The 230686-nt window shown below is 42.6% G+C and carries 179 protein-coding genes, 8 tRNA genes and 1 other RNA gene; 58 read left to right on the top strand and 130 right to left on the bottom strand.

The genetic code is table 11. The annotated features are described in order from the left end of the window. Positions 1–51: 51 nt before the first annotated feature. Positions 52–702: a TetR/AcrR family transcriptional regulator gene (locus L2703_RS02780; protein ID WP_248969613.1), complete on the bottom strand. Its 651-nt coding sequence runs from the start codon at positions 700–702 to the stop codon at positions 52–54. Positions 703–927: 225 nt separating this feature from the next. Here L2703_RS02780 and L2703_RS02775 point away from each other — a divergent pair, with 225 nt between their 5' ends. Then, positions 928–2049, top strand: coding sequence for an efflux RND transporter periplasmic adaptor subunit (locus L2703_RS02775; RefSeq protein WP_248969612.1), 1122 nt, complete (start codon positions 928–930; stop codon positions 2047–2049). Continuing rightward, the gene (locus L2703_RS02770) at positions 2046–5132 is read left to right on the top strand and encodes an efflux RND transporter permease subunit (protein WP_248969611.1); all 3087 of its coding nucleotides are present in this window, start codon (positions 2046–2048) and stop codon (positions 5130–5132) included. The genes L2703_RS02775 and L2703_RS02770 overlap by 4 nt, the downstream gene beginning before the upstream one ends. A gap of 522 nt (positions 5133–5654) precedes the next feature. On the opposite strand, the gene cydX is transcribed toward L2703_RS02770, so the two are convergent. From cydX to purL, 4 genes are all read right to left on the bottom strand, one after another. Beyond that, entirely contained in the window at positions 5655–5765 is a 111-nt protein-coding gene (cydX, locus tag L2703_RS02765; RefSeq protein ID WP_059747876.1) for a cytochrome bd-I oxidase subunit CydX, read from the bottom strand. A 16-nt stretch (positions 5766–5781) separates the two neighbouring features. Then, a complete protein-coding gene (cydB, locus tag L2703_RS02760; protein ID WP_248969610.1) occupies positions 5782–6921 on the bottom strand; it encodes a cytochrome d ubiquinol oxidase subunit II in 1140 nt (379 codons plus the stop codon). Positions 6922–6936: 15 nt separating this feature from the next. Next, complete coding sequence (locus tag L2703_RS02755) at positions 6937–8493, bottom strand: cytochrome ubiquinol oxidase subunit I (RefSeq protein WP_248969609.1); 1557 nt, start codon at positions 8491–8493, stop codon at positions 6937–6939. Between the two features lie 1497 nt (positions 8494–9990). Next, the gene (gene purL / locus L2703_RS02750) at positions 9991–13872 is read right to left on the bottom strand and encodes a phosphoribosylformylglycinamidine synthase (RefSeq protein WP_248969718.1); all 3882 of its coding nucleotides are present in this window, start codon (positions 13870–13872) and stop codon (positions 9991–9993) included. A gap of 360 nt (positions 13873–14232) precedes the next feature. Between purL and mltF the strand changes: the two genes are divergently transcribed. Further along, complete coding sequence (mltF, locus tag L2703_RS02745; protein ID WP_248969608.1) at positions 14233–15669, top strand: membrane-bound lytic murein transglycosylase MltF; 1437 nt, start codon at positions 14233–14235, stop codon at positions 15667–15669. Positions 15670–16450: 781 nt separating this feature from the next. Here the strand turns inward: mltF and tadA are convergent. The 3 genes from tadA to guaB all read right to left on the bottom strand — a co-directional run bounded on the left by tadA (position 16451) and on the right by guaB (position 20273). Further along, the gene (gene tadA / locus L2703_RS02740) at positions 16451–16945 is read right to left on the bottom strand and encodes a tRNA adenosine(34) deaminase TadA (protein WP_346347533.1); all 495 of its coding nucleotides are present in this window, start codon (positions 16943–16945) and stop codon (positions 16451–16453) included. 185 nt (positions 16946–17130) lie between these two features. Continuing rightward, positions 17131–18708 carry a glutamine-hydrolyzing GMP synthase gene (guaA, locus tag L2703_RS02735; protein ID WP_248969607.1) on the bottom strand — a complete coding sequence of 526 codons (1578 nt, stop codon included), beginning with the start codon at positions 18706–18708 and terminating at the stop codon, positions 17131–17133. A 92-nt stretch (positions 18709–18800) separates the two neighbouring features. Continuing rightward, positions 18801–20273, bottom strand: a complete 1473-nt coding sequence (gene guaB, locus L2703_RS02730) for an IMP dehydrogenase (protein WP_248969606.1) — start codon at positions 20271–20273, stop codon at positions 18801–18803. 118 nt (positions 20274–20391) lie between these two features. On the opposite strand from guaB, the gene xseA reads away from it, so the two are divergent. Next, positions 20392–21732: an exodeoxyribonuclease VII large subunit gene (xseA, locus tag L2703_RS02725; RefSeq protein WP_248969605.1), complete on the top strand. Its 1341-nt coding sequence runs from the start codon at positions 20392–20394 to the stop codon at positions 21730–21732. Positions 21733–21759: 27 nt separating this feature from the next. Then, on the top strand, positions 21760–22497 hold the full coding sequence (locus L2703_RS02720; RefSeq protein WP_248969604.1) for a hypothetical protein: 738 nt from the start codon (positions 21760–21762) through the stop codon (positions 22495–22497). 69 nt (positions 22498–22566) lie between these two features. Here L2703_RS02720 and L2703_RS02715 read toward each other — a convergent pair whose 3' ends face one another. Together L2703_RS02715 and L2703_RS02710 are read right to left on the bottom strand one after the other, a co-directional pair. Further along, entirely contained in the window at positions 22567–23244 is a 678-nt protein-coding gene (locus tag L2703_RS02715; RefSeq protein ID WP_248969603.1) for a YiaD family glycine zipper/OmpA-like lipoprotein, read from the bottom strand. Positions 23245–23334: 90 nt separating this feature from the next. Then, positions 23335–24210, bottom strand: coding sequence for a choice-of-anchor H family protein (locus L2703_RS02710; RefSeq protein WP_248969602.1), 876 nt, complete (start codon positions 24208–24210; stop codon positions 23335–23337). A 228-nt stretch (positions 24211–24438) separates the two neighbouring features. On the opposite strand from L2703_RS02710, the gene L2703_RS02705 reads away from it, so the two are divergent. The 4 genes from L2703_RS02705 (at position 24439) to L2703_RS02690 (ending at position 28450) form a co-directional block, all read left to right on the top strand. Beyond that, the gene (locus L2703_RS02705; protein ID WP_248969601.1) at positions 24439–24780 is read left to right on the top strand and encodes a PepSY domain-containing protein; all 342 of its coding nucleotides are present in this window, start codon (positions 24439–24441) and stop codon (positions 24778–24780) included. A gap of 3 nt (positions 24781–24783) precedes the next feature. Then, positions 24784–25467, top strand: coding sequence for a response regulator transcription factor (locus L2703_RS02700; protein WP_248969600.1), 684 nt, complete (start codon positions 24784–24786; stop codon positions 25465–25467). Further along, positions 25460–26788, top strand: coding sequence for an ATP-binding protein (locus L2703_RS02695; RefSeq protein ID WP_248969599.1), 1329 nt, complete (start codon positions 25460–25462; stop codon positions 26786–26788). The genes L2703_RS02700 and L2703_RS02695 overlap by 8 nt, the downstream gene beginning before the upstream one ends. Positions 26789–26953: 165 nt before the next feature. Beyond that, entirely contained in the window at positions 26954–28450 is a 1497-nt protein-coding gene (locus L2703_RS02690; RefSeq protein ID WP_248969598.1) for a DUF3300 domain-containing protein, read from the top strand. Between the two features lie 63 nt (positions 28451–28513). On the opposite strand, the gene L2703_RS02685 is transcribed toward L2703_RS02690, so the two are convergent. From L2703_RS02685 to L2703_RS02655, 7 genes are all read right to left on the bottom strand, one after another. Beyond that, complete coding sequence (locus tag L2703_RS02685; protein WP_248969597.1) at positions 28514–29902, bottom strand: ATP-binding protein; 1389 nt, start codon at positions 29900–29902, stop codon at positions 28514–28516. A gap of 186 nt (positions 29903–30088) precedes the next feature. Further along, positions 30089–30748 (bottom strand): response regulator, encoded by a 660-nt coding sequence (locus tag L2703_RS02680; protein ID WP_248969596.1) that lies wholly within the window; start codon positions 30746–30748, stop codon positions 30089–30091. A 6-nt stretch (positions 30749–30754) separates the two neighbouring features. Next, positions 30755–31633: an FAD:protein FMN transferase gene (locus L2703_RS02675; protein WP_248969716.1), complete on the bottom strand. Its 879-nt coding sequence runs from the start codon at positions 31631–31633 to the stop codon at positions 30755–30757. 74 nt (positions 31634–31707) lie between these two features. Next, positions 31708–33006, bottom strand: coding sequence for a DUF3570 domain-containing protein (locus L2703_RS02670; RefSeq protein WP_248969595.1), 1299 nt, complete (start codon positions 33004–33006; stop codon positions 31708–31710). Further along, positions 32997–33236 carry a DUF4266 domain-containing protein gene (locus L2703_RS02665; protein ID WP_248969594.1) on the bottom strand — a complete coding sequence of 80 codons (240 nt, stop codon included), beginning with the start codon at positions 33234–33236 and terminating at the stop codon, positions 32997–32999. Before L2703_RS02665 ends, L2703_RS02670 begins: the two co-directional genes overlap by 10 nt. Positions 33237–33240: 4 nt before the next feature. Continuing rightward, positions 33241–33744: a TlpA family protein disulfide reductase gene (locus L2703_RS02660; protein ID WP_248969593.1), complete on the bottom strand. Its 504-nt coding sequence runs from the start codon at positions 33742–33744 to the stop codon at positions 33241–33243. Between the two features lie 98 nt (positions 33745–33842). Then, positions 33843–34409 carry a cytochrome b/b6 domain-containing protein gene (locus L2703_RS02655; RefSeq protein WP_248969592.1) on the bottom strand — a complete coding sequence of 189 codons (567 nt, stop codon included), beginning with the start codon at positions 34407–34409 and terminating at the stop codon, positions 33843–33845. A gap of 322 nt (positions 34410–34731) precedes the next feature. On the opposite strand from L2703_RS02655, the gene L2703_RS02650 reads away from it, so the two are divergent. After that, on the top strand, positions 34732–35124 hold the full coding sequence (locus L2703_RS02650) for a hypothetical protein (RefSeq protein WP_248969591.1): 393 nt from the start codon (positions 34732–34734) through the stop codon (positions 35122–35124). On the opposite strand, the gene L2703_RS02645 is transcribed toward L2703_RS02650, so the two are convergent. From L2703_RS02645 to rlmN, 9 genes are all read right to left on the bottom strand, one after another. Next, positions 35114–35335, bottom strand: a complete 222-nt coding sequence (locus L2703_RS02645; RefSeq protein WP_248969590.1) for a DUF3565 domain-containing protein — start codon at positions 35333–35335, stop codon at positions 35114–35116. The genes L2703_RS02650 and L2703_RS02645 overlap by 11 nt on opposite strands. Positions 35336–35412: 77 nt before the next feature. Further along, positions 35413–36879, bottom strand: coding sequence for a ribosome biogenesis GTPase Der (gene der, locus L2703_RS02640; RefSeq protein WP_248969589.1), 1467 nt, complete (start codon positions 36877–36879; stop codon positions 35413–35415). Positions 36880–36982: 103 nt separating this feature from the next. Next, positions 36983–38215, bottom strand: a complete 1233-nt coding sequence (gene bamB, locus L2703_RS02635; protein WP_248969588.1) for an outer membrane protein assembly factor BamB — start codon at positions 38213–38215, stop codon at positions 36983–36985. A 12-nt stretch (positions 38216–38227) separates the two neighbouring features. Further along, complete coding sequence (locus L2703_RS02630; protein ID WP_248969587.1) at positions 38228–38848, bottom strand: tetratricopeptide repeat protein; 621 nt, start codon at positions 38846–38848, stop codon at positions 38228–38230. Between the two features lie 14 nt (positions 38849–38862). Continuing rightward, positions 38863–40137 carry a histidine--tRNA ligase gene (hisS, locus tag L2703_RS02625; RefSeq protein WP_248969586.1) on the bottom strand — a complete coding sequence of 425 codons (1275 nt, stop codon included), beginning with the start codon at positions 40135–40137 and terminating at the stop codon, positions 38863–38865. Positions 40138–40228: 91 nt separating this feature from the next. After that, a complete protein-coding gene (gene ispG, locus L2703_RS02620) occupies positions 40229–41344 on the bottom strand; it encodes a flavodoxin-dependent (E)-4-hydroxy-3-methylbut-2-enyl-diphosphate synthase (protein WP_248969585.1) in 1116 nt (371 codons plus the stop codon). A gap of 30 nt (positions 41345–41374) precedes the next feature. Beyond that, positions 41375–42430: a RodZ domain-containing protein gene (locus tag L2703_RS02615; protein WP_248969584.1), complete on the bottom strand. Its 1056-nt coding sequence runs from the start codon at positions 42428–42430 to the stop codon at positions 41375–41377. Then, positions 42430–43215 (bottom strand): type IV pilus biogenesis/stability protein PilW, encoded by a 786-nt coding sequence (gene pilW, locus L2703_RS02610; RefSeq protein ID WP_248969583.1) that lies wholly within the window; start codon positions 43213–43215, stop codon positions 42430–42432. Before pilW ends, L2703_RS02615 begins: the two co-directional genes overlap by 1 nt. Positions 43216–43246: 31 nt before the next feature. Then, positions 43247–44368, bottom strand: a complete 1122-nt coding sequence (rlmN, locus tag L2703_RS02605; RefSeq protein WP_248969582.1) for a dual-specificity RNA methyltransferase RlmN — start codon at positions 44366–44368, stop codon at positions 43247–43249. A 262-nt stretch (positions 44369–44630) separates the two neighbouring features. On the opposite strand from rlmN, the gene L2703_RS02600 reads away from it, so the two are divergent. From L2703_RS02600 to L2703_RS02585, 4 genes are all read left to right on the top strand, one after another. Beyond that, positions 44631–45689 carry a CNNM domain-containing protein gene (locus L2703_RS02600; protein ID WP_248969581.1) on the top strand — a complete coding sequence of 353 codons (1059 nt, stop codon included), beginning with the start codon at positions 44631–44633 and terminating at the stop codon, positions 45687–45689. A gap of 124 nt (positions 45690–45813) precedes the next feature. Continuing rightward, a complete protein-coding gene (locus L2703_RS02595; protein ID WP_248969580.1) occupies positions 45814–47556 on the top strand; it encodes a bifunctional metallophosphatase/5'-nucleotidase in 1743 nt (580 codons plus the stop codon). A 217-nt stretch (positions 47557–47773) separates the two neighbouring features. Further along, positions 47774–48076 (top strand): NrfJ, encoded by a 303-nt coding sequence (locus L2703_RS02590; RefSeq protein WP_248969579.1) that lies wholly within the window; start codon positions 47774–47776, stop codon positions 48074–48076. Between the two features lie 57 nt (positions 48077–48133). Next, complete coding sequence (locus L2703_RS02585; RefSeq protein WP_248969578.1) at positions 48134–48643, top strand: GNAT family N-acetyltransferase; 510 nt, start codon at positions 48134–48136, stop codon at positions 48641–48643. 92 nt (positions 48644–48735) lie between these two features. Here the strand turns inward: L2703_RS02585 and L2703_RS02580 are convergent, their stop codons facing one another. Further along, the gene (locus L2703_RS02580; protein ID WP_248969577.1) at positions 48736–48948 is read right to left on the bottom strand and encodes a DUF3820 family protein; all 213 of its coding nucleotides are present in this window, start codon (positions 48946–48948) and stop codon (positions 48736–48738) included. Between the two features lie 604 nt (positions 48949–49552). On the opposite strand from L2703_RS02580, the gene L2703_RS02575 reads away from it, so the two are divergent. The 4 genes from L2703_RS02575 to L2703_RS02560 all read left to right on the top strand — a co-directional run bounded on the left by L2703_RS02575 (position 49553) and on the right by L2703_RS02560 (position 52327). Beyond that, on the top strand, positions 49553–50299 hold the full coding sequence (locus L2703_RS02575; protein ID WP_248969576.1) for an AAA family ATPase: 747 nt from the start codon (positions 49553–49555) through the stop codon (positions 50297–50299). After that, on the top strand, positions 50259–50675 hold the full coding sequence (locus L2703_RS02570; RefSeq protein ID WP_248969575.1) for a CopG family transcriptional regulator: 417 nt from the start codon (positions 50259–50261) through the stop codon (positions 50673–50675). The genes L2703_RS02575 and L2703_RS02570 overlap by 41 nt, the downstream gene beginning before the upstream one ends. Positions 50676–50844: 169 nt before the next feature. Next, on the top strand, positions 50845–51669 hold the full coding sequence (locus L2703_RS02565; protein WP_248969574.1) for a M90 family metallopeptidase: 825 nt from the start codon (positions 50845–50847) through the stop codon (positions 51667–51669). 55 nt (positions 51670–51724) lie between these two features. Beyond that, positions 51725–52327 carry a nuclear transport factor 2 family protein gene (locus tag L2703_RS02560; protein ID WP_248969573.1) on the top strand — a complete coding sequence of 201 codons (603 nt, stop codon included), beginning with the start codon at positions 51725–51727 and terminating at the stop codon, positions 52325–52327. 60 nt (positions 52328–52387) lie between these two features. Here the strand turns inward: L2703_RS02560 and L2703_RS02555 are convergent, their stop codons facing one another. From L2703_RS02555 to L2703_RS02530, 6 genes are all read right to left on the bottom strand, one after another. Further along, positions 52388–53851 (bottom strand): HDOD domain-containing protein, encoded by a 1464-nt coding sequence (locus tag L2703_RS02555; protein WP_428848639.1) that lies wholly within the window; start codon positions 53849–53851, stop codon positions 52388–52390. Between the two features lie 354 nt (positions 53852–54205). Next, a complete protein-coding gene (gene aceA / locus L2703_RS02550) occupies positions 54206–55522 on the bottom strand; it encodes an isocitrate lyase (RefSeq protein WP_248969572.1) in 1317 nt (438 codons plus the stop codon). Between the two features lie 95 nt (positions 55523–55617). Beyond that, a complete protein-coding gene (gene aceB / locus L2703_RS02545) occupies positions 55618–57270 on the bottom strand; it encodes a malate synthase A (RefSeq protein ID WP_248969571.1) in 1653 nt (550 codons plus the stop codon). 1562 nt (positions 57271–58832) lie between these two features. Continuing rightward, complete coding sequence (locus tag L2703_RS02540) at positions 58833–60563, bottom strand: diguanylate cyclase (RefSeq protein WP_248969570.1); 1731 nt, start codon at positions 60561–60563, stop codon at positions 58833–58835. A gap of 45 nt (positions 60564–60608) precedes the next feature. Beyond that, positions 60609–60818: a hypothetical protein gene (locus L2703_RS02535; protein ID WP_248969569.1), complete on the bottom strand. Its 210-nt coding sequence runs from the start codon at positions 60816–60818 to the stop codon at positions 60609–60611. Between the two features lie 45 nt (positions 60819–60863). After that, positions 60864–61697, bottom strand: a complete 834-nt coding sequence (locus tag L2703_RS02530; RefSeq protein ID WP_248969714.1) for an SAM-dependent methyltransferase — start codon at positions 61695–61697, stop codon at positions 60864–60866. Positions 61698–62322: 625 nt separating this feature from the next. On the opposite strand from L2703_RS02530, the gene L2703_RS02525 reads away from it, so the two are divergent. Continuing rightward, a complete protein-coding gene (locus L2703_RS02525) occupies positions 62323–62826 on the top strand; it encodes an outer membrane protein assembly factor BamE (protein WP_248969568.1) in 504 nt (167 codons plus the stop codon). A gap of 71 nt (positions 62827–62897) precedes the next feature. Here the strand turns inward: L2703_RS02525 and L2703_RS02520 are convergent, their stop codons facing one another. Both L2703_RS02520 and L2703_RS02515 read right to left on the bottom strand, forming a co-directional pair. Then, positions 62898–63233 (bottom strand): RnfH family protein, encoded by a 336-nt coding sequence (locus tag L2703_RS02520; RefSeq protein ID WP_248969567.1) that lies wholly within the window; start codon positions 63231–63233, stop codon positions 62898–62900. Then, the gene (locus L2703_RS02515) at positions 63223–63660 is read right to left on the bottom strand and encodes an SRPBCC family protein (RefSeq protein WP_248969566.1); all 438 of its coding nucleotides are present in this window, start codon (positions 63658–63660) and stop codon (positions 63223–63225) included. The genes L2703_RS02520 and L2703_RS02515 overlap by 11 nt, the downstream gene beginning before the upstream one ends. Positions 63661–63923: 263 nt before the next feature. Here L2703_RS02515 and smpB point away from each other — a divergent pair, with 263 nt between their 5' ends. The 3 genes from smpB to L2703_RS02500 all read left to right on the top strand — a co-directional run bounded on the left by smpB (position 63924) and on the right by L2703_RS02500 (position 66846). Beyond that, positions 63924–64421: an SsrA-binding protein SmpB gene (gene smpB / locus L2703_RS02510; RefSeq protein WP_248969565.1), complete on the top strand. Its 498-nt coding sequence runs from the start codon at positions 63924–63926 to the stop codon at positions 64419–64421. 71 nt (positions 64422–64492) lie between these two features. Then, positions 64493–64848: a transfer-messenger RNA gene (gene ssrA, locus L2703_RS02505) on the top strand. Positions 64849–65571: 723 nt separating this feature from the next. Continuing rightward, positions 65572–66846 (top strand): hypothetical protein, encoded by a 1275-nt coding sequence (locus tag L2703_RS02500; protein WP_248969564.1) that lies wholly within the window; start codon positions 65572–65574, stop codon positions 66844–66846. 524 nt (positions 66847–67370) lie between these two features. On the opposite strand, the gene L2703_RS02495 is transcribed toward L2703_RS02500, so the two are convergent. From L2703_RS02495 to L2703_RS02480, 4 genes are all read right to left on the bottom strand, one after another. After that, positions 67371–67715, bottom strand: coding sequence for a zinc ribbon domain-containing protein YjdM (locus L2703_RS02495; protein ID WP_188738799.1), 345 nt, complete (start codon positions 67713–67715; stop codon positions 67371–67373). Between the two features lie 198 nt (positions 67716–67913). Further along, positions 67914–68105, bottom strand: a complete 192-nt coding sequence (locus L2703_RS02490; RefSeq protein WP_188738798.1) for a ribbon-helix-helix domain-containing protein — start codon at positions 68103–68105, stop codon at positions 67914–67916. A gap of 106 nt (positions 68106–68211) precedes the next feature. Next, a complete protein-coding gene (locus L2703_RS02485) occupies positions 68212–69552 on the bottom strand; it encodes a leucine-rich repeat-containing protein kinase family protein (RefSeq protein WP_248969563.1) in 1341 nt (446 codons plus the stop codon). A 246-nt stretch (positions 69553–69798) separates the two neighbouring features. After that, entirely contained in the window at positions 69799–70842 is a 1044-nt protein-coding gene (locus L2703_RS02480) for an alkene reductase (RefSeq protein ID WP_248969562.1), read from the bottom strand. 145 nt (positions 70843–70987) lie between these two features. Between L2703_RS02480 and L2703_RS02475 the strand changes: the two genes are divergently transcribed. After that, positions 70988–71569 (top strand): TetR/AcrR family transcriptional regulator, encoded by a 582-nt coding sequence (locus L2703_RS02475; protein WP_248969561.1) that lies wholly within the window; start codon positions 70988–70990, stop codon positions 71567–71569. Positions 71570–71992: 423 nt separating this feature from the next. On the opposite strand, the gene L2703_RS02470 is transcribed toward L2703_RS02475, so the two are convergent. Then, positions 71993–72241 (bottom strand): TIGR02922 family protein, encoded by a 249-nt coding sequence (locus L2703_RS02470; RefSeq protein WP_248969560.1) that lies wholly within the window; start codon positions 72239–72241, stop codon positions 71993–71995. Positions 72242–72654: 413 nt separating this feature from the next. On the opposite strand from L2703_RS02470, the gene L2703_RS02465 reads away from it, so the two are divergent. Beyond that, positions 72655–73380, top strand: coding sequence for a YebC/PmpR family DNA-binding transcriptional regulator (locus tag L2703_RS02465; protein WP_248969559.1), 726 nt, complete (start codon positions 72655–72657; stop codon positions 73378–73380). A gap of 100 nt (positions 73381–73480) precedes the next feature. Here the strand turns inward: L2703_RS02465 and hpf are convergent, their stop codons facing one another. Then, complete coding sequence (hpf, locus tag L2703_RS02460) at positions 73481–73837, bottom strand: ribosome hibernation-promoting factor, HPF/YfiA family (protein WP_248969558.1); 357 nt, start codon at positions 73835–73837, stop codon at positions 73481–73483. A 417-nt stretch (positions 73838–74254) separates the two neighbouring features. Here hpf and L2703_RS02455 point away from each other — a divergent pair, with 417 nt between their 5' ends. Next, positions 74255–74905: a DsbA family oxidoreductase gene (locus tag L2703_RS02455; RefSeq protein ID WP_248969557.1), complete on the top strand. Its 651-nt coding sequence runs from the start codon at positions 74255–74257 to the stop codon at positions 74903–74905. A 640-nt stretch (positions 74906–75545) separates the two neighbouring features. Here L2703_RS02455 and pulA read toward each other — a convergent pair. Both pulA and L2703_RS02445 read right to left on the bottom strand, forming a co-directional pair. Then, positions 75546–79883 (bottom strand): pullulanase-type alpha-1,6-glucosidase, encoded by a 4338-nt coding sequence (gene pulA, locus L2703_RS02450; RefSeq protein WP_248969556.1) that lies wholly within the window; start codon positions 79881–79883, stop codon positions 75546–75548. A gap of 84 nt (positions 79884–79967) precedes the next feature. Then, positions 79968–82922: a TonB-dependent receptor gene (locus L2703_RS02445; RefSeq protein WP_248969555.1), complete on the bottom strand. Its 2955-nt coding sequence runs from the start codon at positions 82920–82922 to the stop codon at positions 79968–79970. Between the two features lie 409 nt (positions 82923–83331). Here L2703_RS02445 and L2703_RS02440 point away from each other — a divergent pair, with 409 nt between their 5' ends. Next, positions 83332–83772, top strand: a complete 441-nt coding sequence (locus L2703_RS02440) for an OsmC family protein (protein ID WP_248969554.1) — start codon at positions 83332–83334, stop codon at positions 83770–83772. Between the two features lie 86 nt (positions 83773–83858). Here L2703_RS02440 and L2703_RS02435 read toward each other — a convergent pair whose 3' ends face one another. The 4 genes from L2703_RS02435 to L2703_RS02420 all read right to left on the bottom strand — a co-directional run bounded on the left by L2703_RS02435 (position 83859) and on the right by L2703_RS02420 (position 90573). Next, on the bottom strand, positions 83859–87143 hold the full coding sequence (locus tag L2703_RS02435) for a S41 family peptidase (protein WP_248969553.1): 3285 nt from the start codon (positions 87141–87143) through the stop codon (positions 83859–83861). Positions 87144–87306: 163 nt separating this feature from the next. Beyond that, positions 87307–88158, bottom strand: coding sequence for a hypothetical protein (locus tag L2703_RS02430; RefSeq protein ID WP_248969552.1), 852 nt, complete (start codon positions 88156–88158; stop codon positions 87307–87309). Then, a complete protein-coding gene (locus L2703_RS02425; RefSeq protein ID WP_248969713.1) occupies positions 88155–88733 on the bottom strand; it encodes a sigma-70 family RNA polymerase sigma factor in 579 nt (192 codons plus the stop codon). The genes L2703_RS02430 and L2703_RS02425 overlap by 4 nt, the downstream gene beginning before the upstream one ends. A gap of 46 nt (positions 88734–88779) precedes the next feature. Beyond that, positions 88780–90573, bottom strand: a complete 1794-nt coding sequence (locus tag L2703_RS02420) for a vWA domain-containing protein (RefSeq protein WP_248969551.1) — start codon at positions 90571–90573, stop codon at positions 88780–88782. A gap of 561 nt (positions 90574–91134) precedes the next feature. On the opposite strand from L2703_RS02420, the gene purE reads away from it, so the two are divergent. Both purE and purK read left to right on the top strand, forming a co-directional pair. After that, positions 91135–91626, top strand: a complete 492-nt coding sequence (gene purE / locus L2703_RS02415) for a 5-(carboxyamino)imidazole ribonucleotide mutase (RefSeq protein WP_248969550.1) — start codon at positions 91135–91137, stop codon at positions 91624–91626. After that, a complete protein-coding gene (gene purK, locus L2703_RS02410; RefSeq protein ID WP_248969549.1) occupies positions 91626–92708 on the top strand; it encodes a 5-(carboxyamino)imidazole ribonucleotide synthase in 1083 nt (360 codons plus the stop codon). The genes purE and purK overlap by 1 nt, the downstream gene beginning before the upstream one ends. Before the next feature lie 321 nt (positions 92709–93029). Here purK and L2703_RS02405 read toward each other — a convergent pair whose 3' ends face one another. From L2703_RS02405 to L2703_RS02385, 5 genes are all read right to left on the bottom strand, one after another. Further along, positions 93030–93629: a transglycosylase SLT domain-containing protein gene (locus tag L2703_RS02405; protein ID WP_248969548.1), complete on the bottom strand. Its 600-nt coding sequence runs from the start codon at positions 93627–93629 to the stop codon at positions 93030–93032. Positions 93630–93742: 113 nt separating this feature from the next. Beyond that, positions 93743–94192 (bottom strand): hypothetical protein, encoded by a 450-nt coding sequence (locus L2703_RS02400; protein WP_248969547.1) that lies wholly within the window; start codon positions 94190–94192, stop codon positions 93743–93745. A 2-nt stretch (positions 94193–94194) separates the two neighbouring features. After that, complete coding sequence (gene gshA / locus L2703_RS02395; RefSeq protein ID WP_248969546.1) at positions 94195–95820, bottom strand: glutamate--cysteine ligase; 1626 nt, start codon at positions 95818–95820, stop codon at positions 94195–94197. A gap of 344 nt (positions 95821–96164) precedes the next feature. Next, a complete protein-coding gene (locus tag L2703_RS02390; RefSeq protein ID WP_248969545.1) occupies positions 96165–99020 on the bottom strand; it encodes a M16 family metallopeptidase in 2856 nt (951 codons plus the stop codon). Positions 99021–99092: 72 nt separating this feature from the next. Beyond that, positions 99093–99512, bottom strand: coding sequence for a YqaA family protein (locus L2703_RS02385; protein WP_248969544.1), 420 nt, complete (start codon positions 99510–99512; stop codon positions 99093–99095). Positions 99513–99991: 479 nt separating this feature from the next. On the opposite strand from L2703_RS02385, the gene L2703_RS02380 reads away from it, so the two are divergent. Then, on the top strand, positions 99992–101242 hold the full coding sequence (locus L2703_RS02380) for a dicarboxylate/amino acid:cation symporter (protein WP_248969543.1): 1251 nt from the start codon (positions 99992–99994) through the stop codon (positions 101240–101242). Positions 101243–101316: 74 nt separating this feature from the next. Here the strand turns inward: L2703_RS02380 and L2703_RS02375 are convergent, their stop codons facing one another. The 15 genes from L2703_RS02375 to alaS all read right to left on the bottom strand — a co-directional run bounded on the left by L2703_RS02375 (position 101317) and on the right by alaS (position 115086). Then, positions 101317–102588 (bottom strand): alginate export family protein, encoded by a 1272-nt coding sequence (locus L2703_RS02375; protein ID WP_248969542.1) that lies wholly within the window; start codon positions 102586–102588, stop codon positions 101317–101319. Between the two features lie 64 nt (positions 102589–102652). Beyond that, positions 102653–103525, bottom strand: coding sequence for an ABC transporter ATP-binding protein (locus L2703_RS02370; RefSeq protein WP_248969541.1), 873 nt, complete (start codon positions 103523–103525; stop codon positions 102653–102655). 10 nt (positions 103526–103535) lie between these two features. Next, positions 103536–104456: an ABC transporter permease gene (locus L2703_RS02365; RefSeq protein WP_248969712.1), complete on the bottom strand. Its 921-nt coding sequence runs from the start codon at positions 104454–104456 to the stop codon at positions 103536–103538. Positions 104457–104538: 82 nt separating this feature from the next. Continuing rightward, positions 104539–105873 (bottom strand): CmpA/NrtA family ABC transporter substrate-binding protein, encoded by a 1335-nt coding sequence (locus L2703_RS02360; RefSeq protein WP_248969711.1) that lies wholly within the window; start codon positions 105871–105873, stop codon positions 104539–104541. Between the two features lie 419 nt (positions 105874–106292). Beyond that, a complete protein-coding gene (locus L2703_RS02355) occupies positions 106293–107423 on the bottom strand; it encodes a sodium ion-translocating decarboxylase subunit beta (RefSeq protein WP_248969540.1) in 1131 nt (376 codons plus the stop codon). A gap of 9 nt (positions 107424–107432) precedes the next feature. Beyond that, entirely contained in the window at positions 107433–109205 is a 1773-nt protein-coding gene (gene oadA, locus L2703_RS02350) for a sodium-extruding oxaloacetate decarboxylase subunit alpha (protein ID WP_248969539.1), read from the bottom strand. Positions 109206–109217: 12 nt separating this feature from the next. Next, positions 109218–109454 carry an OadG family transporter subunit gene (locus tag L2703_RS02345; RefSeq protein WP_248969538.1) on the bottom strand — a complete coding sequence of 79 codons (237 nt, stop codon included), beginning with the start codon at positions 109452–109454 and terminating at the stop codon, positions 109218–109220. A gap of 780 nt (positions 109455–110234) precedes the next feature. Then, a tRNA-Arg gene (locus tag L2703_RS02340) sits at positions 110235–110311 on the bottom strand. A gap of 59 nt (positions 110312–110370) precedes the next feature. Then, positions 110371–110462, bottom strand: a tRNA-Ser gene (locus tag L2703_RS02335). A 7-nt stretch (positions 110463–110469) separates the two neighbouring features. Beyond that, positions 110470–110546: transfer RNA gene (locus tag L2703_RS02330), tRNA-Arg, on the bottom strand. Between the two features lie 29 nt (positions 110547–110575). Then, positions 110576–110649: transfer RNA gene (locus L2703_RS02325), tRNA-Arg, on the bottom strand. Between the two features lie 26 nt (positions 110650–110675). Further along, positions 110676–110752, bottom strand: a tRNA-Arg gene (locus L2703_RS02320). Positions 110753–110775: 23 nt separating this feature from the next. Continuing rightward, a tRNA-Ser gene (locus L2703_RS02315) sits at positions 110776–110867 on the bottom strand. A 949-nt stretch (positions 110868–111816) separates the two neighbouring features. Continuing rightward, positions 111817–112014, bottom strand: coding sequence for a carbon storage regulator CsrA (gene csrA, locus L2703_RS02305; protein WP_248969537.1), 198 nt, complete (start codon positions 112012–112014; stop codon positions 111817–111819). A 447-nt stretch (positions 112015–112461) separates the two neighbouring features. Then, on the bottom strand, positions 112462–115086 hold the full coding sequence (alaS, locus tag L2703_RS02300) for an alanine--tRNA ligase (protein ID WP_248969536.1): 2625 nt from the start codon (positions 115084–115086) through the stop codon (positions 112462–112464). A 361-nt stretch (positions 115087–115447) separates the two neighbouring features. Between alaS and L2703_RS02295 the strand changes: the two genes are divergently transcribed. From L2703_RS02295 to L2703_RS02285, 3 genes are read left to right on the top strand one after another with little or no spacing between them, the layout of a single operon-like run. Continuing rightward, positions 115448–116170, top strand: a complete 723-nt coding sequence (locus L2703_RS02295) for a hypothetical protein (RefSeq protein WP_248969535.1) — start codon at positions 115448–115450, stop codon at positions 116168–116170. After that, entirely contained in the window at positions 116154–117224 is a 1071-nt protein-coding gene (locus tag L2703_RS02290) for a sensor histidine kinase (protein WP_248969534.1), read from the top strand. The genes L2703_RS02295 and L2703_RS02290 overlap by 17 nt, the downstream gene beginning before the upstream one ends. Continuing rightward, on the top strand, positions 117221–117943 hold the full coding sequence (locus tag L2703_RS02285; protein ID WP_248969533.1) for a LytR/AlgR family response regulator transcription factor: 723 nt from the start codon (positions 117221–117223) through the stop codon (positions 117941–117943). Before L2703_RS02290 ends, L2703_RS02285 begins: the two co-directional genes overlap by 4 nt. A gap of 251 nt (positions 117944–118194) precedes the next feature. Here the strand turns inward: L2703_RS02285 and recA are convergent, their stop codons facing one another. After that, positions 118195–119259, bottom strand: a complete 1065-nt coding sequence (gene recA / locus L2703_RS02280) for a recombinase RecA (RefSeq protein ID WP_248969532.1) — start codon at positions 119257–119259, stop codon at positions 118195–118197. A gap of 285 nt (positions 119260–119544) precedes the next feature. Between recA and mutS the strand changes: the two genes are divergently transcribed. Beyond that, on the top strand, positions 119545–122121 hold the full coding sequence (mutS, locus tag L2703_RS02275) for a DNA mismatch repair protein MutS (RefSeq protein ID WP_248969531.1): 2577 nt from the start codon (positions 119545–119547) through the stop codon (positions 122119–122121). 93 nt (positions 122122–122214) lie between these two features. Here the strand turns inward: mutS and rpoS are convergent, their stop codons facing one another. The 13 genes from rpoS to rlmD form a co-directional block, all read right to left on the bottom strand. Then, a complete protein-coding gene (gene rpoS, locus L2703_RS02270; RefSeq protein ID WP_248969530.1) occupies positions 122215–123186 on the bottom strand; it encodes an RNA polymerase sigma factor RpoS in 972 nt (323 codons plus the stop codon). 78 nt (positions 123187–123264) lie between these two features. Continuing rightward, a complete protein-coding gene (locus tag L2703_RS02265; protein WP_418358348.1) occupies positions 123265–124197 on the bottom strand; it encodes a peptidoglycan DD-metalloendopeptidase family protein in 933 nt (310 codons plus the stop codon). A gap of 100 nt (positions 124198–124297) precedes the next feature. Further along, the gene (locus L2703_RS02260; protein WP_248969710.1) at positions 124298–124933 is read right to left on the bottom strand and encodes a protein-L-isoaspartate(D-aspartate) O-methyltransferase; all 636 of its coding nucleotides are present in this window, start codon (positions 124931–124933) and stop codon (positions 124298–124300) included. Continuing rightward, a complete protein-coding gene (gene surE / locus L2703_RS02255) occupies positions 124930–125679 on the bottom strand; it encodes a 5'/3'-nucleotidase SurE (RefSeq protein WP_248969528.1) in 750 nt (249 codons plus the stop codon). The genes L2703_RS02260 and surE overlap by 4 nt, the downstream gene beginning before the upstream one ends. Before the next feature lie 3 nt (positions 125680–125682). Beyond that, positions 125683–126780, bottom strand: a complete 1098-nt coding sequence (truD, locus tag L2703_RS02250) for a tRNA pseudouridine(13) synthase TruD (protein WP_248969527.1) — start codon at positions 126778–126780, stop codon at positions 125683–125685. 22 nt (positions 126781–126802) lie between these two features. After that, a complete protein-coding gene (gene ispF / locus L2703_RS02245) occupies positions 126803–127288 on the bottom strand; it encodes a 2-C-methyl-D-erythritol 2,4-cyclodiphosphate synthase (RefSeq protein ID WP_248969526.1) in 486 nt (161 codons plus the stop codon). A 39-nt stretch (positions 127289–127327) separates the two neighbouring features. Then, positions 127328–128026: a 2-C-methyl-D-erythritol 4-phosphate cytidylyltransferase gene (ispD, locus tag L2703_RS02240; RefSeq protein ID WP_248969525.1), complete on the bottom strand. Its 699-nt coding sequence runs from the start codon at positions 128024–128026 to the stop codon at positions 127328–127330. A gap of 59 nt (positions 128027–128085) precedes the next feature. After that, a complete protein-coding gene (gene ftsB / locus L2703_RS02235) occupies positions 128086–128385 on the bottom strand; it encodes a cell division protein FtsB (protein WP_248969524.1) in 300 nt (99 codons plus the stop codon). A 99-nt stretch (positions 128386–128484) separates the two neighbouring features. Further along, positions 128485–129786 (bottom strand): phosphopyruvate hydratase, encoded by a 1302-nt coding sequence (gene eno / locus L2703_RS02230; RefSeq protein WP_248969523.1) that lies wholly within the window; start codon positions 129784–129786, stop codon positions 128485–128487. 277 nt (positions 129787–130063) lie between these two features. Continuing rightward, complete coding sequence (gene pyrG / locus L2703_RS02225; protein WP_248969522.1) at positions 130064–131701, bottom strand: CTP synthase; 1638 nt, start codon at positions 131699–131701, stop codon at positions 130064–130066. 115 nt (positions 131702–131816) lie between these two features. Continuing rightward, positions 131817–132638: a nucleoside triphosphate pyrophosphohydrolase gene (gene mazG, locus L2703_RS02220; protein WP_472544899.1), complete on the bottom strand. Its 822-nt coding sequence runs from the start codon at positions 132636–132638 to the stop codon at positions 131817–131819. An 85-nt stretch (positions 132639–132723) separates the two neighbouring features. After that, positions 132724–134931 carry a GTP diphosphokinase gene (gene relA, locus L2703_RS02215; protein ID WP_248969521.1) on the bottom strand — a complete coding sequence of 736 codons (2208 nt, stop codon included), beginning with the start codon at positions 134929–134931 and terminating at the stop codon, positions 132724–132726. 180 nt (positions 134932–135111) lie between these two features. Beyond that, complete coding sequence (gene rlmD / locus L2703_RS02210; RefSeq protein WP_248969520.1) at positions 135112–136479, bottom strand: 23S rRNA (uracil(1939)-C(5))-methyltransferase RlmD; 1368 nt, start codon at positions 136477–136479, stop codon at positions 135112–135114. Between the two features lie 102 nt (positions 136480–136581). On the opposite strand from rlmD, the gene barA reads away from it, so the two are divergent. The 6 genes from barA to L2703_RS02180 all read left to right on the top strand — a co-directional run bounded on the left by barA (position 136582) and on the right by L2703_RS02180 (position 144565). Next, positions 136582–139434 carry a two-component sensor histidine kinase BarA gene (gene barA, locus L2703_RS02205; RefSeq protein ID WP_248969519.1) on the top strand — a complete coding sequence of 951 codons (2853 nt, stop codon included), beginning with the start codon at positions 136582–136584 and terminating at the stop codon, positions 139432–139434. Continuing rightward, positions 139424–140020, top strand: coding sequence for a YjaG family protein (locus L2703_RS02200; RefSeq protein ID WP_248969518.1), 597 nt, complete (start codon positions 139424–139426; stop codon positions 140018–140020). The genes barA and L2703_RS02200 overlap by 11 nt, the downstream gene beginning before the upstream one ends. Positions 140021–140281: 261 nt before the next feature. Then, positions 140282–140455, top strand: a complete 174-nt coding sequence (locus L2703_RS02195; protein WP_248969517.1) for a DUF3319 domain-containing protein — start codon at positions 140282–140284, stop codon at positions 140453–140455. A gap of 151 nt (positions 140456–140606) precedes the next feature. Further along, a complete protein-coding gene (locus L2703_RS02190; protein ID WP_248969516.1) occupies positions 140607–141575 on the top strand; it encodes an AEC family transporter in 969 nt (322 codons plus the stop codon). A 127-nt stretch (positions 141576–141702) separates the two neighbouring features. Then, positions 141703–143361: a DNA repair protein RecN gene (gene recN, locus L2703_RS02185; RefSeq protein WP_248969515.1), complete on the top strand. Its 1659-nt coding sequence runs from the start codon at positions 141703–141705 to the stop codon at positions 143359–143361. A 70-nt stretch (positions 143362–143431) separates the two neighbouring features. Next, entirely contained in the window at positions 143432–144565 is a 1134-nt protein-coding gene (locus tag L2703_RS02180; protein ID WP_248969514.1) for a hypothetical protein, read from the top strand. A gap of 73 nt (positions 144566–144638) precedes the next feature. On the opposite strand, the gene L2703_RS02175 is transcribed toward L2703_RS02180, so the two are convergent. The 9 genes from L2703_RS02175 to glyA form a co-directional block, all read right to left on the bottom strand. Continuing rightward, on the bottom strand, positions 144639–145133 hold the full coding sequence (locus L2703_RS02175) for a phosphatidylglycerophosphatase A family protein (protein ID WP_248969513.1): 495 nt from the start codon (positions 145131–145133) through the stop codon (positions 144639–144641). Between the two features lie 10 nt (positions 145134–145143). Next, a complete protein-coding gene (gene thiL, locus L2703_RS02170) occupies positions 145144–146100 on the bottom strand; it encodes a thiamine-phosphate kinase (RefSeq protein ID WP_248969512.1) in 957 nt (318 codons plus the stop codon). Between the two features lie 87 nt (positions 146101–146187). Beyond that, complete coding sequence (nusB, locus tag L2703_RS02165) at positions 146188–146592, bottom strand: transcription antitermination factor NusB (RefSeq protein ID WP_248969511.1); 405 nt, start codon at positions 146590–146592, stop codon at positions 146188–146190. Between the two features lie 13 nt (positions 146593–146605). Then, the gene (gene ribH / locus L2703_RS02160; protein WP_160053672.1) at positions 146606–147082 is read right to left on the bottom strand and encodes a 6,7-dimethyl-8-ribityllumazine synthase; all 477 of its coding nucleotides are present in this window, start codon (positions 147080–147082) and stop codon (positions 146606–146608) included. A gap of 123 nt (positions 147083–147205) precedes the next feature. Then, a complete protein-coding gene (ribBA, locus tag L2703_RS02155) occupies positions 147206–148309 on the bottom strand; it encodes a bifunctional 3,4-dihydroxy-2-butanone-4-phosphate synthase/GTP cyclohydrolase II (RefSeq protein ID WP_248969510.1) in 1104 nt (367 codons plus the stop codon). 93 nt (positions 148310–148402) lie between these two features. Beyond that, complete coding sequence (locus tag L2703_RS02150) at positions 148403–149062, bottom strand: riboflavin synthase (RefSeq protein ID WP_248969509.1); 660 nt, start codon at positions 149060–149062, stop codon at positions 148403–148405. A gap of 60 nt (positions 149063–149122) precedes the next feature. Then, positions 149123–150268 (bottom strand): bifunctional diaminohydroxyphosphoribosylaminopyrimidine deaminase/5-amino-6-(5-phosphoribosylamino)uracil reductase RibD, encoded by a 1146-nt coding sequence (ribD, locus tag L2703_RS02145; RefSeq protein ID WP_248969508.1) that lies wholly within the window; start codon positions 150266–150268, stop codon positions 149123–149125. A gap of 79 nt (positions 150269–150347) precedes the next feature. After that, the gene (gene nrdR / locus L2703_RS02140) at positions 150348–150797 is read right to left on the bottom strand and encodes a transcriptional regulator NrdR (protein ID WP_248969507.1); all 450 of its coding nucleotides are present in this window, start codon (positions 150795–150797) and stop codon (positions 150348–150350) included. Positions 150798–150899: 102 nt separating this feature from the next. Next, positions 150900–152153 carry a serine hydroxymethyltransferase gene (gene glyA / locus L2703_RS02135; protein WP_248969506.1) on the bottom strand — a complete coding sequence of 418 codons (1254 nt, stop codon included), beginning with the start codon at positions 152151–152153 and terminating at the stop codon, positions 150900–150902. A 250-nt stretch (positions 152154–152403) separates the two neighbouring features. Here glyA and ettA point away from each other — a divergent pair, with 250 nt between their 5' ends. From ettA to L2703_RS02090, 9 genes are all read left to right on the top strand, one after another. Beyond that, on the top strand, positions 152404–154071 hold the full coding sequence (gene ettA / locus L2703_RS02130; protein ID WP_248969505.1) for an energy-dependent translational throttle protein EttA: 1668 nt from the start codon (positions 152404–152406) through the stop codon (positions 154069–154071). A 598-nt stretch (positions 154072–154669) separates the two neighbouring features. Next, the gene (locus tag L2703_RS02125; RefSeq protein ID WP_248969504.1) at positions 154670–155908 is read left to right on the top strand and encodes a hypothetical protein; all 1239 of its coding nucleotides are present in this window, start codon (positions 154670–154672) and stop codon (positions 155906–155908) included. Positions 155909–156129: 221 nt separating this feature from the next. Beyond that, entirely contained in the window at positions 156130–157233 is a 1104-nt protein-coding gene (locus L2703_RS02120) for an efflux RND transporter periplasmic adaptor subunit (RefSeq protein WP_248969503.1), read from the top strand. Further along, positions 157233–160337: a multidrug efflux RND transporter permease subunit gene (locus tag L2703_RS02115; protein WP_248969502.1), complete on the top strand. Its 3105-nt coding sequence runs from the start codon at positions 157233–157235 to the stop codon at positions 160335–160337. The genes L2703_RS02120 and L2703_RS02115 overlap by 1 nt, the downstream gene beginning before the upstream one ends. Positions 160338–160355: 18 nt before the next feature. Then, positions 160356–160829: a LabA-like NYN domain-containing protein gene (locus tag L2703_RS02110; RefSeq protein WP_248969501.1), complete on the top strand. Its 474-nt coding sequence runs from the start codon at positions 160356–160358 to the stop codon at positions 160827–160829. Positions 160830–160946: 117 nt separating this feature from the next. Further along, a complete protein-coding gene (locus L2703_RS02105; RefSeq protein ID WP_248969500.1) occupies positions 160947–164777 on the top strand; it encodes an EAL domain-containing protein in 3831 nt (1276 codons plus the stop codon). A gap of 175 nt (positions 164778–164952) precedes the next feature. Further along, entirely contained in the window at positions 164953–165729 is a 777-nt protein-coding gene (locus L2703_RS02100) for a substrate-binding periplasmic protein (RefSeq protein ID WP_248969499.1), read from the top strand. A 23-nt stretch (positions 165730–165752) separates the two neighbouring features. Beyond that, positions 165753–166184: a thioesterase family protein gene (locus L2703_RS02095; RefSeq protein ID WP_248969498.1), complete on the top strand. Its 432-nt coding sequence runs from the start codon at positions 165753–165755 to the stop codon at positions 166182–166184. A gap of 681 nt (positions 166185–166865) precedes the next feature. Next, a complete protein-coding gene (locus tag L2703_RS02090; RefSeq protein ID WP_248969497.1) occupies positions 166866–169631 on the top strand; it encodes an AAA family ATPase in 2766 nt (921 codons plus the stop codon). A gap of 188 nt (positions 169632–169819) precedes the next feature. Here L2703_RS02090 and L2703_RS02085 read toward each other — a convergent pair whose 3' ends face one another. Both L2703_RS02085 and L2703_RS02080 read right to left on the bottom strand, forming a co-directional pair. After that, positions 169820–171307, bottom strand: a complete 1488-nt coding sequence (locus L2703_RS02085; protein WP_248969496.1) for a putative bifunctional diguanylate cyclase/phosphodiesterase — start codon at positions 171305–171307, stop codon at positions 169820–169822. A gap of 140 nt (positions 171308–171447) precedes the next feature. Continuing rightward, entirely contained in the window at positions 171448–172290 is an 843-nt protein-coding gene (locus tag L2703_RS02080; RefSeq protein ID WP_248969495.1) for an HDOD domain-containing protein, read from the bottom strand. A gap of 239 nt (positions 172291–172529) precedes the next feature. Here L2703_RS02080 and trhP point away from each other — a divergent pair, with 239 nt between their 5' ends. After that, complete coding sequence (gene trhP, locus L2703_RS02075) at positions 172530–173894, top strand: prephenate-dependent tRNA uridine(34) hydroxylase TrhP (protein WP_248969494.1); 1365 nt, start codon at positions 172530–172532, stop codon at positions 173892–173894. Positions 173895–173901: 7 nt separating this feature from the next. Then, entirely contained in the window at positions 173902–174150 is a 249-nt protein-coding gene (locus L2703_RS02070; RefSeq protein ID WP_238106954.1) for a YfhL family 4Fe-4S dicluster ferredoxin, read from the top strand. Positions 174151–174673: 523 nt separating this feature from the next. Here L2703_RS02070 and ubiT read toward each other — a convergent pair. Beyond that, entirely contained in the window at positions 174674–175180 is a 507-nt protein-coding gene (ubiT, locus tag L2703_RS18950; protein ID WP_283107773.1) for a ubiquinone anaerobic biosynthesis accessory factor UbiT, read from the bottom strand. A gap of 140 nt (positions 175181–175320) precedes the next feature. Here ubiT and ubiU point away from each other — a divergent pair, with 140 nt between their 5' ends. From ubiU to L2703_RS02045, 4 genes are all read left to right on the top strand, one after another. After that, positions 175321–176322 carry a ubiquinone anaerobic biosynthesis protein UbiU gene (gene ubiU / locus L2703_RS02060; protein WP_248969493.1) on the top strand — a complete coding sequence of 334 codons (1002 nt, stop codon included), beginning with the start codon at positions 175321–175323 and terminating at the stop codon, positions 176320–176322. 8 nt (positions 176323–176330) lie between these two features. Then, positions 176331–177266, top strand: coding sequence for a U32 family peptidase (locus L2703_RS02055; protein ID WP_248969492.1), 936 nt, complete (start codon positions 176331–176333; stop codon positions 177264–177266). A gap of 451 nt (positions 177267–177717) precedes the next feature. After that, positions 177718–178995, top strand: a complete 1278-nt coding sequence (locus L2703_RS02050; RefSeq protein WP_283107779.1) for a YjiH family protein — start codon at positions 177718–177720, stop codon at positions 178993–178995. A gap of 155 nt (positions 178996–179150) precedes the next feature. After that, a complete protein-coding gene (locus tag L2703_RS02045) occupies positions 179151–179516 on the top strand; it encodes a PilZ domain-containing protein (protein ID WP_248969490.1) in 366 nt (121 codons plus the stop codon). A gap of 481 nt (positions 179517–179997) precedes the next feature. Here the strand turns inward: L2703_RS02045 and radA are convergent, their stop codons facing one another. Beyond that, entirely contained in the window at positions 179998–181377 is a 1380-nt protein-coding gene (gene radA / locus L2703_RS02040; protein WP_248969489.1) for a DNA repair protein RadA, read from the bottom strand. Positions 181378–182110: 733 nt separating this feature from the next. Here radA and L2703_RS02035 point away from each other — a divergent pair. Continuing rightward, positions 182111–184498, top strand: coding sequence for a PilZ domain-containing protein (locus L2703_RS02035; RefSeq protein WP_248969488.1), 2388 nt, complete (start codon positions 182111–182113; stop codon positions 184496–184498). 33 nt (positions 184499–184531) lie between these two features. Here L2703_RS02035 and L2703_RS02030 read toward each other — a convergent pair whose 3' ends face one another. Then, entirely contained in the window at positions 184532–185440 is a 909-nt protein-coding gene (locus tag L2703_RS02030; RefSeq protein WP_248969487.1) for an alpha/beta fold hydrolase, read from the bottom strand. 173 nt (positions 185441–185613) lie between these two features. Further along, complete coding sequence (gene serB / locus L2703_RS02025; protein WP_248969486.1) at positions 185614–186600, bottom strand: phosphoserine phosphatase SerB; 987 nt, start codon at positions 186598–186600, stop codon at positions 185614–185616. A 161-nt stretch (positions 186601–186761) separates the two neighbouring features. Here serB and L2703_RS02020 point away from each other — a divergent pair, with 161 nt between their 5' ends. Next, entirely contained in the window at positions 186762–187445 is a 684-nt protein-coding gene (locus L2703_RS02020) for an AhpA/YtjB family protein (protein ID WP_248969485.1), read from the top strand. A gap of 46 nt (positions 187446–187491) precedes the next feature. Here L2703_RS02020 and deoD read toward each other — a convergent pair whose 3' ends face one another. From deoD to pnp, 10 genes are all read right to left on the bottom strand, one after another. Continuing rightward, positions 187492–188202 carry a purine-nucleoside phosphorylase gene (deoD, locus tag L2703_RS02015; protein ID WP_248969484.1) on the bottom strand — a complete coding sequence of 237 codons (711 nt, stop codon included), beginning with the start codon at positions 188200–188202 and terminating at the stop codon, positions 187492–187494. A 103-nt stretch (positions 188203–188305) separates the two neighbouring features. Further along, a complete protein-coding gene (locus L2703_RS02010) occupies positions 188306–189523 on the bottom strand; it encodes a phosphopentomutase (protein ID WP_248969483.1) in 1218 nt (405 codons plus the stop codon). Positions 189524–189534: 11 nt separating this feature from the next. Beyond that, positions 189535–190866 (bottom strand): thymidine phosphorylase, encoded by a 1332-nt coding sequence (deoA, locus tag L2703_RS02005; RefSeq protein WP_248969482.1) that lies wholly within the window; start codon positions 190864–190866, stop codon positions 189535–189537. A 153-nt stretch (positions 190867–191019) separates the two neighbouring features. Next, positions 191020–191793, bottom strand: a complete 774-nt coding sequence (gene deoC, locus L2703_RS02000; protein ID WP_248969481.1) for a deoxyribose-phosphate aldolase — start codon at positions 191791–191793, stop codon at positions 191020–191022. Between the two features lie 378 nt (positions 191794–192171). Further along, positions 192172–193038 (bottom strand): nucleoside-specific channel-forming Tsx family protein, encoded by an 867-nt coding sequence (locus L2703_RS01995; protein WP_248969480.1) that lies wholly within the window; start codon positions 193036–193038, stop codon positions 192172–192174. Positions 193039–193402: 364 nt separating this feature from the next. Next, on the bottom strand, positions 193403–194662 hold the full coding sequence (locus L2703_RS01990) for a NupC/NupG family nucleoside CNT transporter (protein ID WP_248969479.1): 1260 nt from the start codon (positions 194660–194662) through the stop codon (positions 193403–193405). 177 nt (positions 194663–194839) lie between these two features. Beyond that, positions 194840–195601, bottom strand: coding sequence for a TatD family hydrolase (locus tag L2703_RS01985; protein ID WP_248969478.1), 762 nt, complete (start codon positions 195599–195601; stop codon positions 194840–194842). A gap of 699 nt (positions 195602–196300) precedes the next feature. Continuing rightward, the gene (gene prfC / locus L2703_RS01980) at positions 196301–197881 is read right to left on the bottom strand and encodes a peptide chain release factor 3 (RefSeq protein ID WP_248969477.1); all 1581 of its coding nucleotides are present in this window, start codon (positions 197879–197881) and stop codon (positions 196301–196303) included. A gap of 76 nt (positions 197882–197957) precedes the next feature. Continuing rightward, complete coding sequence (gene nlpI / locus L2703_RS01975) at positions 197958–198869, bottom strand: lipoprotein NlpI (protein ID WP_248969476.1); 912 nt, start codon at positions 198867–198869, stop codon at positions 197958–197960. Positions 198870–199014: 145 nt separating this feature from the next. Beyond that, complete coding sequence (gene pnp, locus L2703_RS01970; RefSeq protein ID WP_248969475.1) at positions 199015–201114, bottom strand: polyribonucleotide nucleotidyltransferase; 2100 nt, start codon at positions 201112–201114, stop codon at positions 199015–199017. A 401-nt stretch (positions 201115–201515) separates the two neighbouring features. On the opposite strand from pnp, the gene L2703_RS01965 reads away from it, so the two are divergent. Continuing rightward, on the top strand, positions 201516–203552 hold the full coding sequence (locus L2703_RS01965) for a putative bifunctional diguanylate cyclase/phosphodiesterase (RefSeq protein WP_248969474.1): 2037 nt from the start codon (positions 201516–201518) through the stop codon (positions 203550–203552). Between the two features lie 710 nt (positions 203553–204262). Here L2703_RS01965 and rpsO read toward each other — a convergent pair. The 14 genes from rpsO to rlmE all read right to left on the bottom strand — a co-directional run bounded on the left by rpsO (position 204263) and on the right by rlmE (position 217413). Further along, a complete protein-coding gene (gene rpsO / locus L2703_RS01960) occupies positions 204263–204532 on the bottom strand; it encodes a 30S ribosomal protein S15 (protein ID WP_160055238.1) in 270 nt (89 codons plus the stop codon). Between the two features lie 142 nt (positions 204533–204674). Continuing rightward, positions 204675–205622 (bottom strand): tRNA pseudouridine(55) synthase TruB, encoded by a 948-nt coding sequence (gene truB / locus L2703_RS01955; protein ID WP_248969473.1) that lies wholly within the window; start codon positions 205620–205622, stop codon positions 204675–204677. Continuing rightward, positions 205622–206053, bottom strand: a complete 432-nt coding sequence (rbfA, locus tag L2703_RS01950) for a 30S ribosome-binding factor RbfA (RefSeq protein WP_248969472.1) — start codon at positions 206051–206053, stop codon at positions 205622–205624. The genes truB and rbfA overlap by 1 nt, the downstream gene beginning before the upstream one ends. A 66-nt stretch (positions 206054–206119) precedes the next feature. Next, positions 206120–208777, bottom strand: coding sequence for a translation initiation factor IF-2 (infB, locus tag L2703_RS01945; RefSeq protein WP_248969471.1), 2658 nt, complete (start codon positions 208775–208777; stop codon positions 206120–206122). 25 nt (positions 208778–208802) lie between these two features. After that, positions 208803–210302: a transcription termination factor NusA gene (nusA, locus tag L2703_RS01940; protein WP_248969470.1), complete on the bottom strand. Its 1500-nt coding sequence runs from the start codon at positions 210300–210302 to the stop codon at positions 208803–208805. 31 nt (positions 210303–210333) lie between these two features. Then, positions 210334–210789, bottom strand: a complete 456-nt coding sequence (rimP, locus tag L2703_RS01935) for a ribosome maturation factor RimP (RefSeq protein WP_248969469.1) — start codon at positions 210787–210789, stop codon at positions 210334–210336. 167 nt (positions 210790–210956) lie between these two features. Next, positions 210957–211032, bottom strand: a tRNA-Met gene (locus L2703_RS01930). An 82-nt stretch (positions 211033–211114) separates the two neighbouring features. After that, a tRNA-Leu gene (locus tag L2703_RS01925) sits at positions 211115–211201 on the bottom strand. Between the two features lie 13 nt (positions 211202–211214). Continuing rightward, entirely contained in the window at positions 211215–211550 is a 336-nt protein-coding gene (gene secG, locus L2703_RS01920) for a preprotein translocase subunit SecG (RefSeq protein ID WP_248969468.1), read from the bottom strand. A 4-nt stretch (positions 211551–211554) separates the two neighbouring features. Continuing rightward, a complete protein-coding gene (gene tpiA / locus L2703_RS01915) occupies positions 211555–212337 on the bottom strand; it encodes a triose-phosphate isomerase (protein ID WP_248969467.1) in 783 nt (260 codons plus the stop codon). A gap of 138 nt (positions 212338–212475) precedes the next feature. Continuing rightward, entirely contained in the window at positions 212476–213813 is a 1338-nt protein-coding gene (glmM, locus tag L2703_RS01910; RefSeq protein ID WP_248969466.1) for a phosphoglucosamine mutase, read from the bottom strand. A 72-nt stretch (positions 213814–213885) separates the two neighbouring features. After that, complete coding sequence (gene folP / locus L2703_RS01905) at positions 213886–214665, bottom strand: dihydropteroate synthase (RefSeq protein WP_283107776.1); 780 nt, start codon at positions 214663–214665, stop codon at positions 213886–213888. Between the two features lie 123 nt (positions 214666–214788). Beyond that, positions 214789–216738 (bottom strand): ATP-dependent zinc metalloprotease FtsH, encoded by a 1950-nt coding sequence (ftsH, locus tag L2703_RS01900; RefSeq protein ID WP_248969464.1) that lies wholly within the window; start codon positions 216736–216738, stop codon positions 214789–214791. A gap of 45 nt (positions 216739–216783) precedes the next feature. Further along, on the bottom strand, positions 216784–217413 hold the full coding sequence (gene rlmE / locus L2703_RS01895) for a 23S rRNA (uridine(2552)-2'-O)-methyltransferase RlmE (protein ID WP_248969463.1): 630 nt from the start codon (positions 217411–217413) through the stop codon (positions 216784–216786). 90 nt (positions 217414–217503) lie between these two features. On the opposite strand from rlmE, the gene yhbY reads away from it, so the two are divergent. Continuing rightward, complete coding sequence (yhbY, locus tag L2703_RS01890) at positions 217504–217806, top strand: ribosome assembly RNA-binding protein YhbY (protein ID WP_160055271.1); 303 nt, start codon at positions 217504–217506, stop codon at positions 217804–217806. 70 nt (positions 217807–217876) lie between these two features. Here the strand turns inward: yhbY and secF are convergent, their stop codons facing one another. The 10 genes from secF to L2703_RS01840 form a co-directional block, all read right to left on the bottom strand. Then, the gene (secF, locus tag L2703_RS01885; RefSeq protein ID WP_248969462.1) at positions 217877–218800 is read right to left on the bottom strand and encodes a protein translocase subunit SecF; all 924 of its coding nucleotides are present in this window, start codon (positions 218798–218800) and stop codon (positions 217877–217879) included. A 4-nt stretch (positions 218801–218804) separates the two neighbouring features. Then, complete coding sequence (secD, locus tag L2703_RS01880; protein ID WP_248969461.1) at positions 218805–220628, bottom strand: protein translocase subunit SecD; 1824 nt, start codon at positions 220626–220628, stop codon at positions 218805–218807. A 135-nt stretch (positions 220629–220763) separates the two neighbouring features. Beyond that, positions 220764–221168, bottom strand: a complete 405-nt coding sequence (locus L2703_RS01875; protein ID WP_248969460.1) for a hypothetical protein — start codon at positions 221166–221168, stop codon at positions 220764–220766. 381 nt (positions 221169–221549) lie between these two features. Continuing rightward, complete coding sequence (gene greA / locus L2703_RS01870; RefSeq protein WP_248969459.1) at positions 221550–222026, bottom strand: transcription elongation factor GreA; 477 nt, start codon at positions 222024–222026, stop codon at positions 221550–221552. 228 nt (positions 222027–222254) lie between these two features. Continuing rightward, on the bottom strand, positions 222255–225476 hold the full coding sequence (gene carB, locus L2703_RS01865; RefSeq protein ID WP_248969458.1) for a carbamoyl-phosphate synthase large subunit: 3222 nt from the start codon (positions 225474–225476) through the stop codon (positions 222255–222257). A gap of 22 nt (positions 225477–225498) precedes the next feature. Beyond that, on the bottom strand, positions 225499–226656 hold the full coding sequence (carA, locus tag L2703_RS01860) for a glutamine-hydrolyzing carbamoyl-phosphate synthase small subunit (protein WP_248969707.1): 1158 nt from the start codon (positions 226654–226656) through the stop codon (positions 225499–225501). Positions 226657–226829: 173 nt separating this feature from the next. Continuing rightward, on the bottom strand, positions 226830–227642 hold the full coding sequence (gene dapB, locus L2703_RS01855) for a 4-hydroxy-tetrahydrodipicolinate reductase (RefSeq protein ID WP_248969457.1): 813 nt from the start codon (positions 227640–227642) through the stop codon (positions 226830–226832). Positions 227643–227715: 73 nt separating this feature from the next. Next, the gene (gene bamJ, locus L2703_RS01850; RefSeq protein WP_248969456.1) at positions 227716–228333 is read right to left on the bottom strand and encodes a BamJ family beta-barrel-assembly machinery protein; all 618 of its coding nucleotides are present in this window, start codon (positions 228331–228333) and stop codon (positions 227716–227718) included. A gap of 81 nt (positions 228334–228414) precedes the next feature. Next, entirely contained in the window at positions 228415–229221 is an 807-nt protein-coding gene (locus tag L2703_RS01845) for a M48 family metallopeptidase (RefSeq protein ID WP_248969455.1), read from the bottom strand. Between the two features lie 105 nt (positions 229222–229326). After that, complete coding sequence (locus L2703_RS01840; protein WP_248969454.1) at positions 229327–230559, bottom strand: DEAD/DEAH box helicase; 1233 nt, start codon at positions 230557–230559, stop codon at positions 229327–229329. Between the last annotated feature and the right edge of the window lie 127 nt (positions 230560–230686).

Below are 230686 nucleotides of genomic sequence, written 5' to 3'. Positions count from 1 at the left end.
ACATTATGAACTAATACTCTAATCAATCCACTTTAGTTCACATCCATTGGCTTATTTACTCGCCACTTTATGAGCCCGCAAAAACATGTCGGCAGTGTCTGTTAAGTATTGCTGCCTGGTTAACAATAAATCCTCGGTGTTTATTGCAAGTTCAAGGCGTAATTTAAGCTCGCCAAACAGCATTAAACATAACCTTACGGCACTATCGTGAGGGTTATCAAAATAATATTCACCATGTTGATTCACTTTTGTTAAATAATCACGAATCAACCCCAAAATATGCTTTGGTCCAGCCTCATAAAACAGTTTCGATACTTCAGGATGAGTGTCGGCTTGTGCTACGCAGGTTTTAAATACTGTCATGGTGTCTTTGCTCACAATCAGCTCACCAAATTGTTTAGCAAAAAGTAAAATCACCCGCTGTGGATCATTTGCGTCTATCAGAGTATCTCCGGTGAGTTGGTGTACTGCACATTTAGAATCTATGGCAGCAACAAACAAGTCATCTTTAGAGCCAAAGTGCGAATACACCGTCTGTTTAGACACTCCCGCATGCTTAGCGACTTCATCCATACTGGTTAACGGGAAGCCTTTTTGACAAAACAATTCCATTGCAGACTCAAGCACTTGTATACGCTTTTGTTCACTGCGACTTAAATTGACTTGTTCATCGTTGTGTATGTCTGATGTATGTTCTGTCATGTGTGTTCCGTTAACACTAAAGCAAAATTCAAATGATGTATTGTTCAATACGGTTAAAACATAATACTCAAAAATAGACTGGACAGTCTAGTTTTATAAAATTAGACTACTGAGTCTAGTTAACAATTGAGCTACATCTTATCGCATGACCATAGGCATGACACACCTAAGTCTGAACCCAAGATGAGTTATTGCCTAAACACGTATCGTTTTAAAGGAATCATTATGTTTGCAGTTAGATCACTCAGCCAACGCTTTTGTTATTGGGTTACTGGGATCAGTCTTGTTGCGCTAACGGCTTGTGGCTCTGATGTAAAAGAACATGCACAAACGGTTGAGTATCAGTCGGTGTTAACACAAGCGTTAGTGCCTCATGATCGCTACCAAAAAATACAAACCTATACAGGTACCATTCGTTCAGCAAATACCACAGGTATTGGATTTGAATTAGCAGGTAAGCTCAATACCATTTGGGTCGACAGCGGTGATTTGGTCAAAAAAGGTCAAATACTGGCGCAATTAGACACAGACTTGTTGATTGCTGAAAAACAACAATTAGAAGCCAGTCTGTTACAAACCCAAGCTGATATCGACTTAGCCATTAGCACTCTGGCACGTACACAAAAACTAAAAACACAAAACTACGTGTCTGCACAGCAACTGGACGAAACCCAGCAGCAAGTGATTAGCCTACAAGCCAATCAAAAACGTATTGAGGCCAGCTTAAGTGCTGCAAAATTAAAAATTGAAAAATCAACCTTAACCGCCCCCTTTGATGGCGTGATAAGTCAGCGTTACCACAATCAAGGAGAAGTGATTGCCCTTGGTAGCGCGGTATTTAATGTGGTGGGTAACAGCCAACCAGTTGCCTATATTGGAGTGCCTGTTGATATTGCACAGCAATTAACTGCACTTCAACATGTAGATGTGCGGGTTGGCAAACAAACGTTTACCGCGCAAATAGCCGGCATAAGCGCAGAAGTAAACCCTACAAGCCGTACAGTGCAAATCAGGATACAACTCCCCGAGTCAGCCAGAGCAATTAACGGCGAAATAGCCTACCTGGTTTATCAACAGGACCATATAACACCTGGTTTTTGGGTACCGATGTCGGCATTAACCGATGGTGTAAGAGGCCTTTGGAATGTATATGTTGCGGTAAAAGATACTGCATCGGTTTATAAGATTGAACGTAGAGATGTTGAAATTATTTACACTGATGAGCAACAGGCTTATGTCAAAGGCGCAATCCAACCCAATGAGTTGATAATTGTTGATGGCTTACACAAAGTGGTAGTGGGCCAACATGTGCACTTAGCTGACAATTTAGCTGTGGAGGCGCTATGATAAAAGCGTTTCTTGAAAATGGCCGCTTAACCAGCTTATTTATCGCGCTGTTAATTGTGGCAGGGCTGGGCGCGATCTCTAGCTTGCCTCGCACTGAAGATCCTCACATTACTAACAGGTTTGCATCAGTCATTACTCAATACCCTGGTGCATCTGCTGAGCGAGTTGAAGCATTAGTCACTGAGGTGCTCGAAAACCAATTACGCCGTTTAGAAGATTTAAAACTGGTTCAATCTACTTCTCGGCCCGGTATTTCAGTGATCCAACTTGAATTAAAAGATACGGTGACCGACACAGATCCCGTATGGTCACGTGCACGCGACTTACTTGCAGACAGTAAATATCTGCTACCTGAAGCGGCTCAAAATGGCGTGTTAGATGATCAGTTAGGCTATGCTAGCACGGCAATTTTAGGCTTAGTGTGGGCCGACAATTCCCCTGTAAGAGCCGATATTCTCAATCGCTATGCCAAAGAATTACAAAGCCGCTTACGTTTATTAAATGGTACCGACTTTGCTAAACTCTATGGCGCACCAGAAGAAGAAATACTGGTCGAACTTGACGGAAATAAAATCAGCCAACTTCATCTTACCCCCGCAGGTATTGCTGCCATTTTATCAAATGCAGACAGCAAAATTGCCGCTGGCGAAATTAATAACAACCAATTTAGGGCGTTAGTTGAGGTGTCGGGAGAACTCGACTCGCAACACCGAATTAGTCAAGTCCCGTTAAAAGTCGATGAATATGGTCAAATCATTCGCCTTGGCGATGTTGCTAATATTACTCGGCAAACTAAAACCCCAACCAGTAGCATTGCCCTCATCGATAGCCAACAAGGTATTTTGGTTTCGGCACGTATGCTGGACAATAACCGAGTAGACTTATGGCAACAGCAAGTAAGCCAGACTATAGAGCAATTCTCGGTCAATTTACCTGCTAACATTAAAGTCCAATGGTTATTTGACCAACAAGGTTACACTAAAGATAGGCTTGGTGATTTAGTTGTTAACTTACTGCAAGGTTTTATTATTATCCTTGTGGTGTTAATGCTTACGCTTGGTTTAAGTAATGCAATCATAGTGGCAATATCACTGCCACTGACGGCATTATTTACATTAACCTGCATGAAATACACTGGGCTGCCTATCCATCAAATGTCAGTAACAGGCTTAGTGGTCGCCCTGGGGATTATGGTCGACAACGCCATTGTTATCGTCGATGCGATTGCCCAGCGCCGCCAGCAAGGCATGACAAAACTAGAAGCGGTATCAAAAACATTGCATCACCTCTGGCTGCCGTTAGCCGGGTCAACCATTACGACAATGCTTGCCTTTGCCCCAATAGTGTTAATGCCAGGTGCTGCTGGTGAGTTTGTCGGCGGTATTGCGATTTCGGTAATGTTTGCCCTACTGGGTTCGTATATTATTTCGCACACCATTATTGCAGGCCTTGCTGGGCGCTTTAGCCGAAGCCAAAAAACAACCGCATGGTATCAACAAGGGATGGCTTTTCCTCGCATTAGCCAAGCTTTTACCGCCAGCTTACACTTTGCACTGCACCGCCCATTGCTGAGCGCTATTGTTATTGGCATTTTACCTGTTACGGGTTTTTTCGCCGCAGGCAAAATGACCGAACAATTTTTCCCCCCATCAGACAGAGACATGTTTCAGTTAGAAGTGTACCTAGCACCTCATGTCAGTATTGAGCATACTTTGGCGCAAGTAAGGCTTATCGACGCTAAATTGCATAAAATCGATGACATACTCGAAGCCTCATGGGTTGTGGGCGGTAACACACCATCTTTTTACTATAACCTCACTCAACGTCAGCAAGGGGCGACCAATTACGCCCAAGCCATGATTAAGGTCACCGATTTTGTGGCCGCTAACAGGCTTATTTTGCAATTACAAAAAGAGTTAGATAAAGAATACCCGCAAGCACAAATACTGGTGCGAAAATTAGAACAAGGGCCACCATTTAATGCCCCTGTTGAAATACGTATTTATGGCCCTAATCTAGACACCCTAAAAACATTAGGTGAACAAGTTAGGGGGATTTTAAATGCCACTCCAGATGTCATTCATACTCGGGCAACCTTAAGTTCTGCTGCCCCTAAAGTGTGGTTACAAGTCAATGAAGACGCAAGCTTAATGAGCGGTTTAAGCTTAAGTGACATAGCAGATCAAGTACAAATGGCCACCACAGGGATTATTGGTGGCAGCATTCTTGAGCAAACCGAATCGTTACCGGTGAGAGTCCGCTTAGGCGATAATAGTCGCGAGCAGGCCACTCGTTTAGCTGAAATAAACTTAGTGTCGCCCTCTGGCTCAGGCATTCCTTTGTCGGCGCTGTCTTACAATGAAATTAATGTCAGCAGAGGTGCTATTCCACGGCGCAACGGCGAGCGGGTTAACACGATTGAAGCCTACATCACTAGCGGAGTATTACCCGCTCAAGTATTAAATGATGCTCAAGAGCAAATCAGCACACTGACACTCCCTGCGGGCTATCACCTTGAAATTGGTGGCGAAAGTGCCAAGCGCAATGAAGCTGTGGGTAACCTGCTGTCTAACATTGTGTTGGTATTTACCTTATTGCTAGCAACTGTAGTGCTGTCTTTTAATTCATTTAGATTAACCGCCATCATTTTGCTTAGTGCATTTCAATCGGCAGGTTTAGGGTTACTTGCGGTTTATGTGTTTGGTTACCCATTTGGTTTTACGGTCATTATTGGCTTGCTGGGGTTAATGGGATTAGCCATTAATGCTGCCATTGTGATTTTAGCAGAACTTGAAGACGTGCAAGGCGCCAAACAAGGTGATCTGGCAATGATCATTAGTACCGTAAGCAGTTGTGGTCGTCATATTGGTTCAACCACTATTACCACTATTGGTGGTTTCTTACCGCTGATTATTGCTGGCGGCGGTTTTTGGCCACCCTTTGCCATCGCCATTGCCGGCGGTACTTTATTAACCACTTTACTTTCTTTAATTTGGGTACCAGTAATGTACTTGCTGTTAATGAAACCAAGGCGAACAATTCAACAAAGAAACGCAGTAGCGAGTAATACCATTCCAGGATAACTAACCTGAACTCGGGATAATAAACGCCTTTCAAACAGTCCTTTGCCCCGCTAACTGCGTTGAATCGACTTACAATAGGCTAGCTATTGACGCGTCAATTCGCTTTGTTAGCAAAACAAATAACAAGCTTGAAAGCGAGATGGGTAACATATTGATTTTAAATTGTATAAGTTCATTCCTTATTCCGAGCTCAGGTTAACTAATGAATAAATGAAAGTTTAAAAGGACTTAAACAAAGCGCATGGCTGAATTGATAGTGGTTCTCTTTAGAAGGATGCAACGAGATGTAAGCTCTTTTGACATTCGTTACAAAAGAATCAACCAGCCGCTTACTCTCTACGTTATCGCTATCTGAGGAGTGTAGTGGCATAGCGATGCCTTAATCAAAAAGGCTGGAAACATTCTAAGCGTGGTCACTTATGAATGCAGAATGGTATTACTTAAAACTCAGTATCGCAGCCAATAAAAAACCGCTTTAGTCATAAAGCGGTTTTTTGTAACTAATGGGTGTATGGTTGAAGATTAGTCTTCGCTTTGACGATCCATATTTTCAGTATTTTCAAGCCATAAAGCATTAATAATACCGAATGAACACGCCAGTAACACCCCTAAAATCCACGCAAAATACCACATAAATACGTTCCTTAAATTAGTAAAGTGATGTTTTATTCTCTTCAATAAACGCACGATTTAAGCGGCCGTACATCTTGTAATAAGTCCAAATAGTGTAACTCAATACTGTAGGTACAAAAATAATCGCAGCAAATGTCATCACTTTTAAAGTCATTTGACTTGCTGTGGCATCCCACATGGTTAAGCTCACATTAGGCTCTAATGATGATGGCATCACAAATGGGAACATTGCAGCACCACATGTCACAATCACACCAGCAATAGCAAGCGAGCTGAACAAGAAAGCAAAACCACTACGATTAAAGCGACTGGCTAAAATAACCAATACAGGCATAACTAAACCTAATATCGGGAATAACATGGTCACTGGGTATTTGTCGTAGTTGGCTAACCAGGCACCGGCTTCAACCGCCACTGTTTTTGTGGTTGGGTTTGATTGACCAGCAAGATCTAGCGTTGATGTAATCACATAGCCATCAATACCATTGACTAACCATACGCCTGCTGCGGCAAAGAATACAAACAATAAGCTTGCACAAATTTGCGAGGCTTTGGCACTGCGTACGCGTAACTCGCCTTCGGTTTTCATTTGCAACCAAGACGCGCCTTGCATCATAAACATGGTGACACTCACTAGACCGGCTAACAAACCAAATGGATTTAACAAGCCGAATAAGCCACCGTGGTAAGTAGCACGCAAGTATTCATCAAAGTTAAACGGCACGCCTTGCAATAAATTACCAAATGCAACGCCAATGATCAGTGGTGGCACAAAGCCGCCAACAAACAAGGCCCAATCCCAGGTTTTACGCCATTTTGGATCTTCAATTTTTGAACGGTAATCAAAACCAACTGGGCGCATGTACAGTGCAAATAACACCAACATCATCGCCACATAAAAGCCAGAAAATGAAACCGCGTACACCATAGGCCAGGCTGCGAATAACGCACCACCTGCGGTGATAAGCCAAACTTGGTTGCCGTCCCAGTGTGGGGCAATAGAGTTAATCATAATACGGCGTTCAGTGTCGTCTTTACCAATAATCGGTAATAACGCACCAACTCCCATATCGAAGCCGTCGGTGACAGCAAAACCAACAAATAGCACGCCGATTAATGCCCACCAGATAAATCTTAATACTTCATAATCAAACATAATCAGGTCCTCCGATTAGGCATCTTGGGTTTCAAAGTGATAACGACCTGTCTTTAAGCTACTTGGGCCAAGACGAGCAAACTTGAACATTAAGAAAGCCTCTATCACCAGTAAAATGGTATAGAACACCGTAATCGAAATGATACTGAACCATAAATCAGCAGGCGTTAAGCTCGATGCTGACATAAAAGTAGGAAGTACTTCAGAGATAGTCCAAGGCTGGCGACCAAACTCTGATACAAACCATCCTGCTTCAATGGCAATCCAAGGTAGCGGTAAGCTGTACAATGCCGCTCGCAATACCCACTTTTTCTCAGCAATTTTATGACGTGTGCTTTGCCAAAATGCGGCAGCAAACACAAACAACATAATCACGCCACAACCAACCATTAAGCGGAAAGACCAGAACATGGGCGCAACAGTTGGAATAGAGTCGAAAGATGCCGCTATGATTTGCTCTTCTGTTGCGTCAACCACTTTATCGGTATAACGTTTCAGTAAAAAGCCATAGCCTAAATCACCTTTTGTCGCTTCAAATTGCTCACGAGTTTCAGGTGTTTCATCACCGGCACGTAGTTTCTCAAGTAATGCGTATGCAACCATACCATTACGAATTCGAACCTCGTGCTCTTTAACAAGATCTCGTATCCCGGTGACTTCTTCATCTAAAGAACGGGTTGCGATGATCCCCATTAAATACGGTATTTTAACAGCATAATCTGTGTGCATGGTTTCTTGGTTAGGAAAACCAACGGCAGTAAAGGCTGCAGGAGCAGGTTCTGTGTGCCACTCAGCTTCAATTGCAGCTAATTTAACGCGCTGAACCTCACCGACCTCGTAACCAGACTCATCACCTAGCACGATAACCGATAAAATGGCAGCCATACCAAAACTTGCTGCAATGGCAAACGAGCGACGAGCAAAAGGTAAATCACGACCTTTTAGGATGTAGTAAGCACTAATAGACAGAACAAACATTGCCCCCGCAACATAGCCAGAAGCCACGGTGTGGACAAACTTAACTTGTGCAACAGGGTTAAATACCACTTCGGCAAAGTTGGTCATTTCCATGCGCATGGTTTCGTAGTTAAACACAGACCCTACAGGGTTTTGCATCCAACCGTTTGCAATCAAAATCCACAATGCAGACATGTTAGAACCAAGTGCAACTAACCAGGTTATTGCAAGATGTTGACGTTTGCTAAAACGATCCCAACCAAAGAAGAACATACCCACTAAGGTAGACTCAAGGAAGAATGCCATCAATCCTTCAATCGCCAGTGGCGCACCAAAGATATCACCAACATAGTGCGAATAATAAGACCAGTTAGTACCAAACTGGAACTCCATCGCCAATCCGGTAGACACACCTAGGGCAAAGTTAATCCCGAACAACTTACCCCAAAACTTAGTCATGTCTTTATAAATCTGGTTATTAGTCATTACATAAACTGACTCCATAATGGCCAGAATAAAGGCTAACCCCAGGGTAAGTGGAACAAATAAAAAGTGGTACATGGCTGTCAACGCAAATTGAAAACGCGATAGCTCAACAACCTCTTCGATAATCATTGGCGACTCCTTACTTCATTCAGTTCGACCAAATGCGACATGGCAATAAAGCATTGCCAAATTGATGATATTGTCCCAGAAATATAACTTGCTACATTGAGCTACTTAACCTTGAAAGTAATCAATAAACCCAACAACTTATGATTTCAAGTCCAGTCCTAAACCTGCTATATCTTACGGCAAATCTGTCGCGGAGATCATATTTTTTACTTAAATATGTGACATAAATTAGATTTTTTGCATGAATATTTTTTTACCATTTAAACTCAATAACTTGCAAAATTAACACTTGTGTCACAACGCATAAAAAATCCATTTTTGTGACCCCCCCCCTTATGGTGTTGGGCAAAAAAGCATCGATACTGGCAATTTGCTCGCCCCACTCCTCTCAAGAGGTATTGACAATAACACTGAAATTGCTAGGTGCTACTGATTTTTACCGGTTAAATGTTGTTCTAAACTAAACACGTTTAATCGAGACGGATCGAGTCATATAAGCAACTTTTTATTCGCAAAACATCATTCAACAAAGAGTTACACGTTTTTAGGCGACCCCTTGAGGCAACGTTTGCGGGATTGTGACTGCGCTATCGACCTTTATGTAGAGTAACGACACCTCAACGTGTCAACAACTAAATGAAATATGTGAGTAATGGCCAACCATTCCTGCAAAAAACAGCGTCGAAGAATACAGGATATAGGAAATGATGATTTGCTAAAATCTGAGACCAACACAAACAAGTATTGCATTAGTTTTACTCATTCGTTTCTGTATTTTTTCTTGTTTGAGTATAAAAATCGACCACTGTATAATTTGTAGTCGGTTAAGCATACGAAAAATGAAACACGTTAAATCGTTGCCTTAATCCCCTCCAGCCCCCAGAGACACATATGACATTATTATTTGAAAATATTGCAAACTTATATAAACGTGCTTTTGCAGATATGTTTAACACAAAAGAAACCAAGTAACCGTTTTAGTAAACTCTTTAAACAGAATTTTATACCATTGATGATTGTTCCTGTTAGCGCAACTGACTTATTACGATTCAATGTTATGGCTTATTGATAAAAATAAGCCACACAAGCACAAGCTTGTGGGGCTTATACCAATTCCAGTAATTATCTGGTCATTCAGCGGGAATTCTGTGTCTTCTAGGCAAGTAATAGGATTGTAGGCATAGTTGCTCTCGACAACTGCTCCTGCGTTGTTCTACCTCCTGCGTCCATACAGTCGTACGTCAAAATGCTATTAAGCAGTATAGAAGGCACAGAAACCCGCCTTGTAGGAGACACTCAGACTTTCCATTTCTTTGTTGCATCGCCTTAAAAGGGAATAACCATTCTTTCAACAATACGTCTCAAACTGAAAAGTCTGAGTGGCTCTGATTGGTCACATAATTAATGGAAATGGGCTTATACCAATCAGCACAAAAATTAGATAAAAAAAGGCGACTCCATTGAGTCGCCATTTTATTTTACAACGAAGTCATAAACTTAACCAATTTTGACCCGTGCATTACGGAACATGCGCATCCACGGGCTATCTTCACCCCACCCATCGGGGTGCCATGAGTTTGCAACCGTTCTAAATACCCGTTCAGGGTGCGGCATCATAATAGTGACTCGCCCATCAGTGGTACAAATACCAGTTATGCCATCTGGTGAACCGTTAGGGTTTTCAGGGTACTGAGTGGCAATGTTTCCATGACCATCAACATATCGTAATGCAATCGTACCCGATGCTTGTGCAGCGTCCAACGCTTGTGCTGAAGCAAACTCAGCTAAACCTTCACCATGTGATACCGCAATTGGCATACGCGAACCAACCATTCCCTCAAAAAATATCGACGGAGATTGCTGCACTTCAACCAAACTAAAACGTGCTTCAAAACGCTCAGAACGGTTACGAACAAAGTGTGGCCAATGCTCACTACCTGGGATGATTTCTTTTAGGTTAGATAACATTTGGCACCCGTTACACACACCTAGCGCAATGCTTGAATCACGTTCAAAGAAACGGCTAAACTCATCTCGAGCACGGCTGTTAAATAAAATCGATTTAGCCCAGCCTTCACCAGCACCAAGTACGTCGCCATATGAGAAACCACCACAAGCCACTAAACCTTGGAACTCTTCTAGACTAATACGGCCCGATAAAATATCTGACATATGCACATCGCGGCTTTCAAAACCTGCGCGGTCAAATGCGGCGGCCATCTCAATATGCGAGTTAACACCCTGCTCACGCAAAATAGCCATTTTTGGCGCTGCGCCTTTTAAAATATAAGGTGCGGCAACATCTTCACTAGGATTAAACCCTAATTTAACGGTTAACCCTGGAGCATCGGCTATTTGCTTGAGTTCAAACTCTTCTTTTGCACACTCAGGATTATCACGAAGCGCTTGCATGCGATACGTCGTTTCTGACCATAATGCACGTAAAGCAGTACGGCTATTGCTATAAATGACTCGTTCGCCATCGGTGATGCTTATCTTATCGGCAGCTTGTAAACCACCAATTAAGTGACAAGTGACGCCTTTGGCTTCGAATTTCTTAGCAATGTCGGTCGCTTGCTCTGCACTCACTTGAATAACAGCACCTAACTCTTCGTTAAATAGACGCTCTAAATCGGTGCCGTTTAAGCCAGCTAAATCAATATTTAAGCCTGTGTTGCCAGCAAATGCCATTTCAACTAGCGTGGTAAACAAGCCACCATCGCTGCGGTCGTGATAAGCGATAACAGCTTGGTCTGACACTAACGTTTGCATCACTTCAAAGAAGCCAGCAAGGTTTGCCGTGTTATCCAGCGTTGGCGCAACATCGCCAAGTTCGCTGTACACCTGCGCTAAACATGAGCCACCTAAACGGTTTTTACCGTTGCTCAAATCGAGCAGCATTAGCACACTGTCACCTTTGTCTGAACGCAGTTCAGGTGTAACGGTTTTACGTATATCTTGCACAACACCAAAGGCTGTAATAATCAAAGACATAGGTGATGTGACGGCTTTACTCACGCCATTTTCTTCCCATGCCGTTTTCATTGACATTGAGTCTTTACCGACAGGAATAGTAATGCCAAGCGCTGGACAGAGATCTTCACCAATGGCTTTTACCGCAGCATAAAGACCAGCGTCTTCACCAGGGTGCCCTGCAGGAGACATCCAGTTAGCTGATAATTTAATGCGTTTAAATGAGCCAATATCGGCACCGGCAATGTTCATAATTGACTCGGCCACAGCCATACGCGCAGAAGCATCAAAATCCAGCAATGCTAAAGGAGTGCGCTCGCCCATCGACATGGCCTCACCCGTGTAACTGTCGTAGCTTGATGCCGTAACGGCACAATCAGCAACAGGCACCTGCCAAGGGCCAACCATTTGATCTCGGTTAACTAACCCTGTAACAGAGCGGTCACCAATGGTGATTAAGAAGGTTTTGTCTGCCACTGTAGGTAGGGTTAATACACGCTTAACGGCTTCAGTTAGGTCAATGTTAGTTTGATCTAGCGCTGGCGATACGGCTTTAGCCGATACCACATCACGGCTCATTTTTGGCGCTTTGCCTAATAACACCTCAAGCGGTAAGTCAATGGGTTTGTTATTAAAATGGCTGTCGGCAAGCGTTAAATGCATCTCTTCTGTGGCTTCACCAACCACAGCAAAAGGAGCACGTTCACGGGCACAAATATCAGCAAACTGTTGTAGGTTTTCAGGCGCTACCGACAATACATAGCGCTCTTGCGATTCGTTACACCAAATCTCAAGCGGGCTCATGCCTGGCTCGTCCGATGGCACGTTGCGTAAGTTGAACACGCCGCCACGATTACCATCATTAACCAATTCTGGAAAAGCGTTCGATAAACCGCCGGCACCCACATCATGAATAAACTGGATCGGGTTGGCGCTGCCTAATTGCCAGCAACGGTCAATCACTTCTTGACAACGACGCTCCATTTCAGGGTTTTCGCGTTGCACTGATGCAAAGTCTAAATCTTCACTTGATTGGCCAGAAGCCATAGAAGAAGCCGCGCCACCACCTAAACCAATGTTCATTGCTGGGCCACCAAGCACAATCAGCTTAGCGCCAACCGTAATCTCGCCCTTTTGCACGTGTTCTTCACGGATATTACCTAAACCACCGGCAATCATAATTGGCTTGTGGTAGCCACGCACCTCGACACCGTTATGGCTTGAGACTTCTTGCTCGTATGTACGGAAATAACCTGTTAATGCAGGACGGCCGAATTCATTATTAAATGCCGCGCCGCCTAGGGGACCTTCGAGCATGATTTCTAATGGGGTTACAATGCGATCAGGTTTGCCGTAATTGCCTTCCCACGGTTGTACAAACCCAGGGATTTTAAGATTAGATACAGTAAAACCATTTAAACCGGCTTTGGGTTTAGAACCTCGACCAGTTGCACCTTCATCGCGGATCTCACCACCTGAACCGGTAGCCGCACCAGGATATGGGCTAATTGCTGTTGGATGATTGTGCGTTTCAACTTTCATCAACACATGCATGGGCTCGGTGTGATAGTTGTATACCCCATCTGGATCGGGGAAAAATCGACCAGCAACCGACCCCGTCATTACCGCCGCATTATCTTTGTAGGCAGATAACACATAATCTGGCGTCACTTCAAAGGTGTTTTTAATCATCTTAAACAATGATTTTGGTTGTACTTCGCCGTCAATTGTCCAATCAGCATTAAAAATTTTATGACGGCAATGCTCTGAGTTTGCCTGGGCAAACATCATCAACTCGATGTCATTGGGATTACGCTTTAAACGCACAAAGTTTTCAACTAAATAATCAATTTCGTCTTCAGCCAATGCAAGGCCTAATTTAGCATTAGCCACTTCAAGCGCGCGGCGACCTTCAGCTAAAATATTCACGCTACTAAATTTGGCAGGCTCAGTGCGAGCAAATAACACTTGTGCATCGGCAAAATCAGACAGTATCACTTCAACCATACGGTCGTGTAATAAACCTTGCAGTTGCTTTTGTTGGTCTAAGGTCAATGGGGCTGATTCAACATAATAAGCAATACCACGCTCTAGGCGTTTTACTTTATCTAAGCCACAATTGTGTGCAATATCAGTTGCTTTTGATGACCAAGGAGAAATAGTACCGGGACGCGGAGTAACAAACAGTAACGCTCCTTGAGGAGTATGCGATTCTATTGCTGGGCCATAGGTAAGGATTGTTTCTAGCTGTAGACGCTCATTATCATCAAGAGTTTCAGTCAAATCAGCTAAATGCACATATTCGGCATAAATTTGCGACACCGGAAGCGATGCGTTATCGCAAGCCTCCATGAGTTTTTGAACTCTAAATGCAGATAGTGCAGGGGCTCCGCGAATGATTTCCATCACGTCTATTCACCTTATAATTTATATAGGAGGGTCAGAATTGGCGCTATTATAGGGAATTGCACAATACAAATCACGTTCAAGCACAGGCGAAAACAGTGTTTCCTGATAGGGAAAATATCCACCCCGAATAATGCTACAGTCAATAGCACCTCAGCTTTACACCTGACCACAAAACAAACAAAATTAGCTGGTTTTTTATACAAGCCTAGGCGTTTAGGAAAACTCCTGCTAGAGTATGCGAAAAAAAACACCGACCCCCTACATATTTAAAGGCTATTCGACAGGTATTACACTCGTTTTTCTCGTATTACTCTCGTGAACATTAACGAAACAACTTAAGATAACCAGTTAATAAATATGATCAGAACCATTTTTATCATTTTACTTTGCGGTATGCTCACCGCCTGCCAACCTGTTGATATTCAACAGGTAGACATTGCTGCGCCCGCACCTAAAAGAACGGTCCTTAAGGTGGGTACACTATACGGACCACAGATTTATCTCAATTCAGAGCTAGGGGAAACGGGTTTCGATTTTGAAATGGCACAACGATTTGCTGATTACCTCGCCGTGCCGTTAGAAATGATCCCCTACACTGACCGTAAAGCGCTATTTCAAGCATTAAAAGAAAACAAAATTGATATTATTGCGGCTGGGATTGCAAAAACCCCTAATCGTAGTGAACAGTTTAAACTTGGACCGACACTATATAAGGTAAACCAGGTCCTGGTTTATAAAGAAGGCACTCCAGAACCGAAAGATATCGGCACCTTGTCAGGTGAAATTACCGTAATGGCAAACTCATCATCGGTAAATACCCTAACGCAACTGCAAAAAGACCACCCAGAACTCATGTGGAATCAAGTTAGCGACAAAGATAACGAAGAGTTATTTGCGCTTGTCGCTAAAGGTGAGTTGAACTACACGATTTCAGATTCAAACAGTTTGTTAATTAACCAACGTTTTTTACCTGAACTGCGTGCAGGTATGATTTTAGAAGAAAAAATTGAGGTAGTTTGGTTATTGCCACCCAAAGACAGTGACCGTTTAATGAGTCAGCTATTGGCATTTTGGCACAAAGAAAAACGTGCAGGGACCTTAGAACACCTTAATGAAAAGTATTTTGGTCATGTTAAGCGTTTCGATTATGTCGATACGCGTGCCTTTATCCGTGCCATTGATAATATTTTGCCAGAATACCGCAGCATGTTTGAAGAACATGCCGGAGAATTAGACTGGCGCAAACTGGCTGCCGCGAGCTATCAAGAATCACATTGGAACCCAACCGCACGTTCTCCTACCGGTGTGCGTGGCATGATGATGCTCACGCAACCCACTGCAACCTATGTTGGAGTTGAAAACCGTTTAGACGCTGAGCAAAGCATTCGAGGCGGAGCCTTCTATTTGAAAGATATGTTAGCACGCCTGCCAGATTCGATCCCTGAGTCGCAACGAATATGGTTTGCATTGGCCGCTTATAATATTGGCTTAGGCCATGTGGAAGATGCTCGCCGCTTAACAGAGTCGATGGGGATGAGCCCAAATGCTTGGCGTGATGTCAAAAAAGTATTGCCACTGTTACAGCAGTCAAAATACTACAAGCAAACACGTTATGGCTACGCCAGAGGGAGTGAGGCTGTACATTATGTTGACAGTATTCGTCGCTATTACGACACACTAGTGTGGGTTGATAATCAAACCAAACAAATGGAAGTGATCGACGAAAGTGACAGCATGGAAGTGATTGCCGAAGAAGTGAATATCAATCCTAATGTATCGGCCCAAAAACCATAATCGTTGCATTATTTGATTTGAATAAATACTATGGCCATTAACACTAAGATATTGTGTTTGGCCATAGCATAAAGCGAATCCGCTATAAATAAGTGATCACAGATTGCGTAGGAAAATTCGCTTACAATAAAGCAGAAATTGCAATGAGTGAGTGATTTTAGCGTCAAAATTTCTAACGACCTTATAAGCGATGCGACACAGGGCTGCTTATCTTTTAAGTTTTTTGCAGCACATTGTTGGCCATTTCTCACTATACAACTGCGCGCCAGAGATCTTGAGGTGTAGTGATTCTACATACAATGTCGATAACGCAGTAAAAATAGCAACAAACGCTGTTTGATAGGTATAACCTCAATACGGCTAAATGATTTAAAGGATACCGGTATGAGAAGAAGAGCGATAAGCAACACCATGTCACGTCGTCGTGTCATGCTTAAAGTACAAAAAAACCGCATTCAAAATCGTCAACGCGCACATTTTTTATTGGTTCAATCAGAGAGTTGATTGCTTAAGCATTGCCAACAAACCTCTATGCGGCATTGCGTTACAGCGCTTTACTAAATAACCTCAGCTCTGGATAACAAACGCCTTTCAAGCAGTCCTTTGCCTTCCTCACTGCGTTGAATTAACTTGCAATAGGCTAGCTATTGACGCGTTAATTCGCCTTGTTAGCAAAAAAAATCACAAGCTTGACAGTGGATTTTAGTCAATCTATTGATTTATATCGTTATCAATACATCTCTTATCCAGAGTTGAGGTTAAATACATTGACATCAATCAATTAGCCTTCAGTCTGCTGCTTTTGAGCTTGCAATTTGAGGGCTTTTTTTTCAGCTCTTCTGCGTTTAAAAAACGCACTTAACTGCTCTGCACACTCATTTGCTAACACCCCTGCACTCACCTCCAACTGGTGATTAAATGCCGGGTGTTGCAGTAAATCAATCACACTTCCTGCTGCACCTGTTTTTAAATCATCCGCGCCATAAACCACACGCTTTATGCGCCCATGCACCATGGCACCTGCACACATAGCACAGGGTTCTAGGGTTACGTATAAGGTGGTGTCTAACATACGGTAGTTTTTAAGAACCTCACCTGCCTGGCGAATACATTCTATTTCAGCGTGAGCAGTAGGGTCGTGATTTAAAATACTGAGATTAAACCCGCTGGCTATCATCACATCATCTTTGACTAATACCGCCCCAACAGGTACCTCGCCCTTCAACTCAGCCTGCTGGGCAAGTTGCATTGCCAGGCGCATCCACTTTTCATCAATGGCTAACTGAGCACTATCTACTGGGGCATCTTGGGGGTCATTATCAACATTGGTATGTAACCAAGGTTTGTTTGGGTGTTCTGCCTTTGGAGTTGTCACACTATTGGCCTAGGTTAAGTGAATGCTTTCTATTCTACCAAATAAAAAAGACGCCGCAGCGTCTTTTTTTATAGTACCTGTTTGGGTTATTCCCACTCAATCGTTGCCGGTGGCTTACCTGAAATATCGTACACCACTCGAGAAATACCATCGATTTCATTAATGATGCGGTTCGATACACGGCCCAAAAAGTCGTAAGGTAAGTGTGCCCAATGCGCTGTCATAAAGTCGATAGTTTCCACCGCGCGAAGCGATACAACCCAATCGTATTTACGACCATCGCCCATCACACCCACTGATCGTACAGGTAAAAATACCGTAAATGCTTGGCTGACTTTGTTGTATAAATCGGCTTTATGCAATTCTTCAATAAAAATGGCATCAGCACGGCGTAACAAATCACAGTATTCTTTTTTCACTTCGCCAAGTACGCGCACCCCAAGACCTGGCCCTGGGAACGGATGACGATAAAGCATGTTATAAGGAAGACCTAACTCCAAACCAATCTTACGCACTTCATCCTTAAATAACTCACGTAGCGGCTCCACTAAACCTAACGCCATATCATCAGGTAAACCGCCTACGTTATGGTGCGACTTAATCACATGCGCTTTACCAGTAGCACTGCCTGCAGACTCAATCACATCAGGGTAGATGGTGCCTTGCGCTAACCATTTTGCATTGACGCATTTTTTCGATTCTTCATCGAAAATTTCAACAAACACACGGCCAATGATTTTACGTTTAGCTTCTGGATCTGCAACGCCAGCCATTGCTTCTAGGAAACGATTTTCTGCATCAACATGGACAATATTCAGCCCAAAATGATCACCAAACATCTCTAACACTTGCTCAGCTTCGTTTAAACGTAGTAAACCGTTATCAACAAATACACAAGTTAACTTGTCGCCAATGGCACGGTGAAGCAACATGGCTACAACCGATGAGTCAACACCGCCTGAGAGACCAAGAATCACTTCGTCGTCGCCAATTTGTTGCTTTAAACGCTCGATAGCATCTTCGATAATAGATGAAGGTTTCCAGTTAGCATCACAGCCACAAATGTCTAGCGCAAAATGCTCAAGCATACGCTTACCTTGACGAGTGTGAGTTACCTCTGGATGAAATTGCACACCGTAAAAACGCTTTTCTTCATTGGCCATTGCCGCAAAAGGACAGGTTTGCGTTTTAGCAACTGCCACAAAACCTTCAGGAATAACAGAAACTTTATCACCATGGCTCATCCATACATCAAGTAATGGCTTACCGTCTGAGCTGACAGCATCTTCAATGCTGTTAAATAAAGCCGACGTGGTTTGCAGCTCGATTTGAGCATAGCCAAATTCGCCCTCACCCACACCTTGAATCACTTTACCGCCAAGCTGTTCTGACATGGTTTGCATGCCATAACAAATACCCAATACCGGCACACCCGCAGTGAACACGTATTCAGGTGCGCGCGGCGAATTATCAGCAGTTACGCTTTCAGGGCCGCCCGCTAAAATGATGCCGTTGGGAGCAAACTCACGAATTTGAGCTTCGCTGACATCCCAAGCCCATAACTCACAATACACGCCAATTTCACGAATACGGCGAGCAATAAGTTGGGTGTACTGAGAACCAAAGTCGAGGATCAAAATCTTATGATCATGAATATTAATCATGGGTAACCTTTACAAATTAATTGTGTGCCATGGCCAAATTGCTGGCCATCATGCGTGTAACGAAAGGGCGACAAACGTCGCCCTCACATAAATTATGAACCTGAACGGTAGTTAGGCGCTTCTTTGGTAATTGTCACATCGTGAACATGTGATTCACCCATACCAGCAGAAGTCACTCTAACAAACTGAGCTTTTTCGTTTAAATCTTTAATCGTGGCACAACCTGTTAGCCCCATACATGAACGTAAACCGCCCATGTGTTGGTGAATAATTTCTTTAAGCTTGCCCTTGTAAGGCACGCGACCTTCAATACCTTCTGGCACTAATTTATCGGCTGCGTTATCACTTTGGAAATAACGGTCTGATGAGCCTTGAGTTTGCCCCATTGCACCAAGAGAACCCATACCACGGTATGACTTATAAGCACGGCCTTGATAAAGCTCAGTTTCGCCTGGTGCTTCATCAGTACCGGCAAACATAGAGCCTGCCATAATACATGATGCACCTGCAGCAAGTGCTTTTGCTAAATCACCAGAGAAACGTATACCACCGTCGGCAATCACAGGAATACCAAGTGCCAGCACCGCTTCTGCTGCATCAGACACAGCGGTAATTTGAGGCACACCCACACCAGTCACAATACGAGTGGTACAGATTGAACCAGGACCAATACCCACTTTAACAGCGTTAACCCCGGCTTCAACAAGCGCGAGAGCACCTGACGCTGTAGCAACGTTGCCACCAACAATTTGTAAATCTGGGTATTTAGCGCGGGTGTCACGAATACGTTGCAATACGCCTTCTGAATGACCATGAGATGAGTCAATTAACAGTACGTCTACACCCACTTTAACAAGCGCGTCGATACGCTCTTCGTTACCAGGGCCTGCACCTACCGCAGCACCAACGCGTAAACGGCCTAACTCGTCTTTACATGCATTGGGTTTACGCTCGGCTTTTTCGAAATCTTTAACAGTAATTAAGCCTTTAAGCTTAAAATTGTCGTTAACAACAAGTACTTTTTCAATACGGTGTGAATGCATTAACTTTTGCACTTCGTCTAATTTAGTGCCTTCAGCCACAGTAACAAGACGATCTTTAGGTGTCATCATGTCGGCAACGGTTTTGCTCCAGTCGGTCACAAAGCGCACGTCACGGCCAGTAATAATACCCACAAGCTCATGAGCATCATTGACCACAGGGTAACCCGCAAAGCCATTACGCTCAGTCAGTATACGTAAATCGGTTAAGGTCGTAGCTGGAGTCACGGTAACAGGATCTTGTACGATACCCGCTTCATAGCTTTTGACTTTACGCACTTCTTCAGCTTGTTGCTCAATACTCATGTTTTTATGAATAAAACCCAGTCCACCCTCTTGCGCAATAGCAATAGCAAGACGCGACTCTGTAACGGTATCCATCGCAGCCGAGACAAGTGGTATATTCAATTCAATTTTAGTGGTTAAACGGGTTTTGAGAACAGCGGTATTAGGGAGTACGGTCGAGTGGGCAGGAACCAACAACACATCATCAAAGGTTAGTGCATCTTTCAGTAAACGTAACATGGCAACATCTCCCTAGTAAGTAGGATTTGAGGTGAAATATTGCGGCGAGATTATACCTTGCATATTGCGGTTGGTAAATGGAAAATAGATTTTTATTACCGTTAGAATGAGAACATTCATGAGTGCCACAAAAAACAATGTTTATACTGTTTCGCAATTAAACGGCGAAGTGAGGCATATTCTTGAAGGTCAAATAGGTAAAATCTGGTTAAATGGTGAAATATCAAACATTTCGTCACCCAGTTCTGGCCACTGGTATCTCACGTTAAAAGACAGCCACTCGCAAATTCGTTGTGCAATGTTTAAAGGCCGTAATCAATCTGTACGATTTAAACCCGTTAATGGCCAGCAAGTGTTAGTTAAAGGCGCCATCAGTGTTTACGAGCCTCGCGGCGACTATCAGCTGCTATTAGAGTCCATGTTGCCTGCTGGCGACGGGTTGTTAGCGCAAGAATTTGAAGCTTTAAAATTAAAATTAGCCGCAGAAGGCCTATTTTCTACAGAAACAAAGCGCGCGATCCCCAATAATATCCAACGTATTGGAGTAATTACCTCAGCCACAGGTGCAGCACTTCGCGACATACTGCACGTATTAGCCAGGCGCGATCCCTCTATCGAAGTCATTGTATATCCCACACAAGTGCAAGGCGCTGGTGCAAGCCAACTAATTTGTCAGGCCATCGCTACCGCAAATCAGCGGCTTGAAGTAGATGTTTTACTGCTGACCCGTGGTGGCGGATCATTAGAAGATTTATGGTGTTTTAACAATAAGCATTTAGCCCATGCCATATACAATAGTGCCCTGCCCGTGGTGAGCGCAGTTGGCCATGAAATTGACACCACCATCAGCGATTATGTTGCCGATGTACGCGCCCCCACGCCATCTGCTGGAGCAGAGTTATTATCAAAAGACAAAGGCAATAAAGCCGAAAAACTGATTTTACTCTTGTCGCGCTTACATCAGGGCATAAAGCACTACCAATTACAGCAACACGGGCGTTTAACGCAATTAACCCACCAGCTTCAACGCCACGAACCTCAACGTAAACTGCAACAATTTGAACAACGTTTTGATGAAATGCAAATGCGCCTAGAACATGCCTTACAGCATAAACTAGGGCGCTTAACCTTGCGCCACCAGCAACTGCATAACCGCTTACAACAACGCTCGCCTGCAAGTACCTTAAAATTAGAAAAGCAGCGTCTGCAATATGTAACCGAGCGTTTTAATGACGCCTGTAACGACTACGTTAAGCAGGCCGCTGCCCGTGTCGCTCAAGCCGCCCACAAGCTTGATACCGTTAGCCCACTTGCCACATTAAGCCGCGGCTATTCAATTACAAGCTTCAACAAGCAGGTTGTTGATAATGCCGAAAAGTTAAATAATGGTGATGTGATTCATACTCGATTAAAACAAGGCAGTGTCACGTCGACTGTGACCAACATTTCGCTAAAGTAATCCGCGAGATGACAAAAAGGAACGTGTGTGAAGCAAATTGACTACAAGCGATACACTGATGATGAGTTACTTGATGTTGAGCGCCACATTAACCAAGTGGCATTTCCTGAGCGATATAAGCAATTACAAGACGAGATTAAACGACGTCAAGCGCTGGGGATATTTAATGTCCCGCCTGAATTACCCCCTAAGGAGTTAAACAACACTTATTGGCGCAACAATGAAATTATTTTTGAATTTACCTCAATATCAAAAAGTTGGCGCATAACATTTATCGCAACATACTTGCTGGTAAATATCGCGATACTCGCATGGATAATACCTAACTATTATGTGAGTCCGTTGCATAGCCTGCACCAATATACAACGACCATTGATGACGTAGACTGCCGAAAAGACTCTGTTGAAAATGAAAAAACCGGAGAAATCAGTGACTATTATGACATTGTTATTTCTGCCTACCCCAATACTTTTATTGCCCCAAACATTCACTATTCAAAGTGTCAGCACATAGCATCGACGTTAACGACACAAGCAGATGTTTCTATTTGGCAGCAAGATGGGCTAATACACCAACTAAAAATCAATCAACAAATGCTGCTAAGTTATGACTATATGAAATCAAAGGTACGGGAATTTCGTACTAGAGGGCTGACGGTGTATTTTTTTATTCTATTTGCTTTGGGGGTGCTGTCGTTTAAATCACTTTATAATGCTTTTTACCCCGGCACATTCAAGCAGGCATACCGCCAGTTTTTTGAGTAACGCGCTTACTTTAGAAAAGCCATCTTTCGATGGCTTTTATTTGACCTATTAAGGTAACCATTAACGGTTTTACTTACCCAAAGGTGTTAATACAATTTCAACGCGACGGTTTTGTGCACGACCATCGGCAGTGTCATTGCTCGCTATCGGATTTGCTTCGCCCATACCCGTTGACGACACACGAGAACCATTCACATTTTGGCTGGTAATATACTGGGCAACTTCACTAGCACGCACTTGCGATAAACGCAGGTTGTATGAATCTGACCCTGAACTGTCGGTATAACCAATCACGTTTAAGCGCGTATCGCTGTATTCTTTAGCAACCAACACGACACTATTTAATACCGATTTAGCACGTTCGCTCAGTACCGTTTGATCCACTGCAAATGTCACTTCATTTGGCATATTAAGAATAATATTGTCGCCACTTCGGGTAACGCTCACTCCAGTAGACTGTAGTTGCTTACGTAATTTGGCTTCTTGCACATCCATATAATAACCAATACCACCGCCGACTGCCGCGCCCGACGCAGCACCAATTAACGCCCCTTTACCACGATCTTTTTTACTCGATGAGGCCACTCCTATCGCAGCACCACCAATAGCACCAATGATAGCCCCATTTGTTGCTTTAGCATTTTCAGACTCGCCTGTATAAGGATTGGGCAATTGACAACCAGACAATAACAGTGCCGAGCCGATTAAAGAGCAACACAATAAAGATGAGTTAACTTTCACTAACATACATTCTCCTAATTACTTAATTTAATAAGTAAAAAACTAAGGACGCTTGATTAAAAATATAATTCTACATTAGGTAAATCTATGTTTACGTTATTTTTTGTTCATAAAACTGCGGCGGACCCAAGCAAAAGCACCCAATAAACTCAACATTGACCACCCCAATGCCCCGCCATGTACTTCTTCTACGTACACTTCTTCGACATAAACGGCATCACGATCTGCACTTTCAAGTGGCAAGGCATATAAGCTATCGAGATCATCGCTGCTAATGGTCGCGACAGGATCGGCATAGCCCACTTCATACAGATCAATTAACACATCATAATGATCTGTCTGATAACCATTTGCCAACGTGGTGAGTACTTCATAATCGTCAAAGCTCGAATCTGCAGTCAGCGTAAAAACATCTGTAGAGTAATAATGGATCCACGGCCCACCATTTTGGCTAAGGTATAATTCAGCGAATACGTCAGCTTGCACCTCCCCCCCGCTACTATTGATGTCAGCATCAAAGGTCACACTAAACGTCTGATAAAAACCATCATAATCATAATCCTCAAACAACTGTGTTTGAGCGTCATAAAAACTAAAATTGTAATAAACCACTTGGTTTTGTTGCGCTAAAGCACGCTGCTGCTGGCTTGCGCTTGTTGCTGCTGCTTTTTGATGAACAGCCATACGTTGTTCGCGAGTGGCTTGAGGGCCGGTTTGAGCCTTACCCGTCAATAATGTTGCCTGTTGATGCAACTCTGCCACTCGCATTTGTGTTTTATTATCTGCACTTGCAGGCTCAGTTAACTGCCTTGCTTGGCTTATCGCTCCACCAACCTGACTGAAAGCCATTTCGGCGCTATTGACACTCATTGAGCTCACGCCCAGTGCACAGGCAATACATAAACCTAATCCCATGTTAACGGCATTAAATGATGGCTGGGCTTTGCTGGTGCGATTTGAATATTGCTTCATGGTGATTCCTCACAACGTAGATGTTGCAGTTATTAAAACCCACTTAAAATGAACACAAGCTGAACATTAAAAAACAGGCAATATTCAGTTAATGTTCATCTACCTCGTCGTATACTTGGCAAACAAACCAGAATGGCGTCCGCTCGTAGAGCAATTTATTAAGTAGATGTTTCTATATATAAAAGGATCTTTTACACTGGTCACAATGAGGCAAATAGGATTAACACTATGCAGCGTATGCTCAAGCTCAACGCCACCCTTTTAGGCTTTATGTTAGTGATGTCATCACCTAGTTATGCTGGCACTTCGCCCTTGTCATCATTAAGTTACGCGGCACACTTTCAGCTAACCCCTGGCCCAAAAGATAACCGTCAAAATAATAATTTAGTGGTAACAAGCGCACAGCAAGCCATACAAATAGCCAAGCGCAGTTATTCTGGCAAGGTGTTAAAAGTACAATCAAGCAATGTTAATGGTCATCCTGGGTATCGTGTTAAGTTACTCACCAACGATGGGGTTATTTTTTATGTGTCAGTTGACGCAACCAATGGTTCGGTCATAAGGAACTAACGCATGAGATTATTATTGGTAGAAGATGACCTCAACTTACAAGCAAACATTAAACAACACCTTATTGATGCCCAATACACTGTAGATGTCGCATCTGATGGCGAAGAGGGGTTATTTCAAGCTCAAGAGTATCAATATGATGTCGCCATTATTGATGTTGGCCTGCCTAAATTAGATGGATTATCGTTAATTAGCCAGCTTCGCGAGCAAGATATTAGCTATCCCATCATTATTTTAACCGCTCGTGACAGCTGGCAAGATAAAGTCATCGGCCTCGATGCCGGCGCCGATGATTATTTAAGTAAACCGTTTCAGTTAGAAGAATTAGTCGCACGCATTAATGCCCTCATTCGCCGCTCAGCAGGTAAAGCGAGCCCTGTCGTTAAAAATGGCCCATTTAGCATTAACACTCGCAGCCTTGAAATAAAAATGCATCAGCAGGTGGTTAATTTAAGTGGTTCTGAATATAAATTATTTGAATACCTGATGTTACACCCAGGATCTGTGCATTCTAAAAGCAGTTTGATTGAGCATATTTACGATCAAGACTTTGACCTAGACTCTAACGTAATTGAAGTGTTTATTAGACGCTTGCGTAAAAAGCTCGACCCAGATAACCAATATCAGCTCATTGAAACACTGCGCGGCCAGGGTTATCGTTTACGCCAGTTAGGACAAAATGAATAAGTTACTTGGCTCACTCAAAGTACGCATTGTGGTCAGTGCATTACTGCTTATCTTAGTCTTGTTACCCATTATTGGCATCACAGTTAATAATGCCTTTGAAACCCAAATCAACGTCGCTGCCAAAAATCAATTAAAAGCCTATGTATATTCAGTCTTAGCCATGGCCGAAGTCGAAGAAGGTGAATTACAAATGCCTGAACACCTGCTCGAAAACCAATTTAATGTTATTGGTTCAGGGCTTTATGCCATCATCACCACCAAAGATAATCAGTTGCTCTGGACCTCCAACTCTTTTTTAGGCTTAAACATGCCACTGAATCTGCCCAAGCCAGCAACAGGACGTAATAGCTACGACAGTATTTTAATTAATAACAACCCACAACTGATTTACAGTTACAGTGTCAGCTTTGCAACTAGCGAACACCCCTTTACCATGACACTGCACATCATTAAAAACCAACATGAATACCAACAACAAATCAACCAATTTTCGAACACCTTGTGGACCTGGTTACTCATTTTAATGGCACTATTATTTAGCGTACAGCTAAGTTGGTTACTGTGGACACTCAACCCTTTAGGTAAATTCAGTCAAGAGCTCAGTGCGGTAGAGCAAGGTAAATCAATGCAGCTCAGTACAGACTATCCCATTGAATTACAAAACGTCGCCAAGCAACTCAATACGTTACTGCAAACAGAACAAAACCAACGCAAACGCTACCGAAATGCCCTTGCCGATTTAGCACACAGTTTAAAAACGCCTCTGGCGGTCATGCAAACACAAGCCAATTTAAATGACGCATCATTAGAACAAATTAATCGCATTAATCACATTGTGGCTTATCAATTAAAACGGGCGCAAAGTGCTGCCGGTACTGGTTGGCATCTTGGGGTGAGTGTTGACGACAGCGCCACGCGCTTAATCCGGACCTTAGGTAAAATATATCAGGAAAAACAGCTTAATATTACGTATCAAGGTGATGCAGAAGCACGATTTAAGGGCGATGAATCTGATTTAACAGAGATGCTTGGAAACGTATTAGACAATGCCTGCAAAGCGGCAAACAGCACCGTCATTGTTAACGTAAAACAATTACCCAACCAGTTACACATTAGCGTTGAAGACGACGGCGCAGGTGTTCCTAAAGATAAACAACAACAGATTTTTGAACGTGGCATAAGGGCTGACACCTATGCACAAGGCCATGGCATAGGATTGGCAATTGTGCGTGATTTAGTTGACAGTTATCACGGTACATTAACCGTTGCTCAATCTGACACTTTAGGTGGTGCCAAATTTGAATTTGAGTTCACCCATTAAGCGGTTCAATGCTACCGCTTTCTCCCCTAAGTTATCCAGCGTTCAGGGTAAGTAACCTTCACGCTAAACACGAAAAAAAAGACATTGGACAAAAAGCTTTCAGCTTATGTTCATCTTCAGGTCGCTATGATGGCCTTAACAGTCATCAATGACACTGGAGTTAACATGAAAAAAGCCATTCAAACACCCGCTAAAGCACTATTAGCCTTAGCCTTGGTTTGTATGCCATTAGCAAGTGTACAAGCCGCTCAGACGACTGACTCTTATACTTACGTTGCAAGCGACGATGCCATAAGCGATGCCGAATTAGCTCAAATGCTTGCTCCTATCGCGCTCTATCCCGACAGTTTATTAACGCACATATTGATCGCGTCAACCTACCCGCTTGAAATTGTCCAGGCTAACCGCTGGTTAACCACTCAAGGTAATCGCGACACCAACCAAATTATGGCCGCGGTAGAGTCACAAGATTGGGACCCAAGTGTCAAAGCATTAGTGGCCTTCCCTAACGTGCTTGAACGTTTAAATAATGACTTAGTTTGGACCCAAAACCTGGGTGATGCCTTTTTACAAGACGAAGGCCGCATGCTCGACACCATTCAAACGCTCAGGCAACAAGCCGATGAAGCCAATAACCTTGCCGATCTTGAGCAGGTAAAAGTATCACGGGTTGAGCGCCGCATTATTATTGAATCTGTGCGCCCAGAAATAGTCTATGTACCCTATTACGACAGCCGTATAGTGTATGGTCACTGGCGCTGGAACCGATACCCGCCGGTGTACTGGCATGCTCCAGCTTATGTTAACTACCGCCCACACCACCATGCAATTTTTTGGGACAGCGGAGTACGCATAAGCTTTAACTTCTTTTTTAGTGGTTTTCACTGGCATGATCGTCGCGTCATTGCCGTGCCTGTACACAAAAACTACCGCTATTACACTCCACGCAGAATAAGTTACAGCCATGGTGCTCAACATTGGCAACACAAACCTAAACACCGCAAAGGAGTCGCTTATCGCAGCCAAGTGATCAGCAAACGCTACAATGGCCACTATGAAAAACGAAACAAACAGGTGAGCTATTCACATGAGCCAAAGCGTCAGCAGCCTCACGAGTCGCGTCATGTCACACCACGAAATGATGCCATCAAGGTGAACGATCAGCGCAAGCACATTAACCAAAATGTGAAGCAAGATAAACGTAATGAACACAGTAACCTAAGAAGTGTTAGTCGCAATGAGCCCGTTGAGCATAGAAGCACTGAGCTAAAACGTGAACTGAGCCAGCAACGTCAAGTGACGCCTCAAGTGAAATCGTTTGAACGTAAAACTGAGCCAACCAGATCAACCTACAGTCGTAATGGTGAGCCAGTGAAGCACCAACGAGAGGTGACAAACACAGCAGTTAAATATGATCCAAAGCCAGTGACACGAACCACGACATCACGTAGTCAAGAGATACAAAAAGTACAGCGTGCCGCCCCCATTGACAAGGCGCGCGAGTCACAGGCTAAACCTGTACGCATGCAACAACAAGAAAGCAAACAACAGCGCAGAAATGAACCTCAACAGGCTTCAAGAGCGATGAGCCAACAACGTGATAATTCGGCCCGCCAAACGGGCCATTCTCGAGAGATAAAACCATCACGAGAAAGGCAATAAACTTAAGCCCAACCCAGCGTGAGCCATCCATGTTGCTCACGCTTAAATAAACCACAAGACTGACTACAATTGAATACTAACCTTGAGGCCACGGGGGGCAACGCTGCTAACAGTCAGCTCACCATGGTGCAAACTGACAATGTGCTGGCAAATCGATAACCCAAGCCCAGCACCTTGTGAGGTGGTTTCATCGGCACGATAAAATCTGTTTTTAGCTAACACGATTTCTTCAGCAGACATACCACAACCTTGATCAATCACCTCGATAAGCGTAAATGGTTCATGTTTAAACGCATTAATCGTGATTAATGACTCGACAGGACTGTATTTACACGCATTTTCAATAATGTTCTTTAACACTAACTCAAGGTAAAACGGATCTGCATTTACGGTCATTTGAGGCGGAATATTTATTTGCCATTCATAGTCGGCAACAATAGGTAATAACTGGTTAATGACATTGTCGATAATGTGTTGCAGTTGACACTCTGAACGATTCAAGGCCGAAATAGCATCGACGCGTGATAACAAAAGTAACTGCTCTACCGTATGATTAATTCTATTAACCCCCGCACCTATTGCATCAATATAAGGCAAAGTCGATTGTTGAACATCTTGGCTTTGCGTCAATAATACATCTGCTAAACCGTCACTGTGTAATTTAATGATAGCCAATGGGGTTTTGAGCTCGTGAGCTGCATCGGCACTAAAACGACGCTCGCGCATCATAGTATCTGCAATGCGCAAAAAATAACTATTGAGTGCTTTTTGCATTGACGCCAGTTCGCTAGGTAATTTAAAACTGATGGGAGTTAGATCATGTGCAGGGCGTTTATCCAGATGACGGGCTAATAACTTAAGCGGTTTAAACAGGTAATAGGTTAACAGCAACATAATACACATCATGATTGGCGTAATAATCAATGGCGAGTGCCATGTATTTCGCACAATCAGAGAAACAAGCTCACGCCTCACATCGTCGCGTTGCGCGGTAACAATCCATACCTGATGAGGCGCTGAAAAAAGACTGTACACATGCCACAAATCGCCGCCAATCATTCGTGACTCATAGCCCTGAGTAAAATGAGTTAAGGTTTCTTCACCTGAGCTATCAGAATACGCAAGTAATTGACCGGTATTTGATAAAAGCTGAAAAGAGAGCTTATGTTCATAAGATAAAGTGATAGGGTTAGCTTGTTGGGCAAAGGTTTCAACGCTTGAATCTGCAACATGGAATAAAATCGGCCGTTTCACTAACTGTTCAAATTGTGCTTCGGTTAACTGATTAACATAAAACTGCTCAAGCATTTTTGCAGTTTGCACCATTTGAGCATCAAACAGTTCTTCCAGTTCATGCATCGCATCTCGAGAGCTTAATATACTCGAAAATGTTACCGTGAGCACAATACCCAGCAGCATGAGTAAGCTAAATAGCAAGCGTAAAGAGAACATAATATCCTGTTAAACTGACGACTGATACCGACTGAAAATCCCTATTTAAAAGGGTTCTTTGCTGTCATATCATTAAATAATATCATTGTAAAAATGATGGCTGAGTCAAGGCAAAGCATTCGCTGCAAAAACAACCTTGAACGCTCAACAGGCTTAGCGTGCCTCAAAAGAAACCCATTAGCTGAACTAGCTCGTCTGCGCCAAAATATAACCAATTCCCCTGACAGTTTTAATTAACTCAGTTGTCATTTTTTTGCGTAAATGATGAATGTGCACTTCAATTGAATTACTGCCGACCTCGTCCCAACCATAGGTGAGTTGTTCGAGCTGATTACGAGTCAATACACGCCCCGCAGATTGAGCAAACTCGACGAGTACCTGATACTCACGCCGTGACAATGACACCAATTCACCACGAAAATGAACTTCACAACGGGTAAAGTCTATCTCAAGAGCGCCAAAACTAAATAGATTATTATCTAAACCATGTTGCCGCCGAATAATAGCCCGCAGCCTTGCTACTAGCTCTCTCACATCAAATGGTTTACTCAGGTAGTCGTCTGCGCCGATATCTAAACACGCAAGTTTGGTATCAAAATCAGTATTGGCAGTTAACACTATAATGGGTAAAGATACGCCATTACGACGCCATTGCTTTAGCAAATCTTCACCATTACCGTCTGGCAAGCCCAAATCAAGAATAATGGCGCTAAAATCTTCGTTATTAAGCGCTGCTTGTGCCTGTTTATATGAAGCTAAATGATCGACCTGAACCCCTTCTTTTGCCAAACTCATTACAACGCCTTGAGCTAATAACTTATTGTCTTCAACCAATAACACGCGCATTTTTGTTTATCCTCTAAACACGGTAAAGTCGACACCTTGTTGCTGTAAAAACGTTTCGGCTTGTGCGCCTTGCAGCATAGACATCGTGGCCAGCATCCCCGCCATAACACAATTAGGCGCTAATACCGTCACAGATAACGGAGCCTGTTCAACAGGATAACCCGTTTGCGGGTTAATAATATGCCCATAACGTTTGCCAGCAACGTCAATATAGCGGCGAGTATTGCCACTGGTGGCTAACGCCCCCTGGCGAATCGTTAACAGTGCTGCTGCATTGTCCAGTTTATGGGGATTTTCAATTCCCACTTGCCAACCGTCTTTATGGGTAATTGGGCACGCAATATCACCACCAAAATTAACCAACACTGAATGCTGGGGCCAACGCTGAGCAAGTAATTGTGCTGTGCGATCAACGGCATACTCTTTACCAATGCCACCAAAATCGACACTCATGCCAGCGGGCATGGTTAAGATATTGTTAGTCAACGATATACGGTTAAACCCCATATGACGTAAAGCAGCATCAATGTCACTTTGATGAGGCATCTGATGATGACCATCAAAGCGCCATAACACCATTAATGAACCAGCACTGATATCAAATGCCTTATCGCTTAAGGCATAACATTGCTGGGCAAACTGCAATAGTTGCACTGTTTCAGGGTCGATTAATAGGCCTTTACCTTGCGCATGATTCATGTGCCAGACAATATTACCCTCAATAAATCGGCTAAACTTTTGCTCTATACGCTGAGCCTCATCATAAGCAAGAGTGAGCATTTGCCTAGCAATGTGCTTGTTATCGACCTGCATTAATAGCTCGCAAGGACTAGCCATTGCGGTAAAACAACCGACAAAACCCCAAGGACGAGGCTGTAAACTCATCGCTGGGGGTTTGGTTGTGGTACGCTTGTGTGTTGGCAAATTAATTGACTCGATTTAATGATGTTATAATCATCTTAAAACGAATAACTGACTTGAGCCACTATCGCCTTCACTGAAGGAAATAAGTCAAAATTTTGCAACTGTCCTGGTAATTGCGTGCCATTATTGTCAGGATTTTGCTGATAATACTCAAGACGGTAACTCATTTCATGACCGTTAGATAACCGTTGACCAAACTTAAGCCCTACGGTGTAAGCAGTCATATCTCCGATGCGATAATCAGCGCTAGCATACTCAGGGACAACCTCATCACTGAGCAAGAATGGCCGATAAAACTCAGCCGCCTGTTGCTGGTAGTAACGTAAATGTAGTTGCCCGTACAGGCTAGCGCTAAAATTATAGCGGTAATGTGTTTCAAGGGTATGTGACTGTATATCCCAATCATCTGTACTGTAACGGTATGAAAAATCGACCACAGCAGAATCAAGGGCCCCTTTGGTCATCACAAAAACACTGTGCTTGAGGCGTGAGTCTGGACGATTCTCATACCGATATGCTTGTGTTTGACCATTGATATCAACTTCACTCAGGATTTTATAAGGGTCGGTCATATAACCTGACACACTTGATAACCCATAGTTAGCCTGCATCAGCCAATTACGATTGAGTATTTGAGTGACCCCAAACATAATATCACTGGTTTGTTTGGTATCGTCACCACTTAAACGAGTTTGATCAAACGCCGCTTGATATTCGGCATCTGTAGCATAATTGTCGCGAAAAACCATTTGCGACATTGCCACAGGACGCCCACCGACAGGGTCAACCACATCATTAGTAAAGGCAGCAGATAACGCCAAGGTAGTATTATTTTTATTAAAACTACGCTCAAGACCGGCATTAAGACCCATGGACAAGTAATCAAACTCTTTTGAGCCATATACGCCAATATTGGTTGTCCAATCTTGATTAAGCACTTCTTGCCAGTTTGCACTTAATTGCACCCGTGTATCATGGAAAGTATCATCAAGCGGCGTATCACCGGCTTTAACTGTGTACTCACCTTTACCTGATGGACGAGTAAATGTCTGGCTTTGCGCTTGAGCAACCGCCCCCGACGCTGACGCCCCCGTTAAGCTGTCAACGACGATTTTCATATCCAATAGTGATGAGTCGCCAAATGCCTTTTGTACGTTGCCAATAACCTCTGCAGCTTGTACACGTTCTTGCTCACCGTAATACATAATCGCAGCATCGACCTTCCAATCATCTTGAGTTGATTGAGTCTCAACTGCACACGCTTGCTGGCCAATTAAGGAGCAACTCGCCATCGCAAGTGCACTGGCAATAGTTTGTGTTGTCGTTAGTTGCATCCACAACCTCCACCCGCCAATGAACGGCCGCCACTGGTGCCTTCTTTACTGAAATAAATATGGTCATCTAGGGCTAAATCGAGTTTTTCACTGTTTAACGCCATGTCTGCACGGGCAAACTGATCTTTCTCCCAAGGTTGCACCCCTAGGCTTGAGCACCCCACCAAACTGCTAGCAATGGCAAATGCCACTACGGTCTTTGCAAAAGGACGATTCCACACTGTTGTCATAACATTACTCCTGCAATAACATTTGAATTTCCTGCTCATAGGCAGAAATATTTTCATCAAAAAATCCCATGTGGGTTTGCACCAACTCACCTTGGCGATTAAACACAAAACTGCTCGGCATCCCCTGTAAATCAAAGGCTTTTGCGACATCGCCATTAGGATCAAAACGCAGATTAAAGTGCGCGGGGATTTTTTTGAGAAACGCTTGCGCCAACGCAGAATCAACATCGAGATTAATCGCAACAACCTCTAGCCCTTTGTGTTGATACTTTGCTTGCATGGCATTCATCCATGGAAAAGATTTTCGACACGGGCCGCACCATGAAGCCCAAAAGTCAACGTAGACTACCTTTCCGGCAAATTGCTGTAGGCTAACAGACTGACCTTGGCTATCCTGCAATGAGTGTTCTAACGAAGGAGCACTATGGGCAGTAACACTGACCCCTAATGTTATCGTTACCGCAGCGATGCTGACTTTACCGACTTGTACCAACCATTTTTTTAGCATTGTTATGACACCATTTTTCTCAACTGGAGACACATTAGGCCAATAATCTTAAGGTTTACTTAAGGTTTAAAATCAACACAAAAACGTCGCAGCAAACCTTAGCCACCAATCATTTTAGAGACGATGCCTTTATCGCTACCTGGTTCAGCCAGTAAAATGCCCGCAAAATGTAAACAGATAAAAGGTATGAAGTACCACAATGCTAATTGATGGAGGATTTCGGCTTGTCGCTCTATGGCCTGTGGGCCAAATTCAAGCAACAAACCTGTGATAACTGATGTGGCAACTCCCGCATAAAATCCCCAATACACCCAGGCCTGAGCTTTTTGCTTTGCTGTCGCTTGTGAGCTAAATGCCGATTGATAGTGCGTCCCCCATTTAAACATGTAAATAAAGCGGGCAAACACAAGCCCTGTCACCCCATAACCAAAATAAACATGCCACTTAAACATGACGCCCCTGATAGCCCTAGCAATGCTCACGGCTTGCTTGTCGGTAATGATGATCCCAAGCTTCACTAAACCTTGATCAATCATGGCGGCCATGTGATTTTTATCCATCCAGCCCATGCGTAATAATACGGTTAGCAGCATAACCATCATGGTCAATGCCAACCCCCAATGGAGTAAACGGTGTAACAAAGGAAAGTGATGTTGACTATACATATAAGCCTCAATACATAACGATAATGTGAGTATTATTAAGCCAAAATCTTAACAATCACTTACGGCTTATCGTTTTAATGGCGATAAGAGCTAATAAACCTCAACTCTGGATAAGAGATGTATTGATAACGATATAAATCAATAGATTGACTAAAATCCACTGTCAAACTTGTGATTTGTTTTGCTAACAAGGCGAATTAACGCGTCAATAGCTAGCCTATTGCAAGTTAATTCAACGCAGTGAGGAAGGCAAAGGACTGCTTGAAAGGCGTTTGTTATCCAGAGCTGAGGTTAATAATGTCGCTAGATAATAGGACTTTTCATGACTGAGTTTTTTAAACGAACACAAACGCTTGCGTTGTTCATTGCCGGCTTTGGTACATCACTAGGCGGGCTTTATACTATTGCGCCTCAATGGGCTTTAGCGCGGCTAAACCAATTACCGTATAGGGTGAGTGACACGATATTTATCCAGCATTGGGGATTTTTAGTATTGATGATGGGTTGCAGCTTTTTTATTGCGATATTTCGTCAAAATTGGGTTATACCCATTTTTTGGGTAGCGTTAATCGAAAAGCTGTTTTTTGTGAGCCTGGTTATTGGCTATTCAAACCAGTCGTTTATCAATGGGTTTTGGCTATCAATGGCCATGGACAGTGTTATTTGTCTGTATATTGTGGGTTACTTATGGACTCATCGCTCCCCTAAACACTAACGAGTTTCACTCTATCAGCGGGCGCCCCTTCATCGCATTTTGTGCAGTTAAGCTGCTGGCCTAAGTGATGTTGACGCCCAACCTCTGTAGTCACCCACTCTCTAACAGTCCAGGGGGGATTATGGCGAACATGCTGAAAATGATGACATGCTAACTGCGCCACCCAATGCTGTTCTTCATCAAGGTGATAACCCACTATTTGCTGTTGCATATGCATCTACCTTAAGCTTTTAATATCCAGCCACAAAAAAGCCTGAACAAGTCAGGCTTTTCATCAATCATAACGCGTTATTTTTTACGGTCACGAATGTGCGTCATAGCACGTTTACGACGACGCTCCTGCCCTAAAGTTAACTTTTCTGTTTTACCTTCAAACGGGTTAGCACCTTCATGGAAACGCAATTGAATTGGGGTACCGACCACTTTTAATGAACGACGGAAGTAGTTCATCATATAACGCTTGTATGAGTCAGGCAGCTTGCTGACCTGGTTACCGTGTACTACAACAATCGGTGGGTTATAACCACCAGCATGAGCATACTTAAGCTTCACACGGCGACCATTAACCAATGGCGGTTGGTGATCATCTTGTGACATTTGCATAATACGCGTTAGCATTGACGTGCTGACACGGCGGGTTGCGCTGTCGTAGGCTTCTTCAATTGACTCATATAAATGGCCAACACCGGTACCGTGCAATGCCGAAATAAAGTGAATACGAGCAAAATCGATAAACCCTAAACGGCGATCTAATTCACTCTTAACGCGATCTTTTACAGCCTGATCAATGCCATCCCACTTGTTTACTGCAATCACTAAAGCGCGGCCAGCGTTTAACGCAAACCCCAATAAGCCCAAGTCTTGCTCTGCAATCCCCTCACGGGCATCAATCACTAATAACACAACGTTAGCATCTTCAACCGCTTTTAGGGTTTTAATGACCGAGAACTTCTCAATAACTTCATGTACTTTACTACGACGACGTACACCAGCAGTATCAATTAACACATACTCACGGCCTTCACGGGACATTGGAATATAAATACTGTCGCGAGTGGTACCGGGCTCGTCATAAACCACCACACGCTCTTCACCTAAAATACGGTTGATCAGTGTCGATTTACCCACGTTTGGCTTACCAATAATGGCAAGCTTAATCGGTAAGCTTTGCAAACGCGTTTGTTCAGCTTCAGCTTCTTCTTCGGTGTATTCACGCTCAACTTGCTCGCCTTCTTCGTCAAGCTGACGCACTATTCCCATGGCTTCAGCGTATGGCGTTAACGCATAGTCAATCATATTGGTCACGCCACGACCTTGTGCCGCAGCCATTTGGTAAACTTCACCTAACCCTAATGACCAAAACTCTCCACAGGCCGAATCGGCGTCGATACCGTCAACTTTATTGGCAACCACAAAGGTCACTTTGTCACGGCTACGTAAATGTTGAGCAATAGCTAAGTCGGCAGCCGTTAATCCCGCGCGGGCATCGGTCATAAACAAAACCACATCAGCTTCTTCAATAGCTGCTAATGACTGTTCAGCCATTTTGGTTTCGATCCCTTCTTCGGTGCCATCAATACCGCCGGTATCAACAACGATAAACTCGTAACCCGCTAAAAAAGCACGGCCGTATTTACGGTCACGTGTTAAGCCAGGAAAATCAGCGACTAACGCATCACGAGTACGAGTAAGACGATTAAATAATGTCGATTTGCCGACGTTTGGTCGCCCCACAAGGGCCACTACAGGGATCATGATTTTGCCTCTAAAAAACTTTTCAATAAAAAGCCCCCGGAACACATCCAGGGGCTCTAGTGAAGACATTATACCTTAATTAATGCAGAAATGGTCTTAGGACTTATTCTGCACTCGCTACAGTATCTTCCTCAACGGTTACTTCTTGTTTGCTCAAGGTAACAATGGCCACTTTACCACTGCGGCCTTGAACATAAATCTTGTCATCTACCACTAACGGTTGGGCGTATAAACCGTCATCGTCAACTTGAATTCGGCCAACAACATCGCCGTTACTACGGTCGATAAAGTGTAAATAACCTTCTAAGTCGCCAACCACTAAATAACCTTCAACAACTGCAGCAGCGGTTAACTGACGATTTTTGAGTGTTGAATTGCTCCATAACTCTAAACCGTTACGACGATCTACCGAATAAATACGGCTGTGATCATCAACCAAATATAAACTCAAACCCGCTTCAGCAAGATCATTAAAACTTGAGTATTTACGAGACCAAATCACACGGCCACTGCGAAGCTCCATTGAAACCAAGTTACCGTTGTAACTTGCCACGTAAAGGTTGTCGCCCAAAATCAATGGGGTCATGTCAACGTCTGCCATACGGGTAAACTCGTTTCCGCCACTAGGACTGAAAACCGCTTGTTCCCACGCGGCTTGACCGTTATTTTTTACCACAACAGCCACTTTACCGTCAGCAGTACCCACAAAGAAACCACCTGCTTCATACGCTGCAGACGATGTGCCACGTAAAGTTAAGTTAGGTAGTTGGCTTTCGTATGTCCAAAGCTTTTCACCGGTATCAACGTTAAACCCTTCAAACGCACCTTTAGCAGTATTCACAGCAACAACGTCTTCAGCCACAGTAGGTGCTGATAATAGCTCGCCATTGGCTTGAGACGACCACAAAATCTCGCCCGTTGCTTCATCTAAGGCAACCAGTAAACCGGTTTCGCCGCCAACAAACACTTTTTTACGGGCTGCGGTAACACCAGCAGCTAAACGAATACCGTTGGTTTTCGTTTTCAGCTTTTGCTCAAACTCATCGTTAAAGTTTTGCGACCATAACTCTTCGCCTGTTGCTTCATCAAAAGCAACCACAATGCCACTGCGATCAGCAACAAATAATTTACCATAACGCACAGTTGGACGAAGTTGCGAGTAATAATCACCTACGCCTTCGCCTACATTTGTGTCCCAGCTGATCTCTGGAAACACGGTTGCTTGAATTTCAACTAATTCACTTACTGGTTCTTCTTCAACATCGCTCGAAGAACAAGCTGATAAAAAAGCAACACTCAGCCCAACGGCAAGCAGATTTTTACACCACGACTTCATTGGCTAACTTCCTTATGCCTTATTTAGATTGTCTAGTTTCATTGTCAGCGCAGGACTGGCTAATGCACCGCCATTGTCTACCGCTGCTTGATAAGCTGACTTGGCTTTATCCAAATCACCTTGACGCACTAAAAAGTCGCCTTTTAATTCTTCACGTTGCGAAGCAAACGCTTCGTCAGTGACTTGATCCAATGTCGCTAATGCCACACCTAGGTTATTTTGCTCAGCTTGTATACGCGCTAAACGAATGGTTGCCACCATGTCTAAACCTGAACCTGGTTTGGCCGCAATCACTTTAGTTAATGCGGTTTCTGCTTTGGCTAAGTCACCAGCATCAACGGCCGCTTTTGCTACCATTAATTCAAGCAGAGCTTGATAACCTGCTTGGTCGTGCTCAGCAGTAAAGGTTTCTGCATGGGTCAAAAATGCTGCAGGGTTAGTTGACTGCTCTGCGATGGTTTGAAATGTCTGAGAGGCTTGCTCAGCAGACTCAACTTTCATGGCTGAATATTCATTCCAACCATAAAGCCCACCTAAACCGACGACGGCTCCGACAATAATAGAAACACCATAATCTTTTCCGAACTGCTTGATAGCATCTACTTGTTGTTCTTCTGTGCTATAAATTTCCACTTGCACTTCCCCTTTTAAATCAGTTCTGCAATTTTAGCGACCAGTTCAGTACGGCTCACTAATTGTTGTTCGTTGTTATTTCGTAATGGCTTAATAGCAACTTGATTATTAGCTATCTCATTTTCACCAATAATTAATGCGTATTGAGCACCGCTTTTATCTGCGCGCTTCATTTGTTTTTTAAAGTTACCGCCACCACAATGGCTCATGACTTTAAGCGTTGGCAACTGTTGACGCAACTCCGACGCAACTTTAATGGCTTCAACTAAGCAATTATCGCCCATTGCAGTCACATAAACATCAACCTCGGCGGCAATGTCATTGGTTAGCTCTAATGTTTCAAGCAACAGGACAATACGTTCTAATCCCATGGCAAAGCCAACTGCTGGCGTGTCTTTACCGCCTAGTTGCGCAACCAGACCATCATAACGACCACCAGCAAGCACGGTACCTTGAGAGCCAAGGCTCGTGGTAACCCACTCAAATACGGTGCGATTATAATAATCTAAACCACGTACAAGACGTGGGTTGATGGTGTATTGGATGCCAACAGCGTCTAAGAGTTCACATAAAGTTGAAAAATGTGTTTTTGACTCTTCACCCAAGTAATCCATTAACGCAGGTGCGTCAGTCAAGATTGCTTGTACTTGCGGGTCTTTGGTATCTAATACTCGCAGCGGATTTGAATACATACGACGCTGGCTGTCTTCATCTAAGATGTCTTTGTGCTGCTCTAAAAAGGCAATTAAGGCATCGCGATAAGCGGCACGTTCAGCTGGGTCGCCTAAAGTATTAAGCTCTAAGGCTACATGATCTTTAATACCCAGTTGATCCCATAAACGAGCAGACAACATTAACACTTCTGCGTCGATATCAGCACTGCCAATACCGTAGGTTTCTACACCAAACTGGTGGAATTGACGATAACGGCCTTTTTGAGGACGTTCGTGACGGAACATTGGCCCCATGTACCATAGGCGTTGCTCTTGGTTGTACAGTAAACCATGTTCATTGCCGGCTCGCACTGTGGATGCCGTTCCCTCTGGGCGCAAGGTTAAACTGTCGCCATTACGGTCTTCAAAGGTGTACATTTCTTTTTCGACAATGTCAGTCACTTCACCAATTGAACGTTTAAACAGATCGGTACTTTCAACTATGGGAGTACGAATTTCACTGTAACCAAATGCGCTCACAGATGAACGCAATACCGCTTCGACTTTTTGCCAAATTGGGCTTTGAGTAGGCAGAATATCGTTCATTCCGCGAATTGCTTGGATTTGCTTTGCCACTATTACTGGTCCAATTTCAAATTAGCTTGCACTAATAAAAAGTAAATTGACTCGCTCAATCTATGCTTAGCACAAGGAGCAAGTGAGAGAATTATTCGGTTTTATCGGCTATCTCGATACGGTTAGCCATCATTGCTGCTTTAGCTCTAATTTTAGCTTCTAAGCCGTCAACAATGTTGTCGTTATCAAAGCGTTCTTTTTGGCGAATGCCATCATCATAATAACCACTTTTGGCATGGCCACCTGTTAAACCAATATGCGACACTAATGCTTCACCTGGGCCATTAACAACACAACCAATAATGGATACATCCATCGCGGTGGTCACATCTTCTAAACGGCGCTCAAGCTCGTTAACGGTTTTTATAACATCAAACTCTTGACGAGAACAGGATGGGCAAGCGATGAAGTTAATGCCACGGCTACGAATACGAAGTGATTTTAAAATATCAAATCCGACTTTGATTTCTTCAACCGGATCGGCAGCTAACGAAATACGAATGGTATCACCGATGCCTTCGGCTAACAGCATACCCAAACCTACGGCAGACTTAACCGAACCTGAACGCATGCCGCCCGCTTCTGTAATCCCTAAATGTAATGGTTGACGGATTTGCTTGGCCAATAATCGGTAGGATTCAACCGCTAAAAAAACGTCAGAGGCTTTAACACTGACTTTAAATTGATCAAAATTAAGCCTATCTAAAATATCCACGTGGCGCATAGCCGATTCAAGTAATGCTTCTGGTGTTGGCTCGCGGTATTTGTCCATTAAGTCTTTTTCAAGTGAGCCGCCATTCACACCAATACGAATGGGAATGTTTTTGTCACGAGCACATTCAACCACACTGCGGATCCGCTCTTCGTTACCAATATTACCTGGGTTGATACGCAAGCAATCGACACCATACTCAGCCACTTTTAAGGCGATACGGTAATCAAAATGAATGTCGGCGACTAACGGCACGTTCACAGATTGCTTAATTATTTTAAACGCTTCAGCCGCATCCATTGTTGGTACAGACACACGAACAATATCTGCTCCGACTTTTTCTAGCGCGTTAATTTGGGCAACAGTGGCAGCAACATCAGTGGTTCTAGTATTGGTCATCGACTGTACAGCAATCGGTGCACCATCACCAATAGGCACATTGCCCACATAAATACGAGTGGAAGGTCTGCGAATAATTGGGGATTCGTTATACATGCAAATACACTCTACTGCTGGTTGCTAAGCCTATTGGGCTTTAGGCAAGGTTAATCTGGCGACTCTACCGTTGGCAAATTCAGCCAGGCTGACTTCGCTTCCGTCCAGGCTAATACTGGCCACCTGTGGTGCGCCTAGGATGACTTTAAATGGTTTTGTGCCGCGCACTTCAACTTTATTTGAGGCGGTTTTTACACCATCAACCAACACCTTACCATTTGCATCAATGACGTTAATCCAACAGTCACCGGTTAAATCGATGGTTAATAAACCTTCGCTACTGGTGCTAACGGTATCATTGCCAGTTGTATTTTCACTGGCCTGAGCACTGGGCTGATTAAGTACGCTAGTTGGCGCGGGGTCAACCACACTGGTCGTAGGTTCACTCACTGGCGTTGAGCTGGTATCTGCTACGCTAGGGGGTGTTACCGAGCTGGCATTGGTATCAACAACAGCAACATTGGCAGCGAGGGTATCGTTAGCAGGCATAGTAGTGTCAACTGACGCTACCGGGTCAGAATTATTAGCCAAGGTGTTTTCGCTAGCGGTGTCGACTTGCGGTTCTTGGGGTCTAATAATTTGTTGCGGCTCGGGCATGCTTGTGTCTGCGGCAATTTCTTCTGCCGTCGGTAAAGACACATCGACATCGGTTAATAATGACGACTTTTGCACCCACCAAAGCACCAACATGGCGATTAACACAGTAACAATAAGATAAGTCACTAAGTTGAGGCGGCTATTGCGAGCTTGATGAGTGGTTTTACGCGAAAAACTTTGCATTGCCGGCGGGACAATCTCTGGCAACTGATGCTTTAAGCACAGCTGGATTTCATTAATGTCGGCATTCACAAAACGTGCGTAATTTTTGATGTATCCTCTGACGTAAGTTGTTGAGGCGATATTGTCAAAAATATCTTGTTCAATATCGCTGACAATACGAGGACGCAAATGCAATTGTGTGGCGACGGCTTCAATTGACAAACCTTTTGCTTCACGGGCAGCCTTTAAAATTGCGCCAGCGGTAACCACATCTTTTAACAATGCCGCTTTTTCAGCGTTTTGTTCTACTTCGAATTCTTTAGTCATTAATTCAAGTTAGCTCTATAATTTTTGGCTTGTGGAGATGCAGGAAACTTCGCAATTAATAAAATGCCAAATCGTTTTACGGCTTCTGGGTTATTTGCCGCCTGCTCAATCTTGATCCCTAAGGCTAAACTTTCTGCTGATTCGCTTGCAACTCGATGGTATCTTGCGAGTTGTTCGCGCGCATCGCCGTAGTCAGCATCTTCCATGGCTAACTCGGTTAATTCTAATAAGGTTACTTTTCTTCTTTGGTCATACTTTAACGCCATATTAAAATACTGTCGCGCTTTTTCTTTGTTACCCGCTTTACGACTGCACACACCTAAATTTTCATAACTTGACGCTGTACGAGTATATTTGGGGGTGTTAATCGCAGCTAGAAACATTGTTTCAGCTTCGGCATATTTTTGCTGTTGACACAAAAACACACCAAAATTGTTGCGAGCATCACCCGTTGCATCACTTAATCCAATAGCCCGGCGGTATGAGGCTTCTGTGCGGTCTAAATCTCCAACAGTTTGATAGTAATAAGCCATCGCCACATGCACTTCGCTCATGTCTGGGGCGTATTCTACCGCTTTGTTTAAATTATACTTTGCCTGCTCACTATTACCGCGATTTAAGTATGTTAGCCCAAGTTGCATACGCTCGCGTGCTGCGCCGACTTTGTCAAACCGTCGCTCGGCAACTGGGGTGTCGGTGCCACTATAAGTGCGCTCGGTTACGCATCCGCTAACCGACAAGCCAACAAGTGTCACCATTATAATTTTTTGCATTCCATGCTTCATTTACAAGCCTATTATCTATGCAAACAATGAGTTATTCCATTGTGACTGAAATCTGGTTTTGTTGCATTTGTTTTTTTGCTAAACGCTTAGTTCTATCACGAATATCACCGGCTAATTGACCACAAGCCGCATCAATGTCGTCGCCACGAGTTTTACGCACAATCACGGTTAATCCGTATTCCATCAACACCTTAGAGAAACGATCAATTCGCGAATTTGAAGAACGACCGTAAGGCGAACCCGGGTACGGGTTAAACGGGATTAAATTAATTTTACAAGGCGTGTCTTTCATGAGTTTTGCTAATTCATGGGCTTGATCTGTGCTGTCGTTGATATGATCTAACATCACATATTCAACCGTGACACGGCCTCGGTTTGCATTAGACTTTTCTAAGTAACGACGAATACCGGCTAAAAACTCTTGTAAAGGGTATTTTTTATTAACAGGAACCAGCACGTCACGTAGTTCATCATTTGGTGCATGAATACTCACAGCCAGTGCAACATCAATGGCATCACCTAATTTGTCTAAAGCGGGTACAACACCTGACGTAGATAACGTAACACGACGTTTAGATAAGCTAAAACCAAAGTCATCTAACATGATGTCCATTGCAGGTATAACATTAGCAAGGTTAAGCAAAGGCTCACCCATCCCCATCATTACAACGTTAGAAATTGGACGATCGCCTGTGTCTTTATGAAACCCTAAAAACTGCGAAACACGCCAAACCTGTCCGACAATTTCTGACACTGTTAGGTTACGGTTAAACCCCTGTTGTGCAGTAGAACAAAAAGTGCATTCCAGTGCACAGCCCACCTGTGAGGACACACATAAGGTCGCTCGGTCTTCTTCTGGAATATAAACCGTTTCTACTTCTTGGCCTTGGCCAACATTGATAGCAAATTTAATGGTGCCGTCATTTGATTTTTGAAAGCTTGAAATTTCAGGTGCAACAATTTCACATTTAGCAGCAAGTTTACCTCGCAACACTTTGTTAATATTGTTCATTTCTTCAAAGTCGCTGACACCAAAGTGATAAATCCACTTCATTAATTGATCAGCACGAAACGGTTTTTCACCCATTTCGGTGAACAACGCTCGTAATGCTTTACGATCAAGATCTAATAAATTGATTTTTTTTACACTCATTTGCCTAACCTCAACACACCAAAACCTGCAACAGGGCGGCGAATTATACAGGTAGCATATCGTTTTAGCCAGTATATCTAATTTAAGCTTTACTCGATTTACAACTCACCGCCCGCTATTATCTGCAAAGCCTGTCGTAACCCCTGTTACACAACACAATTATTTACCGCAAATACAAAAATTTAAGATTATCTTCACAATGCTTGTGATATTCTGCTGTGGGCTATGTGGCCTGCCATGAGGAAGTATTAACTTTCCCTGTATGACAACCCTTTTCTTAATTGTGTTTTTCGCTATTGCTGTATCGTTTTTATGTAGTATTTTTGAAGCTGTGCTGCTTTCTGTCACGCCCAGCTATATTGCCAACCTAAAAGAGCAATCTCCACACGTCGCCGCTCGATTACAAAAACAAAAGCAAAATATTGACTCTCCATTAGTATCGATCCTGACACTGAATACGATTTCTCACACTATGGGAGCATCGGTTGCAGGCGCACAGGCGGCGATTATCTTTGGTAATGAAATGCTCGGTGTTTTTTCAGCTGTACTGACGTTTTTGATTTTATTTTTATCTGAAATCATTCCTAAAATTATTGGTGCAAATCATTGGCGTAAATTAGCCCCAACTGTATCACTATGCTTATTTTGGATGGAAAAACTGACCCTACCTTTGATTTGGTTGTCGCAGAAAGTCACAGGTTTACTGGGTAAGGGCGATAACAATTCATATTTGCGACAAGAACTGAGTGCAATGAATCAGCTTGCCAAAGACAGTGGCGAGTTAAGCGAGCAAGAGTCGCAAATCCTGACACAAATGCTTGCAATGAAAGACATGTGTGTCACTCATATTATGACGCCACGCACTGTGATTTTTAAACTGCCGGTCAATATGACAAATCAGCAATTTATTGAGCAGCATTTAGGTAGCCCATTTACCCGATTCCCTGTATATCGAGACGACAGAGACAACGTGGTCGGTTATGTCAATCGTAATGACATTATCTTACATGCCCGTTTAGCACCGCATACATCGATTGGCGATTATGTTAAAAATCTTTTAGTTGTGCCATCTTCAGTGGACGTATTGCCCTTGTTTCAAACCATGATTAAACGCAACAGTAAAATGGCACTGATTGTGGATGAATATGGCTCAAGCGAAGGCATAGTCACCATTGAGGATATTATCGAAACCTTAATTGGTCTTGAAATTGTTGACTCAAAAGACATTGCCCCCGATATGCAAGCATTTGCTCGCAAACTCTGGCAGCGCCGTATTCAAAGCAAGGGACTGGTTATTTACGGTGACACCGAAACCAATTAGTCACTGGTCAATCTCGACCTCACCTACAAAGTATCAGTGGGTGAGGTTTGGTCACTAAGGTGGTCTGCGGGTGACATTATTACGCCTAATACGTTAAGATATTGGCATTACACAGAGGGAACTAATGCAAAAATCTTATCGTTTATCTATTGCTCATATCAACGACACGCATTCTAATTTTGAACCTAGCCCCGTACAGTTCACGCTTACCGACAATCAACAATCATATCAACTAGAAGGACATTCTGGTGGATATGCACGTTTAGGATTTCAAATCAATAAAGCAAGGCAGCAGGCTGAGTCTGAGCAAACTCCATTTTTATTTCTTCACGGTGGCGATAGCTTTCAAGGCACCTTGTACTTTCGGGAGTTTAAGGGAGCGGCAAACGCTCACCTACTTAATTTATTAAAGCCTGACGCCATGGTACTCGGTAACCATGAAATTGACGCGGGCAATAGCCCAGTACAAGCCTTTTTGAATCGTATCGATTTTCCCGTGTTAGCTGGCAATATGGATTTAAGCCATGAAGATAGGTTAAAAGCTGGCAGACTCTATGGCCATCCAATGCTATATGATTTTGACGATAGTAGCGAAACCGCCAAAGTGTTAATCAAACCATTTCATGACACAAAAATGGCCATTATTGGCATTACATTAGACCAGATGCGCCTAATTGCCAGACCCGATCCAGATACTCATTTTGTCAATGCCATAGACACCACCAGCAAGACAATTGCTCGCTTAAAGCAGCAAGGCATCAATCATATTATCGTATTGAGCCATTTGGGGTTAGACCAAGATCGCGAATTAGCAGCGCAAGTTGACGGCATCAGCCTTATTGTCGGAGGTCACTCGCATACTTTACAAGGCCAAATGAGCGACATAGGCCTAAGTGATATTCCTTATGCTGAAACCATCAATAACACCCCAATATTACATGCAGGAAAATATGCCGAAACCCTCGGCCTTGTTGAACTCGTTTTTGACCCTGTAGGAACTGTTACCCAGCTTGTTGGCAATAATTATTTTATGCTTGGCGAGCACATTACCGTCACCCATGTTGATGGAAATAAAAGCGTGGATAGCAACACGTCTCATAAACTGATAAAGCAATTATTTTCTCACCCAAGTGTGAGAGGATCGCAGTACGATGAACACATACATCAAGTCATCCATACCCAATACAGGCCATCACTAGATGCGTTAGAAAACCAGATTTTGGCACACATCCCCCGCGACTTTATTCACACCCGTTTACCCAGTAAACATTTACCTCACGGCAGTGAAATTGCGCCATGGGTGAGTCGTAGCATGTACAAGTCAGCCAAACACATTGAACCTAATATTGATTTTGCGTTACATAATGCAGGCGGTGTAAGGCAATCGTTAAATAAAGGACAATTGTCGCTAGCCGATGTGGTTGGGCGTATTTTACCCTTTGAATTACCCCTAACCCTTTACCAAATCATGGGCAAGTACGTTATAGAAGCACTCGAATCGGCAATCAACAGCGCCACTAACAATGGCATCATGGGCACAGGTGCAGGCAGCTTCCCCTACCCCTATGGGCTGCGATATTTCTATGATGGCAAAAAAATAAAAGGCCAACGTATCACTCAAATTGAAATTTACAAACAAGACACTTGGCAACCACTGGACCCCAACAAACTCTATATTGGTGTTTCTAGCGCCTATACCGCTGCCGGTAAAGAGGGTTACGACGCTTTATTGCATGCTCATTGGCAACAGCCTATTGAGCATCAAACACTGCCCGAGGCTTTTGTTGACTTTGTTAGTCAGCACGGTCATTTAATTGGCAAAACACTGTTTGCTAATGTTCATTACATTAGCCATCGTGAGCCATAACAATAACGTCAGCTGAGCTAACACTCATTAGGGCCTGTTGATCTTTTCTGGTTGAAATTTATTCGAGTTAAAAACGTGTTAATCGAGGCGAATGGATTGATGCCAAGTCATCTGAGCAAGAGTTTGGGGTAGATCACAGACCCCACGTCCCTTACATGCTTAAATGCTGAAGTAATCCCGTGGGGATCTCTTCTAAATTGTATGACAGGACACGAATATGAAAGCTAAATTGATTGCACTGACGGCTGCCGCAACCCTAGCATTAGGGATCTCCTCGGTTTGGGCACAAGGAGCATTACATCAAGGTGAAGTACTCGATACAATGAATGGCGGTGGTTACACCTATGTGCAAATTAAAGAAGCAGACAAAACATATTGGGCTGCGGGGCCACAGGCACAGGTCAAAAAAGGTGACACGGTTGAAGTGACTGAACAAATGTGGATGACAGATTTTGCCAGCTCAAGTCTCAACAGAACGTTTGATAAAATCATGTTTGTGGGCAATATCAGCAAAAAATAGTTCTTAAAACAAGTAAAAGCCGACATAATTGACCAATCATTTAGATTGGTCTTTTTTATGGAAAACACTCAGTTACAGCACTTCAGTATTATTGATTTTACTCATGGCTATGCCAAACAAGTAAGTGAGTTGTACCACAGTGCAGTGCAGCAGATTAACCACCCTCGATACCCACAAGCTAAACTAGATGCCTGGTCGGCAGCACCTCGCTCGACAAAATTTTGGCAATTACGGTATCAACGAAATCGAGCTTGGTTAGCATTAAATAATCAACAACAATTAGTTGGGTTTATCAGTGTCGAAACACATTTTAAACATCGGGGTTATATCGACTGTTTATATGTTGCCCCAGACTGCCAACATCAAGGCATTGCCTCGGCACTCTTAAACCAGCTTGTCCAATGGACTGAAAAACAGCATTACTCGCACCTAAGTGTTGACGCATCGTATTTATCAAAAGCCCTGTTTGAAAAACGTGGATTTTCCCTTAAACAAATCAGTTATCAGCAAAAACGCGGCCAGACCTTTACCGGGTTTTATATGCAAAAATCATTAATATTGCGCTAACACGGTTAATAAAACACACGCACAAAACAATATAATAAAAATAAAACCTTGTTTAACTCACACCATTTTATCCTTGAGCACTTACAACCGTGTTATCGTTTTAAAAGCGGCTGTAACATCTCTTCAAGGCCATTAAGTTTCACTTCGTACATCAGTGCTAATTGCTCACCCAGTTTACCCTGCGGAAACCCATTTGCATGAAACCAAACCAAGTATGGCTCTGGTAACTGTAATAATTTGCGTCCCGCATATTTACCAAAAGGCATGGTCTGATTAATCGCTTCTATAAGTTGCTGCTCATTCATCAAAAATTTCCAATCCAAGACGAAATAAAACGCCATTGTAGCATGTGGTTTAGGGCAATATTCACTTTGGCGCTTATGTGCTTTTAATCAAATGCTTTTAATCAAATGCTTTTAATCAAATGAATACGCAATGCAAGTTTGTTTCTAATACAAATCAATGTGTCTGCTCAAGAGTTTCACCAGTAGGCCTTACAGCAATAGAGACACTGGCACTCTCCTTATAATCACGGATTCACTCCAACGATCTCATATATACATATTTGGAATAAACAAAACAAAAAAACGCACAAAAAAGGCATATAAACCTGCGCAACAAGCTTTGCTATTTGCTCGCCACCACCAGACATCATGGGCTAAAAAACACACAATGCTTCCTAAGTAACTATCTTATTTAACTTTTTAGTAACATTGACAATGGCTAGCAAGGCTGTCAATTTTTTGCCTTTTTGTTCATTTGCGTCAATAAAATGAACTGGCGCCATTTATAAAAAAACGTCAAAAATCAGGTAATTGACGAAACAATATTAAGCACTTACAGTTAAGTCAGGCATTAAGTTTGGCCATGGAATATGCATGACAAACTCGAGTATAGGGGACGGTTTCGATGATTATATTAGTCGGTGGAGAAAAAGGCGGAAGTGGTAAAAGCTGCCTGGCACAAAATATTGCGGTGTTCTTAACCACAGAAGCACACGCCAGTGTCATAATGGTTGACTGCGATCCCCAGCGCACTACGTCAGATTGGATCCAGGCGCGCAACAACAACCCCAGTTTACCCACAATTAACTGTGTGCAATTATACGGCAAAATTCGCAATGACTTACTGAGTCTAGAGCAACATTACGACTACGTGATTGTTGATTGTGGCGGCCAAGACAACCTTGCACTTCGCGCCTCGATGTCAGTGGCATCACATGTGCTTATGCCACTTAGACCAAAACGTCGCGATTTAAAGACAGTCAGCCACATGGACGACATAGTGTCGACTTGCTTGATGATAAACCCCAAGATGCAGGCATCATTTGTTATTACTCAATGCCCAAGCTTGCCAAACCAGGCGAATCGAATAACCGAAGCAAAAGATGTTTGCCGCACGTACAGCATAAATGTGCTCGATGCGGTTAACTACAGTAGAAACATTTATGACGACAGTGAAGAGTCCGGGTTATCAGTATTTGAACTCGAACCTAAAGGCAAAGCCACTGAAGAAATGCGAAGTATTGCGTGTGAATTATTAGGTATTACAGATGCAAAACAACTTATCGATCAGCGTAATAATGTCGCTGACATAACGAATTTGAGAGGAAATTATGGGACTCGCCGATCTCAAGAAAAACGCTTCGTTATGTAAAACAGAGCGCCCAATCGCCATCTCAATCGATGACTTTATTGCTGCCGCAGACTTATATGCGGCTGGCAAATCACGGCAAGATACAGGTTTAGCTGTAGACTTATGCCACAATGACCTGACACAGCCCAACAAAGTGATTGATTTTTTGCAGCGTAAATACCCGCAAACACTGCCGTCACAAGCCAGTGCCACTGAAAACAGCCATAAGCCGTTTAGGCGCTGCACCTATACATTAAGTGAAACGGCCATTGAGCAACTCACATTATTGAGCCAACAAGGTAATGTGGCAAAATCAAAACTTATCAGGCAGTTAATCTGTCATTACTTTAACCTCAGCCCAGAGCAACAAAAACAAATCGAGCTCAACGCAAATTAATAGGCTACCCCCTAACACTCTCCCCACCCTTTACTGGCGACAAATACCAAGATGTTATTTGTTTGCCAGTGTTTTTATTGTTTCATACTCATTAGCCCGTCAAGTTGCTTGAATTTTTAGCATCACTCCCCCATACATAGATTATCGAAGATAAATACCAAGGCAAAATATGGCTGCGATTGTGGTTGTAATATTTATTTCACTGCTGGCTATCGCATGGATAGCCAGTTCAGGGTGGCGAAAACAACGAAAACGTCAACGCATTAAGTCACGCCCTTTTCCTAGTCACTGGCGGGCAATACTCAAAGCGCGTTTTCCCTATTTTAAGGCAATGCCAACCGATTTACAGTTACAACTCAAAAAGCACATACAGGTGTTTATTGATGAAAAACAATTTGTTGGTTGTAATGGGTTCATTATCAATGACGAAGTCAAGGTCACCATTGCCGCCCAGGCCTGTTTACTGTTGCTTAATCGACACACAGATTATTACCCCAATTTAAAACAGATCCTCGTATACCCAACTGCCTTTATTGTTGAAAAAAATCACACAGACACGGCAGGCGTTCAGTCAACTAAACGTAATGTTTTACTGGGGGAATCATGGGGAAATGGCAAGGTTATTTTGTCATGGAACAGCACCATTGAAGGCGCAGCAAATCCCTTTGATGGCAGCAATGTTGTGATTCATGAATTTGCGCATCAACTGGACCAAGAAGATGGTGCAGCCAATGGCGCACCACCACTTCGTGATATTACTGCTTATCGCTCTTGGTCACACATTCTGGGCGAGGAGTTTAAGCAACTTCAGCATTGCGCTGCACATCATAAACCGTCATTATTTAGTTATTATGGGGCGACTAATCCTGCAGAGTTTTTTGCGGTTATCAGCGAAAGCTTTTTTGAACGCCCTGCTGAGTTTTACCAACAACATCAGCAACTTTACCAAGAATTAAGCCAATTTTATCAGTTAAATCCAATACATTGGCAATAACGCATTGCTCGTATAGAGAATGTACCAAAACAACATCAATAACCTAAGGGACACTATGCAATCTATAATTCACCGACTTGGTTTTATCGCCATGTTAGTTACCACCATGACAGCATTTGACATACATGCCTCACAAAACAATGAGCAACAGCCAGACAATCCCCAAACTGACCATAAAAGCGCAGCGGTTAGCCAACAGGTGAGTTCAGAAAGTCAGGCTGTGATTAAAGATCTAAATCATCAAGTCGATATCGACAGCCAGGGCTTGTCTGAAGCAGACAGTCAGACCGTAAGCGCAATATTAAATAAATTGCACGAAAGCGCAGCCATTGCCGATTGGAGTGCTTATTTCAGTTTATACCACCCACAGGCAGTGTTTATTGGCACAGACAGCTCAGAGCGATGGAATATGGTTGAATTTGAGCGTTATGCTAAACCCACTAAAGGTTGGCGCTATGAATTGCAATCTCGGCATTTATTGCAAATAGACGACACCATTTTATTTGACGAACAACTTTATAGCCCAGAGTACGGTGTAAGCCGAGGAACTGGTGCATTAATTAATACCGAGCAAGGCTGGAAAATTGCCCAGTATCATTTGAGTTTTCCCATCCCAAATGAAAAAGCAAAACGTATTACCAGCCTCATTATGCAGTAACAAAAAGAGATGACCATTGGTCATCTCTTTTTTATCTAATCCATGTTATTCACTCACTTTTTAGCTCATCGACACAGTAAAACAAACGTTTGCTAGCTGGCAAAAATGGGTAAAGCTCTCGTTATCTTGCTGCTCAAAATGCCTGCCACTGCTGTGTCTGTCAGCATAAAATAACCCCAGCACCTTGCTCCCTACGGTCAAGGGGGCAATTAAAAAACCAAACGCAGACAGTTTTTCGACAAGGGCATCGTCCAACTGCACTTTACAGTCAGAAGACGATGGTGCATTTACCCAAATACTGCGTTTTTGATCGATACATTGGCTAAATACTGATTGCGGATCGTTGAGCTCTATTACAAAAGCTTGTTTAAGGGCTTGCGAATCCTCCCCCATCATCACCCGTGGTTGGAGCAATTTTCGGCTCGGAGACAAAAGCAACACACCACAACGATCCACACCAACACCCGTTAAAATCCCTTCAAGTGCTGTTTGCATGATTTGATTAAATTCTGTTTTGACCACGGCATATTGGGTTAATTGACGTAATTTTCCTAATTGATAGCTTAGGTCAGCCTGTCTCACTAATACACTGTCTTCTAACTCTTCATCGCTTTGGATAATACGGGCTGGATCAGGTAAATATGCCACAATCGCTTTAGCCCCATATGCTATAGCTAATTTATGAGTGTTTTCACTGCAATGTATCACTCTATTGGTCATTTCCTCTACACTGACATCAAGCAACTCAGCAGCTTGAGTAAGGTATTTTTGTAATTCTTTAGGATTAACCTCTGACAAGGTCAAGGCTTCAGACAGTTTGTCAGCAATGAAAATACACCTAATTTCAGGCATTCGCTCGTCAGGCTGAGATAAAGACTTTAACAAAACCTCGCCTAAGCCCCAACTACGGGCGATCCCCTGAGTGAGTTGCAAAAATGAAGTGCCTAATTCAGCTCTAATGATACAATGTTGTTCTGTTTTATCTGTCGCAGTGGTTAATTTGCGATCAAGTGAATCGGTAAACTCGCCCCCCATACACCAAAAAGCACTTTCACCAATTCGATATAACAAAGAGGCAATAAACACTTCTTCGCGAAGCGCATCGCCCCTGTCATTCATCATCATGCGGGCCAACATTGCCGCCTGAAAAGACTGCGCCATTAATTTTAATAAGCGCTCATAGACGCCTTTGGACAGGTGATTGTTTTCTAATAGGCTTGTCAGTAATTTTGCTGTAATACAAATATTACGGATACTATCAAAACCAAGCACCACTGCTGCACGGCTTACCGTTGAGATTTGGCTAATCCCTTTGTTGTAAATAGCGCTATTGGCCACACGCAAAATTCGTGAAGTTAACGCATTATCATGCATCACGCTGCGTCCAAGTAACGCCAACGATGATACATCATCTTTTGCTAACGTCTCTAAATTTCGAACTGTTGAGCATAATGCGGGCATTTCTTGCTCACTGATACGCTTGGTCCAGTAATCAGCGCCTTTGGCTTGAATTGTGGGTTTCAAAAATTAACCTAAATGTAACAAATAGTCTTTTGAGTATAATCAATTTTATTCAAACATTGGGTACAGTTTTTTTACTTTATTGTACGCATGTCTAAAAAAGAGCCAGATGTTGAATTAGCAATGGTGTGTTAAAGCTTACAAAATGCAAAAAAAAACGGCTCATTAGAGCCGCAATCACAAATACGTGGTTGGAAAGCTTACGGGTAGGAAGTACCCAATAAATTAACATCAACAACTAAGCAAATGCTTATGATCTAACACATTGGATAAAAATCCCGTGCGACCTGTAGGTGAGCCGCACGGGGTTACAACAGCCACAAAGTGGCTAAACTTGTAAAACGGTAGCGCTAGAGCTTAAAACTGTTCTTCTTCAGTCGAACCAGTTAACGCTGTTACAGAAGATTTTCCGCCTTGAATACAGGTTGTGACTTGGTCAAAGTATCCCGTGCCCACTTCCTGTTGATGCGAAACGAAGGTATAGCCTTTCTTCGCTGCCGCAAATTCAACTTCTTGCACTTTTTCAACATAATGTTTCATGCCTTCACCGCGCGCATAGTCATAGGCTAGGTCGAACATGTTGTACCACATGTTATGAATGCCAGCTAACGTGATGAATTGATACTTGTAGCCCATGTTTGACAGCTCTTGTTGGAACTTAGCAATCGTTGCATCGTCTAGGTTCTTCTTCCAGTTAAATGAAGGAGAACAGTTATATGCCAGTAATTGGTCTGGATATTGAGCATGAATCGCCTCAGCAAATTTTTTCGCTTCTTCAAGGCATGGCTTAGCCGTTTCACACCAAATTAGGTCTGCATAAGGAGCATAAGCAAGACCTCGAGAAATGGCTTGGTCTAGGCCAGCTTTAACGCGATAGAACCCTTCACTGGTACGCTCACCCGTCACAAAGTCACGGTCATACTCATCACAATCTGAAGTCATTAAGTCAGCAGCGTTAGCATCGGTACGAGCAATAACCAATGTTGGCACACCACTTACGTCAGCAGCTAAACGAGCAGCAACCAGTTTTTGCACAGCTTCTTGGGTAGGAACTAATACTTTACCGCCCATGTGGCCACATTTTTTAACTGACGCTAACTGATCTTCAAAGTGAACCCCTGCAGCACCAGCATCAATCATCGACTTCATCAACTCAAAGGCATTTAATACGCCACCAAAACCGGCTTCAGCGTCTGCCACAATCGGTAAGAAGTAGTCTGTGTAATTTTCATCGCCTGGATTAACTTCTTTACTCCACTGAATTTGATCTGCACGGCGGAACGAGTTATTAATACGGCTTACCACAGCAGGTACAGAGTTTGCTGGATATAACGACTGATCTGGGTACATGGTTCCCGCTAAGTTGGCATCTGCCGCAACCTGCCAGCCAGAAAGATAAATCGCCTCAATACCCGCTTTTGCTTGTTGAACCGCTTGTCCACCAGTTAAAGCGCCTAGCGAGTTTACATAACCTTTTTTAGCACCGCCGTTGACCAGCTCCCATAATTTTGCCGCACCACGTTGTGCAATCGTGTTTTCTGGAACAAAAGAGCCACGTAATGCCACCACTTCTTCTGCTGTAAAAGGACGTTTAACCCCTTTCCAACGTGGATTTTCAGCCCAGTCTTTTTTGATTGCATCGATCTGTTGCTGACGAGTTAATTGTGTAGTCATAGTGTTGCTCCTTCCTCTGTAAATAAGTTGGCAAAGTCAATCAATTCAACCTTGCGCTATGTTTGTCTAAGTAAAAAAGGGTTAATAAGCAGTCTTCAGGCAGTTAACAGTTCGTAACCGGGCAAGGTTAAAAAGTCGACTAGCTCATCTGACGTTGTAATTTGTTCAAACAAGGCGGCTGCTTGGGTAAATTTACCGGCATTAAAACGTTCGCTACCAAGCTCTTTCTCCACATTCACGGTTTCTTGTTGCAACATGTCTTTAAACAGTGCTTTAGTAACCAATTTGCCGTTTGATAAACTCTTTTGATGTTTAATCCACTGCCATATCGATGTACGCGAAATCTCTGCTGTCGCAGCGTCCTCCATCAGGCCATAAATAGGTACGCATCCGTTACCTTGGATCCAGGCCTCAATGTATTGCAGTGCAATACGAATATTGAGCCTCATCCCTTCTTCTGTTCGTTCACCAGCACAAGGCTCTAACAGCTCGCTAGCTAAAATGGGGGCATCTACGTCACGGGTAATATGAAGTTGGTTGGTTTTATCGCCACCAATGTAATCATTAAAGATTTTCATGGCAGTATCAGCTAAACCTGGGTGTGCAACCCATGTACCGTCATGGCCGTTACGGGCTTCTAACTCTTTATCACCACGTACTTTTTGTAATACTTTGGCGTTAGTCTCTTCATCTTTAGCAGGAATAAAGGCTGCCATTCCGCCCATTGCTAGAGCGCCACGTTTATGGCAGGTTTTAATCAGTAAACGAGAGTAAGCACTCAAAAACTTGGTATCCATCGTCACAGCCTGACGATCTGGCAGCACTCTGTCTGGGTAGTTTTTTAAGGTTTTGATGTAGCTAAAGATGTAATCCCAACGACCACAGTTAAGTGCAACAATATTTGAACGCAGTTCATATAAAATCTCTTCCATTTCAAACACAGCTGGGAGAGTCTCAATTAAACAGGTACATTTAATAGTGCCAGGCTTTAAGCAGAAACGTTCTTCAACAAAAGCAAACACTTTTGCCCACCATCGTGCTTCTATATGGCTTTCTAACTTAGGAATATAAAAGTAAGGTCCTGAGTTTTTAGCTAACAGTTGACGATAGTTGTGATAAAAATACATTGCAAAATCAACAAGTCCGCCAGGAACAGGCACACCTTTGTACAGCACATGTTTTTCAAGTAAGTGCAAACCACGCACACGTGCTATTAACACCGCAGGATCAGGATTGAGTGCATAATGCTTACCCGTTTCAGGGGCGGTAAATGAAATATCACCTTTAACAGCATCACGAAGGTTAATTTGGCCTTCTACCACTTTTTGCCAACTCGGTGCTAATGAATCTTCAAAGTCAGCCATAAACACTTTTACATTTGCGTTTAGGGCATTAATTATCATTTTGCGATCAACAGGGCCGGTAATTTCCACTCGGCGATCCGTTAAATCCTCTGGTATTCCGCGAATCGTCCAATCACCATCACGAATCGCTCGCGTTTCTGGTAAAAAATCTGGTAATTCACCCGCATCAATACGAGTTTGTTTTTGCTTACGCTTAGTTAATAGCTCTGGAACTTCAGCAGCAAACTTTGCACAAAGCGAATTTAAAAATGCCACAGCACCAGAGTTAAACACCTCTTGTTGTCCCTCTATGACAGGACCTACAAATGTAATGTCGGTTGTCACCGTGTCATCGGTTGCTGATGTGGTCTTGTTGTATTGAGCGACCAATTGTTCTGCCGTCATATATGGCTCCCTAAGTGCTGCATCGTTTTATTTATTAAGACAACTGTGTCACGACACTAGAGTTGGCTGTTCACATTGCCTCAGCTTTTGACCAGCTATTAGCTATCATTCATGCCCAGCTGCGTATTAGTGCATTAACTCAATTAAGTGACGACGTGTCTGTTGTCTAACTCAACAAAACTTTCAAATGTCTGTTTCGTACTAAAAACTAACCAGAAACGTTTGTAATTGCAACAGTTCAAATTTAACCAAAACTATAACTTACAGCCTAAATCTACTCATAAAAATTGGTCTGACCAACAACGCAAACCACAAGTAAACTACTGATTTTGAATAAATAAATAAAATAGAATTTATACTCTAAAATAAAAAGACTCAATTCATCTTACCAATTTACCAATAAACATACTTGGTAACTTTACATGTAATTTAACTACCTGTTGTAAATAAACTATTACACCACTTTAGTCTACATCATAAAATTAAACAATTTGATTACGTTTTGAGCTTACCTTTAGGTAACGCTGTTTTTAATTTAAAAAACAATAGCTTAAAGACACCCCGGTGAACACTAAATTCAAACGAGCGTTTTAATATTACGTTTACGTAAGGGTAATTTTTGAAAGAATAAAAGGCGCTAAAAATGAGAGTTACGTCACCCGATCAACAAGCATTGAGAGAGTGGTTTTTTTCAAAATAAATGAATTTTTTTAAAAAAAAATGTAAAAAATGTCAAAACTGGTGCACATGACATTGTTTTTAGACACACAATGGTGCAGGTAATAGGCTTAATAACCTCAACACTGGTTAATAAATGCATTTCAAACAGCGCTTTGCACTGATAACGGTGTTAAATTTACTTGCAATAGACGAGCTATTGACGCGTAAATTTGCCTGGTTATCAGCGCAAATTTCAAGTTTGAATCTATTGTATGGCGCTATTGGTAGAAGCAAGGTTATTTATTCTGGTATAGCAGATGCATTCACATGGTGCATTGAGGTATTACAGTGTTGTTTCAACAAAGCATATAAATGTATTTAGACGCATGAATTTTTAGCGCTAAAAAGGTGCATAAAAACAGGACAGCACACGCCTAATAAAAGGTATATTCGTGAATACGATAAGGTTGAAAGAGAAAAATTAAAGCTGGTAAGCAAATACTTAAGATCCCGCATTGCGGTTGAGGGGTAATAGATCCTATTAACTATTTTGCCAGTATCGCGAAACTCAGCACAAAGAAAATGCTCCCAAATACAGCGCAAGAGCTTTGTAGCTCCCTATACCCACAAAAGCCTGCTGCCAAGCTTGCTTATGTTCGCTAAATGAGCATTTGTGCATGGGGTTAGGATGGCATGGGGTTAGGAGGCATGGGATTAGCGATGGCATGCGGTAAATGATACCAATTGGCACAACAATGCGCTCATGCTTATTGATTAACATCACTTATAACCTCGTTAGCAGCGTTGAGGTTAGAACAACTCGTTCACTGAAATTTTTGCCTTGTTCTAGGCGATTGTCACTGCGCAATCTCTGAACACTTATTTATCCTAATGGGTAAACATCACTTATTAACACGCAATGGTATAACCAAAGAATCGGCATCACAAACAACACAATTACGGCCATTATGTTTTGCACTGTACAGCGCTAAATCAGCTCGTTTTATCAATGGGTCTAGGCTAAGGTCATCTTCATTTGCAGTACTCACACCACAACTGACCGTAACGCTAAAGTCATGTCCAGAGTATCGGGTATTGATCTCTGACACGGTAATCCGTAAGCGTTCAGCAAACTCCATTGCACCATGGTGGCCAAGTTTAGGCATAAATATGGCAAATTCTTCGCCGCCCATACGAGTAAAGATGTCATTTGGCCGTAACAGAGCCTCAACCACTGAGGTGAATTTCTTCAACGCCCAATCGCCCGTGGCATGGCCAAATTGGTCATTAATATTTTTAAATAAATCCAAATCCATTAATAGTACGCTAAATGGTTCGGCTGCAGACTGTGCTTCAACAAACTCGTTTTCAGCCAATTCCTGGCCAGCTCTGCGATTAAAAATACCTGTTAAGCCATCACGTTGTGCTTGTTTCATGTATTGGTTTCGTTGCAACCATGCAGAGATCAGCAATAAGAGTAAGCCAACAGAGACACCAACCAACAAGGTTGAAAACATAATTGACGAACTTTTCTCTTTCATAAAGAGATCTTTTTGCTTCATCAATAGTTCATGATCTTGCATTAAGCTATTGTTCTCTCTGTTTTTTTCAACACTGTCAAAACGAGCCATTTGATACGCATTTTCTTTTATTTTTTGTTCATTAAGGAGTTGTAAACTCAAAGCATTAGCCACAACTTGGTATTGATATGCCTTATCGAATTGTCCACGCTTGCCTGCAATAAGGGATAAGGCTTCATTAGCCCGCTTTTTAACCAGCATATTATTGGGCGCGACGGGTAATTGATTAACTTTTTGAGCAAATATTTCGGCTTTTTCAAAATCACCAAGGTAAAAATAAGTCATCCCCAAATAAGAGTTAAGATCGTTTATCTCCACTTCAAACTTAAACTTTTGGTAACCTTCTAACGACGCTAAAAACAAGCCCTCAGCCTTGTGATAATCCCCTTGCTCAAATGCCACATTGCCACGCCCTCTTACTGACATAACCGCAATCAGCGGAAAACCATGCTCTGCACAATATTGCTCAGTATTTACAAATAGGCTTTCTGCGTCGGGCAGGCGTTTTAAACGCAAATGTGCAACAGCGTTATAAAGCATTGAGTAACAATAGTTTTTAGGGTTTTTACCTTGATTAAGCTCCATTGCCAGCTTAGAAATTCTTAACATTTCATCATAAGCCTCTAGCTCCATATATACATTTAAGAGGCGATTATAAGTGGCAATTTTGATGCTATTATCTTGATAGCTATTAATACGAGCTAAGTTAGCCTCTAACTGGGTAAAGGCTTGTTTATAATCTTTAAGCCCGATACTCACTGTGACTTTATACAAATAAATGCGGGTTAATAGTTCATCGGAAGGATTAAAAGATAACGCCAGATCTAAAGCTTTACCGGCCTCAGTATATTCAGCTAAATAAATGTGTTTAATGCTCATCAGCACATGTAAACGGCTTTTTTGCGCGCCAGAGAACTCAGGTTCCAGCGTCAAGACATCATTGAGTTTATCAATGGCACTTTGAGTATCGGTAAGCATAAAGCTTTCAATAATATCAAGCTCTTCATCTATTTCATCAGCATAAGCTAATACCGTGTACCCCAAAAGTAACACTGCAAAAATCAGTCGTATACAAAAGCACATGCGCACGGTATAGACCTAACTGGGGGAGCTAACAATCTGAAACATTTGCATATCTTCGTCTCCGGCTAATTGACGGATCAATGCTTTATCACCAGACATAACGGCGGCGATTTCTTCATCTGTGATGCCATTCGCCTGCATTACACCGCGAGGATCTTGCAGATAAGCCTCGAGTAAAGCGGCATCAGTGCCTAATTGAGTAAAAAATTGACTTAAGTTAGACATTTCATGTCCTTATTTTTGTAGTTTTGGTGTTTTTCGCAAACGTAATTAGCCAAGATCGGCTTCCGTTATCGCTAACCTAGCTAGCATTTTATTGTTTAATGTTAATGCTTTACTCGGTGGTATTAACAAGGTGCTAATAGTCGTTAACGGTACATTGACTAATTCTGCCAGTGTTATCCACTCAATTCTGGGTGTTTGCACTGCTAAATTGGCCGCTTCGTATATTACCACCTTATGTGTTGGGTTATACCACTGGCTTAAATGCTCAACCAGTATCTGGATTTTCGCTTTTGTTGTACAAAACTGCGTTAAGGTATGCTCTCCTGCCAACGCTATTTGCCACAATACAACATGGGCGCTGGTGTCAGGCTGGTGCTGATACAACATAAACTGAGTTGCTTCATAGCTTTGATGCCCACAACGCCCTGGATCAATCCCTAAATCGGCCCATAAACAGGCTTCTGCAGACACCCCCGCTAGCATCTTAGCCTTAAACCCTTGTAACCTCGCCTGCTCGATGGCCATGTGCGACACACACGAAAACACCCCAGGATGACCATACAAAGCACATACCACTATTTTATTGGCGTTGACTTCAGTTAATATGGCATCAACCATTTGCTGATATGTTTCACGGCGATTTTTAATTTCATCGGCTTGTGCATAGTATACCTGCAAAGAACGAACATCATCGTTGAGAGACGCCAACCAACGCTCAGTAAAGCCGTCCGGTACTAACGAAAAAACGACATCCGCAAGGCGAATATAACTTACGCTCAACTCACCAATTTGTCCCGCAAGTTGGATCCCAGTACCCACACAAATTAATTGCCCTTTACGTGTCATATTAATAGATGAATGTTGCGGCTGTAATGTCATATTGGCCATGTGTTATGTTGATTTCATCATAAAACTAAACGAGTACTAACCTCGCCCAAGAACACTAAATATTGTTAATCTAGCGTTTAAATTAAACGTATTAGCAACCTTTATCAAACATTATCAGTACAACCTCAGCGTAATCGTACTAATCACCTTAGTAAAAACGCCTACTGTGATCATTTTCCTGTCAATATGCAGGTAACGACATTAAACCCAAGTGAGCGTTAAATAACCTCAGCTCTGGATAACAAACGCCTTTCAAGCAGTCCTTTGCCTTCCTCACTGCGTTGAATTAACTTGCAATAGGCTAGCTATTGACGCGTTAATTCGCCTTGTTAGCAAAACAAATCACAAGCTTGACAGTGGATTTTAGTCAATCTATTGATTTATATCGTTATCAATACATCTCTTGTCCAGAGTTGAGGTTAAATAGATAAACACTTTATGACGCGTCATTAACCTCAATAACAATAACGCCATCTGTTTGATTACTTTTCACACAAAAACCGGGAACTTAACCGCCTATATGTACTCAAAGCGACAACATCTTATAATCGGCCCTTGTCAGCATAGGGACAGCTTGGGTATGATGACCGACAGAATTTAGGAAGTAGCGCAGACAATGATAAACAAAAAACAACGTCTTACCCTTGTAAGCGCAGTAGCGCTTTCACTTACTATGAGCGGATGTAGTGCTTTTGATTGGCTAATTTACAAGCCTGATATCCCTCAAGGTAACTACATGGAAACACAGCAAGTTGAAAAGCTTCGTGTTGATATGACTAAAGAACAAACCGAATATATTTTGGGTCGCCCGGTACTACGTGACAGTTTTGCCGACGATACTTGGTATTATGTGTACCATTTTAAAAGTGGTCGTAATGCTAAAATCACCCATAAAGAGTTAATTGTTCATTTTACTGGCGATAAAATCTCTCGTGTCACAGGCGATTACGAATTAAGTAGTGACTTTAATACACCACTTGAATTAAGTTCGTTGCCTTCTGCTACTGAGGCAGATTTAAAACCATTACTCCCTGAAGTACGTCCAGACGCGGCCCCTTTAGTGGAAGAAAATCGCCCCACCTTGACCAATCAACCTGAAAAAACAAATGAACCAGGTTAAGCAATAATCACGGTCAATAAAAAAGCAGAATCACCAGATTCTGCTTTTTTGTTTGCACTCAAACAGTACAATTAACTCACCTTAGCACCGGTTGTCTTATTAATCCGACCTTCGTCTTTAGCTTTCTCAGCGCGTTTGCGACGCACATCTTTAGGATCTGCAATTAATGGTCTATAAATTTCTACTCGCTGGCCAGGCACTAGCACTTCGTCATGCTTTGCCACTCGGCTAAACACCCCTAACTTAACGTCATCTAAGTTGATTTCAGGGAAAAACTTAACAATATTACTTTGAACAACAGCCTCAATAAACGTGGTGCCAGGAGAAACCATCACAGTGATGATTTTTTGCTGTTTAGGAAGGGCGTATATGACATCAACTGCAAATTTTTCTGCTTCATTTATCACGATAAATCACCTTTGCTCTGTCGGTAAACGCCATCACCATCGATGACATTAACTCTTTAAAGATTTTACCAAAAGCCATATCAACCACTCTATTTGAAAATTCAAAGTCGAGATTAAACTCAACTTTACAAGCGTCCTCTGTTAATGCGGTAAACTTCCATAAACCATGCATATATTTAAAAGGGCCGTTTTCAAGCTCTAGCTTAATTGATTCCGCTTCAACCACTTGGTTTCGAGTCGTAAAGGTTTTACTGATGCCTGCTTTACTGACATCAACCGACGCGACCATGGTTTTGCCGTCAAACTCGATAACTTTACCGCCAACACAACCCGGTAAAAATACATGATATGACTCAACATCGTTGACTAAATCATACATCTCTTTAGCACTAAACATTACCAGCATACTTTTGGAAATCTTGGGCATCTGACATCACTACAGTAAAAACAATGCACGGATTTTATCACGTTAAGCAAAAAAGACATCCGCCGTTACGGTAAATCTCATGGTTAATAGCACAATAGGCAATAAACTGGGTATAATCGTTGAAATAGACAAAATTTCCCCCATATCTGTTATAGCAATGGTGTAATTTATCACATTAATATAATAGCGTTTTTTAAATGGGCTAACTGCTGACTGTCCGCCCCTCGTTTAAGAGCCACGCGACAATCAAAATGGTAAACACAATGGTAAAAAAGAATTCAAAATCAGCAAAAAATGCCCCAGCAACCATCGCACGTAATAAGCGCGCAACATTTGAATATCGCATCGAAGACAAAATAGAAGCGGGATTGCAGCTTATGGGGTGGGAAGTCAAATCAATAAGAATGGGTAAAGTCAACCTAGCTGATTGTTATGTCTACATTAAAGAAGGTGAAGCCTTTATGCATGGTTGTACAATTCAACCACTTAACACGGCTTCGACCCATGTAATATGCGACCCAATCCGCACTAAAAAGCTGTTATTAAAACGCAGTGAAATTGACAAGCTAGCTGGCTTAATTGAACGCCAGGGCTACACCTTAGTACCATTATCAATGTACTGGCGCAAAGGCGCTTGGGTTAAAGTTGAAATTGGCTTAGGTAAAGGTAAAAAAGATCACGACAAACGTGAAGACACCAAAGAACGCGAATGGAAAGTTGAACAGTCACGCGTAATGAAAAAAAGCAGACTGGACGGATAATAACCAAACGATGATATTTTGTTAATACTCTCTAGGTATTAGCGAAACAACGCGTTATGATAGAAGCAATTGGGGGCGATTCTGGATTCGACAGGATTCACGAAACCCAAGGAGCATGTCGAGGGGCGGTTGGCCTCGTAAAAAGCCGCACCGTTATAGTTGCAAACGACTCTAACTACTCTCTAGCAGCTTAGGCTAGCTAGCCATCAGCCACACGTTTAGCACTTGGGCAGTGGATTTTGATGGTCACCTTACATTGTGCTAGCGAGGGAACTCCGTCCGGGGGTGAACCGCGAAACAGTACCGGACTCACCAATTAGCATCCTGTCTTTCGGAGACTGATTGGTTAAATAAAAGAGAGACTAAACATGTAGCGCCGAGGATGTAGGCTTTCTGGACGCGGGTTCAAGTCCCGCCGCCTCCACCAAATACCGAAAGGGCTTAGCAGCAATGCTAAGCCCTTTTTCTTTGTCTAATGGAGACAGCCACAGATGTTCAAACTTCGTTTGAAATGGAATCGCAAGGTTCCACCCTGCACGGGCCAAAAGGGGATCATGGCCTGCGGCCACTAACGTCGTGGCGCTTCGCCCACACCAGACCAAGAGGAAACCAACGGCTGTTCCCTCTTTACTCTTTATAAAAGAATTGGCCCAGCCGCCCCGCAACATTTTCGTTATTACAAAACAACAGCTGCGAAAAGGTCACCATGGGGATTGATCCAGCTTTTAACCTCGTTTGTAATCGACTTCGGCCCATCTTGCAATAAAGAGTGAAAATGCTAACGCTTCAGATGGGGCGTCCCTTCCCCTCTAAAGCTAGCTGGCCGTCCATGGCCAGCTCACGTCATTTTCTTCAACGTCCTCAAGTCCAGAGTTGAATCAACCAATTACAAGCAAAGCATTAAACTCGTTTTTGTCCAGCAATGGTTTAGGGCATGTAACTTATTTATGCCCGATTCCAAGCCAGAGTATTTATACTCAACATTTTAATTTGACCTACATTTACTAATCAGGCTAGCGTCTATTGAAGCCGGGCCTTACCAATACCACTTCATAATAATTTTCTGATTTAGTTAATGTTGTTAGAGAACTCTAGCAATTATTAATATCAAAGATGTAATATAAAGCATTGATTTATATTGGAGCAGATAATGGCTAAGTCTATATGGAAGGATGATGCTACAGCTAAGGAGTTGATTAGTCGCGTATCTCAGTGTCAATCAAACCAAAGCTCTATTATGAAGATCTCGCAACAGAACTACAAATCTTCATTTGATAGCTTTGAGTTTAGCCATTACATGAGCCTTCTCCGAGAAAACATTAAATTTGGCGACTTCCCGAATAATGTAAGAGATCAAGCACTGACTATTGCTATTTTTAAATCTGCTGATGAAGGCAAACTGAATAGTGGTTTTGTTTCTGGCATACTTAAACAAGAAGAAGCAAAGTATTTAGCTAAGCCATTTAAAGATTTCTGCTTAGTCACTGGAATTAGCGTCAATTGCTTGAAATCCCGTTTGAAGATCAGAACAGAGTTAGCCGAGATTTCTATATCAAAGGGCTTTCCAAAGACGTTTAAGTCTGATTATGACTTTGGACATGCTGAAAAGACATACCCCAATATCAACTCTGGATCATTCTCTTGGGTTGTTGTTAAAGTGTCAGCAAGGTGTTTCCATTCTGGAGCGAATTTAGCGCTGGAAGAGTTGAACTATTTCCTAGGTGTAATAAATCACTATCTCGTTTCAGGCGGTCGTAGGCAGAGTTTTGGAATGACAGATCCTATAAGCAAAGTGAGAAAGTACCCTCTGCATTATCTGTTCAATCCTGATGGTTCATTAGCAACTGAATTGAGGTGGTATGAGCCATACTTTTCACAAGAAGGCCCGACATATCATTATGACCAAAGTTTTAAAGATGCTTGTAAACACTTTAGGAAGTTGCACAAAACAATCCTTAAGAGCAACCGATACAGGTTCTTTAAGACAGTGTTTGGTCGTTTGACTGATGCGCTAGAGACAAATGATATGCAAAAGGCATTTCTGAGTTTGTGGTCATTATTGGAAAAACTTACTTTTACTCAAAAAGACAACTACACGACAACGATCAATAGAACACTTGTTCTGTTCAAAGATAAGTTTATTGTAAATCAAGATCTTGAGCTCTTGAGGCAAAAGAGAAATATTGCGATCCATAGTGGGGAGCAGTTCGAACAATCTGAAGAGTATGCATATATGCTATATAGCTATATCCGCCACTATATATTCTTCATTCTCAAAATCATGCTAAAAGTAAGGCTCGATGATGACATTAAGAGTTTATTAGATCTGCCGATAACAAGTTCCAAAATACAAGAGTATGAAGACGCGCTCGATAAACAGTTAAAGCAAGTATACCTGCTGAAAGAGTTGATTAAATTCAGTTAGGTGTTTTGAAGTCTGTCTACGGTAGTTGGAACAGATCACATTCTAGTAGCTTATAAGACTGAGAGTATGTCTTTGGTACTATAAGTTATCCGTGAACTGCTAATTCACGAAAACACTCTAACAAACTTTTGTCCAAAAATGCGTTAGATCTTTTGATTACTCACCAGGTTAAATCGAAGATAACTGAACGGCAGATGTAATCGCGGCTATGACCTTCGAAAACATGGTTGTTTTCGTAGAGCGCCCAGGGATGGGTTTACCGCGTGTCATAGAAGTGATTTCATTTGAGTATCGCCACTAGACACCTAGCACCTAGCACCTAGCACCTAGCATTTCTCAAAATATCCTAAAAAGTAACAAGTTTATAGATTATTAACGGCTTTCCCAGAAGTGGAGTCATATGGGGCGGCGGGACTTGAACTGGCGTCCATAAAAAATCCCCAATGGCATTGTTGCCAGCGGGGATTTTTTGTTAATCAGCCTGAAGCTGATTAATAGTCACTTATAACAATTAGGTTAATCGCTTAGCTTTGTTTTTTTACAAACTGCGATTTCAACATCATTTGGCCGTTACCATCAACTTTACAATCGATATCATGATCGCCTGCTACAAAGCGGTTAATCACGGCTTTAGTGCCGACTTTAAGCACAAGTGATGTCCCTTTTACTTTAAGGTCTTTAATCAATGTCACTTTGTCACCTTCTGCCAATAGGTTACCCACAGCATCTTTTAAAATAATGGCATCTGGGTCAACGACTTCTTCATTTGGGTTCCATTCATTGGCACATTCTGGGCAAATTAATAACGTACCATCTGAATAAGCATAAGGAGATTCACACTTAGGGCATGGAGGGATGACATCACTCATAAATTCATTCTCTGTATATTTAGCTTAAATAAACCAACACTAAGGCACCAATGCATTGTTATAAAAGCTTTTTCTATTGGTATGAGGTGATAATCACAACCACCCCAACTAAATTGTAATAGTATTATAATGTCATTATCACAAATTGACTAGCCTAAGCCGCAAAGTGGTTTCACGATTAGGGTTAAAAACGATAAATTAGCTTTTAACCTGAGGATTAGGTCGGCCTTGATTGTCACCAAAACTGACATCGTGTTTTTCAAGGTATTCACGAATAAGCTGACGAGTCACTTGCGAGGGGGTAAGATCTTGTGCGGCGCACAATTGTTCGAATGCCTGCTTTTTTAGCGGGTCCATTAATACAGTAAAACGGGCGGTTTTATTTTCCACAATGAGCGAGCCTTTAACCAATACATGATAATTTGATTATAATTTAGTGTGTCGTTAAAGGCTATAATTTGACTAATTAATTACCTTAATGCTGCTCAAATTACGCTTATTGCATACTGGCTAATTGTTGGCAAATAGCATTAAAACAGGGTCTACTCGCCACATTAGTTTGCATACAGTCTTGTGCCAATTGGGTTAACTTTACAGCTTGTATGCGTTGTGCCTGATCTGCTGAGTTACCCTCAATAAGATTAAGCATATCATCAAGCAAACACCCAAATGCCCTAACCTCTATGGCCTGCATTAACTGTTTACGCTCTTGCGAAAATTGGTTGAGATTAGATGCTGCACCAAAGTCGCCAAATAGCACCTTATCTTGAGGGTTTATCATTATATTGTGTGCATAAATGTCGCCATGGCTAATTCCGTTTTGATGCAGGTGCATTAAAATATCGGCCATTTGAGTGGCTATTTGCATAATACGTTTACCTGTAAATTGTGTTCCTTGGGTAAACGTATCTCTGCTGCAGGTTTGCAATGAGGGGGGTAACCCTAAATTAGTGTAGTCAGCAGGTATTAGCTCCATCACTAACCCCAATTGATCTGGCTGGTTAATTTGCGCCACTACATTAATTAAATGAGGGTGCTCACCTGCTGCAAGGCAGCAATCAAGCTCATCAGTTGGGTAACCGTCACTGGTCACCATGCCTTTAAACATTTTTATCGCAACATGGCTATTGGCAAACTTTGATAAGGTGGCTGGCAGTAACTCAGGGATTAATCGAGCCTGGTATATCAACCCAGACGCTCCCTGCCCTAATAATTTACCTAACGTGTATTGGGCTGAGGTGATGGTTGGCACGCGAGTATTTTCACAATGCTCAACATGGCTAAATGGATTACCAGAAAAAGCCAGCCACGCCAGATTAGGTAAATTAAATAACCAATCTGGCAGTGCAGGAAGTTGATTGGCAGACAAACGGATTAATGCCAGCTGGTGACAATTAGCCAGGCTTGCCGGTAATGAGGTAAGTCGATTACCGGCCAGCGCGAGTTTTTCTAAACGATAACACTGGCCTAAACTGTCTGGCAGTTGTTCGATTTGATTGTCGGTTAAAATCAACCATCGAGTTTGTTTTGGAATTGATGCGTCTGATACCTGTTTAATGCGATTAGCTTTAAAACCAATCATGTCTAAATTAGGGCATTGACCGAGTACGTCGGGTAAATGTTCAAACTGGTTATTCGACAAAAACAAGATTTTTAATTGATGCAAATCAGCAAAGTTGTCAGGAAGCGACGACAATTGATTGTCGGTTAAATCAAGCACTTCTAACGTATCTGCTAACTCAAATAATTTAACTGGAAACTCACTCAGTCCTTGGGCAATTTTGACTCGTGTTTGTCCGTACAATAAACCATCATTTAATTGTTGCAGTGTGTGCATAGCGCTTCTCTGTGCCTAAAATTGCCGACATAGTAATAGACAGCACTCAGGGAGACAAATTTATGGAAAAAAAAAGACCACAGCAAAAGCTGTGGCCAAGACGGATGCTAAAAAACACAAATTGGGGTTGATTATTTAGCTCTACGTTATGTTTCTGGCGAAATCACAACATAGCTTCCTACAAAACGCTTACCGTGTCGTATCAACTTGCATTAATAAACACTGGTTAAGCAAACAACAAAAACCTTAAATTAATTCTGCCAACATGGTTTCAGCATAAGGCACCAGTTCGTCGCCATTACGCACCTTTGCCACATAATCGGGATTAGCAATGAATGGGCGACCTATGGCTAATAAATCAAACTTATTGGCATCAATGGCTGCACTACCGGCTTCTGCGGTGTAGCTGCCCACCCCCACTAGGGTGCCAGTGTAAACACTGCGAATGTAAGCTGAAACACTGCCACCAAGATAGTCAAACTGCATTGAGTCATCAAAAATACCTGCATGTAAAAATGCAAGCTGACGCTGTGATAATGCGGGTAATAGGTAATCAAATACGGCACGGTCGCGAGCATCACCAGCCATGTTAAAATATGCGCCAGGAGACACACGCAGACCGGTGCGATCAGCGCCTATGCGTGCAATAACAGCATCGACGACTTCAAGTGCAAAGCGAGACATGTTTTCAGGCGTTTGGCCGTATTCATCGTCACGGCGGTTACTGTCGTGGTGTAAAAACTGGTCAATTAAGTAGCCATTGGCACCATGAATTTCAACACCATCAAACCCTGCATCAATTGCGTTTGCAGCCGCTTGTGCATAATCTGCAACTAACTGCTTAATGTCTTCTAGGCTTGCTGCTTTAGGGGTTTGGTAAACCAAGTCTCGCATTCTCGGCACAGTGCCTTCTACCGCTTGTGCAGAAGCAGACAGTACATCACCACCACCAAAAAAATGTGGGTGAGCAACGCGGCCCGTATGCCAAAGTTGCGCAAATATTTTACCGCCATTTTTGTGTACAGCGTCTGTCACTACCCGCCAGCCATTAATTTGCGCGGGAGTATATAAGCCTGGAGTATTTGGATAACCTTGACCATCTGGGCGAATAATGGTCGCTTCACTGATAATAAGACCCGCCTCTGCACGGCGCGCATAATAATCAGCAACCTGTTGTGTCGGCACCAAGTCATCGTCTGCCATACAACGCGTTAATGGTGCCATTAAAATCTTATTTGATAGTGTTAGGGTGTCATTGAGTTTGTAGGGGGTAAATAAATTGGCCGTCATGTGACGATCTCCTTTCTTGAATATACATTCAAGATTAAGCTTAATTGAATGCACATTCAAGTAAATTTTGAATACTAGTTCAATTTTAGTTAGACTCAAGCGATATGAGTTATCACGCTTTGTTGTTGATCTGAAGTAACCGAATATGAGACACGCTGAATTTGATAAAGAAAAAGTTCTGCGAGCTGCGATGTGTACCTTTATGGTAAATGGGTACGCTAACACCAGCATGCAGGATCTCACTAAAGCCACGGGATTACATCCGGGGTCGATTTATTGCGCGTTCGAAAATAAAAAGGGGCTATTTATTGCGGCTATTGAGCAATATCAACATGATCGCAGCCAGCAGTTTAAGCAGTTATTTGCCAATGACCGCTCAGCCATTGACAACCTTGGTCGCTATTTAGCCTTAATAGTGCAAGAAGGCTTAAGCTGCGATGCCACGCAATCGTGTTTACTCACTAAGTCTTTAAGTGAAATGGGCCAACAAGACGAGCAAATTAAACAATTAGCATGTCATTTTTTACAATCATGGCACCAAGAATTAGCGCAGGTATTTGATACAGCAAAAAAACAACAACTGATATCACCACACAGCGACAGTCATTTTTTAGCACAATATTTAGTGATGGGGATTTATGGTTTACGCACCGTCGCCAGCACGCAGGCCAATATTGACGTGCTACAACCATTAGCTGACAAACTGTTACACGACTTGATAACCTAAATAACCTCAACTCTGGATAAGAGATGTATTGATAACGATATAAATCAATAGATTGACTAAAATCCACTGTCAAGCTTGTGATTTGTTTTGCTAACAAGGCGAATTAACGCGTCAATAGCTAGCCTATTGCAAGTTAATTCAACGCAGTGAGGAAGGCAAAGGACTGCTTGAAAGGCGTTTGTTATCCAGAGTTGAGGTTAAATAACAAACACACGTCAAACCGTGCTTTATCTCATACTATTGCGGCTAATCGCATGTCGCTCGCTTTAGGGTGATTAGCATGAAAGTGGTGTGGGTTAGCACATTGACTGTTAGCATTATCAATACATCTGTTATTCATCAGTACTGCGCTTGAGCAAATGATTTTGCGCAATAAAAAAGACACCGTAGCGTCTTTTTTATTTTAACAATGCCAGCGCTACATTAGCCTACAGTGCGCTGCGAATAAACACGCTCACCTAATGCATTGAGTATGGTGCATTCACCTTCAAGTACCGCAATAATTGACTTACCACGACGAAATGACTCAGGGATCATGACACGCCCCGTTTTGCTCACATCAAGATCTGTCAGCACGGCATTGTGCATTTCAAGGCCTGCGGGAGCTTCATAAAAGAGCACGGTAACCGTTGCACTTTTAACTTGGCCTGCATCAGCAGATTCAGAATTCATATTAGGACTCTCATTTCTAACAAACTATATAAGTGTAGAAATGATATTGATTGGTGTACATATCAATATCAACTCAGAATAAATGGACATAGCATCCGACTAAATCCATGATTTTGTCACAGAGAAGTCCTTTCTCTTTTTATTGTTATATGTTTACGTTTATCGATACTTTATAGTTAAATTGTATTATCGATTGAGCAAACTTGATACATAAACATAACACATCTGATGTGTAAATATGACTATTTAGAGCAAACTCACAAAGCAATACAGTGTAAAAAGCAAAGACGATTGACGCAGTATCCGTAGTATTTCAACAATATTTATGATCTGCACCTAAACACATCGGCTTATTCCTGCTAGAATCGGCAACACTTTTACGACCTCCATTTCCGAAATATAACGAGATCAAGATGGGCAGAGCATACCAAAACCGTAAAGAATCAATGGCTAAAACCGCAGGCCAAAAAACTCGACTTTATTCGCGCTACGGTAAAGAAATTTACATTTGCGCCAAGCAAAGCGGCGTTGACCCTGATGGCAACTTAGCATTACGCAGCTTAATTTCGCGCGCTAAGAAAGACCAAGTGCCAGCACATGTGATTGAACGTGCAATTGAAAAAGCACGCGGCGGTGGCGGTGAAGACTATGATACTGCACGTTACGAAGGGTTCGGCCCAGGTGGTTGCATGGTGATTGTTGACTGCTTAACCGACAATGGTAACCGCACATTTACTCAGGTGCGCCAGGCTTTTGTAAAAAATGACGCCAAATTAGGTAGCCCAGGTACTGTTGGCCATATGTTTGAACACCAAGCCGTGTTTGTGTTTAAAGGTGAAGATGACGAAGCCATTTTAGAGTTACTGATGATGGCTGAAATCGACGTTACTGATGTTGAATTAGAAGATGGCATGATCAGTGTTTTTGCTCCTATTACTGAGTTTAACAACATTAGAACCGCACTCACAGAAGCGTTCCCAGAAATAGAATTTGAAGTAGAAAACTTATCTTTTGTGCCTCAAACCATGACAAGCATTTCAGGTGAAGACATTGAGACGTTCGATAAGTTTATCGCCGCGCTAGAAGACTGTGATGATGTGCAAAACATCTACCACAACGCTGAGATTGACGAAGAGTAATCGACGGTTTAATACCATTACCAATGAATCAGTAATGACACAACAAAAACGCAGCAATTGAGCTGCGTTTTTTATGGGAGAGACCGGGTAAAATCACGGTTTAACGAAGGTCCATCTCTTGGACTTTTTCATAGGCGATTTCAGGCGCCGTAACATCAGGCTTGTCGTGTAAATCTGCTTTTAATTGGCCTTTACGGTGTTTAAGTGAGGCATCTAACTTTTTAGCGGCGCTTGCAATAGCCGGATACATAACTGCATTATTACCTTTTGCAGCAATTCGAGTTCCTTCATAGTTGGTTCGAATTTCAACATCAAATTCACCATGCTCTTTAGCGATAATGATGTCTAGCGAAATAAGCGTGGGAAAATGGCTAGCTATTTTAGCGAATTTTTCTTCTACGTGTTGTTTGACAGTATCAGTAACATCAACATGGTGACCAGAAAGATTTATTTTCATAGATTGTCCTTAACAGAATTTTACTTGCCAAATATATCGCGTGGTTCTATTGCATGCTGACATAAATAACATCGTTGTACAAATGCATGCTTACATTATTAGACATGGGGCATGTGGGTAATATCACAAGTGGTTAAATTGATCATGTGATGTGTGCGTCAAGACCAATAGTGTTAAAACCATCTTGCATGGGCTATATCAAATCGACCTAACCCTTACATTGATTAAACATCAGATTACTGTTTAAGTATAGACACATTTTTAGCCCCATTGGTTGCAACTTTTGTGTTGTTTACACAAATGGTGATAAACCCATCAATTAACCGCTAAAAGCAGTTAATTTATAAGCAAATATAGCAATTTAATTTTTTTAGGTTTAGCTAAATTAAGTCGAATTAATCATTTATAGGAGCCAGCATGGCAACAAAATCACTGCAAATCGACATCGTTTCAGACGTCATGTGCCCTTGGTGTATCGTGGGTTATCGCCGTCTTGAGCAAGCATTAAGTCAATTTGACGACTTAGATGTCACACTGCAATGGCACCCATTTGAACTGAATCCTGCAATGGGGCCAGATGGACAACATTTAGGCGAACACATTGCCGAAAAATACGGTTCAACCCCAGAACAAAGCGCACAAAATCGTCAACGACTCACGCAAATGGGAGCCGATTTAGGTTTTACGTTTAACTTTTCTGACTCATCACGCATTTACAACACCCTACTTGCGCACCAGTTATTGTATTGGGCAGCCGACTCCGGCAAGCAAACTGAACTCAAACTGGCATTATTTACAAGCTACTTTACCGAGCAGAAAAACCCAGATGATATTGAAGTGTTAGTTGAAGCGGCCACCCGTGTAGGCTTAGATGCAATAGAAGCCCGTATGGTACTGACCGACAAGCGATTTGAAAAAACGGTTCAACAAGAAGAGCAATTGTGGATAAGCCGTGGGATTCAAGCCGTACCCGCCATAGTCTTTAATCAACAGTATTTAGTGTCTGGCGCGCAAGACCCAGCAACCATCGCAGAGTTAATCACTCAGCTCACCACTGACGCGGCCTAATACCATTCCGCGTTAGCAAGTGATCTCTCAGCGAGAATTTAAAAGGGCTTAAACAAGGCGAATGACTGAATGAATAGTTATTCTCTTTCGAAGTCATGCAACGCAGTATAAGCCCTTTTAAAACTCGCCTGAAAGGAATGCCCCAGCGGCTTTTGCTCTGCGTTCTCGCTATTTGAAAGGGAACAACCATTACTACATAGCGACGCCTTAATCAAAAACCGCTGGACGCATTCTGAGTGGTCACTTATTAATGCGGAATGGTATAATACATGCCTTGTCGCCATTAACATGAAACCCAGCATTTGCTGGGTTTCGTATTTTTAACAGCGCAACAATTGCTGCGCTGTACCTAGGGCCTGTTGATCTTTCAAGGTTGTTTTTGCAGCGAATTGTTGGCCATTACTCATATACAAGTGCGCGGCAGAGACTTTGAGGTGTAGTTATTCTACATAAAAAGTCGATAACGCAGTAAAAATGACCAACAAACGCTGCCAACAGGGTTCGGCTAAAAACGTTTTACTCTTTGTTGAACAATGCTTTAAAAATAAAAAGTTGCTTAGGTGACTAGGCTACAATCCATTCGCCTCGATTAACACGTTTTTAACTCGAACACAATTCAACCAGCAAAGATCAACAAGCCCTAGTTTAGCTTAGTCACCATTAATGTGGGTGACTCGGCACTAGGGCCTATTACCGTAAAGCGATACGTGCCAGCACTTGGGGCATCAAAAAGCATGTTAGCGCCTTTTTTAGCTAAGGTTTTTAGCATGCCCTGTGTTACCACTGTATCACCCGCAATGGCACCAAAATCGACGGTAGACCAGTCTGCGGTTGCAATTTTAAACTCATTATTTCCCGCAGCAAGGGCAATATCGACGTGATACACTGATGATCCTTGATACACTAAAGCATCAACTTCGCCCCAGCCATTCATGCCACCACGGATAAACACAGTATTGCCTGCAAACATCTCGGTTTTATTGATGGTTAATACCGGCTCGCTGCGATTACTCATGTCAAAGGTAAAACTGTATATTGCATCGGTATCGATTGTGACACTCAAGTTGCCACCTTTGACGGCAAGCACTTTGTCAATGCCAAGCTCAACAGCCCCATTAGCATCGGCACTACCGTAATCGACTGTGTCCCAGTCACTTGAGGCCACTTTAAAGCCTTTAGTGCCTGCGCTAAGCATGATTTCAGCTCGGTATATACCGCTACCAAGGTAAACCATTTCATTGTCGGTAGACCAGCCATTCATATCACCGCGTAAAAACACCGGGGTATCGACAAATGGCTCTTCGTTATACACAGACAATACAGGGTTTGCTTTATCGGCAACATTGAGCGAGAACACATAGGTTGCATCACGGCTTGCGGTAAAGGTCATATTAGCCCCTTTTGCTAGCAGCAAATGAGCAATATTTTCTTCAACAACGGCGACATCACTCGATACCGCGCCAAAATCAACTGTGCTCCAGTCGGCTGAGGCAATTTTAAATTGATAACTATTGGCGGTAAGCGAGATAGCAAGGCGGTATTCACCATTTCCAACATAGGTCAACTTATCGACTTCACCCCAGCCGTTCATGTCGCCGCGCACAAAGATATCTGTACTGCCAAATGGCACAACATCAGGAGCACCCGCTGTTGCGTTGGCTTTTAATCCCTCACCTTGTGTATCGCCTTGTAATTTAACAAATACAGCCGTTGTGTAAGGCGGTACCGTAAATTCTCCTTCGCCATCTCCTTGGGTAAAACTGGCTTGTTGTACTCTGCTATCAATAGACATCTGTTGAATTGCATGCAAACTAAAACCGCTGGCTGTGGTAATTGTGTGTGATTTGGCTTCATCACTGCCATTAATCATCACTACCACAGCATCAACGCTTGGATCGACATCCGTTAGGCCTAGGCCATCGTCGATACTCATGACTATCACACCTTGCTGTTGGTTTTTTCCAATATTGTGAAAACCAACCCGATCGATAATGTCTTGCGCCGTCGTTAATCTAAACAGCTTGCTGGCATGTCTAATGGCTAAAAACTCGTTAAATACCGCTGATGCAAATTCAATTTCAGAGGCTGATGCAGATGCATTTGGGTTTGCTGAAATACCACTAATGAGGCTCCATTTGCTTTGGTTATCTTGTGCTAATGGTAAGCCTACGTTCCAGTTATTACTGTTTTTGGTAAAGTCGACCCAGTTAAACCAATCTCCGGCATCATAGGTGTTACGATCCATTGATTTGGAGCGCAGCATATCGCCACCCATTTGTAAAAACACAATGCCCTGGCTCATTAGCGGAATAGTGGCAGCAATATTTTGCACCCGCACACGCTGTTCAAGCGACAAACCAACATCATGTTTATATTGTAAAATATCCCATAAGGTTTCGTTATCGTGCTTAGATACGTAGTTTATGCTGTCGGCAGGATCAAGTGCATAAGCGGTTGGTTGGCTGTTCCAGCTAAAGCTACTGCCTTTGGCTGAATTACCATTAAAGTCTTTTAATACATAGTGTTGTAAGTTACCTGCCATGGATAGGCGTAAGGTATCTTGATCGCGTAAGTAGTCATCTTTTTGCTCTGTGGCAAACAGTGCTCCTCCACGAACGGCTTCTCTAATTCGGTCATTAAATGTCCCAACTTCAGAGCCTGCCATATTCGCTTGAACGGCTTGCTCAAATAAACGATTGTCGGCAACTTCACCAAAATTCCAACCTTCGCCATAAAAGTAGTTATCAGGATCGACCGCTTGCACTGCATCACGCGCCGCAAGAATGCTGCTTTTAGGCATGTGACCCATCACATCAAAACGGAAACCATCATAGCCATATTCTTTGGCCAAAATAACCATTGAGTCGGTCACAAACTTATCCATCATACGGTGTTCTGTTGCGGTATTATCACAACAGGTTGAGGTTTCAATTTTACCGCTGATTTCGTTGTATCTGTGGTAATAACCAGGAACGACTTTATCGAAGACTGAGTTATCCCAAAGACCTGAAGCACTCGTATGGTTATATACCACATCAAGTACAACCCGTAAGCCAAGCTCGTGTAATGCTTGGTTCATTGCGCGCAGCTCTTTTACACGCGCTGTGCCTTCTGAGCTTGATGCATAACTGCCCTCAGGTGCAATAAAGTAGTGTGGATCGTACCCCCAATTAAAACCATCATAGCTGCGAAGCGCGCCAACAAGTGCTTGCGCATCTGCTGAGCCGGGTAAAAAGTCAGCTAAAATTGAGGCTATGGTGGCGGTTTTGTCCTGGGTTTTACAGGCATTTGCCGCATCAGCAATTTGAGTGCATAACTTGCCTAAGGTATCAGTGATTTCAATACGCTTTGTTATATCTTCATTGATGGTGGCGATATCTGTTGTGGGTAACACATGAAAATGCGTGACACCGGTTTCTGCCAGTTTTCGTAAATGCTCAACCGGGGCGCTGCCCGATTCAGTAAAGGCGAGATACTTACCACGATTAGCCACCGAAGTGCTTTCATCTCGGGCACTAAAGTCACGTATATGGCCTTCGTAAATCACGATATCTTCAGGGTGTTCAACGGTCGGAATATCATGACCGTCCCACCCACTAGGTTTTAGATCGTCATCACTGAGGTTAATAAACTGGCTGTAACGGCCATTAGTCGATACGTTAAGCGAATATGGATCTGTGGTTTCTAGGGTTTCAATTTTTTTCGTTAATGGATGATAAACCTTCACCTCATAACGATAATATTGACGATCTAAGCTCATCTCACCTTGGTAAGACCAAATCCCTGTGGTGGTATTTTCGGTCATCGCATGGGTATTAATCAGCTTTTTAGCGGCATCAAATACTTTTAGATTAACCGACAAAGCCGTTGGCGCCCACACATTGACATTGATGTTACTGCCATCGTATATCAGCCCTAAATCGGCTTCATCGGCGTCGTTGTCGTCTGTTGTGTATAAATCGTCTAATACTTTTGCTGCTTGCACATAGGTTGCAGCCACTGGTTTATTGTCGCTGTCGTATGCCACCAGCACTAACTGCTCTTTAGCCATTTTTTTAGCTTGTTCGGCAGTTAAATCAATCTGGTAAGCTGGCCAGCTTGCAAGATGAGGCACTCGGGCTTTTAGGTTGTCATTTAACTCGGTTTCAGTTAACTCCATTTGTGCGCCATTGATGTTGCCATCGTTGTCGGCCTCGATGCCTGCCGTAGCTGAATGGTGCAACACAAACTTGGCAATGCCGTCGGTAGGTTCATTCCACACTAAGGTTTGTTTATCTAACCAATGCGCACTTGCACCGTCGATAGCAAATCCAACGTCTAAAATAGGGTAATCGTATACGTCAGCTTCACCATGAATGGTAAAGTTAACCCGATTAAATTGTGCTTCTGGCGCGGTGTCATCTTCGTAAGCTTTAAGATTCATGATTAAGTCGGCGTCGCCCAATGCTTTACCTGAACCTTCAGTGCCAACATGAATAATAAAGTTACCGCAGTCGCTGTAACCGTCTTTTAAATTAATCACCCAATATGCGCCATAATTGGGGTCGATGCCATCAAACGGATGACCATTTGCCCAATCGCTTGAGTCAAATGGCGGTGCATAGGCATCACAAGTGTCGTTGTTCCAAGTATGAAGTTTATAGCCTGGGTAATTAGGATTACTGCTACTGTTGTCTTTATCTTTTATACGGTTGTAATACAACACGGCTTGATTTGGTCCCGCCAATACCACTGGTACCGGTAAGTCTGGGTTATATCCAACAATACAGCTTTCGTTTTTAGCGTCAGGGAACTTTGGCGCTGGGCAACTCAATGGCGGCGGCGCGACACATTCTGTACCTGCAGCATTAGGCACATTTGGCACATTACAGGTTAGTAACACTTCGCCTGGGGCAGACGAGTCGCCACCGCAGCCCACTAGTACGGTCATGCTCAGTGCCAATACACTCAGCAAAGACATTGTTGATTTGGTCATCATGACTGGCTTCTCCCTCTCGCATCTTGCCTGTTGGCAAGCTGATGATTTTTAATTGTTGTTATAAGTTGTAAACCCGCATATTGATTACATGGCATAAGTGAACCCCAAATAAAATTCGCGGCCAAAATATTGCAAAGTACCGGTTTTTTGTTGATTACCGAAATAACTCTTAGTGGGTTCATCGGTAAGGTTATTGACTTGAAATAGCAGACCGAGCCCTTCAGTGACTTGATACGAGGCTTGGTAATCGATAACGGTTTCGGCATCAAAATTAACAACTTGCTCATTAATCGCTACTTGCTCAGATACAAACTCATCGCGATACCTTGCACTCACACGGGTTTCGAAACGGTCATAAGCATAAAATAGCGTGGCGCTGACCACATTATTTGATAAACCGGGTAAGTCTTGTGTGGTGGTGTCGCCACCTAGGTTGGTAATCGATTGCACCTCTGATTCGGTATACGAATAACTAGCATTAAACCCTAAACCAGACCAGGGCTCAGGAAGAGACGCAAACACTTGAGTGTAAGCCAGTTCTACACCACGAATGTAACCGCCTTTGGCATTGTTAACCGCGGTGGTGTAGGTGCCATTTGTGGTCGCAATTTGTTCACCACTTTCTTCGTCAATAATGTAATCTGGCACGTTAAAACCATTGGCCTTAAAATCAAAGTTTTCAATGGCTATCGTGTCAATGAACGAATCAATATTTTTATAAAATACCGCAGCAACAAAGGCGCCTTCGTCAAAGTAACGCTCATAAGATAAGTCATATTGATCAGCATAAAACGGCATTAAAAATGGGTTATTGGTACTTGAACCATTAATTTTCCCATCATCTGAAACTGAGGCACTAATATCACCGGCGAGGCGGTTTATCGGTGGTCGAGACATTACTTTAGCTGCCGCAAAACGAATCAGTGAATCGTCGGTAATGTTAACGTTTATGTTAAGCGATGGAAGATAATCGGTGTAACTAACACCTTGAACGGTTGAAACGTAGTTTTGGTTAATAATGCCGACACTGTCTGCAATATTTTGTGCACCTAGATTAATATCACCGTCGACATTTTGTAGCATGGTGGCTGACTGATCAGTGTCAACCCTACGTACACCAATATTACCTGTCACTGGCAAACCGCCAATTTCGGTATTGATATTGGCCATCACGTATGCCGACAACACCTCTTCATATACCTCTCCACTTTGTAACATTGTCCAAGAGTAGTTGGTGGTATACCCATGAGGGTCGACAACGCCATCGGCATTACCCCAGGTTTGCACAGGTTGCGGTACACCATTTGGAAACCACGCATTGAGTGCCGCATCCAAATCAATCGCTAAGTAGGAAGGGAAATAACTAAAATCCCCTTGCCAATCGACAACGGTAGTCATGTCCTCGGTCAATTTAAGTGGCGGCTCTGACTTAGAAAATGCACCATCGTTGCCATATTCAAATACCGAGCGGTCGTTTGAGTAGGTACGATCAGAAAAACGAGCACCAAACTCAATACTAGATATAAAATCAGTGTCTAAATCATATTTAAAATCGATACGGTAGGCTTTCACTTCATCTTCATTTACAAAAGGATAAATACCGTATTTACTCACCATGACACGATTAATGTCTGAAAATGCATCAGCCTGATTAAAACCAATATCTGGCAAATCTAATCCATTAAGCAAATAGCTAATTGACACATTCTCATCAAATATTGGCGTGTCAGCATTGGCATCAACCGCCACATTTGACCACAGCAAACCATTTCGAAAATCACTTTTTGCAGACGATAATGACACATCAACATTCACGTTTAAGCGATCGGTAACTTGCCAGTCAGCATTAATGCCAAAACTGTTGACCTCATCAAAATCCTGGTTGTCGTCGTTAACGATTTCTACGCGGGTATAACTTCTTGAGGTGCGGTTAAATGTGCCGCCAATGACACTGTTACCATCAAACACTGGATTGGCCACACTGGCATTACGCCCACCCAGCTTTGCTCGAAATCCTCGCGCAAATGACTCACTGTCAAAACGTGACATAAACGCATCGGCTTTCAGGATAAAGTTATCGACTGGCGCCCATTCAATCGCGCCCATGTAACCATTTCGCGTTTCAACACCACCTAGGTGCTGCATTTCAAAGCCTTCGCTGATGTATTCAAAATCAGGGTTGTCGACGGGGCCATTGCTGTCGTTTGCTACGCCGTCGAGTTCTTTTGAATCGTTGTAAGCAAGACCAATAAATTGAGTGGCAACACTTGGCTGTTCAAGACGAGCATAACCGACTGCAACACCTAGGGTGTCTTCTAAAAATTTACCTTGATAAGAAAAGCTTAAACGGCTGCCGTATTCTTCAGCACCAAACACCTCACTGGCTCGGTCGTTATGCATGCCGCGTGCATTGGCCACAAAACTGTGGTCTTTATCAATGCTCAATGGGCTGACGGTTTGTAGTTCAACCGTACCCGCGACACCGCCTTCAATAAGCGATGCCTTAGGCGATTTGTATACCGCTGCAGAGCTGATCAACTCTGAGGGGTATTGGTCAAACTCTATACTACGAGAGCCGCTAGTCGATACCTGCTCGCGGCCATTTAAGGTTGAAAAAACAAAACCACCAGACATGCCACGAATATTAATTTCAGCCGCTTGACCACCGGTCCTCACCGCAGAAATACCCGGCAAGCGAGTAAGTGCATCTGCCATTGACACATCAGGTAATGCCCCTAAATCATCGGCCGACAACTGCTCTGATACCGTATCACCAAAGCGCTTTGAATTAAGCGAGTCAATCAAACTTCGGCTATAGCCTTTTACCGAAATTCGCTCAATTTCTTGGTTATCATCTGCGGTTATCTCTGTTTTAACCTCTGGCTTGTCAGCCGCTAAAACTGCAATTGACTCTTGGGTTGGATTGGCTTTAATGGCCTGCTGAGCATCATTTGCAGAAGCAACAGAGGCCATGAACATCACGCTCACACCGGCTGTAGCTAATGCTAACGCTAATACACTGGGTTTACTTTTGAGCATTGGTTTTTCCTTCACCATATCGACTTATTAGCGATCCAATACTCAGTTATACCGCGTCAATTAACCGTAATATCGGACATTTATTATCCCGATATACTAGACATTAGCTCGAATAACACACAACACGATGCATACGTATTCATTACAATTTGATAACAAATCAAGATTTAACGGCAACGGAAAATGACGCTGAATGAGCAAGGCAACCCCTGCTTTTTTAGACACGATTGACTGTTGTTATTTCGACACACTTTGGGGTTTTTTGAGCAGTATTTTTTACAGCAAACACATGGACATTTAGCCTAGCTTGGTGTTGAATAAGTCATCGCTTTACTCACCTTCGCTCTGACAGTAAACGGTATATTAAGTCATGATAAATACCACACATAAGTGGCTTTAGGAGTACAGAATGGGCTTTAAAACAACGGTAAATTGGCAATCTTCCCCTAGCGAAGAAGGTGAATTTAATCGCGATCACCAAGTTAAATTTGGCACAGGGCAAACCATCGAGGCATCATCGGCGCCAGAATACAAAGGTAATGCTGAAAAAGTAAACCCAGAGGAAAGTTTATTAGCGGCATTATCGTCGTGCCACATGCTGACCTTTTTAGCCATTGCCCATTTAAAACGATTGCCTGTGTTGAGCTATGTTGACAATGCCACCGCCGATTTAGGTAAAAATGAGGCTGGCAAAATTGCTGTAGTCAAAATGACTCTTGAGCCAATCGTCACCTTTGCTGAAGGTGTTGAGGTTGACCAAGAAACCCTAGAAAAAATACATGAAAAAGCGCACGCAAACTGCTTTATTGCCAACTCAATTGCCTGCGAAGTTGAAATTAAAACAAGCTAACCTGATGTGGTGTGATTGAAAAAAATGCCCCTACCAAATTAGATTTGGCAGGGGCATTTTTTACTTACAGGCATGGTAACGCAACACTAGTTGGCTTTGATGTCGTCAGCTTTACCTGTTTTTGGCATGGGTAAGCCTTGTAATGGCGCTATGGGCTGTTGTACTAACTCATCCTTTAAGTAACTGATTGCCGCTTCAAGTTGGGCGTCTTTGCCACTGAATGTCGCATAAGGCAGGTTATCCACTTCAATGTCTGGCTCAACACCATGCCCTTCTACAATCCAGCGGCCATCAATCGCATATTGCGGGTACTCTGCCACTCGCGCCATACCATTGTCGGTAACTGAGTTTCGGCCCGACAACCACACACCAGCCCCAGCGGTTTGCTTACCAATAATTGGTGCAATATTCAGCGCCCTAACGCCAGCCGAGAAGGTTTCGCCGTCTGAATAGGTCATTTGATCGGCCAATACCACTAAATGGCCTCTAAAGGTTTGTTGCATATTGGCATGGGTACTGCCATGAGTCGGCTGCCAAAATGCCCAGGCTCGACGTAGGAGTTTTTCAATTATCCAGCTGTCGATATTACCACCACGATTACGGCGCACATCAATGATTAAGCCGTCTTTGTCATAGTTGGTGTAAAACTCACGGGCAAAACTTTCGATATCGTCAGAGCCCATGGCATAAAGGTGTAAGTAACCTATATTCCCTTTTGACGCTTCAGCCACTTTGGCGCCATTGTGTTCAACCCAGTCAAGGTAACGTAATTTCGCGTCGGCGCTAATATCGTGTGGTGTAACAACAGTGTTGAGTGCAGTTTTACCGCGTTGTAGCCCTAATAAAACCTGTTTATTCGCTTGATTGCGCAGCAGTTGAGTGACATCTGCAACTGATGCAACATTTTTACCATTGATTGCACGAATCACATCGCCCTCTTGAGCGTCCACCTCAATACGCCCAAGCGGTGATCCAGACAAAGGCAACTCGCTGTCGGTTTGATAAATGTGGCTGATCACCACTCCTTTATCGGTTTGCGTGAGCCTTGCACCTAACGCAGCGGCCTTGGCAGCCTCTTTATCTTGGTCAATGTCGCCCCCACGTACTTGCGAGTGCAGTGAGTTTAATTCCCCCATCATTTGCACAAAAATGTCATTGAGCTCATTACGATCGGTGAGCCTGTCGACCAGAGGTTGGTATTTGGTTTTGGCAGCCTGCCAGTCTACGCCGCGCATGTTAGGGTCAAAAAATGAATCACGGTGCATAAGCCAGGCATCTTCAAAAATCTGTTGCCATTCTTGTTGTGGCGAAATGCTTAACTGCCATTGTGCTGTGCTCACTTTAGCATTTGACACGTCACTGGCTAACTTATCGCCAGCATCAACAATCATGATGTTTTTAGGATCTGACTTTTTACGCAGCATAAGTTTACTGCCATCTTTTGCTAACGCATATTGACCAACATCGTCGCTAAAGGTGTCAACTTTTGGCTGCAGTGCATCAAACTTAATCAGCTTTAACTCGCTGTTATCTTGATCACCATCAAGCAGATATAACTTGTCTTTGGTGGCAGTTAAGCTGTTGTAGTTACCAGCATCGACCGGCACTTGCCATAAACGCTGATTAAGCCCATCCCAATCGACTTTGATTTTAGCCGAGCCACTAGGGCTGTTATCTTCTGTTGTTTTGACCGTTTTATTGGCTGTAAGCTCTGTTGGTTTAGCAAATGGAAACACAGCTTTTGCATCTAACGCTAAGGCAAATATTTGGGTGCGTTTATCAAAAATAGGCCCCATATTGCGATCGCCCCATGGCGAACCTGGATTGGCTTTAAACTCGCGGTTAGACAAAAAGTACAACCATTTACCGTCATGGCTAAAGCTTGGGGAAAACGACTCGTACTTATCTGTTGTTAAGGTTTGTGCTTTAGACTCATTAATAGAATACAACACGATTTGCGGGCGCTGTTTGCCAATTTTTGATTGCGTTAGCGCAATAAATTGGCTGTCGGCCGACCATTTAATGTCTTGATAAGGGCCTAACCCCTCACCATTACTCATGATTTTTTGGTTGTTATTGCGAGTTAAATCCAATAACCATACATTGCCCATATAATCGTCGTGCACTAAATAACGGCCATTTGGCGATAACGATAAACTGGTGCGTAAAGTGTTGCCGTCTTTAGTCAGTTGCTTGGCACCTGCTGAGCCGTCTGCTGGGTATTGCCAAATTTCTTGCTCGCCTGACGCATCACTAATGGCATACACCCACTTGCCATCATCACTTAATAACGCATCACGCACTCTACTGTCTGCAGGGGAGTCTATTTGCACCAAACGGCGGCCATCGTTGCTGGCAATCGCCACATGGCTGCGGGCGGTAATCACTACATTGTCGCCTTGAGGAGACAGTACAGTGGAAGTGGCGTACTCCATTGGGTCATTGACCCATTGTTCACGACGATGTGCAAAGTCGCTGGTGAGTTCAATATCGAGGGTGCTTTGGGCCATGTCAGCTAAATTGAGTAGCTTAATATCGGCGCCTTGTTGAAACACTATACGGCCATTATCAAGTTGGGCATCACGCACCTGCCATTGGGTGTGTTGCGTGTGTTGCTTAACATCTTTTCCATCAAGGCTCATTGACCAAATATTATCATTACCCGATTGGTCACTGACAAAATACACCCGTTGTTGCCATAGCATCGGCTGCTTAACAGAGCCTTCATGAGTGGTGGTTAATTGCTGAGCTTCTTGTTTGCTGCCAATTTTATAACGCCAAATTTCACCTTTAGCGCCGCCACGATACACTTTGGCGTTGTCGCCACTGACCTGTAAACCAAACTGGGTAAAGTAAACATACTCGCCTTTATCATCGATAACCCCTTCAACGGCGTCGGCTAATGGTAGGTCGGTAACGGTTAATGTGTTTGGATTAACGGTTTTCAGTACCCAAAAATTAGCAGGGCCAAAAGCATTATCGGTTGAATACAACACCTCACCTGCCTCGGTCCAACCTTGCAGGCGCACACGGCTGTTTTCAAAACTGACTCGTTTGGCCACACCACCAGCAATCGGCATCACATACACTTCGCTCGCGCCTTCATAATTGGCGGTGTATGCCACCCACTTGCCATCTTTAGAAATGGTGGCATCAAGCTCTTCAGCTGTGAGGCTAGTTAAACGGCTGGCTTTCGTCTGGTTAAGCTGCGTCGTCCACAAGTCGCCTTCTGCGGTAAACACAAGCGTTTGGTCATGCAGCGCAGGGGCGCGGTAATAACCTTGGTTAGCAGCATGGGCTAACGTTATTGATGAACAGGCTAATGTGCCTAACGCTAGCATGCAATGGGTTACTGAGCGGCGAAGTTTCATGGTGAGGAGTTTCCTTTACTCGGTCTAAGGCCTTGGTGTTATTTAACCTGAGCCCAGGTTATTTATTCACGTTATCAGAGTTATGTTATTTTTTGCAGTACAAAAATGTAACGAAAATCGGCTAAGCATGATTCGCTTAGCCGATAACGGTGTTGCATGTTAATTACTGCGAGGTTAGCTGCGCTTTGATTTTTTGATATTGCTTATACAGCGGATGCGCTGGGCTCAACAGCTCAGGAAAGCGTTGCTCCATGGTTATCATATAACCTTCAGCTTGCTTGAGCTTATTGTCTGCCAGTAATGCCTGTAATCGCGCTAAAGCGAGTTCGGCCGTATCAAGCTCAATATCACCTTTAGGATTGCGTTCAAATTGCTGCTTCATGTGTTTAAGCTCTTTGTCTTGCTGGCGTACAGGCAGCGCAGCGGCTTTTTGCTGGGCAGCGTCTGCATCGGCAACCTGTTTAGCCGCTTGGGCTTGGCGCACAGACTCTGCTTGAGTGAGGGCATCGCGCATTGGCATTTTGTCTGCTGGTGTATGGTCAATTACTGCCTCGTGGTGACTGGCTGAAACTGGCTTTTCCTGCTGCTCCGGTGCGGCGCGCATTGACATGCCTTCAACGGCAATGGCTTGTTCAGATGCTGCATTAAGGCTGATGTCTGCAGATGATTGGCTCATCGCCTGTTGATCATCAATTTGCTCAGTGCCCCCCACAGGCACTGGCAACCCTTGCTCAATATTTAGACCCACTTGTTGTTGCAGACTCGGGCTTAAAATAAACAAGCCTGCCACCAACATCACCGAAGCGGCCGTTGAAAATAGCCACGCATTACGCCGCCATAACGAGGGGTGAGCGCCGCGTTGTTTAGCGACCACATGATGAGCAGTCCTGGCTTTTGCTAATATAGCCTCATCTAACTCAGCGGCTGGTTGTTCTAGTGACTGCTGATGATAAAGGTGTTTTATTTCAGTGTGTAATGCAGCAAACTCGGCATCATGATCTTGTGACTGACTCATGCTCTTGTCTCCGGCAATTGATTCGAAATACATTGTTTAATACTTTGATAAGCATAACGAATGCGGCTTTTGGTGGCTTCAAGGGTTACATTAGCAATGTCGCTTATCATGGCGGCGGTCATGCCCATTTCAATATTGAGTAGAAACGCTTCTTTCTGCACTGGCGGTAACTTGGCAATGCAGGTTTTGATGATATTAAGTTGTTGCTGTTGCTCTAATTGAACCTCTGGGGCGCAGAGGTTGTTGGCAGCTAGAGTGTCCATGTCCTGTTCTTTATCTAAAGGGCTGACGCTATCGAGCGGCTTTACCACGCGAACATGATCAATGAGCAAGTTATGGGCAATCTTATACAACCAGGTGGTAAATTTAGCACTGACCTGATATTGCGATGCGGCCTTAATCACTTTCCCCCAAGTCTCTTGATATAAATCTTCTGCCAACTGTTGGTCGTGTAATTGACGCACAAAGTAGCGATACAACGGTCCTTTGTGTTTGCGATATAAGACTTCAAATGCTTTGCTGCTACCGGCCTGATAATCTAACATCAGCTGTTCGTCACTGGCGGTTTGAGGCATTAAACGTTCGTCCTTTGGCTGTGTGAATGTGGGCACCTTGTTATCCTTAATTCGGGTATGCTTGATTAACCGCTAATCTAGATTGCTCAGACAACACATGGGCCGTTTTTAGTAACTGGACAAACTCATGGCGATAACCAAAACGGTCCTGGCCCATTGCAGATTCGGCAAGAGCAATTAACTTAGCATAATCAACATCGTGCACATAATGATTATGATTAAGTAATTGACCAAAGCCTGCCACTGCGGCTGCAAATCGCAAGTCATCACTGGCGTGTTGTAAATGCTTTATCTGCTGCGTTTTAGTGATAGGAAAAGTTAATAATTGGCTTGCTTGGCCACCAATGGCTTTATAGCGCAATTTTAAAAAAGCCACTTCATCGCTTACCGCTCTTGCCTTGTTATCTGTCGTTGTTGAGGCCCGATAACGCAGCGGATCAACTAAAGTATTGTGGCTATCGCTGTATCGCAATTCGTACAGTGCAGTCACAGTATGGCCTGCACCAATCTCCCCTGCATCAACCGCGTCATTGTTAAAGTCACTTCGATTCAGTAAACGATTTTCGTAACCAATTAAACGGTATTCAGACACGACAGCAGGATTAAACTCTATTTGTACTTTGACATCGTGAGCGATGGTGAGCAAAGTGACACTCAGTTGATCTACCAATACTTTTCTTGCTTCATGTAGCGTGTCGATATAGGCATACTGACCATTGGCTTTATTCGATAACTGCTCTAACAAATGGTCATTATAGTTGCCTAAGCCAAAACCTAATGTCGACAAACCAATCCCCGTTTTGCTGCGAGTTGCCACATAATCTACCAACTGCTGATGGTCGGTCATGCCCAGATTAAAATCACCGTCTGTGGCTAAAATAACGCGATTAGTCCCCTGTTTAATAAAATGTTTTTGCGCTAATTGATACGCCAACTGTATACCTTGGCTGCCATTGGTGCCGCCTTGGGCATTTAACTGACTTAGGGCGTGGTTGATGGCCGTAACGTCATTACCTGCTACACCATCAAGTACCACGCCACTGGCGCCAGCGTACACCACAATAGACACTTTATCTTGCGCCGACAATTGCTGACTAAGCATCAACAAGGCTTGCTTTAACAAAGGCAACTTGTCGTTTGACGACATAGAACCAGACACATCGAGCAAAAACACCAGGTTACTGGCACCTCTTTGGTTGGCTGCAACCTCAAACCCTTTTATGCCAATGCGTAACAATTGCGTATTTTGATTATAGGGCGATGGCGCCAATTCGGTGGTAACATTAAAGGGCACCTCGGCATCGGTTGGTGCGGGGTAATCATAACTAAAGTAGTTAATCAGCTCTTCGATCCGTACACTATCTTTAGCCGGTAGCAGGCCTTGATTAATCGTTCTTCTCATCGTGCTGTAGTTGCCAGTATCAACGTCAATAGAAAAGGTTGAAACCGGCGTTTCACTCACCACCATATTGCCGTTCTGCACCAGGGTGGCAAACTTATCATTATTGATCGGCTCAGCACTAAGATGGCTGCCATCGCGATGCATTGGCATGACAGCGGCCATTGTTTTAGCGCGATTTGATTGTATTTGATCTTTAATTGATTGTTGAGCTTGCTCTTGGGCTGAAAGGATCATTTCGGCATGTAGTGGCTTGAGCGTAGTGTGACTCACAGGTAACGCATGTGGATGTGTGCTTGGCGCTAAATCGCTCACGTTAACGTCCTCCGTTTGGGGTTGCTGATGCGCATCCTTTGGCGCTTGCCCGCAGCCGCCAATCATAATGCCACTGATGATAAGAGCCAAAAGGCTGTGGTTAACGGCTTGCTGGTAATCCTTCATAAACGTGCCCTTTTCAGAAAGTTTGTTATCTCGCTACTGACTAATAACGAACGCAAATATAAAAAGGGTTATACCATTTCCATTAATTATGTGACCAATCAGAGCCACTCAGACTTTTCAGTTTGAGGCGCATTGTTGAAAGAATGGTTATTCCCTTTTAAGGCGATGCAACAAAGAAATGGAAAGTCTGAGTGTCTCCTACAAGGCGGGTTTCTGTGCCTTCTATACTGCTTAATAGTATTTTGACGTAGAGCAACTATGCCTACAATCCTATTACTTGCCTAGAAGGCACAGAATTCCCGCTGAATGACCAGATAATTGCTGGAATTGGTATTATTTAAATGCCATTAGCCCTACCATACCCAAACACACCAAAAGAGTTTTCGTTTTTAGAAACTGAGTGTTAGCCTCAAGAAACACTGAAGTGCAGCCAATTGCGCACCGCTTATGCTATTATCTAGCCCCTTTTTTATCGCCTTAATATTGAGGTTAATTACCTAGGTTACTTTGCCGGTGAATTAACAAAATATACTAATACAATAAGTACGTTAAGGAGTTAACATGCAAGCCCTAGTTGCTGTTGTGATGGGTTCAAAAAGTGATTGGCCGACAATGGAAGCCGCCGCTGAGATAATGGATAAGCTTAAAGTGCCTTATCATGTTGAAGTTGTTTCGGCTCACAGAACACCAGACAAGCTAATGGAATTTGCAAGTTCTGCTGCAGATAAAGGCTATAAAGTCATTATTGGCGGCGCAGGCGGCGCAGCCCATTTACCAGGCATGATCGCCTCTAAAACTCGTTTGCCTGTATTGGGTGTCCCGGTGCAAAGCAAGGCGTTATCCGGCATGGACAGCCTACTGTCTATTGTCCAAATGCCTAAAGGCATTGCGGTTGGCACGTTAGCCATTGGTACAGCCGGCGCATTTAACGCAGGTTTATTGGCTAGCCAAATTATGGCGGTCACCGACACAGATTTAGCCGCTCGCTTAGAGGCGTTTCGTGAAGAGCAAACTCGCTCTATTCTTGATAATCCCGATCCGAGAGAAGACTAATGACTTTGCCAAAAAACCTTTGGGTATTGGGTGATGGCCAACTAGGCGCCATGCTCAGTCATGCAGGGCAGCCGTTAGGCATTAATGTGCGACCCGTTGATATTATGACGCCATCGGATGCGCAGTTACCGCTACTTGCTGACGACATCATTACCGCTGAACGTGAACAATGGCCACAATCGCAACTGAGTTTGCAATTAAGCCAACACCCACACTTTATCAATGGCCCTGTTTTTGGGCGTTTAGCTGATCGCTATACTCAAAAAAGCCTGCTCGATGAGTTAGCTGTCGCAACATCGCCATGGCAATTAGTCGATGATAATACCAGTACAGAGGCACTTTATCAGGCTTATGGTGAACGGGTATTATTAAAGCGTCGCACCGGTGGTTATGACGGTAAAGGTCAGCATTGGCTCAAACAAAATGACGCCTCAAACATCCCACAGGATTGGCGTAACGAAGCCATTGCAGAGCAAGCCATTAACTTTGACGAAGAAGTGTCGTTAGTGGGTGTACGCACCCAAGATGGCCGCTGTTTATTTTATCCGTTAACACTGAACTTGCATCAAGACGGTATTCTGATGGCATCAATTGCGCCATTAAGCCGTTTAGCGCCACTGCAAGCAGAAGCAGAAAGCATGTTAAGCAAGGTCATGAATGGTCTTGATTATGTGGGTGTCATGGCAATGGAGTGCTTTAGAGTTGGCGAGCACTTAATGGTAAACGAGCTTGCCCCTAGAGTGCACAACTCGGGCCATTGGACGCAAGCAGGCTGCCATATTAACCAGTTTGAACTGCATTTACGTGCGCTGTGCAATTTACCTTTGCATCAACCTCAGGTGAACTTTCAGTGTGTGATGGTGAACTTAATTGGTGTCGATAAAGACGAGCGCTGGTTAAGCCTGCCTAACGCTGAGCTGTTTTGGTACAACAAAGAAGTGCGAGTAGGCCGTAAAGTGGGCCATTTAAACTTGTCTGTGCACAATAAAGCCATGTTAGATGACAGTATTAAACAGCTTAAAAGCTGGATGCCACAGCAATATCAAGCGCCTTTAGATTGGATTTTGGCCGAGTTTGCTTAGTGCATCTAATTAACAAAAAAGGAGCCTAGCTCCTTTTTTGTTATGGCTTATACCATTCCGCATTAATAAGTGACCACTCAGAATGCGTCCAGCGGTTTTTGATTAAGGCGTCGCTATGTAGTAATGGTTGTTCCCTTTCAAATAGCGAGAACGCAGAGCAAAAGCCGCTGGGGCATTCCTTTCAGGCGAGTTTTAAAAGGGCTTATACTGCGTTGCATGACTTCGAAAGAGAATAACTATTCATTCAGTCATTCGCCTTGTTTAAGCCCTTTTAAATTCTCGCTGAGAGATCACTTGCTAACGCGGAATGGTATTAATTGACTACCACCAAGATGAATCTAACTCATCTTTACATTGGCCATATTGCGCCGCATAGCGCCTTGCACGTTGATCAACTTTATTCGCAACCGGGATTAACCACTTTTTGGCTTTATAACTACCTCGTTTATAACCGCCCCATCCTTCGTGGTAATTGAGATATTGATTTTTAGCGTCCCATTTAGATACACCATTTATTTTGTGGGTTTTATAAATATACCAACCCATAAAGTCCATGGCATCGTCAAAGTCACTGCGACTTGACCAGCTGTTACCGGTTTCTTTTACATAGTCGCCCCAGGTCATGTTTTTAGCCTGCGCATAGCCGTAAGCATCACTTGCTCGCCCGGTTGGAATAAACCCTAAAAAATACTCCATTGGTGGCGCCGCGTTGTGCCTAAAACCGCTTTCTTGATACATCATTGCTAATGGCACATGCACAGGCACGCCCCACTTTTCTCTGGCATCGACAGCAGCATCGTACCAAGCGCTATGTTCTTCAAAAATGGCGCAGATATTATCTGGTTGTTGAGGAGGTGAAGTGGCACAACCTGAAAGTTGCAGCAATACAATCGAGCTAACAACAACTAAAAAACGCTTCATAACACCTCTATTTATACGTAATGAGCGGCTCAAGAAAATAACAATAACCGTTACAACCCAAATACTTAAGTATACAATGAGTTTTGCACCAATAAGCGGCTAATGCAATTGAGTTAGCGCTTCATTTCACATTGATGAGATTCTGTTTGCCACACAACAGGTTGCCAATATCCTTGATTTGCACCGATATAAATCCGGTCTGTATTAAACTGAGCAGCGATATGATGACGCTGATTAGCCAGTACGTCGACAGTGAATGTTTTCACTTTACGAGCAGCCAATGAGACTTTGAGTTCGGGGGCATTAATGAGCTCCGCGACAGTAAACTCATGCTTTCCTGGGGGGAGTTGGTAATTGGGTCTGGATATCACAGGTACACCATCAAGGTGTGTCACCACTAGGCGGTAAAGCTGGGCACTGTTGTCGGGCGCAAGAAAGCTCGAAACAGTACCACACTGTGCAGTATCATCTGGCGCCGACGCACAACCTTGCAATATGACGAGTGACAAACTCATTGCTAACGGTATGGCTAACTGACGCCGAGAAAATATCCTGCTTAACATGCTTACTTAGCCTCAAATGTACCTGCTGGTACCACATCTTTAAAATACTGCTGCAAAAACTCGCTAAACGTGTCTTGCGGCTGTGCTTCAATGTGTTGTTGCTCTGCCAATGATGCAATCGCTTCGTCGACATAGCTTTTTTCAACGCTTTCGCTTAACGGATAATGCGTTAAAAATTCATGATAATCTTCAGCAAGTTGTTTTACCCATACACTGTGATCTGTGCCTTTTACTACAACCTCATTAATCACACGACCAGACAGTGTTTTATCTGGATCATCAATGGCTTCAGCCCAATGAGCTAAGGCGAGTTGATAAGCATGGCTCTCTTCACCATCGAGTAATATGGCTAAGGTTGATAACTCGGCAAATAATTCGTGCATCCATTGTGCTAATGGCATAGGTTGGCCGTTTTGCTGTAAAACCAGCCCGGGTTTACGCCCCTCAAGCACGACCGCTTTTAAGTTTGCCGCAATCTCAGCCTCGCCTACTGCGTCTGTGTCGTCTGAGGGTGACAATAAGCAATGCAGTAAAAACAAATCAAGAAAGCGCACCTGGGTGGCATCAATACCCACAGGGCTAAATGGGTTCACATCTAATGCACGTACTTCAATATATTCAACCCCAGCGCGGGCAAGTGCCTGGGAAGGTTTTTCACCTTTTTTGGTTACACGTTTTGCACGAATAGGGGCATAAAACTCGTTTTCAATTTGCAAGATGTTGCTGTTTAGCTGACGAAACTCACCGTCAACATTGACACCAATTTGGGCAAACTTCTTCGATGGCATTTTTATGGCTTTGCCTACACCATCGAGGTATTCAGGTAATGAGTTATAGCTAATGTTTAAGGTGTCTTGTTCTTTATTGGTGTAGCCCAAATCGCTCATACGTAATGAGGTTGCATAAGGCAGGTACAGAGTCCCTTTACCCGTTTGTTCAAATTCAAAATCAACATCTTGATCTTTAATAAACGAGCCACATAATGCTGGAGATGATCCAAAAAGATACGGTAATACCCACACTAAACGACGATAGTTACGGATCAATCCAAAATAGGATTCTGAAACAAAATCTTCAAAAGTATTACTCTTGTTGCAGCAAGCATTACCATTACCGTTAGCAATTTTGTCGTCGTACAAACGTTGCCATAACTCGTTTGACACCGAAAAATTAAAATGCACCCCGGCAATAATTTGCATTAGTGCCCCGTAGCGGTGTGTTAATCCTTTACGGTAGAGGGTTTTCATTTTACCAGTATTTGATACGCCATATCGTGCAACCGGTATGTTGGCAACATCGCCAATGTAACAGGGCATACTAACAGGCCATAACTTTTGTCCATTAAGATTACGCACACTGTATGCATGTGTTTGGGTTAATCCTTCAAGTAAATCGTCGATATTATGGCTAACGGGAGTAATAAACTCTAATAATGCTTCACTGTAGTCGGTTGTAATGCGTGAGTTGGTTAACGCAGAGCCAAGTGCTTTAGGGTGCTCGTCTTGAGCCAAGTGGCCATTTTCATCAATACGCAAAGCTTCACGTTCAATACCACGTAACATACCCAATAATGCCTCTCGGCCTTGAGTGTCGCTTAAGTGTTTGACCTTTTCATTGAAAGACTTCAATTTATTACTCTCTTATTTGGATTCGCATTGCGAGTAAACAGCTAGACCTGATAATAAAGGATATTATTACTTAGTTCGCAAAAAATAGTGTCATTTCGCATCAGTCAACATAATGCGAACCGTGCTGAATAAAATAAAAACGGCAACGCTGTTGTTACCGTTTATGAGTCCTACCGCTTCAATTTATTGAATGACCATAATAATGAATCCAATACGATTCACAGGCATTGGTTGGGTCAAAAACATTCAAAAGTCAGCAAATATGGCCACTGAATTAACAATATGAGGTTAACACTAGCCAGTTTCAAGTGCTAGTGCTAACTCGATGCATCTCAAGTATACAATTAGTCTGCTAATGTGACGGTTTCTACTTGATACCCCAGTGCTTGTAGGCTTGGCTCCACACTGGCTTTATCACCCACAACCAAGAATACCATGTCATCCATATTCAACAATTTAGCGGCTAATTGGTTGAGCTGCGTTAATGTTATGCGATCAACTATCTCATCTTGTTTTAAGGTAAAGTCTTGGTCTAGTTGATAACGTTGGATCATGCGTAAAAACCCGGCTTTTTGATAAGGTGTTTCATACTCAAGCGCTTGGCTTTGAGCAATTGAATTACGCATAAACCTTAACTCATTCTCAGTCATACCTTCTGTTTGATACGTTTTGATTTCTTTAACAAACTCAACTAATGCATCTGCGGTTACGTCACTGCGCACGCTGGCATAGGCCATAAACTCGCCAGAATCCTCACTGCCATTAAACACGGTTCTCGCACCGTAGGTATAACCTTTATCTTCTCGCAAGTTTAGGTTAATACGGCTATTAAATGCGCCGCCTAATGGGTAGTTCATAAGGTAAGCTTTAAAATAATCGCCCGTTGCATCATAAGATAATGACGGTTTGCCTATTGTGATAACCGATTGCGCAGCACCTGGTTTGTCTATTAAGTAAACCGTGTTTTTAGGGTGCGAAAGTGCAGCAGGTAATTGCGCGACTTTTGTGGCCTCCCCCTGCCAAGTTGAAAAAACGGCCAATTTAGGCTGTATTTGTTGCTGGCTTAAATCAGACACCACCACAATTTGAGCATTACCGGCACGATATTGCTGCTGATAATATTGCTTCACATCATCTAGGGTGATTGCTGACAACGATTTTACCGTTCCACTACTGCTAACACCCATTGGGTTTTGGCGCCCATAAAGCAACTGATTAAATCCACTACTGGCAATAAAATTAGGGTCGGATAACTGATGCTGTAAGCCTTGAATAGCCTGTTGCTTTACACGGTCAAAGTCGGCCTGTAAAAACCCTGGGCTAAACAAACGCTCTTCAACCAATGCCAGTGTGGCATCAAGGTGTTCGGTTAAACTCGACACTTTGATAAAGCTCTGAGAGCTGCTTGCACCAAAACTAATGGTTGAACCTAGCATGTCTAATGCACCTGCCAGTTCTTCGCTGCTGCGCTTAAGACTTGACTCGTTTAGCATTGATGCGGTTAAGTCTGCAATACCGGCTTTATCTAATGGCGCTAATCGATGACCACCATCAAGGTAGATTAATAACTCAACCGTTGGTGTTTCATGACTTTCAGTACCCATAACGCTAGTGCCATTCTCGAGTTGAGATTGCCACAATTTGGGTACCGTTAATAATGGGGCCGCTGAAGCAACCGGCATTTTACTGCGATCAAAAGATGACGTGGTCAAAGCCGTCTGTGTTAATCCGGTTACCGCTTCTTGAGCGATTGGGAGCATGGTTGGTTCAAAATTATCTGCATGTGCAATTAATTGCTTTTGCCCTTCAGGCACAATGCTCATCACGACCATAGGTTTGTTTTTAATATATGTATTAAACACTCGCATCACATCAGCTTTACTCACGTTAGCATAACGAGCTAAATCTGAACCTATCATGTTAGGTTGACCAAAAAAGGTTTGGTTTGCTGCCAGTGCAGACACTTTGCCTTGCACACTTTGCATACCAAAAATGGTGTCAGCCTCAAATTGCACTTTAACCTTTTGTAAATCAGCATCGGTGACACCACGCTGTTCAAACTCAGCAATGGTTTGATTTACTTTGGCTTCAATGTCAGCAAGGCTGGCAGCCTTAGCAGGGTTAGCAACGGCATAAAGCGACAACTGGCAGGCAAGCTCTTGACAAGGGTGGCTAGCCCCAGCCTGTACCGCAAAACCTTCTTTAACTAAATTTTTGTAAATTAGCGATGTTTTACCTCCGCCTAAGATATTGGCCAGTAAATCAAGCGCGGCCTCATCTTGATGTTGAGCGTAAACCGTGGGAAAACCAATATACAGCAGCGGCAAATGGGCTTTATCTTCCATTGAGATATAACGAGTGCTGTCTAATGTCACTTTGGTCTTTTCGTCAGGTTTGACTTCAGGCCCGCGAGGGATTTCGCCAAAGTATTGATTGATCCAGGCTAAGGTTTGGGCTTCGTCAAAGTCACCACCAATGGTTAAGGTGGCATTATTGGGGCCATACCAGCGTTGGAAAAAATGCTTAACATCGCTGGTGGTTGCACGATCTAAATCTTCTGGCCAACCTATAACCGGCCAAGAGTAAGGATGTCCTGCAGGATAAAGAGCCTGGTTAAAACGTTCATTTAAACGACCATAAGGGCGGTTATCAATGCGTTGAGCGCGCTCGTTTTTAACGGTTTCGCGTTGTACTTCAAATTTTTTGTCGGTTAATGCTGGCAGTAAAAAGCCCATGCGATCAGATTCTAACCACAACATTTTTTCGAGTTGATTACTTGGTACGGTTTCAAAATAGTTGGTGCGATCGGTATTTGTAGTGCCGTTGAGTGTACCGCCAGATTCTGTGACCACTTTAAAGTGTTGTTCATCTGCAACATGTTGCGAGCCCTGAAACATCATGTGTTCAAATAAATGTGCAAAACCACTGCGCCCTGCCAGTTCACGAGCAGAACCAACGTGATACGTCACGTCTACATGCACCAATGGGTCAGATTTATCTTGATGTAAAATTACCGTCAAGCCATTCGCAAGTTGATACTTTTTATAAGGGATGCTGACTTGATTTTCTGCTTGTGCCACTTCTTCAATAAAGCTAATGCCCTGAGGTAATGCAGATGCTTGCTGGCCATCGTTAGCACAACCGGCAAGCGCGGCACTTATGGCACCGGCTAACAACCATTTTTTAACATGTAATTTCACAATCAAGTCCTTCTTATAGCAAGCCACTAGCGCATACTCGCTAGCATCGTCATTTGAGATTATTTAATCATGTCATACCGACATAAAGATGAACACTACCACACTGTAACGTAATATTTTCCCTATAAAAATCAGAAAAATTGACATAAAAACAGGCAGTTTTAACCAACCGGCAAGTAAACAAAGTACATCGCCAATAAGCGGGAGCCAAGATAACAGTAATGTCCAGACCCCATAACGTTTCATCCAAGCTAACGCGATTTGAGCCGATCGACTGGTCATCTCTTGCGGGGGTTTTGCTAACCTGCCCGTCCACCCCAGTCCATAACTGGTCATTGCACCTAGTGTGTTACCAAGCGTAGCAATCATTAATAATTGCAACCACATCGTCGGCGCATCATCGAGCAGTGCCACCAGCAATACTTCTGAACCTCCGGGTAGTAACGTGGCGGCTAAAAAAGCACCGGAAAACATCATCCATAAAAGGGTCATTGTTTAATCTTTATTTGAAGGTTAAACCACAGGGTTTTTACCGTTAATATCTAAATAACCTGAGCTCGGGATAATAAATGCCTTTCAAACAGTCCTTTGCCCTGCTCACTGCGTTGAATCGACTTACAATAGGCTAGCTATTGACGCATCAATTCGCCTTGTTAGCAGAACAAATGACAAGCTTGAAAGTGAGAATGGGTAACATGTTGATTTTAAATAGTATAAGTTCATCCCTTATCCCGAGCTCAGGTTAAATAAGTTAATTATTAATACATAAAATTAAAGTTATAATAACAACATCGGTTATTCATATAAGTTATAACAAAATAACGTTGTTTGTCATGACATGAGTTCATACAATGCGATTAATATTTATTAATCGGGCAGTATGGACGTTTAAAACCACCACTCCCCTTGCCACCAATATCGACTTTACAGCGCTGTAGCTGTGCCTGGTCGATTTTTTATTTGGAACTTTCATGATTTTTCAAACGCTCAACCGCATCCCCTTTTGGCAAAAAGTCGTAGCCGGTTTTGTTTTAGGGACACTCACAGGTATTGGTTTAGGTGAGTCAGCGGTCATACTCAAACCCTTGGGTGATTTATTCATTAGCGCAATTAAAATGCTGGTTGCCCCGCTTGTATTTTGTGCCATTGTGGTCAGTATCACCTCGCTTGGCTCTCAAGATAATTTGAAACGTTTAAGCTTTAAAACCCTCGCGATGTTTATGTTTACTGGCACAATAGCTTCATTTATTGGCCTCGCTATTGGTAGTTTAATCGATATGGGCGGTAGCTTATCATTAGCAACGACCGAGGTACGTGAGCGCGACATTCCAGGGTTTGCACAAGTGCTATTGAACATGATACCGGTCAATCCATTTGCGTCTTTAGCCAACGGTAATGTACTGCAAATTATTGTATTTGCAGCTTTGGTTGGCATTGCCATTAATGCCGTGGGCGAGAAAGCCGCTCCCCTTAAAAACATCATGGAAGCCGGTGCAGAAGTGATGTTTCAGTTAACTCGTATGGTACTTAAGCTAACCCCTATTGGTGTATTTGGTCTAATGGCTTGGGTTGTGGGTGAATATGGTTTGAGCACGCTATTGCCTTTGGGCAAATTTATTATGGCGATTTATATTGCTGCATTACTCCACATTATTGTGGTTTATGGTGGCTTGGTAAAATTTGCCGCTGGGTTAAGCCCGTTACAGTTTTTCCGCAAAGCCTTGCCAGCTCAAGTGGTGGCGTTTAGCACAGCGTCGAGTTTTGGCACCTTACCCGCAAGTACCCGTTGTACACAAGCCATGGGAGTGTCTAAACAATACAGTGCATTTGTTTTACCTCTGGGTGCAACAATGAACATGGACGGTTGTGGTGGTATTTACCCCGCTATTGCTGCTATTTTTATTGCACAAATCTATGGCATACCACTGGATATGACCGATTACATGCTTATCGCACTTACTGCAACGGTTGCTTCTATCGGTACAGCTGGGGTGCCTGGCAGTGCAATGGTGATGTTAACCGTTACCTTAGGCGTAATTGGTTTGCCTCTTGAAGGGATTGCCTTTATCGCGGCCATTGATCGAATAATCGATATGATCCGCACGGCAACCAATGTTACTGGCGACATGATGACAGCCGTGGTCATTGGTAAAAGTGAAGGCCAACTTGAGGTTGAACAGTTTTATTCTGATGAACAACCGCATCAACAGATTGCTTCATAAAGCCAAGACCTTACAGCCCTTAAACAAAAAAGCGAGTATCATTTGATACTCGCTTTATTATGAGCCCTTAACGCTTAAAACTTAGCGTTTGCCCAAAGCCAAACTTTATCGGCATCAACTTTACCCGCGCCAGCATCACCTGCACTATAAACGGCATACTTGACACCCACAGTGTAGTTTTTGTCTATCGGCAGAGTAAATACCGCATCAATCTCATCGCCTAAGTCATCCACTGTGGCACTCGAGTCATCTGCGCTGAAATCATGATACATTAATGCCCAACTGCCGCCTACTGCACTACCACCAATAGATACATAAGTATCAACAAGCCCTTGTGCTGGTGTTGCTAAGAATTGATCAGACCAACCATTAAATGCATGTAATGTGGCAAGCGGTGTGGCAAAACCATAAGCGCCGTCATCAGAGCCTAACACTTCATAACCTAGTTTGACTGTTAAACCGCTAAATCCAACACCAACTTCACCGAGCATATAATCGGCAGAATAAGATGTAGTTGCAGTATCAGCATCTTGAGTGGCATATTCTAAAGTATAAAGTAATTTAATCTTGTCGATATCTTTAGCACCAGCAAAGCGCACACCATAAGTGTCGATACCATTGTCTACTTGAGTGTCTTCTTCTAGCAAATATCCATAGGCACTTAATTTACCTAAGCCTAAATTATAAGAAGCATTAATGATGTGATCTTTGGCATCGATATCTCTGACTTCAGCAAAAATACGATTGCGTTTGTATAGGTAACCGTAATCTAGCGTTAAGTCGTCCTTGGCGTATTGCATCGTGAGTGCATCAAAGGTTTGACGATCTTGACGCCATCCCACATGGCCAATAAAACGTTGATTATCAATAGCGATAACCTGACGGCCGGCCTTTGCGGTAAATCCATCATATTTATATTGTAAAAAAGCCTGATCTAACTCTGTGGTTTCTGGATCGGCAATAACAGAGTAATCGGCGTTATTACCAATGGCATTATTGTAATCATCAACGCCTGCAACACTTCGAGAGTCTTCAAATTCAACGAGGGCAGAAAAACCATTATAAGCCGCTGTAGCCAGAGTTAAGCGAGTGCGTAAAGTGAGCGCATCGGCATTTTTTAATGCATTGTCTTGGTCAACTGATTCATAACGCAAATTTAAATCAACATTGGCACTACCTTGAGTCACGGCATCCGCTATTGATGTGACAGAAGAGTCAGCTGCAGTGGCACTGCCAATGGCAAATAATAATGAACAGGTGAGTGCAGATAAGGCTAAATTCTTTGTTTTAGTCGAATTTAGGCAAGCGTTATCCGCAACTTGATTAACAAGCAGTTTTTTATTCATCTTATATCCCTTATTTTTTTTGAGTTATTTACACGCGTTAAAGCGCAATCGCACGACCAGCAAGTTAACTGCTGCTCACTTTAACCACTTTGTGATTTTCGTGTTGTGACATATCCTGCATTTTAGATGCTTGTTTGTTTTGTGTTAATGGTTCAACCTTGCGTTGTTTTTCGTACAAAAATTTAAGCACTTCTGAGCGCAGCCGGTTGTACTCAGTGTCTTGCGCTAAGGCTAAACGATTTCTTGGACGTTCAAGACCTACGTGTAAAATCTCACCGACAGTCGCTTCAGGTCCATTGGTCATCATGACAATTTTGTCCGACAACAATACGGCTTCGTCGACATCGTGAGTGATCATTATCACCGTATTGTTGAGTTGGCTTTGGATTTCCATCAATGAGTCTTGCATGTGTGCTCGAGTAAGCGCATCTAATGCGCCAAACGGTTCATCCATTAGCAAGACTTCAGGTTGCATAGCTAGGGCTCTGGCGATACCAACTCGCTGTTTCATACCACCAGAGATTTCCCCAGGGCGCTTGTGCATTGCGTGTTCCATGTGAACTAATTGCAGATTATGTTCAATCCACTGTTTCATTTCTGCCTTGCTCATTTTGCCTGAAAACACCTTTTTCACGGCAAGTTCTACGTTTTGATAAGCACTTAGCCAAGGCAATAATGAATGATTTTGAAACACAACCGCGCGCTCTGGACCGGGCTCTTTCACCTCTGCACTTTTTAAAATTACCCCACCAGAACTGGCTTGGTATAAACCGGCAACAATATTTAATACTGTTGATTTACCGCAGCCAGAGTGGCCAATTAATGACACAAACTCGCCTTTGTTAATCTTTAAATTGACATCTTTTAGGGCAGTAAATGACCCTTTAGGCGTTGGAAAAACCATATCTACGCCGCTGATCTCTAAAAATGAACTCATGCTGCTACCCTCACTTATCCCACGATACCCAGTGCTGCAAGGCAAGAATGCCCCGGTCTAATAAAAAGCCAATAAAACCAATCACTACAACTGCGGCCATTATGCGAGCAAGCGAATCAGAACTGCCATTTTGAAACTCATCCCAGACAAACTTACCCAAGCCTGGGTTTTGCGCTAACATTTCGGCTGCAATTAATACCATCCATGCCACACCAAGCGATAAACGCATGCCTGTGAATATCATGGGAATTGACGCAGGCAATACAATTTTTTGTATATGAGTGATAGCAGATAGTCGTAATACCTTGCTCACATTGATTAAGTCATCATCGATGCTAGATACGCCTATTGCGGTGTTGATTATCATTGGCCAGACACTACACAAGGTGACGGTTAACATTGAATTAATAAATGATTTCGACACCATAGGGTCTGGAGATACATAAACCGCACTCACTACCATGGTGACTAACGGCAGCCATGCTAAAGGTGATACAGGTTTAAATATCTGAATAATTGGATTGATTGCCGCCTGCAAGCTGCGGCTTAGCCCCATCCAAATCCCCAAAGGAATGGCCATCACTGCGGCCAGTAAAAACCCGCTCATCACGGTGACCAAACTGGTTAAAATTTGATCCCAAAAGGTTTCTTTACCTGTGTAGTTGCGGATTTTGACAACATAATCAGGGTCGTTGGCTAAACGTGCAGCATTGCGATCATCTTGACGCTGATAAAATGCCTGTGCTTTTTCACGCTCAGCCACGTGCTCTGAGTACAAGTTTTCAAATTGCTCCACTACGGCCACAGGACCAGGAAATTTACCTAATGATGTTTCAATGCTGTTCGCGGTAACAGTCCACATCACTAAAAATATGACCACACCAATAAACGGCAATAACACAACTTTACTGAGCTCTGATATTTTTAGCATAACAGCAGTTTTCCGACTTTTTTCAATGAGGCGATTAGGGGCTATCGATGTCAAACTATTCATCCCAGACTCCTTATCTTGATTACAACTTATCGCCTTGCTTTAAACCAATCGCAAATGAATTGATATAAGCATTAGGCTGCGTGCCGTCATAGGTTAAATTATCGATAAAGTGAGTTTGCGGTGCCTTGAAACCTGTTTCTTTACTGAAGTCAGGAAACGCACTGGCAGGAATTAATTTATCGTCAATCAAAGATTGTGCGGCTTTAGCATAAATATCTGGACGATATACTTTTGCAGCGACCTCTTTGTACCATTCATCGGACTGATCTTGCTCAATTTGTCCCCAGCGACGCATTTGAGTTAAATACCAAATTGCATCTGAATAGTATGGGTAAGTGGCATTGTGTCTAAAGAAAACGTTGAAATCGGGTACTGCGCGTTTATCGCCTTTTTCATACTCGAAGGTTCCGGTCATGCTATTGGCGATCACTTCATAATCGGCACCAACGTAATTAGGTTGCGATAGTATTTTCACCGCTTCAGGGCGATTACCATTGTTGTTGTCATCTAACCATTTAGCCGCGCGGATCAACGCACGAGTGAGACGAATAGTGGTATTTGGGTATTTTTCTGCAAACTCAGCGGTGATCCCAAAGACTTTTTCAGGGTTATCCTTCCAAATCTCATAATCGGTGACAACAGGGACACCAATACCTTTAAATACCGCTTGTTGATTCCAAGGCTCGCCTACGCAATACCCATTAATGGTGCCAGCTTCAAGCGTTGAGGGCATTTGTGGAGGAGGGGTTACCGACAATAGTGCTTGTGCATCGATCTGCCCTGACGTGTCACCTTTATGCGGTGCATAAAATCCTGGATGAATGCCCCCAGCAGCTAGCCAGTATCGCAGCTCATAATTATGGGTCGACACCGGAAACACCATGCCCATATTAAAAGGCTTACCTGCGGCTTTAAACTCCTCAACAACAGGTTTTAATGAATCTGCTTTAATTGGGTGCACTGGCAACCCATCGGGCTGTTTTGCTATGTGTGGCTTCATTTTGGCCCACACATCATTTGATACCGTAATTGCATTACCATTAAGGTCCATTGAAAACGGAGTAATGATATGCGCTTTAGTACCATAGCCTATGGTTGCCGCAATGGGCTGGCCCGCAAGCATGTGAGCGCCATCAAGACGACCATCAATCACTCCATCTAACAATACTTTCCAATTAGCTTGCGCCTCTATACTCACATACAAACCTTCTTCTTCGAAGTAGCCTTTTTCGTATGCAATCGCAATGGGAGCCATGTCTGTTAATTTAATAAAGCCAAATTTAAGTTCTTCTTTTTCTGGATAGCCGACTTCAGCTGAAGCAGAGGAAATACATAAACCTGCTCCAATACTCATTCCCAGTAATAACGGTCTAATAATGTGCTGCGTTAACGATGCTGTCCAATTCATGTTAATTCCCCATTGATGAAAATTGCCCATAAAAAAAGCGCCTCGGATACCCATTAAGGAATATCTCGATAGCGCCTTTGCTAAAAATTACTTTTAGTACACCATACATTTCAGTTAGTTAAGGATAATTTGCTAACTTAATAACCCCCAAAGAGTTATTTAATAGTGCAAAGTTTAACATTCATCATTCGTGCCAACCCGTTAAGTGGTTGATAAATAACACATTGAAATTTGTGTGCACAATGAGTGTAATGCCACAACAGTGCAACAATACATCTTTAGTGCACCAATATGTTCCAAAAGAGGTAGAAGTAAAAAAGCCAGTGCATTTGCACTGGCTTGGATTTAATAACATTAACGTGGCTTTAACCCAATACAGCCAACAACACACCAGCAGCAACCGCACTGCCAAGTACACCGGCAACATTGGGCCCCATTGCGTGCATAAGTAAGAAGTTTTGGTCATTTGACTCTAAACCAACTTTATTGACGACACGAGCAGCCATAGGTACAGCTGAAACGCCAGCAGCCCCAATTAATGGGTTAACTTTTCCACCAGACAACTTACACATTAACTTAGCCATTAATACCCCCGCCGCGGTACCTATACTAAAAGCAACGGCTCCTAGGACTAAAATACCTAAAGTTTCAATGCGTAAAAACTGCTCAGCAGATAACTTTGAGCCCACTGCAAGCCCTAAAAAAATGGTTACAATATTGATTAGCTCGTTTTGTGCTGTTTTTGACAGGCGGTCAACCACGCCAGACTCTTTCATTAAGTTACCTAAGCAGAACATCCCGACTAAAGGTGTGGCTGCAGGCAAAAAGAGAATCGTCATACCCAACACCATCAAAGGAAAAATAATTTTTTCCTTTTTGCTCACTTCACGTAACTGCTCCATCTTGATGGCTCGTTCTGCTTTGGTGGTGAGTAATTTCATGATAGGTGGCTGAATAAGCGGCACTAATGCCATGTAAGAATAGGCAGCTACAGCAATAGCGCCTAATAATTCTGGAGCAAGTTTAGAAGCCAAGAAAATGGCCGTTGGGCCGTCAGCACCACCAATAATGGCAATGGCTGCCGCATCTTGCATAGTAAATTCAAATCCAGGTACCGCATTAAGCGCGATGGCCCCCAATAATGTGGCAAAAATACCAAATTGGGCTGCTGCGCCTAGTAACAAGGTTTTAGGGTTAGCAATTAAAGCACCAAAATCGGTCAGTGCCCCTACGCCCATAAAAATAAGCAGTGGAAAAATCCCTGTTTCAATACCTACGTGATAGGCAAAATAGAGTAATCCACCTTCTTCTGTAAAACCCGCATTAGGGATGTTTGCGAGAATAGCCCCAAAACCAATGGGTAACAGTAAAAGTGGCTCAAACCCTTTTGCAATTGCTAAAAATAATAACAAACACCCCACAGCCATCATTAAAAGCTGGCCGCCAGAAAAGTTGGCAATACCTGTTTCAGACCAAAAGGCCATTAATCCTTCCATTTCGACCTCTTATGCTAATGCAAGTAATGCAGAACCAACAGTCACACTGTCGCCTTGCTTCACGGCAAGATTGGCAATCACACCATCTTGTGGTGCACGAATTTCGGTTTCCATCTTCATTGCTTCTAAAATAATGAGCACTTCACCCGATTTAACCGCTTGACCGTTGCTTACCAGCACTTTAAAGATGTTACCTGAGAGCGGCGCAGACATACTGCATTTAATGTCACCCACAGCGGCTGGCGCAACCTGAGCCGGAGCGCTCGGTGCCGTTGCGACAGGGGCAATCGTATTAATATCGCCACCTTCGCTAACTTCTACAACAAAGCTTTGCCCCTCAACATTGACCGTGTAAGTTTGCGGCCCTTTATCGGCCTTGACCTGCAAGTCATCTGCACTTGGAACAGGTTCAAAGGCATCTGGATTACCGCGATTTTTCAAGAACTGTAATCCAATCTGGTTGAACAGCGCATAGGTCATAACATCGTCATCAGATTCGCTTGCTAATGTAAAACCTTGCTCTTTGGCTTTATCAGCTAATTCTGTGCGCAGTTTATCTAGTTCAGGCGCAATCAAATCGGCTGGTCGACACGTAATAGGCGCCTCACCTTTTAATACTCTGGCTTGTAATTCTGCATTTACTGGCGCGGGCGTTGCGCCATATTCGCCTTTTAACACCCCTTCAGTTTCTTTCGTCATCGACTTATAGCGCTCACCCATCAGCACATTAATAACCGATTGCGATCCCACAATTTGTGACGTTGGTGTAACCAAGGGTAAAAACCCGAGATCTTCTCGTACCCGTGGGATTTCCTCAAGCACGGCATCCATTTTGTCTGATGCCCCCTGCTCTTTTAATTGGTTTTCCATATTGGTTAGCATGCCGCCAGGCACTTGAGCGCGTAAAATACGCGAGTCGATACCCTTTAATGCCCCTTCAAAACGCACATATTTTTTGCGAACCTCACGGAAGTAAGCTGCTATTTCTTCTAACAGCACCATGTCGTAGCCGGTGGCTCTGTCCGTGTCCTCAACCATAGCAACCAGTGTTTCGGTTGCACTATGACCATAGGTTTGGCTCATTGAAGATATCGCGGTATCGAGTACATCAACTCCCGCTTCTATGGCCTTTTGATAAGTTGCGGTGCTTAACCCTGTGGTGGCATGGCAATGCATCGACACCATTAAGTCTGTTTGAGATTTTAAACGGCTAATGAGTTCGTAAGCCTGCATTGGCTTTAATAAACCAGCCATATCTTTAATACATAATGAGTCAGCCCCCATATCTTCTAGGCGCTTAGCCATATCCACCCAAGTGTCAATGGTATGAACAGGACTGGTTGTAAATGAGATAGTACCTTGGGCATGGCCGCCAACATTTTTAACGGCTTTTACCGCTGTCTCAAGGTTACGCACATCGTTCATGGCATCAAAAATACGGAATACATCTACACCATTGGTATGGGCGCGCTCAACAAAACGAGTCACCACATCGTCGGCATAATGGCGGTAGCCTAATAAATTTTGTCCACGCAATAACATTTGCTGTGGCGTATTAGGCATGGCTTTTTTTAATTCACGAATGCGATCCCATGGATCTTCACCTAGATAACGAATGCAAGAGTCAAATGTGGCCCCACCCCATGATTCAAGTGACCAGAATCCGACCTTGTCTAATAAAGGTGCAATTGGCAGCATATCGTCGATACGTAATCGTGTTGCAAGTATTGATTGATGCGCGTCACGTAGGACAACGTCGGTTAATGCTAAAGGCTTGCTCATATTGACTCCAAATTATTTCGCGCGGTATTGATGTATCGCAGAGGTGATAGCAGTAACCAACTTAGGATCTAAAGCAGGCTGGCCAGAAGTGCTTGGTACTGGTTGCGAAGGCATAGCAACAGGTGCTGGAAAAAGCTTAGCAACAATACCGATACCTACAATCAAGATACTTAAAAAGGTAAACACTAAGCCCATGCCCATTATCATGATGCCCAGCGCATCGGATAATTGCTCAGATATTGATGTCATGTGTCCTCGCTTTTTTATTAAAGTTTTATCGTGCTTCGTTGAGTTTCTGTGGGAATGTTAATGCACCATACCTGTGCGATATAAACGCTAATCTATTAGCTGCCCAGTTTAGAATACCGATTAACATGCGCTAATTAAGCAAGCATAAATATTCAACTCAAAATAAGATTAATACAGCATTTATAGGAGTAAACATCGCTATTACGGTAATATAAACTCAAAATACTGTCACAAAATATAAACAATATACGCCAAAATTACTATCTTTTTGTAAATTGGTCTTACCAAAAAACCTGTTCCATGACAGTGCAACAGAATAATATTCAAAATATGGTAACAATAAATAACGATTCAATAACTAACAAACCATAAAATACCGAAAAATCGCAAAATCACTAATATTAACGTTAAAATAACATACATAAAAAGCACATCGCACATCCCCCTCACACAAGAAAATCTAAATTAAGCAGCTAAAATGAATAAAAATGTGAGCAACACTATTGTGTGTTAATAAGTGAAGACTTAGCGAGGGTTTAGCAAAGTTGCAAACTGGGTTTTTCGACGTCACGCAAAGCACTACAGCCCTTAAAGGAATAGCTCAGCAGCTTTAACTCTGGGCGATCGCGATTTAAGAAACCAACCATCACTGCATAGCGACGCAGCCTAAAATAGATCAATAAGTGCCCTGATAGGCTACAAAGCGAGAATGGAACACATGGGCATGCTAATAAACAGGCATAAAAAAACGCCCTATATCAATACAGGGCGTTTTTAATATGGTGCGCGTGGGAGGATTCGAACCTCCGACCGCCTGGTTCGTAGCCAGGTACTCTATCCAGCTGAGCTACACGCGCAAAATCGGTACAACATGCCATTTATTACTTAGCGACAAAAATCCAACTAATACAATAAATGGCGGAGAAGGAGGGATTCGAACCCTCGATGGGAGTTAAAGCCCATACTCCCTTAGCAGGGGAGCGCCTTCGGCCACTCGGCCACCTCTCCGCAAAAATGGTGCGCGTGGGAGGATTCGAACCTCCGACCGCCTGGTTCGTAGCCAGGTACTCTATCCAGCTGAGCTACACGCGCGAAATTTGGGTTTTGTATAATATGAATGCTGCGCGTGGGAGGATTCGAACCTCCGACCGCCTGGTTCGTAGCCAGGTACTCTATCCAGCTGAGCTACACGCGCATTCATGATATTAACATTATAGAAAATGGTGCGGATGGGAGGATTCGAACCTCCGACCGCCTGGTTCGTAGCCAGGTACTCTATCCAGCTGAGCTACATCCGCATCGATTTATCTATAGTAAGAAATGGCGGAGAAGGAGGGATTCGAACCCTCGATGGGAGTTAAAGCCCATACTCCCTTAGCAGGGGAGCGCCTTCGGCCACTCGGCCACCTCTCCGTTTTCTTGGCGCACATATTACTGTTTGACGAAAATAAGTCAAACCCTTTTTAGGAAACCTATCACCATTTGGAGTGTTTTTAATCACATTGAGGATAATAGCCTCAAATAGTCGAAAAAACTGTATTCATTTTTACGAATACTAGGGCCTGCTAATCTTTGCAGGTTAAATTTTGTTCGAGTTAAAAACGTTTTAATCGAGGCGCATAGATTAATGCCTAGTCTTCTAAGCAACTCTTTATTAGCAAAGAGTAAAACGTTTTTAGCCGAACCTTTCGGGCAGCGTTTGTTGGTCATTTTTACTGCGTTATCGACTTTTTATGTAGAATAACTACACCTCAAAGTCTCTGCCGCGCACTTGTATATGAGTAATGGCCAACAATTCACTGCAAAAGCAACCTTGAAAGATCAACAGGCCCAGGGTTCTGGATATTTTTATTACCAAACATTAGCCTTGGCAATAGACAACGATCGGAACCTATGAAGATTCTTTATAACCTGTCGACAGCAGCTTAAAAAACATCAAAACACAGCCCAACTAAAACTAACCGGTCGACTGTTTTGCTCATTAACCTGAGCTCGGGGTAAGGGATGAACTTATACTATTTAAAATCAACATGTTACCCATTCTCACTTTCAAGCTTGTCATTTGTTCTGCTAACAAGACGAATTGACGCGTCAATAGCTAGCCTATTGTAAGTCGATTCAACGCAGTGAGCAGGGCAAAGGACTGTTTGAAAGGCATTTATTATCCCGAGCTCAGGTTCATTAATCATATCGACGTTTAGCAATGCAAATATTTATCTTGAGTCATCGAGTAGCGATCAAACGGTAACAATCGAGATCTTTGGTTTAACAACGGATGTGTACTCATCCTGAATGATTTTTTAAACACAAAAAAAGCCAGCAAATTGCTGACTTTATTTTAATCGGACAAAAACAGCCGAAATTAGTAGTTGCCACCTTCAGAAGTTGGGCCTGACTTTTCTGATTGAATACGTTGATAGATCTCTTCACGGTGAACCGACACTTCTTTAGGTGCATTAACACCAATACGTACCTGGTTACCTTTAACACCTAACACTGTCACAGTGACTTCATCACCAATCATTAATGTTTCGCCTACACGACGAGTCAAAATTAGCATTCTATTGCTCCTTTAGTTCAAGCTGCATAACACGCTTTGTCCGTAATATGCGTTTATTATAAGGTCTGCTTTACATAAAAGCATAGTATCTATTTCTAAATACGTCGGTTTTTAAAGCATTATCTATTCTGAAATCTTCTAGTCTAACGAAATTATCAGTTAACTATGCGACACAAGCGCAAATTCATCATATTTACACTCATCACGCCATTAAATAAATCAAACAGCAAAACCCAAAACAAAACGACAGGAATAAACCATTAATGACCTTGTGTACTACGCACACGGGTTGAAATCACAACTTATTACCCAGCATTCCCTTTAACACGTCTACTGTTAACGAGTTACTTCACTATGCCAAATCTACAGTTGGCACTCAAGTTATAAAGCTGAATATCTTAGACTTTATACCTTAAGTGCCAAATAACACCCAAATTTAGCGCGATGTTAACTCAAACGTTCAACAATCCATGGTTCAACTGACGCTAATGCAGCTGCTAGGTTTTCAGGTTGTGTGCCACCAGCTTGAGCCATATCAGGGCGTCCACCACCTTTACCACCAACTTGTTGAGCCACCATTGCAACTAACTCACCCGCTTTCACTTGCTTGGTTAAGTCATTGCTAACACCTGCAATTAGGTTTACCTTACCGTCTTTGGCTGTACCAAGCACAATAATAGCTGATTTAAGCTTTTGCTTTAACTCATCTTGTAAACCACGTAATGAACCAGGGTCTACCCCGTCCATCATCTTAACAAGCACTTTTACACCTTTGATGTCTTTTGCATCGCCGGCCATATCAGCACTGGCTGCTGCGGCTAATTTATCTTTAAGTTGCGATAAATCTTTTTCAAGCTGTTTTACTTTATCAAGCTGCGCTTTTAACTTAGCGACTACTGACGCATTGTCAGATTTAAGCAGTTGTGCGGCTTCATCTAACATAGCTTGTTGTTCAGCAACATAGCTCATCGCAGCGGCACCTGTTACCGCTTCAATACGACGTACACCCGCTGCGATACCGCCTTCTGTCGTAATTTTGAATAGGCCAATATCACCTGTACGACCCACATGGGTACCACCACATAACTCGATAGAGAAATCACCCATGGTAACAACACGTACTTGCTCATCGTATTTTTCACCAAACAGCGCCATGGCGCCTTTTTCTTTGGCTTCATCAATGGCCATTTCAGCGGTTTTCAATTGATGATTACGGCGAATTTGGGTGTTCACGAGTTCTTCGACCGCTTTTAGCTCTGACGGTTTAACCGCTTCAAAATGCGAAAAGTCAAAACGCAAACGCTCAGGATTCACTAACGACCCTTTCTGAGTTACGTGTGTGCCTAATACTTGACGCAATGCAGCATGCAGTAAATGCGTCACTGAGTGGTTTAATTGCGTGCGATGACGTAATTTTTTATCCACTTGTGCTGTTAAGGTTTGCCCTAGCACTAACTGACCTTGAGCTAATTGGCCTTGATGACCTGTCGCTTGACCAAACTTCTGCGTATCGTTTACCGTAAACTCAACACCTTGTGCCGTAAGTAGACCTTTATCACCAACCTGCCCGCCTGATTCAGCATAAAATGGCGTATTGGCTAGTACCACAATGGCATTTTGGCCAGCAACTACCTGCTCAACCGCTTTGCCATCAACATACAAACCTGTCACGGTAGATTCACCCGTGAGCTCTGTATAACCACAAAAAGCCGTTTCAGCATCAATAATTAAGTGACTGTTGTAGTCGGCACCAAAATTACCTGCAGCTTGAGCACGGCTTCTTTGTTCGGCCATAGCCGCTTCAAAACCAGCTTCGTCTACGTTAATATCACGCTCACGACAAACGTCTGCCGTTAAATCGACAGGGAAACCGTAGGTGTCGTAAAGTTTAAAGACAGTTTCACCATCTAGAGTGTCACCGTTAAGTGAATTTAACGCACCATCTAAAATCACTAATCCACGTTCTAATGTGCGAGCAAACTGTTCTTCTTCTGCTTTTAATGCTTTTTCAACGATTGCTTGCATGGCTTTTAACCCAATAGCTGCATCGCCCATCACACTAATTAAAGTGGGTACTAACTTATAGAAAAACGCTTCATTGGCGCCTAACTTGTTACCGTGGCGAACAGCACGGCGAATAATACGGCGTAATACATAACCGCGACCTTCGTTAGATGGCATCACACCATCAGCAACTAAAAACGCACACGAACGAATATGGTCAGCAATTACACGCAGAGATTTATTCTCTAAATCTGAAACGCCAATAATTTCAGCAGCTTTGGCAATTAATTGCTTAAAGATGTCGATTTCGTAGTTTGAATGAACACCTTGCATGATAGCTGCAATACGCTCGATACCCATACCTGTGTCCACTGAAGGCTTAGGCAGTGGTAACATTTCACCGTCGGCTTGACGGTTATATTGCATAAAAACAATGTTCCAAATTTCAATAAAACGGTCACCATCTTCTTCAGGAGTGCCAGGACGTCCACCCCAAATGTGATCGCCATGATCATAAAAAATTTCACTACAAGGGCCACAAGGTCCAGTGTCACCCATTTGCCAAAAATTATCTGAAGCAAACGCAGCACCTTTATTGTCACCGATACGGATCATGCTTTCTGCAGGTACGCCAATTTTTTGGGTCCAGATGTCATACGCTTCATCGTCGGTTTCATAAATAGTGACGCACAAACGCTCTTTTGGCAGTTTTAAAGTTTCAGTTAAAAATGTCCACGCAAATCGAATGGCTTCTTCTTTAAAATAGTCACCAAAACTGAAGTTACCGAGCATTTCAAAAAAGGTGTGATGACGAGCGGTATAACCTACGTTATCTAAATCGTTGTGCTTACCGCCAGCACGGACACAACGTTGCGATGTCGTGGCGCGAGTATAGCTTCGCTTGTCTATGCCCAGGAACACATCTTTAAACTGGTTCATACCCGCATTGGTAAACAGCAAAGTAGGATCGTTATGTGGTACAAGGGAACTGCTGTCGACAATTTGGTGACCGTGAGATTCAAAATAGGTCAAAAAAGCACTTCGTAATTTTGCGGTGGTATCAAACATGACATCGCCCTAATATTGGAAAATATTGAATAAATAATGTTATTAGCATAACAAGCTCGATTGCTTGCATTATATACTCAAAACTAGATTGGTTGCGAGAGCTGGCCATGTACAACGCTCGTGTTTGTAAGATATTTTTTGTATACAGAAACAATTTTTTTATTGGTACAAAAAACCACCATTCAGCCATATCTTTTCCAAGTGTTATCGGCAACATTTTACTTTAACTCGATTCTCCCCCCAATTATCCCTAAATTCCTTCCGCTTATCGCTTCTTTGTATGTCGCAAAACGTATTTTACATATGCTTGCTCTATCAAAAAACGCATTACTTGTTCAATCAAGCTAAAAGGAATAGAAAAATGAACACTTTAAATAAAACGACATCATCACAAAAGGCCATAAATATTCTATTTGCTCTAGGGCTAACTGCAATTACAGCGAATACATTTATTAATAAACCAAGCACAGTTGACTTCGAACATATTACAGTTAAAAGCCTTAAAGTATTGGAAAGCTCAGGGCATCCAAGAATCGTTATCGCCAATTCTGAATTCTCTCCAAAAGGTATTTATAAAGGAAAAGAGTTTGTGGATGTGGGCTCTAGACCAGGAATGATATTTTATAATGATGAAGGCACCGAAAACGGTGGACTTATATTCATGGGCAAAGAAAAGGACGGTAAAGTCAGTCACGGACTGCATATGTCATTTGATCGCTATAACCAAGATCAAACAATGACGCTGCAACACATAGAAGAAGATGACTACATGGTTACAGGTATGAGAATTATTGATCGCTCTACCTTACCCATCGCGGAACAAATCGCTCTGGAAAAAGCAAACGAAAATGGAGATCTTAATGCCAAGAAAAAACTTGAAGAACTCGAGAAACAAGGAATGTTAAGCGCCAATAATCGAGCTTTTTATGGCACATTGAATGGTGATGCGATGCTAAAGCTTCATGACAAACAGGGTCAAACTCGTATTCGCATGATTGTCGATAAAGAAGGTATCGCTAAACTTGAGTTTTTAGATGCCCAAGGTAATATGGTACTCAGACTTCCTGATGACCAAAAACTATAATAAAATCATGAAAAAACATACCACTAAATTACTAAATATTATTGCAATTTTAGGCTTAACTCATTTAGTGGTATTTTATACAGCCATGGCACAAACCTCAGCAGACCAACCTTTAAACTACCATCCAGATGCACCATTTTGGCTTGCTCTGCAGTGTTTTTTTGCGCAATGGTTAACGTACAAAAGTTATAACATCACATTAAAAAATAAGCTGTCAAATGTTACCTCAATCGCTAAAGTTTATTTAGCGAGCGGTTCAATATTTATTTTATTTAATACCATTTTTGTTCTGGCTTTTGAATCGATTATTGGTTTAGTTAATATCGATTTACGACATGTAGTACTGACCATAATTTTGAGTATGTTATTGCATCTGCTTCTAGGGGGGACCTTATTAGCAGTTCTTCTTTTTAATGAAGCAAAACAGCAGCACATAGCTTATGTTGATACACAAAACCTACTTGCAAAAAGCCAAATCAATGCATTGCAGCAGCAATTAGACCCACACTTTTTATTTAATAACCTCAATGTGCTTTCTGCTTTAATACAACAAGATCCAGATGAAGCTGATGATTTTTTAGATTCATTTTGTAGCCTTTACCGTTATATGCTTGAAACTCATAAAAATCAGTTGATTAGCTTAGAAAAAGAACTCGAATTTACCGATCGATATTTATATTTATTGAACAAACGATTCCCCAACGCTTTTGATTTTAAGATCGATATTAGTTTAGTCCCAAACCAAGTTGAGCTTGTATCTGGTGCTTTACAACTCGCCTTAGAAAACATTGTTAAGCATAACCAGCTTAGTAAAACTTACCCTTTGAGTATTTATATTAGTAATAATGAAAGCAGTCTAGTGATTGTTAATAGTTATAAACCCAAATATGTTACAACACATCCTAACAGCCTAAATCTAGGTTTACGAAATCTAAACGAACGCTGTAAGCTTTTAATTAAAAGAGAAATTAGCATTGAAAAATCAAATGAAACTTTTTCCCTAAGCTTACCCTTAGTACAGACTAAAGCTATTCAAGCGCAGGAGCTTAAATGAGAATCGTCATTATAGAAGATGAGCTGCTCGCAGCGAGTAAATTGAGTGGTTATATACATATACAGTGGCCTGATGCACAGATAATAGCCACATTAACGAGTATTGATGAAGTTGTTCACTTTTTTGGTAAAGCACAAACATTAGATTTATTGTTTAGTGATATAGAGCTTAATGATGGCCAAGTTTTTACTGCACTTGAGCAGATAGATCTTCCTTGCCCGGTTATTTTTACAACATCTTACAATGACTTTTGGATGGATGCCTTCCAGCATCAAGGGATTGAATATTTGTTAAAACCATTTTCATTTAAGCGTTTTAGTCAGGCTGTAGCTAATTACCATGCGCTTTTTAACCACCCCAAAAGCCTTCCACAGATCCATTTTAAACAACGATTTATCATTAAACAAAATGGAATAAATGAAATGCTCAATGTGGTCGATATAAGCTGCTTTCGCGCTGCAAACGGTACGATTTTAGCTGGCGATCATCAAAATCAGTATCACATATTATCTGAAACTAATCTTAGCCAAATCGAAACTCAAATAGATCCTAAGTTATTTTTTAGAATTAATCGTTCAGATATCATTAACATCAATAGTTTAGTTAAATTTGAAACTTATAATAAAGAAACTTTGGCACTTTATCTCAAAGGTTATTCTGAAATATTCATAACAAGTAAAACTCGCACAGCAAACTTTCGTAAGTGGCTTGAAATATAATGGTGTCCATTATTTCATCAGTTATTTCTTAGCTTATACAGTCATAAAATTATTTATGAACACATTAGAACAATTTCCCCTAGGATTATTATGAAGTTCATATGCTCTTACGCCATGAATAGCCAGAATTATTTATTGAATTTTCATGCAAAAAAAATCGTGATAAGCTGAAATACTTATCACGATATTAATGACCGATTGAATGAAAATCTAATCACTCATCGGTAAACTTTCACATGTAAAGTACAAATTTAGAATACTTCACCGGTTTCGAAATCGATGTTTTCATCACCGTCGTCAGCGCTTGATGAGCTCGCCCCACCGCTAGCCAGTAACATTGTGCGTAGAGTAGCATCAATTTCTGCGGCAATTGCTGGATTGTCAGTTAAGAATTTACCTGCATTTGCACGACCTTGACCAATCTTTTCGCCCTTGTAGCTGTACCATGCACCCGCTTTATCGACGATTTTGTGAAGCACGCCTAAATCAACGAGTTCACCTGTACGGTTAATCCCTTGGCCATATAAAATTTGGAACTCTGCCTGCTTAAATGGCGCAGCAACTTTATTTTTAACCACTTTTACACGGGTTTCGTTGCCGACAACTTCATCACCGTCTTTTACAGCACCTGTACGGCGAATATCTAAACGCACAGACGCATAAAACTTAAGTGCATTACCACCGGTTGTGGTTTCAGGGTTACCAAACATAACACCGATTTTCATACGGATTTGGTTAATGAAAATAAGTAACGTATTTGACTGCTTAAGGTTACCCGCAAGCTTACGCATTGCTTGGCTCATCATACGTGCTGCTAAGCCCATGTGTGAATCACCAATTTCACCTTCAATTTCAGCTTTAGGCGTTAATGCAGCAACTGAGTCAACAATAATAACGTCAACCGCGCCAGAGCGAGTTAGTGCATCACAAATTTCAAGAGCCTGCTCACCGGTATCGGGTTGAGAACACAATAGGTTATCGATATCAACACCAAGCTTTTTCGCATAAATAGGATCTAATGCGTGCTCTGCATCGATAAACGCACAGGTTTTACCTTGACGTTGAGCAGCTGCAATCACTTCAAGTGTTAGGGTTGTTTTACCTGATGACTCTGGCCCGTAAATTTCAACGATACGGCCCATTGGTAAACCACCAGCCCCTAAAGCAACGTCTAATGAAAGTGAACCGGTAGAGATAGTTTCAACGTCCATTGTGCGATCTTCGCCCAACTTCATAATTGAGCCTTTACCAAATTGCTTTTCAATTTGACCTAAAACGGCGGCAAGTGCTTTCTCTTTATTTGGATCAACCTTCATTGTAAAACCCTCTTAAGGCATTCAATACGTTTAGTAAAATGCGATTTGTATTAAGGTGAAATGCGAATACTCATTTCAATATGTCCACCAGTATACTGTATAGTCATACAGTATCAAGTGCTGATGGTATTTTTTTTTAATTCAAGTTAAATAGGCTTTTTACATCAACATTTTATTTAACCAATATTTTTAATGTGAATTGATTTATACCCTGATGATAAAAATTGTTAAGATTAGCGCCATTAAAGAACCACGTCTCAAGATTGATAGAGTGAAGTGTCCATAATGACTGTAATTGATACCAGCGATTTAGAAAAACATACCCCTATGATGCGTCAATATCTGAGCCTAAAAGCCGCTCATGCTGACATGTTACTCTTTTATCGAATGGGCGATTTTTACGAGTTATTCTATGATGACGCCAAGAAAGCCTCTGAACTATTAGGGATTTCACTCACAGCTCGCGGTAAAAGCGGCGGCGACCCAATCCCAATGGCAGGTATTCCTTACCATGCTGTTGAAGGCTATTTAGCTAAACTGGTGCAAATCGGCCAGTCTGTCGCGATATGTGAACAAATTGGCGATCCTGCCACATCAAAAGGACCGGTTGAACGCCAAGTGGTGCGCATTGTGACCCCAGGCACGTTAACTGATGAGGCACTACTACAAGAAAAACAAGACAACCTGCTTGCGGCGCTCTATCAAGGCAAAAGTGGTTTTGGCTATGCCACACTTGATATTTCATCTGGGCGTTTTGTGATTGCTGAATTGCCGACCCGAGAAGCATTAGAAGCCGAATTACAGCGTACTCATCCAGCAGAATTACTGTATAGCGAAGATTTTACCGACATGCTGTTAATCAACCACATGAAAGGTATTCGCCGACGTCCAGAGTGGGAATTTGATTACGATACCTGTGTTAATTTATTGCTCAACCAGTTTGGCACTAAAGATTTACATGGTTTTGGAATAAGCGACGCACGTTTGGCGCTACAAGCCGCTGGTTGCTTAATGCAGTATGTCAAAGACACCCAAAAAATGGCCTTACCGCACATCAATTCCATTGTGCGCTTCAATCAATCTGAATCAATCATTTTAGATGCAGCGACGCGTCGTAACTTAGAGCTAACCCAAAATTTATCTGGCGGGCGTGATAACACTTTAGCCTGGGTGCTAGACAATACCGCGACCCCAATGGGCAGCCGTATGTTACAACGTTGGATCCACGAACCCCTTCGTGATCGTAACGCCATTCAATTACGCCACGGCGCAGTCAATGAATTAATTGATCACGATCTTTACCATACACTCCATGACCAACTTAAAAGCCTAGGTGATATTGAACGTATTATGGCGCGCCTTGCCCTGCGCAGTGCCAGACCGCGAGATTTTTCACGTTTAAAGCAAGCGTTAGCATTGTTGCCAACAATTCAGCAAACCCTGTGTGGGTGCCAGCAACAGCAATTATCAACTTTAGCGATACAATTAGGCGAGTTTCCTGAGCAACATGACCTGCTCGAACGTGCAATTGTCGATAACCCACCAATGTTAATTCGTGATGGTGGTGTAATTAAACCCGGTTATCACGCTGAGCTAGATGAATGGCGCAAACTAAGTGAAGGTGCTAATGATTACTTGGTTGAACTTGAAGCCAGAGAAAAGCAGCAAACAGGCATTAGCACCTTAAAAGTTGGCTATAACCGAGTACATGGTTATTACATTGAAGTTAGCCGCTTACAAGCAGATAAAGTGCCATTAAGCTACCAACGCCGCCAGACATTAAAAGGCACTGAACGCTATATCACCCCAGAGCTTAAAGAGTACGAAGAAAAAGTGCTTTCAAGCCAAGGTAAAGCGCTAGCACTTGAAAAACAATTATGGGAACAACTGTTTGACTTACTCTTGCCAAAATTGCAAGAACTGCAAGCCTTTGCCACTGCAGCAGCACAGTTAGATGTATTAAGTAATTTTGCCGAGCGCGCTGAAACCCTCAATTACCGATGCCCGCAAATGACGAGTGATATCGGAATTAATATTGATGCTGGCCGACACCCTGTGGTTGAGCAGGTCAGTCAGTCAGCCTTTATTGCTAATCCCGTTAGCTTAACGACACAACGTAAAATGTTAATTGTCACCGGCCCTAATATGGGCGGTAAATCAACTTATATGCGTCAAGTAGCATTGATCACCTTAATGGCTCATATTGGTTGTTTTGTTCCTGCTGATGCCGCTCAAATTGGTGAGATCGACCGTATATTTACTCGAATTGGAGCTTCCGATGACCTTGCCTCTGGTCGTTCAACCTTTATGGTTGAGATGACCGAAACGGCTAACATCTTACACAATGCTACCGCTAATAGTTTGGTATTAATGGATGAAATTGGCCGCGGAACCTCGACCTTTGATGGTTTGTCACTCGCGTGGTCTGCTGCTGAGTATCTTGCTAAACAAGTCAGCGCCTTAACCCTATTTGCAACACATTATTTTGAGTTAACACAGCTGCCAGAGTTATTACCCGCGGTCGTCAACGTGCATTTAGATGCCATCGAACATGACGATACCATCGCATTTATGCATGCAGTCCAAGAAGGCGCTGCAAGCAAAAGCTACGGGTTACAAGTAGCCGCCTTAGCCGGCGTTCCACCTCAGGTTATTAAGGCTGCTAAACATAAATTACACCAATTAGAGAATCGCGATAATGTCGCTTCTGAACAGGCACCCTCACAGGTGAGCATGAATTTACTGGCGCCTATGCCAGAGCCATCACCGGCTATGGATAAACTTGCGCAAATCAATCCAGATGATTTAACCCCTAAACAAGCTCTCGATTTATTGTACGAGTTGAAGCGTTTAGCACGTTAGCGTTTTACCAATCATTAATCCTGATTGGTATTAACACAAAAAAGGACACGAATATGTGTCCTTTTTGATGGCTTAGAGTTACCGCAGTAAAAACTAATCTCTAAATAAGGCTTCGACTGACAAGCCTTGTGCACCGAGCAAATCTTTTAAACGCTTTAATGCTTCAACTTGAATTTGACGAACACGTTCACGAGTTAAACCAATCTCAGCGCCAACGTTTTCAAGAGTTGATGGCTCATAACCTAATAAACCAAAACGTCTAGCCAGTACCTCACGTTGTTTGGTATTAAGCTCATTTAACCAACCTACAATTGAATTTGCGAGATCTTCATTTTGCACTTGATGATCTGGACCAACAGAATCGTCGTCTGCAATCACGTCCAGTAATGCTTTTTCATTATCACCACCTAAAGGTGAATCAACTGAAGTAATTCGCTCGTTTAGTTTGAGCATACGGCTAACATCACCGGTTGACACATCAAGTTTTTCAGCAATTTCTTCTGCGGTAGGCTCATGGTCAAGTTTTTGCGCAAGTTGCCTTGCTGTACGCAAATAAACATTTAATTCTTTTACAACATGAATTGGCAGTCGGATAGTGCGAGTTTGATTCATAATGGCACGTTCAATGGTCTGCCTAATCCACCACGTTGCATAAGTCGAAAACCGAAAACCACGTTCTGGATCAAATTTTTCGACAGCTCTGATCAGGCCTAAATTGCCTTCTTCAATAAGATCGAGCAAAGCTAAACCGCGATTGTTGTATCTTCTGGAAATTTTAACGACGAGACGTAAATTACTTTCTATCATGCGGTTACGAGACTGTTCGCAACCTTTGAGGGCTTTACGTGAAAAATAGACTTCTTCTTCAGCGGTAAGCAGAGGAGAAAAACCAATTTCACCTAAATATAATTGAGTGGCATCAAGATTTTTTTGTAAGTCATCTTGGACTTTGTCTTCAATTTCGAGTTGCTGCACCAAGTCGCCATTTTTGGTTGCAACCTCTTGTGGTTGTTTAGCTACATCGACAAGTTGTTCTGCAATAGCAGTACTTTTTTTGCTGTTCATAGTTGCTCTCCCAAACCGTAAGTTGTGATATGTAATCTACTACACTGCTTATCCTCCTTTATTTATGTTGCTAAACAATTACTGTTTAGGTAGATATCGTAATGGGTTAACTGACTTACCGTGATAACGCACCTCAAAGTGAAGCATCACTTGGTTTGTCCCTGTACTGCCCATTTTTGCAACTGTTTGCCCAGCACTAACATATTGCTTTTCTTTAACCGTGATTGTATCTGCATGAGCATAAGCACTTAAAAAATCATCATTATGTTTGATAATCACTAAGTTGCCATATCCTCGAAGCGCATTGCCTGCATATACAACTCTACCATCTGCGGCGGCTTTAATAACATCACCGCGATTACCAGCAATCTTAATCCCCTGATTGCCTTGTTCTGAAGCTGAAAAATACCCGATTATTCGGCCTCTAACTGGCCAGTGCCATTGCTGAACTTGTTGAGGCAAGTTTGCGACAGGACTGCTTGCATTTTGGTTAACATTTTGTTGGGTAGTTGTTACAGAATACGCAGGCTTTACATTGTGATCAAGATCTTTTTGCGTTCTGTCTGATACGACCACTGGCTGCGGCTTTTTCACTTCCGCTGCGTTGATTGTTTCCAAATGAGAACGATTAGAGACAGATGAATAAGGCTGAGTAACTGCCTGGGTTTGCACACTAGAAACAGAAGATTGCGATGGATTAACCGCCGCAACAACTGAGCGTTGCGAACTTGCTAAATTAAGGATTTGACCTGGATAAATCGTATAAGGTGCCTGCAGGTTATTTTCTCTGGCAAGCTCAAGAAAATGTCGCCCAGCCCCCCAAGCGATAGAGTAAAGAGTGTCACCTTTTTTAACTTTGTACTGATGAGCCTTAAGTGAACCTTTGTGATATCGAGGGCCGTGATTTTTTGATGATAAACTTTCAACCGGCGCGGGACGTTCAGCTTGAAAGCTACACCCTGTCAGCATAATTGCTAAGACCAAACCATTTGGCCAACCGGTATTCATCAAACAATGTCCTTAAGGAAAATACATGGGTACTATGCAAACAAACACTATTCTACACGATAAAATATCGTGCGCAGACTAACATGAAGCAGAAGTCATCTTTTTATGCTAATTCACCATTCACTAACGGCACAAATTTAACTGCTTCTATTATTTCTGATTGGAACTGAGTTCCAATACGGGTAATTTTAAGCAGTTGCTGGGTGTCTTCGCCAACGGGAATAATTAACACCCCATGATCAGCCAGTTGCTCAAGTAAAGCTTGCGGAACCGTCGCGGCTGCAGCGGTAACCATAATACCGTCAAATGGCCCACGATTAGACCACCCTTGCCAGCCATCGCCATACTTAAATGAAACATTGTGTAAATCGAGTCGTTTAAGTCTTTGCCTAGCTTGAATTTGCAAAGCTTTAATACGTTCTATGGTATATAACTGTGGAATGATTGAGGCCAAAACCGCAGCCTGATAACCAGAACCAGTACCAATTTCGAGCACTTTTTGCGGATTGTGCTGCAATAACAGTTCAGTCATGCGTGCAACGATATAAGGTTGTGAAATCGTTTGGCCCTGACCAATCGGCAGTGCTGTGTTTTCATATGCTTTGTGCGCTAAAGCATCATCAAGAAATAACTCTCGCGGAGTATTAGCAACGGCATGTAAAACTGACGGATGGCGGATCCCTGCGTCAGACAGCTTTTTTGCTAAATTCATTGCTGATGTTAATGCGACCCTAGTCATATTTTTGTTATCCACTCAGCTAATCCGTTAAGTTGATTATATGCAGTTAAATCAACAGTTAACGGTGTTATCGACACGTATCCCTGCGAAACCGCACCAAAATCAGTACCTTCACCAGCATCTTGTTCACGACCAACAGGACCCAACCAATAAATATCTCTTCCGGCAGGGTCTTGAGTTTTTATCATGTCTTCAGCTTTATGTCTTGCCCCTAAACGTGTGACTTTAATCCCTTTAATTTGCTCAACAGGCAAGTCTGGCACATTCACGTTTAAAATTTGATCGCGATTGATTGGATGCGCTAATAACCCTCTTACAATTTTTGCTGCATAAATCGCAGCGGTATCATAATGAGTTAACGACTTGCCCACTAACGAAATAGCGATTGCGGGTAATCCTAAGAATCGCCCTTCCATCGCCGCAGCGACCGTACCAGAATAGAGGGTATCATCGCCCATATTGGCGCCTGCATTAATCCCAGAAACCACCATATCAGGTTCTTGTTGGCACAACTGCCTAATGGCTAAATGAACACAATCTGTGGGCGTGCCATTGACCGAAACATAACCACCCCCTAAGTTATTAATTCTTAATGGATTAGTCAAGGTTAATGAATTGCTTGCGCCTGAGCAATTCCGATCTGGCGCTACGGTCAATACCTGCGCGAACTGACTCAATGCCTGGGTTAATGCAATAATCCCTGGGGCACTTACACCGTCATCATTGCTGACTAAAATATTGATCATTGTTTACGACTCTTTACTCGGTACAGCATTTTCTTGTAATAAACGCTGTGCTTGTTGTTCTGCAACCATGAGCTGTCTTTGTTGTTCTTGGACATCCTGATAATCGGCAAGTTCACGCAGTACCGAAGTCGCATAACTGCCTGCTGGTAACATAAACTCAAGGGTTAATATATCGCTATCAAATTGCCACTTCATCCCTTGTGGTTCGACTAATAAAGGCCGTCTCTCTTGAGTTAACCCTGCGTTTTCAAGGGCCAGTAAATCATCGCTAACATTTTTGAGCGCTGCCATTTCAAGAGCCAATGCATCATCTTTCGCTAATGTGTTTCCTCGTCCCCACAAAGGAGCAGAAAGTTGAATGTCTTTTTCGGCTAAACGCTTATTAAGCACCTCGTCCCAGGCATCAACAGTAAAGTAACTTTTACTGCCAGCTAACATGACGCAATCGCCGGTCAATGTGTTAATTTGTTTTGTTGCTAAGCGATGTGACACCGCTAAATTAAAAATGTTCGATCTCACCGCTGATAAATACATACTGCGTTTGTTGCGATCTTTTATATTACGGCCGCCACTTAACATCTGGCGTCCCATAACTAGGTTTTTTCCATCATGACCAAAACGTTGCTCGCCAAAATAATTAGGCACGCCAGTTGCTGCAATATGTTGCAAGCGAGATTCAATATCTGCTTCATCGGTAATATTGCGTAACGTGAGGACAAAACGATTACCCAGTAGCGCACCAACACGTAACTTTTTACTGTGGCGACTGCTTGATAAAATAGTCAGTTTATCGCTGTTAAGCTGCGTCCATTCTGGGGTTTCTTTACCAGGAATACGGATACCAAACCACTGCTCAGTAACGGCATTTTTATCTTTTTGCCCAGCATAGGTCACTTCTTTAGGATGAACCTTGGCAAATTTAGCCAGCATTTCTGCAACATAAACTGTATTCAATCCATTTTTTTGAATATGCACCATGTGGTGCTCACCCTCACCCGTAGGGGTAAATGGCAAAATTTCTTTAACGATAAAGTCACTATTGTGAGTACGTAAATCAGCTTTGCTTTGCGGTTTACCCAACAGGTAATGTAATTCATTCATCTGGTAAACATTCTCTATATTATTAACGCGATTGACTAACCATCAGCACCACGGCCTCAACCGCAATCCCTTCTTTACGCCCGGTAAAGCCCAGTTTTTCAGTGGTGGTCGCTTTGACATTGATGTTGTCGAGCTCGGTTTGTAAATCGTCACTTAAACATTGACGTATTGCCTCAATATGCGGTGCCATTTTAGGCGCTTGGGCAATGACGGTGACATCAAGATTACCTATTACAAACTGTTTTTGATTGGCAAGACGATAACAATGCTTAAGTAATTCACGGCTATCAGCACCTGCAAAATTAGCATCAGTATCCGGAAAGTGCTTACCAATGTCACCCAGTGCCATGGCTCCCAGAATAGCATCACTCACCGCATGCAATATCACATCACCGTCTGAATGGGCAATTAAACCGGTATCATAAGGCACAACGACGCCACCTAAAATAAGCGGCTTATCTCCGCCAAATTTATGTACATCAAAACCATGCCCAATTCGTATATTCATATTATTCCTTGTGATGAGGTTACCATTACCATGTGTTGATTATGTTTGGGCCATAAATAAAGCCGCAAGGTGTAAATCATCTGGGTGAGTCACTTTAATATTATCGGCACGACCACTCACAAGCCCGGGCATCACCCCAGCCCATTCCATCGCACTGGCTTCATCTGTAATCAAAACATTAGCAGCCAGAGCATTAGATAAATTGTCATGTAACGTTTTTATTGGAAAAAATTGTGGCGTTAACGCATGCCATAATAAGGCACGATCGACGGTACTTGTAATCAGGCCATTGACATCACTGCGCTTCATCGTATCACGCACAGGTGCGGCTAAAATGGCACCTTGGGGGTATTGCGTAATTGAGCCTATCAATTTATTAATGTCCTCATGGCGCAAGCAAGGCCTAGCGGCATCATGTACTAACGCCCAAGCCTGAGGATGAATTGATAACGCATAATCCAATGCCGCAAGTACAGAGTCAGCCCGCTCACCACCGCCCATCACCTGACTAAGCTTTGGGTGTGTCGCTTGAGGCAAGGCATTAAAGTGTTTATCTTGCGGGTGCAAAGCAACAATCACATGTGCAATATCATCGTGAGATAACAGCACATCAAGTGTGTGCGCCAAAATACTCTGTTGACCGATCTGTAAATATTGCTTTGGTTTATCAGCCCCCATACGACTGCCTATACCTGCAGCCGGAACAATGGCAATAATTGATTGAGGATTATTTTGCATAGTAAACCAGTATTAAAATGATGATCGCCATTTTACGTGCATACGTTTTACACGAAAAACTATGGGTTAAACGGCTGCTCACGGGAGTCAGTGCCAATCACACGGTAAAATGTTTCACCTTCTTTGACCATGCCAAGCTCGTTTCGGGCACGCTCTTCAATGGCTTCGGTGCCACTTTTTAAATCGATAATTTCTTCTTTAAGGATCTGATTACGCGCCACAAGCTTTTCGTTACTTTGTTGCTGCGCATCAATCTGGGTCTGCAGCACAAAATACTCTGATAAATTGTTATCCCCTAGCCAGAGCCGATATTGCAAAATAGCCAGTAATCCAATCATGAGTAATATTAATCGTTTCATAATATTAAGTTACGTTGTGTTAACCCTTAGAATGTATACTGGATATAGTACAACAAAAAAGGCCACCGAGTGGTGGCCTTTTTTAAGCTAAAGCAAAAATTATGCTTGGCCTTTCACTTCTTTTAATCCATTAAATGGTGCTTTTTCACCTAATGCTTCTTCAATACGAAGTAATTGGTTATATTTAGCAACACGGTCACTACGGCTTAACGAACCCGTTTTAATTTGACCCGCAGCAGTACCTACCGCTAAATCAGCAATAGTTGAATCTTCAGTTTCACCACTACGGTGTGAGATCACTGCCGTAAAGCCAGCATCTTTAGCCATTTTAATTGCAGCCAAGGTTTCGGTTAATGAACCAATTTGGTTGAATTTAATCAGGATAGAGTTGGCAATACCGTTGTCGATACCACGCTTAAGGATTTTAGTGTTGGTTACAAATAAATCGTCACCCACTAACTGAATTTTGTCACCTAAAAGTTTAGTTTGATGTGCAAAACCATCCCAATCTGATTCATCTAAACCATCTTCTATTGATACGATTGGATACTGGTTAACAAGATCTTCTAGGAAATAGTTAAACTCTTCTGAAGTAAACTGCTTACCTTCACCTTTAAGATCGTAAATGCCTTCTTCTTTGTTGTAAAACTCAGAAGCTGCGCAGTCTAGTGCAAGCGTAATATCTTTGCCTAATTCGTAACCCGCATTTGAAACTGCCACTTTAATAGCAGCTAACGCAGCAGCATTAGACTCAAGGTTTGGCGCAAAACCACCTTCGTCACCGACAGAAGTTGAATGACCTTGTGATTTTAATACTTTAGCCAGGCTGTGGAATACTTCTGCACCCATACGTAGAGCTTCACGGAAGTTTTTTGCACCAACTGGTTGAATCATAAACTCTTGAATATCAACGCTATTGTCAGCATGTTCGCCACCATTGATGATATTCATCATTGGAAGAGGCATAGAATACACACCAGGAGTGCCATTAAGATCAGCAATGTGAGCATATAATGGAACGTGCTTAGCGGCAGCAGCAGCTTTAGCAGCAGCAAGCGATACTGCAAGAATGGCATTAGCACCAAATTTGGCTTTATTTTCTGTGCCATCTAAATCGATCATAATTTGGTCAAGCTCTGCTTGCGCTAGCGCATCTTTACCTTTAAGAGCCTCGGCGATTGGACCATTGATAGCAGCAACAGCCTTAAGTACACCTTTACCTAAGTAACGTGCTTTATCGCCGTCACGGAGTTCTAATGCTTCACGACTACCGGTAGATGCACCAGATGGGGCTGCAGCCATACCCATATAACCGCCTTCTAAATGCACTTCTGCTTCTACGGTTGGGTTGCCACGCGAATCCATAATCTCGCGACCAATCACTTTAATAATGTTAGCCATAATATCCTCGTACTGTGTCAGTAAATTAAAAAAATTAATAAAAGTTAAAAGCCAATAACAATAAACCACTCACTTAGTATCGATATTGCCGATTTATTGGTATGTAACTTTCAGTTTAGTAATTTTATTCTATATAGGGCTTAGGATAAATCGAATCGTTCTTGGCTTCAACTTAGTTTTAACCGCTGTGGGGTATTCATAATACGATTATTTGATCTTACGCAGGTATCTTAAACAAAAAAGCCGCTAATGCAGAAACATTAGCGGCTAACGTTAATTAGCTTAAATCACGTTTTTGATACGCTGCTGAAGCGGCAATAAACCCTTCAAACAATGGGTGTCCATCACGTGGCGTTGAAGTAAACTCTGGGTGAAATTGCCCTGCCACAAACCAAGGATGGTTAGGTAGTTCAATCATTTCAATCAGTTTACGATCAGATGATAAGCCACTAAACACTAAACCTGCTTTTTCAAGACGCTCAATGTAGTTGTTATTGACTTCATAACGGTGACGATGACGTTCAACACAAGTTGTTGAGTTATAGGCCATTGCCGCTTTAGAGCCTTCTTTTAAATGACATAGCTGAGCACCTAAACGCATAGTGCCACCTAAGTCAGATGACTCATGGCGTTTCTCTACATCACCATCTTCGTTAATCCATTCAGTAATCAGTCCGACAACTGGATGAGGTGATTGTGGATTAAACTCTGTTGAGTGCGCACCTTCTAAACCTGCGACATGACGCGCAAACTCAATTAACGCAACCTGCATACCTAAACAGATACCAAAATAAGGGAGGTTGTTTTCACGAGCAAATTTAGCTGCAAAAATTTTCCCCTCTACGCCGCGCTCACCAAAGCCGCCAGGAACTAAAATACCGTCTAAACCTTGTAACACTTCTTCGCCTTTGGCTTCAACGGTTTGTGAATCAATGTACTTAATATTCACTGTCACGCGATTTTTTAAACCCGCATGTTTTAAGGCTTCATTCACTGACTTATAGGCATCTGGTAATTCAATATATTTACCTACCATACCAATGGTCACTTCTCCATTTGGATTGGCTTCTTGGTAAATCACATTTTCCCATTCAGACAAATCGGCTTCGTTACAGTCTAAATGGAAACGTTTAATCACAAGGTCGTCTAAACCTTGTGAACGTAATAACGCAGGTATTTTATAAATGCTGTCAACGTCTTTTAAAGAAATAACGGCACGTTCTTCTACGTTACAAAATAACGAGATTTTAGCTTTTTCATTGGCAGGGATGGCACGGTCACCACGACAAACCAATACATCTGGCGCAATACCAATAGAACGTAACTCTTTAACCGAATGCTGTGTCGGTTTAGTTTTGATTTCGCCCGCAGCCCCAAGGAAAGGAACTAAGGTTAAATGCATAAATAAAGTGCGGTCACGTCCTAGTTCAGCACCTAATTGACGGATAGACTCAAGGAAAGGTAATGATTCAATATCACCTACAGTGCCGCCAATCTCGACGATTGCAACATCATGCCCTTCACCACCTTCAATGACTTTTTCTTTGATGGCTGTCGTGATGTGCGGAATCACCTGAATGGTTGCGCCTAAGTAATCGCCACGACGCTCTTTACGAAGCACTTCTTCGTAAATACGGCCTGTGGTAAAGTTATTACGACGGTTCATTTTTGTACGAATGAAACGCTCATAATGACCTAAGTCAAGATCAGTTTCAGCGCCATCTTCAGTCACAAATACTTCACCGTGCTGAGTTGGGCTCATGGTTCCTGGATCGACGTTAATGTATGGGTCCAGTTTCATAATGGTTACATTGAGGCCACGCGCCTCTAAAATTGCTGCTAGCGAAGCTGCTGCAATGCCTTTACCTAGTGATGAAACAACGCCACCAGTAACGAAGATATACCTTGTAGTCATGCTGAACCTGAGAAAATGTGTTGGAAAAAAACGTGCTTGTAAGAAAGCACTAGGACGGGGCGATATTATAACAAAGCCGCCTCGATTCGACAAACTTAAACGCGCGATATTTAGCTTAATTTGCCTTTTCTTGCAGCTTGACTTGATCCCAATAGCCGTCTAATTCAGTTAATGTATGCTGCTCTATGGTTTTACCACTGCCGGCTACATATTGCTCAACGCCTCTAAAACGTCGCTCAAACTTAGTATTTGCCTGACGTAAAGCTTGCTCAGGATCGACCTTTAAATGGCGTGCTAAATTTACCACGGCAAATAATAAGTCGCCCATTTCATCTTGTACTTTGTCTTTAGAATAATCGGCATCATTGGGTTGTTTATTCACTTCAACTAATACTTCATCAATCTCTTCATGTATTTTAGCTACTACGGGGTCAAGCTCTGCCCAATCAAAGCCAACTTTGGCTACTCTATGCTGGATTTTTCGGGCACGCGACAACGCTGGTAACGCTGCGGGTATATCATCAAGTGCTGAATGTAACTGTTTTTGCTGGCGTTCATTGGCTTTTAGTTTGTCCCAGGCTTGGCTTAATTCTTGAGTATTAGAAATGGCTGTTTGACTCTCGCCTTGAACAAACACATGTGGATGACGTCGGGTTAATTTATCGCTAATACGTTCAACAACTGTGGCAAAATCGAACAGACCTTGTTCTTGACCCAATTGACAATAAAACACCACCTGAAACAATAAGTCACCTAACTCATCGGGTAACTCTTGCCAAGCTTTTCGCTCTATGGTGTCGACCACTTCGTAGGCTTCTTCTAGGGTAAAAGGCACTATGGTGGCAAAGTTTTGAGCACGATCCCACGGACAACCGGTTTGCGGATCGCGTAATTGCTTCATAATGTCTAATAGCGATTGAATATTTGCCACCTTAATTATCCCCTAAATTGAACACTGTTAATTAAAAAGGCACCCAGATTAAGGTGCCTTTGTGCCGAGTCTTTTGCTTAATCTTAGGCTTTTAAAGTCGACGAGACTCAATGACACCGTCAACTTGCGATAGTTTCGCAATAATGCGCGATAACCCATCTAGGTTATATAGCTCAAGTTCAAGCTCCACGGTTGCCGTTTGCGTTTTAACATCCGATGATGAACTCATGGCCATGACATTGGATTTTTCAGCAGCAAGCACCGTTGTTAAGTCACGCAATAATCCACTGCGGTCATGAGACAATACTCGTACTCGAATACGATAACCACCAGAGTAGTTTTCGCCCCAAATAACATCAACACTGCGCTCAGGATGAGCGCGCATTAACTCTTTAACTTGCTCACAGTCGCTACGATGTACCGAAATGCCCCGGCCCATGGTGATATAACCAAAAATTTCATCACCCGGAACAGGCTGACAACAACGCGCAATATGGCTCATTAAATTGCCAACACCGTTGACTTCAACCTGGCCTTTGCCCGTTTTTTTAGGCTTATGCGAGGCTTTTTTAAGAATATCTTCAACTAAATCTTCGTCAGTGTCTTCAACCTTACGCACTTTGGTTTCGGTATAATTGACAACTTGATTTAACCGTAAATCACCGCCACCAATGGCCGCTAACATATCGTCCATGGAGTTAAGATTAAATCGCTCAACTGCCACAACGGCATCTTTAATCTTTAAACCAACGCGAGATAACTCAGACTCGAGCATCTCTTTACCCGCCGCAATGTTTTTGTCGCGGTCTTGCTGTTTAAACCAATGTTGGATTTTAGAGCGAGAACGCGACGACTTGATGTAACCTAAGTTAGGATTGAGCCAGTCACGTTTCGGGTTTGGCGTTTTAGAGGTAATAATTTCAATGCGCTCACCGGTTTCTACTTGGTAAGTAAATGGCACAATACGGCCATCGACTTTAGCACCAATACATTTATGCCCAACCTGTGAGTGAATATAATAAGCAAAATCAAGTACTGTTGAGCCTAAAGGTAAATCGACCACCTCTCCATTGGGCGTAAATACATACACCCGATCCTCAAACACTTGGCTTCGGACCTCATCAACCAAGTTACCGCTTTCGGCCACATCTTCTTGCCACTGTAAAATTTTACGTAGCCAGTTAATTTTTTCTTCGTAGCCGGTTTGTTTAGTATTACCGCCGCCTTCTTTATACTTCCAATGCGCTGCGACACCTAGCTCAGAGTCTTGATGCATGGCTTCTGTGCGAATTTGTATTTCGACGGTTTTGCCTTCAGGGCCTACAACCACAGTGTGGATCGATTGATAGCCATTGGGTTTTGGATTAGCCACATAATCGTCAAACTCACGCGGAATATGGTGCCAAAGATCATGCACCACACCTAAGGCGCCATAACAATCTTGCAATCGTTCGGTCACGATACGTACAGCTCTAACGTCAAATAGCTCATCAAACTTAAGATCTTTGCCCTTCATTTTGCGCCAAATACTGTAAATATGTTTTGGTCGACCATACACTTTGGCGCGGATCTGATCCTTGTCTAAACGCTCTTGTAGCTGGGTAACGAACTTATCGATAAACACTTCGCGATCGACACGTTTACCATCAAGCTGCTTAGCAATGTCTTTGTATACTGTTGGATGTAAGTAGCGAAACGAAATATCTTCAAGTTCCCACTTAAGTTGACCAATACCTAAACGATTCGCAAGTGGGGCATAAATATCGGCAATTTCACGCGCTAACAGTACGCGAGTTTCTTCGTCGGCATTTTTAACCGCACGCAATAAGCACACGCGTTCGGCCAGTTTAATTACAACCGCGCGCACATCTTCAACCATCGCCAACAACATTTTACGAATATTGTCTATTTGCGGCTCAGCATCACGGGAGTTTTCGCTAACTTTAAGTGCACCAATGGCATTCATGGTCACAACACTCGCCACCAGTCTTGCTAAACTATCGCCATACTGCTCTGCTAACTGCTCTTCAGTTAGTACGCCCGCCTCAAACATTAAAAACAGCACGGCAGCTTGTAAGGTTTCAATGTCCATGTTTAGCGGCGCTAAAATTTCGATCATTTCACGAGCGCGCGCAAGCAATTCAGTGTGAGCCAGCTTATTTTTGACCGGTAAGGCCTCCACTTGCTGGATCAACACGAGTAACGTCTGAGCATCGTCTTTATCGTCAATATAACGAGCGACCCACTCATCCAATTGGAATGTTTGCGTATTAAAATGTGCTTCGCGAACAGAAACCATGAACCCTTCCTTAGCCGCATGACCGACTTTTACACCTTTATCTTTGAGATGAAGACAATAATAAGGCGTTAATTACCACTAAACACACTATCTTGAAGCCCTAGACTATTTTGTCAATTCAAACGTGTTTAGTTGAACAAATTTATAGCATACCAATTGATATAACTAAAAAAATTCAACTTATTTGGCTAATTCAAATAATACCATGGCCTCGATATGATGTGTCTGCGGAAACATATCAACTAAGCCCACTTGTGCAATACGGTAGCCGTTGTCTAATAATACACTACTGTCACGGGCTAAACTGGCCGGATTACAGGATACATAAACCACTTTTTTGGGTTGCATTTTATGTAGCCATTGTAAACTTTCGTAGGCACCGGCCCTGGCGGGATCAAGTAATAGCTTATCTATTTTACCCAGCCAGGCCTGGTCTGATAAATCGGCACTTAAATCTGCATGGTAAAAAGTCACATTACTCAACTGATTGTCACAAGCATTCTGCCTAGCTTGCTCCACCATATCTGGCACCCCCTCAACCCCAATGACATCAGCGGCTTTTTTTGCTAACGGTAAACTGAAATTGCCGACACCACAAAATAAATCGAGAATTCGCTCACCAGGTTGTGGACTGAGCCAATCAATGGCTTGGTCTACCATAGCTTGGTTCATTTCACCATTAACTTGTACAAAATTACCTGGAGAAAAATAGCAATTAACCGTGTTATTTGCCAAGGGATAAAAAGGTAAAAGGGCTGCGTCCTTATCGGAGCTTAAAGGAGAATAAAGCTGAGTTAACTCACCAGCATCATCTTGCAGTAACAAAGTAAGCTGATGCTTTTGCGCAAAACCACTTAACCATTTCACATCAGAATTGGGTAAACTTTTAGTCACCCTCAATACGACAAAGTGGCCATTTTCGGCTTGAGTAAGTTCAACATGGCCCAAACTCGCTTTGGCTTTTAATTGATTCAAATTAGCCGCTAATGGTGTAATTAACTCAGACAATGACGTTGCTAAAACCGGACATTGGTTAATTTCAACAATATTACTGCTGTTCGCGGCACGAAACCCTAGCTGTAAACGCTGGGTTCGCTTGTCAAGTAGAGTAGCCAATCGCGCTCTTCGTCGATAATGCCAGCCCTCGCCCACAAGAGGCTTAGCCATTTTGTCAGCGCCAATCTTTTCTGAACTCGATAACTTCGACATTAAATCAACAAGTGCCGTTTGTTTGTATTCTCGCTGCGCTTGAGTGTCCATATGTTGTAAATCACAACCACCACATTGACTGTAATGCGGGCATGTCGGCAAGACCCGACTTTTTACAGGGCTTGCGATATGAATTAACTTAGCCTTAGCGTAGCTTTTCTTTTGCTCAATCAATTGCACCGTTGCTCGCTCCCCAGGAAGCGCACCAGCAATGAACACGATTTTCCCTTGGTGCTGAGCAATACCGGCACCTAGGTGATCTAACTGGGTAACATCTAATGTTAGTTTGGCTGATAATTGTTTAGATTTGTTCGGTTTTTCTTTGAAAAATTGTGCCATTTCGGCCTCAAGTGTCGAATAAAAAACTAGTCAAGAGTGCGCTGTTTCTGGCAGTCTAGACGCAATAATAGCGATTTAGCATCAGGAACACACCTAACTGCCATGAAAAGTGCCAACAATATGACCAATTACAGCCTACGATCTTGGGTTCTGGTACTAGCGTTAGCGCCCACTGTTGTTGTGGGTATTCTACTTGGAAGTTATTTCACGATAAACCGCTTTTATGAATTGGAAGAAACCTTACTCTTAAAAGGCAGTAATATTGTTGAGCCTTTAGCCATAGCGAGTGAGTTTGGCATCATTAACCAAGATCGCGAATCGACTAAACGCCTCCTTGCAGCCTCTCAAATTAACAACGCATCATTAATCCATTCAATCGCAGTGTTTGATGCTGAAAACCAATTATTTGTGACATCGCACTATCACAAAGACTTTGAAAGTATGCGCTATAAAAAACCGCTTCCCTCATTGGCTGGTACAGAAAACGAAAGCATTGGCGATGCAATGATTATCAGAGTGCCGATTATATCCCACACAGGGTTAGAATCATCACTCCTTAGCAGTGTTAATCGTGTTGCAAACGATAAAGAGCGTGAAGCTAACACACAATTTGTTGAGCCAATTTACAATAACCAGCAAGAGCAAATTTTAGGCTACATTGCCGTTCTATTAAACAAAGAAAATGCCTTACTTGAGCAACATAGAGCGGCTATAGCGGCATTTATCATTGTATTAATTGGTGTTCAATTTAATTTATTTTTCACGTTTCGTTTAGTTAAACATGTTAATCATCCTATTACCGAAATGGTAAGAGTGGTGGCCAAAATTCGTGAAGGTAAACTTGACACTCGCCTAGAGGGTAATTTAATTGGTGAGCTGGATTTGCTTAAGCGCGGTATTAATGCCATGGCAGGCTCATTGTCAGAATATCACGATGAAATGCAGCAAAACATTGACCAGGCCACATCCGATTTACGCGAGACCTTAGAACAAATTGAAATTCAAAACGTCGAGCTAGACTTAGCCAAAAAGCGCGCATTAGAAGCCAGCCGTATTAAATCTGAGTTTTTAGCCAATATGTCACACGAATTGCGCACTCCGCTTAACGGCGTAATCGGGTTTGCCAAACAACTCTTAAAAACACCATTACACACAAGTCAGCTCGATTACATTAAAACCATTGAGCGCAGCGCCAGTAATTTGCTGGGAATTATTAACGATATTCTGGATTTTTCTAAACTTGAAGCTGGCAAAATGGTACTAGAAAAAATGCCTTTTGCTCTACGTGAAACCCTCGCCGAAACCCTAACGATTATTGCGGGTAGTGCCCGCGAAAAAGGGCTGGAGCTGGTGATTGATATTGATAGTAATGTCCCCGAAAGTGTCAGCGGTGACGCCATGCGAGTCAGCCAAATTATTACCAACTTAGTGGGTAACGCAATTAAATTTACCGACACTGGCAGTGTGGTACTTAAAATCCACTTAATCAGTCAAGATGAAGACAATATCACCCTCAGATGTGAAGTTATCGATACCGGCATTGGTATTGACGAAAGCCAGCAAGAATACTTATTCCAGGCATTTGGACAAGCGGACTCTTCAATTTCACGTCGCTTTGGTGGCACAGGCTTAGGACTGGTGATCACTAAACGCTTAATCAATCAAATGGGCGGCCAAATTGGCTTTACCTCTGCGCCCAATAAAGGGTCTAACTTTTGGTTTATTTTGCCTCTTGGAGTAAGTCAATTTGAAATTGGCGAAGTCTTACCGCTCAATACTTTACAAAACAAATCCGTTTTATTATACGAGCCACGCGAATTGACTCGTGACACCTTGAATCGTCGTTTAGTTGCTTGGCAATTAATCTTAACTCATGTGGCCAACCCGGAAAACTTAACCCCAGCGCTTGGCAGCGACAACAATAAATTCGACTATATTATTATGAGCTGCCACGGATTTGTTGATAATGCAGAGTTTATCAAACTATTGCGTCTTGCCCGTCAACACACAGATTGTTTAGTCTTGTTGCATGATTGCCTCGATCAAGATGTGATTAACAATGTGTTAAAAGCCAATGCCGATGTATTACTCAATACACCAATAAGTGATTTAGCCTTGGCGCGTCATTTAATTTATCCGCCAACACCGGCCACTTTTATTAGCATGCCTGAAATACTCAACGACAAACGACCTGCACTTATCAATGCCTCAGTGCTCGCTGTTGACGACAATATTGCCAATCTCAAGCTTATTGATACGCTCCTAAAAGAATTAGTGGTGAATGTTGTCACGATTAACAATGGTAAAGACGCCATAAAACAAGCCCAAGAGCATACCTTTGATTTGATATTTATGGACATTCAAATGCCTGGCATTGATGGTATTACGGCAACCCAAGATATACGGTCAAAATCGTTAAATCGCCACACCCCCATTATCGCAGTAACCGCCCACGCCATCGCCGAAGAACGCGAAAAAATTCTCGCATGTGGAATGGACGGCTTTTTACCCAAGCCCATTGATGAAGTCTCGCTTAAAAGCGTGATTAATCGCTGGGTAACTAAGCCCAAATTTACACATTTCGATAATCAAATATTAAATTGGGATTTATGCCTAACTCAAGCAAATCAAAAACCCGATCTGGCGTTAGATATGCTAAAAATGTTGGTAAGCTCACTGCCTGAAACCGTAGAAGCCATCAACAATGCCCTTACAGAACATCACAGCAGCAACTTATTACAAGCCGTACATAAACTTCATGGCGCCACATGCCACTGCGGCGTACCAACCACCCAAAAGCTTTGCCAGGCCATTGAGTCGGGGCTAAAACACAACATTGACATCGATGATCTCGAACCAGAAATACTTGAGTTACTTGATGAGCTAACTAAGGTAGAATCAGCGGCAAATCAAGTGATAAATCAGCTATCAGTGGATACACATCATGACCAGTAAACCCGGTTTTTTTAGACGACTTAAGGCATTATCTTTGCCGCAAAAACAACTTTTCGCACTTGCGTTATGCCAACGAATGCTACCCAATTACAAACTGTTCTCTGAAGTGTGCGAGTTTGGAGAGCCCCAAGTACTCAGCACCGCATTAGAGTTATTATGGCAAAGCCAGTACGATAAAAAGCTTAAATATAACATTGACGTACATTTACAGCGTCTTGACGAAAACACCCCAGATCCTAGCGACTTTGAAGCTTATGGCGCCTACCCGGCAATGGATGCTGCGGTTGCAATTGCCACACTAATGAGCGCAATAGACAGCAAAATTGAAGAAGACATCACCAATATCAGTAAATTATCATCAAGCACTGTGGCCAATTACATTGAGGCCATTAGCGATGAAACCCTAATGGATGAAGAGTTAGACGATTTTGTTTTTTCTCACCCAGTGATGGAAGAAGAAAAAGAACTCCAAGGTATGCTACTTGATATCATCGAAGCCAATCCAGACATCACGATTGAACTTGTTAAAGGCTTACGTAAAGATATTATCGATGCCGGCGTGTCCAACATTGGGATTAGTGAGTAATCCTCCCTAGGGTCTGTTGATCTTTGCTGGTTGAATTTTGTTCGAGTTAAAAACGTTTTTAGCCGAACCCTGTGGGCAGCGTTTGTTGGTCATTTTTACTGCGTTATCGACTGTTCATGTTGAATAACGACACCTTAAAGCCTCTGCCGTGCAGTGGTATATGTGAGTAATGGCCAACTATTCACGTTAAAAATAACCGTAAAAGATCAACAGGCCCTAACTAAAAGCCTTGATATCCTGAGGCTTTATTGGATTGTTATCATGAGAAAAATTTTCTACCAAGGCTTTACCTTTACCAACCCAAACGGCAAAACCGACAACTGGACACTTGTGATAGGTAATCAAGTTAGAGTCGGCTCGTTGTTTGAGTTAAGGCGTCAAGTGCATTTTTTCACCGAACTGGGAATTTTACCGCCGCCCAAAAACACTAAATAAGCATATCAAATCCAGTGACCATTACACTGCCCTAAACAATCGCAACAGATGATGTATTAAAAATAACACCTTCCGCCTAAGTCTAATTGCATCAATACAAGTAAAAGCAGTAAAGTGATATCATTATCATTTTGCTAAGGAATTGCGAGGGATGTCGAGTATTCTTACCCCGCTAATCGCTGTTTGTGCCATTATGCTGCTTGGCAGTATCGTTCAAAAGTTGAGAGTATTACCCACCGACACTGATGTCATTTTAAATCAGTTTGTTTATTACGTCGCATTTCCAGCTATTTTACTCATTGTTCTGGCAGAGACTCGGATTGAAGATATCGCTCAGTGGGGCTTTATTGCTGGGTATAGCTTGGCCATGGTAATAACTTACAGTCTCGTGGTGGTATTGTCTTTGTGGCAAGCACCAAAAAAACAAGCCGTTGCTGCTATGCGGGCACTCAATGCCACATTTGGCAATACTGCATTTATTGGTATTCCACTGATGAGCATCATTTTTCCGGACAATAAAATGGCATTAGTTGCAGCCGCCATTGCCAGTTTATTATCTGTTATTATGTTTGCCTTCGCACTGGTCTCGATTGAGCTTGCTAGCCGCAGCCAAAGCACCTCTGAACCAGCAGTTTTAATCATGGCTACGGCGTTAGGAAAAAACCCAATAGTGGTCGGTAGCGCTATTGGTATCACGCTGTCAGCCTGTCAAATCAGCCTGCCAAGCAGCATATCACTGATGCTACATCAACTAGGCAACACCTCAAGCCCGTGCGCCCTATTTGCCATAGGTATGGTCTTAGTGAAAGCATTACGACAACAAACCGGTAGCAAATTATTTACCGCAGGCCTCATTGCCGAACTCAATGCCATCAATTTTCTTAAGCTTGTGATCCAACCGGTAATTGCCTTTGGTTTATTAAGCTTATTTGGCGTTGAACAGCAATGGTTAGTAATGGGAGTATTATTGGCATCACTTCCCACGGCAGCAAGTGTTTACTTACTTGCAGAGCGCTACCAGACTCATACAACGGTGAGTGCGCAAGCAATACTTTATGGCACCTTAATGACATTCATCAGTTTACCGATAATCGAATCCTTATTAGCTAACTATGGTTAACTATCACTCGATACTCGTATAAAAAAAACGCAAAGATAATTTTCAGTCAGGCACTTTACTGTATAAAAAATCAGTATATACTGTTTATCAATACAGTGGTTTGATGGCTTATTGACAGGAACTCATTATGCTTTGCCAACTCAGCATTAACAATTTTGCAATAGTGCGTTTTTTAGAACTCGACTTTAAAGCCGGTATGACAAGTATCACCGGCGAAACCGGTGCAGGTAAATCGATTGCAATCGATGCGCTGGGATTATGTTTAGGTAATCGCAGTGACGCTAATACTGTCAGGCCTGGCGCCACTAAAACTGAAGTCAGTGCTCGCTTCACATTACAAGATGTTCCCTTGGCAAAACGCTGGCTTGAAGACAATGACCTAGATGCTGAAGATGAATGTATTCTTCGCAGAACGATTAATAATGACGGCCGCTCACGTGCTTATATTAACGGTAATCCTGTACCTGTTACCCAATTAAAAGCCATTGGACAATTATTAATTGGCATCCATGGACAACATGCACACCATGCCATGCTCAAAAGCGAACACCAGTTGAGCCTGCTAGACAGCTACGCCAATCATAAATTATTACTCGATAATGTCAGTGCCAGTTATTTACGATGTAAACAAGTTGAAAACGAATTAAAACAACTAGAACAGGCACAGCATGAGCGTATTTCTCGCCAACAATTACTGCAATATCAAGTAGAAGAACTTAATGAGTTCAACCTAGGATTAGATGAGTTTGACGAAATTGAGCAAGAACATAAACGATTAGCAAATGGTACCGATTTAATAGAAAGGTGCCAGGCAGGTTTGTACCTACTGACTGAAAATGAAGACGGTAATATTGAGTCGCTTTTAAATAAAGTCGCTGCCATAGCTGATACGCTACAAGGTTATGATGAGTCACTTGCACCTATCAGTACCATGCTTAATGAAGCCCTTATCCAGGTACAAGAAAGCGCCAGCGAAATTGAAAGCTATTTAAGCCGCTTAGAGCTCGACCCTGAGCATTTCGCCTTTCTTGAAAAACGCTTATCAACGGCAATGCAATTGGCGCGTAAGCACCATGTTAGCCCAGATAAGCTCGCATTACATCATCAGCAATTAGTGGCAGAATTAAACGAACTTGCAGGCGATGAAAGCAAACTTGATGACATTCGATTGCAACTTCAGGCAAGTAAAAATACCTATTTAGCCAATGCACAAAAGCTTAGCCAAAGTCGCAGCCGCTATGCTAAAGAATTAGATAAATTGGTTACCCAATCGATTCATGAACTCAACATGCCTAAAGGTAAATTTAGTATTGAAGTGAACCATGACCCTGACAATATTTCAGTTAATGGTTGTGACACGATTGATTTTTTAGTGACAACTAACCCTGGGCAGCCTTTACAACCCATTTCTAAAGTCGCTTCAGGTGGCGAGTTGTCCAGGATCGGGCTAGGAATTCAAGTGATAACAGCCAAAAAAGTCGCAACTCCAACGCTGATATTTGATGAAGTCGATGTGGGGATTTCAGGCCCGACAGCATCCGTAGTTGGACGCATGCTAAGAAGCCTAGGTGAATCGACTCAGGTGTTATGTGTCACCCATTTGCCACAAGTTGCAGGCAATGGCCATCAGCACATGTTTGTAAATAAGTTTAATAAGGCTGGCAGTACTGAGACCACCATGCAAGCACTCGATAAAGAGCAACGAGTAAACGAACTAGCACGTTTACTTGGTGGTGATGTAATAACAGAAAACACACTGGCAAACGCGAGAGAATTACTGCAATAAATACGGCAATTTATCAAAATCCAACTTGCATGTTACCATTGGGTTTAATGGATTTTATGGATAAATAATCATGATGGCCTTGCTAAAATCAATTGGGGTACTTGCTGCACTAGTATGCTGTTTTTTGCTGTTTACCATTGTTTGTCTAGTGGCAATTAATGCATCTGATAGAACTAAGTCCCCAAATACATTATTAATTGAGAGCTGGTTAAAACAACAGCCAATTGCAACGCACAATAATGGTTTTGAATATACGCTGACGGTGGTTGGCACCCATGGAGACAACACCTCACCTGACCAAGCATCCATGTTTGCACTAGATGATCAAAGCAGGAAACTCACACGCGGTTTTAACGCTGCATGTATCCAAACAGACATGATCACATGTCGTCAATTTCTTCATGATAATGACTCACTCATCACAGCCGTTATCGATGCTTACAAAACCAATATAGCGCAATATACAAAGTTATTAAGTATGCCTTACTGGCAAGAAAGTGATCAATTTCTTGCGCCTGAACATCAAATCCAATGGTCAACGCTTTTTCAACTAAGAGATTTAAGCCTACTGGCGGCCATTAAGGGCGTTAACACCACGGCAAGTAACATTGACGTTGATAGTGTCACTGTATTCTTAAATAAAGACACTCATTTTTGGAATAATGTGTATCACTCATCTCGCTCAATCATGAGCCATAGCATGGCCTTTAACGCACTCAAACAACAACTGCATTTTGCAAGTACTATCGCTGAAGAAGACAAGCGTTTTTTAACACAAATAAGTCTCTGGCAAGTGCCATTTGCAATAACTCAAACTGACTTTGAACGAATATTGTCAGGCGAATGGCTCTTTGGACGTAACATCATGCTGAAAATGGCCATGGATACCCAAATAGCAAGCACGCCTATTTACAAACAATGGTTAGCTAAATTGTTTATTAAGCCCATTGATGATGATAATTTACGAGCTGAGTATTTTGTCAACATGGTTAAAGAGCCGGTCTCGACAGATAAATCGATTAGCCTCATACAGCCCGAATACTGCAATAACGACAATTATTTACAGCAGTTATGGCAATTGCGCTATAACCCATTCGGTAAAATATTGAGCTGCTCTTATTACGAAACCGATATTAAACTGCGCCTCGTCAACATGAATAATGAAATAGAACAGCTGCGCAGCAATTTAATGGTAACTCAATAGCGAAAAACAATATTAAAAAAGAGCATCAGGTGCTCTTTTTTATTATCTAATTTATGGCTATATGACCGCTAAATTAGGTGAAATAATAAACCGCTAACTGCAAACCAATTAATGCAAATATGCCTGCTAAAACATCGTCTATCATAATCCCAAAACCACCATGGACTTTGGCATCAAGCCAACGAATTGGCCATGGTTTGACTATGTCAAAAAAGCGAAATAAAACAAAACCTAACACCAACCACGTAAAGCCGACTGGCGCAGCAATCATGGTTATCATTAAGCCAACCACTTCGTCCCATACAATTGCGCCGTGATCATGTACGCCCATATCTTTAGCCGCTTTACCACAGATATAAAAGCCTGCAAACATGCACAAAATGGTAATAAGCCCATAATGAGTTAGGCTTAATTGCTGCATTAATAGAACAAGGGGAACCGCGGCTAATGTGCCAAAGGTGCCAGGTGCTTTTGCCGCTTTGCCACTGCCAAAGCCTAGGGCTAAAAAGTGAATAGGATTAACTAAAGACAGCTTTTGAACAAACTTATCTTGAGTGAGTAAGTTCATAAAACCTCAACTAAAAATGTTCAAAACTGCGAGATACAGGGACAAAAGGCTTACCGTCATCGATCAATTTGAGTTTATCGCCAGCACAAATCTGCCCGATTTTAACAAACTTAACGCCTGCGTGAATTAGCGCGGTATCAATCGCCCCACGCTGAGACTCTGGCACAGTAAACAGCAACTCGTAATCTTCACCACCCGTTAATGCATAGCTTAATGCATCTTCACGACTGAGATTGGCTTTTAACGAAGCCGACAACGGGATTTGATTCACATCGATAATCGCTCCCACTTTAGAGGCTTTTAGCACATGACGAATATCTGACATTAATCCATCAGATAAGTCGATTGCACTGGTTGCTAACGAGCGTAATGCCTGCCCAGCAAGAACCCGAGGGGTTGGATAATAATGACGATTAATCAAGAATTCTTTGTCTTCAGTTTTAACCGTCTTAGCACCACGCAGTATATCAAGGCCTAGAGCCGAATCACCTAAGGTGCCAGTTACATAAATCCAATCGCCATTTTTGGCACCTGCACGGGTCAATGCCGTCCCTTTAATCACTTGACCGTTAATGGTAATGCTAATACTTCGAGGGCCTCGAGTGGTGTCACCACCAATTAATGCTATTGCGTAATACTCAGCAATTTCAAACAGCCCTTCACTAAAGCTTGCTAACCAGGGCTCATCGACACTTGGAAGTGTCAGCGCTAGGGTAAACCAAGCAGGCTCTGCTCCCATTGCGGCAAGATCAGATAAGTTTACCGCTAATGATTTGTAACCTAATGCATGAGCTGGAATATCAGCTAAAAAGTGGACATTTTCAACGAGCGTGTCACATGAAATGGCAATAGATTTATTGTCCGCAGGGCAAACTAAAGCGCAATCATCACCAATGCTTAGCTCGACATCGCGTCTTTTTTGGCCTTTATTACGAAAGTAATATTCGATGAGTTCAAATTCTTTCACATTCAGTTTGGTACGGTAAACCGACCACCTTAATTTAGAAACAATTAATAGAAATGAAAAACGGTATCCGAAGATACCGTTCTGGTATTACTTATGTTTCACTAACTTATCAAGCAAGCCGTTAACAAATTTGTGGCTGTCCTCGGCACCAAACGCTTTCGCTAATTCAATGCCTTCATTAATGGCCACTTTAAACGGCACATCTTTGCGGAAGGTCAACTCATAAGCTGCCAAGCGCACAATGGCTTTTTCAACTGGCGAAACATCTTCGAAATCACGATCTAAATGCGGCTTTAGCAAATCATCAATCTGTGAGGTTTTAGAAGCCACACCTGATAGTAACTCGCGAAAATAAGCGACATCTACGCCATCAGTGTTCTGTTCAGTTAAAAACTCATGTTCTACGTCAGCAACATTGTTCTTACTTAACTGCCATGAATAAATGGCTTGAACGGCTAAACGGCGGGCCTTACGGCGCTCTGAAGGTTTCATACTTTTCCTACTATTACAGCTGTTGTTCTAGTTGTTGCAGTACATTAACCATTTCAAGTAAACCAAGTGCAGCTTCGCCACCCTTGTTACCTGCTTTAGTACCTGAACGTTCAATAGCTTGTTCAATGGTATCTGTTGTTAATACACCAAATGAAACAGGCAGGTCATATTCTAAAGCAACTTGTGCTAAACCTTTGTTACATTCGCCGGCAACAAAATCAAAATGAGGAGTACCGCCACGGATCACAGCACCAAGTGCGATGATGCCGTCAAATTTGCCACTTGCAGCAACACGTTTTGCCGCGAGCGGTAATTCAACCGCGCCAGGGACACGAACAACAGTAATGTTGTCGTCACTTACCTGACCGAAACGCTTTAATGTGTCTATTGCGCCATCAAGCAGACTTTCAACTAAAAAACTATTGAATCGCGATATTACGATCGCCACTTTGGCATTTTTCGCTTCGATATTACCTTGAACTACGTTCATTCTATCTTACCTAAATTAGCTAAAGCACCCAGCTCGGGGCAAAAAGAAGCGCTATGATATCACAGCCATTAGCCCTGAGCGCTATGCAATTAATGAAATTGTTAAATTTACTATCGGCCAATATTATTCGGCTATATATTCAGTCACTTCTAAACCAAAGCCAGACAATGAATGGTAACGTTTTGGCGAACTTAATAACCGCATACTCGTTACACCAAGGCTTGCCAATATCTGCGACCCCACACCAACACGGCGCGACGTGCCTTGCCACATTGCCGGCGCAGGAGATTGACCATTGTCTTCTGCTTCAAATGCTTTTACTTTTGCCAGTAAATCACTTGTGTGCTCATGACTGCCCAGTAACACTAAAACGCCGCCTTCTGTTGCGATACGCTCCATGGCTTTTTCTAATGGCCAGCTGCGCTTTTGGTCGCGCTCAGAATGTAATAAATCGTTAAAGGTGTTTTGCAGATGCACCCGAACTAAACAATTTGGTGCAACATCACCTTTGACCAATGCATAGTGTAGTTGATTATCAATCGTGTCTCTAAAAGTCACCATGACAAACTCACCAAAACGAGTCGGCAATTTACATTGAGCCTCACGCACAACGGTGGTTTCGTTAGTATTTCGGTATTCAATTAGATCGGCAATTGTGCCAATTTTAATGCCATGTTTTTCGCTGAAAATTTCAAGATCCGGACGACGAGCCATGGTGCCATCTTCATTCAAAATCTCAACAATCACCCCCGATGGCTCACATCCAGCTAGACGTGCCAAATCGCAGCCCGCTTCAGTATGACCCGCACGGGTTAACACCCCACCCTCTTGTGCCATAAGTGGGAATATATGCCCAGGTTGCACTAAGTCTGATGCTTTAGCATCTTTAGCCACCGCAGCTTGCACGGTTACTGCACGGTCATGGGCAGATATCCCTGTGGTTACACCTTTTGCAGCCTCTATGGATACCGTAAAGTTTGTTGAAAACTGGGCATTATTATTGGTGACCATAAGAGGTAAATTAAGTTGCTGACAACGAGCTTTGGTCATCGTTTGGCAAATCAACCCACGGCCATAGGTTGCCATAAAGTTGATTGCAGCCGGCGTGACTTTGTCAGCGGCCATGATCAAATCACCTTCATTCTCTCTGTCTTCATCATCCATCAAAATAACCATTTTACCTTGACGAATATCTTCAATGATTTCTTCTATGCTATGTAGCGCCATTGTCAGACCTTTATTAATTAATAGTTTGCTTCAATACTGAAGTAGTCATTCTGTATTCATTTTAAAAATGAGCAGGGTACAAATATTATCCGATTAACGTAAAAATCCAGACTTAGCCAATAATGCCATAGTCACACCCGATGACGGCGAATTGTAGGCCGCATCTGGCTGCATCAATCGCTCCAAATAACGGGCAATTAGATCCACTTCGATGTTAACACTGTCACCCACTTTTAAATTAACCAATGTGGTTTCTCCTGCGGTATGCGGCACAATGGTTAACCTAAAACGATGGCCATCAACCTCATTAACCGTTAGGCTCACGCCATCAATCGTAATAGAGCCTTTATGGGCGATATAACGGCTTAAGGTAGCAGGGGCAGACAACCAAAACTCAAGCGCTTTACCTCTATAAGCACATTGCTCAACCTTAGCAATACCGTCAACATGGCCACTCACCATGTGTCCACCTAAACGCGTTGTGGCGGTAACGGCTTTCTCTAAATTGACTTGCTGGCCTACCTGATAATGACTGAACCCTGTTAATGCCACAGTTTCAGCGGATATGTCAGCCACATAACCATCGCTTAAGCGCTCAACGACAGTTAAACACACCCCATTAGTGGCGATACTGTCACCTAATTTAACGTCAGATAAATCTAATTTACCACTGGCAACGGTTAAACGAATGTCGTTACCTTTGCGATCAATTTTACGTAATGTGCCAAGGGCTTCGATTATCCCAGTAAACATAATGACTCACTTTTAACGTTGATACTTTGCTGTTGCTCAGATTTTTAGATGCGGCAACAACTAATAGGTTTTATTATATCTGAGGATATAACGCTTATCTTTACCAATACTCCGCTCATCAATAAGTTGCAACGAAGGCGTTTGCTCTAAAGTGGTATAATCAGGCAATTGCAACATGTTTCGCCCATGACTTCCCAAGATTTTTGGAGCTTGATATAACACCACATCATCGGCTAAATTTTGTGCCACAAACGCACCAGCTAATGTGGCACCTGCCTCAACAAACACCGAGTTGGCCGTGGCGCCTAAATACGCTAACAAGGCGGGTAACGATATCCTACCTAACGGATCACACTCTAAGACTAAACAGGACACATGTGCAGGAAACGTCGCCTTTACCTGCTCTGGGTATTGGCAAGCAGACACTAACAAAATGGGGCTTGAAATTGAAAATAATTTTGCGGTTGCTGTTAACCTGGCTTGACTGTCTAACACCACTCTAAGCGGTTGAAAAATATCATCTGCACCTAATTGTGTGGTTAACTCACCTAATGACTCAACACGCACGTTTAAACTGGGATCGTCAATTAATACCGTTTCAATGCCAGTAATTAATGCACAGTGGCTGGCGCGATACTTCTGCACATCAGCGCGTGCTGCCGGCCCGGTAATCCATTTTGATACACCATTAGACAACGCCGTTTTACCGTCTAAACTGGCGGCAACCTTGACAGTGACCCAAGGTAAGCCTGTTTTCATGCGCTTCATAAAACCAAGGTTGAGTGCGTAAGCTTGTTCTGCAAGTAAGCCGACATCAACTTGAATACCGGCTTCTCTCAACATGGCAATACCCCGGCCTGACACTTCTGGATTGGGATCTGTTACAGCCACCACCACCCGCGCGACGTTGGCGTTGATTAACCCTAAAGCACATGGCGGCGTACGGCCAAAATGACTGCAAGGCTCCAGTGTCACATAGGCTGTTGTACCTTGAGCACTGAGCCTCTTGTCCTTAAGCATCTTAAGCGCATTCACTTCTGCATGACCTTGTCCGGCTCGTTGATGGTAGCCTTCGCCCACAATGTTACCATCATCAACAATGACGCAACCTACGCATGGATTAGGACGAGTTGTATAACGTCCCTTTTCGGCCAGCATAATCGCTCGGCTCATCATCTCAATATCGAAGCTAGACCAATTAGACATGGTTATTCATCTCGTTTACTGGCATGTTGATCTCATCAAAGCGACATCAATATTACTCAACATGATTCTTAATCTGGGATTACTTTTGCAGTTTAGCAATGGCTTCGCCAAACTGAGAGACATCTTCGAATGCACGATAAACTGAAGCAAAACGAATGTAAGCCACTTTATCTAGGCTCATTAGTTGTTCCATCATCAGGTTGCCAATCATTTCTGAATCCACTTCACGCTCACCGGTAGCGCGTAAAGTTGACTTAATCTTGGTGAGTGCTTGTTCTATTTCATCAATTGACACTGGGCGTTTTTCAACCGCGCGCAACATGCCACCACGGAGTTTCTCTTCGTCAAATGGCTGTCTGGTGCCATCACGTTTTATCACTCTGGGCATAACTAACTCAGCCCCTTCAAACGTGGTAAAACGTTCATGGCATTCGGTACATTCCCGGCGACGGCGAACTTGATGGCCATCGGCCACTAATCGAGAATCGATAACTTTGGTATCGGTCGCGCTACAAAAAGGGCAATGCATTGAACCTCCTGCAGAAAACAAAATGGCCGCTAAAATTAGCGGCCATTAAAGTTTATCCTATTTGCGGCATAAGGTTAACCTAAACCTCAACACCAATAGTGATTAACCGTATACAGGGAACTTAGCACATAACGCCAACACTTGGCCTTTCACACGTTCAATAACCGCAGTGTTAGATGCGTCATCTAAAATGTCACAAATCCACGTCGTTAACTCTTTCGCTTCAGCTTCTTTAAAGCCGCGGCGCGTGATCGCTGGAGTACCAATACGCACACCCGATGTCACAAATGGCGAACGCGGATCGTTAGGCACTGAGTTTTTGTTCACGGTAATGTTAGCACTACCTAATGCTGCGTCAGCTTCTTTACCGGTTAAATCACGACCAATTAAATCAACTAACATTAAGTGGTTTTCAGTACCGCCAGATACGATCTTGTAACCACGGTCTAAAAATACTTCAACCATGGCTTTGGCATTTTTAACCACTTGTTGCTGGTAGGCTTTAAACTCTGGCTCTAATGCTTCTTTAAATGCCACCGCTTTACCCGCGATAACGTGCATTAATGGGCCACCTTGACCACCAGGGAATACTGCAGAATTTAACTTTTTGTATAAGTCTTCATCGTTAGCTGCAGAAATAATAATGCCACCACGAGGACCCGCTAACGTTTTATGGGTAGTTGAAGTCACAACGTGTGCATGTGGCACTGGCGTTGGGTACACACCAGCAGCAATTAAGCCCGCAACGTGCGCCATATCGACAAATAAGTAAGCGCCAATTTTATCAGCAATTTCACGCATTTTAGCCCAGTCAACAATCCCTGAATACGCAGAGAAACCACCAATCATCATTTTAGGTTTATGCTCAACCGCTAAGCGTTCCATTTCGTCGTAGTCAATTTTGCCAGACTCGTCGATACCATAAGGAATGATATTATAAAGTTTGCCTGAAAAATTAACGGGCGAACCATGGGTTAAGTGACCACCGTGAGCGAGGTTCATCCCTAAAACAGTGTCACCTGGTTGTAATAACGCCATGAAAACAGCACTATTAGCTTGTGAACCAGAATGTGGTTGCACGTTAGCATAGGTTGCGCCAAATAATTCTTTTGCGCGTTCAATCGCTAATGTTTCAACAACATCAACGTACTCACACCCACCATAGTAACGCTTACCTGGATAACCTTCAGCATACTTGTTAGTTAACTGAGAACCTTGCGCTTCCATCACTCGTGGACTGGTATAGTTTTCAGACGCAATCAATTCAATGTGTTCTTCTTGACGACAAGTTTCATCTTCAATGGCTTTAAATAATTCTGGATCGTAATCCGCAATATTCATCGCTTTCTTCAACATGGTAGCTCCAACATCATTATCTATATAGTAGGGTTGCGCGGTATTCTACTCTGCAACGCTAATTATTCACAGTAGAAACAACATGAAATTCACTGTGTTCTCAATACAAAACGATTCATGTAAAACCTCTCATTGTCCATTTTCTTTTTGCTATTGAGCCATAACATTAAATCCGTTAATCCCCTGTTGAGTTCAGCCAATAATACAGTAGAATTATCATCATCTTTGTTGACTACTAAACTGAATAAACATGGCTCAATTTGTATACAGCATGCTTCGTGTGGGTAAGATTGTTCCACCTAAAAAGCAAATTTTAAAAGACATTTCGTTAAGTTTTTTCCCTGGCGCAAAAATCGGTGTACTTGGTTTAAACGGCTCAGGTAAATCTACATTACTGCGCATTATGGCAGGTATTGATACCGAAATTGAAGGTGAAGCACGCCCAATGCCTGGGCTTAAAATTGGTTATTTACCACAAGAACCGCGCTTAAATGAAGAGCAAACGGTGCGTGAAGCCATCGAAGAAGCGGTAAGCGAAGCCAAAAATGCGTTAACACGTTTAGATGAAGTGTATGCCGCCTACGCAGAGCCCGATGCCGACTTCGATGCATTGGCAAAAGAGCAAGGTGAATTAGAGGCCATTATTCAGTCTCAAGATGCCCATAACCTTGACCGCATTCTTGAACGGGCAGCCAATGCACTTAGACTACCAGAATGGGATGCGAAAATCGCAGTGCTATCGGGTGGTGAGCGCCGCCGTGTGGCTATTTGCCGTTTACTGCTAGAAAAGCCAGAAATGCTATTACTCGACGAACCGACCAACCACCTAGATGCTGAGTCGGTAGCCTGGTTAGAGCACTTTTTGCAAGAATATACCGGCACTGTGGTGGCCATTACCCACGACCGTTATTTCTTAGATAATGCTGCCGGTTGGATTTTAGAGTTAGACCGCGGCGAAGGCATACCATGGGAAGGCAACTATTCATCATGGCTTGAGCAAAAAGATGCACGTTTACAACAAGAGTCTTCAGCAGAAAGTGCACGCCAAAAAACCATCGCAAAAGAATTAGAGTGGGTTCGTCAAGGGGCTAAAGGTCGTCAATCTAAAGGTAAAGCCCGTATGGCTCGCTTTGAAGAATTGAACACCAACGATTACCAAAAACGTAACGAAACCAATGAACTTTTCATCCCACCTGGGCCACGCCTTGGTGATAAAGTTATCGAGGTGACCAATTTAACCAAGTCATACGGTGATAGAGTTCTAATTGATGATTTAACATTTACTGTCCCTAAAGGGGCCATTGTTGGCATTATTGGTGCTAACGGCGCCGGTAAATCCACCTTGTTTAAAATGATATCGGGTACAGAGCAACCAGACAGCGGCACGATTTCTGTTGGTGAGTCTGTGAAAATTGCCTCTGTTGAGCAGTTCCGCGATTCGATGAACGACAAGAACACTGTGTGGCAGGAAATCTCTGGCGGCTTAGACATTATGCGTATCAATAATACCGAGATCCCTAGCCGTGCTTACGTTGGCCGCTTTAACTTCCGTGGTGGCGATCAACAAAAAATTATTGGCACTTTATCCGGTGGTGAGCGCAACCGTGTGCACTTGGCTAAGCTTTTACAAGCTGGCGGCAACGTTTTATTACTCGACGAACCAACAAACGACCTGGACGTTGAAACGTTGCGCGCTTTAGAAGAAGCGTTACTGGAATTCCCAGGCTGCGCCATGGTTATCTCGCATGACCGTTGGTTCCTTGACCGTATCGCGACCCACATTCTGGACTACCGTGACGAAGGTAAAGTGAACTTCTATGAAGGTAACTACACCGAATACTCAACATGGCTCAAAGAAACGTTAGGGACAGATGTAGTAGAACCGCATCGTTTAAAATACAAACGTATTAGCAAATAACTCAGGCGCACTTAAACGGGTTTTAAGACAAGTGCTAGGGCCTGTTTATTGTTGAATGTGGTTCGAGTTAAAAACGTGTTAATCGAGGTAAATGAGTCCATGCCTTGGCTAGTCATCTAGGCAAGTCTTTGTTCGCAAAGCATCATTTAACCAAAGAGTACACGTTTTTAGCCGCCCCTTATGAGCTGTGTTTGTTGGCCAACTTGACTGCGTTATCGACTATATGATGTAGCGTCACTCCCCCTTAACGTCTCTGCCGCGCAGTTATTTGTGAGTCATGGGCAACTATTGGCTGCAAAAACAACCTTGGAAAATAAGCAGACCCTTGCAATAAAACAGAGACGATAAGTCTCTGTTTTATTTTATCAGGCTGATTTTCGTTTATATTTATGCTATTTCGATATAAACTCGTTTCAGCAATTAGAAGTGTCAAAATTTTGTCAATTTATTGTGAGCAATGCACCACAATCTGTTTGTAAAGCAAAAATAACTTCAGTATTATAAATTATTAACGGATTATTTTGCTCTGCTGATTACACTCAGCGCATTACAGAGTGTCTATGGTTCCAGCTTGTAAAGAAATATTATGGAGAGATCAGTGAGATACGGTTCAATTAGCCTTGCTTTATTGTGCTTATATGCAAGCAATTCATTTGCGGCACTCGAAGTCATCACCAGTTCAGAACAACAGACACTAAACAAAATCGAAAACGAATATGATATCGATAGTCTGCTAATTAATGTGAATGACAAATTCTCACAACTCAACAAAAAAGCCTATGACGTTGAAGGTCTTAAGAAAACCATTGCATCTGAGCAGCTTCGCTATGATGCATTAATCGATGGTTTACCTGATGCTATCCGCAGCAAAACATCCCTACCTGACACTTACAAGCAAATTGAAGAGTCTGTCATTTTAGTTGATGAATTAACCCAAAAAGCGGAAGAAGACAGTAAACGACTAGAATCCGAAAAAGTCGAAATTCTGTCTGAATATGAAAAAATCAACAAGCAACGTGCCAGTAAGAGCCAACAGTTATTTAAACTGAAAACAGACATTACGAATCGTTTAATTGCTGATTTATCAAAATCAAGCAGTACGCTTCCGGTAAATATAAATGGGTCGACAGAGTGCTCTAAATACCAAACTATTGCCGCGTGTTTAAAAGAATCACAAAGCAGCATTGTAAGCAATACTCGTAACGAATCTCCGTTTTTAAACGACAAAAGCGTATTACTGTCTTACGAAGTGATTGACGCAAACATGAACATGAGAGGCGATTTAAACTATAAAGTGGCCATGAAATTCAAGCCATCTTATAACAACAAAATCGACGAAATGCTAAATGAAAAATTAGGGTTGAAATCAGCAATGGTCACGTTAGTCAGTAACGTACCTGCAGACTGGTTTGTTAACGGCGTTAAAATTGGTACGGGTAAAAAACTATTCCACGAAATTCCGCTTGGTAAACATGGTATTTTGGCCTCTTACCAAAACCAAGATCAATCCAGTGTTGAAAACATTGAAGGCAATGGTGTATTTAATTACAAATTCTCTAATGTTACCCCGGCTAAAAAACCAGCAAGCAAGCCATCGGTTGTAGTGGCAGAAGTTCCCAAAGGCATTCTAAAACCATCAGCAAAACCAACTCAGCAGCCTGCAGAGCAAAAACCTAAAGCGAAGTACACACTGTTTTCTGATCAAACCAGCATTAAATTAAGCGATGACAATGCTAAGAAAACATCTAGCGACAAAGGTTACGAATACTTTATGGGTGTGTCGCCTGCAACCAAAAAGCAAAATATTGAGTTCACCAACGAGCCCATTGAAAAATAACAACTAGGCTTTATTTTAGCTCTGTTAGCCCGCTCAAAAGCCATATCCATTGATATGGCTTTTTTGTACATGCTAATAATCAATGATATTTGCGCCTTGTTACAAACAAACCAAAAGCTTTACATTACTTTACGCTATTTTTTCCACAAAATAATTACACTATTGCACAAGCTAACCACCCTTTGCGGCCACCCGCACATTGTCTACAGAGATATCCCTACATGATAAAAAAACATGGCTTGAATACGTTTTCTGCGGCGGTAGTGCTCTTAACCTCCAGCGTATTAAGTGTCAATGTCATTGCAGCGCAAAAGCCGCAACGAGCCGAAAAAATCGTCCCAGTGGTCACCGCAAGTGTTGAGCAACATGAGTTATCTCAATCGATTACACTTATTGGCAAATTAGCCGCTACCGACTCGGTAATGATAGCGCCACAAGTAGGTGGCAAAATAGCAGAGATAGCCGTAACGTCTAACCAACATGTCACTAAAGGCCAAGTGCTATTAACCTTAGACAGCAGCAAGGCAAAAGCCAATGTCCTAGAAGCTCAGGCTTACCATAAAGATGAAGTGCGTAAACTCAATGAATTTTTAAAGCTAATTAATGTAAATGCGATTACCCAAACGGAAATAGAAGCCCAAAAAGCCAGTGTCGATATTGCCCTCGCCCGCTTGCAATCAGCTCAAACTGAACTCGCTTACCACACACTAGTAGCCCCATTTAGTGGCAATACAGGCCTAATTAACTTCAGCCGCGGCAAAATGGTCAGTATGAATGAAGAACTATTGTCGTTAGACGATCTGTCGATACTGCAATTAGACTTACAAGTGCCTGAACATTATTTATCGCTACTTAGTACAGGTATGCCTGTTAACGCCACCAGCAGAGCTTGGGAAAATGACCCCTTTATAGGCAATATCATCGCTATCGACCCTAGGGTCAACGAACAAACTCTTAACCTTAAAATCCGTAGTCAATTTGACAATCAACACGGTAAGTTAAAACCGGGCATGATGATGTCTGCAACCTTAACATTTCCAAGTGTTTCGGCCCCTATCGTACCCGTTCAGGCGCTTGAATATTCTGGCACTAAACGATTTGTTTACGTTATCAACCAAGACAATATAGCCAAGCGCACAGAAGTGATATTAGGTGCGCGGATTAAAGATCAAGTGTTAATTGAGTCTGGGATTAATATTGGCGATAACATTGTGGTTCAAGGGTTAGTGAATATGCGCGATGGCATTAAAGTGAACGACCTCGCACATTCCAATGCGCTGACAACTGACAATCACCAAGCAAGGTCAATACAGGAGCGTAAATAATGTGGCTAAGTGATACCGCAGTTAAACGCCCGGTTGTTGCCATTGTACTGAGCCTATTGCTTTGTGTGTTTGGTTTGGTGTCGTTTTCAAAACTTGCTGTAAGAGAAATGCCTGATGTACAAAACCCTGTAGTGACGGTCATGACAACATACAGCGGGGCATCAGCAACGATCATGGAAAGCAAAATCACTAAAGCCCTCGAGGATGAACTCACAGGGATTAGTGGTATTGACGAAATCACCTCGACCACTCGCAATGGCATGTCACGGATTTCCATTGAATTTGAATTAGGCTGGAATTTAACTGAAGGGGTGAGCGATGTTCGCGATGCGGTTGCTAAAGCTCAGCGCCGTTTACCCGACGAAGCCGACGATCCTATCGTGTCAAAAGATAACGGCACAGGTGAACCCTCCATTTATGTCAATCTAAGTTCAGAAAACATGGATCGGACACAACTAACGGACTATGCAGAACGGGTATTAGAAGACAGGTTTAGCTTAATTACCGGCGTGAGCTCAGTAAATATCTCTGGCGGCCTATATAAAGTGATGTATGTGCAGTTAAAGCCGCAATTAATGGCCGGCAGAAATGTCACCACCAGCGATATCATTAGTGCATTAAACACCGAAAACTTAGAAACACCAGGTGGTGAAGTCCGTAACGACACCACTGTGATGGCAGTTCGAACAAAACGCCTGTATTTTAGCCCAGAAGATTTTAATTACCTTGTGGTGCATACAGCTGAAGATGGCAGCCCAATTTACCTTAAAGATGTTGCCAATGTGTTTATTGGCGCCGAAAACGAAAACTCAACCTTCAAAAGCAACGGTATTGTTAACCTAAGCCTAGGCATTGTGCCGCAATCAGACGCCAACCCTTTAGACATTTCTAAACGTGTTCAAGAGGAAGTCGACAAAGTACAAGGTTTTCTACCAAAGGGCACTAAACTGGTTGTAGATTATGATGCCAACGTATTTATTGACCGCTCAATTAATGAGGTCTACAACACGCTATTGATCACTGGGATTTTGGTTGTCTTGGTATTGTATATTTTTATTGGCCAAGTCAGAGCCACATTGATCCCTGCTGTCACTGTACCTGTATCCTTAATTGCCGCATTTATCGCTGCATACAGTCTAGGTTACTCAATCAATCTATTAACCTTAATGGCATTAATATTAGCCATTGGATTAGTGGTAGATGATGCGATTGTAGTAGTTGAAAACATCTTTCATCACATTGAAAAAGGTGAAGAGCCTCTACTAGCAGCCTACAAAGGTACGCGAGAAGTGGGTTTTGCTGTGGTATCAACCACACTCGTGTTGGTTATGGTGTTTTTACCAATTTCGTTTATGGATGGCATGGTCGGCCTACTGTTCACCAAGTTCTCTGTTATGTTGGCCATGTCGGTGATTTTCTCATCGCTCATTGCACTTACACTTACCCCAGTGATGGGAAGCAAGCTTCTTAAAGCTAACGTTAATAAGAGTCGCTTTAATCTATGGATTGATAAAGGCTTTGCACGTCTTGAAACCCGTTATCGCAGCATAGTGACCTGGGCATTAGCTTGGCGTGTTGCCGCGCCAATCGTTATCTTATCTTGTGTCGGCGGCAGTTACTTACTCATGCAACAAGTGCCCTCACAACTGTCCCCCCAAGAAGACCGAGGAGTATTATTTGCCTTTATAAAGGGCGCTGAAGGCACCAGCTACAACCGCATGATCGCTAATATGGACATAGTGGAAAGCAGATTAATGCCGCTTTTAGGCCAGGGAGTTGTTAAATCATTTAGTATTGAAGCACCCGCTTTTGGTGGCCGTGCGGGTGATCAAACTGGTTTTGCGATTATACAATTAGAAGATTGGGCAAAGCGCGATGAAGACATTAAACAAGCATTAGGTCTTATCAGCCAAACCCTAAAAGACATTCCTGATGTGATGGTTCGCCCTATGCTGCCTGGCTTTAGAGGCCAATCAAGCGAACCGGTTCAATTTGTACTAGGTGGCTCAGACTATCCTGAGCTATTTAAGTGGGCGCAAATCCTGCAACAAGAGGCAGATGCCAGCCCCATGCTTGAGGGAGCAGACTTAGACTATGCCGAGACCACACCAGAACTTGTTGTTACCGTCGATAAGCAACGAGCAGCAGAACTCGGCATAAGCGTGTCAGAAATTTCAACCACACTAGAAATTATGTTAGGCGGTCGCAGTGAAACCACGTTTGTTGAGCGAGGAGAAGAATACGATGTCTATCTTCGAGGCGATGAAAATAGCTTCAATAGTGTTACCGATCTCAGCAAAATTTATTTCAGAAGTGCAAAGGGTGAACTGATCACCTTAGACACGGTAACCCACGTGGAAGAAATTGCTTCACCACAACGCCTAAGCCATACCAATAAGCAAAAGTCTATCACCATTAAAGCCAATTTAGGTAACGGCTACACGTTAGGTGAGGCACTAGACTTTTTAGAACAACGGGCGGTGACATTATTACCCAGTGACATTTCTATCGCCTACACAGGTGAGTCAAAGGATTACAAAGAAAATCAATCCGGTGTACTGATTGTATTTGGTTTAGCGCTGCTGATTGCCTACCTAGTGTTGGCGGCACAATTTGAGAGTTTTATCAATCCAGCGGTAGTGATGTTTACCGTGCCAATGGGCATTTTAGGTGGTTTTATCGGTTTAGTGCTCACCAACCAAGGCATAAACATTTACAGTCAAATAGGCATGATTATGCTAATTGGTATGGTCACCAAAAACGGTATTTTGATTGTTGAATTTGCCAACCAGTTACGCGACAGAGGCCTACCGCTTGATACGGCAATTATCGATGCTTCAGCACGCCGACTTAGACCCATATTAATGACAGCATTTACCACTCTGATTGGGGCTATCCCGTTAATCATTTCGACTGGTGCTGGCAGCGAAAGCCGAATTGCAGTAGGAACTGTGATATTCTCCGGCATGGCATTTGCGACCCTAGTGACGCTACTTGTTATCCCTGCAATGTATCGTTTAATATCGGCCACGACTCATTCGCCAGGGTTTGTAGAAGCCCAGCTAAATGACGCCATTGCCAAACAAAACAGGCAGCAATCCTAACTCGATACAGGTGTAAAAATGAATAATCTTGCAATATTTGTAGACGTACAAAACATTTATTACACCTGTAAGCAAGGCTTCAGCCGTTCGTTCAATTATCGCGCGTTACATCAACAATTGTCACAGCGCGGTAATATTCAACACGCGATTGCCTATGCCATCGCACCAGCTGACGATGGGCAAATTAAATTTCAAGATGCCTTAAAACACATAGGATTTACAGTCAAAACTAAGCCTTATATTCAACGCAGCGACGGTTCTGCTAAAGGTGATTGGGATGTAGGCATTACTATCGATATGTTAGACATTGCCCCCCATGTAGATGAGGTTATCTTATTGTCTGGTGATGGTGATTTTGATTTACTGCTTAAAAAAATTAATCAATCAACTCAGTGCTACACTCATGTCATCAGTGTGGAATGCTTAACCGCCAAATCACTTACCGACCAATGCCAGATATTTACCCCCATTGATACGACATTATTGCTCTAATCATTTGATCATTTGCATCATTTCATATACAACTTACCGATATTTTTACAATATCTAATTCGGTTTGCTTGCAAAGCACAATATTTCAAGCCGTGATCGTCAACTAAAAGGTGTGTCATGTTTGCCCCCTACCACAACATAGCGAATTGCCTTTTAGGGGTGTTGCTTGCATTGACCATAGCGTTAAATGTAAACGCCAAACAGTATCAAATAGAACGGCTAAATGTTGCAGATGGCCTTCCATCGACCATGATAACCATGATCTATCAACAAAAAAATGGCTTTATGTGGTTTGCAACAGATGCGGGTGTGAGTCGCTATGACGGGCAAGAATTTGTGCATTTTCAATTTTCTCCTGGCACAAGTACCCATTTATCAAATAACTTTGTGACCGACGTGATTGAAGATAGCCAAGGCCATATTTGGTTTGCGACCGAAGACGGTTTAAACCGACTCAATCTTAAAGATGAACTCAATATCGTCCCGCTTTCGCAAAAGCACTTTCATCAAAACATCAATTGGATAATGGAACTGTATCAAGACGCCCAACATAATTTATGGGTGGGCACTGGCAGCGGTATACAATTTAAAGCTGAGGCAACAGAGAAGTTTATCTCAATCCCCTTGTATATAGACAAACAACGTGCCCCAGTTGAAACATCAATTTACAGTATTATTGCCGATCAACAGCAGCGTTTATGGGTCGGTACCGATTATGGTCTCGCCGTCATTGAGCCGGGTCAAAAGCGCATGTCGTTATACCAGGCAAACACAGCAACAGCGAGCCAATCAACATCCATAAAAACCAGTATATTTAAAGATTATTTTCTCGTCAGTGAGATCGACTCAAACGGCCAACTTTGGTTTGGTACGCAACATTCAGGATTAATTCAGTTCAACCCAAACACAGGTCAATATCAACAATACTCACAAGAGCGCGAGCAACAAACAGACAATAACGCTAAAGGGATGCCAAGTGACTATGTCACCAGCATTGCCATTGATGCGGCTCATTCAATCTGGATAGGCACAGATAAAGGCGTGGCAGTGTTATCGCTTGACAGTGGTCAGTTTGACTTAATGAAATCGCAAGCATTCAATGAACACTCATTACCAACAGATTTTGTCGATGATGTATTTATCGACTCCTCTGGACTTGTCTGGTTTGCAACCAGTCAAGGGGCGGCTTATTACAGCCCGCTTAAACAAGCTAGCCGAATTTATAAGCCATTAGCCACAAACTCCGAGCTTTCAGGCCCGAATGTCTACGCCATTAGCATCAATAGTCAAGGCGATGCTTGGATAGCCAATAATCAGGGCCTTGATAAAATAGACACTCAACATCAAACAGCCCAATTATCACCATTAACCACGGCAAACGACACCAGGTTAACTGGCAGTATCTGGAACGTAAAAGCAGATAACCAAGACAATTTATGGATTTCACATTCTCATGGCGTTAGCTACCTAGACCATGCAACACAACACGTAAAGCATTTTAGCAATGCACCGGGTAATCCTTATGGTTTCCCTGATACCGACTTTTATACAGTCAACCCAGACAACAAAGGCAATGTTTGGATAACGGGCTACTTAGATGCCGGAGTCATGCTATTTTCGCCACAAAAAGGTCTGTTAAAGCATTATTTTAATGACAATAATAATCTTTATACTTCAGGTGGTAATTTCACATTCGATTCACTCATCGCCGATAATGGCGATCTTTGGCTTGCAACCACTAATGGCATTTTCATCATTAACCCTAAAACTGATGCAACATCACATTTAAGCTTAGGAAATGAGCGGGAAAATATTCGTATTGGTGGAATATATCAAGATAAACAAGGTGTATTTTGGGCTGCTACCCAGGGGCTTGGACTTGCCAAAATAACGCCTACCCCTAACGAAAATAAGCCATACCATATTGAATACATCACTAAAAAACAGGGGTTAACAGACAACAGACTCAAAGCGGTAATCGGCGATGGACAAGGTACACTTTGGTTAACTAGCCGGCATGCATTAACTAAATTCGTTATCGCATCAAACAGTATCACCGATTATCCTAGTGCCATAAACGATAGCAATTTAACCTTTAATGAAGGGGCGATAGAGCTCACTGGAGATCAACTACTCCTAGGAACCAATAAAGGGGTGATTCAGGTTGATACCCAGAAAATCAGCCAAAACCACTTTGTGGCACCGGTTCATATCACATCGGCCAAAATAGCCAATACCTCTTACACTCACATTAATACCAATAACGTCATCAAGCCGCCCAGTGTCGACTATGATAACAATATGATTCAATTCTCTTTTGCATCATTAGACTACACTGCGCCAGAACGAAACATTTACCGATTTATGTTGGCTGGATTTGACGAAGATTGGATTACAACCCAACAACCTAATGCCATGTACACCAACCTTGCTGCGGGTGATTATGTATTTAAAGTCCAAAGTACCAACAGTGATGGGATATGGAGCACTCAACAGGCTGAGTTTGCTTTTACCATCAATCAAGCTTGGTGGTACTACACGTTAATTGCGTCTGCATTAACGATTTTATTCATCATTGTGCTGTTTATTTTGTCTCGCTTTAAACAGATTAAAGAGCTGCGTAATCGAGCAAATTACGACAGCCTCACAGGGCTTGCAAATCGATTTAACTTTAATCAACAGTTATCATTGTTGGTTAACAATCGGCAGAAAACCGCCGCGGTTGTGTTTATCGATTTGGACCACTTTAAAGAAGTCAATGACTCGATGGGGCACGATATTGGTGATGCGTTAATCATTCAGGTCAGTAAACGCTTACAACACTGTTTAAAGCAACAAGATGTGCTGGCACGTTTAGGCGGTGATGAGTTTGCACTCATTATTCAGTACGAACCCAGTGACGCTGAGGTCAACCAAGATCTCGTCAATATTATTGAGCGGATCAGAATTTCACTGAATGCCGGCTACCAAATAGACGAGTTTTGGCTCAACAGTTCTGCCAGTATTGGGGTTGCTTGTTATCCAAACGATGGAAAAGATGCCAAAACATTATTAAAACATGCAGATACAGCAATGTACGCAGCCAAACAAAATGGCCGTAATGGCAGTTATTTTTTTAATGAAAAACTGTCTACCGCACTGCTAGATAGGTTACAGATAAAAAACCAATTAACCAATGCATTACCCGCACAGCAACTAGCGGTTTATTATCAACCCAAATGTTGTGTCACAACTCAACACGTACTCGGATTAGAAGCCTTATTACGTTGGAACCACCCAACACATGGGACGATTTCACCCAGCCGCTTTATTGATGAGGCAGAAGACAGCGGACTGATAATCGAAATCGGTCTGTGGGTGTTAAAACAAGCCTGTGAGCAGGGATATCAATGGTATCAGCAAGGTATTTTGCAAGGTAATATCTCGGTCAATATTTCTCCCCTGCAATTATCCCAGCCTAATATTGTAAGTGACATCGCTGATATCTTGCGACAAAGTCAATTTCCAGCACACATGCTAGAACTTGAAATTACCGAATCGTTATTAATTAAAGACATTAACGCGGCGAAAGCGGTGCTATTTCAATTAAAACAACTTAACGTGCGCATCGCGCTTGATGATTTTGGTAAAGGTTATTCATCGCTCAACTATTTAACGCAATTTCCTATTGATACATTGAAAATTGATAAAGCATTCATTAACGCTAGACTCCCTAAAGAAACCAGCAATATTGTATTGAAAAACATTATACAATTAGGACATGAGCTAAAATTAGATGTCATCGCAGAAGGCGTAGAAACCCACGCCCAATTAATCAAACTCAAGCACTATCAGTGCAAAATTGTGCAAGGCTTTTTATTTAGCCCAGCACTCAATCCGGCTGGAGCGCAAAATTTACTGCTACAGAGCAAAATAATAAACGACGAATTAGTCGCAGCAACGCCATAAAGTGTGGCCAAATACATAGCCTAAAATAGAGGCTATTGCGCCAAATACGTCACAGTGCACTCAGGTTCGAATTTCACTTTATTGATTAAAATGTTACTATCCAATCGTCAAATTAGGAATATAAGTAAAGGATTATATGTCTTTGAGCTGTTGTTCAAAAAAACGACTAAGCGATATGTTTACCCGTTATTCATCACTTGTACTTGCCCAAGTAGCCTTGTGCTTTTTCATTATTGCTTGTGTAGGCATTCCGGCTCAAACTGCCATGTCAGCGCCATTAAAGGCCACCTTAGCAGCAGAAGATAGTTGGCCCCCATTTGCGGATGAATTTGGTAGCGGTATTTCTCATCGCCTTATCCAACAAGCTTACAAACAAGTGGGCGTTGAAGTCTCTACCATTGTTGTCCCTTATACCCGAGGGCTGATTATGGCTGAGCGTGGCACTGTTGATGGTGTATTTAACGTCACTAGAGAACAAAGCACTATTAAACGCTTTGTTTTTGGTCAGGTTCCCCTGTTTACTGTTGATGCCTCATTTTTTTTCTCTAAAGCTCAACTACCTACCATCACCAACAAATGGCAATTACCACCAGGAAGTGTCATTGGGATTATTGACGGCTATGAATATGGCGATGAGTTGCCCCAACTGATTAACCAACGCCAATTAACTGTCATTAAAGTCAACAGCCAACGCCAATTGATTAATTTGCTGCTTGTTGGCCGCATCGACAGTGCAATAATGTACGACCTTGTTGCAGATGTTTATATTGAGCAAATGGGTGTAAAACAAGAGATTATCGCAAAATTCAGTAACCATAAGAGTGAAATATTTGTGGCGTTTTCAAAAAAGAATCCTCAAGCTTCTACACTTAGCTTATTGCTCGATGAAGGGCTACTAAAGTTAAAGCAACAAGGTCTCTATCAACAATTACTTGTACCAACAGATGATTAAGAAGCCATTAAGGTTGCAGTAAAATGAATTCAACGTCCTCACCTACATTAAGCCCTGTGCATGTATTTAATGTACAAATTTATTACGAAGATACCGATTTTTCAGGTGTGGTGTATCACCCCAATTTTTTAAAGTATTTTGAGCGTGCTCGCGAACATGTCATTGGCGCCAAGGTACTCAACACACTCTGGCAACAACAGCAACTTGGTTTTGCCGTTTACCGCACAGACATGATCTGCCATGAGGGCGTTGAGTTTGCCGACATTATTGAAGTTCGAACCCAATTCTACTTTGAGAGTAAATTTAGAACCGTATGGCAACAATCAATTTGGCGGCAAAATGCCACTAAGGCTGCGGTCACTGCAACCATAGAAATGGTTTGCATGAACCAAAAACGTCAATTGGCGCCAATGCCTGCACAGCTAATTGAGCGTTTATCGGTGGGCATGGTATAACACCATTGCGCATCAATAAGTGACCACTGTGAATGCGTCCAGCGGTGTTTGATTAAGGCATCGGTATGTCGTCATGGTCGTTCCCTTTCAAATAGCGAGAACGTAAACCCAAAGCGGCTGGGGCATTCCTTTTAGGCGAGTGTTAAAAGGGCTTACACTGCGCTGTATGACGTCGAATGAGAATCACTATTCATTCAGTCATTCGCCTTGTTTAAGCCCTGTTAAATTTTCGCAAAGAGACCACTTACTAACGCGCAATGGTATAACAATTTAAAACGCATGATTTAGCTGTGTGACCATATTAAAGTTTGATAAAAAATTAAGGTTGTCATGAGGGGTAACAACACAATAGTTTGATAATTTATCTGAGGACGAATGTCATTTCTTGATAATAAAGTTTGAACATTTTCTAGCTCACTTTTGGACCAAAACGATTTAGAACTCCTGATCTAATTCACTGATCTAGGATTAGCAAAACTAAGCCATACTTTCCAGCAGCAATACGCAAGACCTGACACCGAGGGAGGATGAGGGCGGGCTAATCGAGTCCGTTTTTTTGCATCTAAAAACTCAAACAACTACATAGATCAATCTAATCCTTGGCGAGTTAAACTTTGAGTAACATATAGTTAGTAACAGTGGTAGCATGCAATTACGACCACTTACACAGGTGTACCCATCATGAGCTTTCATTTAAATACTTTTCTCAAAAATCAAATTCTAGATGATAATCTCTCTTACCTGTATCTATTGTCTCTGATTAAAAAGCAGAAAGAAAAAAAGCTGACAAAAGCAATTTATTCAGAGCTTGATGACATAGATAAGTTAAAAAGAAGAGTAATAAGGCAAGTAGAAAGGTACAGGCGAATTGTGGACCAAAATATGGCTTTAGAACGTGACGGCTCTAATTTAGTCCTGACGCCACTGAAGTCAATACAGGTCAAAAACTTTAGAGGCTTCTCTTCACTCAACCACAATGATCAAGGGACATTAATCCCATTTAGTAAGGGGGTTAATGTCTTTTTTGCACCAAACGGTGGAGGAAAAACATCATTATGTGAGGCTATCGAATATAGCCTCACGGACAATGTAAAAGAAGCTAACCGTAGAAATACACCATTAAAAAACTACATAAAGAATGGTGGAGCACCAAGCATTATCTGCAAGTTAGTCAATGGAGTCGTCCCTAAATCGCCATTTTGGAATAGTTGTTTTATTGATAGGAACAGGCTTCAAGAATTTTCGCTATTGGGTTCAAAGGATACTAACGTCAAGCAAGCGGATGTTCTTGCTACATTGTTTGAACTCGAAGAGATTGATGACATTGTAAATGGAATGGTTAAGCCAGCTTCATTCAAAGCTGCAGAGTTTATTCGAACCTCTGGCCAAGAGCGTTATGAAGGGGTTAGTCAAGACCTAGCTGATAAAAGGCGCTTGAGAAAAACAAAGATTAATGAAATCCAAGAAGATCAACAGCTCTTAGCGAAACTGTTTGGGTTAGAAAAATATGATAGTGCTCATATAGTAACAAGGAAGAACTACTTTGGTAGGTTGAAGAAACAACTAGTGTTAAGTACCCAGAAATTTGAAGTTGCTAGTGAAGAGATCAAACTAGACTCCCTGAGTAAATATATTAACTCAATTGCTTGGCTAATTGAATTATTAGCAAGTAGAAGGAACCTTTTAGCAACTCACGCTAGTAAAGTTAACTACAAAGATTTGTATAAGGCTATTCAAAAATTCGGTGATATGTCTGATATTGAGAACTGTCCAACTTGTGAAACACCAATTAAAGATGTTCAAAAACATCCGAAGCAGGTTGCTGAAGACGAGTTGCCGAAGCTAGAGTTTTTAGAGCAGGCATCCATAACCTGCAAAAAGATAGAGCATCAATTACAAGAGCGTATAACTGTTTCCTTTGTCTATCTACAAACATTCCTAGAACTAAATCGGGATACTCTATCGGAAGATTTGGTTTTCGCAATTGATAGTATTTTATCATCAAACAAGTCCGATTCAGCTGAATATTTAACACGGTTATCAGCATTGAACGAATTCTCGGCTGAAATTGAAACACTAAATGATGAGATTAGAGCAAAAAAAAAGAGGGTAGCAAATCAAGCTAAACGCCTCAAATCTCTGAACTCTATAATTGATAAGATCGAAGAAAAGCTCAGTTCTGCTACAGTTTTTGAGACAAATATCTCCACAAAATCTATCGCTTTATCGGAAACACACGAAGAGATAATCCGTCTTCTGAAACAAAGTAAAGCTCACTCTATTCAAATACTACGTGACGAAGAGTTTAACGACTTTGCAAAACAGCTAGAAGATAGTTACAAAAAACTGTTTTCAGAACTTAATGAGTACAAGCGAGGAGTAGAGGCTGAAAACATAAGTGGGATAGAACTATCAACACTCAATTATTACAATCAGATCAACAAGCATGACAATCCTAATGAAATTGTTTCGGAAGTTAAATTTCAACAAGTAGGCGGTACATATAGAATTATTCTTAAGATGCAAGATGGTCGTGAAGATGACGCATTTTGTGTGTTAAGTGAAGGACATCTAAGAGGCTTGGGACTTGCCTTACTGTTATCTGTAGCCAAGAAAAATTGTCATCCAGTGATTGTTTTTGATGATGTAGTAAATGCAATTGATACTGAGCATCGGTCAAACATTATAGATATATTTAGTGAAGATGATTATCTAAAACAAGTTCAAAGGATAATAACAACACATGACAGAATGTTTTGGGAAAAGATTTCCAACAAACATAAAAGAGCTACTGATGCGGACACATTTTCAAGTCAAATATTGAAATCGACATCAAAGGGAATAGTAATACAAAACTTCGGTGTGAGTTACTCTCAAAAGGTTAAAGAAGCACTAGAGGTCTACGACATTCGTCAGGCATTGGTCTACTCGCGAATTTGGTTTGAGACTATGGTCAATGAGTATTGTGTTAGAAATCAAATTCAAATTACGACAACATTTTCTAGTAGACAGCTCAAAAAAGACAATTGGTTGGAAATCAGCTTAGAAGCAACTTATACTGAGTTTGCAAAATCATTGAACGGTAATGTCGACACCTTTAACTACCTGAAAAACGACCTAATAAATTGGGGTGGTCAAAATCAAGAACATCATGCATTTGATGAGTATAACTATAACTTCTCTCATGCAACGACTAGCTTAGAAGTTCAGACTATCTATGAGAAGTTATGGGTATTTGAGGCTCAGTTAAATCGAGACAAAACTATGGAGAAGTTAAACAATGAAAAAGCAGAACATGAAAGAATCAGGGAACAAACTACCCGTCAATTAGCAAATCAAGGGTTTGTAGATAATGCTGAGCAGGAGCTTGTTCAAAATTGCAGAGACCGCCTTGAGCGAGCTAATAGCGAATTAAGGTTGCTGAACAAGATCTTAGAACAAGTTTAGCTATAGCCGAATGCTTGGTCGAATTGTAGTGAACTAGCAAATTTGGCCACAAAGGTAGAGTTCGAAGCATGAGTAAAAGTAAGGCAAAGCGCATCGATGAAGATTGAGGATCTGAGTGTTGCTAGCACGTTTCGGGGCATAAATGTGTTAGTCCTTAACCGGCTTTCTCACCAAAATAGCCAAAAATATCAAACTTTAATATAAACGCACATTAGCTGCGGATAAGTCTGTGCAAACTCATCTGCAGTAGCAGGTTTTGCAAAATAGTCCCCCTGAATTGTATCAACGCCAAAATCACGCAAGGTTTCGAGCACGCTGCGAGACTCAACCCCTTCAACAGTGACAGCAAAGCCCAGCTGTTTTGCCAATTCAACACTGGTTTTGACAATTTGTTTTGCCGCAGGTGAGCGTTCAAACTCATCAAGAAACGCTTTATCTATTTTAACCTCATCAACAGGCAAAAATCGTAAATACGCTAACGATGAATGACCCGTACCAAAATCATCAATCGCGATTTTCAGGCCAATATCTCTAAGTTGATTTAAGGTGTTAATAGTTTGTGTTAGCGACACCATTAATGCGCTTTCTGTCACTTCAATAATAAGACACTCTGCAGGCACAAGGTATTGCGCCAGCTTAGTCGCGACATTGTTAGCTAAATCTGGGTTGTCGAGATCCCTTGACGATAAATTCAACGCAACGCTCACATAAATGCCTTGCTCACGCCATTTTGCTTGCTGGGCAATAACGGCATCGAGCACCCATTCGCTTAACATATTTATCATGCCTGTTTGCTCAGCAAGTGGAATAAACTCGCTTGGCGATATCATCCCTAAGCCTTCGTGCTTCCAACGAATTAACGCCTCTACCTGTTTACATTGGCCACTTTTAATATCCAGCTTAGGCTGGAACACCATAAATAACTGGTTAAGTTTTAAACTCTTAGGCAAACCATTAATAATCAATAATTCACGGTACTGTGCTTTATCGTCATCTTGATCATAAAAAGCGATGGGCTGTTTTAAACTCTTGGCTTTTTTAAGGGCTAAATCTAAGCGTCTTAGCATTAGGCTCACATCTGCATGATGCTCAGTTAATGACAGCACACCCAATTGGACTTTAATAATGATCGGCTGCTGCTCTATATCAAAAGGCTTTTGAAGTTCATTTTTAATGCTTTGCAATGCCTCTAGCGATAAGGCGTATGGGAAGAATAATAAAAACTCATTGCCATTCATACGTGCAATAAATTGCGGTTTACTGTCTAAGCTGTCAATGCGCCTAGCAAAGGCTTTAAGTAATTTATCACCAAATAAAAAGCCAAATAAATCATTCACAAAACGGAACTGGCAAATGTCGACCAGAACGAGCATCCCATCTGAAATAGGCATTCTCGCGAGTACTTTTCGTTTAAAGCCCACACGGTTTGTGAGACCCGTTAACTTATCTCGCTCATGGCTAAAAAGACTCGATTGATGTAATTGTTGAAGCACGCTAATCAGCGGTTTAAGTAACGCGGAAGAAGAATCAATGTTAAAACTGTCTTGGTTTAACAATTGCAGTTGAATTGACTGGGTCAATTGCCGTATCAATCGCTGCTGACGCCGATACAAAAACACAACAAAGCACAGTAAGCTTACAGCCATAAACAGCACGATTATTAGCACAATATTCATTACATTTTCATCATTAACAGTTTAACTCTGTATGGCTAAGGTCGTTATACACCAATCGTCATAGGACATTATCGACGAACACATACCCAGATGAACGTCGATATTTTATCATTGTAATGCCCTGCGATTAACGGCGGAGATTACTCGTAGCTTTGTTTAATAGAATGATACATATCCAAAAATTCGTCACTGGCTAAATCTTCTGGCGTTACAGGTAAGCCCCTTTGTGCAAACACACCTAAACGTTCTTCTAATTCTTCACCTGCGCGAAGCTCCCCAGTGTAAAACGCGGCAGATCGAATAAAATCAAGGTAAGTGACTCGCTCTGGCATGTAGTGTAAGTCTGCCCAGCGCTCAACAACTTCCATCACTTCAGGGGCAAAATCCCAGGTTTTGAGTACAGCACGGCCAATTGGCCCTTGCATCTTGCGTACAAGGCTGCGTAGTTGCTCAATTTTACTGCATAACTCAGGGTGAACCTCAGCTTCAGTGAGTACAGGTAATGCGCCAATATTATGCACCAACCCTGCTAGGGTTAAGGTTTCACGATCAAGTCGCTTTGTTGGGTTGCGCTTATTGTAAATTTCTAACATGGCACAAGACGATGCTGTGACCTCAATGGAGGTTTTCCAGACTTCGTCCATCACTTCCCAGACCATTTCATTGGTCGAGATAAACAGCTGCTCCATGGCCACCGATGTGGTAATTGATTTAATTTGTACCAGGCCAATACGATTTACTGCTGCGCTGATATTTTCAGCTTTATTACCTCGTGAATACAATGCGCTGTTGGCCACTTTAATAATACGCGCCGAAATAGCAGCATCTTGGCCAATAATATCACCCACCTGTTTAAGGCTAGAATCCTTACGCGCCACCACCTCTTGAACTCTCATAGCCACTTCTGGCAATGTTGGTAACACCAACGCATCGTCTTTAAGCTTCTTTAATAATCCAACCAAGAGTTGATGTTCGGTAGACATGCGGTCTCCATAAAATGAATGTTCACTGATGCCAAGATTATATACACAAATACACATTATTTGCGACGACTCGCAAACCAGGTCGTCAATTTATTCGCATTTTTAAAAATTTGTGATGCCGACGCCCATAAAAGTACAACCCACTTCACATTTCCCAAGGCTATATTTGTACCCACTAATGTCCTTAAGTAAGCTTTCAGCCCCTAATGAGACTAACCCTGCGGTAAACCGAGAAAACTATGTTTAAACCTGAATTATTATCCCCTGCTGGCACATTAAAAAACATGCGCTATGCCTTTGCTTATGGTGCCGATGCAGTATATGCCGGCCAACCGCGTTATAGCTTACGGGTGAGAAATAACGACTTTAAAATGGAAAACCTCGCCACAGGTATTGAAGAAGCTCATGCGTTAGGTAAAAAGTTATATGTGGTGAGTAATATTGCCCCGCATAACGCTAAGCTCAAAACCTATATAAAAGACATGGAACCGGTTATTGCCATGAAGCCTGATGCGCTCATCATGTCTGACCCGGGGTTAATTATGATGGTACGTGAAGCCTTTCCTGAGCAAGTGGTGCATCTATCTGTACAGGCCAACGCCATTAACTGGGCCTCGGTAAAGTTTTGGCAACAACAAGGGATTAAACGGGTCATTTTATCCCGTGAATTGTCATTAGATGAAATTGAAGAAATTCGCCAGCGTTGCCCAGATATTGAGCTTGAAGTCTTTGTGCATGGCGCGCTATGTATGGCGTATTCTGGCCGTTGTTTATTGTCTGGCTACATCAATAAACGCGATCCTAATCAAGGTACGTGCACGAATGCCTGCCGCTGGAAGTATGATGTTCACCCTGCGCAACAAACCGAGACTGGCGATGTGATAGCCCTAACCCCTGACGTACAAATCGAAACGCCGACACTTGGCGTTGGGCAACCTAGCAGTGAGATTGTGCTTTTACAAGAAGCCGGTCGCCCGGGTGAGTATATGCCGGCATTTGAAGATGAGCACGGCACCTACATTATGAACTCAAAAGATTTGCGCGCGATTCAGCATGTTGACCGCTTAACGCGGATGGGAATCGATTCACTAAAAATCGAAGGCCGAACAAAATCGTTTTATTACGTTGCTCGAACCGCTCAATTATACCGCCAGGCCATTGAGGATGCCGCAGCAGGAAAAGACTTTGATCGCACTCTAATGAATAACCTAGAAGGTTTAGCACATCGCGGTTATACCGAAGGTTTTTTGCGCCGTCATGTGCATGATGAATATCAAAATTATCAATATGGTCATTCAGTGAGTAACAGCCAGCAATTTGTTGGCGAGTTTACCGGAAAACGTAACGAGCAAGGTTTGGCTGAAATTGATGTTAAGAATAAATTTTCGGTTGGCGACAGTGTTGAAATAATGACAACTGAAGGCAATTTTGTTATCTCTATTGCATCTTTAGTGAATCGCAAAAACCAATCAATTGAGGCCGCGCTGGGTTCTGGGCACTTTGTGTTTATGGATATTCCGCAAAACATCAATGTTGAACGAGCTATGCTAATGCGTAATTTACCTGAGGGTGTTGATACACGGAACCCTCATCAACCAGGTTAATAATTAAATGGCATTAATCATCGATGACAGTTGTATCAACTGCGATATGTGCGAGCCCGAGTGCCCTAATGAGGCAATCACTATGGGTGAAGAGATCTATGAAATCGATCCGGCACTATGTACTGAGTGTGTTGGCCATTATGACAAACCCACCTGTGTGTCGGTTTGTCCAATTGACTGTATCGATCCAGATCCACAGCATATTGAATCACATGATGAATTATTAGTTAAATACGCCACAATTACAGGGCGATAACTAAAATAACTCAATCAAAAATGGCGCAAAAGCGCCGTTTTTTCAGCCCAAATTTTGATTATTTAACCTGATCTCGGGATAAGGGATGAATTTATACTATTTAAAATCAACATGTTACCCATTCTCACTTTCAAGCTTGTCATTTGTTCTGCTAACAAGGCGAATTGACGCGTCAATAGCTAGCCTATTGTAAGTCGATTCAACGCAGTGAGCAGGGCAAAGGACTGTTTGAAAGGCATTTATACCATTGCGCATTAATAAGTGACCACTGTGAATGCGTCCAGCGGTTTTTGATTAAGGCGTCGCTATGCTGTAATGGTTGTTCCCTTCAAATAGCGAGAACGTAAAGCAAAAGCGGCTGGGGCATTCCTTTGTGGCGAGTTTTAAAAGGGCTTATACTGCGTTGCATGACTTCGAAAGAGAATCACTATTCATTCAGTCATTCGCCTTGTTTAAGCCCTTTTAAATTCTCGCAAAGAGATCACTTGCTAAAGCGGAATGGTATTATTATCCCGAGCTCAGGTTATTTAGTTTCTGAACCTTGGATTAATGCTTGTAACATGCTCGCCAGCTTGTCTACGGTTAACCTTACCGGCATAGGCAGTGCGTCTAACTCTATCGACAACAGTATATTTTTCACCTCGAGCCCTAGCTCAGTATCACCTTCAATTCGCAATTTACGTTGAAAAAACAAGGTGTCTGGATCTTCCTTTCCTGCGGCAACTAACAATAACTCGGGCACATTCGCACTAAAAATTACATTAGATTTGCTCATCGGCAATGCCAGTAGCTTGTCATTGCTACTGACCTGAAACTGTAAATCAATATCATCAACACAAATACCAACTGATTTATCTCTTAAAAACAGTAGATCACCTGATTTTATCTGCTCTGCCAGCACCAAATTAAGGATTTGAGATATAAGCGACATTTTCAGACGCTCTGGCACTATTGCCAATGAACGACGACTAATGTGTGGTGCGACATCTAAAATATACCCAGACAAACGTTGTTGAAATACTTGAGCCATTAAGAGTTCCTACCTGCTAATAAAGCGATTTTACAAGTTAGTTTACTGGCAATTTATCCAACGAAACCTGTTTTAAATCAATTCATGTTAACTCAATCACATTTACACTCCTGTTCTTCAAAAATAATGAGAACACTCACATGGAACTCTTATGCCCCGCGGGTAATTTGGCCTCGTTAAAAGCAGCCTTAAATGCAGGCGCTGACGCGGTTTATTTGGGACTCAAAGATGATACTAACGCACGGTCGTTTGCTGGATTAAACTTTACGGCGCCACAACTCGCACATGCAACGACATTAGCTCACAGCCAAGGTCGAAAAGTGTTTTTAACCCTAAACACCTTCCCAAAACCTGGACAGGAGCAGCGTTGGTATCAGGCGGTAGATTTAGCAGCGCAATTGAATATGGATGCACTTATCGTGGCCGATTTATCATTATTAAGTTATGCCCACCAGCATTATCCACATTTACCGCTACATTTATCAGTGCAAGCCAGTGCCACTAACTTAGGCGCATTATCGTTTTATAAAGAAGCCTTTAATATAGAACGGGCGGTCCTGCCACGCGTGTTGTCAATAAAACAAGTCAAAGACTTGGCAAAAGTCAGCCCTGTCCAATTAGAAGTGTTTGCATTTGGTAGTTTATGCATTATGGCTGAAGGCCGTTGTCACCTATCATCTTATGTCACCGGGCAATCCCCAAACACAGGTGGCTCATGCTCACCTGCGAATCACGTTCGCTGGCAAGACAGTGGCACTGATAAGTTAACCCGATTAAATAATGTGTTAATTGATAAAGCCGAAGCCAATCAACAACTCGGCTACCCTGTTGTATGCAAAGGCCGCTATGTAGCTCAATACGATCAAGACGCCAAATATTTGCTCGAATCCCCCACCAGCTTAAACACCTTAAGTTTATTGCCAGCACTGGCACAAGCGGGGATCGCATCACTTAAAATTGAAGGGCGTCAACGCAGCCCAGCCTATGTCAGTCAGGTGACTCAAGTATGGCGCAGTGCCATTGATACTTATTTGGCTTCGCCGTCCTCATTTACAGAACAACCACAATGGTCGCAAGCATTAGCCAAAGTGTCTGAAGGGCAAATTACTACATTAGGTGCCTACGAGCGCCAATGGCAATAAGGGTTACTATGAAAATATCTCTCGCACCGATCAGCTATTGCTGGTCTAAAGCTGATGTTGAACAATTTTACCAACAAGTCGCCAGCAGTAGCATTGACACAGTCTACCTCGGTGAAACCGTTTGCAGTCGCCGCCGCGAACTCAAATTTGCTGATTATCTTGCCATAGCGCATACACTCAAAGCTCATGGTAAACAGGTAGTATTGTCGACCATGGCACTAGTGGAAGCGCAATCTGAACTCAATGAACTAAAACGTGCTGTTAATAATGGTGACTTTAGCATCGAGGCCAACGACATGGCAGGTGTGTATTACGCCCACCAAGCAAAGGTTCCTTTTGTGTGTGGCCCGACCATCAACAACTACAACCGCGCTAGCTTAGATTTGTTATATCAAAAAGGCATGTACCGCTTTGTGATGCCATGTGAATTATCGCAACAATGGTTGCAAGCCGTTCTCGATACAGGCAGTGAGCCACAATATGAAATCGAAGTGCTCGGTCATGGCTATATGCCGCTAGCTCATTCAGCGCGTTGCTTTACAGCCAAACACTACCAACTACCAAAAGACAAATGTCAAACCATTTGCCAACGTCACAGCAAAGGGTTGTTAGCGCAAACACAAGAGTCACAGCCTTTATTGAGATTAAACGGCATTCAAACTCAATCTGCGGCGCAAGTGGATCTTATCAAGCAAATACCACAAATGATCAACATGGGCGTGGATTACTGGCGCATATCGCCTAATAAGTTAGCAGATATCAGCCTAGGAGACGCCTTAGCCAGATTGCTCAATAAAGTGTTAGAAGATGATAAAAAATCATTACAAAATGAGCTAACCCAGTTTGCTCAGTCAAACGATCATCTCAGCCATTGCAATGGATACTGGTTAGGGCACCCAGGAATGAACTACACCGAACATGTTAATCACTTAATTAATCAATAGGGTGCAGTAGGTGATGGCATCGAATAACCTCGGCAATCACTTAGCGATGGGTTCAGCTAAGTTTATTAAACAATGCTGAACCTATTACACGTGCTCACCACTTAGAAACACCCCTAAAACAGATTGGCAACAATAACGCAACACCATGATTAGTTTATGTTTTACTAAAGATGCACGCCAAAAAACTCACACGTATATCTACCCACATTTAACTAATATCTATTCGTTTCAGTTATCATTTTACATACTGCAAATAAGGAGGTAACCTTGCCTCCCTAAAAAGAACAACTGAATGGACATTCACTTACTGTCCATGACTATCAGTGGCCTTGCACGCCAAGCCCACTTTAAAGCACATACGTAAGGTGTATTTAACGTGACACACAAAAAACATAGCATTAAAACAATTCTTACCTTTATTATCCCATCATTGATTGGTCTATTACTGTTTATGACCCCGGTCAGTGTTGACGGTGCTATTACAATTCCAATTGCGATTATTTCAAAAGCGTTGCAAACCGAACTAGGCAGTTCAATTCAGTTAATTGTTTCAGGCATTGTGGTACTCATGGCCATAGCCTCTTTATTAACGCGCATTGTAAATCCTCAATTTGTGCGTAAAAACCACTTTCTACGCACTTTACTTAAGGTCAATTTATTTTGGCTTGCAACCCGTATTGTTGGTGCCGTATTCATTGTGATGGTTTACTTGCAAGTGGGTCCAGAGATGATCACGTCGTCAGCAACGGGTGGGCTCGTGCTTAACGATTTAGTGCCAGTGTTATTTTCGGTGTTTATTTTTGCCGGAATGCTACTGCCATTGTTATTAAATTTCGGCCTACTAGAATTTTTTGGTACATTGCTAACTAAAGTCATGCGGCCGATTTTTAACCTACCAGGTCGAAGTGCAATTGATTGTATGGCTTCATGGCTAGGTGATGGTAGCGTCGGTATTTTAATGACCAACAAACAGTATGAAACCCGTTTTTATACTGAAAGAGAAGCGGCCGTGATTGGCACCACATTCTCGGCGGTATCCATCACTTTTAGTCTCGTGGTGATATCTCAAGTTAAACTTGAACACTTGTTTGTCCCTTTTTACCTAACGGTCTGTTTAGCTGGTATTGTCGCAGCGGTCATAGTACCTAAATTACCGCCCTTATCTTGGAAAAAAGACACCTACATAGACAACACACCGCGCCATGAAGACGATGAAAGCGTACCAACAACTCATGGTGTGTTCGCGTGGGGTTTTGAACAAGCAATGCAGCGAGCATCTTCAGCCGGTGGTATAAAGCACGTATTAGTTGAAGGGATAAAAAATGTTGTCGACATGATTTTCGGCGTGATTCCAGTTGTTATGGCAATTGGTACTGTGGCACTGGTACTTGCTGAGCACACGCCACTGTTTAATTACCTCGGTATGCCATTTATTCCACTGCTAGAATTATTGCAATTACCTGAAGCTACAGAAGCCTCAAAAACGATAGTGGTTGGCTTTGCAGATATGTTTATCCCATCTATTTTAGCAAGCTCGATAGAGTCTGACCTCACCCGCTTTGTGATTGCGGCATTATCTGTGACCCAATTAATTTACATGAGTGAAGTCGGTGCATTATTGATTGGCAGTAAAATTCCGGTTAACTTTGTTGAACTGTTTGTTATCTTTATCTTACGTACTTTGGTTACCTTACCAATAATTGCCTTAATGGGGCACATACTGATATAAGCCGTACAGCTAAACAAATATTAACCATTCCTAAAGGAGCGCCCAGCGCTCCTTTTTCGTATAAAAAGCCAGCGAAAAACATAAAAATCAAGTATGCTTAATGCATAACAGTGACGGGCAGTATCCCGTCAACATACCGGCATAAAGGGTAACCCATGGACGACAGACGAAAATTTTCTCGTATCTTATTTGCAGCAAGCGCTCATATTGAGCAAACTCAACAAACCTGGCGAACAAAAATTTTAGATTTGAGTCTTAATGGGGCCTTAGTGGAATTACCAGCAGGTTACACTGGGCAAATTAACACCCAAGTCACGTTGGCATTTGTACTACCAGACTCAGACATTGAGCTTCAAATGCAAGCAGCCATTGTGCATAAAACACCTGAACATCTGGGGCTTAAATGTGTCCATATCGACCTTGATAGCATTACCCATTTACGACGGATAATTGAATTAAATATGGGCGATGCCGATTTACTGGACCGTGAGCTTAAATCACTCATCACCCCCACACCTTAAATCGATCATGACAAAAAATGGCAACCCTCGCGGCTTGCCATTTTTTTATCTGTAAGGTGTTATTATCCTAGCTGAGTGCAACGTGAATGCTAAATAACCTCAGCTCTGGATAACAAACGCCTTTCAAGCAGTCCTTTGCCTTCCTCACTGCGTTGAATTAACTTGCAATAGGCTAGCTATTGACGCGTTAATTCGCCTTGTTAGCAAAACAAATCACAAGCCTGACAGTGGATTTTAGTCAATCTATTGATTTATATCGTTATCAATACATCTCTTATCCAGAGTTGAGGTTAAATATGCAGTAAGCGACAAAAGATAGAAACAAAAATACGCAAGCTCAAAGTATGAGTGTTTAATACTTTTCAAACTGATTATTGGTTTTACTCACAGGGTAAAATTACGCGTCAACAACTAGGGCCTGTTTATTCAACACAGTTAACAACACAAAAGCCAGTTAAAAGCCTTTTTGCCCTAGCTAAAATTAGTTAATTAACTCGAGTAACTCATGTATGGTTTTTACTGGAGTAATTTTTGCCCCTAGTCCTTCCATCGACTTATGATAATTTCGAAAAGGAATAAAAATTTCGGTGAATCCATGTTGCGCCGCCTCTTTCACCCTAGGAACGCCGCTGTCGATAGGCCTCACATCACCGTTTAAGCTCAGCTCTCCCATAATGCAGGTGGTACGTGGTACAACAAAGTCATTCAAACTGCTGAGTAACGCCGTCACTAATGCCAAATCAATACAGGTTTCTGACTCATCAATTTTTAACCCACCAACAATGTTGAAGAAGGTATCATGAAAGATTTTTGTTTTTGTATGTTTACGTAAAATGCCCGTCAACATTTTAATCCGGTTCATATTGAGTCCCACACATACACGTTGTGGGAACTCAGATTCGGTTTCGGTGGTTAAACATTGGATTTCGAGTAATAAATTGCGGTTTCCTTTACGAATACAGGTAATCGTAGATCCTGGAGACTCAGTTGTTGAACCAGATAAAAAGATTTCACTTGGGTTATCGACACTCACCATACCGCGCTCGCTCATGCGGAAAATGCCAACAGTATCAACGTCACCAAAACGGTTTTTATTAGCCCGTAACGTACGAATTTGACCATCATTGGTATCGATATGTAATAACGCATCGACAATATGCACTAATGTTTGCGGCCCAGCAATTTCATTATTTTTGTTTACATGCGCAATAATAAACATGGTGACATTATTTTTTTTACAATATTGAGTAAACGCCTGCGCTGCAGTTTTAACCTGAGATGGAGAGCCAGGGCTGCCATTTGCATTATCTGTGATCACCGCCTGAATAGAATCGATTACCGCAAATTTGATTTGCTTAGCGTCTAATTCCTCAATAATTGCCTCAACACTGGTTTCAGACAATAGGTATAAATTATCTTCATTATAATTAAGCTTTAAGCGGTTTACTCGGTTTTTAAACTGCGAAAGCGACTCTTCAGCAGTACAGTACAATGATGCTGTCGTCTGAGACATGCGGGCCACTAAATCAGATAATAATGTGGTTTTACCCGCGCCTGGATCGCCTGAAATAATATTCACCGACCCCGTAGTTAGCCCGCCACTTAACACCCTGTCTAACTCACCTATACCCGTGAGCCTTTTTTCTGCTTCAACAGATTCAACATCGTTAAGCTTTTTCGCTCCGCCACCTGAAGCACCCGCATAGCCCAATACGGCAGGACGCGACGCAGAAGATGTTGTACTAGACAGACGCACCTCAACTAACGTGTTCCAAGCACCACAACGACACTGTCCCTGCCAACGCGGATAGTCCATACCACAATCGTCACACACAAATGCCATTTTGGGAGCTTTAGCCATGTTACTTCCTATTACTTTTCTTAATACCAACAAAATAACGTGTCATAAATATGAGTGTAAAACGGTGCACATTACCTGAATCTGTTGATTATTGCTGATTGATTACTGTTTGAGTTAACAACATTTTTAGCTGAACTCATGGGGCAGCGTTTGTTGGCCCATTTTACCCTTTAATGAAGCATAAATCTCTGCTGCAGTGGTATCGGTCAGTCACGTCCATGCATTCACTGCCAAAATACTCTTTAAAGTACCGCCGTGCTAAAAAAACTTAACGCGTAATGCTATCGCACAGAGCACTAGCATCTGCTCTGTTTGCAAGGCTGCGCAGTCTGTTTGATTGCCTAAAATAGACACATTGAAATAAAAATGGCTATTAAACACAGGATACCTTTGCCCGTAAATAAGTGACCACTCAGAATGTTTCCAGCTGTTTTTGCTTAAATCGTTACTATGCTGTCATGTTTATTGCCTTTCAAATAGCAGAGCGCAAAGCAAGAATAACGTAATAAAAAGTTAAATTAGATCAGCAATTTTATCTCGAACCTTGCCAAATATTACAATCTTGTTCAAACTGAACGCATAATGGTAAATACCATCCGCCAATGCATTAAAGCGTTACCATGTTAACTTACCTAATATGGATTGGTAATGAATAATATTATAAAGAACAGCACTTTCTTGCCGATAAAACATCAGCCAGAGTAATAAAAAACCTAATTATAACGACAATAAAATGAGTTTAGATAATCACAGTGCATTAATTGAACAGCTTAAGCCGTTATTAATGGAACCTGACTTTCAGGACATTTTTGATCAGCTTACGGCCGATGAATCGAATTCCACCCGTTTTTTATTAAAAATGGAGCTTAACCGTATTTCATCGCAATGTACTCGTATTATCGATTTACGCGATAAAACTGAACTCCCCTGCGAAGAAGTGGTTATCGCCAATCAACGACACTTTTTAGACGAGCCAGCAAAAGAGTCACTCATTAACGCCCTACCTTTGTACCGCAATAAATATACTCTTGGTGTTTATGAGCAGGTCTTAAAAGCTCACAAACTGCGCCGTTTAAAACTGCGAAACATCGAACCAGAAGATACACTAAACAACGACAACCCTTATATCGTTCCTGGCGTTGTGCTTGGCAGTTATTTTAACCGTTGCGAAGAACGAATGAATTACAGCATTCGTATTGCGGTCAATCAACAAAATACACATGAGGTTAATGGGGTAACACTTGATCTTTCTGTGGGTGGCGCACGAATAAAACTGCCAGTAAAACATCATTTAGATCAAGACAAACCTATAAGGCTCAAACTTCTTGAGTTAAGTGAAGAGTTTTATATTGATGATCTGCAACATGGTGTTGATTACCAAATTGTGGATATTCAAAATAAAGACGGCAACGCTATATTAAGGTTAAAACGCCTAGGTGGAGGGGATGCATTAGACAAAGTCTTAACCCAGGTGATCCGTAGCTATAAGTATCGTTATAAAGTTGATGTCAACGATGTCATTGTCACCGCAACAGGCCTTGGCTATGAGCGCCATTATTTACCACTGCTGACTCACTTACCTTTGTATGTCAGCATGAGTGATGACACGCCATGCATCTCGTATGAGTTACTGGGCCGTGGCAATCAACCAATACAGCACTATTTTCAAGATGAAAATAGTGTCAGCCAACTACCGAGTTTTATCAATACTCGACGCTTAACCCAGCTGCTTAAACATCCTGATAAAACCGATCATAACTTACTGTTTTGTTTTACCCACAATGCACAGGGAAAACTGCACTATTATTCGGCGACATTGGCTGAGTTAAAAGCCACTAACAATTTAAATTTATTTCTTGGCTTTGCCTCGACAAAAGCAAGTTGGCGAGTATTTAAATTGATCGCTCAATCAATCGATCATAGTAAAAACTACAAAACCTCAACACTCCCAGGAGATGATGCACACTACAGTGCATTAACAGAGCAGCAACTGGCGCAATTTACCCATATTTTACAGCTGATTGACCTGACCAACGAAGAGGTACGCCGGGATTACCAAACTTGGTTTAACAAAGAAGATGTCAATGGACTAAAAATTTTTGCGCAAGCCAAAGTGAAAAACCACAGCATAAAAAAAGTCTCAATGCCATTTAGTGAACGGCGCCATGAAGCAAGATTTGCCTTTAAAACCACAGTGACTGTGCAACAGGGCGACAAAAAAGCCACAGGTATTACCCACGACATTTCAAGTCGAGGTTTACAACTGATTTTAGAAGAAGCAGTCGACTTTACAGAGCCGGCACAAGTGACCTTGTCTTTTCCAAGGCTACAAGCTGCTGCAGGTAAAACCAACTTATCAAATTTACCTTATCAACTCATCCGCAGTCGCATGAATGGCCTAACCTTGCACTTAAGCGCCTTAATTGGACATTCTCCTCACGAAGGGGTCGAGTTTTTAAATAAATTAATTGCACATAACAAACAAAAATTAGAGCAATTGTCAGACAACGAGGGGCAACTTAAAGAACTGGCTGATGGGTTAAAAAACCTGTTTATGCGCCAACTTCCTGGCGTACCCTATTTTATTGAGAAAACGGTAAAATCAGCTCAAATGGCTTATATTGGTATAGGTACAAAAACCGATGAAATCAGCCATTTATTTGCCCAAGACACAGATCAAGTTCTGCAATTTAACTTACAGCCCTTATTAGACAATAATCTCTTAAAACAACAAATCATTGATCCGATTAAAGCAATGAAAGCCAGCCATGATATGGATTTCTTTGAAGTGTTTATACAATTGATCCGCCAACCAAGAGGCACAGTGCAAATCAAGTGTATTTTAAAATCGGAATTAGGTGGCAGAGATAACCAAATCAAATTTATCCAACAATGTAAAAAAGTCGGTCGCTTTATGGCCCTGCGAGTTTACCGTGGTGCGACAGACAAACCAGACATGAGTTATATCAGACGCGAATTGGAATACATTAATATCCACGCAAATCATCGAGCAAAACAACTAGAAGAACAACTTTGGAAAGTCATAGGCTCAGGTGAATTACTTGATATTACCGCAGAAGTAGAAGTTCGCTACCCCAGTATTTTGGCAACGGCCAACTAAACCACCTTGTTCACACCAATCGCCTGAGCGTTGCTACAAAGACAGATACCATTGCCGGATCTGCACAAAATGGTCCTGCTCTGCATGCTTGTTGGTTAGCATGCCGGCATGGTCATAATCAAATAGATTACCTTGCTCTTTAGACAACAAGGTGTATTTCACTTTAGCTATTCCGCATTCGGCAATCATATCACGCACATCAGCAGGGTTTCCTAGTACCCGGTCATTTTTCCCCGCAATAAACCAACTCACTGGCCATTGGGTCTTGGTTGCTGCATGGCCATAATCAAAATCGTCATCGTGATCAATCCATTCACCTCGAACCCAATCAATGGTTTGCAGTAACGATGCACGGCTTTCATTGTCCATGCCCACTCGCAGTCGATGAGCATCGAGATACCCCTGCCTTGATACCAAAAACGGCGCCAAACGATTCCAAAAAAAATCCACCATTAGCCACTTTCTAAATGAGCGAACTTTTATTGTACGCTTAGAACCAAAGGTTAACAGGGAGGCCACACTGTGTTGTAAATCGCTAAAACGAGTCAAACTACTCGCCATGAGCACACCGCCCCACGAATGAGCACACCAATGCACTTTACTCACTAAGGGATGGCGGCTTAATACAAACTGATGAACAAGCGGTATTTGTTCGCGGATCACCTCGCCTTGACCTAGGGTATAATCCCGCTGAATTTTAGGCTCACTTAAGCCTCGTCCAGCAGTATCCATCACATACACATCAAAACCGGCCTTGGCCAAAAAGCAGCCAAGCCCGCGTCCTGAGTCACTGTAAAAAACACGACCGTTAGACATGGCTCCATGGAGCATTAAAATAGGAATATTCGCGCCATGGGCTGCGGTAGGTCCAATATACCTGACGTGCAACTTGCCATCACGATAAGGAATAAACAGAGAATATTGTTGTATATCTGAGTTCACAATAAGCAGTAATAAAAGTTATCATTTGATTAAGCTATCATTACTGCCATGAAACACCAACAAAATAGAGTAAAAACGTAAAACCTTAGGTGTTTTGCCTAGTTGCCACCAAAATGGCAACGCCAAACACAACAGTCTTAATCAAGCTAGGTTCATCTGCCAAAGCGCGACAACTACGCCTGTAAACAGAACACCAAAGCCCGCAAGTCCAGGCGCTGAATAGCGGCGTCTGCTGCTGCAACAAGTTTTGGCTTAGCATGAAACGCTAATCCTAAATCTGCAGCTTGAATCATTGGAATATCATTGGCACCATCACCAATGGCTACACACTGCCCTGAAGCTATCGACCACTGTTTGGCACTTTTAGCAATCACATTGGCCTTATATTGCGCATCAACGACCTCACCGGTCACCTCACCGCTCAATTTACCGTCTTGAATCACTAACTCATTAGCATAAGCGGCATCTAGCCCAAGCAGTTGCTTTAAATGCCCAACAAAAGGCGTAAAACCGCCCGAGGCCACAACCAATTTCCATTGATGTGATTTAAGCTCAGCAATCATAGGTTTAATACCAGGCATTAATGGTAGGTTGTCGCATAATTGCTCAATGATGTGCGCATCAGCTCCCGCTAACTTAGCAACTCGCTGTCTAAGTGATTGCTCAAAGTCTAATTCACCACGCATGGCACTGGCAGTAACAGCGGCGACTTCATCCCCCACTCCAGCCATTGCCGCGAGCTCATCAATACATTCTATTTGAATGGCGGTAGAATCCATGTCCATCACTAATAAACCTGGTTGGTTTAACCGTGCTAGAGGCTGTTGGATTAGCACAATTTCAGCAGCAATGTCCTGCGGAAAAGAGCCAATCCATTGCTCAATAGCAGTTTGAGTCGCCAGTTCAAATCCTAGTAGGTCATTCTGTCTTTCAAGTTTTGCAATATGAGTATCGATTGTCAGTGACGATAACCATGCTTCAATGACACTTGAATGTTGTGAAGCAAATATAATACGGCTACGGTATGGCAGATCTGCCTGCAAATTTAACAGATAATCGGACTCACAATAACGGTAAAATACACAGCCTAGATGCTGATAAGTCTCACAAGTTTCTGAAAATAACCAATTTAGTAAAACATTATCACTTTGTTGTAGCATCAATACGGCCTCTTAGTATGTTACGACTATCTACTAACAATTTTTTCGATTAGTATAGCTTTTTGATAATTCTCTGTAATTGGATAAACACTGAGCATAGTGCAGTGCAAAACCAACTCATGTCAGTTGCCAATTAAATAGAAAAAACGCTGAGGATTAAAGTGATTTTTGTTAAAGGTTTAAAGAAAAGGCAAAAAATCAGTCGGATAATTCAGGTTATTATCGCCATCTCACTGATTTTTGGCTTAATACATTTATGGCAAGCAAGTTTACGTAACGGTCAAAACTTACTTAACTCACAAACAAAGGTCATGGCCCGCTTATTAGCGCAGCAAGCTGCAAATGGTGCTGCACCGGCCATGTTTTTACAAAATGATGAACAATTACAATGGTTAGCCTCTGCGTTGGCGGCAGATCCTAAAGTCATGTCGGTTAATATATACAATTCACAAGGTGTGAGGCTCGCCTTTGCTCAAAGCGTGTCTTTCGAAGACTTAGAGGCCGACTCGGAAGTGTTAACTGGTTTACTCAAGCCTTATCCGCCTTTAATTGAAAACGTAATGCAAGATAACAATAATTTAGGTTATGTCGAAGTTCGCTTAAACCTCGATATCTTTTTTGATGAAATCAAAGTATTACATGAACAAAACATGGAACTGCAGCAATTGATGTTAATCGTTGCAGGCTTTATCGGTTTATTGCTGTCGCGAGCATTGTCATTTAAACGAGCAGATTTTGATCGCAGAAAATCGCAAGCAAAGTTACGCAAAAAACCAAAAAGAATCGCGTTAATATCTGATGCCACAAATGCACCACCAAGTAAAGAACATCAAGATAAACCCTAATAAAAAGGGCACTCAATGAGTGCCCTTATTCATTCTTATTCACTATTTAAAGTGTTAAAGCCGCATCTAACGTCATAATGATCATGTCGTTAAACGTTGTTTGACGCTCATCAGAAGTGGTTTTTTCGCCAGTACGGATATGGTCAGATACAGTTACAACACATAATGCTTTTGCACCTAATTCATGTGCAACACCATATAAACCAGCCGCTTCCATTTCAACGCCTAGTACACCCATTTTTTCCATCACGTCAAACATCTGTGGATCAGGTGTGTAGAAAAGATCTGCAGAGAACACGTTACCAACACGGATTTTAGTGCCATGTGCTTTTGCAGAGTCAACCACTGCGCTTAATAAGCTGTAATCAGCAATCGCTGCAAAATCGTTATCTTTAAAGCGTAAACGATTCACTTTAGAGTCAGTACATGCACCCATACCAATGATCACGTCACGTACTTTTACGTCAGTGCTGATTGCACCACAAGTACCAACACGGATTAAGTTTTTAACACCGTAGTCTTTGATAAGCTCATGAGCATAGATTGAGCAAGATGGAATACCCATGCCACTGCCCATAACAGAAATGCGCTTACCTTTGTAAGTACCGGTAAAACCTAGCATGTTACGTACATCAGTCACTTGCTCAACGTTTTCTAAAAAAGTTTCAGCAATGTATTTAGCACGTAGCGGATCGCCTGGAAAAAGCACTGTTTCAGCAAAAGCACCTTCTACAGCATTAATATGTGGTGTAGCCATGTTATAACCCCTATGTTTCTATTTTATTTGGTCTTGCTTTAATAATATCGACAGTTTAGCAAACACATTAAATTTTATATAGAACCGTCGTTTGAAAATGTGACTAATTAATAAAAGATTCACCGTAATTCATCGGCTCTAGCGTGAAATAGCTCGCAATCGACTGACCTATGTCAGCAAAAGACTGACGACGACCTAATGAGCCTGCGGGTAAACCAGCGCCATAAGCCAACACAGGCACCCGCTCGCGGGTATGTTCGGTACCAACCCAAGTCGGATCGCAACCGTGATCGGCAGTAAATATCACTAAATCGTCAGGCTGTAAAATGGCAAACAGTTCTGGTAAACGAGAATCAAAATACTCTAATGCTTTCGCATAACCAGCAGTATCGCGGCGATGACCATAATGAGAGTCAAAGTCGACAAAATTGGTAAACACTATGGTGTTATCGCCAGCACGTTTTATCTGCGTTAAGGTTTCATCAAATAACTCTTCAAGACCGGTCGCTTTAAACTGTTGAGTAATACCACTATGTGCATAAATATCAGCAATTTTACCAATACTGACTACTTCGCCACCGGCAGCTTTCATTTTATCAAGAATGGTAGGCGCTGGCGGTAATACCGCATAATCATGACGATTACCAGTACGAGCAAAATCAGCAGGACTTGTACCAACGAATGGGCGAGCAATAACGCGACCAATGTTATAAGGCTCAAGCTCTTCACGGGCAATTTTACATAGGTTGTATAGGTTTTCTAAGCCAAAAGTCTCTTCATGGCAAGCGACTTGGAAAACCGAGTCAGCTGATGTATAGAAAATTGGCTTACCTGACTTCATGTGCTCTTCGCCCAATTCTTCAAGAATTTGGGTACCAGATGCATGACAATTTCCTAAAAAGCCATCTAAACCAGCTCGCTTCAAGATTTTGTCAGTTAATTCTTTAGGAAAAGAATGAGTTAAATCGTTAAAATACCCCCATTCATAAAGAACTGGCACACCTGCCATTTCCCAGTGACCACTAGGGGTATCTTTACCTGAACTTAATTCATCAGCATGGCCATAAGCACCTATCACTTCGACATCGGCACTAAACCCATCTGCAAATTTACCTGTGCTTTCAAAGCCAGCATGAGCTAAACCCAATTTAGCAAGATTAGGTAGCTTTAAAGGGCCTTGACGACCGATATCAGCTTTACCCTCTGCACACGCTTGCGCAATATGGCCAAAAGTGTCAGAACCGACATCACCAAACTTGTCTGCATCGGTCGCAGCGCCAAGACCAAATGAGTCTAGCATTAAGATAAAAGTACGTTTCATTGTGTTTTCCTTTATAAATCTGAAGCGCGGATATAGCGATAAATTTCAGGCGTCTTCTCTGGCGCACTATCACTGACCACGATAGCTTTTTGAACTGCTGCTGCAGCTTCAGCAAAAGCGTCTTCAGATTGAGCATGGATCATGGCTAACGGAACCTCTTTGTTAACTTCTTGACCCAGTGCGCAAACTTGAGTTAATCCGACACTGTAATCGAGCGCATCACCCGGTTTACGACGTCCACCACCTAAGGTAACGACAGCAAGACCAAGTTCGCGGGTATCCATTTGGTAAGCAAAGCCGGAAGTATTGGCATAAACAGGGCGAATGATCTTCGCATGAGGCAGATACTTATCATAAGCCTCAACAAAGTCTGTAGGACCGCCGAGACCAGAGACCATTTTAGCAAATGCCTCAGCCGCTTTACCATTGTCTAATACAGTATTTAGTTTATTACGTGCATCGGTTTCATTCTGTGCAATACCGCCCAAAATCAGCATTTCTGCACATAACCCCATAGTGACAGCGCATAAACGTGGGTTACGATATTGACCGGTTAAAAACTGGATAGCTTCGCGAACTTCAACAGCATTACCAGCACAAGATGCTAACACTTGATTCATGTCTGTAAGTAACGCAGTGGTTTTAGTCCCTGCTCCGTTAGCAACAGCGGTGATACTACGGGCTAATTCTTCTGACGCTTCGTAGGTCGGCATAAATGCACCACTGCCCACTTTGACATCCATGGCTAACGCATCAAGGCCTGCGGCCAATTTTTTAGATAAAATAGACGCGGTAATAAGCCCAATAGACTCGACAGTAGCGGTGTTATCTCGAATAGAATAAAAACGTTTATCAGCTGGCACGAGATCGCCCGTTTGGCCGATAATAGCCACACCAGCATCTTTAACAACTTTACGAAATAACTCGCTAGAAGGCTCGGTTTGATAACCAGGAATCGCATCGAATTTATCAAGTGTGCCACCAGTATGACCTAAACCACGGCCAGAAATCATGGGCACATAACCACCACACGCAGCAGCCATAGGGCCAAGCATGAGGCTGATGACATCACCAACACCACCGGTACTGTGCTTATCAATAATTGGGCCGTTTACCCGCAACGCATCCCAATTTAAAACCGTACCAGAATCACGCATGGCACTGGTCAGTGCAATACGCTCATCCATGTTCATGTCTTGAAAATAAACCGCCATACCAAACGCTGCAATCTGCCCTTCTGATACGGTATTGTGGGTGATTCCGTTAACAAAAAATTGGATTTCGGCTGTGCTTAGCGCTTCGCCATTGCGTTTTTTACGAATGATCTCTTGAGCAAGAAACATAATACGCCCCCTTTTAGGCAACCCATCACCTTTAGGCTCGCCATTAATATAGGAATACTATCGCATGATAGTGTCTTTAGATGACGCATCACTACGTCATCTAAAGTGAAGAAAGGGCCTAACCTGTACAGTGTAAAGATTAGGCTGCTACCATTAATAACCAGAAGTTGGTTTAGGTGCGTCAGTCAATTCTAGCGTGTGTAATAAGCTGTTTAATAAGCTTGAAGCGCCAAAACGGAATGTTTGTGGTGTAACCCAGTCGTCACCTAAAATACGCGCTGCCAGATCTAAAAACTCAGCCGTTTGAGCGGCGTCACGTACACCGCCGGCAGGCTTAAAACCGATGTTACGGTTTTTCTCACTGATAACAGTTAGCATTATTTCAGCCGCTTCAATCGTCGCATTCACCGGCACTTTACCCGTAGATGTTTTGATAAAGTCAGCGCCAGCATCAATTGAAATTTCTGATGCCTTACGGATTAATGCTGGATCTTTTAACTCACCAGACTCGATAATCACTTTAAGGGTCACGTCATCGCCACATTCTTCTTTACATGCTTTAACCAGTTCAAAACCAACGGTTTCATTACCTTCCATTAAAGCACGATAAGGGAACACAACATCAACCTCATCAGCACCATAAGCAACCGCGGCACGGGTTTCTAATACCGCAATAGCAATATCATCGTTACCGTGTGGAAAATTGGTCACTGTGGCGATTTTGATGTCTTCACAATCGAGTTCATTAAGGGTTTTACGTGCAATAGGGATAAAACGAGGATAGATACAGATTGCAGCAGTATTACCAGCTGCAGATTTTGCCTTGTGGCACAAGTCGATGACTTTTTGATCTGTGTCATCATCATTTAACGTGGTTAAATCCATTAACGAAATACCAAGTTGCGCCGCTTTTTTTAAATCAGTCATAATTGCTCTCCGAAACAAAAATCAAAGTCGATAATTTTTTCAGGCAACACGATAGCAGGCTATATGATTATAATTATGGCCGGGCCTTCAGTATTGCCAGTAAATGTTAGATAAAATTTACTAACCTAAGTATTCAATCTGATACGAGTACCACGACTTGAATCCTTGAAGACCGGAAAAGATAAAACAAGAACGTTGTTTCAGCTATTCCGCGAAAAATCCTTTTTAGCGCGCGAAAATATAAGCTTTGTAGAGTACAAACCTTTATATAAAACCACGATATTAAAATCATAATTTTAGATAAAAATTTACGGAACTGCTGTTATTTTTTTAAATTTGGAGCCGCGATTTGCGGCTCCAAAACACATCTTACAAGGTTTAGATTTTGTAAGTTGCAGTTAGGTAGTGACCCCAACCAGTTGAATCTAAGAAACCAAATGCGTTGTTGTTTAAGCCATATACGTCGTAGAAGTACTTACCGCCGTAACCTAACGCGAAACGATCTGTATGGTAGTAAAGACCGAAGAATACTGCGCCACCGTGTTTGGTAAGGTTGTATTCGCCATTAGCTTTCATGCCTGAATACTCTTCGTCCATACCGAACTGGTAATCAACATAACCTTGGAAAGAAAGGAAGCTTTTGTCTTCGAAAAATACAAAAGGTTTGAACCAGTTAGCAGAGAATTGGTAACCGTTCCAATCTTTACGGTTAATGTCATAAGCAGCATAAAGGTTCATGCCAGTTTTGCCTAACCAAGGTACATTAACGTCTGCGCCAACACCCCAGAAAGACATGTTAACATCGCCGCTACCGTCACCGTCAGTGCTGATTGCTCCGCCACCCCAGTTAAATAGAGTAGAGAAGTAAACTTCTTGGATAGGGCCCATAGATAAGTCAGTGCCAGTAATCGCATCGATAGAGAAACGTGGAGCTAACTTCATGAACATTTTGCTAGCGCCGTTATTCTTGTCGCCAGAATCGCCGTTAGCTAAGTTGAATACGTCTACATAACCATATAGGTCAACAAAACCTGAACGACCACCAAACTCCATTTCCATGTAGTTATGAGTCGCTTCGTTTTCGTCTGCAACTGGATGCTCATCAATTGCATACATAATGTTAAACTGCATCCACTTGTAATCATTAGCGTGAATGTCACCAGTTTGCTCAGCTGCAGAAGCAGTAAAAGTTGAACCTGCTAGAGCAATAGTACTTGCTAATGCTAAAGTATTTAATTTTTTCATCATCAACCCCATGTACATTATTTAACTATCTTCTTGGATAGCACTTCTTTTTAATTCACTCGTATTTTACCGCTAATGCTACAAATCTCAAACACTAATCGATAAAAAACGAATACAAAATTCTTTTTTGTGAACAATGTCGCGACTTTATGTCTACAAATTGCTAACAAATAAACTAATGAATACTGAGTAGTGGCTTTAATTTATCCTCTTTGTACAGTATTCAACTAGCTTGTAACTTCGCATCGGAAATGGTGGATTAACACAAAAATCAATAACAACGTTCTTACAAACTGGGTCTTTAATCTTATTTTAATCTAAAGACCCAGTAATCGAGGTGTTACCCTCTGATTAAGCTCTTAACTTAGATAGCTAAGAATAAACCGGCTAATGTCGCGCTCATTAAGTTAGCTAATGAACCAGCGATAACAGCACGGATACCTAATTTTGCAAGGTCATGACGACGTGAAGGAGCCATAGCACCTAAACCACCAAGTAAAATTGCAATAGAAGATAAGTTAGCAAATCCACACAATGCGAAAGAGATAATCGCTTTAGTACGATCTGTCATTACCGCTTGAGTTGCTTCAACTAACACACCGCCATCAGCAACATCTTTTAGGTATGGTGCAAAGTTTAAGTAAGCAACAAATTCGTTTACAACAATCTTTTGACCGATGAAAGAACCCGCAACTAATGCTTCGTTCCAAGGTACACCGATTAAGAAAGCTAAAGGCATGAAGATGTAACCAAGGATAAGTTCTAGCGTAATACCTTCTAAACCAAACCAACCTGTTACACCACCAATGATACCGTTGATCATGGCGATTAAACCAACGAATGCGATCAACATTGCACCAACGTTAATGGCTAAGCTCATACCAGATGAAGCACCACCGGCAGCAGCGTCAAGTACGTTAGCTGGTTTGTCTGGATCTTCTGGTAAATCGTCCATTTCGTTAATCGCGGTTTCTGTTTCAGGGTGCATCAGTTTAGCCATTAATAGACCACCTGGTGCCGCCATGAATGACGCAGCAACTAAGTATTCAATTGGAACACCCATTTGCGCGTAACCCGCTAATACAGAACCTGCAATAGAAGCAAGACCACCCACCATAATGGCGAATAGTTCAGATTGAGTCATTGTCGCAATAAATGGACGAACAACTAAAGGCGCTTCAGTTTGACCAACGAAGATGTTAGCAGTTGCAGACATAGACTCAGTACGGCTTGTACCTAATGCTTTTTGTAAACCACCACCGATAATACGGATGATCCACTGCATGATGCCTAAGTAGTAAAGCACTGCAATTAAAGAAGAGAAGAATACAATGACTGGTAATACGTTAATGGCGAAAATAAAACCAACTTTGAAGTTAGCTAAATCACCAAATAAGAAGCTGATACCACTTTGTGCGTAACTAATCACACTTGATACAGCGTCAGATACACCTTTCAGAATATCTTTACCGATTGGAACATATAATACGAAACCAGCGAAGAATGCTTGAATAGCTAAAGCACCACCAACGGTACGTACATTAATTGCTTTTTTGTTAGTTGATAGTAAAAAACCTATCGCAAGTAGGACGACCACCCCTACTAAACTCATTAAAATATCCATTAATCATCACCCTTTTGTTAACAGTTTTTTTGAATGTTGTTAACTCACCTAATTTCCGTTGATGATTATAACTGAGCAAGAAACGAAAAGCGTCGTTTTGATCAACTTTTTAGAGTTTAATTTCAATCTCTTAGGTTAACAAAGACATTATTACTCATTTCGTTTTAAAAAAAACAATTAAAGCTCAAATAGTTGCACTGCATTTTTATTCAACTGTTCTAATATACAGACAGTCTCATTTTTCTTTAAAAATGAGATTTCGGACACAATTCTATTTAAGATAAGCGGAGTATTACGAGAATTTGCCTGGTCAAAAGGGCTCATGCTAGGTGAATCGGTTTCCAATAAAAAGTGTTCTAATGGCAATTCGGTCACGGTTTGCCGAAGCTTTTTCGCACTAGGGTTGAGCAATAATCCACCAACCCCTAATTTAAAACCAAGGGCAATATATTGCTCGGCAATTTGCCGGTTACCATAGAAGCCATGTATGACCCCGCCACGCTCTAGCCTGCATCGTTTCAAAAGGTGAATTAATTCTTGATGAGCTTTCACTGCATGTAAAATGACAGGTAATTGGTAAGTTTGCGCTAGGTGTAATTGTTTTTCTAATAACAACAATTGTTTATTTGACCAAGAGTGTAATTTATCTAAACCACACTCTCCAACTGCCACCAAACGCTTATTTTCTCTATATTGTTGCAACATAGCGTCAAGCAGAACAATGGCTCGGTCAATGTCATCTGGCACATACCAAGGATGGATCCCAAGGGCGAAATACCATTGATATTTATCGGCGATATCCAGTTGCTGCTGCCATTTATCAGCAGCAACACCAGGGATAATGGCAGATGAAATCCCTTGCTTGCTCATTTCAGCTACAAGCTCGTCTCGGTCCGGATCAAATTCAGTCATGTCCAAATGTGCGTGGGTATCGATCATATTGCATCTACTATTATTACGATGGTCACTAAATTAGCACAAAAGAGATTGGTACCATAAGCACAGCTTTTAATGGAAAAGAATCGAGCATTGAGCTAAGCCAATCTTGTTAGTGTTCATATTTAACCTGAGTTCGGGATAATAAATGCCTTTCAAACAGTCCTTTGCCCTGCTCACTGCGTTGAATCGACTTACAATAGGCTAGCTATTGACGCGTCAATTCGCCTTGTTAGCAGAACAAATGACAAGCTTGAAAGTGAGAATGGGTAACATGTTGATTTTAAATAGTATAAGATCATCCCTTATCCCGAGATCAGGTTATTTATACTAATACCATTCCGCATTAATAAGTGACCACTCAGAATGCGTCCAGCGGTTTTTGATTAAGGCGTCGCTATGTAGTAATGGTTGTTCCCTTTCAAATAGCGAGAACGCAGAGCAAAAGCCGCTGGGGCATTCCTTTCAGGCGAGTTTTAAAAGGGCTTATACTGCGTTGCATGACTTCGAAAGAGAATAACTATTCATTCAGTCATTCGCCTTGTTTAAGCCCTTTTAAATTCTCGCTGAGAGATCACTTGCTAACGCGGAATGGTATAACTTCACATAAAATAAGAATTACTGTGATAGCCCCCTTAAAAACACAATAAAAAAGGTGGCAAAGCCACCTTTTTTACATTAACTCAACATAAAAATTAACAACTAGTGTTCACGTGTTTTAGCAAACTCAATGTCTGGATAACGTTCCATCGACAGGTTTAAATTAACCATAGTTGGCGCAATATAAGTTAAGTTATCGCCACCGTCGAGTGCCAGGTTAGCACTACACTTACGACGAAACTCTTCAAGTTTACGCTCATCTTTACAGTAAACCCAGCGGGCTGTGCTCACACTAATGCCTTCATAAATCGCTTCTACGTTATATTCGCTCTTTAAACGGCCCACAACAACCTCAAACTGCAACACACCAACCGCGCCCACAATCAAATCATTGGAATCTATTGGTCTAAATACCTGTACTGCGCCTTCTTCAGACAACTGTACCAAGCCTTTTAGCAATTGCTTTTGTTTTAAAGGATCTTTTAAGCGAATTCGACGGAACATTTCCGGGGCAAAATTAGGCACGCCAGTAAAACGAATTTTTTCACCCTGAGTAAAAGTGTCACCAATTCGCATAGTACCGTGATTATGCAAACCAATGATGTCACCGGGATAGGCCGCTTCCGCCCTGTTTCGATCACCTGCCATGAAGGTCAATGCATCACTGACATTCACATCTTTACCAATACGCACATGATGCATTTTCATGCCTTGCTCATACTTACCTGAACAAATACGCATAAAGGCAACGCGGTCGCGATGCTTAGGATCCATGTTTGCTTGAATTTTGAAAATAAACCCTGAGAATTTTTCCTCATTTGGTAATACCTGACGAACATCGGTTTCGCGCGGTAATGGTTTAGGCGCCCATTCAACAATACCGTCAAGAATATGATCAACACCAAAGTTACCCAAAGCGGTACCAAAGTACACAGGGGTTAATTCGCCTTTTAAGAAGGCTTCTTGGTCAAACTCATGCGATGCACCAGCAACCAACTCCATTTCATCACGAATACTGGCTGCGTATGAACCAAGCACTTTATCGAGTTCAGGGTTGTTCAAGCCTTTAATAATGCGTTCTTCTTGAATAGTGTGACCCAAACCACTTTGATACAAAATCACTTCATCACGCAGAATGTGGTAAACACCTTTGAACTCCTTACCCGATCCAATCGGCCAAGTGATTGGCGCGCAAGCCATGTTCAAAATCTCTTCAACTTCATCCATAAGCTCAATAGGATCACGGATGTCACGGTCACATTTATTCATGAACGTCACAATAGGCGTATCGCGAAGTCGAGTCACTTCCATCAATTTAATGGTCCGGTCTTCAACACCTTTGGCTGAATCGATAACCATTAAACAAGAATCTACGGCGGTTAGTGTGCGGTAAGTATCTTCCGAAAAGTCTTCGTGACCTGGCGTATCAAGTAAATTGACAAGTGCACCACCATAAGGAAATTGCATTACAGATGTTGTAATCGAAATACCACGATCTTTTTCCATTTCCATCCAGTCAGATTTAGCATGTTGACCTGACTTTTTGCCCTTTACTGTACCTGCTTTTTGTAAAGCCTGTCCGAATAAAAGAACCTTTTCGGTGATGGTGGTTTTACCCGCATCGGGGTGCGAAATGATGGCGAAGGTACGACGCTTGTCGACCTCAACGTTGTTGCCTGACATGTTAACCTTGCACTAGCCGCTAAAAAAGGCGCAAATTATAGCGCCTATCGAATCAATTGGCTAGGCAAAGTAATGTTTAGCCTTTTGCGGGTAATTGAGCAGACTGTTGAATTAGGTTTTTCATCTTTGCTAATTCAATTCTGGCATAACGATGCTCAACAAAATCATATATGTTTGTGGCCAAAGTTAAACGGTAAAAATTAGCCGCTTGCTGATATTGACCATTAGAAGCAGCTTGTTTTGCTAAGTAAAAATAAGCTTCACACAAACGTTCAGCGTATTCTTTCGGTTGTGTTAAGCCCACTTTAGCCGCTGCAAAAACTTGCTCTTGGTTTAGCTTCCCTAAATAAAAATCGACCAACACACTGGCCCAGTCATCATTGTTGAGTTGTTGGCGCTGTAGTGCTAAATCCGCCAAAGCTTGATTTTTATCGACCGCAGAAGACATTAAATAAAGCCAAAGTACCCGATAACCATCGCTAGGATCTCGGGCTAAGAAAGCTTGCATATCTTCAACGGCTAATTGATAACGCTCGCCATAATATAAGGCTATACCACGGTTAAGATAAGCATAATCATAACCTGGAGATAACTCTAACACGCCATCAAAGGCTTCATATGCACTATCAAACTCGCCTTCTTGAGTGTAATAAATCCCCAAAAAATTATAGGCATCGGCCAAATCCGGCTGCAATTTTATCGCCTGATGAAAATCAATTCGCGCCAATAATCGCAACCCGACACTGTCGTAAATGACTCCACGGTCGTAATGAAAACGTGCACGTTGTTCGTCAGTCAGCTCCATAGTTGCTAAAATTTCATTCAATTTAGCAAGCGTTACTTCCATTTTATAATCTGGCATCACTGGCGCGACAATCATTTGCCCAGCGGTTTCTTCACCCACATTTTGCGTTGTGGCACAGCCAGACAACAACATACTTGCACCGACAACAACGGCAATAACTGTGGTGCGTAGTTTACATTCCATCCGTTTGACCTTATCAGGTTTTATTAATATTCAATATCATAGCAATCTGACCATCTAAGAGCTATGGACTAGAACAGATTATTTTAATAAACATAAAAAAAAAGGAGATCGCAAGATCTCCTTTCTTAATAAAACGCGCTATATCTTACGACTCAGCGGTTTCTTTTGTTTGAGCTTCTTTAATCGACAGTCTTACTCGGCCCTGACGATCAACTTCCATCACTTTAACAACAACATCTTGGTTCATTTCAAGGTGATCAGACACGTTAGCAACACGTTCATCACTGATTTGTGAAATGTGTACTAAACCATCTTTACCAGGAAGAATATTAACAAATGCACCAAAATCAACGATACGGATCACTTTACCGTTATAAATACGGCCTACTTCAACTTCAGCTGTGATCTCTTCAATACGACGGATAGCTTCTTTGGTTGCTTCACCGTTTGATGATGCGATTTTAACTGTACCGTCGTCATCAAGTTCAATGGTCGTACCCGTTTCTTCTGTAAGTGCACGAATAACCGCACCACCTTTACCAATCACATCGCGGATTTTTTCTGGGTTAATCTTGATGGTGGTAATACGAGGAGCATGGTCAGAAATATCATCGCGGTGCGAACCAATAGCCTGGTCCATTACATTCAGGATATGAACGCGAGCGCCATAAGCCTGTTGTAATGCGATTTCCATAATTTCTTTAGTGATACCTTCAATTTTGATATCCATCTGCAGAGCAGTAATACCATCACGAGTACCAGCAACTTTAAAGTCCATGTCACCTAAGTGATCTTCATCACCTAAAATGTCAGAAAGCACAACGAAATCGTCGCCTTCTTTAACAAGACCCATTGCAATACCTGCAACAGAAGTCTTAATCGGTACACCAGCGTCCATTAGTGCTAACGAAGTACCACACACAGAAGCCATTGAGCTTGAACCATTAGATTCTGTAATTTCAGATACGACACGAACGCTATATGGGAATTCTTCAGCAGAAGGCATTACCGCGTTAATACCGCGCCAAGCCAGCTTACCATGGCCGATTTCACGACGTTTTGGTGAACCAACCATACCGGTTTCGCCCACTGAGTATGGTGGGAAGTTGTAATGCAACATAAAGCGATTAGTACGCTCGCCCATGATGCTATCGATCTTCTGTGCATCACGTTCAGTACCTAACGTACAAGTGACGAGTGCTTGAGTTTCACCACGAGTAAATAGCGCGCTACCGTGGGTGCGAGGTAACACACCTGCTAGCACGTTTAATGCACGGATCATGTCTGGCTCACGACCATCAATACGTGGTTTTCCGCTAATAATACGGCCACGAACGACTTTCTTCTCAAGGCTGCCAAGTAAATTGTCAACTTCGCGTAAATCAACATCTGCATTTTCAGCAAGCAGTGCCGCTTTAGCCGCTTCTTTTACAACGCTAACCTGAGCGTAACGGTCTTGCTTAACTTCAATTTGATAGGCTTCGGTCAAACCTGCTTCTGCTAAATCTTTAATTTTAGCTACAAGCGCTTGGTCTTGTACTGGAGCGGTCCAGTCCCAAGTAGGTTTACCCGCTTGCGCTTTAAAGTCACTGATTGCGTTGATAACAACTTGTTGTTGATCATGGCCGTAAGTCACAGCGCCTAGCATGATTTCTTCTGCTAGGGAATTCGCTTCAGATTCAACCATCAGAACTGCAGCTTGAGTACCCGCTACGACTAGGTTTAAATCACTGTTCGCAAGCTGATCAACATTTGGGTTTAACAAATATTCGCCATTAACATAGCCTACACGTGCAGCACCAAGTGGACCACTGAAAGGAATACCTGAAATCGCTAAAGCAGCTGAAGTACCAATCATCGAAATAATGTCTGGCTCAATCAGCGGATCCACAGATACCACAGTAATGATAACTTGAACTTCGTTTTTAAAACCGTTAGGGAATAAAGGGCGAATAGGACGGTCTATTAGACGCGCAATCAAAGTTTCATCTTCTGATGGGCGGCCTTCACGCTTAAAGAAACCACCTGGGATTTTACCGGCAGCGTAAGTTTTCTCTTGATAGTTAACCGTTAGCGGGAAAAAATCACGGCTTAAATCAGCCACTTTTTTACCGACTACAGTAACTAATACTGTGGTATCACCCATGCTTGCTAATACTGCAGCATCTGCTTGGCGTGCAATAACACCTGTTTCTAAGGTGACTGTATGTTGACCATACTCAAAACTCTTTACAATTGGATTCACGTGACCCATTCCTTAATTTAATGACCTTTAATTACGCGCACAAGTATACTTCAATTGGATTGAATAGTTAAATAGACGCGTAATAGAGAATGAAAAAAAAGTTAAATTGCCGTTTTGTGACATTAAACCAAGCCAAAACGGCACTTTCTACTTTAGTAAAATGGAATGTTGAGTCGAATTTAGCCTGTTCAACGCTATTTTTATTCCACTTTTAATGGCAACACTGTGTATTTTATCAAGGCTAATCAAGATTGAATGCTAACTTGTAAAATAAACAATTTTCCCCCTATACTAAGCTGCCTAAATAAAAAACAACAGGTATTAATTTAGCATATTGAGTGCCAACAAACTTAGCACTTGATTTTATAAAAAACAGTCTCTTATTTGACATGGACAAAGAAATGACGGCTAACTTTAAGTCCTTAACATGGAAGCAAACAAACTTAGTGGTTTTTACAGCTTTGTTTTTTGCAGTTGCAATTCTTATTGTTGAAATTGCAATTCAAGTCATTTCGACTAAAAATCAACTCAGTGATGCACAGCAAGAGCTACTTGACTCAGTAGAACAAACCACCACCAACGCGGTTTGGTCGTTAGACGATAAGCTTGCGAGCCAAACATTAGAAGGGATCATTAAAGTTGACAATGTTGGTTCGGCAGTCATTGAGCTTGATGATGGTTCATTGTTTGTTGCAACATCAAACCCAACTGAGAAATTTTCTTCCGCTTATGTAAAATTAAGCCAAAGCTTGTTTGGTGATTTAAGAGAAATTTCCAGACCCATATACCGACCATTTTACTTTGAGGGCAATAAGCAACAACAGCTTATTGGTACTCTTACCGTTTTTTATGACACTCAAAAGCTCACCAATAAATTATTTAGTCAGCTTAAACTTGGGTTAATTGCCACACTAGCAAGAGCGCTGTTACTCACACTGGTACTGAGTGTTGTTTTTCATCGTTTTCTTACTCAGCCTATTGCCCGTATAAGCGAGGCCATCGATAAAATCGACCCAGACTCTCCTGATGAAAACCTTCTACCTATGTCGCCAGCGCACAAGGATGATGAATTAGGCCTGGTAACCAGTAAGTTTAACCAAATCCTATTGCAATTTAGTCAAACACAGAACAAATTGCGCAAAATGGCCACAAGGGATCCACTAACAGGATTGCCCAATCGAACCCTATTGCTCGAAACATTAAATGTCACCATTCAGCGTTCACGAGTTCATAAACGTAATTTTACGCTGTTATTTATTGATTTGGACCGCTTTAAAAATGTGAATGACTCACTAGGACATGCCATAGGCGATCAATTTTTAGCACGAATTGCTAGAATTTTAGAACGTGTTGTTGGCGATAGAGGCAGTGTTGCCAGGCTCGGTGGTGATGAGTTTGTCATTTTAGCCGATGAAATCCAAACGCCAGATCAAGCCGCCGACTTTGTTGATAAATTACTGATGCAGCTTAATGCCCCAGTACAATTAAACGAACATGCTATTCATCCTGCTGCATCGATTGGGATTTCTATTTATCCTGATGATGGTGATAAAGCAGAAGATCTTATTAGACATGCTGATATTGCAATGTACAGCGCTAAAGCTGCAGGTTCTAACCAGTGGGCCTTCTTTAAGCAGCAAATGACTGAACGTGCTGCTGTTAGGCTAAGAACTGAAGCATCATTACACGATGCATTAAAAAATGATGAGTTTTTATTATACTTTCAACCTAAATTTGATTTAAAAACCAATAAGGTAGTGGGTTGCGAGGCGCTAATTCGATGGCAAAAAGAGGGGCGATTAATTAGCCCTATGTCATTTATACCCGTAGCAGAAGAAACCGGTATTATTATCCCCATTGGCCGATGGGTAATTGAACAAAGTTGCAAGGTGATCCGCGAATGGCAACGTAAATATAACTATTCAATCCCGATAGCCGTGAATGTCGCTTCACAACAATTTGCTGACGCCAGTCTCGTTCCCGATATCAAGCAATTAGCCATTCGATATCAGATCCGTCCTGAACTATTGGAAGTCGAAATCACTGAAACCTCTTTGATGAACGATGTAGAGCAGGCCATTGTTAAACTTGAACAGCTCAAGTCTGCCGGCTTTGGCATTGCAGTGGACGATTTTGGAACTGGCTATTCGTCGTTATCTTACCTACGCCATTTGCCCATTACGACAATGAAGATTGACCGCGCATTTGTTAATGACCTTCCTAAAGACAGTGCGATTGCCTCAACCATCTTGATGCTTGGTCGTCAACTGAACTTAACCATTGTTGCAGAAGGCATTGAAAATGAAGAGCAGCTTCAATGGCTTAAAGACAACCAATGTGAAGTTGGCCAAGGCTTTTTCTTTAGTAACCCCTTGCCGTTAGATGAATTTGAAGAAAAGTATATTTTAACCGAAACAGCAAAAATCGTTCGTTTTTAATATTCTAGGGGGTTGGTGTCACAGTGCTGTAGCTCTACCTAGCGTATTTATCATTTAACACGCTTGCGGTGCTCATTTACAGCTATTGTGGTCTAACGCGGGCAACTTGTTTATGTTGTAGAGCAACACATCACTCCAAAGCATCAACTTAGTCGCTGATAGCCATCACGATCAAATAAGTACTCAAAGATTACGCAGAAAAATCGCTGAGAACAAGGCCGTAATGGCAGCGAGCTAGTTGCTCTACTTTCACAATATCTAACCCAGTGATAAACGATACAACCTATAAGCATGATCACATTGTTGTACTGATTGATATAAATCAGCCCCAATGACATGGTGTCGATCACCTTCAAAGGCTACACCTTATACCATTGCGTGTTCATAAATGGCAACTCAATAACATGAATAACCATTTCATTAATTAACCTGAGCTCGGGATAAGGGATGAACTTATACTATTTAAAATCAACAGGTTACCCACTCTCACTTTCAAGCTTGTCATTTGTTCTGCTAACAAGGCGAATTGACGCGTCAATAGCTAGCCTATTGCAAGTTAATTCAACGCAGTGAGGAAGGCAAAGGACTGTTTGAAAGGCATTTATTATCCCGAGCTCAGGTTAATTATCTGAACTGCAAGCAATAAAAAAGGAGGCAAGGCCTCCTTAATTATGTTTTAACTCACTTACCTAGGTAAGCGATACATCGAATTAACGACGTAAACCTAACTTCTTGATCAGAACAGCATAACGCTCTGAGTCAGTACGCTTTAGGTAAGCAGTAAGCTTACGACGAGCGCTAACCATGCGTAATAGACCACGACGTGAGTGGTGATCATGGATGTGCTCTTTAAAGTGACCTTGAAGGTGGTTAATTTGAGCAGTTAACAAAGCTACTTGAACTTCAGTTGAACCTGTATCGTTTTCGCCGCGACCAAACTCAGCTAAAATTTTTGCTTTTGCTTCAGCACTTAGTGACATGTGTTTCTCCAAAAAAGTAAATGTATCTCTAGCCGATCACTAACTCAGCCAGAGCGAGCGCGGTATTCTAACTATATTCGTTAATAACCGCAATAAAAAAGCGTATAAAACTGCTCAATAACAACATTTAATCGCAATACCATTACTCAGTAGTATCGTGCATAACAATCAAACGCTTTGGTGCTAATAGCCCATCGTCATTCATACTACCAATGCCAACAAACTTACGCTCATCGCCTATCGTAATCCGCACTAAGCAATCTGGTTTTAATCCAGCAGCTTGAATAGCTTGCCCTTGCATTACATAATAAAGCATGGCATCTGGAAGGTTAATTTCAGGGAAATTAGCCACCGCAGTATCCATTGGCAACAATAGTGGGTCGAGTAAGGTTTTAGGCGCAATATCTTGCTCTTGAGCCTGTGCTAACAACGATTCAAGCTCTGCAAGACTGACCATTTTGTCATACGGATAGTCTGCAACCTGGGTGCGACGTAACATAATAACGTGTGCACCACAGCCAAGCATTTCACCTAAATCATCAATGATAGTACGAATGTAAGTCCCTTTAGAGCAATGAATGTCTAACGTAAGCTCATCACCTTCAAGCTTGATAAAATTTAGCTCAAACACCGTAATCGGGCGCGATTCACGCGGCACTTCAATGCCTTCGCGGGCATATTTATACAAAGGCTGACCTTGGTATTTTAGCGCCGAATACATTGACGGAATTTGCTGTGTCGTGCCGCGAAAATACTCAAGTTTTTCTTCTAGAAGATACTGAGTAATATTCACTGGGCGAGTTTGTACTACCTCACCGTCAGAATCGCTGGTATCCGTTCGCTCACCAAGCTTTGCGGTAACAAGATAACGTTTATCAGCGTCGAGCAAGTGTTGAGAAAACTTAGTTGCTTCACCTAAGCAAATCGGTAGCATACCTGTAGCTAAAGGATCTAACGCACCTGTATGACCAGCTTTATTTGCATTAAAGATGCGCTTAACCTTTTGCAAAGCAAAGTTTGAGCTCATGCCAGTATCTTTATCGAGTAATACGATTCCGTCGATGAAGCGACCTTTAGCGCGACGAGCCATTAATCTTGCTCCTTGTCACCATCTACAGACTCATTGCTATCAGATGCTTGTGGATCAAATTGCTGCTGTTTGGCTTTATCTTTGTTAATGACTTGGGTGACGAGGTTAGACATACGCATACCTTCCACTAATGAACTGTCATAAACAAAGCGTAATTCAGGCATCACACGTAATTTCATACGTCCAGCCACAAGTGTGCGAATATAAGGTGCTGCTGCACTCAGTGCATCCACTTTTTGTTGAACAAGCTCGATATCTTCTTCAAAGAAGGTCACAAATACTTTTGCATAACTTAAGTCACGTGAAACGTCCACGTCGTTAACGGTAACAAAGCCAATGCGAGGATCTTTCATATCACGCTGTAACACCATTGCAAGTTCTTGCTGGAGTTGCTGTGCGATACGACGAGTACGACTAAATTCTTTTGCCATGATGATGTGCCATAACCTTGGGGATATAATCAAAAAGGGCGGCTAATGCCGCCCTTCCATTGGTGCTTATAAGGTGCGAGCTATTTCGACTGTTTCAAAGACCTCAATTTGGTCTCCTACACGAACGTCATTGTAGTTCTTCACGCCGATACCACATTCCATACCATTACGTACTTCTGTTGCATCGTCTTTGAAGCGACGTAACGATTCAAGTTCGCCTTCGAAGATAACCACGTTATCACGAAGTACACGAATAGGTGCACTACGTTTAACTAAACCTTCGGTAACCATACAACCGGCAATAGCGCCAAGTTTAGGCGACTTAAACACATCACGAACTTCAGCAAGACCAATAATTTCTTGCTTAAATTCAGGCGCTAACATACCAGTCATTGCTGCACGAACTTCATCAATTAAGTTATAGATGATGCTGTAATAACGTAAATCAACACTTTCGGTTTCGATAGTCTTACGCGCCTGTGCATCAGCACGAACGTTAAAGCCAACCAAAATCGCATTGGATGCAGCAGCAAGTGTTGCATCTGTTTCGGTTAATGCACCCACACCGCGCGCAATAATGTTCACTTTAACTTCGTCTGTAGACAGTTTAGTTAATGAATCACAAATTGCTTCTAATGAGCCTTGAACGTCCGCTTTAAGCACGATGTTCAACTCTTGAACTTCGCCTTCTTCCATGTTGGCAAACATGTTTTCTAGCTTAGACTTTTGCTGACGCGCTAACTTAACATCGCGGAACTTACCTTGACGATACAGAGCCACTTCACGTGCTTTACGCTCATCACGAACAACCGTTGCTTCATCGCCCGCTGAAGGCACACCAGAAAGACCTAAGATCTCAACTGGGATTGAAGGACCGGCTTCGGTGATAGACTTACCGTTTTCGTCTTTCATCGCACGGATTTTACCGTACTCTAAACCACACAGTACGATATCACCTTGGCGTAATGTTCCTTCCTGGACAAGAATAGTCGCCACAGGGCCACGGCCTTTATCAAGTTGAGATTCAATAACCACACCGGCAGCCATGCTATCGCGTACTGCTTTCAGTTCGAGAACTTCAGCTTGTAATAAAATGCCTTCTAATAGTTCGTCAATACCTTGGCCAGTTTTGGCTGAAAGGTGAACGAACATATTATCTCCGCCCCAATCTTCAGACATCACGCCATGCTGTGAAAGTTCGCTTTTAACACGATCTGGATCCGCTTCAGGCTTGTCCATTTTGTTAACGGCTACAATGAGTGGCACGTTACCAGCTTTGGCATGTTGAATCGCTTCAATAGTCTGTGGCATAACACCATCATCAGCTGCAACAACAAGAATAACGATATCGGTTGCTTTAGCTCCACGAGCACGCATCGAAGTAAACGCTGCGTGACCAGGGGTGTCGAGGAAAGTAATCATGCCATTATCGGTTTCAACATGATAAGCACCGATGTGCTGAGTAATACCACCGGCTTCACCTGCGGCTACTTTTGCACGACGGATATAGTCAAGTAGCGATGTTTTACCATGGTCAACGTGACCCATGATAGTCACAACTGGTGCGCGTGATTCAAGTTTAATATTGTCATCACGATCTTGCAGTACTTGGCGCTCTAATTCGTTTTCACGGATTAACACAACTTTATGACCCATTTCTTCTGCAACCATTTGGGCAGTTTCTTGGTCAAGTACTTGGTTAATCGTTACCATCGAACCCATTTTCATCATTTGTTTGATGATTTCAGTGGCTTTAATTGCCATTAAATGGGCAAGCTCAGACACAGTAACGGTTTCGCCAATGCGAACATCACGAGTCACGGCTGCTGCGGGCTTATTAAAGCCGTGAGCCATAGATTGCGGTGCAGTGCTGCGGTTACGCATGTGTTTTTCACGACCGTCACGAGCATCTTTACCACCACGTTTTTTATTGGTGTTTTTGTTGCGAGCACGACGACCACGTTTTTCATCATCAGCATCTGAGCTGTCTTCTGCAGCACGAGCTACTTTAGACGTGGTGATGTGGTGATCACTGTTCTTTTCTGCATCTAAACGTTGACGCTCTTCTTCAGCCCAACGCTTTGAGTTTTCTTCTGCCAATTTACGCGCTTTTTCAGCGGCTTGTGCAGCTTCTTCTTTCTGCTTTTTCGTTAAAGCGGCTTCTTGAGCTGCTTTCAAACGTTCAGCTTCAGCTTTTGCTGCTGCAGTATCTGGATCGTTTGCTTTAGCCGCTTTTGGCTCAACTTTAACTTTTGCTTTTTCTGACTTCAATTTAGCTTCTGCTTCTGCTTTTTTCTTGGCTTCTGCATCAGCTTTGGCTTTCGCTTCTGCTGCTGCTTTGGCTTCTGCTTCCGCTTTGGCTTTCGCTTCTGCTTCTGCCTTGGCTTTTTCTTGCGCTTCTAACTCTGCTTGCTTAGCTAAATCGACATCGTCACGCTTAACAAAAGTTCGTTTTTTACGCACTTCAACTTTAACGTCTTTTGACTGACCGCCAGTACCTGATACGCTTAACGTAGAAACTGTTTTACGTTGAAGGGTCATTTTTGTTGGCGCAGAATCTGCGCCATGTTGTTTCTTTAGAAACTCTAAAAGTTGCTGTTTCTCTTGTTCAGAAACCGTATCTTTCAGTTGCTTTTTAATGCCAGCATCTGAGAACTGCTCGATTAATCGCTCAACCGACTTTCCCACTTCTGCTGCTAATTTTTCTACACTTGTATCTGCCATCAATTAAATCCCCCTGTTGATCGACTTATGCTTCTTCGCCAAACCAACAGATGTTGCGGGCAGCCATAATAAGCTCACCTGCTTTTTCTTCTGTTAATTCTTCAATATCAATTAAATCGTCAATACCTTGCTCGGCCAAGTCTTCTAAAGTCACTACGCCTTTGCTCGCAAGAACATAAGCTAAATGTCTTTCTAATCCTTCCAATGCTAATAAATCATCACTTGGCTCTGCACCATCTAACGCTTCTTCAGAGGCTAATGCTCTTGTCGAGATAGCCGCTTTTGCACGCTCACGTAATGCCGAGACGATTCCTTCGTCAAAGCCTTCAATTGCAAGTAGTTCAGACTCTGGGACATAAGCGATTTCTTCAAGTGAAGTAAAACCTTCATCAGCTAATACGGTCGCAAAATCTTTATCTACATCAAGCGAAGAAACAAACAAATCAATCACCTTAGCGCTTTCAGCCTGGTGCTTCTTGTTCATGTCTTCTACTGTCATTACGTTAAGTTCCCAACCAGTTAGTTGAGTCGCTAAACGTACGTTTTGGCCATTACGACCAATAGCCTGAGCCAAACTGTCTGCTTCAACAGCAATATCCATAGAGTGGTTATCTTCGTCCACAATAATAGAGGCTACATCGGCTGGCGCCATGGCATTGATCACGTATTGAGCAGGATTATCATCCCACATTACGATATCAACACGCTCGCCACCTAATTCGTTTGATACCGCTTGTACACGTGCACCACGCATACCAACACAAGCACCAATTGGGTCGATACGACGGTCATTAGATTTAACAGCTATTTTAGCGCGAGCGCCAGGGTCACGAGCTGCGCCCATCACCTCAATCATTTCGTCGTAAATTTCAGGCACTTCAACACGGAAAAGCTCAATTAACATATCAGGCTTGCTACGTGTCAAAAATAATTGAGCACCACGCGCTTCAGGACGTACGGCATACAGTAATGCACGTACACGGTCACCTGGGCGGAATGATTCGCGGCTAATTAAGTCTTCTTTAAATAATACGCCATCGGCATTATTACCTAAATCAACAACCACGCTTTCACGGGTGCTTTTCTTCACAACACCCGTAACGATTTCGCCTTCACGTTCGATAAATTGTTCAACGATTTGTGCGCGCTCAGCTTCTCGTACTTTTTGTACAATAACTTGCTTAGCCGTTTGGGTTGTAATGCGGTCGAAAGCCACAGAGTCAATTTGATCTTCAATATACTGACCTGGTTCAATATCTGGCTGTTCAAAGCGTGCTGCTTCTAGAGTAATTTCACTGTATGGATTCTCTAATGCATCACCTTTATCATCTACTACCATCCAACGGCGGAAGGTGTCGTAGTGACCGGTTTTACGGTCAATCGCAACACGAACTTCAATGTCGCCTTCGTATTTTTTCTTAGTAGCTGTTGCTAGAGCAATTTCTAGCGCTTCAAAAATTTTCTCGCGCGGAACGCCTTTCTCATTGGAAACCGCTTCTGCGACTAGCAGGATCTCTTTATTCATTTGGTCTTGCCTCGTTCTTCACCTGAAACTATCAAAACTTAGCGATAATGTTGCCTTTGCGGATGTTATCCAAAGCAACAATCAAGTCTTTACCATCAACTTTGATGGTGAGCATTTGCCCATCAACACTAGTGATGACGCCTTTTAAATTACGACTACCCGCAACAGGCATAGTCAACTGTACTTTCGCATCTTCACCGATGTAAGCAGCATACTGCGCAGCTGTAAATAACGGTCTATCTACTCCAGGAGAAGATACTTCTAATGTGTATTCTGTCGAAATGGGATCTTCAACATCCATAACTGCGCTAACTTGTCGACTGGCCTCAGCACAATCTTCAATGTTGATGCCATTCTCGTGATCGATAAACACACGAAGAATTGAATGACGACCAGCTTGAACATATTCAATGCCCCAGAGTTGATAGCCTGCTGCCTCAACTGGAACCGTTAACATTTCAACTAGCTTGGATTCTATTGTTGCCAAAAATGACCCCCAAAAAACAAAAAAAGGGCTAAAAGCCCCAGAGCAACCCGCTAAAAATCGCGGATATTTAAAAGTCCATATAACAAAAAACCCCGTAATCACGAGGTCATTTTATTATAGAACCTGTAAATTGTTATTTGGTTTAACAAAACTAAATAACAAGGAGCTGGTTGCGGGGGCCGGACTTGAACCGACGACCTTCGGGTTATGAGCCCGACGAGCTACCAACTGCTCCACCCCGCGTCAACTGCATGCAAGTATATTGATTTACGTCATATCTTGCAATAACTAATCAAACACAATCCTTAGTTTGTTAGTTAAAATTTGGTGCCGAGAGCGGGACTTGAACCCGCACGTCCGTTAGGACACAGCCACCTCAAGGCTGCGCGTCTACCAATTCCACCACCTCGGCGACACCTGGTTTACTAGTCAGGAATTTTGGTTTCTGACTGTTCGGTTTGCACAGGCGCTTCATCAATGATTTGCTCTGCTGCAGAACCTAAATCTTCCCACTCACTGTTTTGCTGTGTGTGATTAGCACTCAAGTTACCAATCACTAAACTTAACGCAAAAAAACCTATCGCTAATACAGCAGTCGAACGGGTTAAAAAGTTGCCAGATCCGCTAGAGCCAAACAATGTGCCAGAAGCACCCGCTCCAAAAGATGCACCCATGTCGGCGCCCTTTCCTTGTTGAATCAAAATCAATCCAACTAAACCTATTGCAACTATTAAATATACAACTATTAGAACTTCGTACATATTATTACGCGCTCATCGCTATGGTACATAAACTTAAAAACTCAGTAGAGTTCAGACTTGCACCGCCAATCAATCCACCATCAACATCAGGTTGGGCAAATATGTCTGCCGCATTGTTTGGGGTAACACTACCACCGTAAAGAATCCTAATATTCTCTCCAATAAATGGAGAAACTTCAGAGAGGCGATTGCGAATAAACGCATGAACTTCTTGTGCCTGCTCTGGTGTAGCGCTTTTACCTGTTCCTACTGCCCAAAGGGGTTCGTAGGCGATAATCGCGTTATCAAAAGCCATGGTACCGTTTTTTTCTATGACTATGTCGAGCTCTTCTGCAATCACTTCAAACGTGCGTCTTGCTTCTCTAGCTGGACCTGATTCACCCACACACAGTATCGGTGTTAAGCCATGTTTTTGTGCAGCAGCAAATTTTTCTGCCACAATATTACTCGTCTCTCCGTACATACGGCGACGTTCGGAATGGCCGATAATAACATATCGACATCCTGAATCTTTTAGCATCTGCCCAGATATTTCACCGGTGTAAGCACCAAAGTCATGTTGACTTAAATTTTGTGCGCCCATTCTCACAAGTGCACCATCTAAAGTCTGCTTATTAGCTTCAAGCAGTTGCCTGACGCTTTCAAGATAAATTGAAGGCGGGCATAAAACCACTTCAGCGGAATCATTTTGGAGCTTTAAGGCAAATTTCTTAAAAAGTTCTTCAGCTAATGCTGAATGACCATTCATTTTCCAGTTGCCAGCTACCATAGGACGTCTGAGTGCCATCACGGTCTCCTTTGAAAGCGGCGTGAATAATAGCGAACCACTTATCAAGTTACAATAGCTAAAAGGGGAATATTTCAGTTTAATCGTCGAAGCGCTTACTTTTTAAGCGCGAATCGACATTGCTGTATATTCAGTTAATTAACATGCTGCTTTTACCGCCTCAGCAATGCTATTTGCGTGCGCAAGCACTTGTGAATGATCATCTCCTTCGACCATCACTCTAATTAACGGTTCAGTACCTGACTTGCGAAGTAATACTCGTCCGCGAGCCCCTAATTGCGCTTCTACCTCTTTTTGTGCCAATTTAACAACCTCAAGATCCAATGGGTTGTTTTGGCCTTCAAAACGTACGTTAACAAGCACCTGGGGTAACATTTTCATCGGCTCAGTCAATTGCTCTAACGATGAATCTTGTCTTCTCATTGCAGCAAGCACCAAAATACCAGCAACAATACCATCGCCAGTTGTCCCATGATCGAGATTTAGAATGTGGCCAGAATTTTCACCACCAATGCGCCAGTCATGCTGTTTAAGCATTTCCATCACATATCGGTCACCCACATTTGAACGAACAAATGGAATATCAAGTGCTTGTAATGCTAATTCTAACCCTAAGTTAGACATTAGGGTACCCACAACACCGCCTTTTAAGATACCACGTTTTTGTGCATCTACCGCCAGAATATATAATATTTGGTCGCCATCGATAACCTCGCCACGACGATTTACCATCATAATGCGATCGCCATCACCATCCAAGGCAATGCCTAAATCTGCTTTTTCGGCTAGTACCGTCTCGCAAATTTTGGCCATTGAAGTCGCGCCAACTTTATCATTGATATTCAGACCGTTAGGTTTATCGCCAATTGAGACGACTTCAGCACCGAGCTCTCTAAATACATTAGGTGCGATATGGTAAGTTGCGCCGTGGGCACAATCGACCACAATTTTTAAACCTTCAAGAGTATGCTCTGCGGGGAAATTGCCTTTGCAGTATTCAATATAACGCCCTGCAGCATCATCTATTCGACGGGCTTTACCCAGTAAATGTGATTCGACACATACGAGGGGTTTTTCAAGTTCCGCTTCAATCTCAAGTTCAATAGCATCGTCTAACTTGCTGCCATTAGTCGAAAAGAACTTAATTCCATTGTCGTAATAAGGATTATGGGACGCACTAATGACCACACCAGCTTCAGCTCTAAAAGTTCTGGTTAAATAAGCCACCGCCGGAGTAGGCATAGGTCCAAGCAGGAGCACATTAAGCCCAGCAGCTGAAAGCCCTGCTTCAAGCGCTGATTCAAATAGGTAACCAGAAATACGCGTGTCCTTGCCAATAATCACTTTTTGAGTCCCGTTTCGAGACAATACTCGCCCGGCTGCCCAACCTAATTTTAATGCCAGCTCTGGGGTCATCTTACCGTCACCCACCTTACCGCGAATGCCGTCTGTTCCAAAAAATTGTCTTTGTTTCACAGGTCCCCACTTAAGTGATTCACTTTGTTAATACTTGATTTAATAACATGGCTTACATTAGGGTATTTTTGATTATAAGTACGCCATGGTTTCTGACATTACTTTGAGCACATCGTGAGTTTCCACCACATCATGCACTCTAATAATGTGCGCACCTTGTTGTGCCGCGATTAATGCGCCAGCTAAACTGCCAGCTAGACGCTGGTCTGTATCTCGTCCTAGCAGATTACCAATCATACTCTTGCGTGATAAGCCAACTAAAACGGGCAAATGAAATTCATGCAACTTTGGCAGCATGGCCAATAATCGGTAATTATGCGCTAAAGTTTTCCCAAAGCCAAAACCTGGATCAAGAATTAAGCGCTCACGCTTAATGCCAGCGGCTTCACAATAGGCGATACGCAACTCGAAAAAGGCGGCAACTTCATCGACAACATCGTCATAAATAGGGGCATTTTGCATTGTCTGCGGATCGCCTTGCATGTGCATTAAACAAATAGGCACATCGAGCGAGGCGGCCATCGCTAACGCGCCAGGTGCTTGCAAAGCCCTCACATCATTAATCATGTTTGCACCAGCATTAACCGCAGCTTCCATTACTTGTGGCTTGCTGGTATCGATAGAAATCCATACATTGTGTTTTTTAGCTGTGTATTCAATAATCGGGATTACACGCTCAAGCTCTTGTTCAACACTCACTTCAGTTGCACCGGGGCGAGTTGACTCACCTCCCACATCAATAATTAACGCGCCTTGCTTAACCATGTTATCTACATGACGGCAAGCTTGTTCAAATTGAGCATAATCACCTCCATCAGAGAACGAATCTGGAGTGACATTGACAATCCCCATCACCACTGGTGCTGACAAATCGAGAGTTTTACTGGCATGAGTTAATTGAAACACACGTAACTTCCTACTTTAGATTAAAAACAAGAAAACCCCTTTCGGGGTTTTCTGTATTAACAAGAATATTTATTTAGCAGGTGATTCATCTGCATTATTAATATCTGTTTTAGTCGCCTCTTCTGGTTTTTCGTCTTCAACTTTAGGCGCGCTATTTCCGCCGCCCTTATCGTCAGTCGAATCATCTACTTGCCAGTCGGCAGGTTGACGCACTTCACGGCGATTCATTAAATCATCGATTTGTAGAGAATCAATCGTTTCGTACTTCATTAGGGCATCTTTCATCGCATGCAAAATATCCATATTTTCTGTCAACATGGTTTGTGCACGTTGATAGTTTTTATCGATAAACATTTTGATTTCAGAATCAATTAATGCAGCGGTGTCACCCGACATTGCTTTAGACTTACCCATGCTGCGTCCTAAGAAAACTTCGTTTTCTTCTTCGGCATACAATAGTGGACCTAACTTGTCAGAGAAACCCCATTGAGTAACCATGTTTCGTGCAATAGATGTCGCGTATTTAATATCTTGCGACGCACCAGTAGACACTTTTTCACTGCCGTAAATAAGTTCTTCAGCTAAACGACCGCCATAAGCCACAGAAATTTGCGACTCAAGTTTACGACGGCTTTGGCTGATGGCATCGGCTTCTGGTAAGAAGAACGTCACACCCAACGCACGGCCACGAGGAATAATGGTTACCTTGTGCACAGGATCATGCTCTGGCACTAAGCATCCAACAATTGCGTGTCCAGCTTCATGGTATGCAGTCATTTCTTTTTCAGACTCTGACATCACCATCGAGCGGCGTTCAGCACCCATCATAATCTTGTCTTTAGCACGCTCAAACTCTTCCATGCCTACAACACGACGGTTGCCACGTGCAGCAAATAGTGCCGCTTCGTTAACTAAGTTAGCTAAGTCCGCACCTGAGAACCCAGGCGTACCGCGAGCAATAACACTGGCTTTGACATCGTCAGATAATGGCACTTTACGCATGTGCACTTTTAAAATCTGTTCACGACCACGTACATCTGGTAAGCCAACAACCACTTGACGGTCAAAACGACCTGGACGAAGTAGTGCTGAGTCCAAAACATCAGGACGGTTAGTCGCTGCAATAACGATAATACCTTCATTACCTTCAAAGCCATCCATTTCAACCAACATCTGGTTTAATGTCTGCTCACGTTCGTCATGACCACCACCAACACCGGCACCACGTTGGCGACCTACAGCGTCAATTTCGTCAATAAAGATGATACAAGGCGCTGATTTTTTAGCTTGTTCAAACATGTCACGCACACGAGATGCACCAACACCGACAAACATTTCAACGAAATCAGAACCAGAAATAGTAAAGAAAGGTACTTTTGACTCACCGGCAATGGCTTTGGCAAGTAATGTCTTACCCGTACCTGGTGGCCCCACCATTAGTACGCCAGTAGGAATTCGGCCGCCTAATTTTTGGAACTTAGTGGGATCGCGTAAGTAATCAACCAGTTCTTTTACTTCTTCTTTAGCTTCATCACAACCCGCTACATCTGCAAAGGTGGTTTTAATTTGATCTTCGCTCATCAGTTTGGCTTTACTCTTACCAAACGACATTGCACCTTTACCGCCACCGCCTTGCATTTGTCGCATGAAGAAAATCCATACGCCAATGAGCAGCAACATCGGGAACCACGAAATAAAAATTTGGGTTAAGAAGCTAGACTCTTCTGCTTCCTGGCCTTTCATGGTGATGCCTTTACGGTCAAGATCATTAATTAAATCTTGATCATACATAGGCATAATCGTGGTGAACTTCTCGCCGGTACGTTTTGTCCCTTCAATCGTTCTTTGGTCGCTTTTAATTTCGACCGTGTTAATTTGACCATTTCGGACATTGTCCAAAAAGGCGGAGTAATCCATCTTCTGCGAATTCGAAGAAGAGGGGGAATAACCCTGAAACACTGACATCAACACAACAGCGATGACAACCCAGAGTATTAAATTTTTTGCCATGTCACTCAAATTACTAGACCTCTTAACAGTCCTGCGATTATTAACGTTAGACTACTACAACTTGTAACCAGTCGCCACTAGATAGACTTCTCGAGAGCGCGCTCTAGAGGAGTCTGGTTTTCGGGTTTTCACTACTTTGAATGCCTCTTTAACTGTTTTCATGTACTCGTCAAAGCCCTCCCCCTGAAAGACTTTAACCGCAAAACAGCCGTTAGGCGCCAACACTTGATGACACATATCTAGTGCTAATTCCACTAGGTACATGGCTCGAGGTTGGTCTACAGCATCCGAACCACTCATGTTCGGTGCCATATCCGATAGTACCACATCCACTTTATCTTGCCCTACTCGGTCAAGCAATGCTTGTAATACTTTGTCTTCTCTAAAATCACCTTGCAGAAAATCAACGCCGACAATCGGATCCATTGGTAAAATGTCACAGGCTATCACTTTACCTTTTTCGCCGGCTAATTTAACGGCAACTTGCGACCAACCACCTGGCGCAGCGCCAAGGTCAACCACTGTCATGCCGGTTTTAATCAAATGATCTTTTTGTTGGATCTCTTCTAACTTAAAAGCAGCACGTGAGCGTAACCCCCGTTTTTGCGCCAATTTCACGTAGTGATCATCAAAGTGTTCTTGCATCCAACGAGTCGAACTCGCGGTACGTTTTTTACTTACCATTTAAATTCCGCAACGATTCAGAGTTACATAAGCCTTATATAAGGGTAGAATACTCGTTTTTCAACAGTAACTCAGCAAAAGTTGGTACAAATGAACTTAACAACCAAACAAAAACAGCATTTAAAAGGTCTGGCGCACAGTCTAAAGCCAGTGGTGCTGCTTGGTGGCAACGGACTGACTGAAGGTGTTCTGGCTGAAATTGATAGCGCTCTTACTCATCATGAATTGATTAAAGTGAAAGTAGCCTCTGCAGACAGAGAGCTTAAAAATGCCATCGTTGACGCCATAATACGTGAAACCCAGTCTGCGAAAGTGCAACTTATTGGCCATGTATTAGTCATCTTCCGTCATTCACCTGAAATGAAGATTGCTTTACCTAAAGCAAAAAAATAGTAAATCATTCGCGATTAAAAAGCCGCTGAAATCAGCGGCTTTTTTAATAAAAAAGATTAACTAAATATGTCTAAGGGGTATCAGTTAACGGCACAACAAGGTAATGCTCCGCCTTTAATCCTAAAAACTCAGGTAAGGTTGCACCTACCGATATCGATGACCAAGTCCCCGTTAAAATCCCAATGAACATGGCGATTGAAAAACCTTCTAACGGTGCCCCGCCCATCACCCAAAGGGCAACCACAGTAAGTAACGTGGTACCAGATGTCACCATAGTACGAGAAAAAGTAGATTTTACCGCTAAATTATTAATATCTGTAGTATTCCATTGTGGCTTTGCCACTAACTGCTCGCGCACTCTGTCGGCAATAATAATAGAGTCATTCAGCGAGTAACCTAGTATCGCCAAAATGGCGGCAAGCACGGTTAAATTAAATTCCATTTGGCTCAGTGAAAAAAATGCCAACACAAACACCACATCGTGCACTAACGCAAACAACGCCCCTGACGCTAGGCGCCATTCAAAACGAAAACTTAAATACCCCATAATACAGAGCATTGCCACCAGTAACGCTAATCCACCTTGCTCTACTAGCTCTTGGCCAACCTGCGGCCCAACAATGCTACTGTTAAGCACGCTAATATCGCTGTTTAATGGCGCTAACACTGTGTGCAATTGTGGACGCTGGGCTTCGTCAGGAATATTGGCATAACGTAACACCCATCGCCCTGGCTCACTGGCCGAGATCACACTCACTTCTTGCTGGTAAGCAGCATTTATTAAAGGTTGAATTTCGCTCGCGGTAATTCGCTTATCTATTTGAATTTCGGTAACCACTCCACCGGTAAAATCTAACCCCCAGTTAAATCCTTTTACACCGATAACCGTTAACGATAGCAACATAAATACGATTGATATTAAACTGGATGCATAACGCCATTTGGTTAAATAACCTAATGCTTGCGATGAATTATTTATTGTTTTTACATTCATTGTGTTACACCTTAATCGCGCGACGAGTTTCACGGCCATACACTAAATTAATGATTGCTCTAGACGCAAAAATACCGGTAAACATACTGGTTAATAACCCTAAGCCAAGCGTTAATGCAAAGCCTTGAATAGGTCCATTACCAATTGAAAACAACACTACAGCAGTAATCATTGTGGTAAAGTTTGCATCGATAATGGTTGAAAAAGCACTGTCAAAACCCACATCAATAGCACTAGCAAAGCTGCGTCCTTCTGCTAACTTATCTTTAATACGTTCAAAAATAAGTACGTTAGTATCAACAGCCATACCCACAGTAAGCACTAAACCCGCAATGCCAGGTAAGGTCAAAACGGCGCCAGGGATCAATGCTAATAAACCAAACAACATCACCATATTGGCAATCAAAGCCACGTTTGCAACCCAACCTAAACGACGATACCAACAGGCCATAAATAACAAGGTTACCGCCATTCCCAAAGCCAAGGCGGCAAAGCCATTGACAATATTTTCAGCGCCTAAACTTGGACCAATGGTGCGCTCCTCTACTATTGTGACTGGCGCAGTCATTGAACCTGCACGAAGTAATAACGCTAATTGCTGTGCTTCTTGGTGTGTGCCAGCCCCAGTGATTTCAAATTTACTGCCTAATTGACTTTGAATAGTCGCGACACTGATGATTTTAGTACTTTGCTGCGCCTGACCTTTTTCATTACGGCTATATTCGCTAAATGCTGTCGCCATGGGTTTGCCAATATTGTCGCGAGAAAAATCCGACATGAGCTTACCACCGCCAGTATCTAAACTGATGTTGACTTTTGACATACCAAAATCCCCAATAGCAGCACGAGCATCAACAATATGATCGCCACCTAACACAGGTTTACGTGCAACATAAACTGGTTGACCTTGTTCGTCCTTGAGCACCATGGCATTAACGGAACCCGTTTCGAGTACCGGATAAAACGCTAAGCTTGCGGTGGCACCAATGACATTTTTTGCGCTGGCGGGATCTTGCACCCCAGGTAGCTCAATGCGAATGCGGTTTTCACCTTGGCGTTGCACTAAGGCTTCCGTAATACCCAGCTCTTCAATCCTGCTGCGCATAATTTGTAAGTTTTGTTGTACGGTAAGATTAGTTAGCTTGACCTGCTCACTTTCACTTAACGAGACAATCAGAGTGTCTTGACGTCCTACGACCTGCCATAAAGGATATTGCTGGGTAATAAATTGTCTTATTTTCCCTCTTGCCTCTGGTTGTGCTGCTTCAATATTTACTTCAGCGCCGTCACCTTGACGAACCATCACAGCGCTAATATGTTCTTGCCGCACAAATTGTTTTACCGAATCGCTGACCATCAGCGCCTGATTGGTGAACACCAAATCCAGATCAACATCAAGCAAAAATTGTACTCCGCCTCGTAAATCTAAACCCAATTTGATGGGGGCAAACCCCATGTTTAATAACCAATTTGGCGCAGCGGGTGCCAGTACCAATGTGACCTGTACATCCTCTGCAAAGGCTTGGGATAACACGTTTTTAGCAAGGGTTTGCTGATCAGCTTGCTGTAACACCACCAAGGTGTTTTGCCTCTGTTGATCAATCCGCTTGGTATGAATCCCGGCTTGATTTAACAACTGGTACACTTGTTCTGACGATAAGCTAGTCGGTTTTTTGCTCGATAACTGCAGGGCAGCATCTTCGCCATACCAAGACGGCAAAGCACTTAAAAACAGTATAATTAAGGTGACGACCAGCACCCAGTATTTCCACTGGGCATATTTGTTGAGTTGCTTATTTAACGGTTTATTGTTTGATAGTAATGTCATAACACTTGCTCTCACTAACCGTGCCCAAGGACACGATAACAATGCATAGCGAACGATAAAGTCGTAAAGCCATTATCGGTTCACAATCAAATCCATTAGCCTAGCTAATAGAATGGGGAGTCAAACAAGTGCGTTTTAGCAGGTGTGCGAATGTACGAAAAGTTGGTTGGATTCTTTCCAGGCAGAAATACGAGAAGGACCAGATGCCGCTGTTAACACCCAGTCTAATTGCGGACTAAAATTGATTTGATAGCCAATTTGTAAAATCGGAATTGGTGGAGAAACAAACTCAAAAGCAAATACATAACGAGGATTGACCTCATCAGGCTGATGCTGAGCAAGGTTAATGTAGCGTGCTGAGTATGTCGGTACATAATGGATGTCATTGGAGTTGGGTTGCGGCTTACTACCTGAGCTAACACTGTCAGAACCAACAAAGCCTAATAAGGTGGTATTGACATCAATGACACCTGAATAAATCACATCGGAAATGATAAAGGTATCGATATTAGATAACGGGCTGAGCGTCGCTGAAGACATATCACAATCAGCCTCATCGTGTGATGATAAAGCCACACAATCATTGTATGACACGCTATTGACTGGTGTAAAATTCAGTTGAGTAGTGGGCAGCATAGATAAATGACTGTTAATAAGGAAGAGTGAACTCAACCCCATTATCAGCAACATCAATAATATTCTAGCCCAAGGAAATGTCATTTATACCTTAACGCATTAATGCAGACATACATGCTTATCCGTTATTCGCCAATTAAAGCCAATAGCAGACAAGAAACCGACTTGATAGTAATGATATGCTCATTAATAGGCAAATGAATTCCTGTACATCTCAAAACAAAAAACACTTACTGCATGCAGTAAGTGTTTTCATTATGCCATCAAGGCCACTGGCAAAATAAACTAGATATATTGTACAGATACGATTTCGTAATCGGTTAACCCGCCCGGTGTGGTGATCGAGACTTCATCGCCTTCGCTTTTACCTATTAAACCACGCGCGATAGGTGAATTTACTGATATTAAATTGCGCTTAATATCAGCCTCATCATCACCCACAATACGATACGTCATTTCAGCATCGGTATCGATATTCAAAATAGTCACTGTTGTGCCAAAAATAACCCGGCCAGTATTTTCCATTGTTTTCACGTCGATGATTTGCGCATTTGACAATTTGCCTTCAATGTCACGAATACGCGCTTCACAAATACCTTGTTCTTCACGGGCGGCGTGATATTCAGCATTTTCTTTTAAATCGCCTAATTCACGAGCTGAGGCAATGGCTTCAGTGATTTTTGGACGGCGATCAAACTTTAAAATTTCTAACTCTTTACGCAGTTGATCCGCACCAACTACTGTCATTGGAACCTTGTTCATAATGTCTTTGTCTCCTTTAAAAACAAAAGCATCCCGTGTTAGCTAATGCCAACACAGTGAAAATTTTTTTGGAAATACGCAATCGAGTATGGCTGCGTCTTTGGGATGCATCTCTTCGATGATTGCAGACAGCTTACCTAAGCTTTTAACGACTTGCTAGTGCTCCATCATCAAAATGTCATAAAAAAGGTCGCCTTGTGGCGACCTTTTAATAAGACGGTAAGGTGATTAACCCACAATACGCTTGTGAAGCTCTTGCACCGAATTAACCTTAACACGGTCATCTGCCGCATGTGCAAGACAAGTTGCAAACGCTGCGTTGAGTGTAGTGGTGTAATTCACTTTATAACGCAATGCACCACGGCGAATTTGACGTGAGTCTTCAATCGCTTGACGACCTTCAGTAGTATTCACAATATAAGTGTATTCGCCATTTTTGATGCGGTCCAAAATGTGTGGACGACCTTCATGGACTTTATTCACTAAGCGAGGATTAATCCCTGCTTCGCCTAAAATAACTGCTGTACCGTGAGTAGCATCGATTTCATAACCTAACTCAATCAGTTTAGCGGCTAAAGCTGCAACACGTTTTTTATCACTGTTACGTACAGATATCAGTGCACGGCCTGATTTTGGCACTTCAGATGTGGCACCAAGTTGTGCTTTTGCATAGGCCTCAGCAAAGGTGTCACCTACGCCCATCACTTCACCCGTAGAGCGCATTTCTGGCCCTAATAGTGGGTCAACACCTGGGAATTTATTAAACGGTAACACCACTTCTTTTACCGAAAAATACGGCGGGATCACTTCTTTGGTAAAGTTTTGCGCTTTTAAACTTTGGCCAGCCATAACTCGTGCTGCAATTTTTGCTAATGGTACGCCAGTGGCTTTTGATACAAAAGGCACGGTACGTGCTGCGCGAGGGTTAACTTCAATCATATAGATTTCGTTATCTTTTACCGCAAACTGCACGTTCATTAAACCAACAACACCAAGTTCAAATGCAAGCTTGGTAACCTGTTCACGCATTGTAGCCTGAATTTCTGCACTTAATGTGTACGGAGGCAATGAACAACCCGAGTCACCTGAGTGAACACCTGCTTGCTCAATGTGTTCCATAATGGCGCCAACCACAACGGTTTCACCATCACACACTGCATCAATATCGACTTCAATTGCATCGTCTAAAAAGTGGTCTAGTAACACTGGTGATGCGTTAGACACCTTAACGGCCTCGTTAAAGTAACGTAGCAAGTCTTGTTGGTCGTATACGATTTCCATCGCACGGCCACCCAATACATAAGATGGACGAACCACTAGCGGGTAACCAATGTTTTCCGCTTCAATCACAGCGCTTTCAACCGTTGTAACGGTCGCATTTTGTGGCTGCTTAAGGTTTAAACGTTGTATTGCTTGTTGGAAACGTTCACGGTCTTCTGCACGGTCAATCGCATCTGGACTTGTACCAATAATAGGTACTCCAGCAGCTTCAAGGGCACGAGCAAGTTTTAGTGGCGTTTGGCCACCGTATTGCACAATGACACCTTTTGGCTTTTCAATGCGCACGATTTCAAGGACGTCTTCTAAGGTTACCGGTTCAAAGTACAAACGGTCAGAGGTGTCGTAATCGGTCGAGACGGTTTCTGGATTACAGTTAACCATAATGGTTTCGTAACCGTCTTCACGCAAAGCTAACGCAGCATGCACACAGCAATAATCAAACTCAATACCCTGACCAATACGGTTTGGACCGCCACCTAGTACCATGATTTTGTCACGGTTAGATGGATTGGCTTCACATTCTTCTTCGTAGGTTGAGTACATGTAAGCGGTGTCTGTTGAAAATTCAGCAGCACAGGTGTCTACACGTTTGTATACTGGGTAAATCTCATAGCGGTGACGTAATTTACGTACTTCAGCATCGCTTACACCTAGCACGTCTGCAAGACGGGCATCGGCAAAGCCTTTACGCTTCAATTTGCGAAGAATGTCTTCGTTTAAACCTGACATACCTAACTCTGCCACTTTGGCTTCGTCAGCAATGAGGTCTTCAATTTGAATCAAGAACCAGTGATCAATATTGGTCAACTTAAAGATTTCATCGCGCGACAGCCCAGCACGGAAAGCATCAGCAATGTACCAAATACGGTCACAGCCTGGCTCTTTAAGCTCAAGACGAATACGCTGTAAGCCTTCGGTAGACTTATAATCAACAATCGAGTCAAAACCATTACGGCTAACTTCAAGACCACGTAGTGCTTTTTGTAATGATTCCTGGAAAGTACGGCCAATGGCCATCACTTCACCAACCGACTTCATTTGAGTGGTTAATCGGTCATTAGCGCCGGCAAACTTTTCAAAATTAAAGCGTGGTACTTTTGTCACAACGTAATCAATGGCAGGCTCAAACGAGGCTGGCGTTTTACCACCGGTAATATCGTTGCTTAGCTCATCTAGCGTAAAGCCAACCGCCAATTTAGCGGCAATTTTTGCAATCGGGAAACCCGTTGCTTTTGAAGCAAGTGCCGATGAACGTGATACGCGTGGGTTCATTTCAATAATGACCATACGGCCAGTATTAGGACAAATACCAAACTGCACGTTTGAACCACCCGTTTCAACACCAATTTCACGTAGTACCGCTAATGAAGCATTACGCATCAACTGGTATTCTTTGTCGGTTAAGGTTTGTGCTGGAGCGACAGTAATCGAGTCACCAGTGTGAACGCCCATTGGGTCAAAGTTTTCGATTGAACACACGATAATACAGTTATCGTTGCGGTCACGAACCACTTCCATTTCGTATTCTTTCCAACCAATTAATGATTCATCAATCAATAATTCGTTAGTTGGTGACAAATCTAAGCCTTGAGAACAAATCTCTTCAAACTCTTCTTTGTTATAAGCAATACCGCCACCGCTACCACCCATGGTGAAAGAAGGACGAATAATACAGGGGAAACCCACCATGTCTAATACGCCGTAAGCTTCTTCCATTGAATGGGCAATACCTGCACGAGGACATTCAAGGCCAATGGCTTTCATTGCTTTGTCAAAACGACTGCGATCTTCTGCTTTATCAATCGCATCAGCAGTCGCACCAATCATTTCAACGTTAAATTCTTTGAGTACGCCCATTTCTTCAAGTTTGAGGGCGCAATTCAATGCCGTTTGACCACCCATGGTTGGCAAAATAGCATCTGGGCGTTCTTTGGCAATAATATTGCGTACCACTTCCCAATGGATCGGCTCGATATAAGTTGCATCGGCCATTTCAGGGTCGGTCATGATAGTTGCGGGGTTAGAGTTAACTAAAATAACTCGGTAGCCTTCTTCGCGAAGGGCTTTACAGGCTTGCGCACCTGAGTAATCAAACTCACACGCCTGACCAATAACAATTGGGCCGGCACCGAGTATAAGAATACTTTTAATATCTGTACGTTTTGGCATTGCGTAGTCTACTCCCAGATAGTTACTTAGCGTGCTGACGGAATTGTTCAATAAGCTCGATAAAATGATCGAACAGTGGCGCGGCATCATTTGGACCAGGACTTGCTTCAGGGTGACCCTGGAAGCTAAATGCTGGTTTATCGGTTAAATGAATACCTTGCAGCGAACCGTCAAATAACGACTTGTGCGTGACCTTAATGTTGGCAGGCAGCGTGGCTTCATCTGCAGCAAAACCGTGGTTTTGGCTGGTGATCATCACGTTGCCTTTTTCAATGTTGCTCACCGGGTGGTTTGCACCGTGGTGGCCAAATTTCATTTTTAAGGTTTTCGCACCCGAGGCCAACGCCAACAATTGATGGCCTAAACAAATACCAAAAACTGGGATTTCGGTTTGTAAAATATGTTGAATGGCTTCAATTGCATAGTCACATGGCTCTGGATCGCCTGGACCATTTGACAAAAACACCCCGTCAGGGTTCATTGCCAGAACTTCTGCAGCAGAGGTTTTTGCAGGCACAACCGTCACATCACAACCACGATCAACTAGCATGCGTAAAATATTACGTTTTACGCCATAGTCATAAGCGACAACTTTGTATTTAAGTTCAGACTCTGGTGTATCTGATGGTAAACCACCTACTAAGGCCCAACTTCCTTTGCGCCATTGGTAAGCTTTATCTGTTGTGACTTCTTTCGCTAAATCCATGCCTTTTAAGCCAGGGAATGCTTTTGCTTCCGCTAGGGCTTTTGCTTCGTCTAGGTCACCCACCATAATACAACCGGCTTGAGCACCTTTTTCACGCAAAATACGAGTTAGTTTGCGAGTATCTATATCCGCTATGCCAACAACATTATTTGCTTTTAAATAATCGCTTAATGATTGTTGATTACGGAAATTACTCGCCATAAGCGGTAAGTCACGAATGATTAAGCCACATGCATGAACCGAATCCGATTCTGTGTCTTCATCATTGGTACCTGTGTTACCGATGTGAGGATAGGTTAATGTTACAATTTGGCGTGAATATGAAGGATCCGTAAGAATCTCTTGGTAACCTGTCATTGAAGTATTAAACACCACTTCACCAACAGAAATACCGGTAGCACCAATTGCTGTGCCAGAGAATACGGTTCCATCTTCGAGTACGAGTAAGGCAGACTGTGTCAACGCGACCTCCAGAAAAGAGCCAAGCCACTGAAATTATGGTTTTTTATTTTGCACTAAGATACCAACTTCCGCTTTATTACGAAATTTTGACAAATTCTGACGATTATATAAGAAATTGGTACTAGCGTCTATATTGAGCCGGATTGTTTTCAAAAAAAAACACCATTAAGTGGTGTTTTTTTGTGTCAATTCAAACCAAGCACTTGTTGCATGTCATACAGACCTGCATTTTGATCCGAAAGCCAATAAGCAGCTCTCATCGCCCCATTAGCAAAGGTCATTCGACTCGATGCTTTATGAGTTATTTCTAACCGTTCGCCTATATCTGCAAACATTGCGGTGTGTTCACCCACAATGTCACCCGCACGAACAGTTGCAAACCCTATGGTGTTGCGATCACGCTCACCGGTAATACCTTCACGGCCATAGACAGCGCATTGCTCCAAGTCACGACCTAAAACATCGGCAATCACCTCACCCATTTTTAAAGCCGTACCTGACGGTGCATCTTTTTTATGGCGGTGATGTGCTTCGATTATTTCGATATCCGTATAATCACCCATAACGTGTGCGGCTAATTCAAGTAGCTTCCACATCACGTTAACACCCACAGACATATTCGGCGCTAACACAACGGGAACCTGCTCAGAGTAAGCATTAATTTGCTCTTTTTGAGCATGATTAAAACCTGTAGTGCCTATCACTATGGCTTTATGGTTTTTGGCGCACCAATCCAGATTAATAATTGAAGACTCTGGTGAGGTAAAATCAATCAATACATCAAAGTCATTAACCACTGAATCAAGTGAGTCAGTGATAACAACATTTAAGGCTCCAACGCCTGCCAGTTCACCAGCATCAACACCCACGAGACTTGAGCCTGTTCGCTCAATGGCCGCGCCCAGCACAATAAGTTCTTGCTGTTTAGCTGACTCTATTAGTGTACGGCCCATACGGCCACTGGCACCTACTACCGCAATTCTCACTTTAGCAGTCATTTACTTCTCCCAGTGTTGACTTAAAATCTGCTTATACAAAAACGCCTAAGTTAACTTAGGCGTTTTTAACAGGTTAGATAATGTCTAACAACTCAACTTCGAAAACCAAAGCCGAGTATGGCGGGATTGAAGCACCCGCGCCACGCTCACCGTAAGCCAGGTGATGCGGAACATATAACTTAAGTTTAGTTCCGACAGGCATTAGCTGTAGTGCTTCTGTCCAGCCAGCAATAACGCCTGATACAGGGAACTCAGCAGGCTGACCACGAGTCACAGAGCTGTCAAACACATCACCATTTAGGAACGTGCCGTGATAGTGAGTGCGAACTGTCGAATCGTATGTTGGCTTTTCGCCGTCACCTTGTACTAATACTTCATACTGTAGACCAGACTCAGTCACAATAACGCCATCACGTTTTGCGTTTTCAGCTAAAAACGCATCACCTTCTGCTGTAGCGGCTGCGGCTGCGGCTTCTTGTGCTTCTTGTAAACGACGGCTGATTTCAGTAAATGCAACTTGAAGCTCTTCCATTGTAACTTGGCTTTCTTTACCGGCAAATGCATCAGCAAGACCAGCTTGAACAGCAGGGATATCAATACCTTCAAAAGAGTTTGCAGCTAGTTGCTCGCCCATCTGACGACCTACACCGTAGCTTGCATGCTGTTCCATAGTGCTGAACAAATCTGACATAATTCAATTTCTCTCAATAATTCATTAAAAATTCGCACGAGAGTTTATCACAATAATCACCTCTCATGTTGGCAAAAAACATTATTTAACTTGAGCAATTTTACACTCAGTCAAAGACTGTTTTCTTGCCTGTGTATAAAGTGGCACGACTTGCTTCTGTGCCGCTTGTAAGTCTTCGATTCTGTGACTGTGTGATGGGTGCGTTGACAGTAATTCAGGCCCTTGTGAACCACCCGCCTTGGCCATATTTTGCCAAAGCGAAATACTTTCGCCAGGATTAAATCCTGCTTTAGCCATTAATTCGAGCCCAACAATATCAGCCTCTGACTCCTGACTGCGCCCAAAAGGCAAAATAATACCCACTTTGGCACCTAACCCTAAGCCTGCCATATATAAATCTTTATTTGCAACACCACTGGCACCTAAGGCTGCATCCGCAACTTGCATACCCAACCCAGTTAATTGGGCACGAGAGACCTGCTCATTACCGTGTTGTGCTAATACGTGGGCAACTTCATGGCCCATAACCGCTGCTAATTGGTCCTGATTTGAGGCCACGTTTAACAATCCAGTGTAAACACCAATATGCCCTCCAGGAAGTGCAAATGCATTAACCTGATCAGACTCGAACAAGACAACATCCCATTTCATTGATTGATCAGGCAATACCGCAACAATGCGTTTTGCCACACAATTGACATAGTCAGTTTGCGCTTTATTTTGACTGATTTTTTCACTTTGCTTCATGGTCTCGAACGACTGAGCCCCCATTTGCTGCATTTGAGCCTCAGAAAACAGCAATGTTTGTCCACGCCCAGTTGGCGACTGGTTATTCACACATCCCGCCAATAACGTTGATAATAGTAAGGTTAGTGCAAGTGGTTTCATTGGATCATCCCTTAATATTCATTGAGTCATACTCAATCCATAATCTGGTTATTTTATACTATTAACAATGGCGTTTGCACTAGTGCAATCAGCGCATTCGCGCCGCTATCGAGCAGGTTTGCGCTGACTAAAATCACTTTTGCTGCGTTTGCTTGCGGTTCGTCGATTGGCTTGTTTATCGCGTGGCGGCCGTTTGCTATTATCACTTAGCGGTTTATCCGTAACGGTAAATCCTGTCAGTTCATTTAAGGGGAGCACCTGAGCGGTTAGGGCTCTGATAGCGTCTAAATAAGCCATTTCGGTATGGCTCACTAACGACACAGCAAGCCCACTTCGCCCAGCACGCGCAGTACGCCCTATGCGATGCACATACACAGACGCCTGTGGTGGTAAGGTCATGTTAATCACCACGGGGAGCGCATTTATATCGATTCCGCGTGCTAATACATCGGTCGCCACAAGGATGTTAAGTTGTTTTGTGTTAAACAACGCCAAGGTTTGACTACGCAGTGCTTGTTCTTTATCGCCATGCAGTGCGGCACAACTTAGCCCTGCTTTACCTAACTTTTTGCATAATCCGTCAGCCTCATCTTTAGCATTAACAAACACCAATACTTGTTGCCATTGGTGTCGTTTAATTAACTGTATTAGTGCCTGAGCTTTGCTGCCTTTATTGACGTGGTAAATCGTCTGAGCAATACCATCTACTGCACTGTTCAGAGCCTGAGCTTCAATGCGCAGACTCTTTGTTGATAATAATTGCGCTGCTAATTCGTTTAATGCCGATGGCATAGTGGCCGAAAATAATAACCGCTGCCCAGCAGGCAGGGCTGTAATGATGGCATTAATGTCATTAATAAAGCCCATATCAAGCAGTCTGTCAGCTTCATCTAACACCATGCAATTAACATGATGACAAGCAATTATGCCTTGTTGAATTAAAGCAAGCAGGCGACCAGGGGTTGCAACAATCACATGGGCGGGCTTGCTTAGTCGCTCCATTTGCAATTCAATGGCTTCTGCGCCGCACACCACATCGACCTGTAAATCTAATGCGCTGGCTAATGGGGTTAAGTTTTGCATCACTTGTGCAGCAAGTTCTCGGGTTGGTACCACAACCACCGCAGAACAACCTAGGTTATGTTGCTGGCTTATACGCTGCAACATTGGTAGACCATAGGCGTAGGTTTTACCGCTACCCGTTTGAGCTAATGCTAATACATCTTGCCCGGACAATATGGCAGGAATAGCCAATTGTTGAATGCGGCTGGGCTGGGTAATGCTTAATGGCAAAGCTTTTAACAAGCTATCATTAAGTGACAATTGAGAAAATAACATGGATAACACCTAGGGTCTGTTGATCTTTGCTGGTTGAATTTTGTTCGAGTTAAAAACGTGTTAATCGAGGCGAATGGATTGAAGCCTAGCCACCTAAGCAAAATCTATTCAACAAAGAGTAAAACGT

The organism is Shewanella basaltis, assembly GCF_023283885.1.
GTDB lineage: Bacteria > Pseudomonadota > Gammaproteobacteria > Enterobacterales > Shewanellaceae > Shewanella > Shewanella basaltis.
This window is presented reverse-complemented; position numbering and strand designations above follow the sequence as displayed.

Coding starts and splice junctions, on each gene's coding strand:
- L2703_RS02675 (WP_248969716.1), bottom strand. CDS start 31,633: ATGAGTTTACAGCCTCGTCCTTGGGGTTTTGTCGGTTGTTTTACCGCA.
- L2703_RS02035 (WP_248969488.1), top strand. CDS start 182,111: ATGAGTTTAGATAATCACAGTGCATTAATTGAACAGCTTAAGCCGTTA.
- L2703_RS02665 (WP_248969594.1), bottom strand. CDS start 33,236: ATGACAACAGTGTGGAATCGTCCTTTTGCAAAGACCGTAGTGGCATTT.
- L2703_RS02535 (WP_248969569.1), bottom strand. CDS start 60,818: ATGTCTAACTTAAGTCAATTTTTTACTCAATTAGGCACTGATGCCGCT.
- mutS (WP_248969531.1), top strand. CDS start 119,545: ATGACTGTAATTGATACCAGCGATTTAGAAAAACATACCCCTATGATG.
- L2703_RS01990 (WP_248969479.1), bottom strand. CDS start 194,662: ATGGATATTTTAATGAGTTTAGTAGGGGTGGTCGTCCTACTTGCGATA.
- L2703_RS02770 (WP_248969611.1), top strand. CDS start 2,046: ATGATAAAAGCGTTTCTTGAAAATGGCCGCTTAACCAGCTTATTTATC.
- L2703_RS02295 (WP_248969535.1), top strand. CDS start 115,448: ATGAACACTTTAAATAAAACGACATCATCACAAAAGGCCATAAATATT.
- L2703_RS02380 (WP_248969543.1), top strand. CDS start 99,992: ATGATTTTTCAAACGCTCAACCGCATCCCCTTTTGGCAAAAAGTCGTA.
- L2703_RS02385 (WP_248969544.1), bottom strand. CDS start 99,512: ATGACCCTTTTATGGATGATGTTTTCCGGTGCTTTTTTAGCCGCCACG.
- L2703_RS02500 (WP_248969564.1), top strand. CDS start 65,572: ATGGCTAAGTCTATATGGAAGGATGATGCTACAGCTAAGGAGTTGATT.
- L2703_RS02645 (WP_248969590.1), bottom strand. CDS start 35,335: ATGCAACAGCAAATAGTGGGTTATCACCTTGATGAAGAACAGCATTGG.
- ispF (WP_248969526.1), bottom strand. CDS start 127,288: ATGAATATACGAATTGGGCATGGTTTTGATGTACATAAATTTGGCGGA.
- rlmE (WP_248969463.1), bottom strand. CDS start 217,413: ATGGTAAGTAAAAAACGTACCGCGAGTTCGACTCGTTGGATGCAAGAA.
- L2703_RS01965 (WP_248969474.1), top strand. CDS start 201,516: ATGACGGCTAACTTTAAGTCCTTAACATGGAAGCAAACAAACTTAGTG.
- L2703_RS02260 (WP_248969710.1), bottom strand. CDS start 124,933: ATGACTAGGGTCGCATTAACATCAGCAATGAATTTAGCAAAAAAGCTG.
- L2703_RS02660 (WP_248969593.1), bottom strand. CDS start 33,744: ATGCTAAAAAAATGGTTGGTACAAGTCGGTAAAGTCAGCATCGCTGCG.
- cydX (WP_059747876.1), bottom strand. CDS start 5,765: ATGTGGTATTTTGCGTGGATTTTAGGGGTGTTACTGGCGTGTTCATTC.
- L2703_RS02715 (WP_248969603.1), bottom strand. CDS start 23,244: ATGTTAGTGAAAGTTAACTCATCTTTATTGTGTTGCTCTTTAATCGGC.
- L2703_RS02565 (WP_248969574.1), top strand. CDS start 50,845: ATGGCTGCGATTGTGGTTGTAATATTTATTTCACTGCTGGCTATCGCA.
- L2703_RS02045 (WP_248969490.1), top strand. CDS start 179,151: ATGGACGACAGACGAAAATTTTCTCGTATCTTATTTGCAGCAAGCGCT.
- deoA (WP_248969482.1), bottom strand. CDS start 190,866: ATGTTTCTTGCTCAAGAGATCATTCGTAAAAAACGCAATGGCGAAGCG.
- L2703_RS02105 (WP_248969500.1), top strand. CDS start 160,947: ATGTTTGCCCCCTACCACAACATAGCGAATTGCCTTTTAGGGGTGTTG.
- prfC (WP_248969477.1), bottom strand. CDS start 197,881: ATGTCAGGCAACAACGTTGAGGTCGACAAGCGTCGTACCTTCGCCATC.
- L2703_RS01845 (WP_248969455.1), bottom strand. CDS start 229,221: ATGAAACCACTTGCACTAACCTTACTATTATCAACGTTATTGGCGGGA.
- L2703_RS02070 (WP_238106954.1), top strand. CDS start 173,902: ATGGCATTAATCATCGATGACAGTTGTATCAACTGCGATATGTGCGAG.
- purL (WP_248969718.1), bottom strand. CDS start 13,872: ATGGAAATCATTCGCGGAGCCCCTGCACTATCTGCATTTAGAGTTCAA.
- aceA (WP_248969572.1), bottom strand. CDS start 55,522: ATGACTACACAATTAACTCGTCAGCAACAGATCGATGCAATCAAAAAA.
- L2703_RS02100 (WP_248969499.1), top strand. CDS start 164,953: ATGTTTACCCGTTATTCATCACTTGTACTTGCCCAAGTAGCCTTGTGC.
- guaB (WP_248969606.1), bottom strand. CDS start 20,273: ATGTTACGTTTACTGAAAGATGCACTAACCTTTGATGATGTGTTGTTG.
- ispD (WP_248969525.1), bottom strand. CDS start 128,026: ATGCAAAATAATCCTCAATCAATTATTGCCATTGTTCCGGCTGCAGGT.
- L2703_RS02705 (WP_248969601.1), top strand. CDS start 24,439: ATGCAGCGTATGCTCAAGCTCAACGCCACCCTTTTAGGCTTTATGTTA.
- glyA (WP_248969506.1), bottom strand. CDS start 152,153: ATGTTGAAGAAAGCGATGAATATTGCGGATTACGATCCAGAATTATTT.
- L2703_RS02345 (WP_248969538.1), bottom strand. CDS start 109,454: ATGACATCAATATCTGAGCAATTATCCGATGCGCTGGGCATCATGATA.
- L2703_RS02780 (WP_248969613.1), bottom strand. CDS start 702: ATGACAGAACATACATCAGACATACACAACGATGAACAAGTCAATTTA.
- L2703_RS01840 (WP_248969454.1), bottom strand. CDS start 230,559: ATGTTATTTTCTCAATTGTCACTTAATGATAGCTTGTTAAAAGCTTTG.
- L2703_RS02365 (WP_248969712.1), bottom strand. CDS start 104,456: ATGCTAAAAATATCAGAGCTCAGTAAAGTTGTGTTATTGCCGTTTATT.
- infB (WP_248969471.1), bottom strand. CDS start 208,777: ATGGCAGATACAAGTGTAGAAAAATTAGCAGCAGAAGTGGGAAAGTCG.
- rlmN (WP_248969582.1), bottom strand. CDS start 44,368: ATGAGTGTAAAAAAAATCAATTTATTAGATCTTGATCGTAAAGCATTA.
- deoC (WP_248969481.1), bottom strand. CDS start 191,793: ATGACTGATTTAAAAAAAGCGGCGCAACTTGGTATTTCGTTAATGGAT.
- dapB (WP_248969457.1), bottom strand. CDS start 227,642: ATGACTGCTAAAGTGAGAATTGCGGTAGTAGGTGCCAGTGGCCGTATG.
- truB (WP_248969473.1), bottom strand. CDS start 205,622: ATGGCTCGTCGCGCTAAAGGTCGCTTCATCGACGGAATCGTATTACTC.
- deoD (WP_248969484.1), bottom strand. CDS start 188,202: ATGGCTACACCACATATTAATGCTGTAGAAGGTGCTTTTGCTGAAACA.
- hpf (WP_248969558.1), bottom strand. CDS start 73,837: ATGAAAATAAATCTTTCTGGTCACCATGTTGATGTTACTGATACTGTC.
- guaA (WP_248969607.1), bottom strand. CDS start 18,708: ATGATTAATATTCATGATCATAAGATTTTGATCCTCGACTTTGGTTCT.
- tpiA (WP_248969467.1), bottom strand. CDS start 212,337: ATGGCACTCAGACGTCCTATGGTAGCTGGCAACTGGAAAATGAATGGT.
- L2703_RS02095 (WP_248969498.1), top strand. CDS start 165,753: ATGAATTCAACGTCCTCACCTACATTAAGCCCTGTGCATGTATTTAAT.
- nlpI (WP_248969476.1), bottom strand. CDS start 198,869: ATGGAATGTAAACTACGCACCACAGTTATTGCCGTTGTTGTCGGTGCA.
- L2703_RS02055 (WP_248969492.1), top strand. CDS start 176,331: ATGAAAATATCTCTCGCACCGATCAGCTATTGCTGGTCTAAAGCTGAT.
- carB (WP_248969458.1), bottom strand. CDS start 225,476: ATGCCAAAACGTACAGATATTAAAAGTATTCTTATACTCGGTGCCGGC.
- L2703_RS02775 (WP_248969612.1), top strand. CDS start 928: ATGTTTGCAGTTAGATCACTCAGCCAACGCTTTTGTTATTGGGTTACT.
- L2703_RS02420 (WP_248969551.1), bottom strand. CDS start 90,573: ATGAAGGATTACCAGCAAGCCGTTAACCACAGCCTTTTGGCTCTTATC.
- L2703_RS02590 (WP_248969579.1), top strand. CDS start 47,774: ATGAAAGCTAAATTGATTGCACTGACGGCTGCCGCAACCCTAGCATTA.
- alaS (WP_248969536.1), bottom strand. CDS start 115,086: ATGTTTGATACCACCGCAAAATTACGAAGTGCTTTTTTGACCTATTTT.
- L2703_RS02425 (WP_248969713.1), bottom strand. CDS start 88,733: ATGCCTCAAACCGCCAGTGACGAACAGCTGATGTTAGATTATCAGGCC.
- L2703_RS02525 (WP_248969568.1), top strand. CDS start 62,323: ATGATAAACAAAAAACAACGTCTTACCCTTGTAAGCGCAGTAGCGCTT.
- L2703_RS02080 (WP_248969495.1), bottom strand. CDS start 172,290: ATGTCTACCGAACATCAACTCTTGGTTGGATTATTAAAGAAGCTTAAA.
- purE (WP_248969550.1), top strand. CDS start 91,135: ATGCAAGCCCTAGTTGCTGTTGTGATGGGTTCAAAAAGTGATTGGCCG.
- barA (WP_248969519.1), top strand. CDS start 136,582: ATGAAAAGTGCCAACAATATGACCAATTACAGCCTACGATCTTGGGTT.
- L2703_RS02480 (WP_248969562.1), bottom strand. CDS start 70,842: ATGACGGCCAATTTATTTACCCCCTACAAACTCAATGACACCCTAACA.
- L2703_RS01875 (WP_248969460.1), bottom strand. CDS start 221,168: ATGTCTTCAGCGACGCTCAGCCCGTTATCTAATATCGATACCTTTATC.
- L2703_RS02175 (WP_248969513.1), bottom strand. CDS start 145,133: ATGAACTTACTCACTCAAGATAAGTTTGTTCAAAAGCTGTCTTTAGTT.
- ribBA (WP_248969510.1), bottom strand. CDS start 148,309: ATGGCGCTACATAGCATAGAAGAAATCATTGAAGATATTCGTCAAGGT.
- L2703_RS02600 (WP_248969581.1), top strand. CDS start 44,631: ATGACAACCCTTTTCTTAATTGTGTTTTTCGCTATTGCTGTATCGTTT.
- pyrG (WP_248969522.1), bottom strand. CDS start 131,701: ATGACTACAAGGTATATCTTCGTTACTGGTGGCGTTGTTTCATCACTA.
- ispG (WP_248969585.1), bottom strand. CDS start 41,344: ATGTATAACGAATCCCCAATTATTCGCAGACCTTCCACTCGTATTTAT.
- surE (WP_248969528.1), bottom strand. CDS start 125,679: ATGATCAATATTTTAGTCAGCAATGATGACGGTGTAAGTGCCCCAGGG.
- L2703_RS02585 (WP_248969578.1), top strand. CDS start 48,134: ATGGAAAACACTCAGTTACAGCACTTCAGTATTATTGATTTTACTCAT.
- oadA (WP_248969539.1), bottom strand. CDS start 109,205: ATGAGCAAGCCTTTAGCATTAACCGACGTTGTCCTACGTGACGCGCAT.
- L2703_RS02285 (WP_248969533.1), top strand. CDS start 117,221: ATGAGAATCGTCATTATAGAAGATGAGCTGCTCGCAGCGAGTAAATTG.
- yhbY (WP_160055271.1), top strand. CDS start 217,504: ATGAACTTAACAACCAAACAAAAACAGCATTTAAAAGGTCTGGCGCAC.
- relA (WP_248969521.1), bottom strand. CDS start 134,931: ATGGTTTCTGTTCGCGAAGCACATTTTAATACGCAAACATTCCAATTG.
- ftsB (WP_248969524.1), bottom strand. CDS start 128,385: ATGAAACGATTAATATTACTCATGATTGGATTACTGGCTATTTTGCAA.
- L2703_RS02685 (WP_248969597.1), bottom strand. CDS start 29,902: ATGTTCTCTTTACGCTTGCTATTTAGCTTACTCATGCTGCTGGGTATT.
- folP (WP_283107776.1), bottom strand. CDS start 214,665: ATGGGGATTGTCAATGTCACTCCAGATTCGTTCTCTGATGGAGGTGAT.
- ribH (WP_160053672.1), bottom strand. CDS start 147,082: ATGAACGTAGTTCAAGGTAATATCGAAGCGAAAAATGCCAAAGTGGCG.
- L2703_RS02570 (WP_248969575.1), top strand. CDS start 50,259: ATGGGACTCGCCGATCTCAAGAAAAACGCTTCGTTATGTAAAACAGAG.
- bamJ (WP_248969456.1), bottom strand. CDS start 228,333: ATGTCAGATTTGTTCAGCACTATGGAACAGCATGCAAGCTACGGTGTA.
- L2703_RS02085 (WP_248969496.1), bottom strand. CDS start 171,307: ATGAATATTGTGCTAATAATCGTGCTGTTTATGGCTGTAAGCTTACTG.
- L2703_RS02680 (WP_248969596.1), bottom strand. CDS start 30,748: ATGCGCGTGTTATTGGTTGAAGACAATAAGTTATTAGCTCAAGGCGTT.
- L2703_RS02120 (WP_248969503.1), top strand. CDS start 156,130: ATGATAAAAAAACATGGCTTGAATACGTTTTCTGCGGCGGTAGTGCTC.
- cydB (WP_248969610.1), bottom strand. CDS start 6,921: ATGTTTGATTATGAAGTATTAAGATTTATCTGGTGGGCATTAATCGGC.
- L2703_RS02180 (WP_248969514.1), top strand. CDS start 143,432: ATGATGGCCTTGCTAAAATCAATTGGGGTACTTGCTGCACTAGTATGC.
- L2703_RS02530 (WP_248969714.1), bottom strand. CDS start 61,697: ATGACATTACAGCCGCAACATTCATCTATTAATATGACACGTAAAGGG.
- greA (WP_248969459.1), bottom strand. CDS start 222,026: ATGAACAAGGTTCCAATGACAGTAGTTGGTGCGGATCAACTGCGTAAA.
- recA (WP_248969532.1), bottom strand. CDS start 119,259: ATGAAGGTTGATCCAAATAAAGAGAAAGCACTTGCCGCCGTTTTAGGT.
- pulA (WP_248969556.1), bottom strand. CDS start 79,883: ATGATGACCAAATCAACAATGTCTTTGCTGAGTGTATTGGCACTGAGC.
- nrdR (WP_248969507.1), bottom strand. CDS start 150,797: ATGCATTGCCCTTTTTGTAGCGCGACCGATACCAAAGTTATCGATTCT.
- L2703_RS02580 (WP_248969577.1), bottom strand. CDS start 48,948: ATGAATGAGCAGCAACTTATAGAAGCGATTAATCAGACCATGCCTTTT.
- L2703_RS02405 (WP_248969548.1), bottom strand. CDS start 93,629: ATGAAGCGTTTTTTAGTTGTTGTTAGCTCGATTGTATTGCTGCAACTT.
- L2703_RS02200 (WP_248969518.1), top strand. CDS start 139,424: ATGACCAGTAAACCCGGTTTTTTTAGACGACTTAAGGCATTATCTTTG.
- bamB (WP_248969588.1), bottom strand. CDS start 38,215: ATGAAGTCGTGGTGTAAAAATCTGCTTGCCGTTGGGCTGAGTGTTGCT.
- L2703_RS02050 (WP_283107779.1), top strand. CDS start 177,718: ATGACCCCGGTCAGTGTTGACGGTGCTATTACAATTCCAATTGCGATT.
- L2703_RS02595 (WP_248969580.1), top strand. CDS start 45,814: ATGCAAAAATCTTATCGTTTATCTATTGCTCATATCAACGACACGCAT.
- L2703_RS02110 (WP_248969501.1), top strand. CDS start 160,356: ATGAATAATCTTGCAATATTTGTAGACGTACAAAACATTTATTACACC.
- L2703_RS02755 (WP_248969609.1), bottom strand. CDS start 8,493: ATGATTATCGAAGAGGTTGTTGAGCTATCGCGTTTTCAATTTGCGTTG.
- L2703_RS02195 (WP_248969517.1), top strand. CDS start 140,282: ATGAGAAAAATTTTCTACCAAGGCTTTACCTTTACCAACCCAAACGGC.
- rpsO (WP_160055238.1), bottom strand. CDS start 204,532: ATGTCACTAAGTGCTGAAGCAAAAGCAAAAATTTTAGCTGAGTTTGGT.
- L2703_RS02115 (WP_248969502.1), top strand. CDS start 157,233: ATGTGGCTAAGTGATACCGCAGTTAAACGCCCGGTTGTTGCCATTGTA.
- ettA (WP_248969505.1), top strand. CDS start 152,404: ATGGCTCAATTTGTATACAGCATGCTTCGTGTGGGTAAGATTGTTCCA.
- eno (WP_248969523.1), bottom strand. CDS start 129,786: ATGGCTAACATTATTAAAGTGATTGGTCGCGAGATTATGGATTCGCGT.
- L2703_RS02690 (WP_248969598.1), top strand. CDS start 26,954: ATGAAAAAAGCCATTCAAACACCCGCTAAAGCACTATTAGCCTTAGCC.
- trhP (WP_248969494.1), top strand. CDS start 172,530: ATGTTTAAACCTGAATTATTATCCCCTGCTGGCACATTAAAAAACATG.
- L2703_RS02710 (WP_248969602.1), bottom strand. CDS start 24,210: ATGAAGCAATATTCAAATCGCACCAGCAAAGCCCAGCCATCATTTAAT.
- smpB (WP_248969565.1), top strand. CDS start 63,924: ATGGTAAAAAAGAATTCAAAATCAGCAAAAAATGCCCCAGCAACCATC.
- L2703_RS02150 (WP_248969509.1), bottom strand. CDS start 149,062: ATGTTTACTGGGATAATCGAAGCCCTTGGCACATTACGTAAAATTGAT.
- L2703_RS02650 (WP_248969591.1), top strand. CDS start 34,732: ATGACTGAGTTTTTTAAACGAACACAAACGCTTGCGTTGTTCATTGCC.
- L2703_RS02440 (WP_248969554.1), top strand. CDS start 83,332: ATGGGCTTTAAAACAACGGTAAATTGGCAATCTTCCCCTAGCGAAGAA.
- purK (WP_248969549.1), top strand. CDS start 91,626: ATGACTTTGCCAAAAAACCTTTGGGTATTGGGTGATGGCCAACTAGGC.
- L2703_RS02435 (WP_248969553.1), bottom strand. CDS start 87,143: ATGAAACTTCGCCGCTCAGTAACCCATTGCATGCTAGCGTTAGGCACA.
- L2703_RS02355 (WP_248969540.1), bottom strand. CDS start 107,423: ATGGAAGGATTAATGGCCTTTTGGTCTGAAACAGGTATTGCCAACTTT.
- ubiU (WP_248969493.1), top strand. CDS start 175,321: ATGGAACTCTTATGCCCCGCGGGTAATTTGGCCTCGTTAAAAGCAGCC.
- ubiT (WP_283107773.1), bottom strand. CDS start 175,180: ATGGCTCAAGTATTTCAACAACGTTTGTCTGGGTATATTTTAGATGTC.
- pilW (WP_248969583.1), bottom strand. CDS start 43,215: ATGAAGCATGGAATGCAAAAAATTATAATGGTGACACTTGTTGGCTTG.
- rpoS (WP_248969530.1), bottom strand. CDS start 123,186: ATGAACAGCAAAAAAAGTACTGCTATTGCAGAACAACTTGTCGATGTA.
- L2703_RS02575 (WP_248969576.1), top strand. CDS start 49,553: ATGATTATATTAGTCGGTGGAGAAAAAGGCGGAAGTGGTAAAAGCTGC.
- L2703_RS02370 (WP_248969541.1), bottom strand. CDS start 103,525: ATGAGTTCATTTTTAGAGATCAGCGGCGTAGATATGGTTTTTCCAACG.
- L2703_RS02495 (WP_188738799.1), bottom strand. CDS start 67,715: ATGAGTGATGTCATCCCTCCATGCCCTAAGTGTGAATCTCCTTATGCT.
- L2703_RS02560 (WP_248969573.1), top strand. CDS start 51,725: ATGCAATCTATAATTCACCGACTTGGTTTTATCGCCATGTTAGTTACC.
- L2703_RS02430 (WP_248969552.1), bottom strand. CDS start 88,158: ATGAGTCAGTCACAAGATCATGATGCCGAGTTTGCTGCATTACACACT.
- L2703_RS02615 (WP_248969584.1), bottom strand. CDS start 42,430: ATGACTAAAGAATTCGAAGTAGAACAAAACGCTGAAAAAGCGGCATTG.
- nusB (WP_248969511.1), bottom strand. CDS start 146,592: ATGAAACCTTCAGAGCGCCGTAAGGCCCGCCGTTTAGCCGTTCAAGCC.
- L2703_RS02375 (WP_248969542.1), bottom strand. CDS start 102,588: ATGAATAAAAAACTGCTTGTTAATCAAGTTGCGGATAACGCTTGCCTA.
- L2703_RS02445 (WP_248969555.1), bottom strand. CDS start 82,922: ATGCTCAAAAGTAAACCCAGTGTATTAGCGTTAGCATTAGCTACAGCC.
- secG (WP_248969468.1), bottom strand. CDS start 211,550: ATGTACGAAGTTCTAATAGTTGTATATTTAATAGTTGCAATAGGTTTA.
- rlmD (WP_248969520.1), bottom strand. CDS start 136,479: ATGGCACAATTTTTCAAAGAAAAACCGAACAAATCTAAACAATTATCA.
- mltF (WP_248969608.1), top strand. CDS start 14,233: ATGATCAGAACCATTTTTATCATTTTACTTTGCGGTATGCTCACCGCC.
- recN (WP_248969515.1), top strand. CDS start 141,703: ATGCTTTGCCAACTCAGCATTAACAATTTTGCAATAGTGCGTTTTTTA.
- L2703_RS02455 (WP_248969557.1), top strand. CDS start 74,255: ATGGCAACAAAATCACTGCAAATCGACATCGTTTCAGACGTCATGTGC.
- L2703_RS02190 (WP_248969516.1), top strand. CDS start 140,607: ATGTCGAGTATTCTTACCCCGCTAATCGCTGTTTGTGCCATTATGCTG.
- rbfA (WP_248969472.1), bottom strand. CDS start 206,053: ATGGCAAAAGAATTTAGTCGTACTCGTCGTATCGCACAGCAACTCCAG.
- L2703_RS02670 (WP_248969595.1), bottom strand. CDS start 33,006: ATGCAACTAACGACAACACAAACTATTGCCAGTGCACTTGCGATGGCG.
- radA (WP_248969489.1), bottom strand. CDS start 181,377: ATGGCTAAAGCTCCCAAAATGGCATTTGTGTGTGACGATTGTGGTATG.
- L2703_RS02360 (WP_248969711.1), bottom strand. CDS start 105,873: ATGAGTATTGGAGCAGGTTTATGTATTTCCTCTGCTTCAGCTGAAGTC.
- L2703_RS02090 (WP_248969497.1), top strand. CDS start 166,866: ATGAGCTTTCATTTAAATACTTTTCTCAAAAATCAAATTCTAGATGAT.
- L2703_RS02470 (WP_248969560.1), bottom strand. CDS start 72,241: ATGAATTCTGAATCTGCTGATGCAGGCCAAGTTAAAAGTGCAACGGTT.
- nusA (WP_248969470.1), bottom strand. CDS start 210,302: ATGAATAAAGAGATCCTGCTAGTCGCAGAAGCGGTTTCCAATGAGAAA.
- L2703_RS02010 (WP_248969483.1), bottom strand. CDS start 189,523: ATGAAACGTACTTTTATCTTAATGCTAGACTCATTTGGTCTTGGCGCT.
- ribD (WP_248969508.1), bottom strand. CDS start 150,268: ATGTCTAATTGGTCTAGCTTCGATATTGAGATGATGAGCCGAGCGATT.
- L2703_RS02655 (WP_248969592.1), bottom strand. CDS start 34,409: ATGTATAGTCAACATCACTTTCCTTTGTTACACCGTTTACTCCATTGG.
- truD (WP_248969527.1), bottom strand. CDS start 126,780: ATGAATGAATTACATTACCTGTTGGGTAAACCGCAAAGCAAAGCTGAT.
- L2703_RS02695 (WP_248969599.1), top strand. CDS start 25,460: ATGAATAAGTTACTTGGCTCACTCAAAGTACGCATTGTGGTCAGTGCA.
- aceB (WP_248969571.1), bottom strand. CDS start 57,270: ATGACGGCAGAACAATTGGTCGCTCAATACAACAAGACCACATCAGCA.
- L2703_RS02290 (WP_248969534.1), top strand. CDS start 116,154: ATGACCAAAAACTATAATAAAATCATGAAAAAACATACCACTAAATTA.
- der (WP_248969589.1), bottom strand. CDS start 36,879: ATGATCCCTGTAGTGGCCCTTGTGGGGCGACCAAACGTCGGCAAATCG.
- secD (WP_248969461.1), bottom strand. CDS start 220,628: ATGACATTACTATCAAACAATAAACCGTTAAATAAGCAACTCAACAAA.
- L2703_RS02475 (WP_248969561.1), top strand. CDS start 70,988: ATGAGACACGCTGAATTTGATAAAGAAAAAGTTCTGCGAGCTGCGATG.
- secF (WP_248969462.1), bottom strand. CDS start 218,800: ATGAATGTAAAAACAATAAATAATTCATCGCAAGCATTAGGTTATTTA.
- serB (WP_248969486.1), bottom strand. CDS start 186,600: ATGCTACAACAAAGTGATAATGTTTTACTAAATTGGTTATTTTCAGAA.
- L2703_RS02515 (WP_248969566.1), bottom strand. CDS start 63,660: ATGCCCAAGATTTCCAAAAGTATGCTGGTAATGTTTAGTGCTAAAGAG.
- L2703_RS01995 (WP_248969480.1), bottom strand. CDS start 193,038: ATGAAAAAATTAAATACTTTAGCATTAGCAAGTACTATTGCTCTAGCA.
- csrA (WP_248969537.1), bottom strand. CDS start 112,014: ATGCTAATTTTGACTCGTCGTGTAGGCGAAACATTAATGATTGGTGAT.
- L2703_RS01985 (WP_248969478.1), bottom strand. CDS start 195,601: ATGATCGATACCCACGCACATTTGGACATGACTGAATTTGATCCGGAC.
- L2703_RS02485 (WP_248969563.1), bottom strand. CDS start 69,552: ATGCACACACTGCAACAATTAAATGATGGTTTATTGTACGGACAAACA.
- L2703_RS02465 (WP_248969559.1), top strand. CDS start 72,655: ATGGGCAGAGCATACCAAAACCGTAAAGAATCAATGGCTAAAACCGCA.
- L2703_RS02700 (WP_248969600.1), top strand. CDS start 24,784: ATGAGATTATTATTGGTAGAAGATGACCTCAACTTACAAGCAAACATT.
- L2703_RS02400 (WP_248969547.1), bottom strand. CDS start 94,192: ATGTTAAGCAGGATATTTTCTCGGCGTCAGTTAGCCATACCGTTAGCA.
- xseA (WP_248969605.1), top strand. CDS start 20,392: ATGAGTGCCACAAAAAACAATGTTTATACTGTTTCGCAATTAAACGGC.